Below are 230,686 nucleotides of genomic sequence, written 5' to 3' on the forward strand. Positions count from 1 at the left end.
GAAATTCAGAAAATTAAAAATGGATAGCACGATCATCTACTGCCAAAGCAGATTCCACTAAAACCTCATTTAAGGATGGATGTGGATGAATAGCCTGACTAATTTCCCAAGGTGTGGCATCCAATAATTTCGCTAACGATGCTTCCCCAATTAAATCTGTTACATGCGGTCCTACCATATGAATACCTAAAATATCATCTGTTTCTTTATCAGCGATTATTTTGACAAAGCCCTCAGTCTCTCCATTTACAAGAGCCTTACCAATCGCCTTAAACGGAAACTTACCGATTTTTAAAGAAAGGCCACTCTCTTTTGCAGCACCTTCTGTTAAACCAATGCTTGCAACCTCTGGATAAGAATAAACGCATTTCGGTACATTGAGAGCATCCAATGTCTTTGTTTTACCTGTCGCTATGTGCTCAATGGCTGATAGACCTTCATGAGAGGCAACATGTGCTAATTGTAAGCCACCAATGACATCTCCAATGGCATACATATGGGATTCCTTTGTTTGATAAGAATCATTCACTTTAATAAAGCCGTTTTCAACTTCGATTTCCGTATTTTCTAACCCGATACCTTGCGTATTCGCTTCACGTCCTACACAAAGTAATAATTTATCCGCCTCAAATATTTCTTCCTGATCATTCACTTTCGCCGAAATGAAAACGTTATCATTTTCAATTTTGAATGTAGTAGTATCTAATCGAGCATTCGTAACGATCCGAACACCTCGTTTTTCAAGTTGCTTCGTCACTTCTTTCACAACGTCTGCATCTTCTGCAGGTAAAATAGATGGACCATATTCTACAACCGTTACATATACACCAAAATCACAAAGCATAGATGCCCACTCAATGCCAATTACTCCGCCACCGACGATTAATAATGATTTTGGCAAGCTTGCTAACTCTAAGGCATGATCTGAATTTAGTACGTATTGCCCATCAACTGTTAAACCGGCCATCCCTCGAGGCTTCGAGCCAGTTGCGATCACAACATTTGTAGGAACAAGCATTTCATTCTCATCACCATTGGACATTTCAACAGAAATTGTGCCTGGCATTGGTGAGAAAATAGATGGTCCTAAAATTCGCCCTGTACCGTGATAAACATCTATTTTGCCTTTTTTCATCAGTGTATTCACACCTTGGCTTAATTGCTCTACGATTGCTTGTTTTCTAGCTTGAACTTTGTCAAATTGAAGTGTCACGCCTGCAATATCGACACCATATTCACTAGCCGTTTTATTGGCCATTCGATATACTTCTGCACTTCGAAGTAAGGCTTTACTCGGAATACAGCCTTTATGCAAGCAGGTACCACCTAAACGCTCACGTTCAACAATTGCTGTTTTCAAACCTAGCTGCGCAGCTCGGATGGCTGCAACATATCCGCCGGTACCGCCACCTAGAATGACAACATCATAATTTTGAGCCATGTTTATTCCCCCTTTTGAGAAAAGTGCTAAAGTCTTTATTTACTTAACAATCACTTTGCCAATTTTTTAACGTCCGTTTTTGCTACAGAAAAACTTTAGCTTCACTTTATTCATGGTCTTTTTTCTTGTTGAAAATTAGAAGAAGTCGACAATGCGACTTCTATAATGTTTTTACTGTGTCTATTAGCGACCGTGTAAAATATTTTTTTCATTTTTTAAGAATTGGCTACGAGATTTTGCTACGCGAGCAATGCGTTCCTCTGCTAAGCGATTCGCTGCCACATATGTTGGAATGCCATCTCGTTTTGAAATCGCAAAGATTTTTTCAATACTATCATAAATTCCATCCACGCGTTTCATTGCACGTTCACGATTATAACCATATAATTCATCTGCAACGTTAATAACGCCACCAGCATTGATAACATAGTCTGGCGCATAAACAATACCTAATTCATGTAGATAGTCACCATGACGTGAATCTTTTAATTGGTTATTAGCAGAACCAGCAATTACTTTGGCTTTTAATTGTGGAATTGTTTCATCATTTAAAATGGCACCTAAAGCACAAGGTGAGAAAATATCAACTTCCTGTGCATATATTTCGTCTGGTGCTACAGCCATCGCATCAAAGTCATTGACAACTCGGTCAATTGCAGCTTGATTGATATCTGTTACAACAAGTTTTGCCCCTTCATTATGTAAATACTCGCAAAGCTTGTAGGCTACATTTCCTAGACCTTGTACAGAAATTTTTAATCCTTCTAATGAATCGGAACCGAATGCTTCTTTTGCAGCCGCTTTCATACCACGGTAAACCCCATAAGCTGTTACAGGTGATGGATTACCTGAAGAACCGAATGCAGGAGAAATTCCTGTTACATAATTTGTTTCCTCATGGATTAAATCCATATCTGAAACAGTTGTACCTACATCTTCAGCAGTAATATAACGTCCATTTAATCCTTGGATGAAACGACCTAACGCACGGAACATTTCTTCGTTTTTATCTTTAAATGGGTCTCCAATAATAACCGTTTTTCCACCGCCAAGGTTTAAACCAGCTGCAGCATTTTTGTAAGTCATTCCTCGTGCTAAACGCAACGCATCTTCAATAGCATTTTCTTCCGATGCATATGTCCACATTCGTGCTCCACCTAGTGCTGGTCCTAGTGTTGTATCATGGATAGCGATAACCGCTTTTAACCCTGATGCTTCATCTTGGCAAAATACCAATTGTTCATAATCATACTTTTCCATATACTTGAAGATTTCCATGAAACTCGCCCCTTTGCTTTGGAAAGTGCATCCCCAAATGCCCATCCCATCATGTTTTGTCTAACAATCTATTCCTCTTAGCGTTATCTCTTAACTAGCTCTGAACCCCTCTTATTCAGTAGGTGTTTAGACCCCAATGCTTGAAGAAAAAATTGTTTAGTAATGGATAATATTGTTCCACTTATTTTTACAATACTGACAAATTCACAATTTCGCAACTATTATTACATATTCTTATTTAAGTAAGAATTTTCTAAACATTCAGTTACAAATGCTACTTTCTGTCCCTCCTCGTTTTTATGCGAAAATATTATATTCGTTTCTACCTTCCTTGACATTCCACCATCCACAGGTACAATTAATCATAGGAATAAGGAGGGGTAGTATGGCCCGTTTAGCTGCATTTATTGTAATGCTTATTCCAGGTCTTATGGCTGCAGGTGGCATTAAATTTATGCGTGATACATTATTTGGTAAGCTTATTTCGCCATTCCCATTTTTATGGCTACAATTTGTAGTTGGTGTTATATTCTTCGTGATAGGCTTTGGTTTTTTCGCAGGATTTTTACTACATCGCGACAGAAAAAATGGAAAAGTAGCACCACGCTTCCAAAAGAAATAAAAATAGCTATCCAAATAAGTCACACTCGACTTACTGGATAGCTATTTTTATACACGTTCTTGTACTGCGATGACTTTATCAGGATAATCCGTAATCCATCCAATGACAGCATGATGTGGATTCGTTAAAAATAGTTCACTGCCATCAATCGCATAAAAACGACAGGCTTTTTCATTTATAACACAAGCCTCCAAGTATCTTGGTTTATAGTACCTTTTATGCATATGCACAGTATCAGCTGCTTTATAATCAGCTAGAAGATCCCATTTGATTTTTTTTGTGGCTATAAGGGCCGTTTCAAATTCCGGTCTATGTTTTTTAACAATCTCTAAAAGCTCATAGTGAAAGGATGAAAAATGACTCCCCTCTGGCAGAACTAACCCCTGTAGGAAATTAATCAGCCCTCTCTTATTGTCTAAGATGGTTGATTTTAATTCAATATTCAATGGCATCTGATGCATATTTGCCCACACTAAAACTGCCTCAAATGCCGGCATTTTATACGATGAAAATAGACGTCTCCAAGGCTTGCCAAGTTTAAAATGTAGAAGCTCCTCCATCGTACAATCGCTCACCAGTTTATTGCTGCCCACAAGTCTTGATAGCTGTGGATCGTGATACACTACGGGTAATCCCTCTTTAGAAAATTGAATGTCTAATTCAATGCCATCAGCCCCTAGCTCCATCGCCTTTTCAAAAGCTTGAAGAGTATTCTCTAGTGCATAAGCAGAAGCACCTCGATGTGCAAATACAGGAATACAAGAATTAGACATTGAGCTCACCAAATTCTAGCAGGAATTTACCATTCGTCATTTTGCTTAATAACGATGACTTTCTGCCAATTTGAATATAAGTACCTGGATGTGCTTCTTTTGTCACTACAATCTCTTCTTTCCCTACATGGCGCATTTCATCCATTAATAGCTTAATTTCACGATCTAACTCCACTGCTTCAGCTTTTAATTTGGTTAAGGCTTGTTTTGTCTCTTCAAATGAAGCAGTTTGTTCTTTAGACATCTGATTGAGAAATGGCAATAGACTTTTCATTTTGTTCTCATGTGCTAAAATTTCTGCTTGCAACTGTTTTAACTGGGCTGCTTTTTCTTGCATGACTGAATTATTTTCTTGCTTATTGATGCTTTCAATGATTAAATCCGTTCGGCGTTCTAGACGGTTTCCAGAAATGGCTGTGACGATCGTATTTTTTGCTACTGCTCGCCCACCAATGATTTTACCTTTTCGTTCATCAACATAAATAGAATGGGCAGAAAGCTGTGATCCTAGCGCATAAAAACCAATATGAATACTATCACCTGCAAATAAATTCGCTTCATTCACATGCTTAACAAATATATTGCCACCCGCTTCCACTACTGTTGAACCAAGTCCAAAAATCCCTCCCCGAATATAAACATCCCCCTCTATGGATTTAATCAATTTGGCACCGCTTACACCTTCGGCACCATCGATTGAAATATCACCAGTTGCAATAACCGTATAACCATTTGTTACTGTTCCTTTAATACTGAGAGAACCATTAAATTCTAGGTTGCCTGTTTCCACGCCAACATCACCGTTTATAGGAAGGTGTCTGTTTACACCAATCATTCCTTTGACATCATCTAAAACACCCGCAATTTTAGAGCGAATGACGATTTTCCCGTCCTCTTCCACTTCATAGGCCGATTTTGTGTCGTATTTAATAGGAAAATCTCTCCCAGGTACAGCAGCGACTACTTCACCAAGCACGTTTTTTCCTGGTTTACCTAATGTAGCAGGAATCTTTTCACCAAGCCACGAGCCTTCTGAAATTTCTGAAATAAAATTCATATCATAGTAATCGGCTTTACCGTCTTCTCGAATGACCGGTTTTCTCTCCGGTTTAGGCAAATATGTAATTTGTGCATCCATCCCTGCTATAGGTTGTTCGCCTTGAGCAATTAAAAATGCTTTTCCTGATTCAGCCTTTGAAATATCAAAGTCTACTATTCCGTAAACAATTCCTTTTTCTTCAAGTGTTTCTCGTATTTGCTGTGTCAATTTTTCTTTATTATTTTGAATATACTCTTGTGTTTCATATATAAAAATAGAGGCTGACATTTTATCACGTGCGATCTCCGCTTCAACATTCGGAAGCCAGCGTCCAATTTCAACTGGGCTTGTGTTTGGGGTTGATAACACGTTTTTTAAAATTGAAAAATTAGATAATTTAAGTCGTGGATGACTACGTAGGATGCTATCAAATTCTTTTAATGGGAATCCGGCACTAAAAGTAAGCATAAATACCTTGCCATTTTCTTCAGAAATTTCAAAGTTGTCATTCCGAACTAGAATCAAGCTACCTCCTCCTTCCCTCTATATGTAAGTATATACAATCCCCTTACATTTGTTTAGAGACCATTGTCACTACCGAGAAAGAAAATAGTACTACTCAATTATTAAAAAATCCGCCAAAAATTTCATTCCAACAAATAAAATTAAACAATTTTAACTATTTAAATGTTTATTTATCTGCTTTTTTATTAAATTTTCCTTTTAATTCAAAGTAATTCCATTTAATTATTTTGGAGGAATAGTATGCTATGGAAAGATAGCAAGTGGGTTCATCTCTATTAATAGTAGTTTTATATAGGTATTTTGAACCTTTAGTTATTCAACAAGCTACCTATACCTCCTTCAATATGGAAAGTGCAGCCTAGTTGAGCTAATTGCTCATGAGTCATATAGTGCATACTAATTTTACCATCTAATGCTAAACGTACCTCAAATAGTTCCTCCCCAATTTGCGTTATTTCTATCGAATTCATTCCATCTAGTTGGAAATTTACACTTTTCATTTTCATCACCTGTTTTAGTATAACGAATACAATCGCAATGAGTAACTAATATGCCGACTTTTCTTTGATTGTTCCAGTTCTCGTTATTCAGTTAAGATATTTCTACAGCATTTTCTGTAAAACTATCGATTAAATTCCCTAATCAATGCTACCGAGTTTTGTAATGATGAATTGAACACCAGCGTATAAGTTTAGCTTATAAAAAATGGATAAGGGCTTACAGTCTCACACCATTATTTACCCCATGGCTGTTCACCATATCTTTTTAGCATCACGACTTCACCATCATTATTTAACCGATTGTAAACATATTTAACTTTGTATTCGTTGTATTTTTCTAATTCGATTTTATCGTAATACTTTTTCGGTAATATTAACTCACGCTCATCAATTAACAGGTAGTATTCTCCGTTCTTTTCAACAATATTTTGTTCATCAATTTTCACTGTTTTTTCAACTAGTGCATCATTAAATGTATAAAAACCTGCTGCAAATACTCCAACTAAAATAAATACTAAAAAAATAACGAATAACTTACTCCTACTCAAGTATCTCTTCCCCTTAAATTTGATATTTAATACTACTATTAATCAATTTATGTCATATTATCAAAATTAACCATATTAATCCTCTAAAAAGAGGTTTTTGCGAAAGAATGCTTTTTTGATTCACAACTTCATTGCACGAACCTTTCTAAAAAGGACAAATTCGTTAATAATGAACATAAAAAATACGCCCCTCAAACAGTCGACGTAAACTGTCTAAAAAGGCGTTATCATTTTCGTAATAAATTACATTCTCCGCTAAGCTACACGCTAAAAACACCAATATAGCACGCTTAGCTAGCCATCATATCAATACGGATTTTGTCTGCGATCATGGCAATGAACTCGCTATTGGTTGGCTTGGATTTTAGGTGGTGCACCGTATAGCCAAACATCGACGAAATCGATTCATAATTGCCACGATTCCATGCGACCTCGATGGCATGACGAATTGCACGTTCCACACGGGATGGCGTTGTATTGAATTTTTTCGCGATTTCTGGGTATAAAATTTTCGTGACAGATCCTAATAATTCTATATCTTCAAATACCATTTGAATGGCTTCACGTAAATAAGAATAACCTTTAATATGTGCAGGTACACCGATTTCTTTTATGATTGCAGTAATCGTACTGTCTAATTGATGCTGATTTAATTTTTGAGGTACTGTCGGTTGTAACACGCTTGTCTTTTTTGGTAGTGTCGCCTTTTGTCCAGCACAATGTAGAATCTTTTGTACCAATTGATCGAATTCAAATGGCTTCAGCATGAAATAGGAAGCCCCTAAATCTACCGCCTGTTTCATGACATCTTCCTGACCAAAAGCTGTTAGCATAATAACTTGGATAGATGACATTTTTTCGTTTTGATACATGGCTTCTAATACAGCTAAACCGTCAAGATGAGGCATTATTATATCTAGAAGTAAAATATCTGGTGTAAATTCCTCAAGCATTTGTAGACAAACTTTTCCATTTGAAGCTGTTGCAATAATTTCTATTTCGGCATGTCCTTGAAAATACTGCTCCATTGTTTTTAATAACTCACGATTATCATCAGCAATCGCTACTTTTACTTTTGTCATTTCAATTCCTCCTTCTGGACTTGCTTTGAACACCTCAAAGCGTTAACCTAACCCCTAAATGCCGTTTTTGGCACACTGTGGAATTTTCGACATTTTTGTTTTAAAAACCTTTTTCATTTTCAAAAATGAGTATGTAGTCCGATACTTTCTTTTTTTATCGACAAGTTACGATAAATAATTGCAACTAGTCGAATGCTCTTATTACTTATTTTAGATAAAATTAGTTGATAAAACTACAGTTTTTTTAAATATCATGACTCCTTCAGGGAATTATTAGAAATACATGTTGAATTCCTAGAAAAAAGGGTAAAATTCGCTTCTTTCCCTGGGCTTTTGTTGCCCCTGAAAATGAAGCGAATTCTTACCAGACATAATTCATGAAGATCTTCTTAACATTTCTGCTACAGTTAGTGCCGCCCCTTTTTTCGGCTCTTCAACAAACATATGCGTCACAGCACCGACAAAACGACCGTCTTGAATGATAGGACTGCCACTCATTCCCTGCAAAATACCACCTGTTTTTTCAATGAGCTTTTCGTCAGATACTATAAATTCAAGGCGTTCATTTTCAACCTTTGTAATTTCAATCGAAAAAGATTCCACCTTACTGCCTTCAATAGCCGTATAAATTTCGGCTTTCCCAGTTTTTATATCTTTTTCATGCATAATTTCAATGGCTTTGGGTAATCTTTGTTGATAACCGTCTTCCCAACGGCCAAAAATACCATAAATAGTATTTTTATCTATACTGCCGAGTCGTTCTTGATGCTTTTCAATGGAGGATATTTTATAGCCTGGTTGGCCCGGTGTACTTTTACGAATTTGTTGAATGGAAGCTAAAAAAATGGAGCCAGCTTTAAAAACAGGGGCTTCTTGTAGGGTTGAATCGACAATTTGATGACCTAGTGCTCCGTAATTTTTTGTCTCTGGATCAATATAAGTCAGTGTTCCTACTCCATCTGTTTCATCTTTTAAAAAGGAAATGACATGCTCTGCTTCTTGATTTTGTAATTCCAATGTAACTTGTTGGCCTTCACTATTGATCGTCCATTTTTGTTGGCCTTTTTTTGCCACAGCTTGTTTGGCATCAGCAAGAGATTTAACAGGGATATCATTTATTTTTTCAATGACAGCTCCTCCCTTCATCCACTGATTCGAAGCTAATAATACATCATGTGCGACAAATACATGTGATAATTGGAGCTGAATCCCAATTGCTTCACCCATTGGTATAAGCTTTTTGGCGGCTAAAGCTTGTACAGGCATCACTAACAAAAAGATGAGCATAGGCAAAATGACTAATTGACGCCAATGACGATTCATACGACACCTCCTTTTCATTTTTGTCTTTTTACTATGTGTTGTTGTGCCATTCTTATAAGCGGTAAATATTTGTGCAAAAAGAAAAAACCCAGAAACAGCGTGACTGTTTCTGGAATAAAGATTAACGCATTTGTTTTTTTCGTTCATCTGCCATTTTTAAAAGCTCTGTTGCATGCTGTAATGTTAAAGCTGTAATTTCTGTACCAGACATCATACGGCTAACTTCCTCAATTCGAGCATCTTGATCAATTTCCGATAACGAAGTGAACGTTCGATCATGCTCCACCTCTTTTTTGATAAAGTAATGATGATCAGCCATAGCCGCAACCTGTGGTAAATGAGAAATACATAATACTTGAGAATTAACGGAAATCGCTGCGATTTTTTCTGCAATGGCTTGCGCTACACGACCACTTACACCTGTATCGACCTCATCAAAAATAATGGAGGTGATACCATTTGAGGAAGAGAAAATCGTTTTCAATGCAAGCATCATTCGCGATAATTCACCGCCAGATGCAATTTTGGGTAACGATTTTGGTGGTTCTCCAACGTTTGTGGAGATGTAGAAAATGATTTGATCTTTTCCATTGGCATCGAAATATGGTAATTCATCGAAATTAACAATAAATTTTGCTTTTTCCATATGTAGTTCACGTAATTCTGCCATTATGGCTTCACTCAATTGATGGGCAGCAGTTTTACGTACCGCTGAAAGTTTTTCAGCAAGTTCATTAAGTACCGATTCCATCTCTAGCACTCGGCGTTCTTTGACCTGCAAAATTTCATCTCGATTCAATAATTCATTTAATTCTGTTTTAATTTTCTCATAATACGCTAAGATTTCTTCCACTGTCGAACCATATTTGCGTTTTAAATTTTGGAATAGTGCTAAACGCTGCTCAACCTCGTTTAAACGTGCTGGATCGAACTCTAAGTCATCTAACACATTTTTGACCTGATAGGCTGCATCTTGTAAGGCATAAAATGCAGATGTCACAGCTTCAGATGCTTCTTTGAATTGATCGTCAACCGTCGCGGCGTCTTCTAAAGCACCCATAGCATTACCAATCCAATCAAGTCCCTTCGAATCGCCTTGAATGGCATCATAGGCTGCACTAGAACGTTCAAAAATTTTATTAAAATTCATCAAACGACGGCGTTCATCTAAAAGGTCGTCTTCCTCACCCAACTTTAGATTGGCTTCCTCTAGCTCTTTTATTTGAAATTGGTACAAATCAATACGTTGAGCCATCAATTGTTCATCAATCGATATGGAAGCTAAATCTTTTTTTAGTAAACGATATTCTTCATATTGTTCACTATATGTTTTTTGTATAGGGGACAGTTCTTCCTCCGCAAACTGGTCGAGTAAATTAATATGCTGCTTTTCATCCATCAGCTCTTGATTTTCATGTTGACCATGAATATCAATAAGGCTAGCGCCAATGTCTCTAAGTACCGATAATGGCACAAGCTTTCCATTTACTCGGCAAATGCTTTTACCAGAATCATTTAAATCCCGTCGTAAAATAATGCTATCTTCTTCAATTTCTATGCCTGCTTCTTCTAATTTTTTCAGAACAGGATGAGCTAAACTTGAAATTTGAAATAAGCCACCTAATTCTGCTTTTCTTGCACCGTGGCGAATAAATTCAGTATTGCCTCGTCCACCCGCAAGTAAATGCACAGCATCAATGATAATGGATTTCCCAGCACCTGTTTCCCCTGTAAGTACTGTTAAACCTTCTGAAAAGCTTACTGTCAGATCCTCAATGATGGCAAAGTTTCGAATACTAAGCTCTCTTAACACAAATTGTCACCTCTGAATCAAATTCCCCATTTTTTAGAGCATGTCTAATAAGCGATTTTTTGTATTTTCACGCTCATTTTCATTACGACAAATAATTAAAATGGTATCATCCCCAGAAATTGTACCTAAAATTTCTGGCCAATCTAAATGGTCAAGTAAAGATGCAATCGCGTTTGCATTACCTGGAAGAGCTTTCATCACTAAAAAGTGAGATGCTCCATCAATGCTGACAAATGCATCTGCTAATGCACGATGTAATTTTTGGACTGGGTTGAAACGTTGATCTGCGGGTAAGCTATATTTATAGCGACCATCCTGTAACGGTACTTTCACTAAATGTAGCTCTTTAATATCTCGTGACACCGTTGCTTGGGTCACATTATAGCCTGCTTCTTTTAAAAAATCGACTAAATCATCTTGTGTTTCGATTTCATGATTGGCGATAATATCTCGAATTCGTATATGTCGTTGTCCTTTATTCAACGAGATCACCTCTTATAAATAATTGTATATGTGTATAATCACACTACCATTTTCAACAAAAAAGCACAAGAAAAAACACGGCTCTATAAGCGAGCACGTGTTATTTTAAAGAATTATGCGCTTCTTCAACGAGTGCATTAAAAGCTGTATATGAAGGAATTATTTCATCACCGACAGGATTCACTAAATGGAATAAAAATTCAATGTTCCCTTCCCCTCCTGTTATAGGTGAAAAGGAGGCATCTTTTACAACAAAGCCAATTTCTGTTGCCATAGCAGCTGTTTTTTCCAATACTTCGAGATGTACTTTTTTATCACGAACAATACCTTTTTTACCAACCTTGTCTTTCCCAGCTTCAAACTGTGGTTTCACCAATGCCATCACATCGCCACCTGGAAGCAACAATGTTTTTAATACAGGTAAAATGAGCGATAAGGAAATAAAGCTAACATCAATGGTTGCAAAATCAGGTAACCCTTCCGTTAAATCAGCGGCTGTTGTATAGCGAAAATTGGTTTTCTCCATGACCGTGACACGTTCATCCGAGCGAATTTTCCAAGCTAACTGGTTAGAGCCCACATCCAATGCATAACAATGTCTTGCTCCATGTTGTAGGGCACAATCTGTAAAGCCGCCTGTAGAGGAGCCAATGTCAAGCATTAGCTTTCCTTCTACAGTCATATCAAAAATTTGTAGGGCCTTTTCAAGCTTTAGGCCACCACGACTAACATATTTTAAATCAGAGCCCTTCACTTGTAGAGGCGCATCGATGGCAATTTTTTCTCCTGCCTTATCAATACGTATTTCATTTGAAAAAACAAGACCTGCCATAATGGATCGTTTTGCTTTTTCTCTTGTCTCGCAAAGCCCACGCTCTACAAGTAAAATATCTACTCTTTCTTTTGGTTGTTTTGTCATTATTTATTCAAACCTACTTGCTGTTTTTGTTGAATTAATACGTGCATACGTGCAACCGTATCCTCTGCTGTCATATGAATTTCTGCGAGTAACTGATCTACATTACCATGTTCGATATATTGATCTGGAATTCCCATGCGATCAATAAGTGCATTTAGATAGCCATGATCATGAGCAAACTCTAATACGCCACTACCAAATCCACCTTGCAGGACAGCTTCTTCAATCGTTAAAATTGGCTTATGACTAGATAAAATACGATGTAGCATTTCCTCATCCATTGGCTTGATGAAGCGAGCATTAACTACTTCAATCTCAATACCTTGTTGTGCCAGCATTTCAGCTGCCGCCATTGCCATTGGAATCGTCGTTCCAAATGTTAAAATAGATGCGTCTTTCCCCTCGCGCAAGACTTCCCAGCTGCCAATTGGTAAAGCGATTAGCTCGTCATCTAATGGTACGCCAATCCCATTCCCACGTGGATAACGAAGAGCAATTGGGCCACCATCATATTCAATCGCTGTCTTTACCATATGCTGACCTTCATTTTCATCTTTTGGCATCATAATAGTCATGTTTGGAATATGGCGAAGGAAAGCAATATCAAATACACCTTGATGGGTTTCTCCATCCGCTCCAACTAAACCAGCACGATCAATGCCGATAAAAACATTCAAGTTTGGACGAGCAATATCATGTAATACTTGGTCATATGCACGTTGCAAGAATGTAGAATAAATGGCTAAAAACGGCTTCATTTTTTGAGTAGCTAGTCCTGCAGCCATCGTTGCTGCGTGTTGTTCAGCAATTCCTACATCAAAGAAACGATTTGGGAAATCCTTTTGAATACCTTGTAGCTTAGACCCAACAGGCATTGCTGGCGTAATCGTCACTACTCGCTCATCCTCATGAGCAATTTTACGAACCGTTTCTGCAATTAAACTACTCCACGCTGGTCCTTTTGCTTCAGATTTAACAAAGGCACCGTTTTCAATTTTATAGGGACCTGTCCCATGCCAATTACCAATAGTATCATCCTCGGCAGGTTTATAGCCCTTTCCTTTTTTTGTAATGACATGGACCAAAACAGGCCCTTTCACTTTTTTAGCATGTGATAATGTCATTTCTAGGGCTTCGAAATCATGTCCATCAATTGGGCCCAGATATTTAAAACCTAGCTCCTCAAAAAACACACCGGACACCACTAAATATTTTAAGCTGTCTTTAAGGCGCTCTGCAGTAGAAGCAAGCTTGCCTCCTAGCACTGGAATTTTATTTATAAGTGACTCTAGCTCTTCCTTCGCTTTTGAGTATTCCTTAGCTGTACGTAAACGACCTAATACATTGTGTAATGCTCCAACATTTGGTGCAATGGACATTTCATTATCATTCAGAATGACAATCATATTTGTTTTTGCATGTCCAATATGATTTAACGCTTCAAGTGCCATACCGCCTGTTAAAGCACCGTCCCCAATAATAGGGATTACATAGCTATGTTCTTTTTTAATATCACGTGCCGCTGCCATACCCATGGCTGCTGATAAGGACGTCGAGCTGTGACCTGTTTCCCACTCATCATGTTCACTCTCCACGCGCTTCGGGAATCCACAAAGCCCTTTGAACTGACGTAGTGTGTCAAATTGACTCGCACGACCTGTTAAAATTTTATGCACGTAAGCTTGGTGGCCAACATCCCACAAAAACTTATCTTTTGGACTGTCAAACATTTTATGCAGCATTATCGTAAGTTCAACTACACCTAAATTTGGCCCGATATGCCCACCTGTGACAGAACATTTTTCGATTAAGAAGGTACGAATTTCTTGTGCAAGTTGCTCAAGCTCCTTCTTATTTAAGTTTTTTAAAAAGGATGGACTAGTTATTTTATTTAAATCCACCTTTCTCACACACCTTTTCAATAAAATATTCACCGCAATTGTGTTTCCACCATTATAGCAGTGTTATCAATATGCTAAAAGTACGAGCACTTCATTGAATGCAAATTGCAAACGTTCCCACCTATTCTAGCATATTCTTTTCCTTCAACGCCTTGATTTTCTCTCTTAGTTTTTACGATGAACAATATACGCAGCAAAGTCGCGTAATAAGCTGGTATCGATTGGTAATTGATCGAGTGCGTTAATGGCATGTTGATAATGCTCAGCAAGCTTTTCTTTTGCTCCCGCTAATGTTAAAAGCGCTGGATAGGTGCTTTTATCACTAGCGATATCTTTCCCTGCTGTTTTCCCTAGTTCTTCAGTTGTTCCTTCAATATCTAAAATATCATCCTGAATTTGGAAAGCTAGACCAATGTGATGTGCATATTTCTTTAATGTAGCACGATCATGATTGGACACATCTGCTAACACGGCTCCCGCTTCAATACTAAAGCGTAATAAAGCACCTGTCTTATTGACATGGACCTGTTCTAGCTCTGTTAAATTAAGCTGACGTTGCTCTCCTTCCATATCAAGTACTTGACCACCAACCATGCCTTCTGCTCCTGCTGCGACACTTAATAATTGGACAAGTTCAATGCGCTTTTCAGCAGACAATTCCATACGTGCTAAAATGCCAAATGCCAACGTATTTAGTGCATCTCCAGCAAGCGTTGCAAGTGCTTCACCATAAACTTTATGATTCGTCGGCTTTCCTCTTCTGAAATCATCATTATCCATACTTGGTAAATCATCGTGGATTAAAGAATACGTATGAATGATTTCAATTACAGAACCGACAAGAAAGCCGTCCTGTAAATTTTTATGGTAAAGCTCAAGTACTGCTAACACAAAAAGTGGGCGAATTCGTTTACCGCCAGCCTTTAATGAATAGAGCATAGATTCCTTTAAATCGGCTGGTGCATCAATTTGTTCAACAAGTGCAAACATGGTTTCTTCAATTTGTGGTATGTTACTTTCAATAAAGTACTTTAATGGCTCATTCATTTCCTAATTCTCTCCCTTTAGTGGATCAAATGCTGTTGTTTCACCAGTCTCTTGGACAATCGATACGAGCTGTTCTTCTGCATGTTGCAGCTTACTATGGCAAAACTTTGATAGCTCCATTCCTTGCTTATATAAATCTATTGCATTTTCCAATGGCACATCGCCTTGCTCCAACTGGCGAACGATTTCTTCTAGTGCCGTCATGGCTTCTGCAAACGTTTGTTGTTTCTCTGTCACAACGTTTCCCCCTCATTCTTTGGCAAGATATTTTTCACTTCAGCCACAACATTCCCATCATGGAAAGAAAGTGTAAGTTGATCCTGCTTTTGTACCTCAGTGGATGATTTGATCATTTGTTGATCTTTATATGCTACTGTAAAACCTCTTGTTAGAATGGATAGCGGATTTAAAGCTTCTAATGTTCTAACAGTGGCCTCAAATTGTTGTTGTTGCTTCGCTACATAATACGTAGTAGCACGGGATAATTGTTGAATGCGTGCTTCAAGTTCACGTTGATGGAACGCCAGTGCCTTTTTAGGTGAATGCTGCTCGACCGTACTATGTAATTGTTGAAGCTGAGATTTTTTCTTCATCAACTCCACCTGCATCGCTGTCTGCAACCCAGACTCGAGCTGTGCTAATCTTTCAGTAAATGGTCGATAAAGTCTTTCTGGCATGGACAATGGATAAGACTGCTGGAGCTTATTTAGACGTTGTCGTTCAGCCATAAGTTGCGACCTCACTATTTGATGAAGTTGTGATTTTTGCGTAAGTACCCGCTGGTATAGCTCTGCTTGATCTGGAACAGCCATCTCTGCAGCTGCCGTTGGTGTAGGAGCTCGTAAATCAGCTACATAATCTGCAATGGTTGTATCTGTTTCATGTCCGACTGCGCTAATAATAGGAATTCGGCTTTCAAAAATAGCCCGTGCCACTATTTCTTCATTAAAAGCCCATAAATCCTCAATTGAGCCTCCACCACGACCTACAATTAACACATCACAACTCGCATTCTGATTGGCACGTTGAATATTTTGCACAATATTTGGAGCCGCCTGCGCTCCTTGCACTAGAGTTGGATAAATCAAAACTTTAGCAAGGGGGTAACGTCTCTTCAACGTCGTACAAATATCTCGAATAGCAGCACCTGTAGTCGATGTTAATACACCTATTTTTTCAGGAAACTTTGGTATCGGTTGCTTCCACTCTGGTTTAAAAAGCCCCTCTTTTTGTAATTGTTCTTTTAATTGATTAAAGGCAACAAATAAGCTACCAATGCCATCAGGTTGCATCTCCTGTACATAAAGTTGGTAGGTACCATAACCTTCGTAAACGTTTACATCGCCTCGAATAAATACTTGCATACCTTCCTTTGGCTCAAACGCTAATTTTGTAGCCGCCATTTTAAACATCGTAGCCGCAATGCGGGCTCCATCATCCTTGAGCGTAAAATAAATATGGCCTGATTGATGGATTTTAACATTCGATAATTCACCCTTTACATATACTTCACGTAGATGAGGGTCAGCATCAAACTTTCGTTTAATATATTTCGTTAACGCTTTTACTGTTAAATAAGAAGCAGACGACATGTTTTCGGCTCCTTTACTATAATCAAGTTTTTCACAAAAACTACACCTATCATAACATTTTTTACTGTCGTTGACGTGCCAAAATGCAGTTTCGCTAGAAAAAATGACGAGGTTACAACTATCGAAAAACAACTATAACATATTCATACACGATCAAACTATTAGAAAACAGCTTATTACCATCCATAACAAACAAAGCCCCATAACAATAGTTGTTATGAGACTTTACATTTTAATAGAATAGTAATAGAAGCGTACCTACAATAAAACAATAGTACGTAAAATAGCTAAGTTTACCGCTTTTCATAATACCCATAAACCATCGCATCGCAAAATAGGTCATAATGAGCGTAGCGATGAAAGTAGCTGCATAGGGAAGTGCCAATGCGCCTTTATTCGGCTCCTCTAAAAAATCCGTAATCCCAAGGACCACTCCCCCTAAGCTTACAGGAATATAAAGCATAAAGGAGAACCGTAAGGCTGTATCCTGCTTCATCCCTACTGCTATTGCTGAAATAATCGTTGCTCCTGATCGGCTAATACCTGGCGTTAAAGCTACTGCTTGCCCTAATCCTACAATAATAGCGTCTTTTGCCCTGAGATCAGCATCTTTCTTCTTCCCTTGCATATTACGTATTAACCATAATGCAGCTCCTGTGACAAATAACATGAGCGCAATTGTAGTCATACTGACATTGTCAGCAATGACATCACTTAATAACACCCCTAAAACGCCTGCTGGAATAGATCCTATGATAATATACAATGCAAAGCGAAAATCAGCGTTATAGCGCCTCTCCCCTGTCTTTAAATAGAGAAAGAAATGACTTATAAGGCGCACAATATCCTCTCGATAAATATACATAATGGCAAGTAATGATGCTGTATTAGTTAAAATGGCGAATGTAAAACCTTGTTCTCCAAGTCCTAGTATTTCACTGGCAATCATAACATGTCCACTCGATGATACGGGAATAGGCTCTGTGAAACCTTGGACAAGACCAATGATGATATGTTTTACAATTAACATAATATCGATGTTTTCCATAAAAACCTCCTTCTACGTATGTATGTCCCAAACGTTACATTAGACGTCAAAAAAGCAAAGAAGTTCTTTTTTATACATCAAAAAAGTCATCTCAAAGCAATGTTGAGATGACTCTTTTATGGTTGTGTTATTTATTTTGCAAGCTATTTTCAGCTGCTTGCACTGTGTTGAATAGTAACATCGTGATTGTCATTGGTCCGACACCACCTGGTACAGGAGTAATATGTGATGCAATACCATCTACTTCTGCAAAGTTTACATCACCGCATAATTTATTGTTCTCATCACGATTAATACCGACATCAATGACAACCGCTCCATCTTTTACATGCTCCTTTGTAATAAAGTTTGCACGTCCGACAGCAGCTATCAAAATATCTGCCTGTTTTGTAAATGAAGGTAAATCAGGCGTTTTAGAATGTGTATATGTCACCGTTGCGTCTTTTTGCAAAAGTAGTTGTCCCATTGGTTTACCAACGATATGACTACGTCCTACAATAACAGCATGTTTTCCTGCAATGTCAATTCCTGAATACTCAAGAAGCTTCATCACGCCGAACGGTGTACAAGGTAAAAATGTGTCTTGGCCAAGCATCATTTTCCCCACACTTACTGGTGAGAAACCATCGACATCCTTCTCGACAGCGATTGTCGCTATGACTGTATCCTCATCAATATGTTTTGGGAGTGGTAGTTGTACTAAAATTCCGTGAATATCCTCACGTTGATTTAAAAGTTGAATTTGTGCTAATAATTCCTCTTGCGTAGTTTCAGCTGGTAATTTAATCAGTTCTGAAAACATACCAATTGCTTCACAAGATTTTTGTTTATTTCTCACATATGTAGCTGAAGCTTGGTTGTCTCCAACTAATACAACCGCTAAACCAGGTGTTAATCCTCGCTCTTTTAAGCGAATGACACGCTCTGCTACAGCATTACGAATTTCTTGACCAATTTCTTTACCATTAATAATTGCACTTGACATAAACCTTCGTTACTCCTTCCAATTCAACACATTATTCTTGTTCTGTAAATTTAGAAAGTACACCATTGACAAATTTAGATGAACTATCATCGCCAAATGTTTTACATAACTCGATTGCTTCGTTTAGTACTACTCTTTTTGGTGTTTCTGGCATGTATAAAAGTTCGTATACAGCTAGACGTAAAACCGTTCTTTCAATTTTCGGTAGACGGGCAAGTGACCACTTTTCAAGATGCTGTTCTAAAGTAGCATCGATTTCCTCCAAATGTTCAGCTGTTCCAGTAACAATCTTTTCGTAAAAGGCATTGGTTGGTTGTCCTTTAATATGACCCATTGCTTCTTCTACTGTTAGATCCGTATTGTCTAGCTGAAACAAAACTTGCAACGCTTTTTCGCGTGCTTCATGTCGTTTCATGTAAAGCTCTCCTTCTTAAGTGGCATTAAGGTTTATAATAGCATAAAATCGCACGAGAAACACGATTTCAAGCAAGTTTTCAATAATCTGAAACCTTTTTTAAGGAACTTTTTACATCATTCCTAATTGAGCTCCCTTTTAATCAAATAAGCTCTCCAAAAATGATTGTTTCCTCCTCATCATGTATAATAAAGAAAAACGAAAACAAACTTCAGAGGTGTTCACAATGCAATATGAAGCCATATGTACGAGTTGTAAAAAACCATTTAAATTGGTTGAAGGTGAAGAACAATACAAACTAATGAAGGAACGTAAATCTCACCTATTTTACTGTGACGATTGCAAGCATAAAATTCGCTTTGATGCCATTCGAAACTTCTTTAGGTATTACTAATGGAGGCAATTTATGAAGGAACATTATTATACCATTGGTGAGGTTGCCAAACTTTCAAACTTATCGATTCAGACGTTACGCTATTACGATCAAATTGATTTATTTAAACCAGCTTATACAGATACCTACACCAATTACCGCTACTATAAAGACACTCAGCTATTCTATTTAGATATAATAAAATCACTTAAATATATCGGTGTTACCCTCGAAGATATAAAAAAAGCGCTCAAATTAACCTCAAATGAATTGCTTGATTTTCTTGCACAGCAAGAGCTACGAATAAACGAGAAAATCTCACGCTTAAATGAAGCGAAAAATACTTTATTGAAAACAAAAAAGCAATTACAAGAACAAATAGATATCCCGATCTTCGGTGAAGTATATGAACAGGTAGAAGAAGCAATGCCCGTTCTTCAAGTGACAACGACTGAATTAACACCAACATCGAGCGCTAATACATATTATGCAATACTAACAAAAATCATTGAAAACGAGGGGAGTGTGTTAAATAGTCGATATGGCTGTATATATCCTCTTAAGCCTTATCAAGATGTCCATGATATTTTTTATGATGTTATTTTCACTCCTCTTTTAACAGAGCGCACATTTTCAAAGCTCTCAGCAAATATACAGCAAACTACCATTCCCGCTGGAAAGTATGTATGTATTGCCTTTATATATGACCCTGAAACTTATTTTTCGTACTATGAAAAATTAAGAAATTATGTATTGGCGCAGCAAGAAGTATTTGAATCACAAGTGTATGAACTCTATATGCCAGCGACATTAACAATGGAGCAAGAAAAGAAGTTTATTGTAGAATTAAAGGTTAGACAAAAACAAGAAGGACAAGAATCTTCCCTAAAAATTTAAAGGCCAATCGTATAAACTCCTCAAAAACTCCCAAACTGATAAAAACTTTAAAAATGGAAAACAAATCTTTTGACCCTATAGTTACTATAGGGTTTATCGTATTACATGGAAATATTCTAGTAGATTTAAAACATGTATCGTTTAACAGGTAGAAGGAGAGCTTTATGAGCAAGAAACAAAATATAACATTAGCAATTTTATTATCCAATCTTTTCATTGCTTTTTTAGGGATTGGTTTAGTCATCCCTGTTTTACCAACTATCATGAATGAGCTTCATATCTCGGGCTCTGTTGTTGGTTATATGGTAGCAGCATTTGCTATTACCCAATTGATTGCATCACCTATCGCAGGTAAATTAGTCGATAATATCGGTCGTAAAATCATGATCGTGTTAGGTCTTTTTATTTTTGGGCTTTCTGAGTTTTTATTCGGATTCGGTCGTTCAGTGGAAATTCTTTTTGCCTCCCGTATGCTCGGTGGCGTAAGTGCAGCTTTTATTATGCCAGCCGTAACAGCTTATATTGCTGATATTACGACATTAGCACAGCGTCCTAAAGCACTGGGTTATATGAGTGCTGCCATTAGCACAGGGTTTATTATCGGTCCTGGTATCGGAGGATTTTTAGCAGAATACGGTACACGTGTACCATTTTACGCGGCAGGGGTCCTTGGTCTTTTCGCGGCTATTCTGTCGTTGATCTTATTAAAAGAACCGTCGCGTGCTACGGACAATGAGGAAGTTACACCATCTATGCTAGGTAGCGTGAAGCGTGTGTTTAGCCCGCTTTATTTTATTCCATTCATTCTTATTTTCGTGCTATCCTTTGGTCTCGCTGCATTCGAATCACTATTTAGCTTATTTGTCGATCACAAATTTGCATTTACGCCATCAGATATTGCCATTATTATTACAGGAAGTGGTATTGTAGGAGCCCTGGCTCAATTAATTCTGTTTGACTGGCTAACAAAGAAAATGGGTGAAATTAATGTCATTCGTTATTCATTGATTCTCTCGGCGATCCTAACATTCGCTATGACGATAGTCAGTCATTATTTTGCCATTTTATTTGTCACATTCTTTATTTTCGTTGGCTTTGATTTAATTCGGCCAGCGGTTACTTCATATTTATCAAAAATTGCTGGCAATGAACAAGGATTTGTTGGTGGTATGAACTCCATGTTTACAAGCCTAGGTAATATTTTTGGGCCTATCTTAGGTGGGATCTTGTTCGATGTAAATTTGAACTATCCCTATTACTTTGCCACAATCGTGTTAGTGCTTGGCGTTATTCTGGCATTGTTCTGGAGAAAGCCAAAGCATATTGAATTATAAAAAAGGCGATACATTTAGACTAATGAATCCTAGAGAAATCCTTAAAAAATGGCTGCCCTTTGATGAAAAATCATCTTAGGGCAACCCTTTTTTTGTTATTCATGTACTGCTGTTTCTTCTTTTTCGAACTGTATAGCAGTAATATGCACATTGACTTCTGCTGTTTCTAGTGCTGTCATATTAAAAATAGCTTGGCGTATTTGCGTTTGTACTTCCTTTGCAACCTTAGGAATGGCATATCCATATTTTACAGAGCAAAATACATCAATTGCAATTTCACCCGTTTCTGTGACACCGGATTTAATGCCCTTATTGTGTACTTTTTTACCGAATCGTTCCACGACACCTGTCGCAATATTTCCACGAGTTGCAGCAATGCCTTCAACCTCATTGACAGCAATACCTGCTACAACTTCGATTACCTCTGCCGCTACCTCTATTTTTCCAAGCTCTTCTTTTCCAGAAGGTGTTGGTTGTACGAAAGATTGTCCTACTTTCTCTGCCATACAAATATCATCCTTTCCCTTACAAATCACAAACAAATGCTGTACTACCGTTTATTATACTATAAAAAGGAAGGTTTGGCTGTCGAAAGCCGTTTTAATTTATAGCGAACCTGATGGATCTTCTACATCTAGCAAAAAAATTCTTTTTTCAAATCCACCACGAATTTTTTTCTTCTGCTCACGCATCGCTTCTAGTTCTTCAAAACTTACTCCTAACACACGTATAGCTGTATGAATGAGTTCGAGCAGATCTGTCAATTCTTCAACGCTTTCCTGACTATTTTTCGCCTCGTGAAATTCTGTAGCTTCCTCTATCATCTTAGTTTTGATTGCCTTGATAAATTCTTCTGATTCTAAAGTTCGTGCATAATACGATAAACCTTTCTCTTCTATCATTTCTAAAATTTTATCCCTTACAAGTTTATTATATACTGGCATTTATCCATCGACTCCCTTTATGATGAACTCTTCTATTAATTTCAAAGTGATTTAACCCTCACTTATATCGTTAGTAATTCTTTGTCAGTACTCCCTCTCCATTTCGACCTACCATACCTTTACTATGGTACAATTCAATTAATGGAAATTATAGTAAATCAAAAGGAGGTATGAAAAGGCATTGAAAAAATTATTATTTTTTATGTTTTTCACCGTATTTCTTTTTACAGCATGTCACTATCAACATTAAGCATTACTGAAATTGAGGAAGTTCCAGATAAAGTGCAAAAGGTTATGGACGAAAAATCAACACTACAATTACTCAATGTAGTAGATCAAGATGTTTCTTACATCGTTTTTCGATCAAAAGGAACCGTTACGGTAGATCTTGAAACACAAAATAATACAATAACGATCAAGTTAGATGTGACAAACGAGCAAGATAATGCAATAAAACAGCATGTTTACAAATTAACGTTAGAACCTCACCATGATACGATTGATATTCAAATTAATGGTAAATCTACATCGATTGATCATGTAACAGGTATATGATGGGCAACCAATGGCTCAAGTTCATTGTAGGTAAATTACTGATTGAAGTGGAGGTATATTGAATTGTTAATTAGAAACTATAAAAAAGAAGATGAACTAGGCTGGCTACAATGTAGAGTTCTTGCTTTTTTAAAAACAGCTTATTTTGACAATGTGCTAAATAAAAAAGAAGTCTATGAACAGCCTTCCATTGAATTAGTAGCTGAAATTGATGGAAAAATTATTGGTTTAATTGATATAGAATATGAAATCAAAGAAGGCACAGTTTGTTCAAGAGGAAAAGGACTAGGTGGTATGATTTGGCACATCGCTGTACATCCTGATTATTCACGAAAAGGAATAGGCGAAAATTTATTAAAGGTTGCTGAAAAAAGAGCCATTGAACTAAATTTAAATCGCTTTGAAGCATGGACGCGAGACGATGAAGGGGTGCAAAATTGGTATAAAAAAATGGAGTTTTCTCAAGTCGAATCCTATTATCATATTTATCTTGAAGGGAGTGAAATGACTAATAGAATCACAACGAATGTTCCAAATCTATTTCCTGTTTCAACATTCAGTCATTATGTCGGCCATGATATGGAACAATTCACTAATATCACACGTAAACACCAATGTATCTGCTATGAAAAGTATTTAAAGACTGTTTAAGCATTTTAGGACTTGTTTTTATGATTAATCGTCATATACGCAAGTCCTACAATGTTTATTAGGATGCTCCCATCCAACTTTAAATTATACGGTATTTACGTGAGGATTGTGTGATCACTAAAAGTATCGTTAATCCAACAACAAAGTACCAGAGCATATAAAAAGGAACTATGAACATTAGGACACTAAATACTATAGCTGTTACAACGCTAACTGTAATAGCGTATACACTTGTAAATTTATCTTTCATCCAATAATATAATGTGAATGGTAGTGCTAAAGTAAATATGGGAATATAAATATTTACAATAGATGCTTTAATAAGAGATAGTGATAGTACAGCTATGATGAAACCAATTGTCGTAGTAAGCGTTCGTCCTACAATTACTTTACCAGAAAAATAGCTGTATGACAGAATAGACAGCATAACTAAACAACTACAAAATCCTATGATTACTACAAATAAATTACCCATAATGTAAGCTAATATTGACAAGCAAACGAAAGACACAATTGGTAACAGCAAGATTGATGGATTATGTACTTTTTCTAGATTTATTACATTTGTAAAGCCAACAAGAAATAATATTGTAAAAGGAATCGTCAAATAACCTAATTCGAAGGTATTACCTATAGTAATATGACTAACCGAAAGATTGCCGACTATGCTGATCGCTAGTGCCGCATAAATTTGACCAAGCACCACCCAAATGCCTGATAGCTTAAAAGCTTGAGTAAGTTTATCTGTAATTACAATGAAAACAATACCAAGTAATAAAGCCAAATATAACAACTTTCCCCCTCCTCTTCTTTAGAAATAAACAACGTTATTTATCCTAACTAAATTATACAGTATATACAAAAAATATACGAATAGAAAAATAATCGTTGATTAAACTTAGCGGCACCGTTAGTTCACCAATAAAACTACCGAAATCTAGGGTTACTTTTTCTACCAGCCGAAAACATGTATGTAGATCAATTACTTCTTTGTATCTGTTTACTTTTCTTGAATCCGATCATACTTCCTAAAACCGCGAAAATAGCAGCTCCTACGATAACTACCATTAATTCGTTTGTATCGAAATGAAAAAACGAGGTCAATGAATTAGTAAATGATCTTATAAAAAGTACTATTGCGTAGGACGTAAAGAAACCGATAGTTGCTCCACATGTAAAGCCACTGATATGCAGCCAGTTGTTATATTTCTTCAATAAGAAGTGTGATAAAAAGACAAGTAGGATCGGCAATAACAGGATATAAAGATCAATTGCATCGCGAATGAAGATATTTGGTATATAATCTTCGTTAGATTTGTAATTATAGGAGCTATATAAACTGTTGATTACTTGTATAACCTTGATTAACCAAAAGCCGATAATTGTCCCAAAAAGTATTGGTTTAATCGTTATTTTTTTAATTAACAAATAACAGATGATAAACGAACAAATGACAATAATAGGTGAAAAATAGATGATATAAAGCCCAAAATACGCATCATCATTTCCACTTACATTTTGATAAATTACTGCTAAAGGAAAAGATGCGAGTAATGTGGTGATAGCCGTAACTAAATAAGCTGTTACATATAAAAATAATTTCAATTTGGTTGCTCCTTTTTAAATCCATTGAATACTTTACCTATCAAATCTTAACAATGAATTTCGCTATTTTATATATGTAAATTCTTCCACCATTAATAAAATTGCTCCTTTAGCTCCATAAAAAAACTCCCTCTGCAATGCTCTTTAATTACCCCCCCAATAATTTACCAGGTTCTAACTCTTCAAAAGACTGATAAATGGGTTTCGGAATAGGGATTGAAACGATACCTTTAATATATTTCAATATATGTAATTCAGCCTATCAATCATTAGCTTTGGTGTAGTAATCAGTCGCGTGTCTCCTCTTTAAACGCACCCTCAAAAACACTGGTCATTGTATACTCCTCTGTCACATCCTCTAAATCAAAAATCCAAATAAAAAACCTTCTAACAATTGAATGTTAGAAGGTAATTTTATTACGATATTTGGAATTATTCTATTCCTTAGATTCACAAATTAATTATTTGTTTGTCCCCAATACATCGTTCTCTTCAAGGAACTTCGTATTAAATTGAGCTGATTTGAAAACGTCATTGTTCATTAGTGCTTGGTGGAATGGGATGGTTGTGTTGATCCCAGGACCTGATACTTCGAATTCGCTTAGCGCGCGATTCATTTTTGCAATCGCTTCCTCACGTGTATTCGCATGAACAATAAGTTTCGCTACCATTGAATCGTAATATGGTGGAATAGTATAGCCTGCATAGACTGCAGAATCAATACGTACACCATAGCCGCCTGGCGTTACATACGTATCGACAGTTCCTGCTGATGGCATGAAGTTTTTGTAGGCATTTTCTGCGTTAATACGGCATTCAATCGCCCAACCATTTAATTGAATATCATCTTGTGTGAATGGTAGCTTCTCACCAGATGCAATTTTTAACTGCTGTTGTACAAGATCTACACCAGAGATCATTTCTGTTACTGGGTGCTCTACTTGAATACGAGTATTCATTTCCATAAAGTAGAACTTGTCCTCTTGATAGTCATAAATAAACTCGATTGTGCCAGCACCTTCATAGTTACATGCTTGTGCAGCTTTTACTGCGGCCGCTCCCATTTCAGCACGACGCTCAGAAGATAGAGCCGGAGATGGAGCTTCCTCTACTAGCTTCTGCATACGACGTTGAACTGTACAGTCACGTTCGCCTAAATGCACAACGTTGCCATAACCATCTGCTAACACTTGAATCTCACAGTGACGGAAGTACTCGATGAATTTCTCTAAATATACGCCAGGGTTACCGAATGCAGCAGCAGCCTCTTTTTGCGTAATTTCAATACCTTTCACAAGGTCTTCTTCTGTACGTGCTACACGAATCCCCTTACCGCCACCCCCAGCAGTTGCTTTGATGATAACAGGGTACCCAATTTTCGCAGCCCATTCTTTACCTGTTTCAATATCTGGTACAATACCAGTACCTGGAACAAGTGGAACACCTGCTGCTTCCATTGTTGTACGTGCAACGTCCTTGATTCCCATAATTTTAATAGAATCAGATGATGGACCGATAAATTTAATGCCAGCGTTTTCACAAGCTTCTGCAAAATCAGCGTTTTCGGATACGAAGCCATACCCTGGGTGGATCCCGTCTGCACCTGTTTTTTCAGCTACACTAAGTAGAGCTGGGAAGCTAAGATAAGAATCTTTTGATAGCTTCGGTCCGATGCAATAAGCTTCGTCTGCTAATTTCACATGTAATGCGTCCGCATCTGCTTCAGAGTATACAGCAACCGATTGAATGCCTAACTCTTTACAAGCACGAATGATACGCACAGCGATTTCGCCGCGGTTTGCAATTAAAACTTTTTTCATTTGTTTTGCACTCCTTACTCAGCTTTTACAAGGAATAATGGTTGGCCGTATTCTACTAAGTCGCCATCTTTAACAAGAATTTCAACGATTTCCCCTTGCACTTCTGCTTCGATTTCGTTGAATAATTTCATTGCTTCCACGATACATACGATTGTTTCGTTTCCTACTTTATCACCCACTTTTACGTAAGCTGGTGAATCTGGGTTTGGTGCTTGATAGAAAGTACCGACCATAGGAGATACAATTTTATGTAACGATGGGTCGTTAACTGATGGTGCAGCTGCAGCTGATGCTGGCGCTTCTTCTTTAGCTGGAGCTGGTGTTGCTACTGGAGCTTCTGCTGGTGCAGATTGTTGTACAACAGGGGCTACTACTTCTTTTTTAGGTGCTACAGTTTCTGTAACAACAACATTATTCTTTTTTAGTTTTACTTTTGCGCCATCTACTTCATACACAAACTCGTCAATGGAAGAAGAATCTACTAATTTAATAATTTCACGAATTTCTTGAATTTTGAACATTTCTAACTCTCCTTATGAAATAAAATCTACTACAATAACTATTCTATATTTTTTCGAATCAATTTGAAATAGTTAAATGAAAATTAAGTAAATCTGAACAAAATAAAAGGCTTTCCTTTACTAAACGAAAGCCTTTTCATTATGCTGATATATAACAACCTTTTATAAATAAATTAAATATTTATTTTTTTCTATATATTTTAATAATTATTTGCACTAAACTTTACTTGCACATCATTTGCGCCTTCCATCTCTGTTTTTACAAGGTAAATTATTTCGTTTGCTTGTGCCTTTGACAGCTCTTCTGCCATCACTGTTACAGAAACTTTTTCTCCTTCAGCGCGAACAAACGCATCGGAATAACCTAATGATTTAACGAGCATTTCAAGCATAGCTTCAGCTGATTCACGCTTAATCAGTCCATCCATTTCATTAAATGCCTCATTTTTTTCTTCAGCAGAAGCCTCTTCAGAAGCAATTTTTTGTGTTAACTGTTCACGAAGCTGGCTTCTTTCATCACTAACCTGCATACGCATTTCTTCGAATAAGTGACTCGGTGAAGATACTTCTTGTGTTGCATCATTTGTTGCCTTCTGATCTGTAACACCTGTGACAGCTGTTTGTTGTAGTGTATCATCTGTAAAGATAGTAAGACCATTAAACTGCTTTGCTGGATCAACCAAATAATACACTGAAATGACTGCTACTAAACTTAATAATGTCATAAACCAAACTGTTCTTCTACGTACGCGCATTTACTTTTCCTCCTTATTTTCCATTGGAACGATAATAATTCGATGAATCGGTAACTGCATCACTTGACTGACGACCGCACGAATTTCATTTTTCACAAAGATATCGGATGCACCTTCTGAAACAACTAGCATGCCTGTTACGTTTTTCGCGCTTTGCTCAGTCCCTCGAAAATATTGGCTAAATAGTTTATTGGCATCTTGATCATCTGTCATCTCTCCATAATAAAAATAGACTTTAACCTCCCCAACACCTTGCATTGCCTTCAGTGTTTGCTCAAGCTTTTCTTCATTTGTGAGCGGTGAACTTTTGTCGCTTGTTGAATTCGTTTGATACATAGGTAAAATGATGAATATTCCCACGGAGGCAGCTATCAAAATTAAAACCATCAATGACGTTGTTTTTTTTCGTGTCTTTTCCACATCACTTGTACATTGCCTCCTTTCATCTTCTCTTTTTCAAGTGTATGTACGCTTGTTTCTTCCTATGAATTGATAAATGGAATCTTTAATAGCAATTGCAAAAATACTAACGTGATGACCAACTTTGTCAGTGAAATTATTTCCTTATCATCCGTTAGAAACACAAAAATCTGACAAACAAAGAGCAATGCCAATAAAAGAATCAATCTATCTCCCCCCTGCCATGACTTGTACAAACACAATGAGGAAAAAACAAGAAAACATAAATGAAAAAGCAATTAAAAATGATACAGCACACAGGGTAAATAGCGATTTACTAATTTGATCTAGTAATCTACAAATATCATCAAAGGCAATTGGCTCTAAAATAGCGGCAAGCATTTTCAACGAATAGGCACTGACAACTAGCTGAACCGTTGGGATAAATGACACCGTAATGACGGCAATAAAAGCACTAATACTTGTAACGGATGAAGTGAATTGTGTCATATGCTGAAACATCGAAAAACTATCTACAATAAAAGAACCAACAACCGGAATATTTTCTTCAATTAATTTTTTCACAGGCTCTGCTACTGCCGCATTGACACTAAATGCTGCAACACCACTTGCAGTCATCAAAAGAACGTAGCAAATGACAGAGGCCGAAACGATACTCATAATGGTAAAACGAATTAATTCAGCAATTCGTGTAAAAGATATTTCCTTGACAATAACACTGCAAACATCAAAGACAATGGCCAAAAGCACGCCTGGTATAAGCCACTTACTACTAATAATCGTAAGGACTTGTACAAAAAATAGTAAAAAGGGCTGCCAGGAAGCAATCGCTGTAATACTGCTTGATAATAGAAAGCTTGATGTAAGAATCGGATAAAATGCTGTAAATAGATGGGCTAGTCCTTGTGCAATTTCATCAATTAAGGTAAAGGACTTTACAACAACAGGACCAATCGTTGCTAAAACAATAAGAAAAAATAGTATCCTTGTCCCTTTTTCAAATTCTGGTAATATCATGTTAACAATCAAAATAATGATGACGTAGCCGCAAAGCATGAGCGTCATCTTTAGCAAGAGAAAGAATGGGTCGATTAAAAATGATAGTATTTGCTCCTGCAATGGCTTCGCTCCTTAGTTTAGCCTTTTTAAAATGGACGACACCTCCTGTAAAACAGCCAAAAATTCTTTGAACCAATACAATAAAATGACGATCTTCACTGCAGCAAAAACGATGTTCCCGAGCACTTTATAATTATGTTCTGCCAGCAGCAATGACACCCACTGTCCGACATAGAACATACTTGCACTGATTAGAATAGCTTTCGCATAAGGTAAAAACGCAAGTGTTTCTAGAAGCTGCTTGACGAAAGGCAATAAAAGTGTCGAGAACAACATGCCAAAAAGCAAAAACGAAAACATCACACTTATTAGCGCATGGAGTGGCTGTATAACTTCTTTTATCAGCAATAATAAAAGCAGCATGACAACAGCGACGATGACAATTTCCATTTACATTACCCGGATGATGTAAGCCATTGGAAGAATGTTAATATTTCATTAAAGAATAGACGTAAAAATCGAAGTAACTCTGCTGTCATATATAAGTAGGCAATGAAAAAGAGGAAAAATGAAAACTCCTTCTTCCCTGTTTGATCAAAGAAAACATGAAGAAGCGCAACGACTAGTCCCACTCCAGCAACTCTTAATACGTCTTGTAATTCCATTCCTACGCCCCCTCGTGTACAGCAATATATGTCGCACTATAAAAAAAAAGACCTCTATACAGATGTATAGAGATCTACTACGAAAAAAATTTATAATAGTTTGTTCACGATGCTTTTAACCGTACCTGTTTGCTGTACGAGATGACTATTTTCGCCCATCCACATGGATAAATATTCGGCATTGCCCTGCTCTGCACTTTCCTTACGAATGGTAGTTGTTAGATAGTTTTGTAGTGGATAAGGTGCCACTATCGCATCCTTCATGCGTTTAGTAAATTCATTCGCTAGGCCTCTTGCTGGCTTACCAGTAAATGCAAGCGTAATCGTTGTTTGCTGTGCGTTCGATGCCAATACTGCATTTTTATAGAGCGGAGAAATTTCGCATTCATCTGCTACTAGTAAAGCTGTACCAATTTGAACAGCTTGTGCTCCGTTTTCAAGTGCCTGCTGAATAGCTTCTTTTGTCACGAGCCCACCTGCTGCAATCATTGGAATCGCAATTTGACCAGCTACTTGTTGTAGCAACGCATCTAAGGGAATTAATTGGATAGGGTCAGTAAAGGAACCTCGATGCCCCCCAGCCTCTCCACCTTGTAGGACAACCGCATCCATGCCAGCCTGTTCCACCAGTTTAGCCTCTTCTAATGTTGTTGCAGTACCAATGGTATAGATACCATTGTCTTTTAATTGTTGAAGAACCTCTGCTGATGGAATGCCAAATGTAAACGAGCAAATTGCTACCTTTTCCTCTATAACCGCCTGAACTTGCCCTGTAAAAACATCCTTAGACACTACACTCTGTACAGGTGATAACCCAAGCTCATCATAAAAAGGTTGCAGCGCCATACGAGCTTGTTGTAACACCTCGATATCGATTTTTGGGTCCTCTTGTACAAATAAATTAACTGCAAAAGGCTTTGTCGTTAATTTTTTCACTTCCTGAATGAATCGCTTTGTCTGTTCGCCATCTAAGTAGCCCGCTCCAATTGAGCCTAATAAACCTGCTTCAGCACAGGCAGCCACAAATTTAGGTGACGTGACACCTGCCATTGGCGCTTGAATAATTGGGTGTTGCATTTCAAATATTGTTTGTAACATACCTTTCACTCCTTACTATGTTATTATTGTAAACTTTCTTTCCAAAAATGACCATCTTTCTGATGATAGAAAGATGGAGGATGACGAGAAAAAAAGGTCTTTTTCCTGTATCGAATGGCACAACGATTGAAGCTTTTCACATGATATGTATAAAAATAAAATAAAAACCTACTCTTTTATACTAAAGAGTAGGTTTTTATTAATTAGGCACGAGATACGTAAGAGCCTTCTTCTGTGTTAATGATTAAAACATCACCTTGGTTTACGAAGAATGGTACTTGTACAATTAGACCCGTTTCAAGAGTAGCAGGTTTTGTACCGCCTGAAGCTGTATCACCTTTGATCCCAGGTTCTGTCTCTGTAACTTCTAATTGAACAGTGTTTGGTAATTCAATACCTAACATTTCACCTTGGTAAGATTGAATATGAACTTCCATGTTTTCCTTTAGGAATTTTAATTCATATTCAATAGCAGCTGAAGATAGTTCAGTTTGCTCGTAAGATTCTAAGTCCATGAAAACATGCTCGTCACCTTGTGCATATAAGTATTGCATTTTACGGTTATCGATTTGTGCTTTTTCTACTTTTTCACCAGCGCGGAATGTTTTTTCATTTACAGAGCCATTACGTAGGTTACGTAATTTAGAACGCACGAATGCAGCACCTTTACCTGGTTTAACGTGTTGGAAATCTAACACGCGGTATAATTGGCCATCAACAATAATTGTTAGACCTGTACGGAAATCGTTTACTGAGATCATTTGTGTTCCTCCAAAGTTTATAAAATAATGAGTTCTTTTGACGAATGTGTTAGTAGTTCATTACCCGTTTCGGTGATTAAAATATCATCCTCGATACGAACACCACCAATTCCTGGTAAATAAACACCAGGCTCAATCGTCACGGCCATACCTGGCTCTAGCACTGTATCAGAACGCATCGATAAGCCAGGGCCTTCATGTACTTCAAGACCAATACCATGTCCTAAAGAATGACCAAATGCTTCGCCGTATCCTTGTTCTTTTAAGTAATCACGTGCAATCGCGTCCGCTTGAATGCCTGTTAATCCAGGACCCACTTTTTCAAGTGCTAACAGTTGAGAAGCAAGGACTGCATTGTACATATTTACTAATTTTTCGGATGGTTCTCCAACAGCCACAGTACGTGTAATATCCGAAATATAGCCATTGTATAGCGCACCAAAGTCTAATGTAACAAAGTCGCCTTTTTCAATTACTTTATTCGTTGCTACGCCATGTGGTAGTGCTGAACGAAGACCAGACGCAACAATTGTGTCAAACGAAGACTGAGTTGCTCCTTGTTTACGCATGAAAAATTCTAATTCATTCGAAACCTCAAGCTCTGTTTTACCAGGCTTGATGAAGCCTAAAATATGTGTAAATGCGTGATCAGCAATTTCACACGCAGCCTTAATAATATTAATCTCTTGTTCCGTCTTAATCAAGCGAATTTTTTCAATAAGTCCAGAAATCGGCACTAAATCAGCTTGAATCTTCGATTTATACAGTTCATATGTTCCATAACTGACAGTATCTCTCTCAAAGCCCAATAATTTGATGCCCATGTTACTCACTTGAGTAGCAATCTCTTCAATAATTGTTGCTTCATGCTTTACAATTCGGAAGTCCTGAATTTGTGCAGCAGCCTGCTCAGTATAACGGAAGTCTGTAATAAACACAGCATCGTTTTGAGACACAATTGCTACGCCCGCTGTCCCTGTAAAACCAGTCATATAGCGGCGGTTGTACTCATTTGTAACTAAAATACCATCGATGTTTTGTTCTTGCAGTGCTTTACGTAGCTTTTGTAATTTCAACATAATCAATTCTCCCTCTCGATAAATGTACGTAGTGCCAGTTCATAGCCTTTCGTACCTAGTCCACAAATTTGACCAAGGCAGGCCGGAGCAAGATAAGAATGATGACGGAAAGCCTCACGTTTGTGGATATTGGAAATATGTACTTCGATAACCGGCACAGAAATCCCTGCAATCGCATCATGTAACGCGATGCTTGTATGGGTATATGCACCGGGATTAAAGATAATACCATCATATTTTTCGTCCTCTGCTTCATGCACCCAATCAACTAGTACCCCTTCATGATTGGATTGACGAAATTCAACTGTAGCCCCTAAAGAAGCCGCAAGATTTTGAACATTCTTTCTAACATCATCTAATGTTTCATGTCCATAAATATGTGGCTCTCGTTTACCCAGTCGATTTAAGTTAGGTCCATTCAAACATAATAACTTCACGCTTCTATTCGCCTCTTTCTATGTACTTGCCATTTATTTTATCATACACGGTGCATTCAGCAACTAATTTCCATTAGAAGCTCCATCCACTTTGACGTAGTGTAATCATGTCAGCTGAAATCACTGAAAAAACTTTTGAAAGTCTGGAGCATCTTTTCGCAAAAACATCATCAAATGGTGCAAAAAAATACCCCCTTTTAATACCAAGGGGATATTGTGAGCTACGTCCTTTCTCTATGTGCATTCATCTCCTTCTGATGGAAATTTGCAGTTTCCAGCAAGAAACGTAATAGACAAACGACAATCACGATGAACGGTATCGAGAGTTTCTTAAAGGAAGTTAGTTGTAAAGGTAAATCTAATACAATCCACTCTAAGGTGATGGTCACCAAAAGGCCTAATAAAAGTGAAGAAAAGACAGCTGGAATGATATACACATAGCGCATTGTCATATATAAAAATAAACCGATAATAAATAGAAGTATGATAAAGAAGGTCCACTGAAATAATTTAGAGCTATCTTCGAACCAATTCCACTTCTTATAAAACCCAATCGGATGCCATTTGATGAGATGAAAATAATGTAATCCCTTTAAGCACAATGCTAAGACAAGCGCATTGACAAAAGCTGTAATCGCTGCTGTTTTCACAAGATAACCTCCATTTTTACACACTAATCTTTTCCTGAAATGTACGATTAGTGTAGCCATATAGAAAATTTACTATGCGTAACGGTAGAGGTTTTTCACTAAATTTAGTACAATGGTACAGTTGAAATATATATAGAGAGTGGTGTTAGCCTTGAGCAATTCACCTGTATACGGGGGACAAGCACAATTAGAGGGTGTGATGTTCGGAGGAAAGGAACATACCGTTACAGCCATTCGTCGTAACGATGATTCCATTGATTATTATCATTTTAAAAAAGTTCAAAAACCTATTTTACAAAAACTTAAAAAAATTCCTTTTGTAAGAGGCGTAGTTGCGCTTATTGAATCTGCTGGCTTAGGTTCTCGTCATATGCAATTTGCCGGAGATCGTTTTGATGTGACTCCTGGCGAAGAAGAAGATCATAAAGAAGAAGGCTCTAAACTTCAAATGATACTTGGAGTTGCTTTAGTTGGTATTCTTTCTTTTTTATTTGGAAAATTTGCTTTCACATTAATTCCTGTTTTTATAGCCGATTTTTTCTCTAAATGGATTGAAGGAAAAACCGGACAAATTTTACTGGAAAGTGGCATTAAACTATTATTACTGCTAGCCTACTTATATTTTATCTCGTTAACGCCCCTCATTAAACGAGTATTTCAGTACCATGGTGCAGAGCACAAGGTCATTAATTGCTATGAAGCGGGGTTAGATATTACGGTAAAAAACGTCCAAGCTCAATCACGCCTACACTATCGTTGTGGTAGTAGCTTCATTCTATTCACAGTGTTCGTCGGCATGTTTTTATATTTCTTTGTGCCTACAGACCCACTGTGGCTTCGTATTTTAGATCGTATTCTATTAATTCCTGTTGTTCTTGGTATTTCCTTTGAAGTATTACAAGCAACCAACGCTTGCCGTAATATCCCAGTGTTACGCTTCCTTGGCTACCCTGGCTTATGGCTTCAATTATTGACAACACGCGAACCAAAAGACGATCAAGTAGAAGTAGCGATTGCATCCTTTAATATGCTGCGCCAAGTAGAGCAACAACCTGAAATTGCTGCTACATTAAATCATGATTAATAGCAGAAGGCAGCCCCAATAAGTAGTTGGAGCTGCCTTTTTACGTTAAGCACGCATTTTACGTTTAAAAGCAATCATGGCGGAAATCGTGATCAATATCGTATAGCCAATCACAATAGATAGTGATTGAAGCATGTCAACATAGGCTCCTTGTAGGATAGCTTTTGTTGCATTGACAGCATGAACAAAAGGTAAAAAGTGCGCAATTGATTGAAATGTCCCACCAACCATATCTAATTCAAACCAAGTTCCACTTAACCAAGTTGTAACATTTACAAATATTGCAAAAACACCCCCTACCTGCTTATCTGTAAATAATGTGCCAAACACTAAGCCAATACCAATATATAGTGGAGCAATGATCAACAGTACAAGGATCAAAAATAGGATAGACGTATTAAAAGATAGCCCTAAAAAGTAAGCAGCAAGTAAACATCCCATGATTTGTAGTAAGGCAATCGTTATTAACGGCAGCATATAACCTAAAATATAATTAGCTGCAGACATAGGAGAAGCGAAAATACGCATTAAAAAAGATGAGCTTTTATCCTTCCCTAGTAGCATCCCGGCAAACAATGTCAGAAATGAAAAACCAAATACTATAACGCCTGGTGTTAAATTGTTCACTTCATATAAAGCAAAAGGCATCTTTTTTTGCATAGCTGAAAAGAGACATAATAATACTATTGGTAAGCCAATACCAAACAATAACGTGACAGGATCTCGGACAATCTCTTTATGATTTCTTGAAGCAAATACAATAGTCCTCACCATCACCTTACCTCCGTTTTTTCTAGAAATACTTCTTCTAAAGACTTCTTACCTGTCTCATTTATCAATTGCTGGACTGTGCCGAGTGCACGTAATTGTCCTTTTTCCATTATTCCTACACGATCAGCTAATGCCTCTACCTCTTCTAAATAATGAGAGGTAAACACAACCGTGACATTCCCCTTTAATTGCTTTAATATGTGCCACAGTTCATTCCTTGCTCGTATATCCATCCCTAAAGTAGGTTCATCTAGAAATAAAACTTTGGGATTTGACATCAAGGCCATCGCAACGCTTAAGCGGCGCTGATAACCACCTGATAGTGTCTTAGCTTTATCACGCCTACGGGTTGTTAGTCCAAATAAATCCATCTGCACCTGCGCTTGTTGCTGTGCCTCTGTTTTTTCGTAGCCATAAATTTGACCGATTAACAGCAAATTTTCATAAACTGTTAAATTAGGTGCTACAGCCGTTTCCTGTGGGGAGATATTGATCATTTGTTTAACTGCCTGTGGATGTTGTATAATGCTTTTCCCGTCGACGATGGCATCTCCCTCTGAAGTGGGTAGAAGGCCACACAACATTTTGATTGTAGTCGTTTTACCTGCTGCATTTTGTCCTAAAAGGGCAAAAAATTCGCCTTGCTGTATCTGTAACGTTAATTGATGAACGGCTATACGTGCCTTACAACGTTTAGTTAGGCCCTTTATGTTAATCGTCATGCTCTTCACCTCGTTCAGAAAGTATGGCATTGATTTTCTCAATATCACGTTTAGAAAATTTATATTGTAAGAACCATGTGATGATGTAAGTTCCTAAAAAACTCGCTACTAAAGAAAGGACATTTGCCATGGTCTTCGGCATCCACAATAACATAACAATAGGTATCCAAATCATTGCGGTTACTAAAAAATGAGCACTATATTGTTTCAACATCCCCCACCTTGCCACTTCAAAAATGAGTGCAGCCAGCGCAAAGGTTACACCGATTAAACCCGTTAAAATAGATTGGGTAAAAATGGCGCTTATTTCATTTGTAAAAAAGGCTCGAAATTCAGGAACTACCCATGCGTAACTCCCTTGCCCTATCCCCATCGATACAAAAAATTGCACAATGTGCCCAAGTACCATTCCTATCACAAATCCACCAACTATACGTGTTAATAAGTCTTTTCGCATGTTGTTCACCTCAAATTCCTAAAAGTTTCTTAATTTTGCTTACGTAACGTCTGGATGCATATGTTTTTATACCATTCTTCAATTCAACTCCGATTGTCCCTGTTTTACTAATGTCCATACGCTTTATCATGTGGCGATTGACCATTTCGGCATTTGAAATACGAATAAACATGTGAGGATTGAGCTTTTCTTCCAGTTCATAAAGACGAAAACGGACCGTATAAACACCGTTAATCGTTTGCACAAAAACCTTTTTTTGCTCCGTATAAATACGCACGATCTCCTTACTGTCGATTAACTCAACCCCTTTATGAGAGAAAACTGGTAAAGTGCTTTCAGCTACCGCCGCAATACTTTGCATAAGATGCTCAATATCATCCGTCACTTTATCAGTGAGAATTATAACTTTAGGCTCTTGATATGTAGGGTCAATCGAAATTTCTACCTTCATATGATCACTGTCCTTTCTATGCCTCACTATAAATTTTTCCATACACGTTGTAAATGCATTTTTGATGACTGGTCGTTCTCAAGGGATAAGTGGTCAATGTAAATTGGCCTTAGATATATCCAGAGGGGAAATGTACTTCTTTGATTTCCGTAATGCTCAATTCTTTTTGCATAATGCCTCCTTATTTAGGTGATTTTCTACATCTTCAGATAAATAAAAAAAAACACAGAAAAACGTGTTTTGAATTCATCAAAACACGCCTCTAGAGATTATTTACTTAAGATATTTACAATTTTTTGTTGAGCATCTATAGCTTCAGGTATCGGCATCACAACAAACACATGATTCATTTTAGGATAAACATAGGTAGTGATGGCGACACCTTGTTCTGTTAGTTGTTCATCAAATTGAATGGCCTCTGGATATAAACTTTCATGTGTGCCAATAAAAACCCTAAGCATTTCGATATTTTGCTAACATAATCTCATCATAATATTTATCTAATTGTGGCAAACCTAGCTGTTCTGCCATTAAAAGCTCAGCCTGTCTGTCATACTCAACTCTAATAAATTGAATGGCATTATTTGAATATGAGCCATCTAGAATCGCATAGGAAGCTGAAGTTAAGTCAAGTGAATTTCCGACACTCCCAACGTTACACAGAATCCCCTTTTTATATGTATGGTAAAAAGTTGTATGTAAATCGCCGTAGAAAACAATATCAGGAAGTTTTTTAGAATGAATTGAATTAGTTTCTTCACTATTCTCAAACATTGACAGACGCTTTTCAATTGGATGGCTAGGCACAATGCGTTCAAACTCGCTTCTTGGGGAAGCGTGGAAAAACCTTATTAATTGTCCATTTAATTCAAGATCAATACTATATGGTAATGAAGCTAGATAGTGATAATCCTTTTCTGTTAATCTATCTTTAAACCACTGTAAAAATTCAAGCTCAGTTGGAGATTGAATAAAAACATCCCAGTTGCCTCGAACTACTCGTTCGCAGTTCTTTTGGATAAGCTCGATACATTCAGAGCCTCGGGGTCCTTTGCCGATTAAATCACCTAAACAAAAAATTCTTTCAATATTTCTTAATCGAATGTCTTCTAAAACGGCTTCTAGTGCCGTTTTATTCCCGTGGATATCTGAAATTATTGCAATTTTTGTCACAATGCTTCCCCCTTATAAATCCCATCTATTCTCAAATAGTGGTTTCTAATAATTTTATTCGATAAGATCCCTTTTTAATCTTTTAAAACTAGGATTTCAGAATAAGTACATACACGATATCCAAAATTTACACATTGTTTCACCCCATATTATTTCACGGGATACTGCATTAATTGTATGAATAAAAGGAATTCGTCTCCGTGGCTTACATTAAAACTAACAATTGAAACTGGACACTAGAAAATTACTTGAATTGAACAATCACCCTCTTTAGCTTCATAAGAAACTGTTCCATAAGTTTTCATCAACCCTAAAAAAACCTTCGTGTGAACACGCTGCTAGTAAACATTGATCATCTCGGTAAAACATTAAATCTTCTGGTAAATTTGGATGAATCCAGTCAAAAAGGGAGTCGCTATGGTCCTTCAAGAATTGTGCAGTAGTATCATTTAAAATAAAATAAAAAACATAAGCTGTACCTTCGCCAAGCCATGTCGTCTCCCACTTGCGTTGTATTTTTCTTTCGATTAGTCGATCTCCAATATCTACGATTAATTCATCCACAATGACTAGTCGTAATTCTTCATCAGCCATTAATTGTCTATTCTCAACAAAGGCGAAGCGGTTACATTGACTTGCTAGTAATTCGATAAGCTGTTGGTAGCGTTGCCCTTTTATATTTTCAGTAATGATCAATTTTAAATCCCCCATTCACCTGCTCTATGTATAACTTAATGATCTTCTTAATATACTCGTTGTTTCTTAATCGAATATCTCATACTTCCATTTTTCTTAACGAATAAACTCATTCCTAAATAGAGTATTGTAAAGAAATTACTGTATTTCTATGCTGAATGTATCCATTGGAAACCATGATGTTTCTCATTGGGAGATTGTCAACTTGTGTCATCCCTAAAAAAGACGTTGCTTTAAAGTAATGTTTCAATCTACTTCAATCTTATAGTGATATTAACATAAATATCCAACAAAAAAATCATCTCACCCTAAAAATCTACAGAGGGGAGATGATCTTTTAGGACGTTACAAATAATGAATAAAATTTAGGTAATAGTAATGAAGTAATCTTAGTTGCGAGATTATTTAATCTCCTCAGCCAGCTCCAAAATAATTCCTTCTGGTCCACGAACGTAACATAACTTATAAGCGTTTTCGTAGTTAGATATTTCACCAATAAGTTTTGCACCCTTCATTGTTAATTTGGTAACTAGGGCTTCAATATCTTCAACCGCAAAGGCTATATGCTGGATACCTAGATTATTAACTAAAGGGTACTGTTTGTCATTTTCATCTGATGGCGTGTGATATTTTACTAGTTCTATTTTTGTGTCCCCTTCTGGTGTGCGCAGCATTACTATTTCTAGATTTGCGTCATCTGTCGTGCGTAATACGGCAGATTCCTCTTGAGCGTATTTAAGCCCAATTATCTGCCCCATCCGCTTCACCCATTCGCCTTCCACTTTTCCTTCCCCAAGCATTGCCAGACCTAAGTCAAGAAAAAATGCTTTGGCAGCAGGAAGATCATGAACGAATATACCTATATGATCTATTCTATGGACTTTCATACCTCACTCCCCCCTTTTCTATTCTTATACATTTATCCTATTTCAACAAACAGACTTTCCCTTGAAGGAATCCACTTTTTAAACGCAGATGAACTTTTTTCATTATAAAAGTACCCCAAGATAGAAAAACACTTACTTTATTTCAACCACTGACGGGTGCTAACTTCGCAATTCCTTCCCTCTTTCCTAATCATGTCTTAATTTATATTCGCTTCATAATGGACTTCGTTAAGTCTCACTATTTCAAGATCATTATAATTGTCCTTCAATTTCAATGCTAAACTTTCAATTCCAAATAATTCTGTGAAAGTATGACTCCCAATAATAAGATTTATTCCTTTAAACTGAGCATATTGAATCGTATACAAATTACATTCTCCTGTAATGTATGTATCACATTTATGTTCAACGGATTCCTTAAGACAAGCTGTTGATGCTCCATTACCACAGACTAAGCCCACTCGTTTCACCTTTTTGTCATTGAACCGCCAAAATCTAACAGGTTCTTCAAGTAAGTTTTCAATTTTTGATACGAATTCATGAAATTCAATTTCTTTATCGTATTCAGCGATTCTACCAAAATATAATCCTTCCCATTCGTGGGTTCTTTTCATATTTTCTAAGTTCAATTTTTTTAATAAACTATCATTTGTTCCAAAATGACAGTCATCGAGCGGTAAGTGATTATAGTAGTGACTTATACTATACTCCGCTAGTTTTTCTATGCATGCGTCTTTCAATCCATATAGTTCCTCCCAAGCATCATGATGTGTCAACATCATATCAACTCCTTGAATTCTTGCTTCCTCTATTGTTTCAAGGGTTAGGTTTACACAGTATCCTATTTTTTTTACTTTTTTATCTGCCTTGTATGTAATCCCAGATTCACTAGCATAGATTTCCTTATTTTTCACATTGAAAAGTTCATTAATTTTTCCAACAATTTGTGTAACATCCATCTATTTACATACCCCCTCAATCACCTTTTCTGTATTCAAAACTTCGTATCCTAAATAGATAAACAAAATATTTCCATTTGAAACAAAAAATACCCCTTTAGATTATCTTATCTAAAGGGGGAAAAACGTACAACTGATTTTATATCTAATTTACAGACCGCATTTTAACTGTGCACCACAGTTTGTGCATGTATTACAGCCGCCCATTTCTTCGACTGTGCCTTTACGGCATACAGGGCATGTATTCCCTACGTCAGAGCCAATTACAGTTGTTGACTCTAACGCTTGAATCGTATCTACTAATACGACCGGACGTTTTGTATGTTCTTCTACTAATTCCTCTTCAAATGAAAGTTGATCCATATCATTTTCTTCAGCTTTTAGTGTAAGTACTTGTGAATCACGGCTACCATCAACATAGACCGTACCACCTTTAGCGCCACCTTTATATAGTCGCTCGTACACTTTTTCAACTTGCTGTACTGTATAGCCTTTTGGTGCGTTTACAGTTTTAGAAATAGATGAATCAATCCATTTTTGAATAATACATTGAACATCAGCATGTGCTTCTGGTTTTAGCTCCATTGCTGTAACGAACCATTCTGGAAGCTCTTGCTCATTTACTTCTGGATGACGCTCTAAATATTCTTGGACAATTTCAGCTTTCACTTCAATGAATTTACCTAGACGACCAGAACGGTAGTACGTGAAGGAGAAGTAAGGCTCAAGACCTGTTGCCACACCTACCATTGTTCCCGTTGAACCAGTCGGCGCAACAGTTAATAAATGTGAGTTTCGAATACCCGTTGCTAAAATTTGCTCTTTGATGTGAGCAGGCATTTTTTGCATATAGCCTGTCTCTGTAAAGGCTTTACGTAAACGAGCTGTTTCTTCGTCAGTAGCACCTACTAAGAATGGGAAGCTACCACGTTCTTTAGCAAGCTCTGTAGACGCCTCATATGCTGTTTCAGCAATGGTTTTAAAGATTTCATCGACTAAAGCATTACCTGCTTCTGAACCGTATTCCTTCTCGCAATAAATAAGTAAATCCGCTAAGCCCATTACCCCTAAACCTACACGACGCTCGCCTAGTGCTTGTACACGGTTTTCTTCTAAGAAGTAAGGTGTTGCATCAATTACATTATCCTGCATACGAACGCCTACACGTACTGTTTCACGTAGTGCTTCGTAATCAACTGATTGATTTTCTTTATTTGCAAACTGTGCTAAATTCACAGCAGCTAAGTTACACACAGAATATGGTGCAAGTGGTTGTTCGCCACATGGGTTTGTCGCTACAACACTTTGTCCATATGCTTTGGCATTTGTCATGTCATTTGCATTGTCGATGAAGAAAATACCTGGCTCTGCAGAGTAAGTTGCACAAACATTAATTAAATTCCATAATTCTTTTGCTTTAATTGTACGGTATGTGCGGACTTTATAGCCCATTTTCTCCCATTCACGAACATCGCCAACTTTATGCCATTCCGTGTTGTAAATGTTCATTTCTTCTTTTGTATATTCCTCTACAGCTGGGAAGCGAAGCTCAAAGTCAGCATCATTTTCAACGGCTTCCATAAATTCTTTTGTTAATGTTACGGAAATGTTCGCACCTGTTAAAAACTCAGGGTTATGAACTGTATAAGTACCACCATCACGTAACTTATTTTCAGCTTCACGAATAATCGCTGTATCGAATCCGCCTAAGCCTTCTATATTTTTGTAGTTCACGATGCCTTGATACATTGCTTCTTCCTGCATAGAAAGAGGTTTAAAGTTTAATTTTTCTTTTGCTAGACGAATGATTGATTCATCTGTCGTATTTTCAATTAAATAACGCAGAATACGTGGATTTTGCATTTTCGAAATAATAAATTCCACAATATCTGGATGCCAATCTGCTAGCATAATCATTTGTGCTCCACGACGTGATCCACCTTGCTCTACAAGATGTGTCAATTTAGCAATATCATCTAACCAAGAAACTGAGCCAGATGATTTACCGTTTACACCACGTGCTAGCGTGTTACGTGGGCGTAATGTTGAACCATTTGTTCCAACACCACCACCGCGGCTCATAATCTCCATAACTTGCTTACGGTGATCACTGATACCTTCACGAGAGTCAGCGACAAATGGCATAACGTAACAGTTAAAGAAGGTTACATCAGTTTCAGATCCAGCTCCATAAATCACTCGTCCAGCTGGAATGAATTTCAAGGATACTAATTGCTCATAAAATTTTTCAAACCATTCTTGACGTTTTTCTGGTGTTTTTTCAACAGCGGCAAGGCCCGTTGCATTTCGTTTTGCGATTTGTTCATAAAATATTTCAAGAGGCTTTTCTAGCACGTCAATTGAACGTGTAATCACACCCGTTTCCTGCTCTTGCGGATCGTCTAATGCGCTACGATAATCTTCCTCAATCAAAATATCTGCTGTTTTTGTAGACATGTCCAGCTTTTGAATTGTCCCTAAACCTCGTGCAGGGAATTTTGGATCAGCTTTTACCGTTAAAACAACAAAATCACCAGCTTTTAGTGTTTTCTTTTCCGTGTCTTTAAACGAGTAGCGATCGATCATGACAAGTCTTGATACACCTTTATGTGTGATATGCATGTCAGGTGTTACTGGGTGAACCTGTGAAAATTGTTCAATATCTTTGTTTAATTGCTCAAATTGTTTGTTTACATCGGGTTGATGATTTGTGAGTACCATCATTTTGCCTCCCTTGTTTTCTTCATTACAAAATAAATACACAATATCATGTGTTATTAAACACTACATATTGTGTATATGTCTTAAAAAAAGATACTATATATAGTTTTTTAATTCAACTCTTGCTTTTTTAAATAGATTCAGAACTACTTGTTATAACTAGGATTGAACGTAAAAAAATATTTTTTCCATACCATTTTTTACTTTTTAAAGTTCCACTCATCACATGCATATTTTTTTTCTTCTAATGCACGGACATATTCTAATTGCTCCTCTGAAAGTGTAAATGGTTTTAAATCAATTTGCAACGATTTTGCAAAGCCATCTCGAAAAGCTGTCACACATTGCTCAATTGTCACTGGCTCTTTGACAAGACTATTAATCGCGACTGCCTTTTCTGGCAGCTTTCTACGCATACGATCCTTTGCTTCCTCGCTTGAGAAATTAAATACCGATAATAATTTCTCTTGATCTAAATCTAATAAAATGGCGCCATGCTGTAAAATAACACCTTTTTGACGTGTTTGGGCACTTCCCGCTATTTTTTTCCCTTCAACGACAAGTTCATACCAGCTTGGCGCATCAAAGCAAACAGCACTTTTCGGACTCTTTAAGTCAGCTCTTTTCTCCTCTGTATCAGGAACACTAAAATAGGCATCCATTCCTAGGTTGTGGAAACCTTGCAATATTCCCTCACTTAATACACGGTATGCTTCTGTCACAGACTCTGGCATATCCGGATAACTTTCAGTAACAATGACGCTATATGTTAGCTCATGTTCATGCAGGACAGCTCGTCCACCAGTTGGTCGACGGACAAAACCTAAGCCTTGTTCTCGAACAGCATCTAAATTAATGTCTCTTTTGGCTTGTTGAAAATAACCAATTGATAGTGTCGCAGGTTCCCACTCATAAAAACGGATCACTGGTGGAATTAACCCCTCACTATGCCAATCAAGTAATGCTTCATCTAGCGCCATATTAAAAGAAGGACTACATTTCCCTGAATTTAAAAAATACCAAGTTGTCATATGTTCATCTCCTACAAATATAAAATGATCCCTCAGGCCCCACCTGTGGTTCAACCTTAACAAAAATTACTCTAGGTTGCTCGATATGCTTTTGTAACAAAATAGACGAATTTGCCACAACCTAGTTAATTTTATCAAACTCATTGGACTATCGCTAGCGCATCTTTTATAATAATAGAGAAGATAGAAAGGGGTAAGAAAATCTTGGACATACTTATCACAATCGGTGTCGTTTTAGTAGTTATCATTGCATATATTGGTATTAATGCACTACGACTAAAAAAAGCCGTAACCAACTTAACACAAGAGCAATTCATAGAAGGCTATCGTAAAGCACAGCTAATCGATGTCCGTGAACAAAAAGAATTTGATGCAGGTCACATTCTTGGTGCACGTAATGTTCCTTCTACAACACTTCGTCAACGTTATAAAGAAATCCGCCCAGATTTACCAGTATATCTATACTGTCAAAATACAGGCCGTAGCTCACGTGCTGCATTATTTCTTAAAAAACGTGGGTACAACCAAATTTACCAACTTCAAGGCGGTTTTAAAACTTGGACTGGTAAAATAAAAGCAAAAAAATATTAATACTCTCATGAAAAAAAGTCGTCTCAAAGAACTATGAGACGACTTCTTTTTTAAAAAATTCAGAGTTTCTACTATATTATATCTATTGCAAATCATTAAATACTAGCTCTCGTTCAACCAGTCTTTAATCCTGCATTTGGACCAGAAAAAAATCCAACAAAAAGGGGTAACCTATAGCCCATTTTCACTAATGATACCACACTGTAAATTGGTCCTTACTAGAGACTGATACTTTGCAATCTTAGTTGAGCGGCTCTGCATGATGAATGATCACTTTGACATCAATTTGGAGCGCCTCTTTCTACAGATTGATCACTTCTCCGAAACTTTGAGCGGCTCTCCCTGAAGAATGATCACTTTGCAACTCTTTTGGAGCGGTTCTCGCATCATATTGAGCGCTTTTCGCTACTTTTGGAGCGGGTTCACTCTTCCTATGAGCGGTTCACCCTACAGATTGATCATTTCACCGAGACTTTGAACGGCTTTCACTGCAGAATGATCACTTTGAAACCAATTTTGAGCGGTTCTTCCTTCAGAATGATCACTTCGACATCAATTTGGAGCGGTTCTGTCCGCAGAATGATCACTTTGCAACTCTTTTGGAGCGGTTCTCACATCATATTGAGCGCTTTTCGCTACTTTTGGAGCGGGTTCACTCTTCCTATGAGCGGTTCACCCTACAGATTGATCACTTCTCCGAAACTTTGAGCGGCTCTCCCTCCAGAATGATCACTTTGCTACCCTTTCGGAGCGGTTCTCGCATCATATTGAGCGCTTTTCGCTACTTTTGGAGCGGGTTCACTCTTCTTGTGAGCAGTCCTCCCTACAGATTGATCACTTCTCCGAAACTTTGAGCGGCTCTCCCTGAAGAATGTTCACTTTGACATCAATTTGGAGCGGCTCTTCCTCCAGATTGATCACTTTGCAACTCTTTTGGAGCGGTTCTCACATCATATTGAGCGCTTTTCGCTACTTTTGGAGCGGGTTCACTCTTCCTATGAGCGGTTCTTCACACACAATGATCACTTCGCTACCCTTTTGGAGCGGCTCTCCCTCCAGAATGATCGCTTCGACAGCAGTTTGGAGCGGTTCTTCACACATAATGATCACTTTGCAACTCTTTTGGAGCGGATTCACTCTTCCTTTGAGCGGTTCACTCTCCAGATTGATCACTTCCCCCGGCTTTGAGTAGTTTCTCGACAATATTGAGTACATTGCCTTCCTTCAGAGCGGAGCTCCCCCACTTTCAAGTGCCTTCCCAACAGAAGGGGTGACCTCACCACTCTTTGGAGCGAACTATACCGTTTTGCCTGCTTGCTTCTCTCCCTATGCAAGCTTCCACTAAAAGTGTCTCCCCTTTTTTAGCAATTCTCCTTACTAAATCTTCTATGTCTAGAATTCCTATTTTTCGTCAGAGATTTCCCATTTAGTAACCCATTCTTCTATTTTTCTGAAAATAGTTAAAATTTATTGTTGAATTATTTTACGTGCACTGATAGGATGTATAATATCTTACAATAACAATTGATTAGAAAGTTAATAAGCTATGAATGCTATGGATCAAACTATAGCAGGAGCAGTTCTGGAGAGAGCGCACAATGCGTCGCCGAAGGGTTCACTATCTCAGGCAAAAGGACAGAGGAGTAATAGCAGCTTTTATAAGCGAAGCCACATGAATGTTAAAAGATTTCATGAAATATTTGCGAATAAATGGTATTTGTTATTCTGACGTTTTTCCGAGACTAGTGTCACAACTAGTCTCTTTTTTATTTTTCCAGTCATAGTTTTTACGCATCTTTGAGGGGGATTAACGTGGAACAGCAACAATTAAAACGTGATTTAAAAAATCGCCATGTGCAGCTTATTGCCATTGGTGGAACGATTGGCACTGGTTTATTTTTAGGCTCAGGGAAAGCCATTGCCCTTGCAGGACCTTCCATCATTTTAGCCTATTTAATTGTCGGTACCGCACTATTTTTTGTCATGCGCGCATTAGGCGAACTGTTACTATCTAACGCGGGCTACACATCATTTACGGATTTTGCATCTGAATACATAGGACCCTGGGCTGGCTATGTAACAGGCTGGACATACTGGTTCTGTTGGATTATGACGGCCATGGCAGATATTATTGCTGTAGGGGTTTATACACAATATTGGTTTGATATCCCACAGTGGGTGCCAGCCATTGGTTGCTTAGTATTATTATTACTACTGAATTTATTAACAGTTAAGCTTTTTGGGGAGCTAGAATTTTGGTTTGCCATCATTAAAGTCATTACTATTGTAGCTCTTATCATTATCGGACTTATTATGTTAGTGACAGGCTTTCATACTAGCTCTGGGCCAGTTTCTGTGGAAAACCTTTGGGCACATGGTGGGGTGTTCCCAAATGGGTTATATGGCTTTTTAATGGCCTTTCAAATGGTTGTTTTTGCATTCGTTGGTGTAGAATTAGTCGGGGTTTCAGCTGCTGAGACAGCAGATCCTCAAAAAAATATTCCGTCTGCCATTAATAAAATTCCATTCCGTATTTTACTCTTTTATGTAGGAGCATTATTTGTTATTTTATGTATCAATCCATGGTATGAAATGTCTGCCGAAAACAGTCCTTTTGTCCAAGTATTTACATTAGCAGGAATTCCAATTGCTGCTGGTATTATAAATTTTGTTGTACTCACTTCTGCCGCTTCAGCTGGTAATAGTGGTTTATTCTCTACAAGTCGAATGCTCTTTAATCTTGGTAACAATAAACAAGCTTCTCCTGCGTTTGCAAAACTGAACAAAAACAGTGTTCCAAGTAACGCACTCGTTGTGTCTGCTGTTGTTGTATCAGTAGGTGCATTGCTAAGTAAGCTGATGCCAGAGAATGCCTTTAGTATTGTGACGACGATTAGTGCAATTTGTTTTATATGGGTATGGAGCATTATTGTTATTTCTCACATCATCTATAAACGAAAAAATCGTGCTTTACATGAAGCATCAAACTTTAAAGCACCACTAACACCATTTATCAACTATGTCATTCTTGCATTTTTCGCATTTTTACTTATTGTCATGTTGATTTCTGAGGCTACGCGTACAGCACTGCTGTTAACACCAATTTGGTTTATCGCGCTATTGATTATTTATAAAATCAAAAGAAAAAAATAAAAAGAAGATGGCTTCAGACTACCCTGAAGCCATCTTCCACTTGTTAAAAAATTGTCATGTCCCATTCCGTCGCTAAATGCTTGAGTAATTGTACACCAGCGACACTATTGCCGATTGAATCGATAGCTGGTCCATAAATACCTATACCACAGCCAGCGGGGAACGGTGAATGCAAGCCAGCATGTCCTGGAACGGCTGTTAGGATTGCACCTGACACACCACTTTTAGCAGGTAGGCCAATAAATGCTGCAAATTTTCCTGAAGCATTGTACATACCACATGTCACCATCAAGGCCTTCGCTAATTTTGCCACTTGTTTAGGAAAAAGCTGTTTCTTTAAAAGTGGATGATAGCCGTCGTTGGCGATGACTAAACCAATCATGGCTAAATCTGAGACATTAACCTCAATCGCACATTGCTTCAGGTAGACCTCAAGTGCCGCCTCTACTGGACAATCAAGGAAACCAGAGTCCATTAAATAATAGGCTAATGCTCGATTTCGATTAGCTGTTTGCCATTCCGATTGAAATACCTCTTCATTAATACTTAATTGCTTGCCGATGATTTGTTCTAAAAATGCTAGAATCTTTGTGACCTTCTCTTGTGGCGAACTCCCCGCGAGCAAAGAGGACACTGTAATAGCCCCTGCATTAATCATTGGATTAAAAGGTTTTCCTGGCTGATGGCTTTCCAAGCGAATAATCGAGTTAAAGGTATCTCCTGTCGGTTCCACATCTACTCTTTCTAACACATAAGGTACTCCTCGATCCATACAGGCTAAAATAAATGTAATAACTTTGGAGACACTTTGAAGCGTAAATAATTCTGCTGTATCTCCTGCTTTGATTTCGCGGCCATCATTTCCAATAATCGCAATACCTAATTGATTCGGTTCTTTTTTGGCTAAGGCTGGAATATAACTTGCACATTGTCCCTCTTTGGCAGCAGGACGAAATTGTGTCACCCATTGTGCCACTAGTTGATCATGATCATGATCATGATGATTAGCTTGTGTTGACATTGATGTGTTCTCCTTTCAAAATGAGGCAAAAACAGAGCCTTCATAGTTCTCCTATGAAGACTCTATCTAGATCGCTATCCTTTTATAGCTTTGGAGGCTGTGTTCCCTCCGGAATTAAAGATATATATGTCTCTCCATCAAGACGTTCTTGCCATTCTTTTTTTGCTTCTTCAATTAATGCTGGATTATCAAGTAATGCGATAGCTGTACAAGCCATGATTTTAGCCGCTTGTAGCATACCTTTATGCGCAATTGGCATAACCCCCTGTGAAACAACCTGCCATGTATGCAACGGTGTACCTAATGCCATACATACGGTTGTACATTGTACGGTTGGTACTTTCCAGCTGACATCTCCAACATCTGTTGAGCCCCCCATAATAAATTCAGGGAGCATGGCTGGGACGTGATCCGCAATGACTTTTCCTTGTAAACGCTTAACATCTTCTTTACGCAAACCTACTAACGAAGAAGCTTGTACTTCAGGTGTAAATGTATTAAAAATTGCCTGTGCGTACTGCTCATCCTCTATTGTATAGTCTGGCATGCCAATTTCAAGTATTTGTTGATACATTACATCATAAAGTGTTTTATTTGTAATGAGATTTGAAGCAGCACCCTCAAAATCAATGTCAAGCGACGTACCTGTCATAAGCGTTGCACCTTTTGCAATATTTTCAACGCGCTGATAAATCTCTTGTACTTGTTGTTTTTTAGGGGCTCTAACGAGATAGGTTACCTCTGCATAGGGTTGTACTACATTCGGTGAAGTTCCACCAGAGTTTGTGATGGCGTAATGCACACGAGCTTCTGGAATGATATGTTCTCGTAAGTAGTTTACCCCAACATTCATCAGCTCAACAGCATCTAAAGCACTTCGTCCAAGATGTGGTGCGGCTGCTGCATGTGCACTTTTTCCAGTAAACTTAAAAGTAGCGGCATAGTTTGCTAGAGAGCTACAAGTCATTACAGTAGAAAATGTACCTGGATGCCAAGAAATCGCAATATCAACATCATCAAAAAGTCCAGATTTTGCCATATACGCTTTACCTGAACCATTTTCCTCGGCAGGACAGCCGTAAAATCGAATGGTTGCTGATTGATTATGCTGCTCAAGATAATCTTTCACTGCCACAGCAGCTGCAAAGGCTCCAGTTCCTAATAAATTATGCCCACAGCCATGACCGCTACCTCCATTTTCAATAGGTTCATGTTGTGTAGCGCCACCTTTTTGACTCAAACCAGGAAGTGCGTCATATTCCCCTAAAAAGGCAATGACAGGCTTTCCAGAACCAAACGTCCCTATCAGAGCTGTACTAAGTCCAGCAACACCCACTTCGGTTTGAAAACCCTCTTTTTCTAGCGCCTCTTTCATATAGTGCATTGATTTTTTTTCTTGAAAATGAAGCTCTGGTACAGCCCATATAGCATCACTTAATGCCACACTAGCTTCTTGTTTTGCTTCAATTAATGTCGAAATTTTTTCGTGAAAACTCATTAAAGTCCCTCCAATTTTTTATGCTTTCAATAAAGTCCCTTTTTGGTCATTAAGCGTGACAATGGACACAATACAGATGAGCGCAAAGCCAATCAACATCCAAAATGCCGCATCAAACGAACCATTAAAAGCATCTACCATAAAGCCAATTGCCATAGGTGTAACAAAACCTGCTAACTGTCCACCTGTATTGGCGATACCCATTGCCGAACCTGTAATTGAAGAAGGTAATTTCTTCAGTACGATAACAGGTAATAACGTAATGACGAACGCTATAAAGATCGAAACAACTGTTTGATAACCAATAAATAACGTCACTGTTTTGGCCGTAAACATTAAATACAATAATATGCCGATGACAGCACAGGATATGGACCCTAGTACCTTCTCCATTCCTCTTGGTAGCTTATCAATAATAAATCCGCTGCCATACACACCGATAATCGTTGTAATAGCAGGAATTGTTTGTGCCCAGCCAATGGACATTAAATCCAATCCACGATTTTTCTGAAGATACGTAGGAATCCAAGAAACTAATCCCCAGTTCACTGCATAAATACAAAAATATGCAATGATCAAATTCCACATAAGTGGTGTTTTCAATAATTCTTTAAAATTTACCTTTGTAGTAGGATGATTTGTCCCAGCTTCTTCTACTATTTCAGCCTTCGGAAGCTGAATATACTTCCAGTATAATAAGGCAATAATCGCTCCAATCGACCCGATAATAATAAACATCATGCGCCAACCAATCGTTCCTAATAAATAAGCAGCTAGCAGCGGCACAATTAATGATACAATCCCTCCAGAAGTAAGCATGATGGACATGGCTCTTCCTCTTTCTTCTTTCGGGAAAATCGTCGCAATAATCTTAGAGCTCGCTGGCTGAAATCCACCCTCTCCAATGCCAAATAAAAAGCGAATCACAATCATAGCCGTTAATGACCAAGCAATTGCTGTTAGACCGGTGAAAATAGACCACATAATAACAGCCAACAGTAAGATTCGTTTTGCGCCAAATTTATCAGCAAGCCAGCCACCTGGTATTTGCATAATGGCATAGCCTAAAAAGAAAGCGCTTAAAATAATACCCGTAGAGGATGCATCTAATTGCAAATCACCTGTAATTGAAACAACTGCATAGTTCATAATGTAACGGTCTAAGTTTCCTAAAGACCAGCCCAAAAATAATAGCGCAAGGATAACATTTCTAGATTTTTTAGTTACTTCATTTGTTAACATTCATATCCCTCCCATATCTCAAAACATTCTCTAACATTGCAGTCTCTGCTTCACTGCTTTTTTTCCTTAATGATCTTTGCCCCCTTGTAATATCTAGTAAAATAAAACCCCTTTTATATACCGACATTTTCGTTATATATTCGTATAATAATCAAACTTCTATGAAAAAACAATATTTTTTTGAAAATTTCTAATAGATAATCGTCTTTGTAAACGAACATTCATCTCTTTAAAAGGTTCACAATTCCTTGATAAATCAGTTTTTAAAGGACAAAAAAAGCCCCAAACCATTTTTGGCTTGGGACATCTTCATTATTTTTAAACAAGCTGATACATTTTTATCGGCCTACCACGAGTATGCTGTAATTCTTCTCCACAAATTCTCGCTAAATCCACTCCACATAAATCTGCCACGATTCGTTGGGCATTTCTTTCACTCATCTGAAGCTGTGTCGCTAAATCCTTTGTCGTAAAATGCTTCCAGTGCATTTTCTGCACAAGCGCATAAATTTTCATGTACGTTTTTACACTAATATTACCTTTTTTTAGTTTTTCTAAAATAAAAGGGTCTTCTGCTCGATAGGAATACGTAAGCTCTTCTACATTCCCTACGGATTCAATAATTGTTCCATCATCCTGAATCATAACAATATCTACCGCTTCATTTTCCTTCGTCTGTCTTAATCCTCGATGAGCATGTAATTCAGCATTGAACACCGTTTGAGCAAAACCAATGCCTGCCGTTACCTTCGCTTCCATTTCAATGGACAGCTGGTACATTTTTTCCTGTAAAAATTGGATTTGTCCTTCAATGGCTCCCCTTGTACTAAAAATAGTATACTTTCCATTCCCTTCTTCAATCAGTGAGCCATCAATTTGTTCACAGAGCTGAAGCAGGTTTTCCTTTATGCGCAATTCTAAATACTGTATACGGTACCCTTGCTTCATTCTTTCTTTTAATGAATCGAAGTCCTTTATTTCCAGCATAACTGCACCAATTTGGGTCTCTTTATAATAGGACGTTTTGATTTTTTCTGTAAAAAGCTGAACGGTATGGTAAATTTCCGTTTTGGTCGGTGAAACCCAATAAGACGGCACACCTCTTTTTTTCAGCTCTTCATCAACAGAAGGATAGCAAGTAATCGCAAAATCGATTTTGCCCGCCTGCCAGAGATCATAGTGGAAATCAAATAGTTCTTGTGGATTAACAGCCACATCAAATTCCTTTAAATACATGTGATGGACATTATGCTGAATTTCCGCAAGACTCTCTGACGCCATTTGGGAAGGCGATGGGATGATGTCGATACTGACATTTTCAATAAACTTTTTTTGTTGATAGGACTGCTCTAAAAAGCCCCGATAAATAGCTGCTTCGGAAAAAATAATATGAGTCAATTTATCCTTGGAAACATTCGTTTGACTGGCAAGCTTATAGGGGATGTAGCCAGAAAATAGCCAGAAATCCACATCCTGATTATAGGTCTCGACAAGATGCTTTGTTTCCGTCGCCACTTCATAAATATACGGAATAAACTCCATATCCTGTTCAATTTCCCGTGCTAACGCAATAATTCTCTCAACCGATTTAGCGGGACCAACAACACCTATTTTATACATCTTTTGTTCCTACCTTCTTTGTAAAGCTATAATTGTTTATGTAAAAAATTTCTTTCTCTGTTGTACATAGTATAGCGAACAATGAAATTACTAGACAAATAATAATGATTTTATCTATAAAGAAAGCCCCGAAAATCCATCGGGGCTTCTTGTAGTAATTATTATTGTTCAGTTGGATACATGTTGTTATAAAGTAACTCTAATTTCTTTGAAAGCTTACCATAGGCAGTTTGCCATGCTTTGCGAGCCTTCTCATCTCCATCCACTGGAACGTATAGAGCATGAACGTCTGCTACCTTTTTCAAATCCCCTTCCGCCTGTGTCAGCTTCGAATAATTTTTTACGATCTTCTGATCAGTAGCACTTAATTGATCATAAATCGCACGAATTTCTTTCACTTTTTCCTCTAACCCAGCTATATATTCACCTTTTACAACTAGAGAATTGATAGACTCAATTAACAGCAAAGCACTTTCATTTGTTTGCTGTTGCCCTTTCTGCTTATCAATAATCAACTGTCTAGTCGCAGCATCAATCAGGCTCACTTGTTTAGACGTCAGCTTTTCAAATGCCTTGATGACTGTACTTGGATTATTATTAAACGATTTCTCATAAGTCTTCATAAAGGATTCTACCTTTTTGACATCCGCCAATGCTGCTTTTAAAATATCATAATTTGTAATTAATTTTTTATCACTTGAGCTAAGGCTACTATACTGTGTCGATAGATTTTTAATTCTATCAATGGAAACTGTATAAAGATCATTTGCTAAAATGCTTGCAATATCATGATTTAGCTGTGTAATATTCGGCGCATTTTCATCAATAATTTGATTATTTAATAAAGCCTCATATTGCTCTTTTGCTAAATGTTGTTGATTCGAAGGTAATTTAGCATACGCTTTTTGCACTGTTTCAATTTTTTTAGCTTGTTTAGCAGCATCTGTTTCTTCTCTAGCTGTCTGGACTTTTTTATGGAATGATTTCACACCTGAAATATCCTTCTTTGCTGCTGTTAATAAATAATAATTCGTCACATATTTTCTTGCACCTGACGATAGACTTTTATACGTTTCTGACGCTTTATCAGTTGCGGATTCTAATTGTTTGAATGTAAAGGTAGTGACATCTGCAAATTTAGCTATTTCGGCCTTCAATGCTTCCGCAGCAGCCTTATCAGCAGGCACTTTACCATTGTCATCAATCGAAACCTTAGGCGTATTCAGTAAAAAGTCATCGGCATTATAGACAAGGGACTGTTGTAAAGTCGTAAGCTTATTATAAGCTTTGAGAGCACTCGTATAGCTTGAATTCAGTTTACTTTCTGTCACGCCAGCTGTTCGAGATAATTTTTGATAAGCGTCCATATCTTTTATCACTTTTTCAGCTGCTTTTAAATCTTTTTGTAAAGTAACAAGACTGTCATAGCCAACAATTTGAGCTGCCGATGTTTTCGTTAAGCTCTTATATTCTTTAATCATACGATTGACATTATTGACATGACTCTGCCATGAGCTAGCTGATGGATTGATTGGATAGATATCATCGCCAATATAGCTCTCTATATCATGATTTAATGCGGCAATTTGACTCACTTCAGCACTTTCCGCTGTCGCTAAAAGCTGTACATACTTGTCTGATACTAATTTTAATTGCTTATACGTCAATTTTTCATAGGCAGATCGAATGGACTTCGCCACAGTAACTTGCTTATTCGGTGTATTGTCTGCCGATAATTTATCAAAGGATCTAATAAATTGCTCCACTTTTTTAATATCTGATTTAGCTTCTGTTAAAATAGCTTGATTTTGAATTGCCCCACGATAATTTGGGGATAACTTTGCGATATCCTCTTCAATGCTAGTCACTAACGCTTTTAGGGTATCCTTATCTGAAGGTACATATTGTGCAAGAGAATTTTCGTAGGATAGTAAATGAACAATAGCTTGATTTAATCGTCGAACTTCTGAAATTTCCTCCAGATCATTTGGCTCATTTAATAAATTTTTAATGTTCGTATAGAGGACTTCATTCGCATCTAAGCTGCGTTGTAACTGATCAAGCTTATTATAGGCCTCTTCCATCTCTTGAATATATTTAGGTCGATCCTTTTCATTCACGTCCTGTAATTTATCTACTTTTTCTTCTAATTTATTGAGTAGTGCCACATCAGCGAGGGCTCTCTTTAGAACATCATAATTGGACACATTTGCTTTTGCTGGTGCCGATAAAGCTTGATACTTACTTTCTAATTCCTTTATTTTGGCTTCGAATGATTCAAAATCTGATACATTGTATTTATTATCATGGATTAGTAATGCTTTAATTTCATTTGTTAACGTATCAGTAGGTACGGTCGATACAGTAATGGTATTTGAAAGTTTAGATTCCACAAAAGAAAGACCTACTTTTGCTTTAACAGTGACGCTAATATCCTTGATGCCTTTTTCAATGGCGTCCTTTGGAATTGTATATGTACTCCCAGCGGCACCTTCAATAATTGTGAAGGAATTATCGCCAAGCTTATAAAACCATTGATAACTATATGTAATTTGGTCACTTTGTAGTTTGGCACCACCCTTATCTGTAACAGAAACGCCAGCTACTTTCACTGTTTCACCAGGTGCTACAAAACTGGAAGAGGAATGACCCTCCAAAGTTGGAATAGTGATGTCCAAGTCTAATGCTTTTATATCACGTGGCTCACTTTGAAACTTTTTACCGTCAATTGTAGTTGCTTCTACAAAGATTGATTTTCCCGCTGCTTCAACTGGCACTTTAAATGATCGTGAAGTTGCGCCAGAAATCGGCTTATTTGTTACTGAATTTGAACTATCTTCACTCGTAATGTCCTCTAGGTAATACCATTGATAGCCATTGACCACTGCATTATTTGGTAATTGCTCAACTGTTAATGTTCCATTGACTATATTTTCACCACTAATGGAAACCGTTTCTGCTGCATTTGCTACAGCTGGTACAATGAGTGCTACTGGAACGGCTGCTGCTGTTAAAAATAATTTCTTATTCAAATCTATTGACCTCCTTAATCCTTCTAATGAATTATATCGGTCTTGCTGCTATAATTTCCTTTGTTCTGGAGAAATAATTGTAAAAAGTGTATTTTCTCTCTATTCTACTCTTATAAAACAATATTTTTTTGATGATAATATTTTATTTTTGATCAACCCTCTCAAAAAGTAAAAGATATCAAAAAACAAAAGCCTTCTAATCCGCATTCGTAGCCTCTACGAAGAGATTAAAAGGTTTAAATAAGTATATACCTATGTGCTTACACCTCATTTGGTTATCCTCGTATCATATAAGTTGGCCGGTTCAGCGTACTATACGTATAAGGATGCGTTTGATTGGTTTCACTAACTTGTATACGAATGGTTAGTCCTTCACCTACTTTGCTATCTAAGGCGAATTTCCCATTAAAAGCCTGAACCCTCTCTTGCATACCTTGAATGCCCATAGAATCCGCAAGTAGAATGTCATCTATATTACAGCCTACCCCATCATCGGTATACAAAATTTCAAAACCTTCTTCAGTGCCTAATAAATAGATTTCAACGGTATTCGCATTGGAATGTTTTAGAGCATTGTTTAACAATTCTTGGAACAAGCGATAAATCATTAAGTTTAACCGTTCATCCTCTAAATAAAGTCGATCAATCGTATAAACCAACACAAAATTTGCTCGTTTATGAATTTTTTGAATCAGTTTTTCAAGGGCGGCATTTAATCCTAACGTATCGAGAAGTGGTGGCTTTAAATTTTCACAGTAGCCCCTTAAATCATTCAAGGAAGTTACCATATGTTCATGCAGCTTTATGAGTCTCGCTGGGATCTCCTCTTTTTCCTTTGTATGCATAAGGACATCCATTTCTCTCGCAATATGAAGCTGTTCCTGTAAAATCGTATCATGAAGTTCCTGAGCAAGTTGATATTTTTCTTCCTCGAAGCGTAGCCAAAGTAATTTATTGAGCCACGGTAGTTGTCGATTATCAGCCTCTTTCATATGCTTTAACTGATTTAAAAGCTCCTCAACCATTTTCGTATTTTCAATAAAATTGTTTAAATAGAGCAATAACAATTCAAGCCATAACAACTCCTCATCCTTTAGATAAATCGATTTATTATGGTCAACAACAAGGATTCGTTTATAATTCGCATCTTGATGAATAAAGGCGATATAGAAATGATCTGTTTTTTTTATATCCCCTAGCCCTAAACGCTCGACAAGGACCTCATCAATTTGATGTTGCGTGTATTCCTTCGATTTATTCGTTAACGTCACCTGATGTGTTTGAAAATCATAGGTCAGAACATAAACACTTTCCATTTCAAGCTGGAGCACAACCTCCTGCACAAATTTCTCCAATAGATCTTCGATTTTGACCACTCGACCTATACTATCAACGGTAGTATACAAGCGATGAATGTAGTCCCCTTTCGTAGAGAAAAGGATTTTTCGCTTACGATAATCAATCCGCTCCTTCATGTAAAACAGGGCCATTAACGAGAGAAAAGCAAAAAAGAAAATCTCCGTCATGCGTGTAATCGAAAGATCCGTAAGCCAATACAGCCCCAATAACAGCCATAGTGTAAAAGCAAAAGAAAAATTAAAATAATAACGTAATCGAGAAATGAAATACTCCATATCAAAAATACGTTCAGTAAGTTGTGTAAATATAAAGCTGAATGGAATAAGCATTAGAAATAATGAACAAATATCACCAGAGAGTATATGTTTATGAAAGAAAATTTCTGGTATTGTAAATAAAAAAAGAAAAGGTAAGAATGGGATAATAATGCTCAATAAAAAAAGTTTTAACTGCGGGGTTTTATATAAAATATAACCCTTTCCTAATATAGAAAGAATTACAATTAGTAAAATAAAAAATAACAATAGAGTAATCTTTGATAATAATGGATTTGTAGATGGGTAGACAATACTTAATATACTAAGAAATACAACAATTAAAGGTATAGAATACAATAGTGTAATATTTTTAATATAACCCCATTTTAAATTTAAAAATAAAAAATAATTTCTTAAAAAATGAATTAATATAATAAGACAAAGCAGCATGCTACTACGATTAACGACTGTACCAACACTATTTAGCCTTCCAGATGCACCAATACTCACATATGCTAAAGATACAGTGAGAATAAACAAAATAAGTAAATTAATTAAGCTTGTATTTTTTTGTTTATAGTATAAGTAAATTGAGATAATTAAACTTAGTAAATAGAAGATTCCTGGCAATACCAATACATATAATAGTTGTTCTGGTATATCAAATGGGGCAATCTGTAGATGTATCGTTTCTCCGTTTTTTTTCAACAATGTTAATTCTTTAGCTACTCTAATGACAGGATTATAAGTGATGTTTTCTAAATCCGCGATGTTTTTCCCATCAATATCTAGAATAATGTCACCTGTAGCAATTTTTTGCTTCTCTGCCCATTCTTTATAATATGGATCAATTATTAACCACTGATCATTTTTTTCTTCTAATTTGATACCCAAAAAAGGCGTGCTATAAGTAACATAAAGTAAATAAATCCCTAAAATTAAATATGCACTTATAGCACACCATAGCCATTTATTTTTTATTAACCTAGTACCAAAGACCATGTTCTAATCGTACATCTTCATCAAACGAATCCAAAATTGCTTTTTGTTCAAGATCTGTTACACCAATTAAAGAAGCTTTTTTTTCTTTTAACAATGTTACCAACGACGGATTTTGCTCTAAATATTGAATCATGTTAATCATAAAATATCGCCTCATTTCATTAGTTTTAATTTATAATTACATAATTTGCTAAAAACTCTTTAAACAAAGGAATTATTAACCAAATTTGTAACTATAATTTTATTATACTACCACTCTCCAATAATTCAACATAATTTTCTAAAAAATACAAATAATTAATAGAATATGTAATAATTTAGCTTTATTTCTCCAAGAAAAGACATAGAACCCACCTAAAAAAGCCCATTCCAAAGATAGGAATAAGCTTCAACTTTTTATTGATTAATTTGTTTTACTGACAGCCATTTTGTAGCCACTTACTTAAGTCCATAGTGACCACCGTGGCATGTTGTGGATTCATATCTCCGCTATCTACTGCAAAAACGCTAGAATCATTCCCCTGAATGGCCATTAAAAATACCATTCCACCACCATCGTCACCAATAGCTATATAGCCTTTCGCATATTCCTCCACTTCCCAAGTCTCATTTCTTTCTATCAATTCCTCTGTACCGTAAATTAACACCCCATTAGCCAGTGATACACCATTCACCTCTTGTAGGACTCGCCTATAAACGGTTGGGAGTTGACATGACATAATATGTTCCACTTGTAGAATGTCGTTCTCTGTAGCTGGTAAATTTGCATTATGTATAGGAAGCATTTTGACACATCCTTTCGTTTACATTCTCTTTACACCTGTGCTTCACAATACTCGTAAAACGCCAAAATTAAGTCATCAACCTTTTGTTTACTGACAATTTTACCCAACCATTCTTCTGGAATTTCATCCAACTGTTTATACATACCCGCTATCGAACCTGTAATGGCTCCAACGGTATCCGTATCTTCTCCTAAATTAACTGCCATCAGAATCGCTTCTTTAAATGTTGTAGAATTACCTACACACCAAATAGCCGCTTCTAGCGAATGAACAATATAGCCGCTTGATTTAATCTCGTCTTCAGGCGTATTTAAAAAGTTTTCATGAAAAATCCTTGTGTAAGCATCTAACTCTGCTTTCATTTCATTTTGTAAATTATTTTGCAGTAAGTCAAATACCTCTTTTAAGGCCACTTCTAATGAATTGTTTCGGTATAAGCTTAATAATAGCTCAATGTAAATGATGGACCCTACTATGGAACGCGGATGACCATGAGTAATCTCTGTATATTGATGAACTAATTCTTTTCTTTTAGCAAAATCTAACTCATGCATGACCACGAATACTAAAGGAGCTATCCTCATTAGTGTACCATTGCCATTATCAAACTCGCCCGTTTTACCACATTGTGCTGGCGGAACACCTTTTTTATAGTTGGAAACGGCTTCCGCTGTAGTAATTCCAATATCAAACATTTCGCCAAATGGTGTAAGATAGCCATGCTCCATGTATTGCACAAATTTGTTCATCAATGTTTTGGTATCGCCTTTTTCAATAATGTTTTCTACCAAGCAGAGTGTTAGAGAAGTATCATCAGACCAAGTACCAGGTGGTTGATTGTAAGTACCATACCCCATCACATCTTGCACACGGAACGTTCCTCTTTGTTTAAATTCGACTGGTACGCCCATTAGATCACCGATAATCCCACCGTATAAAGTGTCAAACACACGCTCCCTCAATTGTGTATCTACCATAAATGCCACCCCTACTTTTATTTAATTTATCACAATTCAAAAACAGTACATTTAATTTTATAATAAATTAATTCCTCATTTATTATTTTTTCAATCTCTTCCCAATCTCCTCCAGCTAAACCTGAACCAATTTTAGGCATCTGTATCGATAATCTATTTATTAATGCAAATCTCGCAACTTTTCTTAAACATAATCGAAGTGCATCATAATCAATATAGGTTGTATGATCTTTATCATTTTTCCTCACACCATGTTGTGCAAGCATATTGGCAACAAAAGTTGCTCTCTGCTGGTCTACACATACAAACTGAACTTCTCCTAACCCAAAAGTTTCTTTATCCTTAGACCATTTTACATATTCATTTTTGGCAAAAGGGAATTGCTTTGATAAAGATAAAACAAAACCTTTTCCCCATTTTCCTAAAATATTGACAACATGAATGATGAGTGTTTGTTCTTCTAAAGGAAGCGAAGCATCGCCCTTTAAGTAGTTAATTTGAGATTTGTTAGCTACAATTCCTTCCTGCCATTTATTCTCAAATTCTAATTGAGTAATAGGTACACTATCGCTTAAATCTAAACTATCGATATGTCCGTCATACAATAAAAATCCAATATTTTCATTCCAATCATGTAATGATGAAGAACAGTACATATCATTGTTAATTATATTAATCTGCCTAGTTGCAACGCCATCATCAAATTCTGTATATAATTGTCCACAACCTTTTAAAAATTCAATATTATCACATTTATAGTATAATAGACTATTATTAGTCCTTGCGTGACTCACTACCACTGCTAACCTCCATTTCGCAAAAACTTTTTTTCCATCAATAATAAAAGACCTAACTAGTTCATGAACATTTCAATCTGTAACATTACATCTCATAAAAAAGAGTTTCTTAAAATTGCAAATTAATGTAATTATATCAATGCAGCCATTTATATTAAATAGTTATGTTTTATCGTACAATGGTGAGTATAATTTCCTTGAGCATTTCAGCGCTATACAAACCTGTTCTAGCCAGTGCTCGGGGCTCTTTAATTTATCACCTTTATAGCCTTTCAAGAACCATAAAAAAGCGCCCAATAAGTATTAATCTTATCGGACGCTTTTATGTTCAGTTTTTAATACTATGCCTTTTGATAACGAAGCACTGGTGTACGAGCAGCGCGTGTTTCGTCTAAACGAGATACGACTGTTGTATGTGGTGCTTCTTGTACAATCGATGGATTTTCTTCTGCTTCTTTCGCAATTTGAATCATTACATCACAGAATGCATCTAACGTTTCTTTAGATTCTGTTTCAGTTGGCTCAATCATTAACGCCTCTTCCACATTTAATGGGAAGTATGTTGTTGGTGGATGGTAGCCAAAGTCTAACAGACGTTTTGCGATATCTAATGTACGAACGCCTTGTTTCTTTTGACGGCGACCAGATAACACAAATTCATGTTTACAGTGACGGTTATATGGAAGATCATAGAATGGCTCTAAACGACGCATCATGTAGTTGGCGTTTAGGACTGCATATTCTGTAACAGCTTTTAAGCCATCTGGACCCATTGTACGAATGTACGTATAAGCACGAACGTTGATACCAAAGTTACCATAGTAAGGTTTTACGCGTCCGATTGATTGTGGACGATCGTAGTCGAAGTGATATGTGCCTTCTTCAGTTCTAACTAATACTGGTTTTGGTAGGAATGGAATTAAGTCTGCTTTTACGCCTACTGGGCCAGAACCCGGACCACCGCCACCGTGTGGACCTGTAAATGTTTTGTGCAGATTTAAATGTACGCAGTCAAAGCCCATGTCGCCAGGACGTGCTTTACTCATTACGGCATTTAAGTTCGCACCATCATAGTACACTTTACCGCCTACAGAGTGAATTAGCTCTGCCATTTCAATAATGTTTTCTTCAAATAAACCAAGTGTATTCGGGTTTGTTAGCATTAAAGCAGCTGTGTCAGAACCTACTACTTTACGAAGATCTTCAATATCTACTAGACCATTCTCATCCGATTTAACAGTAATTGTTTCAAAACCTGCTACTGTTGCCGATGCTGGGTTAGTACCATGTGCTGAGTCAGGAACAATGACTTTATTACGGTGTCCCTCACCATTTGCTTCATGGAATGCACGAATCATCATTAATGCTGTCCATTCACCGTGAGCACCTGCTGCTGGTTGTAATGTCACTTCATCCATTCCTGTAATTTCTACTAAAGAAGTTTGTAAATCATAGAGAAGCTCCATTGCACCTTGTGCTGTTGATTCATCCTGTAATGGGTGAACATTGGCAAAGCCTGAAAGACGTGCAACTGTTTCGTTAATTTTCGGATTGTATTTCATCGTACAAGAGCCAAGCGGATAGAAGCCAGAGTCTACTCCGTGGTTTCTACGAGAAAGTGCCGTGTAATGACGCATAATATCAAGCTCAGACACTTCAGGTAATTCTGCCGCTTCAGCACGAACTAAGTTTGCAGGTAATAAATCTGCTAGGTCTACTTCTGGCACATCAAGTGCCTCTAAGCTATAGCCAACACGACCTTCTTTTGAAATTTCAAAAATGAGTGATTGATTTTCGTTATGCATTAAGAGCCCCCATTTCTGCAACTAGTGCATCAATTTCTTCTTTTGTGCGTAATTCAGTAACTGCTATTAGCACATGATTTTTAAGAGAGTCATAATTTTGACCTAATGGATATCCACCGATAATCCCTTTTGCAATTAAGCCTTTATTGATTTCCTTCACACATTTATTCGTTTTCACAACGATTTCGTTGAAGTGGGCACCTTGGAATGCTACTGTAAAGCCTGCTGCTTCAAAGGCATTTTTCGCATAACGTGTTTTCGCAATATTTTGTGTTGCCATTTCACGAATGCCTTGTTTACCTAGAGCTGTCATGGCTACAGAAGCTGCAAGTGCAAGAAGAGCTTGGTTCGAACAAATATTAGATGTCGCTTTATCACGACGGATATGCTGTTCACGTGCTTGTAATGTTAATACATAACCACGACGACCTTCACCATCTACTGTTTCACCAACAAGACGGCCTGGAACCTTACGCATTAATTTTGTTGTTACGGCAAAGAAACCACAGTGTGGTCCACCGAATGCTTCAGAAATACCGAAAACTTGCGCATCCCCTACACAAATATCCGCACCTAGTTTACCAGGAGGTGTTAAAATGCCTAATGCCAGTGGATTAGAAGATACCACAAACAAGCTTTTTGCTTCATGAGCAATATCCCCGATGACTTGAATATCTTCTACTTGACCAAAGAAGTTTGGATATTGAGCAATAACAGCTGCTGTGTTGTCATCAATCATCTCTTTTAATGCATCCACATCTGTCACGCCATCTTTTTGTGGAATTGTCACGATTTCGATCGATTGACCATAGGCATATGTAGCCACAACATCACGATATTCTGGGTGCACTGTTTCAGACACTAAAATTTTCTTACGACGTGTATGACCAGCTGCCAGCATACCTGCCTCTGCTAATGCTGTACCACCGTCATACATAGAAGAGTTAGCAAGATCCATACCAGTTAGCTCAGCAATCATTGTTTGGAATTCAAAGATTGCTTGTAGCTCACCTTGTGAAATCTCCGGTTGATACGGCGTATAAGCTGTATAGAACTCTGAACGAGAAATAACATGATCCACGATGACTGGTTTATAGTGGTTGTAAACGCCTGCACCTAAAAATGATACATTAGCATTTGTGTCCTTATTTTTTGCGGCAAGTGCCGTTAATTCTTTTAATAAAGCAGACTCTGATTTTGCTTCCTTAATGTCATAAAGGCCTTTAAAACGTACTTTCTCTGGAATATCCTCGAATAATTCATCTACTGAGGATACACCGATTACGTCTAACATTTCTTTTTGATCTTGCTCCGTCATTGGTAAATAACGATGTTTCATAAATGTAGGTCCCTCTTTTCAACTATTATTTTGAACGCTTGTAAAACGGTGTTTCTACTGTGATTACCTTTAAGTACTTACCACGAATTTCGATTTCTAGCTCAGTTCCGATTGTTGCGAATTGACTGTCAATTAACGCGTGACCAACATTACGTTTAGATGAAGGAAGCTGTGTGCCCGTTGTTACTTCACCAATTTCCTTACCATCCTTCAACACTTTGTAACCATGGCGTGGAATTCCTTTATCGATCATTTCAATTCCTACCAGTTTACGAGGAAGACCATTTTCCTTTTGTGTTACTAATGCTTCGTGACCGATAAAGTCTTCTTTATTTAATTTCACAGCAAAGCCAATACCTGCCTCAAGTGGAGAAATTGTTGCTGATAGCTCTTGACCATATAGTGGGAGCCCCGCTTCAAAACGAAGTGTATCACGACAACCAAGACCTGCAGGAACAACGCCTTTATCCTGACCTGCCTCTAAAATTTTTCCCCATAGTGCTTTAATATCTTCTGGAGCACCATATAATTCAAAGCCATCTTCACCTGTGTAGCCACTACGAGAAACTAATACTTTATGGCCTGCCACTTCAACATCCTCTTGGAAGCGGAAAAATTTAATGGCACTCACATCAGTTGAAGTTAAAGATTGCAGCACTTCTTCTGCTAACGGACCTTGAAGTGCAATTTGTGCATAGGCATCTGATTGGTTATCAATCGTCACATCATATTGATGTTGATTTTCCATCATCCAATCATAGTCCTTTTCGATATTTGCTGCATTAACACATAATAAATAGTGATTGTCCGCTAATTTATAGGTTAATAAATCATCAACAACGCCACCATTTTCATAGCACATAGCTGTGTATTGTGCTTGGCCCGCCACTATTTTTGACACATCATTTGACAAAAGATTTTGTAAAAAATCTAATGCATCTGGACCAGTGACTAAAATTTCACCCATATGTGATACATCAAATAACCCTGCACGATGACGCACTGCATCATGTTCTTCCTTAATAGAAGAGAATTGAACAGGCAATTCCCATCCACCGAAGTCAACCGTTTTCGCACCGTACTTCGCATATTCTTCAAATAGAGGTGTACGTTTTAATTCGTTCGCCATTCTTTTTTGCCCCCTTATTGTTAATTACATTTTTACTAGTAGTAGTTCGTCTGCTTTTTGTAGTAGTACAGTCCATGCGCTCTCTTGCTCACATATATACTTGTAGACATAAAAAAAGACAGACGAACCCCTTTTCGGGATTCTCTGTCCTTGCACCTGAAAGTTACACCAGACTAGCTCGCAATGCTTTTACCATTGCCAATTAGTCGGCTTTCCCCTTTGGTGGCTGTTATTGTTATACTACAGCTCTCTCCAGAGTTGCGTCTTGTACGAGTCCTTTTACCTGAGAGATTCATAGCCATTACTACTTGCTCCTTCGGTGGCGTCTATACGCGCTCTCCCCGCACAATCATCCGCCCAAGATAGATCTTGGTACTATTTAGTATTCAATGAACATTTAGTTACTTATTTGTCTATATCCTAACATTAAATGCATTGAAAAGGCAATCATTTTTTAAAAGATAATAAAAGACGAACATTATTTTAATAAAATTGTATTATCGTTCGTTTTTTAATCTTTTCACTTGAAATACTAAATACTCTAGAATTTGGCGAATCGTTCTGCCTTCTGTCAGTACTTGGATATGTCCTGCATCACGATAAAACTTTCTTCTGTAATGATACAGACTTTCTAATTCTTCCTTTGTGGAGCTCTGTACAATGGGTCTGTTTGGATCATGCTGTATTCGTTTATAAATATCTTCAAAAGACGCATCTAGAAAAAATACTAATCCACTACGTCTCATAATTTTTCGATTTTCAGCATTTATGGCAACGCCACCACCTGTGGAAATAATACATGCCTCATTTCGGAAATTTTTCAAAAATTCTGTTTCTATTTCCCGAAAGCGGGCCTCTCCGTATTTTTCAAAAATCTGTGGAATTGTCATCCCCTGCTGACGCACGATCTCATGATCCATATCATAATATGGCATCTTTAATAAATAGCTTAAACGTCTTCCTAACGCACTCTTTCCACTACCCATAAACCCAACTAAATATATTTTTCGCAATTCGAATCACCTTCTTATAACTACGATTCTACACTGTCTGACAAAATTTGTCCTAATAAATTTATCGTAGCTCGAACATTCAATTTTTCTAGCCCATCATATGTTCGAAACTGCATTTCATAAGACATACAATACGCAAGAACAAAAGTAGTTACAAAAAATAATAATGCAATTGCGATCAAAAAAATAGCCCCTCTGTCATTTTTCAATAATTGGCACATAGAAGCTCCGCTCCTTTTGAACACCACTAGCCATTTCGACAGCTACTGTCAGCATATTTTCTGTATAGTTAAATTGACATCGATTGAGTCCTATTAGCATAGGAACATGTCCACCGTTTACTTGTTCACGAATAATATTCGAATAACAATCAATATGATGGAGTGTATTTGCTCTTTGAAAAGTCATTCTTTTGTGATCTGCACGAACTGAAAATGTAGAAACATCTTGTAGAGCATGATTTAAATCAGAGACAAATAGTTCCCATTTTGTTTGTTCATCCGATAACACCGTTGATTTCATTTCAGCAAACCATAATATGACGAGGACAAAAAGATGAGAAATTAGCACAAAAACAACTAATTGAAACATGGCTTCTAATAATGTATAGCCCTTGTCATCCATGAGCTTCACCATTGACGTTGATACATTTTTGGCGTAGCTCACGTGTATTTTGAAATCGAACACAAACGTCCTGTCCATCAAATATCCAATGGTAATCAACTTGTTCAATCGTTCTAGTGCCTTCTGTTTGTTGCTTTGCTTGATATTGTTTTATGCCCTCATAGGCAGTTTCAGCTGCAATCACCTCTAGTTTTTTATTCAGTAGATTTGTCTTCATTGTATAGGTAATGGGTAATAATGATGTGCAAAGTAATGTAAAAATACCCATAGCTAAAATAGTTTCCGCAAATGAATAGCCTGACTCATTCAATCCTAGCTCTCCCTCTCCCTATCGTTATGATTACTTTTTTCTTTCCCCAAGATGTTTTAAAGGCAATGGTGCCGGCTGACATAACGTTCCCATTGTTATTATAAATAAGTGTATGAATCGAACTCTCTGCAGGTAAAAACTCAACCCCTTTAGGAAAAGGTCGTTCATATAAAGTCGTATAAAAATCTTTTTGAATGACATAACGATTCGTTGAACTTTCCATTTTCAAGGCGATATATTGGCGTTGGCTCATGCTGTACGTCTGTATATATTGAATATCGAGTTGCATTTGCGTAAAAAATCGTTCTAATTCCTTCATTTCCGCTAATTTGAATGAAAATTTACTAACGATCGCTGTTAAACTCATGATAAGAAATAAGACAATAAGGATCTCGAGAAGCGTAAAACCACCATTTTTATTACCGATCATCAGCTATTAGACCCAGTCTCCAAGCTAGCATTAGCTGGACGCACCTCTCCGTCACTTGTAATCTTAATTTCCTCTTTATTCGGGCATGTCGTTTCATTTTCTTTTAAATAACCTTCTGCAACTAAATCGTCTAATGTAGGATAGGCCATAAAATCTACACGATAGGCCTCCACCTGACCTTGCACCATAGTTATATAAGCTGCACAGCCCTTCTTATCTATTGTGGCAAAATGCTTTGTAACATTTGGAATAGTAATCAGAATAAGGATCGATATGATTAATAAGACAATTAGCATTTCGATTAAAGTGAAACCAGCTTGCCGATTGATACGTTTCATTTTTTTCCTCCTAAACTAATTCAATCATATGATAGATTGGTAATAATAAACTGACATAGGCTGCGACAATACATATAGCAATGAGGATAAAGAAGGTTGGTTGCACAAACGCTAGTATTTTTTGCAAAAGTTGCTCTTGTTTTTCCATTAATAATTCACTGTACAATACTAATTCTTTTCCTAAATAACCGCTTTGCTCGCCGTGCTCTACAAAAACCGGGAAATCCTTCTGGAAAACTGCCATCACGATAACCGCTTGTGTTAAGGACTCACCAAAAATGACTCTTTCTTTAATACGTTGCGAAAGAATTTGAAGAAAAGGTTGTAGTTGTTGATCCTCAAGCAATTGGAGACTTGCTTGTAATGAAAATCCACTTTGCAGCAAACTTCCTAAATAAGCAGCAAATTGTCTTGTCAAAGCTAACCTGATATAAAATTGAATGAAGGGAATTTTTAATAATATTGATAGTTGGTAGGCAATGGACTGTCGTTTGAGATAGAGGTGAAAAATTAATAAGCTACCTGTTATTATGACTATCGTAAGAATGACAATATCTGGAACACGTAATAACATGTTGGATAAAGCAATACTTGATTCGCCTGATTCATTCGTTCGGCTAACAACCATCCTTTCGATATTTGGCAAGAAAATTGTTCGAAACACAAAAAATAACAATAGTAAAAATAAGATGAGTGTTACTGGATAGACAAGAAGCTTCATTAGTTTTTTCTTTGTCTTCTCACTTACAGTTATCTGCTTAGCCACACCCTGTAAAGCTTCTATCATATGGCCATTATTTTCTGCAACTGTGACTGACATTAAATAATGTTTAGCAAGCTGTAATGTTTCAAGTATCCCTGTAACACCTACTCCTTGCCTAAGTTTTTCATCAATTTGCTGCTGAATGTCCTCATGGGCCTTAATATGATGAGGTAGTAGCATTGAAATAGCTTGTGGTAATAAATAACCTTCCTGCAATAGCACACATAAACGATTAAAAAATTGTGCCTGCTCCCTTAATCTCCATTTTGTAGCTCTATTGTAATAAAACATAAATTTATCGATGTATGTTTGTAGCTGCATAACGTCTCTCCACTAGTTCTTTTTGCCCCATTAATGTGAGGTTATATGGAAGCTCATAGTTCCCCTGTTCTTTAATAGCCATAATGGCTCTTGTTAGATGTATATCATGTAAAATTTCAAAGATTGCACGTCGTTCATCATGTATAGCTGACACCTGTAAAAGTTTTTGCGCCACAATTCCGATAACGGTTTGGCGAAGTTCCTCTATTGTCACACCTAAGTCCATTAATCGATAAAGACAGCTAATTGAATCTTTTGCATGAATTGTGGAGACAACTAAATGTCCTGTTAAGGACGCTTGAATAGCAATTTTCGCTGTTTCTTTATCCCGTATTTCACCAATCATAATCACATCAGGTGAGTGGCGTAAAATGGCTTTTAATCCCGTAGCATATGTAACGCCTGCTCGCTCATTTACCTGGATCTGAAGTAGATTTGCTTGGCTATTTTCTACAGGATCTTCTAAGGAAATCACATGTCGATTTAATTCTGTTGAGCAATAGTGAAGTAAGGAATAAAGTGAAGTAGATTTGCCAGAGCCTGTTGCCCCCGTAAAAAACAAAAGACCTTGTTGGCTTTGCACAAGCTCCATTAATTGATGTGCTGCACTTTTGGAAAAACTTAAGGAAGTTAGTGGGAATGCATGATTTTGGAGAAGTAAACGGATAATTAAGCTTTCTTTTAAAAAGACGGAAGGTAATGTAGAAACACGAAAGGCGTATGGATTTTGCTCCATCGCTTTTTGAAAGGAGCCACTTTGAGGTTTTCGTCGCTCACTAATATCTAATTCCGCAAGAAATTTATAGTAGGAGATCATTCTCTCTGCAAGATCGATCGGAAGCTCGCCAGCGTGAAGAAGCTTATCATATTTTCGAAAATAGATCCGATATGTTGTATTGCTTGGAACGAGTAATAAATCGGATGCACCAAAATGATAAGCCTTTAGTAAAAGTTGCTCACATCTTTGTTCAACAACTGTTTCAAAACTCTGCATATATGCACCTCTCTTCTAGTTCATTCGAATATGACCGCTCTATTCGTTATTTCCTAGTATAAAGAGGAAAAGTGCACGAGAAAAGCCCTTTTCTGAAAATAAAAACTTGTTATACATTTTACTATCAATTATGTTTTTTGCTATAAAAGTGTGGATAAAATGCAATTTTCCACTAAAAAGGAACATAAATACATGAAAAAATTAATATTTATGCCAAAATGAATGTATCTTTTTCAATAATACAATATAATAGAATCAACATGATTATTTTCCTAACACTTGGTAGATGAACATAATTTTTATAAAAACTTAAAGAGGTGAAACACATGATCCATCCATTGAAAATTACGAGTACACTTGCTGATGAAACAAGATACTCTATTTATGAGTATATATTGCAAGAGAAAAAAACAGTCACAGTACAACATATAGCTGATCAATTTGGTATCCATCCAAACGTTGCCAGACTTCATTTAACGAAACTTTCGGAAATCAATATTATTTCTGCTGATTATGTAAAAACAGGTAAAGGTGGAAGACCTGGACGAGTTTATAAAGCTTCAGAGAAAGGTGTATCACTAACATTTCCTAGACGTGACGAAGATCGTTTATTAAAATGGACGATTCAATTAATTCAAGATGTCGGACCATCTGCGTTAACGAAGTGTCAAGAAATTAGCTACCAAGACGGCTACCAGCAAATGAAAAATTATATCAGTGCTGAAATGACATTAAATAATTCTCTTTCCTTCGATGAAAAGCTTCAGTTATTAACTGACAATGCCGCATTAATCGGCTATATTCCACAAATTCAACAAACTGAACTTGGAAAAAAAGTGATATTCTCCATTTTTAATTGTCCATTCCAGGAGCAACTGACAGCACATTCTGAAATTGTTTGTTCATTACATGAATCCTATTTAAAAGGACAATTAGATGCTCTATTTTCTAATAATGAACTTGTGCAAGTTGAAAGTATGATACATAATTGTGATTTATGTAAATATGAAATAAACGTGACAGAAATCGATCACTAGTTTAAAAATCCATTTGTTTGTCACAAAGATCGGAGAAGTTCCAGTTTACAGACACCTTTCATATCATTTATAATGAGTAAGAGATTATTGTGTCGTGGGCAAAAGGAGGGGAAATCTTCATGGATAATATGTATAAAGTTATGGCATTCTGGACAGGTATTTTTGCCGTTATGTTCTACCTTGGTGGTATGAACGAGGTATCGCTATTATTCTTAGGTAATACAGGTTTATTCTTATTATTAGGCTTCTTAAACCTTTCAGAACGTATGTACATGTACATTTTCGGAGCATATTTAACTGTATTCTTCGCTGGCTTCACGTACTATACAACATTCATTCACGTACCTGGTGGCGGTCATTAATACAAAAAATCGCGTATCTCACTACAATTGAGATACGCTTTTTTATTTGATGCGGCCTTTTTAAAATCCATTTAAAAATGGATTTGTCTCCATTTCTGCACCTACAGTCGTATAATTACCGTGTCCAGGATAGATAATAGTATCCTCTGGTAATGACAGTAATTTATTATGGATTGAATCCAATAATATTTTTGTCGATCCACCCAATAAATCTGTACGTCCGACACCTTGTTCAAATAACGTATCTCCTACAATCGCAAAACCATCTTGCTCAAAAATATAGGAAATACTACCAGGTGAATGTCCTGGTGTAAAAACAGCCTGAAAAACAAAATTACTAATTTCAAATGGCTGTTCTTCTTTGATGATGGTGTCTTGCGCTGGTGCAGCTACTCGATAATCTGGTAATGCAGCATATTTACTAGAGCCATTCTTAGTAGGATCTCCTAGCCAGCTAACTTCCTTTTCGTGAATCCATACTGGGACATCAAACACTTCACGCACAGCATCAACGGCTCCGATATGGTCAAAATGGGCATGCGTTAAAAAGATAGCTAACGGTTTTAAACCATTGCTACGGATTGTTTTAATAAGACGCTCCGCTTCCTCACCTGGATCAAATATAATACATTCTTTTTCTTTATTCGATACGATATAGCAATTCGTTTGGACCGGTCCAAGAGAATAACTTCGTACGTTCATCATAGTTATCACCTCAACTTTCTATTATACAGGCTTTGCCACAATTTGACGATAAATGTTCATAGTTTGCGCTATTTTAGTTCTCGACAAAAATAAGTAGAACGTTTACAATTAAGGAGGAATATTGTTTGCGACATTCATTTTCTGATGTCGAAAGGAGTGTCTATTTTTAATGAACTTATTAATGGTTATTTTTGGTCTAGTAGCGATTTTAGCTGTAGTTGGTACATTCCAAGCAATTAAAGAAAAGAACCTATTAAGCGTTGTTTTCAATTTATTAAGTGCTGTTGTATTTGGATGGTTCGTCATCATGACAATTGTTCACAGCGGTTACCCACCAACATTACACTAAAATTTTAGACAGAAAAAGAGCAGTCTCCACGGAGATTGCTCTTTTTTTCACTACTTATTTAATTTAAGGAATCGTTTCTTACCAATTTGTATCACATCATCATTCATTAGGACGCGCGAAAGGTCATCTAGCGCTAATTTTTCTCCATTCAAAGATACCCCATTTTGCTTGATTAACCGTAAAAACTCACTTTTACTTTGAATATAATCCATTGCCACTAATTGGGGAAGGATATCCTCTACCCTTTCCTTATCAATCTCTAAGAGTAAAACGGGAATGTTTTTCGGTATTTCCTTTCGTTGAAATGCTGCTTCAAAGTAAGTTCTCGCTTCCTTCATTGCTGCAACTCCATGGTATAAAGTCGTTATCACTTCTGCTAATCGCAATTTCAGATCGCGGGGATTCTCTCCCTTTTGAAGTTTATCTTGAATGGCCTGCACTTGTAGTGGGTGCTCATCCGTTGCTAATTCGAAATATTTTACGATTAATGCATCAGGTACTTCCATCACCTTTTTAAACATCATTTCAGGTGCTTCATTGACACCAATATAATTACCTAAACTTTTACTCATTTTTTCAATGCCATCTAATCCCTCCAGTAGTGGCATAAAAATGGCAACTTGTTTTTCTATCCCTCGCTGCTTTTGTAAGTTTCGCCCCATTAATATATTAAACGTTTGGTCTGTTCCCCCTAGCTCAATATCAGCCTCTAGCTCCACCGAATCATATGCTTGCATAAGGGGGTAAAAAAATTCATGCATGCCAATGGGTACGTGCTGCTTGTAACGTTTCTGAAAATCCTCACGCTCTAAAAGTCGAGCAACAGATGTTGTGGCTGCTAGCTGAATGACTTCTTCAAACGACAGCTTTGCTAACCATTCACTATTAAAACGAACCGTTGTCTTGTTCTTATCTAACACTTTAAAAATTTGCTCACAATAGGTTTGGGCATTTTTCTTCACTGTATCGTCATTTAAGGCTGTTCGCCCTTTTGCTTTACCTGTAGGATCGCCAATTCGTCCTGTAAAATCACCGATAACAATAATTGCATGATGACCTAAATCCTGCATTTGCTTAATTTTTCGAAGAACGACTGCGTGACCTAAATGAATATCTGGTGCGGATGGATCAAGTCCTAATTTAATTGTTAAAGGCTGCTGTTTTTTAAATGATCGTTCTAATTTTGCACGTAATTCCTGCTCATCAACGATTTTATCGACACCTTTCTTGATGATCACGAATTGCTCCTCTGGTGTTAAAAACATACAAAACATCTCCTTGTAATATTAAAAATTAATATTGCAAGATCTATAAGAGTTACTTGGGAACCATTAGGAAATAATATCCTCACTTTGTTTAGTTCGCTTCAAACACAAAAAAACGCCTTTAGGATTATTCCTAAAGGACGTTCATGAACGTGTTACCACCTTTTTTCGAGAACTACTCACATAGCTCTCCTCTAAAAGTACAGCCGAAGCGATACCCCTGCAATGATTACGGATGCAACCCCGTCGTAGCCTACTAAATTTTCGGTACGCAGCTCCAAGATGTATTCACTTTAATATCCCTTGCGCCTCTCAACGTCCGGCTACTCTCTGTCAGTTCCATTAAAGTTACTCGTTCTTTTCCATGCCTTTACTCTTATACTCCGAAATGCGAAAAACAAATCTTCGTTATGCAGATATTTACACTTATTATAATCATATATCCCCTTTTGTCAATAATAATGTAAAAAAGAGAGACCTCGTCATGAGATCTCTCTAATATGATTATTTAACTGAATCCTGCTTTAAATTACCTGTTTTTTCATCATAGAAACGAAGCAAGTCACCATTAATAATCGCATCGGAATTTTCTAGCTCCATTGTGGCACGATCAGCATATGATTGACATGGCTCACCTTCTATTTCTTCGCCAGTTACTTTGTCATAGCAAGCTTCACCAGCATAAACGTATTTATCTGTGATAAAGCGTCCATCACGGAAAATAACAAAGTCCTCATGCTCTGGAGAGAATAAATCTGCCCCCATTTGCATATCTTTTGACGTTTCTACGCCAAGAAGATGTAAGATTGTTGGACGTAAATCCATTTGTCCTGAAATCTCTGTCATTTCTTTACCATCACCAGATCCTGGGATATGGATGAATAAAGGTACTTCTTGCAGTAATGCATTATCAAATGGTGTGATTTGTTCTTTCCCTAAATATTGTGCCATTGCTTTATTATGGTTTTCAGAAATACCATAATGGTCACCATACATAACGATAATAGAGTTATCATAAACACCTTGATCTTTTAACTGTTGGAAGAAATCTTTTAGAGCTTCATCCATGTAGCGTACTGTTTGGAAGTAACGATTTAAAGTACCAGAGTTCGAATCATATTCAGGAATCATAATATCTTCCGGGTCCAATGTAAATGGATAATGGTTCGTTAGCGTGATCAGTCTTGAATAGAATGGCTGTGGCATATCTTTCATTAAATTAGCTGATTGCTCTAAGAATGGAGTATCTTTCATACCCCAGTTTACAGCTTGCCCTTCTTCAACCGTATATGAATCTATATCGTAAAATTTATTGATTTTTAATGATTGATACATCATGTCACGGTTCCAGAAAGATTTATTATTCGGGTGCATAACATTTGTAAAGTAACCATTTTCTCCAAGGCGTTCTGCCATTGAGTTATACGTATTTCCACCATGCGTGAAAAATACTGCTCCACGGCCTAAACCAAACAAGGAGTTTTCTAAAATAAACTCTGAGTCAGATGTTTTTCCAAGGCCTGTTTGGTGATAGAAATTACTGAAATAATACGTATCTTTATCTTTTGTTAAAGAGTTTAAGAATGGTGTCACTTCATGACCATTCATATCATTATTAATGACAAAGTTTTGTAAGGACTCCATAGACACAACAATTAAGTTGCGACCTTTATATTTCCCAAACATTTCTGGGTTAATGGCTGCCTGATTTGAACGAATATAGTTATTTACTTCAACTAGTTCACTACCATCCGCTAACGCACGTTGCGCAGATGATTTCGATTGAATATAAATGTCATACAAATGGTAATTGTATGTACCAATATTCTTCACTAATAATTCGCGGTCAAAACTACGTGTTAGTAATTGTGGACGCTCTGTTTCTGCTAATCCTAAATTTAAAAATGTCATTGCTACTGCCAATACAAAGAAAGCACGTCGGAACTCAACATTCACTTTAAATGCCTCTTTCATTTTTGGTAAAAATTTATTTGCTAAGATTAAAATAATGACATCAACGAAATATAATACATCCCAAGGTTCAACAATGGCTGCTACGGACGTTCCTAAGTCACTAAAGTTGCTTGTTTGGAATAATACTGGCAGCGTAATAAAGTCATTGTAGAATCGATAGAACGCTACATTTCCGTATAAGACAATGGACAAAATAACGCTGACCGTTATCAGATAACGATTTCTAGCTTTTGCTGATTTAAAAAATAGTGATAAACCATACGTAAATAGCAAAAAGCTTAATGGATTAATAAACAAAATAAATTGTTGCATGGCATTTTCAATTTTCATCTCGAAGCTTGTGTGGTAAACAATGACCGTTTTGATCCATGTTGCTATAATTGCTAGTATCATAAATGAATGTTTAGGCCACTTTATTGATTTCATTCCTAACATCCTCCCTACTTCCTTACAAAAAAATAATAATTTTTTACATTTTGTTACGGAAACAAAATATATCTTAAACTTTTTTTTACAGATAATCAACACATATCTGCCTGAAATTTTTTTCTCCTGCTCTTCTATGCGTCTCCTTGCTGTTCTATGCGCCAGATATCTATATATACGTTTTGAATTGTAAAAAGTTTCGTAAAAACACAAAAACAGCGGAAATCCACTGTTTTAAGAATATTACATACATGTTACATTAACTTTACAATACCCATTTACATGATATTTCAAACATTACTTTTTATTCTCTTCCATACGAAGTCTTGTTGTTTCTTGTCGAATGAGTAGTAATGCCATTTGATAATCTTTTATGTCTAGTACATTTGCTTTATAAAGCTCGCGTATTTCATCCTCCATTAACATCAAATCGCCAATCGGATCCCGCGTATAAATATAAGTACCATAGGTTTTCAAGAGTTCATAAATATCTAACATTTTATCCATTTTCGTTCGCTCCTCGTTGTCCTAGACAATCAATACGTTTTGAGGGTGTCACAATGATGTCTACTGGGCAATCATGTTCTTCGGTAGGAACACGATCAATGATTTGCTCATCAAAGAGCATGGACAGTAGCTTACCCTTTTTATAGTTTAATACATAGCGATCATAATAACCACCGCCATAGCCGATTCGATAGCCATATCGGTCAAAAACTACGCCTGGAACAAGGATAACATCCATTTCATTTGCGTCAACAAACTCACATCTTTCTGGAATAGGCTCACGCAAATGCATATATACAGTTTCAAGTTGGGCAAAAGAGTCAATTGCGTAAAATGACATTTCTCTTGTTTTCGGGTGGCATTTTGGAACAGCGACCTTTTTACCAAGTTGCCATAATTCCTCAATTAGAAGAAATGTGTCGACTTCTGGCTTATTTGAAATGGTCAAACCAATTGTATTTGCTTCTATTATATATGGTTCCTGTAGCACCTTTTTTACTATAGCTAAAGATTGACTATGATATGTATTATCGGTCATTGTCGAGAGTGCTTCTTTCACCTTGTTACGTAAAGTTGTTTTATCCATCCAGGCTACCTCCTATATAGTAAAACTTGAATCAACTTAGAGTCTTTCCATCAAAATGGTTTCCTAAAATGTAGAAAGCCAAAACCACTTGTGGTTTTGGCTTAATGAGCGATTACTTAGTTTCACGGTGAAGAGTGTATTTCTTCTCGCGAGAGCAATATTTTTTAAGTTCAAGACGCTCTGGATTGTTACGCTTGTTCTTTTTAGAAATGTAGTTACGTTCGCCGCAATCTGTGCAAGCTAAAGTAATGTTTACGCGCATCATTAACCCTCCCACTCTATATCAAGAATTTAAATTTGAGCATGATTTATACGACTAACCTATTATAACATAAACTGAAAAAAAATCTACCTTCATTTCATATTAACTTTGCATATGGTAAAATATCTTATAATTACATACTACATTGAGGTGAAACTATTGGATTTATCCATCCTATTAATGAGTATCGGGATTCTTCTGATCATCATATCGTTCTTTTTCAAAAATAGTTCACAAAAAATCGAGAAAGATGTCGAAGAATTATCCATCTCTATATTTCAAGAAACGAATAATTTAAAGCGTCGCATGAAAATTGTCGAGGAAGAACTTTTATTAGAGCCTGAGTTCCAACTGAAATCAAAATCAGCACCTAGTCCTCAGCAAGTACAAAGTCCTAAGGTTCAACAAGTGATGCAAGCTGTTCAACAGGCTGCACAAGCTTCAAAGGTTACATCAACAACAACGCAGACTAAACCCATTCATCAAATTATCGTTAGTCAGGTTCACGAATTAAATAAACAAGGTCTTTCTGTAGCAGAAATTAGTATCCGTTCTAATTTAACAGAAGAGCAAGTTCGCCAAGTGATTGCAAACGGAGGTCGATGATTGATGAACAAATCTGCCATCCGCGCATTCGGTATTGCAATTTTTCTTGTCGGGGCTTTGCTAGCTCTCGCAGGCCGCTATGATGTAAACATGGGTCTTCCTATGAAAGATTCTCCTAATCTGCAACAAGTAGAAGAACTGCAAATGAAGTTAGATAAGGCAAATAAAGAAATTGCCTCATTAAAGGAACAATTAAAGCCAGTACATAAGACTGAAGAAACTTCTTCACCAGATGCTTCTGAACAATCTGCTGATAAAACTAACACTGATGAGAAGATGATGACACTGCAAATATATAGCGGGATCACACCGTATATTGTTGCACAAAAGCTTGAGGATGGTGGCATCATTACCAATAGTGTTGAGATGGAGCTACTACTCGCAAACGCAAAATATGCTCGAAGCTTACAGATAGGTTCCTATGAGGTCAACTCTTCCATGACTCTTGAAGAAATTGCAAAATTAATCACAGGCAAAAAACAATAATATTAAAGCTGTCGCCAAATGAAGCGACAGCTTTTTTCTGTGTCATTACGCTATATTTTCTAAAAAGGCTTTCATCATGATACTGCCTTCTTTTGTGCCAATGGATTCCGGGTGAAATTGCAGTCCATAAAGAGGGTATTTTTTATGTTGAATCGCCATAATTTCCCCATCATCACCTGCTGTAGCAATAATGTTGAAATCTTTATGCAATGTCTGTGCTTCAATAATAAGGGAATGATAACGCATAACCTCAATGTCTCCATTTAGTTGTGCAAATAAGCCCGTATTCTTATACTGAAGCGGTGACAGCTTTCCATGCATAATGTTTTTGGCTTGCACAATATTTGCCCCGAAAGCCTGCCCGATCGATTGATGGCCAAGGCAAATACCTAAAATAGGGAATTTTTCATGTAGCTCCTTAATCACATCCACCGTAATACCTGCTTCAGAGGGTGTTCCTGGTCCTGGGGATAAAATAATAGCTTCGGGTGACATTTCTTGAATTTCTTCTATTGTAATAGCATCATTTCGAACGACTGTGACACTTTTACCAAGCATACTGATTTGTTGAAATAGATTGTAGGTAAAGGAATCATAATTATCAATTAATAAAATCATTTTCTTACCTCCAATAGCGCACGAGCTTTATTAAGTGTTTCCTCGTATTCCGACAATGGATCTGAATCATAGACAATTCCAGCCCCTGCCTGTACATGTGCTTGTTGATCTTTAATAATCATTGTACGAATCGCAAGTGCCAAATCCATATCGCCGGTAGTTGAAATATAGCCTACCGCTCCCGCATAGACACCACGCTTAATCGATTCTAATTCATTTATCAGCTGCATGGCACGAATTTTAGGTGCTCCTGACACTGTCCCAGCAGGTAGAGATGCTCGTAAAACATCTAGAATGTGGAGGTCATCTCGTAGTTCCGCCGTTACCTCTGAAACAATATGCATGACATATTTATAGCGTTCGATAGTCATGTATTTCATAAGCTTTACAGTACCGACTTTGGCAATACGCCCTAGATCATTGCGCCCTAGATCCACTAGCATTCGGTGCTCTGCTATTTCCTTTTCGTCCTCTAACAAAGCTTTTGCAATTACTTCGTCCTGTACTGTTGTCTCACCGCGAGGCTTTGTACCTGCTATTGGGTTCGTTGTAACCATACGATTTTTAACTTTCACAAGACTTTCAGGGGAAGTTCCTAAAATAATATAGGAACCAAAATCCATGTAAAACATATACGGTGATGGATTAGATGTACGTAATTGACGATAAAGTGAAAATGGAGAGCCTGTAAATGGTGCTGAAAAGCGTTGTGATAGCACAATTTGAAAAATATCGCCTCTCAAAATATGCTGCTTAGCTCGATCCACCAAAGAGACAAATTGCTCCTTTGAAAGCATTGGCTTAAAATGTAGTTCATCTACCTGCAATGCCTCAAAGGTCGTACCTGCACAAAGTTGTTGCTCCATCGTTGTAATAGCATTCTCCATTTCTGCTAATGAACGTCCCTCCTGAAATAGATCAATTGAAGCTAACGTAATTTCCTGTGTTAGATGATCAAAGACAATGAATGTATCATAGAAAAATACATGGACATCTGGCATCACTAATTCATCCTGTAAATATTCTCCGATTTTTTCCGTATAAAAAGCTGTTTCATAGCCAAAATAACCGATGGCTCCACCAAAAAAGGCAAAGGGATAGCTTTCTTCATGGAAGGGTATGACTTCCTTTAATTTATCGAGTACATTCCCCTTTGATTTGTCATTTTCTTGTCCTTTGGAAAAGTAGAATTCTTCCTTGTTTCCTTTTAATTCAGCTACTGGATTTAGGGCGATAAAAGAATATCTTCCACTTTCCTCATGCTTAGCTGATGATTCGAACAACATTTTATGCTGCCCTGTAAGTGATTGATACACAGAGATAGGGGTCATCATATCCCCCTGTAAAACTTTCATGGCATACTTCCTAACCTCAACTGTCATACTCTTCTCTCCTTCTCTAAGCTCTGCTCTTCTACACCAATATATCTTGATGTCTCAAGAAAACTCTGTTACATTCGATTGAGACATCATCTTGATTCAACGGTTGCTTAAAATCCGTATGCAAATTAAGTATTGATCTCCCTCATAAAAGGAGGAAATCTATTATACCTGGCATCATCATTTTTCGGAATAAATATTGCTGAATCAAAATAAAAAAGGCCTCTCCATCACAAAAGGACGGAAAAGCCGTGGTGCCACCTTCATTGGTCTTTAAGCAAGACCCTCTCTAAGCCTTATAACGTAGGCACACGCTAATCCATACTTGTAGTTCAGGATTAGAGCTCCGAAGTCCATTCACTATTCGTTTGTACTAGTTTCCACCAACCACTAGCTCTCTATGACAAATCAATAATAGTTACTATTCTTCATCAATGCTGATTTCTAGCTAATATTGTAAAGCAAACTATCACACAATTCAATTTATTTTTGTTTTATAAATCGTTATCCTCTGGAGAGGACGCTAACGTAATTGAAAAATCCTCCACTATTTGACGAATGGCGAATAAAATATCCTGCCGTACTTCCATCATAATAGCTGTGTCGTTCGTTGCGATAAAGAAACGTATGAGCACACGATAACAATTATGATGAAATTCATCAATATAAACATGAATCATCTCTTTCTCTGTTTGAGCATGTAAATATATTTCCTTATGCATAGCCGATAAAGCGCCACGGATAGCATCCTCATCATTTTCTGCAGCTATATAGAGAAATTGTTCGCATTTTCTTTTTTCTCGTCTCGATAAATTATAAATTGGTCGATTGACTAAATAAGAATTCGGTACATACACAAGCCCTTTATCTCCTGTTTGGATTAAGGTACTTCTAAGATTGATATCTTCAATTGTCCCTTCGATTTTCTGATCTTCAGTCGCTATCCAATCCCCAATTTGGAATGGATTATCTAATGCTACGGACATGCCCCCAAACACATGAGCTAATGTATCACGAATCCCAAAGGCAATCGCTACTCCTGTTAAACCAATCCCTGTTAAAAAACCATTGAGATTGAAATTCCATAACGAAGCAATCGTAAACATAGCAAAAATCATAATAAGTACTTTACCAATTCGTAGAAAAAATGGTAATAAAACATTCTGATCCTCTTCACTTGTTAGTTCAAATGGCTGCTTCGTATAAAAATGTAATACATCGTAAACACCTTTAAAAGCAAAAAACACCATAAGAGATAGGACAAAGTTTTTTGTTGATTTATGCGTAAACAATGGGACTTCTATTAGATATGATAGACTTAGAACAATGACAGCCGTCATAAACGCAAAGCCAATTGCTTTACTAAACTGGGCTAGCACGTTTGCTTGGAAATGTCGCTGACGATTTCTTAGAAATGTTACAACACGGTTAATAATTTTTTTAATGACAAATCGTTGAATAAGCCAACCAACTAGACAAATGATGATGGCAATCAAGACATCCATCCATGTCGGGACTGTAAATTTAGGTAAAAACCAATGTAATGAATCCATGTATTTCTCCTTTAAAGTACCTATGTATCTCCAACAAAAAGGAGCTGACCTGTAGTAATAATGGCTAGCCCCCATTTGTTATTGTATTGCATCATCCGCAAAAAAAGCCTTACTAGCAAACCAAAATTGCTGTTTATTAAAATTATGTTCCTGCATCGCAATGACTGAAAATTCAGCATGGTATTTTTGCTTCATTTCCTCTAGCATGATTTTCGTTTGCTTCCCTACTAAATGCTTTCCATCAATGGGCGTTCCTTCTGTAAAAATGATAACTTCTGCTTCAGCACCAAGTTGATTTTCCTGCAGCAACGCTTTAACAAACTGCAAAACAGGCAAAATAGCAGCCTCTCCCTTTGCCTTATATTCGATAAAGCTTTTAAAATCAGCTAAATTTAAATGTCCATTTTCAAAGCGGTAATGAACATGTATTTGCTGATCATAAGGGACAATATATAAATCGCGACTTTCACGATGTGCATTCATAAATAATGGCAAAATCATGCTTTTACAAAGCTCTGAGTAAACAGCCATCCCTGTAGTTTGTTCCAAACAAATAATTAACGGACCAGGCTCTTGCTTATACTCATGAAATGGAACATAAAACACATTTCCACTTTTCAACGTTTGCTGCTTGAGCTTTTGACGTCTGAGCTCTGACCATTTGTGTTCATAATACAAACGTTGTTCACGGCCATCAGCTAAGCGTTCAGCTTTCTCAATAGGAGGGATATTTTCTCTTATTTCATGCATAATATCTGCCAATTCAAGTGCAAATGCTGCCATATTTCGTAAAGGCTCACTCTTGAAAAAGTAGTCGATGAAATAACGTTGCTCCCTGTCGTTTAGTTCTTCAAGATGTAGATTTTCATACAAAAAATGTAAATAGTTACATTGCTCTTCTGTCATGTCCAAGTTCAATTTTTCTATGAGTGATTGTATCGGATTTTTCACGTAGCAGCACCTCCAAAGCACCACATTTTTTGGATAATGTCTATAGTATAACCAAAAAATTTTTTTGACAATACAAATACGCTCGTTATATTGACGATACTAAAAAAACTTGGTTGCTCCTACAAGTGAACTTTTGTCCAAATAAAAAGAAGAGCTTTATTAGCAGCTCTTCCCCCTTAATTATTTAATTCATAATGTTTGCCTTTGACTAAGTAAAATAGATGTTCGGCAATATTTGTGGCATGGTCAGCCGAACGTTCTAAATAGCGGCAGATAAATGTGAGATGTGTAATTTGAGAAATATGTGCCGGATTTTCTACACCAGCGCGAAGTAAAAGTGTAACCGTTGCACCATATAAATCATCCACATAGTCATCTAATTCAGCAATTTCTTTAGCACGCACTGTATCTTCTTCTGTAAAGGCCTTCATGATACTCTCTAACATTTCTACTGTTTTATTACACATTGTTTGCAAATTAGTCATCGGAAATACTATAGGTTCTTTGCCAATTCGAATGGCTTCTTTAGCGATGTTGACTGCATAATCGCCCACTCTTTCCATATCGGATGCTGCTTTTACAAGGACCATTAAACGGCGTAAATCTGTTGCCACTGGTTGCTGCTTAGCAATCATTAAAATAACATGATCATTTATCGCTTCTTCAAGACGATTAATCACTAAATCATCTTCTAAAATTTTTAAGGCTTTTTCTAAATCCTGCTCTACTAAAGCTTCAAACGCTGTTTTTAATGCTAGGATACTACTGTTGGCAAGGGCCACAAATTGTCCCTGCACTTCTTTCAGCTCTTGTTCAAAACGCTCACGTACTACCATCTATTGCTCCTCCTTAGCCGAAACGTCCTGAAATATAGTCTTCCGTACGTTGATCTGCTGGTGTTTGGAAGATGATATCCGTTTTATCGTATTCTACTACTTCTCCGCTAAGGAAGAATGCTGTACGATCGGAAATACGTGCAGCTTGTTGCATGTTATGTGTCACGATAACAATTGAATAATCCTGCTTCAGCTCTTGCACAAGCTCTTCTACTTTTAATGTAGAGATTGGGTCTAATGCGGATGTTGGTTCATCCATTAAGATGACATCTGGTTCAATCGCTAAGCAACGAGCAATACAAATACGTTGTTGCTGACCACCTGATAAGCCATAAGCATTTTGATTTAAACGATCTTTTACTTCATCCCAAATTGCTGCGCCACGTAGCGACTTCTCAACAATTTCATCCAGAATTTTTTTATTCTTAATACCGTGGATTCTTGGTCCATACGCAATGTTATCATAAATAGATTTTGGAAACGGATTAGGTTTTTGGAACACCATTCCTACACGTGTTCTTAATTCCTCAACCGTATAATTTTTATCTAAAATATTACGTTCACGATATAAAATTTCACCAGATGTACGAACACTTGGTACAAGCTCGACCATTCTGTTTAACGTTTTCAGATACGTCGATTTACCACAGCCAGAAGGCCCAATAATCGCCGTTACTTCATTTTCATAGATGCTTAAATTAATATCCTTCAAGCCATGATGATCGCCATACCATAAATTTAAATCACGTGTATCATAGACAATATTTTTGGCCACTTCCGCAGCAGGCTTAGTTGTCGCTCGAATCGGTTTAACAATAGTTTTTTCATCTTTTAAATCTAGAACCATAAGGTCACCTCATTAATAACGTTTTTGGAATTTATTTCGAATAAAGATGGCAATTGAATTCATCAATAGCAGGACAGTCATGAGCACTAAAATACCTGCGGCTGCCACATACTGAAAGGCTTCTTGTGGTCTTTTTGCCCAATCATAGATTTGCATTGGTAAGGCTGTAAATTGACTCAATAAACCGTTCGGTAAAAACTGAAGGATAACTGGAATCCCGATAACAACAAGTGGTGCTGTTTCTCCAATGGCACGAGACATTGCTAAAATACTGCCTGTCAGAATACCTGGAATTGCAGCAGGTAGCACAACACGTAAAATCGTTTGCCATTTTGTTGCACCCATACCATATGAAGCTTCTCGTTGCTCATTCGGTACAGCACGAATGGCTTCCTGTGCAGCCACAATGATAACAGGTAAGATTAATAAACTCATTGTTAACCCAGCAGCTAAAATACTTTTACCTAGACCCATCATACGTACAAAAATTGTTAACCCTAGCAAACCAAAAACAATGGAAGGTACACCTGCTAAATTCGATATATTCATTCGAATAAAGTCGTTGATTCTATTTTTCTTTGCATACTCTTCTAAATAAATTGCAGTACCTACACCTAAAATAATCGATACAGGTGCAACAACTGCCATTAACCAAAGCGAACCTATTAAAGCTGCCTTGATCCCTGCCTTATCTGCAAACCTCGATGCAAAATTCGTTAAGAAATCAATATTTAAATAATCAATTCCTTGTGTCACGATGCGATATAACAAAATTGCTAATGTCACAAGCGCAAACGTAGTAGCTAAGAAAAATAATGCTTTCCAAACTTTATTGAATGTAATACGCTTTGACATTCGTTTCATGACGACTGTATCATCCATATAACGCATGCTAGTAAACCTCCCTGAAGCGTTTAGAAATATAGTGAGCAAGTAAATTCATTACTAGCGTAAAGATAAATAATGTAAATCCTACTGAATAAATAGAGTAATAAATAGTTGTACCATAGCCTGCATCACCAGTTGAAACTTGTACAATGTATGCAGTCATCGTTTGAATGGAATCCGTTACATTGAGATCAAATTTCGGTGTAGAACCACCCGCAAGAGATACGATCATCGTTTCTCCAATTGCCCGGGAAATAGCTAATACAACTGAAGCTACAATTCCAGATAGTGCTGCTGGTAATACGACTTTGATTGCTACCTCAAATTTTGTTGCTCCTAGGGCTAAAGCTCCCTCACGCATACTATTTGGTACAGAAGACATCGCATCCTCTGAAAGAGATGTAATCATTGGTAAAATCATGATCCCTACAACAATTCCTGGGCTTAAAGCATTAAATAATTTTAGACCAGGTACAATTTCCTGTAATAGAGGTGTGACAAACGTTAAAGCAAAGAAACCATATACAATCGTTGGTACACCTGCTAATACTTCTAAAATAGGTTTCACAATTCTTCTCGTTTTCTCACTTGCATATTCACTTAAATAAATAGCTGAAGCAATTCCAAATGGCACGGCTACTACAACTGCAATAAGTGTCACTTTTAATGTTCCTGCGATTAACGGCAAAATCCCAAACAACGGTTCATTCCCTGAAAACGGTAACCATTTTGTACCAAAAAGGAAGTCCGTAATCGACACACGTTTAAAGAATTCAAACGTTTCAAAAATAAGGGTGAAAACAATGCCAAATGTCGTCAAAATAGAGATAATAGCTGCAGAAAATAATAGAGTTGGCATTGCTTTTTCCACTATTTTCTTTGTTTTTTGATTGCGCGAATTTGCAATTAATTGCTGAACAGATGATGTCTTATTTTCCTTTTGAGAAACCATTGGGAACTCCTTTCAAATAAGCGAGGGAAAGAGCATACATCTCTTCCCCTCTATGCATGTCTACTTATTTTAAGCCTTCTAACGTTTTTAGGCCTTCAGTATATTTTTCTTCTGGTAAACGCACATAGCCTACTGCTTCAGCCATATCACCTGCGTTTTCAAGTGTAAATTTAATGAAGTCATATGCTGCTTCATTGTCTTTCATCGCACTATTTTTCACATATGTGAATAATGGGCGTGAAAGTGGTGTATATTCTCCACCTTCAATTGTTTCATTAGTTGGCTCTACGCCATTTACTTTGACAATGTTTAATTTATCTTTGTTTTCTAGATAGTAGGCATAGCCGAAGAAGCCAATTGCGTTTTTGTCACCAGCCACACCTTGCACTAGCATATTATCATCCTCTGATAATGTTGCTGAGCTTACTAGATCTGCTCCATCTAAAATGACTTCATCAAAGTAGTCGTATGTGCCTGAATCTGTTCCTGGTGAATAGTAAACGATTTTTTCATCTGGCCAAGATGGATCAATATCAGACCATTTTTTCTCTTTACCATCTTCAATCCAAATTTTTTGTAGTTGTTCTACCGTTAAATCCTTCGCCCAATCATTCTCTGGATTCACAACTACTGATAAACCGTCATATGCTAAAGCTAGCTCAGTAAAATCAATGCCCGCTTCTTCTAACTTAGCTTTCTCTTCATCTTTTATATTACGAGATGCATTTGAAAAGTCTGTTTCACCCGCGATGAATTTTTCAAAACCACCACCAGTACCAGAAACCCCCACTGATACTTTGACATCTGGTTGTGTACCTGCATACTCTTCAACAACTGCTTCAATAATTGGCGCAACTGTTGATGAGCCATCTCCAGCTACAGAGCCTTGTAGCTTTTCATCAGCAGCTTCTTGTCCTGAACTTGCTGGTGCGTTTGTTTCTGCATTGTTTCCATTTTGTGCAGAATCGCTACCACATGCACCTAGCATTAATGCAGAACCCATTACTGCTGTCATCGTTAAGTACTTCCACTTTTTCATCTCATTTGCCTCCGTCATGAACTGTTTTATAGTTATTTGTCTTACAATCTTTACTATAATGACTGATTGTTGAAGTCGTATAAACTGTTCGTAAAAGAGATGTAAAGGAATGTAATGCTTTGTAAACGATTGTAAAGATACATTTACAATTGAGGAAACTTGCTTCCTATAGGAAAGGTGTTATAATAGAAAATTGTGTCAAGAAGTATAATATATAGATTGAGGAAGACTCCTCTATAAGGGAGACTTTAGTGCATGCATCTGAGGAATATCACAGAAAAATGATAATCATTATACAGAGCAGTATGGGATAAGGAGAGTTTGACCTTTGTCATGAAACATGCAAAAGTACAAAATGCCGATTATTTTAAAACATATTTGTCATTAATAATGGAACATCGGGAATTTACACTTCAAGAAGCCATTGAATTTATGATAGCTTCTTATTTCTATCACAATATAGAGCTTTATGGGAAAAAGCCTAAAGAGCAGTTTGAATTAGCTATTCAGCAATTATCTGCCTAACTTTTTCTTTCTATAATAGAAAAACCGCCAGGCACTTAAATGCCTAGCGGTTTATTTATTGTTGCTCATCTTCACCAATCTTTTCCTCTGTAATTGCAGGTAAAATTGGCTGTTTTACATTACTATCTGTCACTTTTTCAGCTTGATATTTGGCTTTTAATTCAAAGTATTTATCTAATGAACGTCTAGCAATTACGTTATTATGGGTATAGTGTGTATTCAAGTTTGTCGTTGCCCAAGGAATAACAACAGCATAAGCAATTTCAGGGTTTTCATATGGTGCAAAACCAACATGTGTTAAGTTGATCGTGTTTGTACCAAAGTATTCACGTAGTGGACCATAGTATACTACCTCTGCAGTACCTGTTTTACCTGCTGCTGTATATGGAGCATCAGCGAATTGACCACGTGCTGTACCTTGTGTACCAGTATAAACACGACGAAGCCCTTGTTTTACATAATCAATCTCTTCTTGAGGATTGTCAATTTGATTCAAAATAGTTGGCCCTACTTCAGTCACTAACTGTCCTAATTGCTTCCCATCCTGTGAAGGATCGCGAACCTCTTTTACAACATGTGGCTGAATACGGTAGCCACCGTTAGCAATAGTTGAAATATATTGTGCTAATTGAAGTGGTGTATACGTATCATACTGACCAATCGCCAAGTCGAGTGTTTTACCACCCGTTGTTGGCCCTGATGGACCTCGTACCCCACTAAATTCATTTGGTAAGTCAATGCCTGTTTTTACACCTAAACCAAATTGTGCATAGTTATTACGCATTTTTGGGAATGTATCATCCTTTAAACGTAAAGGCATGCCATAACTGTACGGTGTTCCATTAATTAACAGCGCAATCTTAAACATATAAGAGTTGGAAGAACGTTCTAATGCCAACTGGTCATTCATTGGTACATAGCCACTTCGGTTAAAAATAGAAGCTTTAGGTTCTGTGCTAGCTAATTTAATCGGCTCATCTCCCATCGAAGTGCCCATCGAAATAACGCCTTGATTGTACCCTGTAAGAACGGTTGCTGCCTTAACAGACGAACCTGATTCATAGGCTGTTGTAAATGATCCATATGAGTAGTCAACAATTATATTTTTCCCCGTTTCAGGGTCTTTTTCTATTTTCTTACCAACCATAGATAAGATGTCCCCTGTATTCGGGTCCATCATAATTAAAAAGGCTCGATCTAATAAGTACGATCCAGGAAGTGCCTTTAAATTAAGCAGCTCTTCTTCTACAATCTTATCCGTTTCAGCTTGCAACTCACTATCTAATGATAGGATTAAATCTTTACCAGGCTCCCCTTCATAAGTGGTAACTGTATCAACTACCTGTCCTTTTTTATTGGTAATATTTTTGACGACTGTTTTTTGACCTTGTAGTAATTCTTCATATTGGGCTTCAATATAACTTTCTCCCACACGGTCATTACGTGAATAGTCACGTGCTAAATAATAATTGAGCTTCTCTTTCGGTATCCCTTTTGTTGGAACCGTTGTACGTCCAAGAATAGATAAAGATGATAACTTTACACGTTTCCAGTCTGTTGTTGTGTTAACACCTGGCAGTTCAGTTAAACGCTCAGATACACGTGCAAATTCTTCTGCTGATACATTTTCACTTTTAATAATTTGAGGAGATAAATTATAGCCAGACACCATTTCTCGATAAATAGCTAATACTTCTAAATCTTCCTCTGTTAATTGTAAAAGCTCTTCATTCGTAATACGTTCTCGTACCAGTTTATCAATCTCTGCATTGATTTGACTTGTTGTAATATTTTCTTTTGTTCGGATCTTTGTTTCTTCTGCCTTTGTGACCTTTTCATAGGCAGCATCGTGATTTTTGAGTATCCAGAAATCTTGTTTATCACGCAGTGTGACACGATTTGTTGGTTGTTCAATTAATTGTGCTAACTTTTTCGCGATATCGAGCATTTCCTCTGATGTTGTCGTTTGCATTTTCGTATACGTAATCGCATTTTCTGGGTGATTATCTACTAAAATACGTCCGTAACGATCATACATGCGACCTCTAGGCACACTTGTATTGACAGGAACTTCTTCTGTACGTTCTAAAATACGTACATAATCTTCCCCTTTGACGATTTGCATATAGCCAAGTCTAAATATTAACATTGAAAATACGATAAATATTGCAAAGAAAAGGATATTCATACGAAATGTTAAATTAGAGTGATGTTTTGCTTTAACACTCGCCGCGCGGTTTTTTCCTGGTGCTTTGCGCATATGTATTCCCCTCCTCATCTTCTAATCATTTCAATACACGATACTAAGTATACCATTCGAAGGTATGACAGAAAAGCACGCACTTACGAATTCTTGTGGAAAACATCATTTATTTGACGGTCTTTCTAAAGAAAGGTTGCCTTACTTTCTGCTACCTAACATTTCGATATCCTTTATTCGTCAGATTAACAATTCCAAGCTGCAAACTTGAACATTTTTTTCCAACAAAAAAGGCTATGCCTCAGTGATTGCTCACCGTTGGCATAGCCATTTACTTAACATTATTATTTTGCAGCTTGGAATTTAGCTTCTACTACATCCCAGTTTACTACGTTCCAGAATGCACCGATGTAATCTGGACGACGGTTTTGGTAGTTTAAGTAGTATGCGTGTTCCCAAACATCTAAGCCTAGAACTGGTGTTTTACCTTCCATTACTGGAGAGTCTTGGTTTGGAGTAGACGTAACAGCAACTGAGTCACCATCAACGATTAACCAAGCCCAACCTGAACCAAAGCGAGTTGTAGCAGCTTTAGCAAATTCTTCTTTGAAAGCATCGAAAGAACCGAATTTAGCATCGATTGCTTTTGCTACTTCGCCAACTGGTGTATTTGAGCCGCCTGGTGCGATTACTTCCCAGAATAATGTATGGTTAGCATGTCCGCCACCGTTGTTGCGTACAGCAGTTTGTTTGTCAGCTGGAAGAGCATCAAGATTTGCGATTAAGTCGTTAATATCCTTTTCAGCAAATTCAGTACCTTCTACTGCTGCGTTTAAGTTTGTTACATAAGTATTGTGGTGTTTAGAATGGTGAATTTCCATTGTTTTTGCATCGATATGTGGTTCTAATGCATCATAAGCGTAAGTTAATTGTGGTAATTCGTAAGCCATTGTTAAGTTCCTCCCTAAAATAAGAAATAATTAGTACATCCTTAGATTATCAAAATTGGTCAAACCATTCAACGAAAAATACTTCAATTTGAAGATTTCAGCCTTTTGACCGAAATACCGATACGTTTACTATCTTACCCTTACGTCACAATCATTAAACATCAAAAGTGAAGGCTAAATCGCGATAAAAAATACAATGATCATCACAATTTGAATGACAGCTTTGGCAACTGTAGATGTTAAAAAGCCAATTAAGGAGCCTACACCACTTTTCACTGCCTCACTAAATGTACGTTTTTCAACAATTAATTCTGCGATCACTGCACCTAAAAATGGGCCAATTAAAATCCCTGCCACTGGAATAACAAATGGACCAATTAATAAACCAATGGTACTCCCCCACATGCCAGCATTGGAGCCCCCAAACTTTTTTATACCAAACGCATTTGCCACAGTATCGGCTCCAAATAATAACACTACAAATAGTATTTCTATCACCCAGAACCACCAGTTTAAGTCTGCGAATGAGAAAAATACGCCATATAGCAAAAATCCACCAACCAAAAACAGAACACCCGGGATGATGGGATACACTAAACCAACAAATGAAATAATAAAGCAGGCAATCACTAAGATCCAGCCAACAACTTCCATACAGTTTCTCTCCTTTTATCGTGCGTTGCCTTTCATACGGATTAACAAAGCGAAAAGTTTCATGTCGCTAATGACGAATACCTAAAATAGAATCTGCAATGTTTACCGCATGGTCCCCAATGCGTTCCAAATTGCTGACAATATCCATATAGACAATCCCTGCAGCCCCACTACATTCATTAGTGTTCAATCGTGCAATATGTTTTTGACGGAGTTTATCCTCCATGTCATCAATCAAGCTTTCTAACTCTGTCACTTCTTGGGCTAAACTTAAGCTCGCCGTATCCAGTGCTTCTATGCTTTTCCTTACAGCCTCTATTGCTAAACTAAACATACCAATCAAATCTTGTCTTGCTGATTTACTTAAGCTCACTTCATGGTGATCCTTGTATTGTAAAAGTTCTATTATATTTTCAAAATGATCGCCAATCCGTTCAAAGTCTCGCACATTTGTTAATAGGGTATGGTGTCTTACTGAGTCTGCACGAGAAAGAGGCTGCTTAGACACCATGACTAAATAATCCGTAATCTCGTTATCTAAATGATTAAGTCCAACCTCTAATTGTAAAACCGTAGGAATATGTTCAGATTCACCGGTTTTCATATATAAAAATGTTTCTTCTAATCCACGTAAAGCATGCTCACCCATTCGTAAAACTTCTTCTTTCGCTTGGCCAAGTGCAATGGCTGGAGAGGAATCAATAAATGTTGGATCTAAATGCTTTGTTGTTACATTAATATTGCCATCATGTCCTGGTAGTAACTTTGTAACCAATGCCGCTAGTCCAGCTATAAATGGTAATTGAATCATCATATTAAAGACATTGAAAGAGCCGTGTGCTACAGCAATTTGCATGCGAGGCTCTAAATGAAATACCCCGCTCACCCACTGTACGTATTGCATAAATGGTGTGAAAAATATCATAAAAATAATCGTGCCAATGACATTAAAAAGTACATGTGCTGCAGCTGCACGTTTTGCATAGATAGAGGCACCAAGAGAAGCTAAAACCGCTGTAATGGTCGTGCCAATATTTTCACCAAATAATATCGGTAAAGCACCATCTAAGCCAATTAAATGTTCTGCATATAAACCTTGCAGCACACCAACTGTTGCAGTAGAGCTTTGCACTAGTAATGTAAAAATGGACCCTAAAAATACACCTAATATTGGTTGATTACTTAAATGAAGCGTTAAGGATGCGAAATCTGCTAGTTGATGTAATGACTGCATACTAGCACTCATCAATTCTAGTCCTAAAAATAAACCACCAAAGCCAAATAGTATTTGACCAATATGTTGATACGTTGCTTTTTTTAAGAAAAATAGACAACCCGCACCGATAGCTAGCAAAGGATAAAAATAGATACCAATATTAATCCCAATAATAAAAGCTGTAATGGTAGTACCAATATTTGCCCCCATAATTACGCCGATTGCTTGACGTAATGTTAAAAAACCAGCACTCACTAACCCCACAGTGATTACTGTTGTTGCCGAACTTGATTGAATGCAAATTGTTACAATTATGCCCACTAAGACGCCCATAATCGGGTTAGTGGTAAAGCGATTTAACCATTCACGTAAACGTTCATCCGCTGATTTCTGAAGCCCCTCTCCCATAAATTTAATGGAAAATAAAAATACCCCTAACCCACCTAAAAACTGAAAGAGTATGCTTTGCCAATCGATTGTCAATTATTTTCGCTCCAATTCTTACATCTCTACTCTATTTCTAATCATTAAATGATTACAAACAAAAAGTAAAGAAATCCTTTAACTTCTTTACATAATGTTAACATTTTATCATCTAAACTGACTTCATTTATACTTCTTTCATACCTTGTCCTCTACGAACATGTTAAACTATCACTTGGAGGAGATATAGCATGAAACACTCACAGCTTTTTATCGATAGTCTTATTCATCCTAAAAAACTAGCAGCCTATCGTTTATTACCTATTGGAAAGGTTATTCAATATACTTTTCTACTCATTACCATCGTATCCGTATTCTCTTTAGGTCGCTTTGCGGCTGGTATGTCAGTCGATACGTTTGATATGGATAATTTCAATGGTTTAACCGAATACATAGATGGCATTAAATGGCTCTTATATCCATTCACATTTCTGATGCTTTTTGTCTTTACAACGATGCTCATCTTTGCACAAATTGCTCTTTATGCTTTAGCTGGTTTATTTATCCTTAAAGTGATGAAACGCCGTGGAGAATATCGTCACATCTGGAGAACAACTACTTTTGCTATTACTTGGGCAACTTTACTATCGATGCTAGCAGACTATTTACCAATTAACAGTACCATTATCTCTGTACTCTCTTTATTATTAACTGTTACTCTATTAATTGTGGCCTTTACAAAATATCCGAAACAACCAAATATAAAATAATGTGCATGAATCCCCCCTCTTCTAAATATAGTGTAGAAAAGGAGGGGATTTTTTGCGCGCATTCATCTTAACAGCTATCATCATTGTCATCGCCTTTGTTGTCAAAGTAGATTTAACAGAAGGGTCCATACCGCTGGCTGCTTTAACCACGAAAAACTCAGAAAATGGACTTTGTGAGAAACAGCGTGAGCCCAATTATATTACAGTACAAACGATTGAAGGAGATACCATTCATAGCCTATTTGCCCTACACCCTGCAAAAGTTCCCATGACCTTTCCAGAACGCTTACAACTTTTTTATAACTTAAACCCACACTTACAATTACAAGCACTAATTCCTGGTGAAAATATCAAGCTTCCTCTCTCGTTTGAATTTGAAAACAAATGCCTAAAATGAAAAGTTAGCGTTTCTTCCTTGTCCTTATTTTCTTACACTGCTAAAATAAATGACAGTGACGGCTGAAAATAGTGGCCCGAAAAGGAGAGAAAGTTAATGAGTGAAATTTGTCACCGTTCAAATACACGTCCTGTACGTGTCGGTAACTTAACAATTGGTGGTAGTAATGAATTATTCATTCAAAGTATGTGTACAACCAAAACACATGATGTAGAAGCAACAGTTGCGGAAATTCTTCGTCTTGAGGAAGCAGGCTGTCAGATTGTTCGTGTTGCTGTACCAGATGAACGTGCAGCAGATGCGATTGCTGAAATTAAAAAACGTATCCATATTCCATTAGTAGCTGATATTCATTTTGACTATAGATTAGCATTAAAAGCCATTGAAAATGGTATTGATAAAGTACGTATTAACCCAGGCAATATTGGTCGTAAAGAAAAAGTAGAAGCGGTTGTCAATGCTGCCAAAGCAAAAGGTATACCAATCCGTATTGGTGTAAATGCTGGTTCATTAGAGCGTCATATTTTAGAAAAATACGGCTATCCTACAGCAGATGGTATGGTTGAGTCGGCTCTTCACCATATTAAAATTTTGGAAGACTTGGACTTCCACGATATTATCGTATCGATGAAGGCATCTGACGTAAATCTTGCTATTGAAGCCTATGAAAAAGCCTCTAAGGCCTTTAATTACCCGCTACATTTAGGTATTACTGAATCAGGTACGCTATTTGCTGGTACCGTAAAATCAGCAGCAGGACTTGGAGCCATTCTATCAAAAGGAATTGGGAACACATTGCGTATTTCACTATCTGCTGACCCAGTAGAAGAAGTAAAAGTAGCACGAGAACTATTAAAATCATTTGGTCTAGCTTCAAACATGGCTACCCTAATCTCTTGTCCAACATGTGGACGCATTGAGATTGATTTAATTTCCATTGCCAATGAAGTAGAAGAATATATTTCGAAATTAAATGTACCTTTAAAAGTAGCTGTATTAGGCTGTGCAGTAAACGGCCCTGGTGAAGCACGTGAAGCAGATATCGGTATTGCCGGTGCACGTGGCGAAGGCTTACTATTCATGAAAGGGAAAACGGTCCGTAAAGTCCCTGAAGAAACAATGGTGGAAGAGCTGAAAAAAGAAATTGATAAATTGGCGGCAGAAATGGAAGAAAAGCGCGCCGCAGAAGAAGCTCAAAAAGCGAATGCCTAAGGAGGTACTAGCATGAAAAAGCCCCGCTTTGGTATTGATATTGATGGGACTGTAACATGTCCAAGTACACTCATTCCACATATTAATAAACAATATAACGTAAATATTACGCTTGATGACGTTTGCGAATACGATTTTTTATCTGCCTTTCCACACCCTGTTGACCGAGGTGCCTTTAACACATGGTTTAAGGAAAATGAGCCGTACATGTATGAAGTCTCTGAAGTAGCAAAAGATGCAAAAAATATTCTAACTGCTTGGAAAAACAATTTCGAGCTGTATTATATTTCTGCACGAGGTGAAAATGTAGCAGATATCACTGTTAATTGGTTTAAAACGCAAGCTATCCCTTACGATCATATCGAGCTTCTCGGTAGCCATGATAAATTGGCTGCTGCAAAAAAACATCATGTAGAAGCTTTTTTTGAGGATAAGCACGATAATGCGGTGATGCTTGCTGAAGAGCTAAAAATTCCTGTCGTATTATTTGATACACCATATAACCGTCTGGCTGTCCCTGACAACGTTGTAAGGGTTTATAACTGGCATGAAGCAAATCAATTTATCACAAATTATTTCAAATAAGACAGAGTCGTGTTCCAATATGGACACGACTCTTTTCATTCTACCGTTATATGTCATAGATTTTGAATAAACATGCATTTTTCAAAAAAATTGAGCCCATGATGGCAAGTTCAATTCCTTTTCACTAAACCTCCAGAATTCCTCGTAACCAACGCTCCACAAAGTTTTCAAAGGTAATACCATAAGTATCATAAACAGCATGATAAACAAAATACGTCCCTAATCGATCAAGCATCTCATCATTAATTTTCATCACAAACCGCTCCCTTTCTCCTCAATATTTTACTAAATTTTCAGACTTTTATACTTCCAAAATGCCGAACAATCAAGTGGAGGTCGCATCGTTGCAAAACCGTCACAATCTGCCGCCTTCATGCCCTTTCTTCGTATTTTTCTTTTCGATAAGATAGTAATAACAACTTACTAGACTGGAGGGACTACTTGTGAAATGGATGACAAAAGTTGCTTGTATGTCATGCATCTGTGCACTACTGTCTGGCTGCGGTGATCGAATATCAGAAATAAAGGATGCTGCTTCGGGCATCAATTCAGCGGCCAACTCCGCAGCTAGTGCAGTTAGTCGAGATGTACATGCTATACGCGCTATAGACATTAACTATCAAGACACATCATTTACAGTTAATGACCTATTTAAAACTATTTTACGTGACATACGCTGGGATTATGACCCCGAAAAAAATGAGCTACATGTGAGAGGTACTTGGCAGCCCCCACTATTTTCTGACCAGTCATGGAATAAAGAGATGAAAGAAATGCTTGCTGAAGCTGGTGTTGTGACCGTTTCATGTAAAATAATCGATGACAAAATTGATAGCTCTCAAACAAAAGTAACTCTTACATATAACGGGGAAATTCTCTTAGAACAAAATGGTGAAGATGCACTCCATCACCTATATGATGCCTATTTACTTCCATAAACATAGTAACGTTTCTGGCATTCAATTGTGTCAGAAACGTTATTTTTTCCATCGAAGAAATCTTACAATTTTGAAATATCGATACCAATCATTTGAATTAATAAAAACCATCACGTTATAATTAAAGCATCACGTGATGGTTTGGAGGTGTTTGCATTGGGACAGATAAATTAAAAATTGGCGAGCTTGCAGAAAAAACTGGCATAACGAAACGAACAATTGATTACTATACAAATATTGGTTTGTTGGATGCAGAGCGTTCTGCAACGAATTATCGCTACTATGACTCTACTATGATTGAACGGCTTCATTTTATTGAACGACGCAAACAACAGGGGCTTACACTTGTGGAAATCCAACATGAAATGAACATCACACCATATGAAGAAATTGACGTACAAATGCTTCGTTTAAAAATGCAAGACTTAGAGCATGATGTCACTTCTCTGCTAGAACAACTAGATAAGCAAGATCATAAAAAAATTGAACATATAAAGAAAAACGTTTCCCCTGAAAGTATTGCCTTAATGCAATCTTTACTATTACTCATTCATAATTAGGAGGTGACGTTCTGTTTCTACAGAACGACTATTTGGAGACCATAATAAACTTATCGATTTTTACCATTTTATTAGCATTAACAGGCTTTTTCGTGGCAACAGAATTTGCCATTGTAAAGGTACGTTCCTCAAGATTGGATCAGCTAATTGCAGAGGGCAATAAAAAAGCGATTGCTGCAAAACATGTTGTTAGTCATTTAGATGAATACTTATCTGCCTGCCAATTAGGGATTACAGTAACAGCCCTTGGTATCGGGATGGTTGGAGAAAAAACGTTTGAATTTATGCTTCATCCTCTATTTGAAATGGTCGGCATTTCAGATAAGTATATGACGATCTTTACGATTGGTACGGCCTTTGCCATTGCCACATTTTTACATGTAGTAGTTGGTGAGTTAGCTCCAAAAACTGCAGCCATTCAAAAGGCAGAAACGATTACGCTTCTATTTGCAAAGCCCATTATGTTTTTCTATAAAATAATGTATCCGTTCATTTGGTTCTTAAATGGCTCTGCACGCGTTTTGGTTGGTTTATTTGGCATGAAGCCTGCTAGTGAACATGAGCTTTCACATACAGAGGAAGAATTGCGTTTATTGCTATCTGAAAGCTTTAAAAGTGGTGAAATTAATAAATCCGAGCTGAAATATGTGAATAATGTCTTTGAATTTGACGAACGTATTGCTCGTGAAATCATGGTTCCCAGAACAGAAATTGTCGGGATTGAACAAAATGAATCCTTTACAACGATTATTCATACTATTGCCGCTGAAAAATATACGCGCTACCCTATTTTTGATGGTGACCGCGATAATATTTTAGGCTTTATCAATGCAAAGGAACTTTTTACACACGGCTTACTCGAACAACTTACAGACGAGACATTAGTACTGGAAGATTTCATTAACCCAGTTATTCGAGTCATTGAAACAATTCCTATTCAGGAACTACTCGTACGCATGCAAAAAGAGCGCATCCATATGGCCATTTTAATGGATGAATATGGAGGTACATCTGGACTAGTGACTGTTGAAGACATCTTAGAAGAAATTGTTGGTGAAATCCGAGATGAATTTGATGATGATGAAATTGCAGATATTCGAAAAATTACAGATCATCACTATATATTAAATGCAAAAATGCTTATAGAGGATGTTGAAAATCTATTAAACATTACGCTAGATGCAGAGGAAGTAGAAACTTTAGGTGGTTGGTTCTTAACTGTCAATAATGGCATTAAAGCATCAAAAAACATTGAGCTCGACTCCTTTGTTTTTAGCATCTATGAGCAGCAAGGACATCAAATTCACTATATCGAGGTTCGACCTCTCAGAAAAACAGCCTCCGTCATAACAGAAGTACAAATGTAATGGTATAGCAAGGCTCCCAAAAAATTATTCCTTATTCCATTAATAGCCATCGCACTATATAATGAATATAGCAATAGGATTCTAGTTTCAGGAGGCAATATTCATGACATTATTTAAGCTATATCATTCAGACGGTATTCATATTATTTCTGATGTGAAAAAACACAAAACAAATATTGAACTAAAAACAATTACAGGCGAGGTCCTATATATTATCGTAGTGACAGATGAAAACTACACAGTGTACGACGATCGTTTTGCGGGTGCTTCTAAGCAATTAAACTCTGTAGAAGCTTTCGATATTGATGGCAGCTTTCGCAGTCTAGATTTCGATAATATGCGTTCTTTATTTAAAGAAGCCTTTACAAAGCTTTTACAGGAGATTGCTGAATGTGTTCAAAATAAAGAGGAGCTAGTCGATATTGATACGCTTCGCCATAAAGTGAGCGCACAAATTAAAGGCATCCACTTCCGTGTCATCTCCGATACGAAAAAATATGAGATTTAACATTCAACAGACTGTTCTATAATGAACAGTCTGTTTCCTTTTACCTCGTTTCTCTTCCCAACCCACTATTGAAACAGAAACACGTCATCTTACTTTCATGTATAATGGAACATAACAATCTGAAAATAAGGGGTGTTTAGGATGAATCGTGAACAATTAATCACACTCATTTCAGAAAAACTGAAATTAATCCGCACAGAAAAAACTTTTACACAGGATCAAATGAGTGATTTACTAGGACTTTCGAAGAAAACACTAGTCCAAATTGAAAAAGGCCGTATTCTAGCAGGATGGACAACCACTGTTGCCGTTTGCACGCTATGTCGTGACAGCACCATTTTACAGCATGAGCTTGGAGGCGATCCTTTAGAGGTTGTAGATTTAATTGCGAATAATGGCACATTACAGCCAAAAGAAAAAACAATGGGTGGATACATATGGTGGAAAAATATAAGTGAGCATGATGGTTTTCGTTTACAGCAAAATGTCATCAGCCAGCATTTCCGCATTTTAGACAACAATAACTTTCGCCTTATTTCAACCTTTGATGAACAAATAGCTACGAAGGCATGGGAAAAATTGAAGCTTTAATCTTATAGCAAGCTACTTTTCTTTGCTCGAACAGTAGAAGCTTTACTAGTTGCTTCTACTGTTATGCGTGGTCTTCTCCCCTCTCTTCCCCTCATCCCACTAGACAAATGAATAAAGAAATAAAATCACCTATCATATGATAAAGTAAAAAATAGTAGTAAGAGAATTGTTTCTTTGAAAGTTCTATGAAATAAGTCCAAGAGAAGCTGGAACAGTCGAAATTTGTAGAATAATTCTCTATACTGAAAAGTAGTGGTACTATTAGAAAGGATGCTCGTAAATGAATCGAATACTAGCAATTAGTGATATACATGGAGAACTAGGGCTGTTAGAAGAATTGCTTTTAAAAGCAAACTACGATCCACAAAGCGACCAGCTTTTTTTACTTGGTGATTACATCGACAGAGGTCCCTCTTCTAGTGGTGTATTAAATTTAGTTGGTGAACTACAAGCATTGGGTGCAAGGGTGTTGCTAGGAAACCACGAGGCCATCATGCTGAATGCCTGCCGTTCTGGCCTTGCTAAGCCATGGAACCATTGGGTGGGGCTATGTGGTGGAGAGGCCACACTGGCAAGCTATGGCTACCAATTAGAAGACTTTGAGGAAGCGATCCAAAGCAATACTTTGCCTAGCTTTATTAAAACATTGCCAAAACTTGAAGAACATTTACAATTAATCGAAACCTTTGACATCTATATTGAATTAGAGGATGCTATTTTTGTCCATGGTGGTGTTGTACCCGAAGTCGCTATAGCTGACACCGATCCTATGAGATTGCTTTGGATTCGTGAGGAATTCCATGCAGGCTATCATGGGGATAAAACGGTTATCTTTGGCCATACCCCTACTTATAATCTACATCAAAATCCAACCGATTATCGGGTGTATTTTGGGGAAAATAATATCATTGGCATTGATGGTGGCGCTGTTTTTGGCGGACAATTGCATGCATTTGAGTGGCCAAGTCGCCGAATTTTTTCAGTGGATAATAAAAAACCAACAAGTGAAGAGTAACTTGTTGGTTTTTTTGTTTTTGTAAGCTCAACATGCAGAGGCGTAATAGGGTTATTAATATAGTTTAAAGATAACCCCTACTAGGGAGTACACAATGACTGTTGAGAATAGTATTGTCATATGGAATAGTGAAAAGACAAACATTTTTGTAGCCCATTTCACTTGATCTGTATTACTGTGATAACCATAAATACTCATCGCGAGCCAAGCAATACTTAATATTAAAGCCACAAGCATAATGCCTACACTTAACGAGCCAAATAAAAAGCTTGATAAAATCAATAAGATTAAATAAAAATTAGTTTGATAATACGTACGGCGCATTCCTTTTACAACAGGTAGCATTGGCACACTAGCTGCTTCATAGTCTATACGTTTGCGAATCGCAATGGCATAAAAGTGAGGCATTTGCCAAATCACCATCACAAAAAATAAGCCTAGTATTGCAGGGTGCGTAACGTCTGAAGAGACAGCAGACCATCCAATTAATGGTGGTACTGCACCACTAATACTGCCAATTTCCGTATTATATATCGTACGACGTTTTGTCCACATTGTGTATGGGACAACATATAGGAATACACCTAATAACCCAAATGCAGCAGCTAATGGTGAAGCAAGTGCTAACACAGCTACTCCAATAATTAACATGACGACAGCTAATGATAAAGTCGATTTCGCTGACATTTCCCCTGTTACAGTTGGTCGATTTTGTGTACGGGGCATAATTGCATCAATATCACGGTCATAGACATTATTAAATGCCCCTGCTGCTCCAATTACAAGGGCGGAACCGATTGTTGAAAAAATGATTTCAGGTATATTGTCTATAAACGCCATTTTATTTTTGTACATGCCTAGCGTTAAACCAGCCCACATAGGAATTAAATTGGATTTAATAATCCCTGTTTTGACTGTTTGCGCTAAAATAGTAGAGCGTGATGAATTCCCACGTGAGGATTGCGGTTTATGCTCCGTTTTCAGATTTTGTTCCATTCATTTTAATTCCTTTTCTCCATAATTTCTAAACGCTTCCCTCGATACGAAGCGACAAAATTTGCATCTAGCACATCAAATTATTATTTTACCCCTTTTAGATGGGTTCTGTCTCTATGTTCACATAAAGTACATGTTTTCATCTAATAAAGCACGCTCATTCACAACATCTTCTATGATACCACCGACTGACATGAATTTGAACCTTCTTGACTCGATTCTTCCAATCACTATTGGAGAAAAATAATTTAATACAATGTTTCATGTTGAAGCAACTAAAAAAACCGAGACAATATTTTGCCTCGGATTTCTACTTATTGAATTTCTTCCTGTAGTTGCTGTGCTAAAAACGTCACAAGGTCACGCATATTTTCTGGCGTTACACCATGTCCATCTGGATATTGTTTAAATGTCACCGTAGCACCAAATTGTTCAAAGATCTCTTTGCTTTCCATGCCCCATTGAGAAGGTATTACATAATCATAATCTCCGTGTGAAATAAAAGCATGCAAATGGTCTACAGAGCGGATGGCATATTCCTCAGTAACAAATTTTGGTGTATAGCCACTTAATGCGATGATCCCAGTCACTAAATTCCCCATAACAAAGGCAAGTGATTGAGCTAATACTGCACCTTGGCTAAAGCCTAATACAAATACTTTATGAGGATCAATTTGATATTCATCAATGGCCTCTAATATAAATCGTTGTAATGCCACTAACACTTTATCGAAGATAGCACGATCTGGTTGCCCTACCTCTTGAATGGTGAAAAATGCATAGCCAGGATGTTGGGTAATTGGCCCTCGTAAACTAAAAATATGACATTGCTCTTTGAATTCCTGCACTAACTGTGGTAAATCATCCTCATGACTGCCCATACCATGCAGTAAAAAAATAGCTGGGTATTTTTTAGTAGGGTCCATATTTGTTGGTTGTGTATGTTTAAAAGTAAATGGTGTATTCATTCAATCAATTTCCTTTCACGTAAACCTTTGTAACAAAGTTAGCATAATTTCGTTTTATTAATCAATCCATCTGTATGGTAAGCAATATAGCCATTAACAATACGGATAGTCTCTTGTGGATCTGCGTCAAAGAGAATTGTTGATTGCTCTGGCGTTGATACAAGAACAGTTAATAAATCCATGCGCATGGAATGACCAGCAGAGCTATACGCATAGTCATAAATAATCGCTTCCTCCGTCATGCCTTCCGTCTCATACTGCTTGTGGAATAAGTCCTTTGCTGCATCTAGTTGCTCAGCCACTTGTTGACGAATTCTCATCTGATGCATTAATAATTCCTCTTCCAAAGCTGCAGGCTCTAGCCACTTTTTCGCTTCAAGCATTTTTAAAAATTCTTGCTCCCACGCCTGTTCATTTTCAGTAAAATAAAGCATATTAACCATTAGCATATCCCAAAAGTCCGTTGACGTTTTAGCTGATTGTCGCTGCATGGCAATTGTTTCTTTAAAATGCTCTTCCACTTTTGTGATATTCATATTGCGAACTAAATGATTACAAACGTTTTCAATAAACTTATTTGCCACTTCTTGTGCCATAAAAATCCGTCCTTTATATCTACAAATCATTTTCTTTCTTATCATACCATGATTGTGAAATATGGCAACGAACCCAGCTCACTTGATTTCTAAGTAAAAAGGATGTCTCCGTAGCTATTGGAAACATCCGATTATCTTATGAGAAAACATAGCTATCCATATTGTCGATTGTATTTTGAATGGCATCTTTCAATGATTTTTGCTCTTCGCCACAAGAAGCCAGCGCATCCTCCAAAGTAAGTGCCGCATTCGCCATAAATGGAGCCATTTGCAGATCCTTGGCTAATTGAATAAGTACAAGAGCTCTATTCCATTTCCAACGAGGATTTGTGGGATCTAGCTGAATCGCTTGCTCCAAATAACCAAGCGCATCGAAAGGTATCCAGCCAAAGCGGTGCATCGTCTGCCCTGTGATCCCCCAATAGACAGCTTTATTTGGATTTTCCTTCACTGCTTGTTGGAAGCAGTGAACACTCTCATTGTAATGATGTGCAAATAAGAACAGCTCCCCTTGTGTAAAAAAGGATTGTGCTTTATCTGATGGTGTTCCTGTTTTCGCCACTTCCTCCAATTGCTGAATACGCTTCGCAAATGCCGCTTCATCTTTTATTGCACGTATTTCAGCTACTAGATCAGATTCTGGATAGCTTTCGTCAGCTCGTTCTGTATGCTGAACTTCTAAATGAGCAGTTGGCTTTGGATAGTGATCCAATTCATACTGTTCTAATAAATTGATATATTTTTGTGCCAGTGCTTTTTCCTCTTCATTTGTTACCTTCTTCGCTAATTCATAGCATTTCATTAGCTCGCCATTATAAAAATATTCATCCATTGACATTGACATTTCCTCCAGTGTACAACTTTTCAGTATTTTTAGTATACACTACAAAAACAAAAAGAGATTGTATCAAAATTTGACACAATCTCGCTTTTCTCTATTTTTTTAACACAACAGTATTTAAGAATGTTCTTAAATCTTCTTCTTTAAGAGCTCCTACAAAGCGATTTACTTCTTTACCATCTTCGAAACGAATAAATGTTGGCGTTGCTTCAATATTATATTTCTCCCATAAATCTTCATATTCATAGACATTCAATTGTGCAATATCAACACCTAATTCATCAGCAATTGGCATTAACTCTGGTGTAAATGCTTGACAGTGTACACAAATTGGACTGAAGAAGTAAGCATTGACCGGTTCACCCGCTTTAATTTTAGCTTCTAGTTCATCTGGTAACATAATGTTTTGATAGTTTTCATCATCTAATTGATCAATTGTTTCTTGTTTTAGCTTTTTATCGCCATAGGGGTTGTTTGCACTTTCTAACTTACTTTTGTTTGAGACATTGGTAAGCACAATAATTGCTGCAAATAAGACAACAATAACGGAACCAATAATTAATAATTTTTTCACTAAAGTAGTGACCTCCTTTTTCACACTAAAAGCCTAGTTTTAGTGTATTCGCGATTGATTATAAAGTTTTTCAAAAACCTAGTAAACTAATTTGCCTTTAAATGAAGATATTTCACATTTATAACATAATTTTAAGTGAATTTGGGAACATACATAATGAGAGTTCATGCAAAATTTGAATGTGGGGTGATTAAATGAAAAACTCGTTTCAGCATGTGTTTCAAATTTATTCAAAGGATATTCGCAACATTGTTACAAACTGGGTTGTAGCTGTCATTATAGGAGGGCTCATCTTCCTTCCATCTCTTTATGCCTGGCTTAATATTTATGCCTCCATGGACCCATACGCCCACACATCTAATATGAAGATTGCTATTGTAAATGAAGATACTGGAACAAATGTCCGAGGGGATACAATCAATGTCGGAAAGGAAGTTATAGAAAATTTACGGACAAATAAAAGTTTTACTTGGGAGTTAGAAACGGAGAAAAAAGCGATTGATCATTTAAAAAATGGCGATTACTTTGCCGCCATAGTCATTCCCAAAGATTTTTCCGAAAAGCTAACGTCGATTCTTACAGATCAACCAACGAAAGCCCATATCGACTATTATGTAAACGAAAAAAAGAATCCTATTGCCCCTAAAATAACAAGTAAAGGAGCAAGTGTTCTTACTCAGCAGGTTTCGAATGAATTTGTATCGACTGTTAATGGCACTCTTTTTTCTATTTTTAATACAATTGGCGTTGAAATGGAACGTGATATTCCTGATTTCCGCAAATTTGAAAACTATGTCTTTACCATAGAACAGCATTTACCTGATATCAACTCATTTTTAACACAAGCATCTAAGCAAGGAAAAGATGCCAATCAATTATTGAATCAAGCTCTTACACAAATACCCCAAGTGGAACAATTGACAACGGACGGTTTAACGACCATTCAGAAGGGTTTACATTTAGTAAATGAAGCGGATGCTCTATTTAATGAGCTATCTCCAGTTATTAAAAAGGATGTCGCAACTGTCCAACAGATTGCACAACATTTTTCAGATATCATTACTAAATTAAATAATATTAACGTCGATCCAACTTCTATTGCAGAAAAGAAAGAGGCAATTAAAAATCAATTGACAAAGTCCAAAGATAACATAAGCAATAGCATTCAAACGCTGGAAGCATTGCAAAAATTAATTCAAGCAGATGCTACCACTCGTAAGCAATTGGTTGATTCCTTAACTGCTGTCATCACTTCTTTACAGGAAAGTAATGCCGAAGACAACCAACAACTCATTGAACAGCTTACAACGATTCGAGAAGCCTTACAGCGTAATCCAAGCTTTAATGATTCAACTACAGGCGCACTTAACGCATTACAACAATTGCACACTTTACATGATGATGTTCTAAATAAAATAGAACAAATAAAGCCTATTGATAAAGAAGTCATCAAACAAGATGTCGCTGCCATACAACAAATCGCACAAAACGCAACGGCCAATTTGCAAAAATTTCTATCGTACTATAACGATAGTTTAGAACCGCAAATTCGATCGACGTTATCTAGTGCTCAACAGACATTAACGAATGCTTCGACGATGCTGACCAATGTAAAACAATTCATTCCTCAGGCAAAAGATAAATTAACACAGGCCAAAAATACACTAGGAACAGCCAATAATGCCATTCAAAAAATACAAACGGAATTTCCAACTTTAAGTTCAAAAATTAAAGAATTAGCAAATAAACTACGTACACTTGAAGAGGAAGCAGACATTGCTGAGATTGTGCAATTATTAAAAAATGATGTCAATGCTGAACGTGACTTCTTTGAGGAACCCATTAAACTAAAGGAACATCGCGTATTCCCAATTGCAAACTATGGCACGGCCATGACACCGTTTTACACTGTACTATCTATTTGGGTTGGATGTTTATTATTAATTTCCTTATTATCTGTGAATCTTCATGGAGATACGTCATACAGTATTCGAGAAATTTACTTTGGCCGACTATTAACATTTGCAACATTTTCTTTTATTCAAACACTTATTATTACCATCGGAGATATTTTCTTACTTGATGGCTCTATTCAAGCACCCGCCTATTTTGTATTATTTGGTCTTTTCATCAGTCTCGTATTTATAACCGTAGTCTACACACTCGTATCTGTCTTTGGGAATGTAGGTAAAGCATTAGCTATTGTGATGCTCGTTCTGCAAATTGCTGGCTCTGGTGGAACTTATCCGATCGAATTACTACCAAGGTTTTTCCAACTAATCAATCCTTTTTTACCTTTTACCTATGCCATTGAAATGATGCGTGAGGCAGTTGGAGGGATTATTTGGACATCTGTCTGGACAGATCTCATCTTCTTAATTGGTTTCTGGTTTATTTTTATCTTGTTTGGCTTTTTCTTAAAAAAGTTATTGAGCGAGAAAATGGAACATTTCATGAACAAAACACGTGGATTAGATATATTTCATTGATTTGCAACAAGGCTGCCTGTAAATGTTTAAGAGAACAATGTTATAATGGAAGTATTGTAAACATGTAGGAGGCGCTATATTTGAAGAAAACACTTTCTATTTTTGTTATATTGGCTTTACTGTTATTAAGTGCATGTGGGGAAGATAAAAAAGAGGCTGAAGCCAACCAAAAAACTCAGGAAGCTTCACATGAAGGTCACTCACATGCTACAGGTGATATTCAGGAGGAAACCGCTTCTGCAGACATCCTTCCATCCTTTTTAGAAGATAAACAAGAAAAGATTCGCTTAGTTTATCAAATCGCTGGTCAATCAACTGAGATCCTAGAATGGATGCCATGTTATTGCGGCTGTGGCGAATCAGCTGGCCACAAAAATAATTTAAATTGCTTTATTCAGGAAAAACGCGAGGATGGTTCCATCGTCTGGGATGATCATGGAACAAGGTGTTTAGTTTGCTTGGAGATTGCTGTCCAGTCAGCACAACTGCATAAAGAAGGAAAGAGCCTAAAAGAAATTCGTCAGTACATTGATGATACTTATAAAGAGGGCTATGCTAAACCAACACCAACTGAGATGCCTGCATAAAAAAGGATCACTTTTGTGATTGTAGTGGAAGGTATCTTGTCCATGAAATAATAGATATGAGTAAAATAAATCTGAAATTGAAAGGCAGAAACGCTGAACAACGTTTCTGCCCTTTACTTTTTATTATATGAAAGTATATTTTGGAAAAGCCTCTATATTGTTTCAAGTGGTTTTTCTTCCCTATTCGAAGGATGATATATAAAAAACACTTTCGATAAAAATGTGCAACAATATTATGGTTTTATTCACATCCAATTGCTGGGATTGAATTGAAATATGGACAATTTGGTCATAGCAGTGGTTCTAAGTGAAGTTCATCGTAATATGAAAGTGTATAAAATGGGTAAAATATTATCTTAATTGCAAAATATATAGGGCCGATCGTTGTTATTACAATGATTGTATGATAAAGCCAATAGTTTATTTTTGATGAACTCTACTTTACAAGCTGTAAAATGGTTTTAAATTGTGGATGGTCAGCACGTTGTAAAAGCTCATATAAAATCATTTCAGTACTAGTTGAATGTATTCCGAGTGCATTCAGCTTGCTCAGTCCGATTTCTTTATTTGCCTTAGTTCGAGAAGAAACGGCATCTACTACAACCTCTACTTCAAACCCCTGTTCCTTTAATTGTCTTGCTGTTTGGTACACACAAATATGTGTTTCAATGCCTGTTACAATAAATTGTGTACGTCCCGTTTCTTTCAATTTCTTTACAAATGACTCTTCTTGCCATGCGCTAAAGGCCATTTTAGCAATAGGTTGTCCTTGTAAATGCTGGGCTATATCTAGTGCTGTTCCTCCTAAACGACTAGGGTTTTGTTCTAGCCATAATGTAGGTACTTCAAGGGCTTGCATGGCTTGTACTAACTTTGCTACATTTTCAATCATCACTTCACTATCATCTACAATTGTCGCTAACTTTCCTTGTACGTCCACAACTACTAAACAAGCTTTCTCTACTGTAAACATTATGAACACCTCGTTTTCTATTCTCTAAATTATTATACAAAAAACTTGCATTACCTGTCGTAAAGAAAGGTAATTCTTTTATCAAACATCAAATTTTAGGGCATCTAGATTGAAGCATTTACCCAACTAGAAACACGAACATTAAAAACGAATATTTCAACAAAAATATTTTAAACACGAAAAATATCATTTCATTTCAAAAAATAACTTCGTTTCGTTCGTGTTTACTCCGAAAAACATGCTCAATTGTGTACATTTTGTTGCGAGCCTGTCGCTATTCTGCTCAAATATTAAGAATTTTATTTTTTCTCTTGAAAATTACGGTATAATCCAGTAAAGTTCTGTTATTAACCAAACAAGGAGTGTACAAACTTTGACACAACGTGCATACAATTTCAACGCAGGTCCATCTGCACTTCCACAAGAAGTATTAGAAAGAGCTCAACAGCAATTAGTAAACTTCCGTGATTCAGGTATGTCCATAATGGAAATGAGTCACCGCAGTGCTATTTTTGACGACGTACATAACGAAGCTATTGCTTTATTAAAAAAACTTTATGCCATTCCAGAAAACTATGAGGTACTATTCCTACAAGGTGGAGCAAGCCTTCAATTTACAATGGTTCCTATGAACTTTTTGACAGCTGATCAAAAAGCTAGCTATGTACTATCTGGTTCATGGTCTGAGAAAGCCTTCAAGGAAGCTAAATTGTTTGGTACACCTGTTGAAGCGGCCAGTACAAAAGACAATCAATACCGTAATATTCCTGCCTTAGAAGACATTCAATTCAATGATGATGATGCTTATGTTCACATTACATCCAACAATACAATTTACGGTACACAGTGGAGAAATTATCCGGATACAAGAAATGTGCCATTAGTTGCTGACATGTCTAGTGATATTTTGTCAAAGCCAGTGGATATTGAAAAGTTCGGAATCATCTATGCAGGAGCTCAAAAAAACCTTGGGCCTTCAGGTGTAACGGTTGTCATCATTCGCAAAGATTTACTAGAAAAAGCGAATAAAAATATTCCAACTATGCTGAAATACACAACACATGCCGATAGTAATTCGCTTTATAACACACCACCGACATTTGGAATCTACATGCTAGGAGAAGTATTGAAATGGGTAGAATCTAAAGGTGGCGTAGCTGAAATTGAAAAACACAATGAATTAAAGGCAAAAGTAATTTATGATGCCATTGATCATAGTAATGGCTTTTATAAAGGCCATGCTACAACTGATAGCCGTTCATTAATGAACATTACATTCCGTGTGACAGATGAGGAGCTTGAAAAACAATTCCTTGCTGAAGCAAAAGCTGCCGGCTTTGTTGGACTAAATGGGCATCGATCTGTAGGTGGCTGTCGTGCTTCTACTTACAATGCGGTACCTCTTGAGGCTTGTGAAGCTTTACGAGACTTTATGGTAGATTTCCAACAAAAACATCAATAATCATAGGGTAGACGACGAAGATTTACGTTTCTGTAATGACTCGTCGTTTTTTTGTGGGTGTAACCGCAAATCTATCCCGATATGAATATCTTGCTTTAGCATTTATAGCATTTTTTTTACTTAGGGCTTTCCTCACTACGCAAGATTTTGAGAAAAATATAGATTATTGAGTAGCCTATCGGACATATTGCCAACCTCTCTTTCCTCACCAAACATAGATTATTACTGTAAGGGTACCCTTACGAAACTAGAAGAAGGGAGGTATTACAATGGAAGATAGACGATATATGACTCATATGAACTGGCAAGGCTGTAAATGTCAGAAAAAAGAGGAAAAATGTCATTGTCGCAAAGAAAAAGAAGAAAAATGTTCTTGCGAAAAAGAAGAAAAATGTACACCAAAAATGAGCAGTAATTGTAGAGGTTGTATTTGCCAACAATTAAGAAAATTAGAGCTTGCAACTACACTAGATATATTCTTATCTGGCGGTATTAGCTTCTTAGGTGTGACTTTCATTTCCTTTGATCCACGAAATTGCTGTGCATACTTCTTTGAGCCAGGTGCAGCTGCATCTCCTTTAATTGTAGATTGTAATAAAATTGTTGCGATTCGTAGAACAGCAGCTTAATAAGTTGAGAGGGTAGCCCTATACAGGAACTACCCTCTTTTTACACAGAAAAAACTCTGTCAGTATTCATTTGACAGAGTTTCATGCTTACAATCCGGGCATTTGCCATAGATTTCAAACTTATGATTTTCAATCTCATAGTCAGGCAATTTTTCTCCCAGCATTTCCATCGGACAAAGATTAAGCTCTTTAACATTCCCACAATCCATGCAGATGAAATGATGGTGATGATGAGCAGATTCACAGTGCATTCGAAAATTTCGTTCACCAGAAAGCTCCGTTTCTTCTAATATTCCAAGCTTCACAAAAGTAGCAAGGTTGCGATAGATCGTATCAAAGCTCATCCCTGGAAAATCCTTTTTTAAAACATCCAATAAATCTCGGGCTGTTAGATATTTATCTGTTGCAGCAAACATATCTAATATTAATTCCCGTTTATCTGTTTTTTTATAGCCATTTTCTTTTAATATTTCCCACGCTCTTGAAATATTCATTACGCTACCTCCCCCTGCTTTGCAGCCATTTTAAATGCCACTTTCTTTCCTAGGATGACAAGTAACAAGATTAAAATCGAAGTGACAACAATCGTACCTCCAGGCGCTAAATCCATATAAAATGCACTGATTAAACCAATTAATACAGCAGTTTCTCCAAAAATAATTGCATAGATGATGGTTTGCTTAAAGCCTTTTGCTAAGCGCATCGCAGCCGCGACAGGTAACGTCATCAGCGAGGATACTAATAAGATACCTACTATACGCATACTCGCCGCAATAACAAGCGCCGTCACAATCATAAATAAAAGATGAACCCATCTTGCAGGCAGTCCACTTGCCTTCGCATATTCCTCATCAAACGATAAAACAAACAGTTCCTTAAAAAATAAAAACAAAAAGAGAATGACAACAGCAGCAATTCCAATAACGACCCATAAATCTTGACGAGACACAGCAGATACCGAGCCAAATAAATAGCTCATTAAATCTGTGCTAAAGCCACTGGCAAGGGAGATAAAGATCGCACTAATCCCAATGCCTCCTGACATAATGATAGGAATGGCAAGCTCCTCATAATGCTTATACAAGCGTCTTAGTCGCTCAATTAAAATAGAGCCACTAACAGATGCTAGTATTCCTAGATAGATAGGATTGAGCAAGGCTAATGCTGTTACCGATTGACTGATATATAAGCTCCCGGCTATTCCAGCAAGTGTGACATGTGATAAAGCATCCGCAATCAAGGATAACCTACGTACAACAATAAACACACCTAAAAGTGGCGCTAGAATGCCTATTAATAACCCAGAGAAAAAGGCATTTTGTAAAAATTCATAATGTAAAATTGCTTCAATCATAGTGCCTTCCCCTTCTAATGAATCTTTCTTACAGAATGACCATACCAAGCGTCTAGTGCATCCTGTGAAATAGTATCAAATTCATTTTTATAGCCGTGAAAATGAATTGTTTGATTTAAGCATGCCACATGGCTAATGCGATTCGATACCGTATCGACATCGTGTGTGACAAGAATCATCGTAATTCCTTGTTCCCGATTTAATTTCGCCAGCATATCATAAAATGACTGCACATTCTCATGATCAATACCGACAGTTGGCTCATCTAAAATGAGCAATTTGGGATCACTAACTAAAGCTCTCGCAATAAAAACTCGTTGTTGTTGTCCACCTGATAGTTCACCAATATTCCGATGCATAAAAGCATCCATACCAACAGCCTTTAATGCTTCTTGGACCTTCCCTTTGGCATCTCGTCCTGGTCTTTTAAAAAGCCCTAATTTTTTCGTTAATCCACTTTTCACGACCTCTTGAACGGTTGCTGGGAATCCAGAATTAAAGGCATTTGATTTTTGCGAGACATACCCAATCCATTCGCGATGTTTAAAGGTTGCGCTTGGTTCGCCAAATAATTTGATCTCCCCTGATAGAGGCTTTAATAAACCTAAAATGATTTTTAATAATGTTGATTTGCCCGAACCATTCGGACCTAGAAGTGCTAAAAAATCACCCTCTTCTACACGAAAAGAAATGTTTTTTAAAACTTGCGTATAGTCATATTGAAATGACACATTTTCGATGTCAATAAGTGTTGTCTTCATGCATGATCGCTTCTTTCTAATTCAAAATCATTACGATTTACAAGTTGTAAGTATATAGGAAAGTGCAGTTTTTGTAAAGAAAAGAAGATGGATGTTTAACAAATGGCTAAATCGCAAGTGTGTACATGATTTCGTGAAAAATAACATGTGATAAAGGAGGATTGACTTTGAGTATTCAATTTTTACAGCAACTAGCACAAAGCTCTGATAAAGAAATTGTCGCGATTGCTCGTGAAGAAGGCTTCGACATTACGACTTCTGAGGTAAAAAAATTGCGCCCTTATTTGGAGCAATTCACATTCTCTTGGCTATTTTTAGGTATTCCTAAAGACATCCTTGTAGAAGTGGAGGCAGTATTAGGTAGAAAGCGCTCACGTCAACTTATTGCATTATTTACAAAATAACAAAATAGTGCCCGAAATCAGCATCATCGACTGATTTCGGGCACTTGTTCGTTACCCTTTTAACGCTTCAATTAGCTCAGGCTTAAATGTGCCGTTACGCAACATCTCAATTTCAACTTTATAAGGTGCTGCCTTCGATTTACTATCACTGTTTGAAGGCACAAATGGTGTTTCTAAAATTTTAGGAATATCCATTAATTGCGGATGATGCACTACATAGTTTAATGCGTCAAAACCGATATGGCCAAAGCCAATATTTTCATGGCGGTCTTTACGGGCGCCTCGCACATTTTTTGAATCATTAATGTGTAGAACTTTGATGCGATCTATGCCTATTATTTTATCAAATTCTTCTAGCACGCCATCAAAATCTTCAACAATATTATAGCCAGCATCATGTGTGTGACATGTATCAAAGCATACAGAAAGACGTTCATTATGTGTGACACCATCAATAATTTTAGCAAGCTCTTCAAAGGAACGACCACATTCGGTCCCCTTCCCCGCCATTGTTTCTAATGCAATTTGAACAGGGAAATCCTGCGATAATACCTCATTCAAGCCTTCAACAATTTTCGCAATTCCAGCTTCAGCACCCGCACCTACATGCGCACCAGGGTGCAAGACAATTTGCGTTGCCTCTAGTGCTGCTGTGCGTTCAATTTCTGATTGTAGAAAATCGACTCCAAGACGGAATGTTTCTGGTTTTTCCGTATTCGCAATATTGATAATGTAAGGAGCATGCACAACAATATTTGTCATACCATGCTCTTTCATATGAAGTAGACCATTCATAATGTTCAGATCGGCAATCGCTTTACGACGTGTGTTTTGCGGTGCTCCTGTATAAATCATGAATGTATTTGCTCCATATGACAGTGCTTCTTTACTTGAGCCAAGCAACATCTCTTTCCCACTCATTGAAACATGTGAGCCAAGTAGCATGTAAAAAACCCCCTATTTTTTACCTCGCGCTTTTAAACGACGTTCACGTTTTTTAATTTTTTCCATTTCCCATTTCATATTACGCTTATAGCCTGGTTTAACCTTTTTAGGCTTACGCACCAATGCCTTCGCTTTCACATCGATTTCATTCTCTTGTTTCACGCGATTTTTACGTGCATGACGCTCTTTTAACTCAGACCATTCTCCATTTTTAACGTCTTTTTGCACAAAAGGAATACCCATTTTCTCTACACGAACTACTGCATCTTCATCAGATGGCTCAAATAAAGTAATGGCAGTTCCTTTATTACCTGCACGGGCTGTACGTCCAACACGGTGAATAAAGAACTCTAGGTCCTCTGGAATTTCGTAATTGATAACATGGGAAATTCCTTGAATATCGATACCACGTGCTGCTAAATCAGTCGCAACAATGTATTGATATTCTAGATCGCGGATTTGTTTCATCATCTTTTTACGATCACGTGGACTTAAATCACCATGGATTTGTCCACAACGGATACCATGTTCATTTAAATAACCGGCAACTTGCTCAGCTGTTTTACGTGTATTTGTAAAAATAACAGCTAAAAACGGATTAATACCTTCAATTACTTCTAATAAACGTTTATTACGCGATTTAGAGCGTACTGGCACAAGCACAAAATCAATACCCTCTGCCACTGGTCGCTTATCGTTCATTTGGATATGCACTGGGGCATCCATATATTTTTTTAAGAAAGGCTGAAGTTTTTCAGGAATCGTTGCAGAGAATACAAACATTTCAAGCTTCTCTGGCATTTGAGAAGCAAATCCATCAATATCCTCGATAAAGCCCATATCAAAAGCTAAATCAGCTTCATCAACAACTAGGATTGGTGCCGTATGCACAAATAACGCTTGTGCTGAAACAAGATCACGAATACGTCCAGGTGTCCCAACAACTATTTGTGGTTGTGTTTTTAATTTATCAATGGAGCGTTGCTTGTCCGTACCCCCAATAAATAGCTTTGCTTGAATAGCTGTTCCTTCTATTAACTGATTTAACGCATCAAATATTTGTTGTGCTAGTTCGCGTGTAGGAGAAGTAATAACAGCCTGAACTTCCTGTCTCTCTACATCAATACGTTGAACTATCGGAATTAAAAAACTATGTGTTTTCCCCGTTCCTGTATGTGCCTGTCCAATAGCACTTTTCCCTTTTAATAAAAGTGGAATAATTTCTTTTTGAATTGGTGTCGGTTCTGTAAAGCCTAGTTTTGCAATGGCGTCCTGCAAAAATGGCTGAAAATTGTAATCAGTATATTTTGACATCATTCGTTCCTCCTAACATCTTTCTCATTGTACCATGATTCGAACTTTAAGGTATATTTACATCCTATATATTACAAGCATAAACATAATTTAAACGTTTTATGATTACCGTAACAAAAGCCCTTATCAAAGGTACTTGAAATAAGAAGAATATGCAATCAAAAATACGAATACCACAATGCCAGAAACCCTGGGTACTGTAATTTTTAGCATCATGAAAAACGCCGACAAGTTGTCACTCGCCGTTTTTGTCGGTTAGAAACGACCATTTTCTTTAGACAGTGATCCTATGTCATCATTGTTTTCTGTTTCTATATCGAACCCTCCCACTAGCCTTTGCATATCATAGCTATAGTCAGGTATGTCATCAATGAAAAACAAGTAGAAAGGAGATCATTATGGTATTTCGACCACCTTATCAATATCCTATGTATCCCGGTGGCATGAGAATGCCCATGCAAACACCACCACAAATGTCACCGCAGTCCTTTTACCAGCCTGGAGGCTTTCCTGTTCAACCACGAATTCCAGGCGGCTTTCCGATGGCTAATGGAATAGGTACCTTCGGAGGGCAAATGCCAACGCCACCTGTGCAGGAACCTTCTAAAATCGGTTCGTTCTTACAACAAGCAAATAGCTTATTCAATACAGCTAAGACCTATACACCTTATATTCAACAAGCAATGCCTATGGTAAAAAATATACCCTCGCTATTAAAGTTATACAAAGGATTCCAAGGCCTTCCATCCGCTGGGTCAGCTAGCGCTGATACTGCAGGAAGTGATAAAAAAGCTTCAACTGGAAGTAGACGATCATCAAGGCAAAGTGCATCATATACGCCTCCTGAACCACTTCCATCTAAACCACGTATCTTCCAACCACCTATGTAAATGAACGTTTCTTTGTATTCGCCGTCCCTGTCCGTTATAATGTAGATAGGTAAGCTTGAAAGGAGTCACAACCATGCAAGTATTAAAAATTAATCCACGTGGCTATTGCTACGGTGTTGTTGATGCGATGGTCATCGCTCGGAATGCCGCACTTGATAAAACATTACCAAGACCTATCTACATTTTAGGGATGATTGTGCATAATAAACATGTCACAGATGCGTTTGAAAAGGACGGAATCATCACATTAGATGGTGAAAACCGCCTAGAAATTATTGAACAAGTTGAAACCGGTACTGTCATTTTCACAGCACATGGTGTTTCACCTGAAATTCGTGAGATTGCGAAGCGAAAAGGCTTAGTGTCCATTGATGCCACATGTCCTGATGTAACAGTTACCCACGATTTAATTCGTGAAAAATCGGCTGAAGGCTATGATATTATTTATATCGGAAAAAAAGGACATCCCGAACCAGAGGGGGCCATTGGGGTTGCGCCTGATCATGTCCACTTAGTACAGTCCTCAAACGATATTGATGCGTTAAATTTAACGAATGATAAATTACTGGTGACAAATCAAACAACAATGAGCCAATGGGATGTTGCCCATTTAATGGATAGTTTAAAAGAAAAATTCCCTCATATCGAGGTACACAAAGAGATTTGTTTAGCGACACAGGTTCGTCAAGAAGCTGTCGCTCAGCAAGCTGGAGAAGCGGATTTACTCATCGTTGTGGGAGATCCTAAATCCAATAACTCAAACCGCTTAACACAAGTTTCCGTTGAAATTGCAGGAACACCATCCTATCGAATTGCGGATGTTTCGGAGCTTAAAATCGAATGGTTAAAAGGCATTAATAAAGTGGCAGTTACAGCAGGTGCCTCAACGCCAACTCCAATTGTCAAAGAGGTTATTACTTTCCTTGAGCAATTCGATGAACATGATGCTGCTACACATATAATCAATCGTACGGTGACATTAGAGAAAATCTTACCAAAGATTAAAACACCGACACCAGTTGATAAAATTATGCCTTATTAATAAAAACAAAAAATCCTGATTGCTTTTTGGCCAATCAGGATTTTCTTTATTTACTAAAATAATAGTTTATAGGTCGCCCAATACCTCCATAATGGACATCCATTGTAATTTCTTCTTGTTTCTCTAAATAGTCTAAATATCTTCTTGCGGTGACACGAGCAATTCCTACACCACTTGCCACGTCTTCTGCAGATGCACCATCGACCGAATGTAAAAAGCGCACAACCTTTTCAAGCGTTGTACGATTGAAGCCTTTCGGAAGATTATTTTCCGACCCTAGCGGAGCTGATTGTTCCACGTTAGTTTGCCCATCACGATAATGAAATAATTGATCCAATTCCCGCTGTGTGAGTTCCTGATCTGATTGTGTTTGCTTCTTAAAACGTAAATAATTATCAAGCGTACCTTTGACCCGTTCAAATGAAAAGGGCTTCATAATATAATCAAAGACACCTAGATGCAGTACTTGTTTCACTGTCTCCATATCATTCGCAGCCGTGACGGTAATAACATCCACTGGTAGGTCTAGTTCACGTATTTTTCGTAAGCTCGTAATGCCATCTTGCTCTGGCATAAAAATATCCATAAAGATTAAATCAGGCTGATGGTGACGTATTTGCGTAATGCCTTCAAGACCGTTAGATGCTTGTCCAATCACTTGAAAATGTTCAACCTTTTCAATAAATTGACGATTAACCTCTCGTACCATCGGATCATCCTCAATTAATAATACTTTGATCTGCAACACTGTCCGTCCTCCCTGTTATGCATAATAAAAGGTTATTAAAAAACTCGTTCCTTTGTTAGGTTCACTGATGACTTCGATATCACCCTGTCCTTTTTCAATGATTTCCTTTATTAAAAATAACCCTATTCCTCGGTCTTTTTGCTCTTTTGTAGAATAACCATTATCAAATATGTGCTGCTTGATTTCCTCCGTCATGCCTATACCATTATCGGTTACTAAAATAGCTAAGACATCATCGTCTTCATCCACTGAAACATGAATCACTTTCTCTTCAACTTGTGCATCCTTTAAAGCATCAAAAGCATTTTCTATTAAATTACCAAATAGAATAACAAAATCATGATGATCCAAGTTAGGTGGGAATGACGTTAAGCGACTTTCACGATCAACTTCCAGACGAATTCCTTGTTCCTTTGCATAGGAAATTTTACTAAGCAAAAGCCCTGAAATATTTTCATTTTTTATACGTTCATTTAAAAAGTTGGTGATTTCATCGTGTTCTTCTTTTACTTGCGTTAAGTATGACAAAGCCTGTTCATGATGTCCAAGCTGTAAAAGACCAGCTATAGTATGCAGTTTATTTTTATGCTCATGTGTTTGCACACGAAGTGCTTGTACAAATGCCCTGACACCTGTTAATTCTTCAGCAAGCTTTTTCACTTCCGTACGATCTTTAAACATTGCCACTGCCCCGACGGTTTTTCCGTTGACTTGAATCGGAATACGATTACTCATAATACTATGATTATTAATATAGAGTTCACGGTTAAATAATGGTTGATCTAGCTCCAAAATTTCAGGAAGTCGAGTATCAGGAAGGACATGAAAAATTTTCTGACCAATTAGTGCAGATGGTTTTTCATGTACACCTAATATGTCACATGCTTTTTCATTAAAAATCGTTATCGTCAAATCATTGTCGATGGCAATGATTCCTTCATGCATGGCATTAAACGTTTCTGTCCGTTCTACATACATTTTGGCAATTTCATGAGGCTCTAATCCAAACATTTGTTTTTTCATATGAAGCCCTAATGTACGCGCACCCCACGCACTAAAGATTAATGATAAGATGACAGTAATGATAAGCTCTGTTTGCATTGATTGCAGCAATTCTACAACGGTAAGAACACTGTAACCAACTATCGTAACACCAATTTGTTGTCCCTTATTATTCATAATCGGTACAAATGCTCGAACCATATCACCATGTCCCCCATGAGCGATTGACGTATAATAATGCTCTGAAAAAGCAGCGTTTAAATCACCAGATTGGGATATTCGTCCAAGCTCCTCGCTATTTGGATGAGAGTATTTGCGTCTTTGCATATCTAAAACAACAATATACTTCGCCCCATTTATATCACGGATTTCTTCAACTATTGGGTTAATATGTTGTATCGCCTCATTAAAATTTTTATCGGTTATATAGGTTTTTATTTCGGGAAGCTGTGAGACGGTTTTTGCCACAAGTAATGCTTGATCACTAAGTTGGGTCTTTTGTTCATTCATCACAAACCCCAACAAAAAAGTGCCACCAATACTAAAGGAAAGCATCAGAATAAAAAAAGTCAGCGACATAATTTTTCTCTGCATAGATAACTTTTGAAATATCAAAATGATTGCCTCCCTCCTACTATATTTTAGCTTACTCCATATGTTAGAATAACAAAAACATCAGAAAATACGAATTAATTGGGTGTATTCAATGAAAAAATTTATTATTGGAACGATTGTAACCGTCTTTGTTTTAATCGTAGCAATCAGTGTTCAGCAAGGATTACTCTTTGCTAAACCGCTTCCCTATGATGATGAGCAAAAGGGCTTAGACTCACAAATTACTATTCATTTAAGTCATGTGGTAGCCGAAAATACCCCAAAAGGACAGGCAGCCAATAAATTTGCTGAGTTAGTAGAAGAGAAAACAAACGGGAAAGTCAAAGTCCATGTGTACTCAAATTCCTCTTTATTTAATGATGAAAATGAGTTTCAGGCCTTACAAAAGGGTGACGTGGAAATGATTATCCCCACTTTTTCGAAGATGACCGCATATGTGCCTAATTGGCAGGTGCTTGATTTACCGTATCTGTTTAATACAGATGAGGAAGTACAGGAAGTCCTGACAGGTTCTATTGGGGAACAATTAGTAAAAGAGCTAGAACCGTTTCATATTAAGGGACTGGGCTTTTGGTACAATGGCTTTAAGCATTTAACGTCTGTCGACCAACCCATTCATACATTTGAAGATTTACAGGGCTTACGTATACGAACAATGCCAAGTAAAATTTTAGAAAAACAATTCGAAGTAATGAAAGCAACACCAATTCCCCTTTCTTTTAGTGAGGTTTTTACAGATTTAGAAAAAAACGCAATTGATGCACAAGAAAATACAGCCTCTAATATTTACTCTAAAGGGTTTTACAAAGTACAAAAGCATATGACGATCACTCAGCATGGAATTTTAGGCTATGCTGTCTTAATGAACGAAACATTTTGGAACTCTCTACCTGTAAAAATCCAACATCAATTGATTTCTGCAATGAAAGAGACAACAGAATGGCAATTTGAACAGGCAATACTTATGAATGAAAAAGATATGGAAAAGCTCAAACAGCAAGCTGATTTTACTGTTTATACGATGAGCCCTTCAGAAAGACAGCGTTTTAAAGAGCAGCTAGCCCCTGTCTACGATTTTTATAAAACTCATATACAAAATGATCATGTTTTATCCAAGATAGAAAAGATTGTTACTCCCTAATACTTTTGGTCATTAATGATTAATCCTTACAAATAGTAAGGATTTTTTCTTTTGTATTATAATAGATTACCTATTTCCAAAACTACTATAAAACAGCTACAAACCATTGCTATTCTTACCTTTATCTCCCCGTCACTCAAAAATGAACAAAATGAACAATAGAAACTTTACGGTCATAAAAACTATTGTCGGAAAATTTCAGCTATGATAACCACATGAAAGCGTTCACACAATAGCCATAGTTGTTATAGGGGGAAAACTATATGCGTATAAATTTTAAAAACTTAACGGTGCAAGTATTGATTGCCATTGTACTAGGTATCCTAGTCGGAGCAATATTCCCAGAATTCGGTGCGAAGCTAAAAATACTTGCAGATATCTTTATCAAATTAATCAAAATGTTAATTGCACCTATTATCTTCCTAACTGTTGTAATAGGTATTGGTAGTATGGGTGATGTAAAAAAGGTTGGAAAAATTGGGGGAAAAGCGTTAATTTATTTTGAAATTGTTTCAACCTTCGCTCTTGCAATCGGCCTAATCGTCGTAAATATCGTTCAGCCAGGTAAAGGTTTTAATACAGAGGCTGCCAATGGGGCTGATGTCTCTCAATATACAGAGGCTGCCGCAGCAGAGCATGGCTTAGGGGCTTTTATTATGCAAATTATTCCTGAGAATGTCGTTGGGGCATTAGCGAATGGTGAATTATTACCTGTTTTATTCTCTGCCGTTTTATTTGGACTAGCTGCTGCAGCTATTGGGGAGCCTGCTAAGCCTGTCATTAAATTTTTTGAGCAAGTAGCAGATATCTTCTTTAAAATCGTTAACATGGTCATGAAAATTTCTCCTATTGGTGCATTCGGTGCCATGAGCTATACAATCGGTAACTTTGGGATTAAATCACTCGGAAACTTAGGATTTTTAATGCTATCTGTTTATATTACGATGTTTATTTTTATCGTTGTGATTATTGGCTTGATTACACATTACTTTGGCTTTAGTATTTTTAAATTTATTAAATACATTAAAGAGGAAATTTTTATCGTTATTGGGACTTCTTCATCAGAATCGGCCTTACCTTCTATGATGCGTAAACTGGAAAATTACGGTTGTTCTAAGCAAGTAGTCGGACTTGTTGTACCAACAGGCTATTCATTTAACTTAGATGGAACTTCCATTTACTTATCAATGGCTGCCATCTTTATTGCACAAGCGTACGGTGTGGATTTAGATATTTGGCATCAGATTACGTTATTAGCCATCTTAATGCTCACTTCTAAAGGAGCAGCGGGTGTAACAGGCTCTGGCTTTATTACACTAGCCGCAACATTGGCAGCATTTCCGATGATACCAGTAGAAGGGATTGCCCTATTGATCGGAGTAGATCGTTTTATGTCAGAGGCACGTGCTGTCACAAACCTAATTGGTAATGGCGTAGCTACGGTAGTTGTTTCAAAAATGGAAAAAGAATTTGATACAGAGCAAGAAAAGCGTACTCTTTCTGGGCACACTCAAATGCCATAAATTTAAACAGTCTGCTGAAAGCGAAATAAAAATTCGCTATTTCAGCAGACTGTTCATTTTTAGATGATTCAACTTTTCACGAGGTAAGCTGATAAAAGATAAAGTAATTTTATCTGTTCGGCTTCTAAAAGATAGCTCTTTTCATGAAACCTCCTCAACTGCTTACTCGTATAGATAATGACTGGAGGTTTCTTTATGGCAATATTTACACTTACGTATCCTAAAGCTTTGAAAAGCTTTACCCATATTCCAATCGTGAATGAACAAAATGAAACAATATGTGTGCTTCAAAAAGTAGAGCGTTCCTCTGCCGGCAAAGTACTGAATGCTGTTTTGCTAGTAGCAGCACAGCAAACATTGCCTTATCGTTATGAAACGCGATCTACATTAGGTGCACCCCTTTTTCAAGTACAATCTACCCTATTAACAAAAGGAGTCAGCCATCAAATTGTGATGCCTGATGGTAGTTTGATACCGATTCAACGGAAAACAATCCAATTATTGGAATCCTCTTATTCATTTACAATGGACGATTTAGACTTTCGGTTTGAAAAGGATTTTACTTCTACCGCTTATCTATATTGCAATAATGAAAAGATTGCTAGTGCTAGTCCTATTGAAACGGAGTTAGTACGAACAGGTATACAGTTTAAGCTTTTCCAGGCAGATGATATGCACTTTGTTGCACTCCTTGCAACTCTTTATCAAGCACTTTTTGCCATTACTACATAGTTTGCAGATGTAAATATGACAAAGGTATCGACGAATAGACTCTCGATGCCTTTGTCATAGATCTTCTTTTACATGATTAATTTATTTTTTGACGTTGCGCATTTAATATATTAATGACATAAGAATTATTTTGTGAAGCATTCGCTTGTACAATTTTTTTAATGGCTTCTTCTATCCCTATTGCTAACTGAATTCCTTCATGACTGGCGCCTTTTATCGTAGTTTGAATCGTAATAGTCGTTCGATTTTCAATGACTAAGTATTCGTATACATCAAAGTCTTCTAAGCCTGCGATTAGCTCTTCCATCAACAGGTTAATATCATCCCCTATTTTCTTGTTGTCATCGCGCAACGAGGTAAACTCCCATCTTTCAAAAACGATGGGATAGTTTTTTAAAGGAGACGATTTAATTGCATTTTTGGCAATAGACTCCATATCTTTTTTGACCGTCTGCAAATAATCTTCTGTGCCGACTACTTGTATTACCAATTCCTTCTCTTCAGTCGTTTTAACATCAATCCCGACATACTTTTCAAGTAGCTTCTCCTTTAATCGAGATAGGCTTAACTCTTCATTCGTAATAGGTGGTTGCTCCCCTTTATTTGCTACTGACTTATCATCTACTACTAATTTATCAAACAGGATTAGTATAGCTATTATCACCACTAACAACCCTATAACAAGCCCAAACCTTCTAACCATTGAATCCCTCCTGATAGGAAGGTATGACCCTTACTACTTCAATATTCACTTTTTTATAGGGATTCAGCAGATGCAGTGCGAGGTGTTGTAAAGAGAAATGTCTCCCTCAACGACTAGCTAGTCATTGTATTGCTTACTTTTCCTGATATATTCCGGGACACGAAATAAATTCGCTTAATTTTGTCCATTTTATGTCAAGCTTTTCAAAAAGGAGTACACTAAAAAGGTAGTAATTCTAATATTTTGGAGGGTGTTTTATATGGACACAAAAGCAGCGGATATTAAAAATATACTGACATTAAATCTACTCGTACAAATTTTAGAGGAACGTGGCATTATGACAGATAAAGAATTAAAAGAACGCCTTACCAATACAGTTAAACTATCTTCTATGGAAAATGATTTAAAAGAAAAAGTTATTGAAGAAATTAAGCATTAATGTATGTTATCACATCAAAAAACGACCGCTTCCATAATGATACCATCTTTGAAAGGGGTCGTTTTTTTCATAATAATACTTAAGATCGAATTGTTTTTAAAGCTGTTGACCAAGGAATGAGCTGATCTAACATTTGGTGAACAGAATCTGCTTGCACCTCTTTTGGTTTAAAGACAGAGCCATTTTCAAAATCAGTAAATAATGATAATGCCGGATGAACTCGAACATCTGCCACTAGTAGTTCTCCAAGAATGCCTCGTAAATGTTCAGCAGCACGTGCACCTCCAACAGAACCATAGGAGACAATACCAGCAGCTTTATTATTCCATTCTACTCGTAAATAATCTAATGCATTTTTTAATGCACCCGTAATGGAATGATTGTATTCCGCAACGATAAAGACAAAGCCGTCACATGCTGCTACTTTTTCTGACCATGCAGCTACACCTGAAGTATCTCCACCTGGTTCTCCTAAAAATGGTAATTTAAAATCTGCAATATCAATGATTTCATACTCTGCATCACGGCGTTTTTCTGCAACTTCCTTCACCCATGTGCCAACCTGTGGGCTTACACGCCCCTCTCGCGTACTTCCTAAAATAATACCAATTTTCAACATATAAATTCTCCCCACTTCATCCTTTATTGTGACTATTCTCGCTTCCTGTACGCGATTGCCACTCATAACCATTTTGGTCAAGAAAATAGTCCATTAATCATCACTACTCTAGGAATTGCAAGTATTATCTTCAATTCAAGATTAAATTAACATAATTCTTTATTTTCTGTCAATTATTTATATTAGAGGGGTAGAGAGCATTTATTTCAATTTTATCGGTTGCTCCAATGCATCGAGTTCCTCCTCAATTGCAGCATATTGTCTTTCTACAACATATTTAGCATCAGATAGAGCTGCATTATAAATATGGGGAGCAATCTGCTCCTTAATAAAATCTAACACACGCTCTGCTTCAAATTCACTAATGTCCTCATCACGCTGATTATAGAAAAATCGTTGAATATCAGCAAGTATCATTTCTTGCTGGTCTTTTGATAAACGGATAAACACGACAACTTCCCCATTTCTTTTAATAAATTATAAATTTATACCAATCTTATCATTATCAATAGATTGTTTGCATAAAAAAGGCTGAAACACTAGTACTACTAGAGCTCAGCCGCAATATTATTATTGACACTCAAAGGAATAACTAGTGGATAAAAAGTTTTTTTCCTTTGAAACTATCGCTTGTCCACCATCATCCTCACATTGTTGGGTCATAGCATCTATTTTCTTATCATTGATGGTATTCGTCATGACCGTCATACCAATGCCAAAAACAACGATGAATACACCTATTATAATCCATAACTTACCGGCTTTATTGCCTGCTGGTCTTTCACTAGCCACAATGTTCCCCTCACTTATACAAATAAAAATGGTTCAGTATGAATGGTTGATTGTACAAATTCAACTTGATATTTTTTATCTTCGCATAGTGTAGCCATTTTTTGGGCAACACCTGCAATCATCACTTTTTCTACATGATGACCAGGATCGACAATTTGTAAGCCAATAGCCTGTGCGTCTTGTGCCGTATGGAAGTACATATCACCTGTTAAAAAGACATCTGCACCTGCACGCTTCGCCGCATAAATATACTTATTACCGTCTCCCCCTACAAGCGCCACTTTGCTGATCTTTGACTGTAAATTACCTACGACACGAACTGCTGGGACTTTTAGTTGCTGCTTTACGAACTCAGCAAATTGCTGTAGCGTCATTTCCTGTGATAAGTAACCTACACGCCCTAACCCCATAACATTTGTTTGTTGCTCGAGACGTATAACATCATAGGCAGGCTCCTCATAAGGATGACTTGTGAGCATTGCCTTTAACACTCTGTTTTTAATGGATTCAGGAAATACGACCTCCACTTTTACTTCTTCCTCTACATGTAACTCTCCAACAGAGCCAACAAACGGTGTTGCCCCTGCTAATGCACGAAATCGCCCTTCACCAGTCGTCGTATAGCTGCATGCTTCATAGTCCCCAATACGACCTGCACCAGCCTTTTCAAGCGCCTCACGTAAGGCTTCTGCATTGGCAGTTGGTATAAAGACGGCTAGCTTCAACAGATTTTCAGCATATGTTTCTTCTAATATAGAACGATTTTCTAGCTTTAGGGCATCTGCAAGTAAATCATTGACCCCACCTTCAGCCACATCTAAATTTGTGTGTGCCGCATATACAGCAATATCATGTTTAATAAGCTTTTCATATAAGCGCCCTGCCGGATTATCTGTGCGGATATTCGCTAAACGTCTAAAAATTGGAGGATGATGAGCGATGATCAGCTCACAACCTTTTTCAATTGCCTCGTCCGCCACCTCTTCATTGACATCTAACGTGACTAATACTTTATGAACAGGCTTGTTGAGCGTCCCAATGGCTAAACCAATTGGATCATTTTCCATGCAAGCTAGTTTCTTGGGCGACCATGATTCAAATACTTGAATGATTTCTTGACCATTTACCGCTTTCATCTTACAAAACTCCTTCCACTAAACGTATTAAAGCCATTAGCTCTGCACGTTTTTCTTCAATTTCAGGTGTCTGTTCTGCTCCTTCAATAGATTGAAGGACACGTTGCCAGTTGTCTTTTTCACGTTGCCATTTTTTTATAAATGCTGGTGATTTGCGTTGGCTTAGTTTAGGGCCAACTAAAATCTCTGCTGTTGATAGCTCCATTTGCCCTCTTTGTAATACAAGGATTTCATAGATTTTATCATCTTCTTCTAAAATCTCTTCATCAAGGATCGCCCATTCATGTGCTAGAGCCCACTCCCGAATGACCTTGGCATGTATATTGGGTTGTAAGATAAGACGTGTGACACCTTGAAGCTTTTCGGGATGCTTCTCTAGAATGGAGACAATTAAAGGTCCTCCCATTCCAGCTATTGTCACCGTATCTACATGGTCTGCCTCTTCAATCGCTGCTAATCCATCAGCAAGACGTACTGTAATTTTTTCTACTAAGTTTTCCTTCTGAACTTGTCCTACAGCTGATTCATAAGGTCCTTTGACAACTTCCCCTGCTATGGCACGAGAGGCTGTTCCTTGGTGAATCAAATAACATGGTAGATAAGCATGATCACTACCAATATCCGCCATGACAGCTCCTGTTGGAACAAATTTTGCTACTGTTTCTAATCGCTTTGAAAGTTTTTGTGCGTTCATTTTATACCGCCTATCTTCAATAGAGTCCATTAATAGTATGGATGATGTCGTGAAAAAAAACAAATGGAGTTGTCCATATTTCTATGTGGACAACCCCATTTTATTATGTACCTAAAAGTCCCAAGACGACCTCGGTGCATTCTTTTAAAGATAAAAGTAGCTGTACTTTAGCAGTACAGCTACTTGTCAGTCATACTATTCTAAAGTAGAAATGTATTCAGCGATTGCTTTTGCTTCCTCTTCAGTTTTCATGTTAGGTTGCATAGGAGTACCTTCGATACCCTTTGTTAAAACTTCTACGATATGTGCTTCATCTAAGCCATGTAGATTTGGACCCATACTACCAGTTAAATCACCACCGTGACAACCGATACAAGATTGTACTAGTGCTGAACCATCAGCATTCGCGTCTGTAGTTTCTGTAGTAGTTTCGCCACCACCCTCATGTTCAGCAGCAATTTCTTTCTTGTTATCTGCACCTTGTAAAGACATGAAGAAAATAAGACCAATACCAAATGCCAGAATTAAGATGTAAGGAACGACTGGATTGTTTTTCATAAGTTTCCCCTCCTCATTTTAAGTCTACTTCTATTATAATATAGAATCAGTCAACATCTAATATTGTACTTCATTAACAAAGAAACGAAAAGCCCTATTCGCTAAGTTTTCCTTTGTTTGTAACAAATTCGACATTTCTGTATCTATTGGATAAAATATGTCTTGCAAACACCAAAATTTGGTCAAATTGATCCCCCCATCCAACTCTTTTTCCTTATACTCTTGCTGTTATCATACCCTTTGCAGACATTCATATACCAAAAAATAAAAAAATCTGTATGCTATGTTTCAGCATACAGACTTTATTAATCCAAAAGATGAGAACTTTATTTACATGTTGATCAAATTGTAGATTCATTGTTGTAGAATAACATTTTTTAATGGTAAAGCTTATTTCGATGGAAATATTGTATGCTTACTGAGTTAAGATAAATTTATGATATAATACCCAATCAGTGCTAGTAATCCTAAAGCACCTGAGACTGTGAAATATAACAGTTTCATTTTAATACCCGACCAAAGCCATATTAGACAATTCGCTGCAATCAAGCAAAATAAAACCATATTATTTCCACTAAAATATGTAGTGCAAATGCGGATAGACATACTAAACAGCAGAATTGCCGCTAATACATGAAAAATAGGGGCTAGTAGTTGTTTTTTTCGTGCCATTTGCCATGCAACAATGAATAATATGCACGCGCCTATCCCCACAAGAACAGTTAAGATCAAAGTCAAAGATTTTATTGTAAAATAGATAGCCAATACAGCCATAATGGCGATACATAGACCTACAACTAACAGGATCATTTTTCTTTTTTCTGATGGTAAGATCGCTTGTTTAGGATGTTGCACTGGTTCTATTTCCTCTATATCTGCTCCTTCCGTATAAAGAGCTGCTAGAAAGTCGCAATAGTGCTCTGGCAAAAGTTTATTTTGCTTCCAAAACAAAATTTCATTCAGAATTATTTTTTTTCGAGGATTTGTCATAGTGTTAGCTCCAAACATTGCTTAATAATGGTTGTATTACAATTTTATCTCACACTATTTAAAAATACATCTGTACAAAGTAGCAAATCCATCATTCCCTTCATTCTAATTATCTATTATTGGAGATAACTAGATAGGTGAATAGAGGGGCACTTTTCATTTTCACTGTATAAAAAAGAGCTATCCAACTAGGTATTTTCACACTAATGGGATAGCTCCATCTATTTAAATTTACTCTAAGAAGTCTTTTAAACGTTTACTACGAGATGGGTGGCGTAATTTTCTTAATGCCTTTGCTTCAATTTGGCGAATACGCTCACGTGTTACGCCAAAGACTTTCCCTACCTCTTCTAAAGTTCGTGTGCGACCATCATCTAAACCAAAACGTAGACGAAGTACATTTTCTTCACGATCTGTTAAAGTATCTAATACATCTTCTAACTGCTCTTTTAACAATTCATAGGCTGCATGATCAGATGGAGATTGTGCTTCGGAGTCCTCAATAAAGTCTCCTAAATGTGAATCATCTTCTTCTCCAATTGGTGTTTCAAGAGATACTGGTTCTTGTGCAATTTTTAAAATTTCACGTACTTTTTCAGGTGTTAAATCCATTTCTTCACCAATTTCTTCTGGAGAAGGTTCACGGCCTAGATCCTGTAAAAGTTGACGTTGTACACGTATTAATTTATTAATGGTTTCGACCATATGAACAGGAATACGGATTGTACGAGCTTGGTCAGCGATTGCACGTGTAATAGCCTGACGAATCCACCATGTAGCATAAGTAGAGAATTTAAAGCCTTTACGGTAATCGAATTTTTCTACCGCTTTAATAAGACCCATATTTCCTTCTTGAATTAAATCAAGGAATAGCATGCCACGACCAACATAACGCTTCGCAATCGATACAACAAGACGTAAGTTAGCTTCTGCAAGACGTTTACGTGCTTCCTCGTCCCCTTGCTCAATACGCTCTGCAAGAGCAATTTCTTGTTCAGCTGACAGTAAATCTACTCGGCCGATTTCCTTTAAATACATACGTACAGGGTCATTAATTTTAACACCTGGTGGTACACTCAAATCATTTAAGTCGAAAGTTTCTTCATTCGCTTCTTCTTTCATGAGACTTTCTTCTTCAAATTCTTCTTTACCAATGATTTGAATATCTTTATGCTTTTCAAGATCCTCAGCAAAATGGAAAATTTCTTCGTTTTCCAATTCATAAGGCGTTAGTTTCTCTGAAATTTCTTTCATAGAAATTTCACCTTCTGTTTTTGCTTTTTCTTGTAGGAATTTTTTTGCATCATCTAATGTAATTTCTACTTCTATCTCTTTTGAACGTTCTGACTTGTCCGCCATAAACCTTCCTCCTTCTAAACAACCGAATCGGGTTAAATCGCCGATAACGATTTTCTTAAATGAATAATCTGTTGGGCGATTTCAAGTGCACGTGCATACTCATGCATCTTCTCCGCTTCCTTTGACTCATGCATCTTTTGATAAATTTCTTGCTCAATTCTATATTTTTGAAGCTGACGGATGGAGTCCATAACCTCTGCCTCTGCTTGATCAGGATCTCGCTCGACTAAAGCTGCTTCCATAACAATCTTCCGTAATTCAGCGTCATCTAAGATTTCTACAAAGCGTTGATAATCTGGATGACCATATTCCTCATAAAATCCTACTAAGCGAACAAAAACTGCCATATAAGCATCTCGTACAAATGGCTCTTTCTGGTCACTTCGTAATACCCTGTCTACTACATCTATATTATGAAGCATATGAGCCAGTAATAAACGTTCGGCACGTTCGGCTGCGTCCATAGGCTTTTGTTGCTGTGTGACTGGCATTGAAGGCATCTGTGTAGGCATTTCTGCTTTTGTAGAACGTACCTGATTAGCCTCCAGCTTTCGGAATTGGGCATAAATGGCTTCTTCCGAGATATTTGTTTCATTTGATAGCTGTCGTATATACAAATCTCGTTCCACTGGTGATGATCTACCTACCAGCTGTTCTAGGACTTCTTGAATATATTGAAGCGTATCATTTTCAAATTGAAAGTTCTTATTGCGTCTAGCATGCATCATCATAAAAGCAATATACGCATGAGGGTTTTCCAAAATTTGTTCCTTAAATGCTTGTCCACCTAAAGTGCGAATATATTCATCAGGATCTAATTTTTCTGGTAACACAGCAATATTAACTTTCATCCGCTCCGTATGCAGTAATTGCGCCGCTCGTTTTGCTGCATCAAATCCAGCATTATCACCATCATAGCAAATCGTAATCTGCTCTACTAAGCGCTTTAGCTTTGTGATATGCTGATTTGTTAGCGAGGTACCCATAGTCGCAACGGCATTCATTACACCTACAGAGTTAGCTGCTAGTACATCCATAAAACCTTCCATCAATACTACTTGACGATTTTTTCTGATAGAAGTTCGTGCTTTATCTAGGTTATATAGCACTTCACTTTTTTGAAATATTGGTGATTCTGGACTATTTAAATATTTCGCTTCCTCACCAGTTGATGAAATTATTCGACCAGAGAAGGCAATGATTTTACCATTTTCATCACGAATAGGAAACATGATTCGTCCTCTAAAACGATCAAAATAACGTTCTTCTCCCTCTCGCTTAATGATTAAGCCACTTTCCGCAATTTCTTGTAAGTTATAACCTTTTCTTTCAAGCAATATTGTTAATGCATCAAAGCTTGGGAGAGACCAACCAATGTTATTAGATTCGATAAGTTCCCTTGTAAATCCTCTTTCTAGTAAATAATTTAAAGGTTCTTCGCCATCCTCTGTATTTAATAGTAGATGGTGAAAAAAATCTGCCGCAAAAGCGTGTGCTTCCTTCATCCTTTCTTCTGCTTTAGATACTTTTTTCGTTCCCCCTGGAAAACTTGGCTCAACATCTAATTGTATGCCAACACGTTCTCCAAGTTTCACAACTGCATCAGGAAAAGAAATACCTTCCATATCCATTACAAAAGTAATAGCATTTCCCCCTGCACCACAACCAAAGCAATGAAAAATTTGCTTATCAGTTGATACAGAAAAAGATGGTGTTTGCTCTCCATGAAATGGACAGAGGCCAAACCAATTTCGCCCACGCTTGGTCAGCTGCATGTATTCACTAATTACATCAACGATATCCGATTGTGTACGAATCTGTTCAATTACTTCTTCTGGAATTTTCCCTGCCAACTCCATCACCATCTTCTATATTTGCGTTATAGAAACACAATTCGCTATTCGTTTTAAAATTCCTTTATTTCTCGACAAAAAATTAGGATTTTTCTCTTATAAATATTTTTACCACAATTTTATTATTATAAAACAAAAATTAGTTTTTATCTATACCATTTTCAAAATCCACTCAAAAAAACCGCCTCTACTAACCGAGGTGGTTTCAAATTACTTTCTTATTTACAGGTCAAAATATGTTCTATGATTGTATTTGCTGTCTCTTCTACCGCTTTGTTCGTCACATCTATAACTTTACAGCCTATTTTATCGACAATTTTTTCAAAATGTTGGATTTCTTCTAAAATTCGTTCATGCTGTGCGTATATGGCATCATCATTCAATCCAAGTGACATTAATCGTTCTTTTCTTATAGAGTTTAACTTTTCAGGTGAAATGATTAAGCCAAAGCATTTTTTTGGATCTAGCTGTAAAAGCTCTTCAGGTGGTTCTACCTCTGGAACTAAAGGAACATTTGCCACCTTATATTTTTTATGGGCTAAATATTGTGAAAGTGGAGTTTTGGACGTTCTTGATACACCCACAAGGACAATATCCGCCTGTAGTAATCCACGTGGATCTCTACCATCATCATATTTTACCGCAAATTCAATCGCTTCTATTTTTTTAAAATAATCGTCATCAAGCATATGAACAATACCTGGTGTTTCTAAAGGATTCTCTTCCATAAAGGTCGCCATGGATTGTAAAGCTGGTCCTAAAATATCCACGGCATGAATTTTTTCTTGTTCACATAGATCATGTAATAATTTACGCATTTCTTGACGAACTAGTGTATAGACGATAAATGCTCGCTGTTGTGCTGCAAGAAAAACAATTTTACGAATAAGCTCCTCGGATTGAATATGTGGAAATCGACGAATAACAGTATTTTCAAGACCCGGTCGGAACTGGCTAATAACTGCTTTTGCAACTTGATCACCAGTTTCACCGACTGAATCAGATACAACAAATACGCGTAGTCTTTTCATGCAGTCTCCTTCTAACTTTAGACATTTTGTGCAAGAGATAAGAAAGCTCGTGTAATCGTTGTTTTTGTAAGACGACCTACTATGGTCAAACCACCCTCTTGGGGTTCAACCACTGGTAGCGAATCAACTTCTCGTTCAATAAGTTTGTTCGCCGCGACAACTAAAGAATCGGATCTTTCACAGTACGAAATATTTGGCATACGTGTCATAATAATATGTACTGGAATTTTATTTAAATCCTGCGTGCCAATACTAGTACGCAGTAAATCTTTGCGAGATAGTACGCCTGTCAAAAACTCATTCTTATCTACGACAAAGAGTGTACCAACATCTTCAGAAAACATAAAGCAAATTGCATCATAAACCGTCATTGTTTCTGGTACTACTACAGGACCCGAATGGAAATCCTTCACTTTTAAATTATGAATACTATCCATTAGGTTGACAGATGCCTTTTTACCAGAATAAAAATAACCAACTCTTGGTCTTGCATCTAAAAATCCTGCCATTGTTAGAATGGCTAAATCTGGTCTTAAAGTTGCTCTTGTCAGATTGAGACGTTCGGCAATATGTTCACCAGTAATAGGGCCGTTTTCTTTTACAATTTGTAATATGTCTTCCTGACGTTTATTGAGTTCGATTGGACTCACCGCCTCAAATCTAATAGTGTTATACTTATGCTCAATTATTATATACTATTTTAATAATTATTGCGAATTAAAGAACTACATGCTACAATATTGACACATACGCTTGCTCTATTTGTATTTTCGAGCAAAATTGCGTTATACAGGCGATGATGGGAAAAAAGTATCTGTTCCATTCAATAGCGAGTAGAAGATGGTGAAAGTCTACATAGCAACAGAGAAAAGGCACTCCCTGAGCTAACTTTTTAAAAAGAGGTTTTAAACTTTTGTTTAAAACAATCAGGGTGGAACCGCGGGTATTAGCACTCGTCCCTGGGCATACATTGTGCCCGGAGACGGGTGCTATTTTCATTTAGTCCAACTAAATGAACAAACTTTAGCGATTTACCGCTAAAAGAATAATCTGTAAAACTAAGAAGGAGGCTATTTTATGGCTAACAAATCAATGGAAACCATCGTATCATTAGCAAAACACCGAGGTTTTGTCTTCCCAGGCTCAGAAATCTACGGTGGTCTAGCAAACACTTGGGATTATGGTCCACTAGGTGTTGAATTAAAAAACAATATTAAAAAAGCATGGTGGCAAAAATTCGTTCAAGAATCAGAATACAATGTAGGTATTGACGCGGCTATCTTAATGAATCCAAAAGCTTGGGTTGCTTCTGGTCACGTGGGTAATTTCAATGACCCAATGATTGACTGTAAATCTTGTAAAGCTCGCCATCGTGCAGATAAAATTATTGAAGATGCTGCGTTAGCAAAAGGTGATGAAATCATTGTCGATGGTATGACATTCGATCAAATGAAAGAAACAATGATTAAATATGACGTTGTATGTCCTGATTGCGGAAAAGCTGATTTCACAGATATTCGCCAATTCAACCTTATGTTTAAAACTTTCCAAGGTGTAACGGAATCGTCTACTAATGAAATTTACTTACGTCCTGAAACGGCACAAGGTATATTCGTAAACTTCAAAAACGTTCAACGCTCTATGCGTAAACGTACACCTTTTGGTATTGCACAAATCGGTAAGTCTTTCCGTAATGAAATCACACCAGGTAACTTCACATTCCGTACTCGTGAATTCGAACAAATGGAGCTAGAATTCTTCTGCAAACCAGGTGAAGACCTTGAATGGCATGCATATTGGAAAGAATTCTGTAAAAATTGGTTACTAAACTTAGGCATGAAGGAAGATTCTATGCGTCTTCGTGATCACGAGGATGATGAGCTATCTCACTACTCAAATGCGACAACAGATATCGAATTCAAATTCCCATTTGGTTGGGGAGAGCTTTGGGGCGTTGCTGATCGTACAGATTACGATTTAAAACAACATATGGAACATTCTGGTGAAGATTTCACTTATATCGATCCAGTTTCAAATGAACGCTATGTTCCTTATTGTATTGAACCATCTTTAGGAGCAGATCGTGTAACATTAGCATTCCTATGTGATGCTTATGATGAAGAGGAGCTAGAAGGCGACGATAAACGTACAGTGTTACGCTTCCACCCTGCTTTAGCACCATTCAAAGCTGCTGTTCTACCACTTTCTAAAAAATTATCTGATGAAGCGGCTAATGTTTGGGCTGAGCTTCGTAAAGCGTTCCCTGTTGATTTCGATGAATCACAATCTATTGGTAAACGTTACCGCCGACAAGATGAAATTGGTACACCATTCTGTATCACTTACGATTTTGACTCAAAAGAGGATGGCCAAGTAACAGTTCGACACCGCGACTCTATGTCACAAGTTCGTATGCCAATTGCAGAAGTAAAAGCATATATTGAAAAACATCTTCAATTCTAATGTTTAAATTACCAAAAGAGGGAGTAGCCGATAAGGCACTCCCTCTTTCTTATACTTGGGATGTTGAAAATAAGCGCTCTTGCATCTTTTCCTCAAAAGAAAACTTTTTCATACTCATCCCAATTAAACTAACAAGTACCTCTTCAATATCATCTAATGAGTAATATAGAAACGTTCCTTCTCGCATAGGACGTACTCGCTTATCAACAGTTCGCTCATCTTCAATAAAATAAGCGACATTCACATCGCAATGTCCCATTAATTGTGTAATTCGCTGATCATCACCAGGATTGATGAAAAATGGTACAATTTTATCAATATACAAAATACTTTGTACAAGCTTAATGAAAAAATTTTCTCGTAATGATGTTTCTACTACTAAAATGGCCGTTTTCTCATGCTGATAATCCATGTATAAAACATTTAATTGCTCTTCTAATAGTTTTTTTAAGATGCTTATAGCGGTTTTGTATTTCGTCATATCTGTTTGAATTTCTCTTGTTAACACACGTAAAATACGAAAGGCTGGTAAGAAAATTTTCAAAACAATTTCTTTAGGATGTAAATGGTCAATTAATTTATTAAAATGAATTCTCAGATTATTTTCATCACAGCGAATCAATTGCTCCACAAATAAGTTAAAAATCTCTTCAAAGCTATTGGAACGATAGTCAATCATCTTCGCAATTTTCACACTATAATTCAAAGGCAGGTTCATCGATTTCTGTTCATCTAGCAATCTCACCTTCGGTAATGTAGGAAATAAATCATACACTAACTCAACTTGTGCACTGCGATTATCTGACAACATTACAACCGAGTTGACTGGGTAAATTCCTAAACATTCTACAAACTTATGCATAAAATTCTCATTATATAAATGGCGATCTCTATATAAAACAGCTAAAGCATCTGTAGCACCGTAGCCCATATGATAGACTCTCTTTGATGTCATGGCTGAATAAACATCAATAATTTGTAATAATTGCACACCTTCACTCATATTATCTGCACAAAGTTGATTCGGATAGCCCTTCCCGGCAAAGCGTTCGTGGTGATCTCGCGCTAAATAGGCGATGTCCTCTTCATTTTGTTCTACTAGTAGCTCATAACCCCTTGTTGTGTGTGTTTTAACGATTTCAAATTCATCTTCTGAGAGCTTTCTCTTTAAATTTAGTATTTCTTGAGGGATAAACACCTTCCCAATATCATGGAACAAATAACCCCTTGCTAACGTTTCGATATCCATTAAACCTAGGTATCTAGCAAAGATGGTACCTAATACAAATACATCAAATGAATGGACAAAGGAATATTCATCCCATTCCTTTAAACGTATAAGCAGTTCATAACGATGTTTTTTTTCTAAAATTTTTTCGAAAATCTCTCGTACATAGGCTGTATCCTGCATACTTTTAAGTATTTGCCCATAGCGCAATTCATGCACGACATTCTCCAGGGTGGTCATAAAAAGCTGACTCACTTTTTCCTTATAATCATCAACTGGCTCGCTTTTTTCAATTAATGGGGCAAAGAGATCTTCATATTCTCTTGTTCGTTGCGCACTTAAATCATGGACAACTCGAACTGAATCAGATGGTAAATAGACAGACAATTCATCTACTTTACGAAGTTTAAGTAAGGCAATAATTCGTTCCGTTAAAACTAGATCCTTTTTAGCTAGTAAGCGATACTCTGAAAAAATATCTTCTGCTAAGATATCATTTGCTTCAACTTCATGAATACTTAAGGTTACTTTTCGTAGCATATTTTCTGCCACATACGCATGTACTAAGCACTATGTGACTCCCTCCTTCTTCCGTAAGACTGCGTTATTCTGATAAACGTATAAGCATACGTTTTTGCTGATAGAGGCTTTTCATAGGCAAATCTAAATTTATCTAACGTACATTTACGGGGATGAAACGACTAATTATACTCATAAAAATATAAATACGATTATCTACATCATTTACAATATCATAGGTTAAAATACCTTTTCAACTAGTATATGGGACTCCTATGAATAGTTTCTACTATTTATATATTGAAAACTAAATGAAAATACAATTCCATTTAACTATAAAATAATTAATCTTTATAATTTCAACGTTATTAATGAATTCAATAGACATATAAATGATGATTTTAAAACAAGTATTTATTAAATAAGAATAAATTTTTACGTTAATTTTATTTTGTAAAATTTTAAATTTTATCCATCCACTTTCCTTATTAAAGGAAAGGTTTCATACGTAAAGTTTCCATTTTTCACCTTTATAGAAGGAGATAAGTACTAAAGCTTTTTAATACATGTGAAAAACGTTAATGGAAAGCTAAAGGCAACGCCAGAAGAAGTAAAAGAAGAGGATTGTACAGAAATCTACCCATTAAGTGAACGGATAGCAAATTACCATTCGTACCAACACAGGTAACGGATGAATTAACACTAGCCGCTTCTGAGCTCCTTTCGCCCCTGTTTATGTAGTTATCGATTTTTGCAGACACTGCCATTCTCTATTTAACGGGGAAAAAACGGGGAGAGAGCTAAGCTGATCTTTATATTGAAAGTATTGCTGGTAAACGGGCTATTTTATTCGTATTAGACGATGAAATTTAAAAAATGCAAAATGCCAGAAGAACATTATTGATCTTCTGGCATTTCCTCTTTAGACCGTATTTGCAATTCAGGTGTTCTCTCTAGCTGCTCAATAAATTTTCTCGTCTTAAAGCGAATACCCGTTTGCTCTTCATAAATCGTTGTAATAATTTTTTTGATAAAATATTTTGTTTCCTTTTTCAGATCTATTTTTCCAATTTGATCAATTGGAACTGTATAAAACATACGTATTAGCTTAAGCTGGGTTGGGGTTAAGCGGATGATGTAGGGATCATGCTGATAACAGCGATGACATAAAAAACCTCCTTGTGCAAAGGAAAAAGCAAACTCTCCATCTACAGCTCCACATGAGGCACAAGCATGTAATATGGGTTGCACACCTGTATAGGGCAGCATTTTCCATTCTACAAAAAGGGTAATGGCTTCAGGATCATAGCCTTCCTCTATTGCTTGTAAAGCATGGAGTAATACATCAAATGCAAAGGGCTCCGGCTTTCCTTCTTCTACCACACGCTCCACTAATTCCATTATGTAGCTAGCATAAGCTGTAGCCATTATATCCTCACGAATATGGCGCATCGAATTCAAATGCTCCCCTTGTTGCAATGTACCCATGCCTGTATGGTGTTGTACCATAAACATGCCATACGTAAAGGGTTGTGTGACAGATGCTAATCGACTAGAAGGCTTTTTAGCTCCTCGTGCCATAGTGGCAACCTTCCCTGCCTCACGCGTCAATAAGGTCACAATTTTATTGGATTCACCATAAGCACGCACCTTTAAAACAATTCCTTCCCATTTATGAAGCATAGTCCCCCTCCTTTCTAAAAGCTGTCCATGAAAATAGAGCTCTCCAAATTTTTTTGGACAGCTCAACGTAAAAACTATAAAAGCATCTTAATATTCATCATCACGGAAACCGAAATCACGTAAATGCGTTGATTTATTGCGCCAATCTTTTTGTACCTTTACCCATAGCTCTAAATAAACTTTAGAACCTAGCAGCATTTCGATATCCTTACGCGCCCGTGTCCCTACTTCTTTCAATAAGGCACCACGTTTACCAATAACAATGCCTTTTTGAGAATCGCGCTCCACAATGATTGTGGCTGCAACATGAATTTTATCTTCATTTTCTTCATCTCGACGAATTTTATCTATGACAACAGCTATAGAATGCGGAATTTCTTCACGTGTTAAATGTAACACTTTTTCACGAATAAGCTCTGAAATAATAAATCGCTCTGGATGATCTGTTACTTGATCCGCTGGGTAGTATTGTGGCCCTTCTGGTAAATATTTCGATAGTGTTGCTAATAAATTTTCTACATTATTGCCTTGTAGAGCCGAAATCGGTACAATCTCTGCAAAGTTATAGCGTTCTTTATAACTGTCAATAATCCCTATTAGCTCATCAGGATGAATGGCATCGATTTTATTGATAACTAGGAAGACAGGGGTTGGGTTCCCAGCTAACATTTCTAGAATAAATTCATCGCCTTTACCAAGTTTCTGCTCCGCATTGACCATGAACATAATAACGTCCACTTCACGTAACGTGTTTTTAGAAACCTTGAGCATGAAATCGCCTAGTTTATGTTTTGGTTTGTGGATACCCGGTGTATCAATAAAAATCATCTGGCTATCATTTGTTGTTAGTACGCCTTGTACTTTATTTCGTGTTGTTTGCGGCTTATCACTCATGATCGCAATTTTTTGGCCAATGACACGATTTAAAAATGTCGATTTTCCAACGTTCGGGCGACCAATAATAGAGATAAAGCCTGACTTGTAGCCATTATTAGTTTCCTGCATTCTCTAAATCCTCCGTCGTAAAGGCAAACGGTAGTAATTCGCCCACTGACGTTACCGTAACATCACCTTTTAAATTCGTTAAATAGACAGGCATAGTTGGAGCACAAAACTCCATCATGACCTGACGACATGCTCCACATGGTGCACATGGCCCGTCAGTATCAGCTACAATCGCAATGGCTTCAAATTCGTAAATGCCCTCAGATATTGCCTTAAAAAACGCTGTACGCTCCGCACAATTCGTCATACTATAGCCTGCATTTTCAATATTACAGCCGTGAATAACCTCTCCCTCTTTTGTTAGAAGAGCAGCCCCTACTTTAAATTTTGAGTACGGAACATAAGCTTTTTCACGTGCTTTTTTTGATTCTTCTAGTAATGCTTGCATATCCATTGTCATCTATACTAATTCTCCCTCACATTTATGGTTTATTTACATTAGAAGACACTCATTTCCATTAAAACCATTTTGGTAGAAAGATGAGTAATCCGATTATAGCACTGAATAGCGCAAATACAAGCACTGCACCTGCTGCAATGTCTTTTGCTTGCTTAGCAAGTGGGTGTATCTCTGGGGAAGCTAAATCGACTACCCGTTCGATGGCTGTATTGATCATTTCTAGTGCAAACATTAGTGCTATTAATAGTAGCACAATATACCATTCGATACGAGATAAACCCGTTAAATAACCAGCCAACATAACAATAATTGCACTTACTACATGCGATTTAAAATTCTGTTCTTTACTCGCTGTTAGGATGCCTTCTATTGCATAGCCAAAAGATCCCAAGTATTTGCGCCAATCCATTTAGTCTCGTCCTAAACCGAAAGTCTTTAATATGTCATCTTGCTTTGCAAACATTACTTTTTCATCTTCTGGCTCCATATGGTCATAACCAAGTAAATGTAAAAAACCATGCACTGCTAAAAAGCCTAATTCTCGCTCAAAGGAATGATTGTATTCCTCAGCTTGCTCTTTTGCACGATCGGTTGAAATAATGATATCCCCTAATATTCGTGGCATACCTTCAAACGTTACTTCTATTTCCCCTTCACCCAGCTCCTCTAGTGCAAAGGAAATAACATCTGTTGGCTGATCCTTGCCACGGTATTCACGATTAATATCTTGAATCGCCTCGTTCGTAACAAACGTCACAGAAACCTCTGTTTCTGGCTCAATGTTTTCAATACTCGCAGCATGCTGCAATAGCTTTTCAACAAGCTCCGTATGCTGTACTGATACTTCATTTGTTTCATCTGTAAAATCAATTGTTAAAATCATAGATCCTCCTACTTGTCTGCCTTTGGATATTCAATACGTGAGTGGAAAATCCCATTCAACGTTTCACAAAGAACTCTCTCTATACATTTTAACTCTTTTATTGAAATATCGCATTCATCAAACTGATTATCCTGTACTCGATCATCAATAATAGCTCGTACTAGCTTATGAATTTTTTCAGCATTAGGTTCTTTCATTGAACGAACCGCTGCCTCTACACTATCCGCCACACTAATAATGGCCGCTTCCTTTGTTTGAGGTTTTGGCCCAGGATATCTGAACGTAGCTTCATCAATGGATTTCCCCTGCTCTTTTGCTTTAAATAAGAAAAATTTTAACAAACTTGTTCCATGATGCTGTAAGGCGATATCAATTATTTCTTGAGGCATTTTATAGCGTTTTAACATGTCAGCTCCGTCAGTCGTATGGGCTATAATAATTTCCGCACTCGTTTCAGGTGGTAATGAATCGTGTGGGTTAATACCAGACATCTGGTTTTCAATGAAAAAAGCTGGACGCTTTGTTTTACCAATATCATGATAGTAGCATCCAACACGTGCTAATAATCCATCAGCACCAATTTCTTCACACGCTGCCTCCGCTAAGTTCGCAACCATTACACTATGATGATATGTGCCTGGTGCTTCCATTAGTAATTTTTTTAATAATGGATGATTCGGGTTGGATAGCTCGATTAAACGTAGTGACGATAATAAGCTAAAGGCTGATTCAAAAAATGGTAAAAGTCCCATTGTTAAGGCCCCTGAAAGTAAAGCAGATAACATTGCTGCAATAAAATAAAACATTAATTCTGGTAGGCCATAGGATGATTGTGTCATTAATAAGTAAAAGGCGATAAAAGCCATATTTACAAGTGAAATCACACCAACCGCATGTAAAATATGTGAGCGCTTCTCAACACTACGTAAAAAGAATAGGCTGGCAAATCCGCCGAAAATGATATACAACGTAATTTCCATCTGCATTACCGATGAATAGCCTTCTTGAAAAATAACCCCAGCTGAAGCAGCTGTCATCACTGTAATCAAAACAGCCGCTCGCTCATCCGCTAACAATCTTACTAGCATTGTAGCTAATGCCGTAGGGAATAAAAAGGCAATCGTTACATCAAAGCCGCCAGACACTAAGCTAATAAACTTCATGAGCAGTATAGACAAACTATAAACAATTACTGTTACTAAAAGCGCATTGCGTTTTTTTCGTTCGTCCGCCTCCCAACGCTCAAATAAAATATACATGAACATCATTTGCAGTAAAGTGAGAATAATCAGTCCTGCAATTGGCTTTAAGGAAGCTTTATTACTAATCATCCCCAATAGCTCTAGTTGACGGTACGCCTCATTATCAATAATTTGACCTTCCTGCACAATAATTTGACCTTGTAAAATTCGTGTAGGCTCTACACTTTCCTTTGCCTGTTCTTTTCGAATTTTTGTTTGTTCCTCATTGATTGTTTCATTTTCAATAATACTTGTACGTCCTATTAACACCACTGTATTGAATATTTTATCTGGATACCCTCGTTGTCCGCGAATCTTTGTTTCAAAATCATTTTGAGCAACAAAGACATTTTCTGGTCGAATGGATTTTTGTAAATATTCCTCTACAAATTTGGATAATTGCGTACTTGTTCTATTTAAGTCTTCTTCACTTTGCACTAATAAAGCTTCTAACTGCGAATCTGTAAAGATTAAAGGCATCTGGTCTTCATCTATGGATTCAAACTTTTTGCGAAGCTGTGTAACTTGGTCGGCAATGGGAATAGGTTCCTTACTGCTTGCAACATCCTTTTTTACTTCTAGTACATAGTCAAATAATGATGTTACAATCGCTGCTCTTTGCTTGGCGACATCCTCCGAAAATTGATAGACCGAATCCACCGCATTTGCTGCTTTTTCTCGCTCTTGCTGTGTCTTATAAGTATCTTCGATCGTTTTAGTAGATCGTACGGTTTCAGGCGCAAGCTGTAATGGTTTGAAATCATATGTAACTCCTTTAACATTGCCATACATAAACGCAAATTGTAGGCCACCTGTTAAAATGAGAATAATGATAATAAAGTAGCGAAAACCGATAAACTCTGTAAATTTTCGAAGTTGTTTCTCCATCTGGCACCTCCTCTATCTACCTACTATCATACCAATTCAACATACATTTTTCTCGAAAAATGTAATAAGAAAGCAAAAAACAGCTATACATTTTCGTATAGCTGTCACATTTTTTTCCATATACTGATTGATTTTATGTTTACGACATTCGTCGACAACCCATTTCCCAGCGCACTTCGCTTTCGGGGCAGACTTCTTTAAAACTCGTTGCCCCTGGCGCTTCGCTTTCGGGGCAGACTTTAGAATTGCTTTGCAATTCTAAAGTTGCTGTTCTTCGTAGGCTTGGATGATTTTGGCTACGATTGGGTGACGTACGACATCGCCTTGTTCTAATACTTGGAAATGTATTGATTTGACATACTTTAATGTACGTTCAGCTACGATTAAACCAGATTCTGTATTTTTAGGTAAGTCAATTTGCGTTTTATCCCCTGTAATGACCATTTTAGAGCCAAACCCTAAACGTGTTAAAAACATTTTCATTTGTTGATGGGTTGTATTTTGTGCTTCATCTAAAATAACAAAGGCATCATCTAATGTACGACCACGCATATAGGCTAGAGGCGCGATTTCAATTGTTCCACGTTCAATTAGTCGTTGCGTCTGTTCTGCTCCGTAAATGTCGTTTAAAGCATCATAGAGAGGTCGTAGATATGGATCTACCTTTTCCTTTAAATCACCCGGCAGAAATCCTAAAGACTCTCCTGCTTCAACAGCAGGGCGAGTTAAAATAATACGCTTCACGTGTCCATTTTTAAGTGCCTGTGTTGCCATGACTACCGCTAAATACGTTTTCCCAGTACCGGCAGGACCAATACCAAAAACAACGTCTTTGTGACGGATTGCTTGTATGTATTCTCGTTGACCAATTGTTTTTGCACGAATCGACTTACCTTTCGTCGTACGGGCTATTTCTTCATCATATAGTTCAGCAAAATATTCGATTGTTCCTTTTTGTGTCATTTCAATAGCTGTTGTGACATCACGTTGATCAATATTAATTCCTTTGCGAATGACCTTCAATAAGGCATGCAGAAGAAATGTTGCCTGTTCCTTAGCATTTTCTTCACCCGCAAGTTGAATTTGTTCACCTCGTGTAATGATATGAACATTCAGTGCTTCTTCAACTAATTTCATATTTGCATCGGAAATACCGAGTAGCATAACCGCTTCATTTGGATTATCCACTTGTAATACAGTTAACTGTTCTGACATAATCATTCTCCTTGTAGGCCTTGTATTGGACTTGCAATGTTTTCATTGACTAAAAATAGAACTTTCCCTTCAACTGTACCATTCCCCCACTTTGCCTGTAAAAGGTTTTCTTTTTTGATAATCGTTTTTTCAGGCAACGAACGTAGCACCTTTTCATGCAATAGAGGGAGAAGTAATGTCTCTATTTTCGATTCATCAAGCTCAACTTGTACAGTTTTCGTCTGCTGTTCCTCTACAATTGAAACATAGGGGTCTAACCAATTCGGTAAATCCTTTTTTTGTACATAATCAACTTTTTCTTGATGTATCCCCTTCACCAATACTCGCCATTGCTTTTGTTGGACAGTTTCCATTGTAATTTTCGTCGGAATTTTAAAGGAGCACTCTAACCAATAATCTGCATAAACCTCTCCCTTCGCACCAACAAAAACCTGATCTGTACCACTTTCTATTACGCCACTTACGAGGACATCCCCCTCATAGGCTGTATCGTTTATTGAAATTTTTCGTTCACCATTCTTAATATTAAAGTGCGTAATGACTCCGCTCTTAGTCGCTACTAAATGAGAGGCTAATTTCTCATTTGTTTGCTCTGTTTGTTTCGGTGACTCCTGTGGTCTAAGTATGACCCTTCCACCATGTTTATCAATATGCACCCATGATAGCTCTCGGTGTTGTTCTAACAGTTTTTGACGTATGGTAGTATTAGAAGGTAACTGTTTTTTAGAGAGTGGTGTTTCTAGTTGAAAAGTATCTTGAAAGGTCTTGCCTAGCCGTTGCTCTAATTCTGGCGTCGCTGCTTCGATATCCACCCGCCAAATGACTTGTGCACATAGGATTGGAATGACAATCATCAAGGCTAAACCAAGCAAAGTCCAAAGCTGTGCACGTAAAACTTGTAGCTCATCTGCATAAAAAACAGCCATTTTTAAGCGAAAGCGTCTTCGAACGCGACGAATTTTCGGTAAATAATGCATCGTTGTTTCAAAGGAAACTTCTTGCTCACGAAAGACTACACGTTTTAACGGAATATGTTGAGCATGCAATGCTTGAATAAAAGGATGAACATTTTCATGCCTCTTTATACGTACAATGATTGGCCGATTATTCCACATTTAGCTCACACCCATATTCTTTGTCTTTTTCATATGAATCTCCTGTAGATTATTTACCGTGAGATGAAGCATTTCTTCCTTAAGAGCGTTAATAGTCACTGATTCTGCATTAACAGTGATATGATAATCTGCATAATTAAACGAGCAAGTCGTCGCATCTGCATGGATAAAACGGTAGGGTCCAATAATTTTTAATGATTCATATTCTAACAATTCAAGTAGTGGCGTTAATTGAAACAATTTTTTCATAAAAAATGCCTCCTTCTTCGGCAATATATGCAGCGAAAAAGGAGGACATGCTAGTTATTTTCGTTTTGCTTTTGGCGGACCTAATATTTCAGCCATCACGATTGCTTGCACGAGCTCATTTTTAGATTGAGGCAAACGAAAAGTTGCTGGTATTTCAACTGCTGTGTGTGCCTCTTTTTTCCCAGCAGCAAGACGTCCCCTATTTTCTCGATTAGAAGAACGACTAGGTACATCCGCTTGAATGACAGGCGGAGCAACATAGCTTGGAACTTCCTTCTTCTTCTGCGCTTCTACTTTAGGCTCTTCGGCTTTCTGATTTTCAGGAATCCATTCGCCTATAAAGTCCCGCGCAAAATCCTCAAAGCTTTGTGCTTTCCCTGTACGATGTGGCGTTTCCTCCGTTACTGGTGGCTCAACCATTGTGTCTTTATTAAAAGGAGGCATCTGTTTCTGAGGCTTTTTATTTTTTGATTTTCCGAAAATAGAGCTGACTATAGCAATTATGGCAAAGAGTATTAATTGTTCCATATGTTTAGTTCCGCTCCTTTCCGTTATTAAGCATTCGGTTCATTCGTTTCAGGTTTATCTGTGCTTACTTTTGAAATCGAGTCACGCATTGCAGTATCCGCTTGAATGTTACGATAGTTCATATAATCCATAATCCCCAGATTACCAGAACGTAATGCTTCAGCCATCGCTTGCGGTACTTCCGCCTCCGCTTCTACTACTTTCGCTTTCATCTCTTGAACACGCGCAATCATTTCCTGCTCATTGGCAACAGCCATCGCACGACGTTCCTCAGCTTTTGCTTGCGCAATGTTTTTATCCGCCTGTGCTTGTTCAATTTGTAATTCTGCACCAATGTTTTTACCGATATCTACGTCAGCAATATCAATGGATAAGATTTCAAAGGCTGTCCCTGAATCCAAACCTTTTGATAAAACGGTTTGTGAAATCATATCTGGATTTTCTAAAACTTCAGTATGATGGGTAGCCGAACCGATTGTCGAAACGATCCCTTCACCAACACGGGCAATAACTGTTTCCTCTCCAGCACCACCGACTAAACGCTCGATATTGGCACGTACTGTAATACGAGCTTTAGCTTTAACTTCAATCCCGTTCATTGCTACACCTGAAATAAATGGTGTTTCAATAACTTTTGGATTAACAGACATTTGAACTGCTTCTAATACATCTCGACCAGCTAAATCAATCGCAGCACAACGCTCAAACGAAAGTTCAATATTGGCACGATGAGCCGCAATTAACGCATTAACAACACGGTCTACATTACCACCTGCTAAATAGTGACTCTCAAGTTGATTGATTGTAACAGGTAAACCTGCTTTATGTGCTTTAATTAACGGATTGACAATTCGAGAAGGAATTACTCGACGTAAACGCATCCCAATTAATGTGAAAATACTAACACGAACACCTGCAGCCAGTGCAGAAATCCATAGTGCTACCGGTACAAAGGTAAAGAATACCGCGAGAACTATGAATAAAATAACCAATCCAGCAATTGGACCAATTAGAGCTAAATCAAATCCCATTTTCTATTCCTCCATCTCTTTATCTGTTCGTCTCACAACAATACGTGAGCCTTCAACTTTAATAATTTCTACATGTTGATTTACATCGATATAGCCACCTTCAGAAACAATATCAATGCGTTCATTACCAAGAACCATAGTACCTGCTGGACGAAGTGGCGTAAGCGTTTTCCCCACTTTACCTAGCAGTTCTGTGCGATTCACATTGGACACATACCCTTCCTCAGTCGTAGTTGCATCCATTAACACAAGCTTGTTTAAGACATGCAGTTTTTTCCCGAAAAATTTCATCAGAATCACCATTCCTATCATCGCTATCACCAACGCAATGAGAATTGCTATTATCATTTGCATCATATTTGCACCTGCCAGTATCAGACTTAGCACTATTAATACGCCACCTAAAATACCAACAATACCACCGGGGACAAAAAACTCTGCAACTACAAGCGCTAAACCAACAATAAATAACAATAATGTTTCATAACCCGCAAAGCCTGCAACCATATGTCCGAAGAAAAATAAACCAAGTGCTGATAACCCCATTATACCTGGAACGCCAAAGCCTGGCGAATAGAGCTCCATCACAAGTCCTAAACTTGCGATTGATAATAAAATCGGGACAATGATTGGATTTGTAATAAAACGAGCCAATTTTTCAGAAAAGGTCGGTTCGATTGAAACAACATCGCTACCATTCAGGTTGGTTACCTCTAATAGCTTTTGAAAATTTTTAACTGTTCCTTCAGAGTACTTGACCTTTAATGCTTCAGAGGCTGATAAAGTTAACAAGTTTTTCCCTTCCGCACGATATTCAGGCAGGTCATAATTAGAATCAGCCATTGCTAAAGCGTACTTTGGATCACGCCCAGATGTTTCTGCTGCTGCTTGCATTTGAGCAAGCCAGGCACTATTTGCCTTTAAATCTGCTGCATTCCCAGCTGAATCAATGACCGCTGCTGCACCGATTGTTCCATTTGGTACCATGTAGATTTCATCCGCATGTAATGCTAAAAAAGCACCTGCTGAATGGGCATCCTTATTAATAAAAGCAATCTTACGTATATCCGAGGCATCCATAAGCATGGCGATATCACTTGCTGCATTTACAAAGCCACCAGGCGTATGTATATCTAAGATAATGGCCTCGGCATTATTTTCTTCAGCCTCTTTAAAAGCTCGTTCTAAAAATGCGTGAAGTCCTCGCTCTACTTCATTATGAATAGGAACCTGGTAGACCTTACTGCTTGCAAAAGCCGAAGTTAATGGAAACGCTAACAAAAAAGTCATCCATATTACTAATAGATAGCTGAGGATTCTCCGTTTTCGCACCTTTTTCCCTCCCTTCTAACATGCTTCTCCTCTTATATACGGTCTATCATGCGAAAAGTTTCACAAATCTTAAAAGTTTATTAACTTCTTTAATTCTATTCCAAATACCAACACTTAGTATGTACAAAAAAGCCGAATGAATCAACTTGATTTCATTCGGCTTTTTCTTATGTACGTAAGAATGAGCAATGTAAAATACCTGAAATTAATCAACATTGTGATTAATCTCAGGTATAACTTTGTCTGCTCAGTGAATCATACAATTGCGTGTTATGAACGTAGGGATTTTTAATGGGAAATTAAATTACCACTTACGTTTACGTGCAGCTTCTGATTTCTTTTTACGTTTTACGCTAGGTTTTTCGTAGAACTCGCGCTTTCTAACTTCTTGAATTGTACCACTTTTTGATACAGTACGTTTGAAGCGGCGAAGAGCATCTTCAAGCGATTCGTTTTTGCGAACGACAGTTTTTGACATCTCTCTTTCCCTCCCTCCGAACACACGTCAATACACAATTAGGCAAATAACCTTCTGTTGTGTACTAAAAAATTATATCGTATTGTCTAATAATGGTCAATAGAAAGTGTGCGAAAATATCAAGTGAATTTTTGGTTTTATTTTTGCTCGAATTATTAATGAATATTTCGCTCACAATATAAAATAATTACATTTTCCTATTAATTAAGGGGTTTACAAAAAATAGAATATGGGCGTAGAATAATCACATTCAATTTCATATCGGCCAAATCTCAAACGTTGAGAACGGAGGACCCAATCTTTTGGGGTTAATTCTGCTATTGCAGAAGGGATGAGAATCTCTTTCGCCATCCTACCCGTCAGCTAACTTCGTCGGCTAAAGCGAAGGAGGTCATACAAGACCACCATTAAAAGCATGTTTTTCTATGCCTGTGCATGCTTTTTTAGTAGGTCTTTTTATTATGCCGTTTAATAAAAGATTAAGGAGAACACGATGAACAATTTTAAAAATACATTAAATCCTCCCAAAATTCTCGTACTTGGTTTTGCATTGATTATTGTGATAGGGACGTTTCTTTTAACGCTGCCTTTCTCCACTGAGGATGGGAACGGACTACCCTTTTTAGATGCATTATTCACCGCTACCTCTGCAACTTGTGTCACAGGGTTGATTGTTGTGGATACAGGAGATACATTTTCCATTTTTGGAGAATTGGTGATATTATCATTAATCCAAATCGGTGGCCTAGGATTTATGACATTTGCAACTTTATTATTTTTAATACTTGGAAAGAAAATTTCTTTAAAAGAAAGATTGTTGCTAAAAGAAGCATTCAATAATATTTCGATTGCTGGTCTTGTTAAATTAGTAAAAAGAATATTGCTCTTTACAGCGTTAATTGAAATAATCGGCGGCCTTATTTTAACTATTCGTTTTTCATTTGACATGCCGATAGGAAAAGCTTTTTATTTTGGATTTTTTCATGCCATTTCTAATTTCAACAACGCAGGATTTGATTTAATGGGTGGTTTTAACGGAATGACATCCTACGTAGATGACCCATTTGTTGTTTTGACAATTTGTGCGCTAATTACAATTGGTGGCTTAGGATTTATTGTCATGAATGAATTGTATGAATATCGAAAGACAAAAAGGCTCTCCGTCCATACAAAAATTGTCTTAGCGACTACACTTCTATTGACTGCTAGCGCAACCATTTTGATTTTTTTATTTGAATATAGCAATTCAAAAACAATCGGTCCATTATCTGAGTGGGGCAAAATATTAGGTTCTTTTTATCAAGCTGTAACACCAAGAACAGCTGGGTCCAATACTCTTGCAATTGGTGACTTAACCCATTCCACATTATTTTTAATCATTCTCTTAATGTTTATAGGAGCTGGGTCTGGTTCCACTGCTGGTGGTATTAAGATTACAACCTTCGCTGTATTAGTAGCTACCATGTGGTCACAAATCAGAGGGAAAGAAGATGTTGTTTTATTTAAACGTCGAATTGTCAACGAAACCATTTTAAAAGCGTTAACTGTCACAATGTGTGGCGCCATGATTGTTATAGTTGTGACAATTCTTCTTAGTATTATTGAACAACGGCATAGCTTCATGATGTATTTATTTGAGGCTACCTCTGCCTTTGCTACTGTTGGTCTTTCGATGGGACTAACGCCAGAACTAACACCAGGTGGTCGTGTTCTTATTATTTTGACAATGTTCGCTGGAAGACTTGGTCCATTAACTATAGCTTTCGCCATTACAAAACGACGAAAAAAAGAGGCTTTTCGACATCCAAAAGGAAATATTATGATTGGATAATCAAATTAGAGGAGTGTGTGATCTATGGCAATCAAACAATATGCCGTAATAGGCTTAGGAAGATTCGGAACAAGTGTCGCCCGACGATTACATGAAGCGGGACAAGAAATATTAGGAATTGATGTAAATGAAGAAAGAGTTGAGGATGCAGAACCTTATGTAACCCATGCAGTAGTAGCTGATACAACAGAAGAAAAAGCTTTAACATCCCTTGGTATAGGAAACTTCGATTGTGTCATTGTGGCAATCGGTAACGATATGCAGTCTAGTATTTTAACTGTGTCCTTATTAAAAGAGCTAGGAATCAAAAAGGTTATTGCAAAGGCACTTGGTAAAAGACATGGGCAAGTCTTAGATAAAGTTGGTGCTGATTGGATTATTTATCCTGAACGAGATATGGGAGAGCGCGTGGCAAATCAGCTACTATCCCCCAATATGCTGAATTATATCGAACTATCCAAGGAATACAGTATTGAAGAAATTATGATTCCCTCCAAAATGGCTGGGCATAATTTACGGGATTTAGATTTACGTGCAAAATATAACGTCAGTGTGATTGCGATTGTGCGTGAAGGTGAAATTATTATTTCTCCTTCTCCAGAGCAAATTATTGAAAAGGAAGATTTATTGGTGATGATCGGTCATCGAGAAGATCTTACTTTATTTTCCAACATTCAATAGCAAAGAAAAGGCTGTTTCAAGTTCACTTGAATACAGCCATCCATTTTTTGTCTTAGAAAATTTTCTTCTGATTTCTGTCATCTTTTAAAATTTCTACTGCCTCTCTAAAACGCTGGGAATGGACAACCTCACGTTCACGTAAAAACTTCAAGCTATCATTTAAATCCGTATCATCTGATAAATCGATAATCCATTGATATGTGGCACGCGCTTTTTCTTCAGCCGCAATATCCTCATACAAATCCGCAATAGGATCTCCCTTAGCCTGAATATAGGTTGCTGTAAATGGTACTCCTGAAGCATTCTGATAAAATAATGCTTTATCATGATTCACGTAATGATCCCCTAGACCCGCTTCCTTTAGCATTTCTGGCGTAGCGTCTTTTGTTAGCTTATAAATCATCGTAGCAATCATTTCTAAATGAGAAAATTCCTCAGTCGCTATATCGGTTAAGAGCCCTACCACTTTGTCTGGAATGGTATAGCGCTGGTTCATATAGCGAAGGGCCGCTGCCAGTTCCCCATCTGCTCCTCCATATTGCTCTATTAAAAACTTAGCAAGCATTGGATTACATGTACTAACTTTCACCGGATACTGGAGCTTTTTTTCGTAATACCACAAAGATTATTCCTCCTAGTCTTTAGATTAGACTTGCCATGGCCATGGTGTATCAATCCAGTTAAAAGGATAATTCGAATAACTTCTCCCAAAATTCATGAGCGGTCCATATTTTTGTTCAAAATCAATTTTGAGCTTCATACTTTTCTCAGTATTTTCATTAAATTGCTGAATGGCATCATAATCGTGTGGATGGGTGTCTAAATAGAGGTTTAATTCAACGATGACGAAATCAATTGCCTGAATTTCTTCTAATTGTTTATAAAATTCTGGTGGCATCTTTTTAGTCATGCTTCATCCCTCCTTTTTAGGGGAATTGGGTATGGGCTAAATAATTGGGGCCATAGTGTTCCAGCCATTAAAGCTTCCCTTGGGGTTTGGAATTGTGGTAGTCCGGGTGGTTGAAAACCCATATATAGTTGTGGTGGCGTTGAATAATACTTTACTTCTATGGGCTTACAGGGATCAAAGGGGCTAATATAAGGCTTCCAATACTTATACTGTGTAAACATGGCATCCTCCTTCCTGATTCACATTCATCAGTGGAGTATATGTGAAGAAAAAAATATTATTCTAATTGCACACAAAGAAGCCACAAGCTCCTACAATAAATTGTATTAGCTTGTGGCCAATCCATATACAAATTTTAATAGTTAGAATCAGCAATTAAACCGTTCATAATGGCCACACCAGAGCTTGCCCCAATACGTGTTGCACCAGCTTCCACCATTTTTTTCATGTCTTCTAAGCTACGAACACCACCTGAAGCTTTAACGCCCAGCTCAGGACCTACTGTTTTACGCATAAGCGCAATATCTTCTGCTGTTGCGCCACCAGTAGAGAAACCTGTAGATGTTTTCACATAGTCAGCACCCGCAGCTACCGCTAGTTCACATGCTTTCACTTTTTCTTCATCTGTTAATAAACAAGTTTCAATAATCACTTTTACAAGTGCATGACCTTTTGCTGCTTCCACTACTGCCGCAATATCAGCTTGTACCAGTTCGTAGTTCTTATCCTTTAATGCGCCGATATTAATAACCATATCTACTTCTTTTGCACCGTTTGCAATTGCATCTTTTACTTCAAATGCTTTAACAGCTGGTGTATTAGCACCTAATGGGAAACCAATAACGGTACAAACTAAAACGTCTGAACCTTGTAATAGCTCGCTGCTGTGTTTAACCCACGTTGGATTTACACAAACAGAAGCAAAATTAAATTGTTTAGCCTCTGCACATAATGTTTCAATTTGTTCTTTTGTTGCCTCAGCCTTTAATAATGTATGATCAATCATACGCGCAAAATTTTGTTCCATTGTTAAACGCTCCTTCACTAAGCAAGATGTACGTACCTCTTCGAATCATATCATTTTTTCACGTTGGCGTCTAATTTCTTTCTATATAATAAAAGCTGAAATGTAAACTTTTAAGAACACAGAAGTTATCAGATGACTATATTGAAGCAAATCACTTAATTATTTCACAAAAAAATCTTATATGTACTGATTTCATAAGGTTTATGTTATCATAAATCACGTATCTAAAATATGTACACCAAAAAACTATTTAAATGTTGCAAACACAAGGTAATGTGAATTGAAAGGATGATATATATTATGAGTAACGAGCGATCAAAAATCGTGAGTTTCCATACTCTAGGTTGTAAAGTAAATCATTACGAAACAGAGGCAATTTGGCAGCTGTTTAAAGAAGAAGGCTATGATCGTACAGAATTTGATCAACAAGCAGACGTTTACGTCATTAATACATGTACAGTTACGAATACTGGAGATAAAAAATCTCGTCAGGTTATTCGTCGAGCAATCCGCCAAAATCCGGATGCAGTTATTTGTGTAACAGGATGCTATGCTCAAACATCCCCTGCAGAAATTATGGCTATCCCTGGTGTCGATATCGTTGTCGGAACACAAGATCGTACGAAATTACTTGGTTATATTGAACAATATCGTGCGGAACGTCAACCGATTAATGCTGTACGTAATATTATGAAAAACCGTGTATACGAAGAATTGGATGTACCTGCATTTACAGACCGTACACGTGCTTCATTAAAAATCCAAGAAGGCTGTAACAATTTCTGTACATTTTGTATTATTCCTTGGGCGCGCGGCTTAATGCGTTCTCGTGACCCACAAGAAGTATTACATCAAGCACAGCAATTAGTTGACGCTGGTTATCTTGAAATTGTCTTAACCGGTATTCATACAGGTGGCTATGGACAAGATTTAAAAGATTATAATCTTGCTCAATTACTACGTGATTTAGAAGCTAATGTGAAAGGCTTAAAGCGTCTTCGTATTTCATCTATTGAGGCTAGTCAATTAACGGATGAAGTAATTGAAGTACTACGTGAATCAAAGATTGTCGTGAATCATTTACATATTCCGATTCAATCTGGTTCTGATACAGTATTAAAACGTATGCGCCGTAAATATACAATGGAATTCTTTGGTGAGCGCTTAACAAAATTACATGAGGCTCTACCTGATTTAGCTGTTACTTCAGATGTAATCGTTGGGTTCCCTGGCGAGACAGAAGAAGAGTTTATGGACACATATAACTTTATCCGTGATCATAAATTCTCTGAGCTACACGTTTTCCCATTCTCTCCTCGTACAGGAACTCCAGCTGCACGTATGGAAGATCAAATTGATGAAGACATTAAAAATGAACGTGTCCATCGACTCATCGCTTTAAACGATCAACTAGCAAAAGAGTATGCTTCTCGTTTTGAAGATCAAGTGCTAGAAGTTATTCCTGAAGAATTTGTGCATGATGGCAGTGAAGAAGAAGGCCTTCTAACAGGCTATACAGACAACTACTTAAAAGTAGTTTTTGAGGGTCCAGAAAATCTAATCGGACAACTTGTAAAAGTAAAAATTACACAAGCAGGCTACCCTCACTCAAAAGGACAATTTGTACGTGTTTTAGAAACAGTTAATTAATATTGAAAAAAAGGGGTTGCCAATTTTTATAGGCACCCTTTTTTCATTGAATGGATATCATTCTATTGCTATTCATTCAAATATCATTAAGGACAAATCATATTGTACATTAATTGCTTCGAAAGATTACCAAAAGTAAACATCGATTCATATATCCTCAAATTCAATTTTATACTCTATTATTAGTCCAACTAAATACACTTTTATTGATCTATCCTACAATCAGAAAATTAGTAGTACAAACAAATATCTGTTTGTACTACTAGCTTTGTTAGTATATTATAAGTCGTTCTGCTTTCCTCTAATCTAGCAATGATCAAGGACTAGGAGGAGGTGTAAGTCCTAAGAGAACTGGCGTTATTACACTGCTGCCAGCACCAAGACGAATTTGCTGAACTTGCAATACTTTTACAGTAAGTTCTAAGACAATTTTTTCACGTAATGTGCTGAATGTTCCTTCAGGAGCTGCCATAATTGGTGAAAAATCAAGTTCGAAGAAGTTTGCTGCTACTAATTCACCAAATGGTTGTTCATTGTATTTAACGAGATTTTGGAAGAATGCCTTATCTAATCGTGCATCCATTTGCGTTCTTTCATTAAGGAAGTTCGCTTCCGCAAACTCGGAAATGCCTAGGATTGGTGTAGCTCCACCAGGTGCTTGTGGGAAAATAAGGTCTGTAAAACCTGAAAACGGTACGTCTGCAATTCTGTCTCGAAGTGCTCCATTACATGCTGATGAAGCATATTCAATATTTTTCCGAATATGTCCTGCTACAAATAATTTAGCTCTTGTTACTCTAAAGAAATCAGTGCCAGCAATACGAGCAAAGCTAACTGGTACTAGTTTTACTTGATTTAAGAAGACATTCTTTTTCACTCGTTTGATTTCTGTTGCAGCAGGGCTAAGTGTAATATCCGACTCAACAACAATTTGCAATGTTGGTTCTGCCAGTACAACTGGAACTTTAATAGTTGGTGTTGTAACTGGTGTAGTGACTACGGGTGTAATCTCATTCGTTAATGGAATTTGTTCAGTTGATGTTACAGGACAAGGTTGAAATTGACTTTCTAATTGATCGCTCAAAAAATTTCCCTCATTTCATTTTTTTAGTTTTAGAGAGCTCTCCTATCGCTAGAATATGTAGCAATTAAATCTATACATAGACGTATATATTAGTTTTTCATTCATTTTATTTGAGTTGAGCGATAAATTTCTATAATCCACCAAAACCTTGCCCGTCAAATAAGACTTTAATTTTTTGGACTTGTAGCATATGGATAACTAATTCTAATACTATATTTTGACACAATTGATTGGGATGAATGTCTGTCTCATTTGGCTTATTAGACACTGTATACTCAATATTGTGCTGTATATAACCTTCTATAAATAAATTCCCCTTTAATACCGTACATGTTCCATTATCTAATGTCTGTGATTTATAAATAGGTACAAATCTACAATCGGACAGTAGTACCTCATTTGTGATCTCTTTAACCTCTTTAATACCTTTATCAAAAGCTATATATTCCTCCATACATATTTCTATTTTGTATTCCCCTAGCACAACAGGAACTCGTATATGTATAAAAGAATCAGAGGAATAAGAGTTAGTTTCTCCTTTGTGAATTGTTTGCGAGTTATGTAAGGGAACTACTCCTGATTTACACGGATGACGATACTTATTTTTTTTATCATTTTTATCAGTCCTTATTAAAGAAATCATTTGATTAATGTTGGAGCGAACCAAACGATAATTAGGTTGTTCAGGGTAATCCCTAATCGTGTGGAATAACTTAGTTTCAAGTTGAGGTGTTAGTTCGTCTTGTAAATCAAGAAATTCAAATGTAAACTGTTGAACATTTTCACCATAAATAGGAGCATGAAGAAAATCGGTAATTTCTACAAAGGTGGAAAAGGGACTTTTTTTGGTTGTGGTGCATACTTCCCCTTGTTTAGAGGTTGGACTCGCCTTATCAAGATCTGGTGGATTGTTTGACTTTAATTTTTCTATGTCACCTATATGTATATTATGTTCAACCTCAGTAAGAGCTTTATTGGGGAATTTTAGATTACTGTCTGCTTGAGTTGTTAAACCTTGTTCTTCAGACACGTTCTCATTACTATTTGGTAGATAGTCATTTTCTTCCGTATCATTTGATTCTGTAGGACTTGCTAGTTCTTGATTGGAGGCTATCTGATCTTTAATTAAATCCTCGACATGGTCCGCATCGATATGTTGAAATTGTTCGTTGTTCTCGTCTACTATCGGTTCGATAGGTATGTGAAGCCCTTCATTGGAGGTGAGTTGCTCTGATATGGTTGGTTCCTCCGGTAGACACTTCTCGATATGTGAGGGGTGGTCGTATTCTTCCTCAGAATTGGTTTCTGTAAATAGAGGTTGTTCTTCATGGATGATTAGTTGCTCGGTTATTGTCAGTTCCTCCGGGAGACTTCCATCGTTCGCTTGGAGATGGTCGTCTATATATATGAATTGCTCTTCATGGTTAGCTAATTGTTCCGTTAAGATCACTTCTGTGTGGCTCTCACTGATAGCTAGGGGATGGTCTTTTTCTTGCGCAACATTTGTTTCTTTATCTATTGGTAGCTCTTCATTAGATGCTAATTGTTCAGCTAAGCTAGCATCCTCCCTGAAGTGCTCAAAATTTGGATGATGTTCGTGTTCTTCCTCAATAATCGTATCAGTAAGTATGGGTAGCTCTTCATTAGAGATTACATGGTCTGTTAAAGTGGATTCCTCTGCAAGTATTGATATATCCCCTATTTCATCAAATGCATTACTATCTCCGTTATAAGTAGGTTCTAATGGTGATTCGTGATCTATTTTAGTCTGATACGTCCACTCACTATATTTATTTTGTTTAGAGGATATTTCCTTCATCTCTCTAAAGTTAATCCATGGAGTTGCCATTCGTTCACTCCCAAATAATGATTTGACAAAAAAAGCACAACAATAAACAAACTTTTTTTGTTATCAGTTGCGATGATATTAATTCCTTTAAAACATGTTATATGATCGGAAACTTACAATACTAATTACAATTCATATTATGCATTATTTCTACTTTTGTCACAGTCCCCTCCATGAGATATGATTGTACATGTTCTTTTATATTGCAAAAAAGACAGTTAAAAGTTCAAGTAAAGTGAACTTTCAACTGCCTAACAACATATTTGATTTTATATTAGCTTTATTGTTACCATATCTGCTCCACTACATAAAAATATTAACAAGACTCAGTAGGAGGAATAATTTCAGGGACAATTGGTGTTGCTGGTGGAGTAAGCCCTGGAAGAACAGGTGTTACTACACTACTTCCAGCGCCCAAACGGATTTGTTGAACTTGCAATACTTTTACAGTAAGTTCTAATACAATTTTTTCACGTAATGTGCTGAATGCTTCTTCAGGAGCTGCCATAATCGGTGAAAAATCAAGTTCAAAGAAGTTGGCTGCTACTAATTCACCAAATGGTTGTTCATTGTATTTAACGAGATTTTGGAAGAAAGCCTTATCTAATCGAGCATCCATTTGCGTTCTTTCATTAAGGAAGTTTGCCTCCGCAAACTCGGAAATACCTAAGATTGGCGTAGCGCCACCAGTTGCTTGTGGGAAAAATAGTTCTGTAAAACCTGAAAACGGAACATCAGCAATTCTATCCTGAAGTGCTCCATTACATGCTGATGAAGCATATTCAATATTTTTCCGAATATGTCCTGCTACAAATAATTTAGCTCGTGTTACTCTAAAGAAATCCGTGCCAGCAATCCGTGCAAAGCTAACCGGTACCAGTTTCACTTGATTTAGAAAGACATGCTTTTTCACTCGTTTGATTTCTGTTGCTGCAGGACTAAGCGTAATATCCGACTCGACAACGATTTGCAGTGTTGGTTCTGCCAGTACAACTGGAATTTTAATAGTTGGCGTCGTAAGCGGTGTAGTGACTAGCAGCGTAATCTCATTCGTTAACGGTATTTGTTCAGTAGATGTTACTGGACAAGGTTGAATCTGATTAATAAATTGTTCACTCAAAAAATCCCCTCATTTCATTTATAGTATTAGTGAGCTCTCTATCGCTAGAATATGTCGCAATTAAATCTATGTATGGACAATGAACTTGTTCACTTACATATTTTATTTGGAATGTTTGAGCCTGTGATTTTCCGGGGTGACTTTGACTATCCTTTATGTATTAGTAATGATACATATCTTTAATCATAGATGTATAAATCCACTTATAGCACGGATTTAACACCGATCCGCTTCAAATACTAATTAAATAAAAAGCCACTTAAAATAATTTTTAAGTGGCTTTTTCTAGGTCTTGTTGATAGTTAGTTGTACATTACTGTTATTCGAATTCATAGGATATGGCAGACAACGCATATAGTGGCGCTGTTTCTGCACGTAAAATTCTTGGCCCTAATGACATCGTTTGAGCACCTGCTTGTATTAGAGCTTCAGACTCATGACGAGAGATGCCTCCCTCTGGCCCAAAAATAATCAACATTGATTTTGATTTCTTATCATCGACATTTTTTAGCTTGTCCGCAAATCTTGTCCGCTCATCAGCCTTGGCATCTTCTTCATCTGCGATAAAAACGGCATCAAAAAGTTCTATTTGTTGTACCAGTTGCTTAAATCCAATTGGTTCAAAAACTACTGGAATATGTGTACGATGAGCTTGTTCAGCTGCCTCTTTAGCAATCTTTTGTAATCGTTCCTGCTTTTTTGCTCCTTTTTTCTTGTCCCATTTCACAATGGAACGCTCGGCTTCAAATGGTAATAAAGCAAACATTCCGAGCTCTGTTGCTTTTTGCGTAATCAGCTCTAGCTTATCGCCCTTTGGCAAGCCACAAGCTACTGTTACTTGAATCGGTAGCTCTGGTGAAGGAATCGTTTGACCTGTCGCTTCAATTACGACTTCATCATTATCAAACCCTTCAATTGTACATATATGAGCTGTATTTTGTGCAACAACAACGATTTTGTCGCCCTGTTTCATACGCATCACTCGCTCAATATGGCGTGCATCTTCTCCACTAATACGTGCATTTTCTATGGCTGTCTCAATAAAATAACGTTGCATGCTACACAGTCCTTTCTACTACTGGTAGAGAAAACGCCAAATCACAAGCACACGGCTCACGATTTGGCGCTTCTTCAATCATGTTATAGTGGTCGACGGGCAATAATAGCGACCCAATCTTCCATCAATAATACTTCTTCAATAACGAAGCCTGAAGCTTCAAGTGCTGCTTTTACATCATCACGTTTTGCCCCGATGATGCCTGAAGTGACATATAATCCACCTGGTTTCACAATTGTATAAGCGTCGTCTGTGAAGGACATAATGATCTCTGCCAAAATATTAGCTACAACCACATCTGCTGGTTCTTTTACTGTATCTAATAAGTTCCCATGGAATACCGCTACTTTATCTTCTACTTTATTTAAGGCAACATTTTCTTGTGCTGAGCGTACAGCTACCTCGTCTAAATCGAGAGCATGCACACTTTTGGCACCAAGTAATGCTGCTCCAATAGATAATACACCTGATCCTGTTCCAATATCGACTACTGTATCCCCTTCTTTAATGACTTTTTCAAGTCCTTGTAAACACATCACTGTAGTAGGGTGTGTACCTGTACCGAACGCCATGCCAGGATCTAACTCAATAATCAATTCATCTGTAGAAACAGGCGTATAATCTTCCCATGTTGGTACGATAGTAAAGCGTTCAGAAATTTTGACAGGATGGTAGTATTGCTTCCAGGCAGTTGCCCAATCTTCTTCGTTGACTTCAACAATGGATACTACATTTTCACCGATATCGATGTTAAAGTTTGTTAAATTTGTGATAGCTGCTTTAATTTCTTCGACAGTTTCATTTAAAAAGCTAGACTCCGATAAATAAGCTTTGACAATCACGCCATCTTTCGGAAAATCCTCTTCATTTAGCGCGTAAATTTCACCATATTGATCCTCACGTGGCTTCGCAAATTCTGCAGAATCTTCGATGACAACACCACTTGCACCTGCTTCATGCAAAATATTCGAAATTGCTTCTACCGCTTCATTTTTTGTATGAATGGATAATTCTGACCACTTCACGTAGCTCTTCAGCTCCTCTAATTATTCACCTTGGAATTTTTTCTTAATTTTATCAAATAGTGAACTACCCTGTTCTTCAGGAATATCGCCACTAATTTCTGCAAATTCTCGTAGTAATTGCTTTTGTCTCTCCGTTAATTTTTCTGGTGTCATGACTTTCACCGTTACGTATTGATTACCCATACCATAGCCATGAACATTTTTAACACCTTTATCTTTTAGACGGAATTGAGCGCCTGACTGTGTACCAGCTGGGATACGTAATTTAACTTTACCATGAACTGTTGGCACTTCAATTTCGTCCCCTAGTGCTGCTTGTGGGAATGTTAATTTTAGCTCGAAGTAAATATCGTCCCCATCACGTTCAAATTCATTGTGACCTTGGACACGGAACATAATATATAAATCCCCTGCAGGTCCACCATTTATACCTGGTTCACCTTGACCAGATACACGAATTTGTTGACCATCATCAACACCAGCTGGAATCGTCACTTTAATTTTTTTGCGTTTTTGGACTTTTCCTTCTCCACGACAAGTTGAACATTTTTCTTTTATGATTTTACCTGTACCATGACAAGTTGAACATGTACGACGGTTCATCATACGACCAAATGGTGTATCTACTGCTTGATTGATTTGTCCAGCACCATTACATGTTGAACATGTTTCAGGCTGTGTACCTGGTTTAGCTCCTGAACCATGACATGTTTCACACGTTTCATCTTTCGGGATTTCTATTTCTGTTTCTTTCCCAAAAATAGCTTCTTCAAATTTTATGTTCATGCGATATTGCAGGTCATCACCTTTGCGTGGCGCATTTGGGTCTTGACGGCGACCTCCACCGCCAAAGAATGAGCTGAAAATATCCTCGAAGCCGCCAAAGCCACCGCCTCCGAAGCCACCACCAAAGCCTGCATTCGGATCTTCATGACCAAATTGGTCGTAACGAGCTTTTTTCTGGTCATCACTTAATACTTCATATGCTTCAGCGATTTCTTTGAATTTTTCATCTGCACCTGGCTCTTTATTAAGGTCAGGGTGATATTGTTTTGATAATTTACGGTATGCTTTTTTAATCTCATCTTTTGAAGCCGATTTTGTTAAACCAAGCACCTCGTAATAATCGCGTTTCTCCATGATTCACACTCCGCTCTGTTTGCATAAAATCTATTGTAACATGCAGTTGATAAAACTGCCTCTTTTTTTCGAACTAATTGTCTTATAATATAGAGTTTTTTTACTTCCTAGCAGCTAACGTATGCAGCTATTCCATAAATGGTGCCATTCACGTGAAGTGTTCTCACATCATGACAAAAGCCAAAGCCGCAAGCGGTCTTTGGCTTTTCACTTAACTGTGTTAACTCTTATTTATCGTCTTTTACTTCTTCGAATTCAGCATCTACAACACCGTCATCTTTTTTACCTGCACCAGTGTCTGCTCCTGCTTCGCCACCTTGAGCTGCTTGAGCAGCTGCTGCTGCTTGTTCGTAAACTTTCATTACTAATGGCTGTAATACGCCTTCTAATTTTTCTTTCGCTGCTTTAATGCCTTCTAATTCACCAGCTTCAAGTGCTTTTTTCAATTCATCACGAGCATCTTCAACTGATTTTTTCTCGTCTTCTGTAATTTGCTCACCTAAGTCAGCAATTGTTTTATCCACTTGGAATACTAATTGATCAGCTTCATTGCGTAGGTCTGCTTCTTCTTTACGTTTAGCATCTGCCTCAGCATTCGCCTCTGCGTCTTTTACCATACGCTCAATTTCTTCGTCTGATAATCCAGAATCAGATTGGATTACAATTGTTTGCTCTTTGTTTGTACCAAGGTCTTTCGCTTTTACAGATACGATACCGTTTTTATCAATATCGAATGTTACTTCGATTTGAGGTACACCACGTGGTGCTGGTGGAATGTCTGCTAATTGGAAGCGACCTAATGTTTTATTGTCAGCTGCCATTGAACGCTCACCTTGTAGAACATGGATATCTACTGCTGGTTGGTTATCTGCTGCTGTAGAGAATACTTGTGATTTTGATGTAGGGATTGTTGTGTTACGATCAATTAACTTCGTGAACACACCACCCATTGTTTCAATACCAAGTGAAAGTGGTGTTACGTCAAGTAATACTACGTCTTTTACATCACCTGTTAGTACGCCACCTTGTACTGCAGCACCCATTGCAACAACTTCGTCTGGGTTAACACCACGGTGAGGTTCTTTACCAGTTTCTTTACGTACTGCTTCTTGTACTGCTGGAATACGTGTTGAACCACCAACTAAAATAACTTGGTCGATTTCTGAAGTTGAAAGACCTGCATCAGATAATGCTTGGCGCACTGGTCCAACTGTACGGTTTACTAATGGTAATGTAATTTCATCGAATTTTGCACGAGTTAAAGAGATTTCTAAGTGTAAAGGTCCTGCTTCACCCGCTGTAATGAACGGTAAAGAGATTTGCGTTGATGTTACACCAGATAAATCTTTTTTTGCTTTTTCAGCTGCGTCTTTAAGACGTTGCATAGCCATTTTATCTTTTGATAAATCAATACCATTTTCTTTTTTGAATTCTGCTACTAGATATTCGATAATTGCATCATCGAAATCATCTCCACCTAGTTTGTTATCACCAGCAGTTGCTAGTACTTCAAAGACACCGTCACCTAATTCAAGGATTGATACGTCAAATGTACCACCACCAAGGTCAAATACTAATACTTTTTGATCTTGATCTTGTTTGTCTAATCCATAAGCTAGTGCAGCAGCAGTTGGTTCGTTAATGATACGCTCTACTTCAAGACCTGCGATTTTACCAGCATCTTTAGTCGCTTGGCGTTGTGCATCGTTAAAGTAAGCAGGAACTGTAATAACAGCTTTTGTTACTTTTTCTCCTAAGTAGTCTTCTGCGTAGCCTTTTAAGTATTGAAGAATCATAGCAGATACTTCTTGTGGTGTATAATCTTTATCTTCCACTGTTACTTTTTCAGCTGTACCCATTTTTGATTTAATAGAAATGATTGTATTAGGGTTTGTAACTGATTGACGTTTCGCTACTTCACCAACTTGACGTTCACCATTTTTAAAGGCAACAACAGATGGTGTAGTACGGTTTCCTTCTGGGTTTGGAATTACTTTTGGTTCTCCACCTTCAAGTACAGAAACGCAAGAGTTTGTTGTTCCTAAGTCAATACCAATAATTTTGCTCATTAAAATTTCCTCCTATTATTTCAACGCAAGGGATGCGTTTTTAACTGATTTTAATTGACTAAATAGTACAAGGACTATTCGTTCACAGATACCATTGTAGGGCGTAACACACGATCCTTTAAGATATACCCTTTTTGCAGCTCGCGTAAGACAACACCCGTCTCTTTTTCACTATCTTGTTCTTGCATAACAGCTTGGTGTACATTTGGATCAAATGGTTCACCTTCTGCTTTAATAACTTGCAGACCTTCTTTTTCTGTTGCTTCAATTAAAGAGCGATACACCATTTCAATCCCTTTAATAATAGATGCAGCTTCTTCCGAAGTTGTCTCAACTTGTAAGGCACGCTCAAAATTATCAAGAACTGGCAATAAATCAGATAGTAAGTTTTGTGCGCGGTATTTTTCAGCAGCCTCACGGTCTAACTGATTACGACGACGCATATTATCGAAGTCAGCGCGTAAGCGTAGGTGACGGTTTTCCTCGTCATCAAGCTTGGCTTGTAGTTCAGCCAGCTTTACCTCATACTGTTCTTCAATTGATAATTCAACTTCTTCTTGAACTTCTGCTTGTGCTACTTCCTCTTCTGTCGTTTCAGCTTGTACATCTTCTTGTACTAAATCTTTGTTTTCAGTTGTTTCTGTCACTTGAATCCTCCTCATTATCATTCACTACGATTCTTCGTAAAGGCCTGTGTTAAATCCAAGCGCATTACGTCTAATAAAGCCACGACACGCTTATAATCCATGCGTGTTGGGCCAATAATAGCAATGGCTCCCTGTTGATCATCACCAATGGAATAAGTAGTAGTAATGACACTGCAATTTTCCATTTCTAATTGTTTATTTTCTGAGCCTATCCGAATATGAATACCTGATTCGTTCGGATGAAAAAGTGACTGCACTTGGCTAGTCGTCTCCATTAAGTCCAAAATCATACGGACTTTGTTTAAATCATGGAATTCTGGTTGGTTAAACATATTCGTTTTACCACCATAGAAAATTTTACTTTCTGGATTTTGCATAGTGGCTGTCACGAGTGCGCGAATAAAATCATCCGCTGATCGAACATGCTGCTGTAGCACAGCCAGCACTTCAGCCTCAAGTCTTTTATGGAGATCTTCTAATGATACACCGATTAAGCGCTCATTTAAGATATTCACCATTTTCTCTAAATCCGAAGCGGTAAAGTCAGGCGGTAAGTTGAACATGCGATTTTCTACATGCCCATTGTTCGTCACGATAATTGCTACTGCAGTATCGCTCGAAAGAGGCACAATTGAAAATCGTTTGACACGATGCCTTTGAACATCAGGTCCTAAAAGTATGGAAGTATATGATGTCAGCTCCGATAAAATATTGGCTGACTTTCGGATAATATGCTCTACTTCTACTAATCGATCATTGAAAATTGATTGGATTTGTTGTATGTCCTTCGAATTAATACCTTGTGGACTCAACAAATGATCTACATAAAATCTGTAACCCTTTTCCGAAGGCACTCGACCAGAGGAAGTATGAGTTTTTTCTAGAAAGCCTAATTCCTCTAAATCCGCCATTTCATTTCGAATAGTGGCTGGACTAAATGTAATCCCTTGTTTTTTGGAGATTTGGCGAGAACCTACCGGCTGTGCAGACACAATAAAGTCGTCTACAATGACTTGCAATATCTGTAACTGCCGATTTGTTAGCATGATTATCACCTCTGTTAGCACTCGACTAAGAGGAGTGCTAATACTATTATTAAATTATCAAATCCCACATTTTATGTCAACGATATCGCTCAATCTTCTAGCAAAAATTGTTGAAATACTTCATTCCCTACGAAACGTCCTTTGCGCGTAAGACGAATTCCCCTCTCATCATGTTCCAAAAGCCCTTCTGATTCTAGCTTTTCGATGACTTGCTCATACTGTGCATTCATCGGCTCATTAAATTTCTCTTCATATATAGAGTGCATAACGCCCTCTGTTTTTCGCAGTCCTAAAAACATTTGTTCTTCTCTCTTCTCCGCTTGTGTTACCTCATGCTCATGTACAATTGGTAGCTCTTCTGCAAAAACAGCATCCATATACTTTTTCAATGGACCATGATTAGAATAGCGTATACCCGCTAGGTACCCATGAGCACCTGCCCCAAAACCGGCATACTCATCATTATCCCAATATATTTTATTATGTTCTGAATGAAAACCGGGTTTTGCAAAATTACTAATTTCGTATTGTTGAAGTCCGTGTAAAGACATTTCTTGCATTAGCACATCATACATATCCGCTTCAAGATCCTCAGTCGGTAAATGCAATTTGCCTTTAGCATATTGATTATAGAAAATGGTTTTTGGCTCTACAATAAGGGAATAGGCAGAGAAGTGCGGTAAATCTAGCGCAAAAGCTTTTTCTAATGAATCCAGCCATTGAGCCATCGTTTGCCCAGGCAACCCATACATTAAATCAATGCTAATATTGTGAAAGCCATGCTGTTTTGCCAAAGCGATTGTTTCGTAGACATGTTCATTACTATGTGTGCGTCCAATCTTCTGTAACAGTCCTTGGTCAAATGATTGCACACCCATACTCAGGCGATTAACACCACCATCAAACAATACTTGCAATTTTGCTGCAGACAGTTCATCAGGATTGGCCTCTGATGTAAATTCTTTCACACTACTCATTGGAATATACGCATGAATATACGTTAGTAGTTTGTCCAATTGTTCTGGAGATAAAGCAGTTGGTGTCCCTCCACCGAGAAAAATCGTTTCGATGTTACGAAAATGCTCAGGATATTTTTTTGTTACTAGGGCCATCTCTTTCCCTAGTGCTTCTATATATTCATCCACTGGTTGATTTTTAAAATAAAATTTATTGAAATCACAGTAATTACAGATTTGATGACAGAAAGGAATATGAATGTAAACACCTCGCGCCATAGCCATCCCTTCTTTCTCGTTAAGTCTTTTCCATTTCTACATTATAACGAATCAATAGCAGGAACGCTATGAAACCATCTAGAGAGCTTGCAATTCAACACTCTTAAGATGATGTATATTTGATTGGTCTCCACAAAAACGAACTGCACTTCAAATGTTAGTTAGACTCTAACAATCGAAAGTGCAGTTTTTTCATGTATAACAAACAATTCCCACTATAATACCTAAGAGCACCAGTATGTAGGGTTGCATTTTCCAACGAATTAAACACCATATAAAGACCGCGACTATACAAATATCTAACCCGTTTACAATGGTTTGCGTAACAATTGGATGGATAAATGCAGCAGCTAAAATGCCTACGACTGCAGCATTTGCCCCTGCCATCGCCCCTTTGAGCCGTGCAATACGACTTAAACTAATCCAAAATGGAAGAGTCCCAATGACTAGTAAAAAAGCAGGTAGAAAAATCGCTAAAGTAGCAATGATTGCTCCTGGAATACCAGCAATGACCATACCTATATACGCTGCAAACGTAAATAAGGGTCCTGGAACTGCCTGTGTCATACCATAGCCAGCTAAAAAATCGGACGTAGTAATTTGGCCGCTTTGTACAAACTGTGCTTCCAGTAAAGGTAAAACAACATGACCACCACCAAATACTAAGGCCCCAGCAGTATAAAATTTCTCAATCATAGCGATCCATTCATGATTCCAAATGGCACTTATGAATGGTAGACCGATCAGTAACAGTAAAAAAAGTGCTAATAACACCATGCCAGTTATTTTAGAAATTGGTATATGAACCATTTTGGATGAATGGTCCTCATGGTCTTTTTTAATATATTGAAAACCTATACAGGCAGCTACTACTATCGAGGTAATTTGTGCAAATGGATGCAACCATGTCAACACAATTACAAGTGCCAACAAGGCAATCAACCAATGCAATGTGGTAGAAAGTATTTTTTTGCTCATATCAAAAATAGCCTGCGCCACAATCGCCACTGCCACTAACTTCAAACCATGTATCCAATCCATTTTCAGTTCTGTCAAAATGGACAGATAAGCAAATACCATGAGTATTAATACTGAGGGTAATGTAAAACCAACAAATGATAGAAGGCTCCCTAATAGCCCACCTCTTACTAAACCGATCCCCATCCCCACCTGACTGGATGCGGGACCAGGTAAAAATTGACTTAATATGACAAGTTGACTATAGTCATGCGCAGACAGCCATTTCCTTTTTTGCACATATTCCTGTTGAAAATAGCCTAAATGAGCTGTTGGCCCTCCAAACGAGGTACAGCCTAATTTTAAAGAAACCCAAAATATCTCCCATAGCGTTCGCAAACTCTCAACTACTTTCCCTGTCTTTTCTTTCATTTTACATGGAAAGCAGATCCTTTCATTTTAAAAGTTTGTAAATTTTACTTGCAGGCTAATCTTCCTTTATTTTAATGGCAGAACCAACTTTTTGACCTTCTTTATCGACTGGGATTAATTGATAATTCCCCTCTGTTAAATAGAGAGCATCCACACGGCTCCCCCACTTTGTACGCTCTTTATTTAATGGATAGGGTGTTTCAAAGCGCCACGATTGCCCTGCTTTTGATTGAATTTTAAAGTATAAAGTGTCATTTATTATACTCTTTTCAGACTGAAAATAAATTGTGGTCGAAATAGGTGTTGAAACGACTCTGTCAATCGTTATTTCCTGTTGATCGACATGCTCGATTTTTTTTCCTATAGAAAAGACTTGCCGATCTTCTTGTAATTGTTCCTGAGATGCCTCTATTTGAAATTCCCAAGGCTTGTCAATTGGTGTTTCTACATTCCAATCTTTATACCGAATAACTAATTCTAATTGTTCATCAGACGGAAAATCATCCATTTTAATGCTATTGTATATTGTATAAACGTGTGCAGATTTTGCTATGGACTGTCCACCATTACGAACCATATAATCTTGACCATTGACAAGTATTTGCGGGAAGAAGAATACTTGATGATCAGGCGCAAACTCTTTTACAGGCTCGAAGGTTGCATTTAACAAAATTTGATTATCATCAATAATCACTTCATTTAACGTTAAACGACCTAAGCTATTGGTAGCTGTCTTACCTACTTCTGTTTTGTAGGCTTCAAAGTCAACATCTTTATCCCAACATAAATACAGCACAAACCCACTAACCATCATCAATAAAAGAAATACAACTATACTCCTACTCCATTTTTTTCGTCCTCGATTTTCCTTATCCAAATCAACAACTCGAAGTATATCATCGGACAACATGTACACCTCATTTTTTAATAATCGTTATGTTTCATTGTAGTTTGTCTCGATGCATTATATAACCTTGATTTACCGGAAGGATGGATAAATTCATATGTAAAAGGAATTATTACATTCCTTTATTTGAATGACGGACTTTATTTGCTTCCTGCATTAAATAGTCCACAAAGACATCATCTCTTACTAGCCATGCTTGGTAATTCCGTTTCAAAAACCACTCTGCTTCATTAAAACTTGAAAAAATTTGCTCTAAGGGTATTCGATTTTTTTCTATTACCCAGTCTATTTCATTATTTGTATATAGTAGAAACACTTCATCTTCAAGGTTTTTATAAAATGTTCCAAATGATGTTCCTTTGATGTTATAGCGATTTCTTTTTGCATCCTCTGGAATAGGCTCTATATGAAATGTTTCTAACACAAACTGTTTATAAGCTTCCACTGTTAAAGAGCAACCGGCAGCCTTTTGATGCCCACCACCACCATATTGGGCTGCGATGGAGGATACATCAATATGGTCATGAATCGTCCGAAATGAGATTTTTTTACTTCCCATATTCATCATGGCAATATAATCAAGATGAACATTTTCTTTTCCTAATTCATTGCCAAGCTCAGAATGGTACGATTCCGCATAGACAATGCCAGCATAAAATTCGCCCAAATTTGTTTGGACAAGCTCTCGTTTCTTACGTCGAATATAACGCTCTATTTTTTCTTCTTCCATACTTAAAATTTTCTTTTCGAATTCATCAAAATCAAAGTGATTATTTGTTTTTAAACGATCAAGCATTTTCTCTTCAAACTCTTCAATAGACACTAAAAAAAAGAGGGCATTTAACCGTTGTGCTTGAAAATTCCCATTCTTTTCCCATTCCCAAGTATCGTACTGCCTTACTAACTCTACAAACTCTGAAATGGCCTCTGTTTTTTCTAATAGTCCATGGGTCACAAGGTATTGATAAAATAATGAGGTAGCTGATGTTAAGCCTTGCTCATCTTCAATTAAAACCTTTCCCCATTCATATTGATTTAAATGAAGAGCTGTTTTATGGTGGTCCAACAATTGCACATTACCAGTGGCTTGGTAATAATCCTGAATCCTTTTTTCATTTTTTTCATTTGGAGAAAGATCGGTAATAAACAAAAACGTTTTCTGTTGGTCATTCTCCAAAAAGAACTCTATTTCACGGTCAAGTGCCGTAATGGAATTGTAGCGTATCTTCACTTTATCATTAAACGCAAGCTTCGCTAAAATTCCACAACCTACTCCATCTAAATCGTTATGTGATAATAGTTTATACATCTCCTCACCTCAAACGTAGTATGCTTAATTTTTTGGTATTCAAACAAAAGAAGATGAAACTTCGTTGTGATCGCATTTGAGATGACATACATTTAAACAATAACCGTCATGATGAAAGAAAGGAGTCTGTCAATGAAACGGAGACTAACTTATACTGGAATGGTGATTTTATTCATCATTGCTTTAACATTTGCTGCCTATAAATTAATGAATGCTCGTGATTATCAATTGTTTGGTAATATTACCTCACATGTTAAAACAGAGGAAAAGGTTGTTGCCTTAACCTTTGATGATGGACCTACTAAAAATACTAGTGCCATTCTCGCCTTACTTGACAGTTACCAAGTAAAAGCCACATTTTTTCTAATTGGGGATGACATTGAGGAAAATCCAGAAGAGGCTAAAAAAATTGTGGAAGCTGGACATCAAATTGGCAATCATACGTATTCACACAAGCGTATGGTATTAAAAAGCCCTTCCTTTATTAAAAATGAAATAGAAAAAAACGATGCGCTTATTGCTAGTATTGGTTACCAAAAAACACCTGTCGTAAGACCACCGTATGGTAAAAAATTATTTGGATTGCCTTACTACTTAAATAAACATCAACGCAAGACGATTACTTGGAACTTAGAACCCGATACATTTTTTACAAACGCAGAAGACAAAATTAACTATGTAACTGAAAATATTCAACCAGGATCTATCATTTTAATGCACCCGATGTATGATCCTACTGACAATGAATTGCAGGCAATAGAAGGAATGTTGCAAGCTCTTAGTAATGATGGATATACATTTGTTACAGTAGATGAACTTCTACAATTTCAGCAATAAACATACAGTTACCTCGGGTCTGTACTACTCTCCGTGCAGACTCAAGTTAGTTAGAAAGTATCACCTTCTCAATCTTTATATATAACATCAACATTATAAATTATATAACTTCACACCTCCCCTTTAATCAACATTTTGTACACCTTCATCAGCTATTATCTCTACACAGAACAACAATGTATTTTATACCAACGAAAGTAAGACTTTTCAGAAATGTTAATAAATATTTTTTCAGTAAAATATAATAACCAACTCTGCTAAAATATGCTATTATACCATTAGTATAAGGTCCTATTTTTATTAAGTTAAAAATAGAGGAAATATGAACTAAAAAAGGATGATGATGATGCACAATATCCAACAATTATTCCAGAGCGAAGATGGAAATATTCAACAAAGAGAGAATTTTTTATCCCTATTAGAGAAAATTGTTTCCTCATTAGATGAATTAAAGAATCCTAATAAAACTACACTTGGTCCAATGAAAGAACGTTCTGCTAATTTTTACCAAGAACTAATGCAGGACCATCAAGTACCAACAACAGGTGTTGGGCTCGATCAAGTAGTAGATGAATTAACACAATTAATGCAAGGACATCCCTATCATACACGTAACTTTGTTACCAATGTTTTACCGATGGCAAGTATCCCAGGTGTATTAGGCCAGTTTACAAATGCCCTACTGAACGGCAATAACTTATGGGATGTTTACGGTCCAGCTGCTGCTGAGTGTGAAGTAAAAGTAGTATCGATGATGTCAAAATTAGTAGGCTATGATTATACAAAGAGCTTTGGCTATACTACATGGGGCGGTCAAGGTGCGGTATTCAGCGGATTACGTCTTGCTATTGCAAAACAATTCCCACATGCAAAGGAAGACGGTGTACCAAATAACTTATATTGCTTTGCTTCAGAAAATGCCCATTATAGCCTATTAAAATCTGTAGAAGCAGTAGGCATCGGTAGTAAACATTTAGTACGTGTAAAAGCAGGCAAAGATCATGCTATGGATGTGGAAGACCTACATGCTCGTATGACAGAAGTTATCGAAAATGGCGGTATTCCTGTCTATGTAGTAGCAACTACAGGTGCAACAGATCAATTTGGGATTGATGATGTACAAGCCATCAAAGAAGTCACAACAACGCTTGAGAAGAAATATAATTTACAGCCAGTACATATTCATGCGGATTCAGCGTTAGGTGGATTTTATGCTTTTTTCAATGATTATGATTTCAAGAATAACCCACTACAATTTGAAGAGGAAGTATTACAAGGTTTATCACAAATCCATAAACGTATGCAGCATTTAGCTATTGCAGATAGCCTGTGCTTCGACTTCCAAAAGCTTGGACAAACACCTTATTTAACAAGCTTATTCTTAGTTAAAGATGGTAAAAGCTTGCAATTATTAGATATTGAGGACTTCGATACGCCATATGTCGGGAATCGTGGTTATGGCTCTTATCATACTGGCTATACATTAGAATGTTCTCGTATGGGTAGCTCTATTGCTATTTTCGCTGCATTACAGGCGTTCGGTAAAGAAGGCTATCAACAATTACTAGCTAATTATGTACGAGTGAATTTAGCTTTCCGTGCTCAATTAGCTGAGAAAACACCAATGTTACAGGTGGTAAATGAAACGAATATCGGTCCTGTAACAGCTTTCCGTTTGTATCCAGACGGGTTGAATTGGCAGGCTGAACAAGCTGGTCATTATACACAAGATCAGATTGAACATATTAATGGTATCAACGCTTCATTCTTTGAAATTATTGGAGAAGGACGAGACGAAGTATTCTTTGGTGACACGACACGAGTTTGTACCGTTCATACTAGTGATACAACACAACATGTTCCAGTTGCAGCGGCGAAATTCTTCTCTATTTCACCTTATACAGAAACAGCTCATATTCCAGATATGATTCATTTCTTACAGCAAAAGCTTAAAGTACTGGAGGCGTCTCACATTGCGTATCGTCACTAAATTTAAGAGCTCTTTACTCTATAAATATATAGCCAGTTTCACTATTCCAATAGCGATTATCTCTTTGCTATTTAGTGTTGTATTATTTGTAGCTTCTTATCGGATTATCGACAATTTTGTGATTAAACAATTCGAATCTACTTTAGAGATTACATCCAATACGATTTTTGAAGATATTGAGAAAAATGACGTCAAAGCAGCGGATAACGGTAGTCCTGACAAATATAAAAAAGTATTGGATCAATTGAACACAGTAGTTAAAAAGTATGATATTGAAAATGCCTATGTGCTTTCTAAAGCCAATGGTAAGGAGCATATTGTCGCTTTAAGTAATACCGATAATCATCAACAAGACTATGTGTTTAGTGAAGAAATGCATGAAGCCTTAAACTCTGGAACTAGTCAAACGAGTGAATTATACGAGGATGAATATGGAATCCATAAATCTATTTTTATCCCCTTTAAAGATACTGATATTATTTTCGGTTTAGATATGGATGCCTCTTTCATCTCTGAACTTCAAACGGAAACACTATGGATTTGTATTGTTCTTACCGTTATATTTATTATTTTTGGGGTGATCGTTGCTTACTTTATTAGTGTAGGTATTACGAAGCCAATCAAAAAAATGACTCGCTATGTCGGTCAAGTTGCACAAGGGGATTTAGCTGTCGAACCTCTGCAAATAAAAGGTTCCAATGAAATTGCCCAGCTGTCTTCAGGGATAGAAAATATGACGGAAGATTTACGCTCATTGATTCATCAAATAGCTCAGAATGCTGAACAAGTGGCCGCCATGTCAGAAGAATTAACAGCAAGCTCTGAACAGACAAGTGCATCCATTCAGCAAATTACATCTTCTATGCAAGAGGTAGCAGTGGGCTCAGAAAAGCAAACTTCTTCGATTGAAGAAGTAGAAAGTCATATTACTACTATCTCAAGCAAAATGACAGAGGTTGTAAAAAGCGTCACTGATGTTACAGAAAAAGCATTTCACACTTCAGCAATCTCTGAAAAAGGAAATATGACGATTCAGGATGCTACAGAAAAAATGGCCGTTACATCTCAAGCCATTCAAGAGTCTGCAACTGTCGTAGAACGATTAAGCACATATACAAATGAAATCGGGGATATTGTAACATTGATTACCCAGATTACAGATCAAACAAACTTATTAGCTTTAAATGCATCGATTGAGGCAGCTCGTGCCGGTGAGCATGGTAAAGGCTTTGCCGTAGTGGCTGAGGAGGTACGTAAGCTAGCAGATCAATCTTTAGATGCAACAAACAGTATTCGTACACGTATCGAAACCATTAAAGAAGAGACCTCACAAGCAGTAAATTCAATGGCTATCAGCAGTAGTAATCTTGCTGAAAGCTCAGCTACATTTGATGCATCAGGAGAAGCATTCGCAGATATCAATAGTCAAATCACTGCATTGACGCAGGAAATGGATCATGTTAATACTATTATGTCCAACATCAATGAAGGCATTAGCAGTATAGCTATTTCTGTAGAGCAAGTGGGCGTAGTAGCTATGCAAGCCTCAGGTAATATTCAAAACGTAGCGGCTGCCTCTGAAGAGCAATCAGCAAGTATTGAAGAAATAACCGCTTCTTCAAATAACTTAGCTGAAATGGCGCAACAGCTTCGTAATATTATTCAAAAATTCAAGTTATAAAATGAACAGATCCGCTATCCTTAATTATGGAATAGCGGATTTTTCCATCCATAAAAAAACTTCTACCGTAGTGGTAGAAGTTTAGGCAATAATACTCTTCACAACTTTAGAAATAACAGCGCCTTCTGCTTGGCCTGTAAGCAATGGTTTAGCAATTTTCATAGCCTCGCCCATGTTCATTCCTTTTCCAATACCAGCTGCCACTAATTTCTCAGTAATTTCTTCTTCTGTCAATTGCTTTGGTAAGAAAGATTTCAATAGAGTCAATTTGGCTTCTTCTTTTTCAATCAGGTCAGCTCTCCCAGCTGTTTGTGCACCCTCTAAAGCTTGGTTGGTTTGCTTGACCTCACGATTAATAATGGCCATTTCTTCTTCAGCAGTTAATACCTCTCCCTTTTCCTTTTCAGCTGAATCTAATGCTGATTTTAAAAGAGATAGTACACCTTTCGCTAAAGTATCTTTCTCTCTCATTGCCGTTTTTAATTGTTCAAATACTTCCGTTTTTAACAATGATCTCACTCCTTCTAGCCATCTATATCAGAGAAGATTATATCATAAAACATCCTCAAGAATGACAATCATTGCCTCCATCAGTAAAATAAGCATCTATTATTTTACTTGATAATGTAGCTCCCCTTCTACACATTGATGGAGTGGATTTCTTTCATTTTCGAGCGGGTTGCTCTTCCTTTGAGCGGGTTCCTCCCATTTTCGAGCGGCTGGTCCCTTCCTTTGAGCGGTTTACCTCCCATTTCGAGCGGGGTTGCTCTTCCTTTGAGCGGGTTCCTCCCATTTCCGAGCGGCTTTTCCCTTCCTTTGAGCAGGTTCCTCCCATTTTCGAGCGGCTTTTCCCTTCCTTTGAGCGGTTTACCTCCCATTTCGAGCGGCTGGTCCCTTCCTTTGAGCGGTTTACCTCCCATTTCGAGCGGCTTTTCCCTTCCTTTGAGCGGGTTCCTCCCATTTTTCGAGGGGGTACCCCTCTGTGGAGATACCTTCCATTTTCAAGAGTAAAACATACACATTTGTTATTGATCGTTCGTCAAAAAAACTTTTCCTTTATTAGACGATTGAACAGCATCTATTGCCTTATGAATATCTAGTAATGGAAAATGGGTTTGCACCTTCATCATTTTTAACGAACCATTATGTACAAGATGAATGAGCTGTTGCATTGTTTGCTGCCATTTTTCTGTTGACGTTTGTCGCTGCCAATTTCTTAAATGAAACATCATAGCCTGTACTTTTGCTTGCTTCACAATGTTTGTCCAATTCACTTGTATGCCTGATAAAAGACCAATGGCTAGAAATTTTCCACTGGGCTTTACGCAGAAAGCAAGTTGATTGCCTGCTTCCCCTCCAATAGAATCAATTGCTGCATCGGCTCCTCTTCCCTTGGTTAATGCCATAACTGTTTCATATAAAGGCATTTGAGAAGTATCTATGACAAAGCTTGCTCCAAGCTGCTGTAATTCCTCAGTATGCCGTTGACTCCGTGTCACTGCGATAAGCTGAAAACCTAATAGTTTCGCAAATTGAGCATACATATGCCCGATAGCAGAGCCACATGCATTCACTAACAAAACATCATTTTGCCGTAATTTGAGAACTTCTGTACAGGTCACCAAAGCTGTTAATGGATTAATATACATTTGTGCTGCAGTAAAATCATCCATTACCGCAGGGAGAGCTACAGCAAATTCAGCATTGGTTTTCACCACTTCCTGCCAAGTTCCCTCTCCCCTGAGAGGCAATACTCTCTGTCCAATAAGCTTCGGACTAGCGAGCGGCCCAACCTCTTCTACAATCCCTACACCCTCATAGCCTGGGACTGTTGGTAAAGTGATTCTATGGGCATATTTCCCCCATATCGGTATTAAATCAGAAGGATTGATAGGTCTCGCTCGCATACGAACTAGGATTTCTTGACCTTGTGGAGGTAGGATCGTTTTATTTTCTATCCTTAACACCTCTTGAGGATTTCCAAATTCATAAATTTTAAGGCATTTTGCTTTCAACAACTCTAGCTCCTTTATTAAATATTTGACAACATTCTACGGAACAGCTACTTCTATAAAAATGTATACGACTCTATTGAATATTATAATGGCTTAATGGTTAGTTGACCTTTTTCATCCATATTTAATTGAACAGCTTCATTTATTTCTATACAGATCGGACTGACAATTGCTTTCTTACTCGAAAAATACCAAAGCCTCTCACTTGGCCCTAATAGAATATTAGCACCATCTTCATAGTTACCTAGAAAATTCAGGGCATCTGGTTGAATGTCCTTGTTTTCTATAGACATTATATCCAATTTTTTTAACTTCCTCGCAACCGTTAGAATGTCATCAGTCGTTAAATTAATTTCTCCGATATTTAACACATGCTCAACGGAAAAACTAGAGGAAGAATGTTTTTGATTTACCTCTTGTCTTGAAATAAATTCTATAATATTACCTTCAGGATCGTAAAAATAACAGGAATAAGCCTTTAAAAATTCAAAATAGATTTCATCCTGCCCCTCTGAATGCAATAAGGCTACTCGCTCTTTTGCCCAATTTTTTGCCTGTTGAAATAAATTACTAGGAATATTTAGTGCAAAATGATACTGCTTTTTAATACTTAATGGAGCTTTTTCAAAAGTCATCCTACTATCACCAACGGCTATTGTAAAATAGTCCTCTGTACTTACTAACAACACAAATCCTAACAGCTCACTATAAAATTGCTCCATTTTTTGTAGATCGTGAACAAAAAGTTTAGCCTTCGTAATCCTCATCTTTTAGCCCCCCTTTACTTTCTCTTACTATAACAAGCAGGTGGCTGAAAAGACTTCCTGCAAAAGAATGAAGTTCCAGTTTAGAAGCTATTTTTCCCATATTTGCTGTGACTATTTCATTTTCTTCATGCCACGTTAAATATATGCTTTTCTATCTATGATAGCTATGCACGATAATGGTAGTGGCTTATTCCGCTGTAGTTGCAGCCCTTCTTTCTAGACTCAGCCAACTATTTTGTATAGTTGCCTTAGTAAATTTTAGATTGCCTCTGCATCTGAAGAAACAGCCTCTGGAATTGAACAAGTGACTGCTACAACTTTTTAAAGGAACCACTTTCATCCTCATGATTCCTTTTCATTATCCTCTTTGGAGAAATTCCGCCAAACTGATTTTCTTTTTTTCATAGTCTGCACAAATATGCTGTAGCTCATTTTCTACTCTTAGGGCACCTGCTTCAACTCCCCTAAAAATCAATAGTGGACGCTGTTCTAGAGCTATTCTTGCCTGTGCATAATCGCAAGATAATATTTTTTTAAGCAACAATAATGTCTTTATTTTATCCTGCCCATTACCTGTAATATACAGTTCATAGTACGTTGCACAGCTTGCTTCGGGCAAATCTTCCTCTAAACCAGGCGCAGTTAGTACACTCTCCAGGAACATCAGTAAATTATCATAAGCCAGTGTAAAATCCCAGCTACCTGTTCCATGATGCGCGGTAAAAATAGCGCTATCCCCTCTTGATAAATCGAGACAATAAGGGTCTCCCTCATCAGTTGCAATGACCAAAAAGTCGTCCGGCCAATCTGAAATTACCTCATTTGTCACTGGATTATAGTTGTAACCTTCCTGCCCTCGTATTAAATCTCTTGCTCCATAGATCTGTAAATTTATATAATCACCAGTACTCCATGTGACCCCCTCCACTACATAATGACTCAAAAAGTATACATATTCTTTAGGCAATGACCAACGGCTATCAACAAAAGAGCTAACATCTTCTTCGATATAATTATGAAAGACCATTGGATATGCTGATTCTTGCTTATGAGTCTCTTGGATAAAACTGCGCATTTGTTCAAGTACTGTATCCAGCTTTTTAAGTAAATCTATCAAAATCTATTCCCTCCCTTTAGTTGTTTTTCATTTTACCATATTCCATCATTAACCAATTAAGGATAACATGTTATAATCATATAATAGACTTATATTAGGCATATTTAGGACAAAACTAACGGACGGAGCAATCGCGCTACCCTTTACTATGCATTAGGTTACAGCTTGCACTTGATTGATTAACGCTGTATAGGCAGTTATGAATCATTTACTAGAAATTGACGTTGAACGAGCTTACCTTGTTCTAACAAAATTTAGAAGGGGCAAATAAACTTGAAATTACTTTTGAGACGTCCACAACAATCGGACATACAGGCGTTACACCAATTCTTTTTCCATGTTATTCAGGATACTTATGCAAAAGAAGGGATTGCGGAGCTAGTGGATGATCAACAGCATGAATGGGAATTGAAAAAAAAGTATGTAGCAATGGACCTAGAGAGCCGCGGCGAAAAAAGATTTTTTTGGCTAGCTGTTGACGAAGAGTCAAATAAAATAATAGGTACCATCGAATGTGGAGAAGCCAACGAGATCATTCAACAAACAATCAAAGAAGATTTATCCTATTGTCCAGAAATCGGTACCGTTTTTGTTCATCCAGACTACCAAAATCGTGGTATTGCGACATTGCTTGTACAAAAAATACTAACAACGTTGGAAAAACAAAAGAAATCTAGCTTTTGTTTAGATAGTGGATACAAACAAGCACAAATCATCTGGCAGAAAAAGTTTGGACAGCCTGACTTTATACTTGAACATTTTTGGGGAACAAATAATCACCATATGATTTGGAAGCGAGCATTACCATTCCAACTTTAAGGAGTAAAAATATGTCCTATCATATTACACAAGAAATACATCAAAAAAACAAAATGTTTGTCAATAACATGCTTTATGAATATAATGTAAAACACTTTCCAACAGATTTACAGGGCCGCTATCAGGAAATTAATTTATTTCTAACTGATAATGCTGGTCAAGTTTTTGGAGGCCTTCTAGGAGAAATTTGCTGGAACTGGTTAGAGATCCATACGCTGATGGTTGACGAAAAGCTTCGTGGCCAAGGGTATGGATCAACATTATTGAAAACAATTGAACAAATGGCTTGGGACAATCAGTGCGATTTCATTAAAGTAGACACACTTAGTTTTCAAGCGTTAACATTTTATGAAAATCATGATTATGAAATTTATGGAACTCTCGATAATGTTGGAAGAGATTTTAAACATTATTATTTAAAAAAGACTTTACGACAGAATCTTTAAACATAGGAAACAAAATTAATAAATGTGTGTATCATCTATGTATTTTCTATTTTAGTATTCGGTAGGAGCATTTTAAAAAGTAAGGACTAAATGCTTAATTGGTGACTATACTTATTATGTTTGGAGGGAAATGAAATGTTAAAATTCATTGATGATTTAGCCGGTGCGGTTTTCGATGTCTTTATGTTATTTTGTTATTTCTTTGCAGGCGTAATATTGGTAGGAGTCCCCATCTTTTTATTAGCTAAGTTTTTCCAACTGTTTCTCTAAATAAATTTTAAAAAGGAATCGAGAAGTCTACTCTCGATTCTTTTTTGTTTATTAAGCAATGCAAAATTATGGAAGGTATTTGTGCTACCGCTAGTTCCATTACTTGTTGTGTAGTAGATACAGGCATATCTGTGGAGGAATATTGTCATTGAGTTTCATAAACATAAATAGCCCTGTTCCCACTGCAACTATGGATGGGAATGTTGCAGCTATTGCTACATGCTTTAGAGTTGCATACTTTTCATCACCTTCAAATCAATCACTGTAATCTGTATATTCATGAGCAGGTACAACCACTGATTTAATACGTTTCTTAAACATCTATATTCCTCCTCTTATTGAATATCGTTATTTGTGTACACCGTGCACTTTAGCCCACCACAGGATGCTTCTAGCTGTTGCCTACGCGATTCTGTTGTGGTCAACCATACAAGGGTAATAACCTAATTGCTTGACAACGCTTGGTATAAGCTCTTTATACCATTTAATCTTTTCACGATACTCCTTCATGGTTTGAAAGTTATCGACTTCTAAAAAATGTTGAATTCCATTCCTTGAAAACATGCCGTCCACAATGATACTTGTAGTGCCATCTGATATTTTGACTTCACTCTTCCAGTCACTTGGACATTTTTAAAATAGCCAGAATTAATTTCGCATAATTGTGTGTTGTACATGGCCGCCTTTCTTAGGTACCTTGTCACAATCAACGTAAAGACGACCTATATTGTTGCGTATAAATCGTTTCGTAACCATCGCGAATGGATGATAGATAACTGAATAAATTGTGGAGGACTCTATTTGTATTTCAAAAAGCACACTTTCACCCTTTCCTTTTTCATCTGCACCACGGTTCTCTTACGTAGTAAGAATCGCATGTAATGAGCAGTCTAAAATGAAGTGCAAACCATTGATACAACAGCATTTCATATATGCCCACTTCAATACTCGAATGGCATTAATCAGGCATGGTATCGAGTATACAAATGGGCATAAAAATCACCGTACAATATACCCAACTTTGCGAGGTTCTTTTACTTTCTTATCAACAGTTTTATTAACATCTGTGGAAGGTGGATGACAATAGCCTTTTAACACCCACCCCCTCTGAATAGACTGATGAAAAAGGAGGTATTAAATGCGTGATAATAATTCCATAAATTGTGGTTGTTCGTCAGCTAAAAACAATTGCAAAATCGGACCTTTTGAAGCTTTAGATGCCACATGTTCACCAGTACCTTCAGTTGCCTCAGGAATCTCAATCATCCCCTTCTCTTCCGGACCTTTTACTTCTTCTATATCTACAACTTCTGTGGGATTACCAAGTGGTATATCTTTAATCGGATTCGGAAGTGCTGTAAATGGATTAGCGTTACTACCCAATGGTGATATTGATCTAACTACTCAAGTGACAGAAGCTTTTTCTAACCCACAAGCAGGCAATATAACAACCATCTCTGCATCCTTTAGTTCTACTACTACTTTTCAACCTCAGATAGAAAGTACAATTAGAGCACAGATTTACCGTGCAGCTGCAGATAGCAATATTTTCTCTCCTACAAACGCATTTGTTGATTTAACCCCAATATCTACCCTATTTTCCGTAGCTAGGGGTCTTAAGAATGTTTCACCACCTGTATCTGTAGCAGCAGGTGATCTTTTATTAATGGTGTTTACAGTCACTTCATCAGGAACTGTTACCATTATTGGTAATGCAATGGCAGGTATCACTATAGCTTTATAGATTTAAATAATCTCGCTCTGCTATAGATAAGATTTATTAGGCTTCACTTTTGAACGTCCTACAGCCTTGTTATAAGCTCCTGTGAAAACGGCTCTTAATGTACTAGCAATAGTTTATGTACCGTTCGCAATATCACGGATAATGTTAGCCCCTTAGCGTTCACAAACTCACGTACATCGTTCATTTTTGTAGCTAAGATACATTTGTGAAGCTGGTCAATGGTTGCTGTGTATGAGGTTTATCGGTTGACAGTACATCAAACGCAATAAAGGTTGCTGGAAGGGTTAAAGTAGCCTGTTCAATTTTGGAGGGATTCTCCATCCATCCATTTTAAATCGTAAATCCCGATGTTGATCGAAAGTGGACAACCAATAAAAACTGTCCAAAAAAGATTAGGACACAGCAGATCAGCAATTACTGAAGACCGCTATGTCCATTTAACACAGAAGATGGCGAGAGATGCTGCCGATATTTTTGATTCCATCGCTAAGAATTTATAAATTGCTGGCACAATTTTTAATGCGGTGGCAAATCGGTGGCAATCTCCACCCAACTGTTAAAAAACTATTTGATTAAAACCTTATAAATACTGTTATTTCAAGGTTACTTCGTATCATCCATCTTCAGCACAGCCATGAACGCTTCTTGAGGGACTTCAACGGAACCTACTTGTTTCATACGTTTTTTACCTTCTTTTTGTTTATCAAGAAGTTTACGTTTACGTGAGATATCCCCACCGTAACATTTTGCTAACACGTTTTTACGGATAGCTTTAATTGTTGAACGGGCCACAATTTTTTGTCCAACTGCTGCTTGAATTGGTACTTCAAATTGTTGACGTGGGATTAATTCTTTTAATTTTTCTACGATAATTTTACCACGATCATAAGCAAAATCACGGTGGACGATAAAGCTTAATGCATCGACTTGTTCACCATTTAGTAAAATATCCATTTTAACTAGTTTCGATGGTTGGTAACCAATGAGTTCATAGTCGAATGATGCATAGCCCTTCGTATTGGATTTTAAATAGTCAAAGAAATCATAGACAATTTCTGATAAAGGCATTTCGTAAATAATACTTACACGAGAAGTATCAATATAATCCATTGTCATGAAATTACCACGCTTCATTTGACAAAGCTCCATAACCGCTCCTACATAATCATTCGGTACCATAATAGTTGCTTTTACATATGGTTCCTCAACACGATCAATTTTTTGTGGATCTGGCATAAAGGAAGGATTATCTACCTTAAGGGAAGTCCCATCTGTCATATGGACTTCGTAAATTACCGAAGGCGCGGTAGTAATGAGGTCAATATTAAATTCACGCTCAATACGCTCCTGAATAATTTCCATATGTAGCAATCCTAAGAAACCACAGCGGAAACCAAAGCCAAGTGCTTGAGATGTTTCTGGCTCATATTGTAGAGCAGAGTCATTTAACTCTAGCTTCTCTAAAGCTTCACGTAAATCATTATATTTGGCTGTATCAATCGGATATAATCCACAGTACACCATTGGGTTCAAGCGGCGATAACCAGCTAATGGTTCTGCTGCTGGTCGGTTAGCAAAGGTTACCGTATCACCGACACGTGTATCACCCACGTTTTTAATGGATGCTGTTAAATACCCTACATCCCCCACTGTTAGTTCAGCCTGTGGCACAACCTTTGGTGTATGTACCCCAACTTCAATAACCTCAAATTCTGCTCCTGTCGCCATCATGCGAATTTTATCGCCAGGTTTAACAGTACCGTTGATAACACGAATCGAAATGATAACACCTTTATAAGCATCATAAACAGAGTCAAAAATTAGCGCTTGTAGAGGTGCATCAGGATCACCTGTTGGTGCTGGTACTTTCTCAACGATTTGCTCTAAAATATCTTCAATACCAATACCTGCTTTTGCAGAGGCTAATACCGCTTCCGATGCATCTAGCCCGATGACATCCTCTACCTCTTGACGTACGCGCTCAGGATCTGCTGCTGGTAAGTCGATTTTATTAATAACAGGTAAAATTTCTAAATCATTATCAAGTGCTAAGTAAACATTTGCTAATGTTTGCGCTTCAATACCTTGTGCGGCATCCACAACTAAAATGGCACCCTCACAAGCAGCTAAACTACGGGATACCTCATATGTGAAATCGACATGTCCTGGTGTGTCGATTAAATGGAATGTATACACTTCGCCGTCTTTCGCTTCGTATTTTAATTGAACTGCATTTAATTTGATCGTAATGCCTCGCTCACGCTCTAAATCCATTGAGTCAAGGAGCTGTGCTTTCATTTCACGGGAAGTTAAAGATTTTGTTTGCTCTAAAATACGGTCAGCAAGCGTTGATTTCCCATGGTCAATATGTGCAATAATAGAGAAATTTCGTATATTCTCTTGTCGTTTTAAACGTGCTTCTCGGTTCATCTTTTCCACTCCTAATTAAACTATAATGAATTATACTATGAACGATATGCAAAGTACAACAGCAACAAGAGTGGAAAGCCTATAATATCAATACTTTTGGTGTTTAATGCCGCTTTTAGGTTTTACATTATTAAGTATATAAATGCAGAGAATTTGGCTGAAGTAGCCTGTATAGAAAGTTATAGACACTTGAAGTAATAGGTTGGAAGTTAATAATGAATAAATCATAGTTCGCAGTATAGAAAAAAGAGGTGTAATTCTCACCTCTTTTTTAGAGTTCTATTGATTACTCGGTTTAGTGGCTTCCATCGAATTATCAACTCTCCAAGAAATGATAGTAGTGCTATCTCTAACATGATTGTCTTGGATGTTTTTCAATATCGACTGAATGCTTTTATCATCATTGCTGTTCATAGAATGAAAAATGTTTGCAGGATTATCATAAGGCTCATTCGGACATTCAATTAGACCATCTGTCGTTAGAAAAAAAAGATTCTCACCTTTTCTTAACTCCCTAATTCCTACGCTATAACATGGGACGTCCTGTTCAAAAGTATTTACTTGTCCGATCCATTCATAGAATTGCCTTTGATTTATTTGGTACTGACCTAACGAGGCTAGTTCAGGGTGAAATAAATAAAAAATACAATCTCCAACGGAAAACCACCAACTATATTGATCTTTTCTTACAACAATTAAACAAGCAGTTTCTCCCTTTACATTTTTACAAATCGATAAAAACTCTTTCGATTGAAACATACTTAATATCTTTTCTTCTAGCATGTTAAAAGTTCTTCGGGTTGTGGCCATAGATAGCAAATGCTTTATGGTGTATTTTTCATCATTAAATAATGCTATAATTTTTTCTGCACTTTCAGATGTGTTATGTGCATCTAAAATAATGGCAAATTCCCAATTTTCTTTTTCGTTATACCAAACTAAACATCCATCCTCATTCTTATATTGCCCTGCATTCGAGTTACCCCCATATCGACCGACAATGATATGATTTAATTGGTGAATAGTTATTTGATCAACAAAATTTTCTTCGCTACCAACCCAGCAAAAATCTTGGCTATTGTTATTCATATTGGTTATTCTCCAGGTGTGTTTTTAAACGATTACATAGATCGATAACCTCATTATTATCTCCCATAGGAGCCTCTTTCCAATTGTAGACCTCCATAGGACCCCAACATTCTTTTGGTGTATTAGCATAGCGAGCCACTAGGTGCATATGGAGATGCGGAACCGAATTCCCTGAAACAAGTGCATAAATATGTTCAGCGTTTTCTGACTCCTTTAGTGCTTTGCTGACTCTAGCCATGATGATTCCAAATGCCTGCGCTTCCTCAACAGTCATTTCAGCAAGGGTCGGTACATGTCTTTTTAAGTCAATCATAATATGCCCTAAATAGTTCGGTTGACCGTTGCTATCAATATGACCCACATAAACATACTTGTCTTCATAAATCATCACACCAGCAGCCTCAATATTGCCAGCATGTTTATTGCAAATAAAACAGTCTTCCAAAGAAATCACTCCTTTTCCATCATTAGTAAAATTATAACATCATATATCATTTAATTTTTACCATATTTGTATGTTTCCACCTCGAATAACTACTAGGTGTATCTAAAAAGTCAGCTACACAGAAAAACTGTGTAAACTGACTTTTTCATTAGTTTTGCTTTTGTAGGGATTGTTGAATCAGGTTTGTTAAAACTTCTACCCCTTTTTTCTCTAAATGAACGCCATCTGGGGCAAAGTATTCTGGATGATTGAGTGCTGCTGCATGCCAGTCAATTAGTGTAATATGCTCATGCTCCTGTGCTTTTTGGAGTAAAGCTTCATTCACTTTAGCCTCCCATGAACGTGGCACCCGTGTATTTACTAAATAAATATCCGCATTCGAAAATGCGTTAAGGAGTGTGTCCATTTGGTCATTCGTAAAATAACCATTCGTCCCTAACTGAAGAATAACTGCATTATTAGGTTGATTAAAACTTGCATAATTTGGTGCTAGTTTAACAGCTTGTGAAACTTGGCGACCTATTTTTCCATCGATCGTAATAGTTGGGTAAATAGTATGTAAGGTCGGTGCAATATCAATCATAAGCGAATCACCAATTGCTAATATGCCACTATAAAATTCTTTCTTTTCAGGCACTGCATGGACGTCATTTTCATCTTGCTTTGGCGTTTCTGTTTGCTGAACATCCTCGACTTCCTTTTCCTTACTAGTGGTAGCTTCGTCTGTCTCTGGTTGTTTGTCATGATCATTCAGATTGGCTGTAGGTTCATCTCCATTAATTTTAATGGTTGTTGGATAGGAACTGGATGTGCTTTCCTGCCCTTCCCCTACAACGCCCGTCATTCCTGTAAAAAACACAAGAAGGAAAAGTGGTACCATGACGGTTGAAATTTTTCGGGATAGTGAAATACTTTCCCATTTATTTTTATTAAAGACAAGGTATTTTCGATAATAGTCTTTGAACCCCTCTTTACGAATAGGCATCTCAATGAAGCGATACGATAACTCTGCAATCATAATGATGAGGACAAACTGCCATGCAACTCGCCAATAGGAGGGATTACCGATTTCATGAATAGGTGTCCCCAACACCATAACAGGATAATGCCATAGATAAATCCCGTAGGATCGAGATCCAATCCAACAAAGTGGCTTCCAGGCTAGTATTTTTCCTAAAATGCTCACTGGGTGACAAACACATGCAATTAATATCGCCGCATTCAAGCAAAATAAGAACATTCCTCCTCTATAAAGAAAGGATTGATATTCATCCACATATACTATACTGACTAAAAAAATAGTAAGTGCAATAAAACTCATACTATTTAATTTCTTCACATGGTTTGTCGATAATTTTTGAGAAGATAGCCTTTTCATTGGCCAAACAAGGGCTAGCCAACAGCCAATTAATAACTCAAAGCAGCGAGTATCCGTTCCATAATAGACGCGACTAGGATCAGCACCTGGCTGATAAAGGATCGCCATGACTAATGCTGAACAAATGGCCCCAAGAAAGACGACCTTTGCTAGCTGACTTTGTTTTTGGACAATATAAAGCCCAATCATTAAGAGCAACGGCCAAATTAGATAAAACTGTTCTTCAATGGCTAAGGACCATAAGTTTTTTAAAGGTGACGGAGATCCGAAACTATCAAAATAAGAAAGCTTATGAAAAATGAACCACCAATTACTTGAATAAAAAATAGAAGACAGTGCATCTCCTCTTAATGTATGGAGGAGCTCTTTATGAAAGAGCATTGTCCAAACAAATGATGAAACAATCATAACGTAGGCAGCTGGTAGTAATCGTCTAAACCGTCCGATCCAAAATTTTTTGAGGCTGACTGTTAATTGATTGCCCTTTAAAGGTAAAATGGTAGAGGTGATTAAATAGCCTGATAATACAAAAAAGATATCTACTCCTAAAAATCCCCCTCTAGCCCAACTGAAGTTAAAATGGTAAGCAATAACTGCTAATACAGCTAATGCTCGAATCCCGTCTAGTCCAGGAATATAACGATGATTTAATGACTTGCCTGACATACTATTCCTTCCTTCAATAATCTATCAAATTCTCCTCAGTATAATGGCCCTTAAAGAGTACTAAATCTTGATTGACGCATAGTTGCGCCCTTTAATGAATAATCATCCCCTCTCCATCGTTCATTCATTTATGTTCACTATATGTTTGACGATTGAAAAACGATAAAAGTTTTAGAGAAAAATGAAACATTATCACTTTTTTAATCTTTTAAAATTCATATGTATGTATGCTATATTTTTAAAAATACATCCTCCAAAAATGGTAGATGTTTCAAAATCATATTTACCTTACTTGCATATGCTTTTCATTTACGTTTAATCATGCAATCGGAGTCAACTTGAAAATTATAAGACAAGAATGGAGCAATGAAAAGACAAATAATGAGATTTTTTTCTGGAAATTTTATTATAATACAATAGTAAAAAAGTGAGTCTACAAGAGCCTCACTTTTTGCTGCCATTTTATTTTTTTGAATCATTTACAAATGCTTTTGATATAGCCTTCCCAATTACAGCAATCGTACGATTGATCTCTTCTTCTGTATTGCCAATTCCACCTATCTCAATAATCATCATTTGCTTCGCTAAATCCTGATTGTAACGTCCATCGACACCGTCACCGCTTTTGGAAATAACACCCTTAGAAATTTTAGGGACAATCGCGTTTAATGTGGAAGATAAACTTTCCGCATAGGCTGTATTCCAGCGGAAGTTGGCATGTTCAGCTCCAACAACGATTGCGATTTTCGCATAGTTTTCCCCGTTATACGAAATTGTTGTAAGATCATGTTTTAATGAGTCACGATGTAGATCCAGTATTAAATCATAATTATTTGTTTCTAAATGCTTACTTAAATAAGGTCTCATCACATTATAAGATTCGTGATATCCCTTACCTTCTGCTTGTAATTTCTTCATAATATCTACATCAAGAACATCTGTCTTCAAGCCATTTACATTAAAATGATTCACAATCTTATCTTTCAAGCTCATAATATTAACCGTTTCATGAGAAGTCGCTACCTTACCGCTCACTGCCTTTACCATTGGTTCATAGGCTTCATGGGAATGAGTAAATAACACTAACACTTTAAATGGGTCAGGTCCCGGATCCGGGGCTTGATCTGCTTCAGGTTCTTTCGTTTGTTCCAACACACTTTGTTCAGCTAAATTGGTAGCGGCAAACACGACCTGCTTATCTTCTGGTTGTTTAATCGGAGTCGATGCTTGCTTGTTGAACGGAAGTTGCCCAGCAATGACAGGTAATACGAAAAAGAACAATAATATACCAAATGACCATTGTAGTTTTTTTAGCAAAGTCACACCCTCCTCCCCATATCGTATGGAGGGGGGGTATTTTTTAGAACGAAAAAATATTTCTTGTTTTCTGCATAAAAATCAGTGCTTCAGAAGAGCTCTCATTTTACTTTTTTATATTTCACTTGCCCAATTCATTAGCATAGAAGCCACTAATCTTGCATAGCGATCAATCCAATAGTCTGCTTCTTTAGGCGTTACCATCAATTGTGTATGGGAGCCTGCGAAGGTTTCTTCAAAAAGCTGTTGACGTTCCTCTTTCGTCCATGTCGCCCATTCACCGAAAATAGGTTGAACTAACGTCATATCTAGGTCCTTACTGATGTCTGGTTGCCAAGAGGATAAAGAAAGCTTTGATGATGGTTTACTTCGTTCAGCCACTCGAGCAGCTATCGAACGAAGCATTGTTTCTACTGCATCTGCAATTAAAACTGGTGCATCAACTACAGTCGGGATGCCAATTGCAGTTACTGGAATACCCAGCATCTCATAGGAGATTTCCTGACGTTGATTCCCTACCCCTGATCCTGGATGTATACCTGTATTTGTTAGTTGAATGGTTTTACATAGTCGATTACTCGCTCTCGTAGCAAGTGCGTCCACGACAATGATTAATTTTGGTTGTAGACGTTCAGCAATGGCAGCCACGAACTCACCTGTTTCATAGCCTGTTTGTCCTGTTACACCAGGCGCATACATCACAAATTTTTCATCAATCACATCTAAACTATGCAGATGATCAATCAAATACGGACCAATCGCATCGGGTGTAATTGTGCGATTCCCCAAGCCGACAATTAGAATTTTATCGTCTTCTTGCCAGGAAAGGGATTCATGCAATTTCTTAAAATTCACCAATAGCTCTTGTTCTAGTTGTGTAAATCCATCTTGATCTTCTAATGTTAGGGTCGGGACAGAAAGTGTAATATACTGTCCTTCTTTTTTACCAATTTGCTTTTCCCCTTCAGCATCTACAAGAACGTCTGTAATTTTCACTCGACCAGCATTCCGATCTACTATTTGAATGCCACTTGATTGTTCCAATTTTTCTTTTTGTTCTTTTGTCTGATGGACAACTACCTCTTCTGATTCATCGATTAAATCTGTTCGTTGCCAATTAAAATTTTCCATACAGTTCACCTCAAGCTGTAGTTTGTTCAAACTGTCAAGTAAATATTCTTTGCATTTATCTATTGCAATTTGGCCAAGCGTTTGTTAAAATGATTTTTGTTGTATTGACACAAGAAATCAATGAGAAGATATCATCTCGTACCTAATTTAGGAGGTGAAATATATGCCAAACATTAAATCTGCGATTAAACGCGTAAAAGTTAACGAAAAAGCTAACATTGCTAATTCTCAAGCTAAATCTGCAATGCGTACTACAGTGAAAAAAGCTGAGAACGCTGTTGCTGCTAACGCTGAAAACACACAAGAACTTTTACAAGCAGCTTTCAAATCTTTAGACAAAGCAGCTTCAAAAGGACTTATCCACAAAAACGCGGCGGCTCGTAAAAAGTCTCGCCTTGCTAAAAAAGCGTAATTGTTTAAAGGATCAGATACTCTATTATGAGTAGCTGATCTTTTTAATTTTGATAGATAATAAAAAAAGCTGTCGCAATATTGGACAGCTTTCTGTGTTAAAGTTGACGTAATAAGAAAAGCTCTAAAAAGCGTTCTCGGTTACCGCTTGTCGATTTCAGTTGTAAATCAACCTCTGCTAACTGATATAAGGCTCTTAACAAACTTTCTTCTGACGGTCGATTCCGCTGCTCAACCATTAATTTGACACGATACGGATGTATTTTTAAATTTTTAGCAATTTGTTGCGGATGATATCCTTTCTTCAACAAATAAAAAACATTCGACATTGTACGAACATTGGATGCGAGTAACCCAACTAACATAATAGGTTCTTGTTTTTGTCGTAATAAATCATGATAGATAGACAAGGCTCCGACAGAATCATTCGCCAAATAAGCATTGAGCATTTTAAAAGCATCTTGCTCCAATGTTTTGGCCACTAAATCCTCCACTAAAGTAGATGTAATTTCACCACCCTCACCTAAATAAAGGGTTAGCTTATCAATTTCCATTTGTAATTGTAGCATGTTCGCTCCAACCATCGTCACAAGCAGTTCAATTGCATCTTGTGTAATGCTATTGCCCTGTGCTTTCACAATGCCTTGAATCCACACCGCTAAGTCCTGTTCCTTTGGTGTTTCTGCTTGCACAAGTAACGCATGCTCTTTCATCATTTTGGTTACTTTTTTACGTTCATCTAATTTTTCATATGGGGCAATAAATACAGTTACTGAAAAATCGGATGGATTCGATAACCACGTTTCTAAACGCTTCACATCATGATCGATTTTTTCCTTCCCTTTTTCGGTTGCCTTTAAAAAAGAGGCATTTTTAGCAATAATCAATTTTCGTTCTGAGAAGAAAGGAATTGTATCTGCTTCATCCATGACAGCATCTACTGGCATTTCATCCAAATCAAATGTTGTCATTTCTAGCTCTTCTTCTGGGCCCATCGCTTTTTTTAAACGCTTGATGGTCTCATCTATAAAATAGCTTTCTTCACCAACAAGTAAATATACTGGTGCCAGCTCACCTTTTTTTATTGTATTCCAAACCGTTGAAATCATAATTTCCCCTCCATCTAGCAATACTATTAGTATACATGATTTTTTATTGATATAGCAGAAGACACAATAGCTCTTTCGTGAAAGATGAATGAGTTTTACTTTCTACCCTTTAAAGGCTATTTGTGTCTTTGACTAAATTGTGTCGATTCCTTGCCAGACGGGGAATTCTCCTTTTCAATATAGCTTTTATGCACATGTTGTCTTATAATAAATAACAGAATTGGAGGGATAACAATGAATCCATTTGAAGGAAAAAACATACAATGTCGACGTAACGATGCCATCGATTCTGGTGTTGGTTTCGGTGTATCATTTGGCGTTTTCACAATTATGTTTATTATTGCAACTATAGTAGAATTTGTATCACAGTAATTGGACTTATGCACAGAAAAGGGCTTTGTCATTGGACAAGGCCTTTTTCAATTTTTGACACTGACCATGTAGTATTGCCACGAATACGAATTTCAATTGTTCCATCTACTCCTGTTGTAAAAGTCGCCAAATTCCGACTTGTAAAACGTTGGACCACTTCTTCATGTGGATGTCCATAGCGATTCTGGAGACCTGCACTGAAAATCGTTAATTGCGGTTGGAGTAACTCGACAAATGATTCTATACTTGATGTTTTACTACCATGGTGACCTGCCTTAAGTAGTGTTAGATTGGCTATTAGATGCCCGTAACGCTTAATTAGCTGTTGTTCACCATATTGCTCCAAATCGCCGGTAAAAAGCGCTGTAAACCCCCTCTGCTGCATGTATAAAACAAGTGAATCATCATTTCCTTCATAAAAGGTATCTTGAGGCCATAAATAATAAAAACCCACCTCTCTGATATGCCACGCTGTCCCCTGCATCTTTTCCTTGATGGGAACTTTGAATTTCTTTGCCTCCTTCAATAAATCTCTCATGACAGGCTGTTCCAATGAACCCGGCGTAACATGAATTTCCTTCATTTTAATCTCTTGTAAAACTTCCTCTGCCCCTTCTACATGATCTGCATCTGCATGTGTGGCAATAAAAATGTCGATAGCTCTTATACCCTTGCCTTTTAAAAACGGCACTACAACTTGCTTTCCCACCTCATAAGGTCTATCTGTTTTCTTCCATTGCTCTTGTTCAAATCGCAATACCCCTCCCGCGTCAATGACATACACAGCTTTCCTAAATGGTAATTCAATCACGATACTGTCCCCTTGTCCAACGTTTAAAAACGTGATCTTTGTTTCGCTATACAATATGGGTGATAAATGAATCCAAAGGGCTGGTATGAAGAGGATGACAATTGCCTTCCCATATCGTCTTGTTTCTAAGTAATAAAAGCTCACTAGAACACTTAGCATTGCTACACAACTAAGCCAAATAGTTGGTTTACCTGGTGACCATAATTGGAAAGGTAGCCCCTGCATGTAAAAAATCATATCGGTTAACAAATGACGTAATGGTTCGTAGACAATAAATAACATGTCTGCAAGTGGTAAGGGAAGATACGTTAGAACAAAGACCACTAGATTAAAGGGCAATATTACAAAGGAAAAGAGTGGAACAAACATAATATTTACAATGAACGAGGATAGGGATAGTTCATAAAAATGATAAAGTAATAAAGGATAGACGAGCAGCTGGCACACGAGTGTAATGCAAAAAGAGCGAGCAAGCTCATTTTTTGTTTGTTTAAAAATGGTGCCGGAATAAACAAGACTTACGGCTGCTAGATAGGATAGTTGGAAGCCTATTTGAAAAATGACGCCAGGTTCAAGCAAGACAAAGCCTATAAAGCTAAAAGCTAATGCATCATCCATTGGTAGGTCCAACTTAATCATGCGCAGTATCATCATTAATTCGACCACAGAAACCGCACGCCACACAGAAGGTGCGCCTCCTGCAATGACGCCATAAACGGGTAAGAGGATCAATAGAACAACCGTAGCCAATTCTTTGCGAACGCCTATTCTAAGTAATCCTTCAAAAAATAGCCAAGATATCAAGGCAACATGTAAACCTGAAATTGCAAATAAATGCGTAATACCTAACTTTTGATAAGCACGCTGCAATTCATCATCCATTTGGTCCTTCTCTCCAATTAAAAGTGCTTGTGCCTCTACTACAAGGGATTTTGGAAAAGTACGTTCAATATGCTTTTCTATGCTGTATCTTCGTTCTGCAAGGAAGGTAACGAAGGAAGTTTGCTTTTCTACGTAACTCCAATTCGTGATTTCAACTATACCTATTGCTCCCTTACTCGTTAAATAATCTGACATTGAAAATGCATAAGTATGAGCAGCAGGTGATGGCTCAACAAGTTCACCTTTTGCTAAATAGGTTACGCCTGTTAGGGACGTATTTTCATATAGCTTTTTCTCTTGCTCAGAAGAAAATGTATAAACAACATAAAGTTTTTGGCCATCTGTGGTTGTTGCAAATCCTCGAAGTGTTTGACCGTTAATTTTATAGTCATTTGACCATGTTAATGGGAAGGTTGACGGTAAAGGGGAAGGTTCCGACAAATGATAGATTGAAAGGAAAAAATACGATAGTAACCCACAAGCCATTACAAGCGTTGCAAGAAAACGTGACTCATCTTTTATGATGAGCCACAGTGCTAAAAGAAGTATTAACATGAGTAGCCAAGCCGACTTGTGTGCCGCAAGAGCAGCTACAAGTACAGCAAGTGCTATATGGATCCATTTATGCTTTAAAGCTTGATGCCAAATAATGCGCTCACCTTCTGTTCATATGGGAGCAATTTTTCTTGTGACACACCACTCTCGCGAAGCTCATCTAGAATCTCTGTGTACAATGCTAGTTTTTCATCTCGCAAAAAATCAATTTTACGCTCATCAAAGGGTACATGAACGACTTCCACTCCTGCTTTTTCAAATAATTCCTGAGCATATGGATTATTTTTATAGTCTGTTGCATAATACACACGTTCAATCCCTGCTTGAATAATGGACTTTGTACATGGTAGACATGGGAAATGAGTTACATACAAATCTGCACCTTTTGTTGGTGTTCCATATTTAGCGCATTGTAGCAATGCATTCATTTCGGCATGCACCGTACGAACACAATGATTGTCCACTACATAACATCCCTTTTCAATACAATGTTCATCTCCTGTAATAGACCCATTATAACCACCTGCAATAATGCGTTTATCACGTACCACAGTTGCTCCTACTGCTAGTCTAGTACATGTACTTCGTAATGCGAGTAAATGGCTTTGTGCCATAAAAAATTGATCCCAAGTAATTCGCTCCATATGACTACCTCCAAAATTTGCCTAACAAATGATTTTTCTCTTGTTTTTCTACTATAGTGTAGCCCTTTTTGAAAAGGGGCGTCAATATCACAAAATCTACAAGGTTTAGTTTACGGTAATAGAATCTTGTAACTTCTCAAATGTTTTATCACCGATGCCACTAACATTTTTTAAATCATCAATCTTTTGAAAAGGACCATTCTCCTCTCGGTATGAAAGAATACTTTGAGCTTTAGAGGGACCAATACCTGGCAATGTTGAAAGAGCTGATACATCCGCTTTATTAATATTAATCTTTTGCTCATTACTATTATTTTCAGCAGGCAAACTAATAAAATTAGTAGTTCCTTCCTCTAGTTGTTCACCTTTTTCGGGAATATAAATGACCATTTCGTCCCGCACTTTTTGAGCATGATTTATAAGCTGTGTGTCTGCATCCTCTGTATAGCCGCCTGCAAGTTGGACAGCATCTCGAATACGTTGGTCTTGCTGAAGCTCATAAACACCTGGGTATAGTACAGCACCCTTTATATCAACAAACACTTGCTGTATAGCCGTTTCTTTAGTCGAATCAATAAGGTTATTTTCTTCAATAGGTTGGATTGTTTCGATGAGCTCTTCTTGGGGAGGTGAAGAGTCTGAACTCGAAAAATAGAAGTAACAAAGTCCACTGAGTACGAGTATGCCGGGGAATAACATACTTTTTTTATACTTTTGCCATAAAGATTGGAGCATAGCACCACCCTTTCTTTGCAAAAGATAATCATATGGAGGTACATATATCTTACACTATCTCATGTTATTTGCAAACCGGTAAAGAACTATAGTTTTAGAACAGTCGTTCCTCTCATTTTATCCTAGAGTTCTATCCATCACTCTAGCCTTTCTATCGACCAATTCAAAGACTTTTCCATCAAAAGAGCCACACTGTTACTTGAACAATGTGGCTCTTTTCTAAATTATTTTACTGCACGAATAAAAATGCGCTCGCTGTCATATTCTGGTGCTTCATCTGTAAAATCTGCTGTAATTTCAACATGATCAAAACCTATGGTACGCAACCAAGTCATATACTGGTCAATAGAGAAGGTGCGTTGAATATGCTCTTCGTCAAAACGCTCATATAATTCACTCGCGATATCCCGAACATAAAAAGTCATTTGATGGATAACGGAATGCTCGTAATCTGCAGGTTCTGTATGCCATACATAGCTAATATCTCCATCATCATACGTAAACGGTCCATCTAAAAAGATCTCATTCATTTTAAATAAGGAGTGGACGTCAAAAAATAGCTGTCCCCCGTCTCGCAGAGCATGATAGATACGTTCTAATGTCGTATAGACAGCTTGCTCCTCTATCACATAATTAAGGGAGTCTATAGTAATTGTAACAACGTCCAATGCCTCAAAGCCGTCTAATTCATCCATAGACATACAATATAAAGGTGCATGATATCCTGCAGCAGTAAAACGTTCTGTAGCAATGGATAACATCTCTTCTGATAAATCTATACCGCTGACCTTATAGCCAGCCTGTGCAAATAACAAGCTAAGCACACCCGTTCCACAACCAATATCTAACAATGCTGGATATTGACTACTTGGTGCATGTTGTACAACCCAATCTACATAAAGATTATAAGGAATATCCTTTTGTAGCTCATCATAGACATGGGCAAAGCGTTCGTAACTACTCACTTAGGCCTCAGGCATGTCTAATTGTGGTGCATCGCCCCATAGACGCTCTAAATTATAATAAGCACGCTCATCCTTATGGAAAACATGTGCCACTACATCACCTAAGTCTACAAGTACCCAACGAGCTGCATCGAAGCCCTCGATACGGCGGATTTCATAGCCCTCTTTTTCCGCTATATCTTGCAATTCACGCGCAATAGCTTGCACTTGGCGATCTGAGTTACCGTGAGCAATGATAAAATAATCCGCTAAAAGGGAAATTCCTTGCATATTTAAAACGACAATATCCTCACCATGTTTGTCGTCGATTGCTTTGTACGCTGCTTGTAATAAAGTTGAAGTCATCCTTCACTATCCTCTCTGTTCATCATATCGTTATAACATTCTATTGATAAAGGAAAAATTGGCTGCTTTGTGTCTATTAAAAATGCCAATGTATGGCGGACACAAGCACTCATGGCCTTATCCAAATTTTTTTGAGCTTTTTTGCGCAGACGATCGACACCTTCAAATCGGCGATTCGGTTCAATCATATCTGCTACAAAAATGATTTTTTCTAAACGACTCATACTAGCGCGTCCTGTTGTATGGAAACGAATCGCATTTAGTATCTCTTGATCAGTGATGCCAAACTCGCTTTCTGCTATATATGCACCAACCGGACCGTGTAGTAATTCACTGCCCCAGCCAATTAGTTTTGGATCTAATTTTTTTTCACGAACGATGTCCTCCATCCATTCAATGTCGGCATATTTAGCAATATCATGGAGGATTGCTGCTGTTTCAGCTTTTTTCGCATCCTCCCCATATTTTTGTGCTAAAGAAATTGCCGTTTCCATTACACCGATTGTATGGACATACCGTTTTTCAGGCATTCTTGGCTTAATCGCCGCTAAATACTGTTCGCGTTCCATATAGACCTTCCTTCCGTATGAACGTCTCTACCGCTTCTGGTAGCAAAAATGTCACCGTTCCTCCAGTAGCAAGGCGTTCACGAATCAGTGTGGACGATAAATCGATTTGAGGCACTTCCACCATACATACAGGGTAATCTGTCGTAGCCGTTGTTCCTGGACGCTTTACTCCAACAAATTGCACAAGTTTCACTAAATCATCGATACAATGCCATGTATGGAGCGAATCAATCATATCTCCTCCGATGATAAAGTGGAATTTCACATTTGGTTCTCTTCTACACAATGCTGAAAGTGTCTCATAGGAATAGGATACGCCACCCTTCTCAACCTCATACGACTCTACAGAAAAATGTGAAAATGGACGAATAGCCAGCTTCACCATTTCAAGTCGTTCAGCATTACTTGCATCGAAACGAGCATGCTTATGTGGTGGTATTGCATTAGGCATAAAACGAATTTCATCTAATTCTAGCGCATGAAAAACTTCATTTGCCATCATTAAATGCCCTATATGCGGAGGATTAAATGTTCCTCCCAGTAAACCGACCCTTTTCATCGTTTCACCTTATTTCGTTGCTTTTGGTAATACAATCTTTTTATGATTGCGTGATTCTTTATATAAAACAACTGTAAGACCGATTAATTGGACAAGCTCTGCATGTGCGCCTGTTGCAAGTGCTTCAGCAACTTCATGTTTATCTTCTTCACAGTTATCTAAAATACGTACTTTAATTAGTTCACGTACTTCTAATGCCTCACGAATTTGCTTTGTCATTTCGTCATTAACGCCGCCTTTTCCTACTTGGAAAATAGGTGTTAAATGATGTGCTTCCGCACGTAAAAAACGTTTCTGTTTACCTGTTAACATAAAAATTAGTTTCCTCCTAATTGTGCCTTAAGCTGCACAATCATTGAATTTGTATTTGGATACTTTCCTATCCAGTGCTCAAAAGCGATGGCTCCTTGATGTACAAACATCCCTAGACCTGTAACAATCGTTGCTCCCCTTTTTTCTGCTGCTTGTAAAAAAGGCGTCATTAATGGATTATACACAATATCTGCAACAATTGCTCCTTTCGAAAGCAAATCTAAAGAAAATGGCATGGAAAAATTGCCCGTGGCAAGGCCAGCCGATGTCATTTGCACAATAATGCTGAAATCAGCTAAAGTCTCTTCTGCTTCTTTTAATGAAATCGCACGACCTATTCCCATTTCATCAATAATAGCTTGAGCATTAGCCACTGTACGATTGGCAATGGACAAATGGCTATAGCCTTGCTGCTGCATAGCAAAAGCAATACCACGAGCAGCGCCTCCAGCACCAACAAGTAACACAGGCTTGTCTTTATGCGACGTACCAACGGCTTCTTCAAGTGAGCGAACAAAACCGATACCATCTGTATTATAGCCTTTCAGCTTTCCTTCCATTGTTCGTACGACTGTATTCACTGCACCCATTTTTTGGGCCAGCTCATCTAGCTCATCTAAATAGGGTATGATGGCTGTTTTATGGGGAATTGTAACGTTCCAACCACTTGCTCCTAATGTTTTCAAACCAGCCACTGCTGACTCTAATTGATCAGAAGGGACATGTAAAGGAATATATGTCGCATCTATCGACATGTCCTCGAACCAAGCATTATGCATGGCTGGTGATTTTGAGTGTTCAATTGGATCACCCATCACTGCAAACCACTTCTTCATTTTCTAGCCCTCTCTCTACTTTATCCTTCGATTTATATAAGGGAAGGACGAATTGAAACTTGTACACCTTTTGGTGCATAAGCTGCCACTACTACATTGGCATGTTGAACTGTAATCCAGCCCAGCCCAGAGAAAACAACATCTGTTTTGGCTTCTTTAATAGAAAACTCATGACGAACTAATGGCGGTAGTTGATCGATGAAATCTGCAGTTGGTGGTGCCAGAAGTTCTCCTTTATGTTCTGCGTACAACGTATCTGCCTTCTCTAGCTTTGTTCGATGAATTGGTAAATCGTTGGCTACATGAATTGTAAAGGCAGAGCGATCTCCCTGAATGAAATCAAATCGAGCTAAAGCCCCAATAAATAAAGTTTGTCCAGCATTTTGCTGATAAACTTTTGGTTTAATTTCTTTTTTCGGCATAATATATTTTAATTCACTGGAATCAATATGATGAGCCATTTGATGATGATTAATAATACCAGGTGTATCATATAATGCACTACCATCATCTAATGGAATTTCAATCATGTCTAATGTTGTGCCAGGGAAATGAGAAGTTGTAATGACTTCACCTTCACCTGTTGCCTGTTTAATAATACGATTAATGAACGTAGATTTCCCAACATTTGTACAACCAACAACATAAACATTTTGCCCTTTTCTGTACGCGTCGATAGCTTCCATTGCTTCAGCCATCCCCTTGCCTTTATGAGCACTTACTAACAGGACATCAACAGGCTGAAGTCCAAGAGCCTTTGCTTCTCGTTTAAGCCAGTTGATTACTTTTTTAGGTTTTACCGATTTTGGTAATAAATCTGCTTTATTGGCAATCAACAGGACTGGGTTATTTCCTACAAAGCGGTGAAGCCCCGGTAACCAGCTCCCATTGAAGTCAAAAATATCAACAATTTTTACGATTAAGCCTTGCTGTGTACCAAGACCATTTAAAATACGTAAAAAGTCATCATCTGTTAATGACACTGGTTGAATTTCATTGTAATTTTTCAAACGGAAGCAACGTTGGCAAATGACCACATCCTTCTCTAAAGATGATGGGGGTGCATACCCAACTGCTGTTTTATCTTCTGTTTGAATTGTTGTACCACAGCCAATACAATTTGGCATTTCAATCATTCTTGTTCCTCCCAAGTTATAATTCCTTTTCGTTTCAAATCATTAAACACGCGACGTTCAATGAAACGATTCAATTTTGTTACAAGCCCATCCGATTGGGCAACAGGTTTAACTAACACTGTATGCAGACCTAAGCGATTGGCACCCATCACATCTGTAAGCAGTTGATCTCCTACCATCACTACTTCATTTGGACGCAAACCTAGCTGAATTAGCGCATTATAAAAAGCATTTCGAAGTGGCTTTCTTGCCTTGTGAATATATGGGATACCTAATGGCTCAGCAAAATGTTTTACACGTGCCTCATTGTTATTCGACGCAATAATAACACGAATTCCTGATTCTTTCATAATGCGTAACCATATGATTAGCTCTTCAGTGGCATCTGGACGATCCCATTCAACCAGCGTATTATCCAAATCTGTAATGATTCCTCTAATACCTAATTCTTGTAACTTCTCTGGTGTAATTTCAAAAATATTCGTCACAAATTCGTTTGGTAATAAAAAATTATACAAAATAGCGACCCCTAATCTTAACGTATTATTCGACCATTATAGCATATTTGCAAAGGCTTCACCCATTCTAATTGGGCTTCCTTTAACAACATTATCCGTAAATTCAATCGCATCCTTTTCAAACAGCATCACAACGGTAGAACCAAATGAGAAATAACCAACTTCTTGCCCTTTACGCCATTTCGTTGTTGTATTAGTAAGCACAATTGAATTAACAAAGGTTGCGCCCACTTTTATAAATGCTACATGTTGCTTATTGTCTACTTTCAATTCCGTCACTAAACGATAATTATGAGAAATTGGTTTTTTACCGTATGTAAGACCAAGCTGATTCACAGGATAAGATTTCTGACCAAGTGTATATTGTCGTAATACTTCTCCATCAATCGGACTATGGATACGATGATAATCTGCAGGACTTAAATAAAATACGATATAATGTCCATCCGCATATTGTGCTGCTCGTTCTGTATTGCCGAGTAAATCCTGTAATGCATAGGGTTTACCCTTTACAAGAAATGTCATATCCCACTCAATGCGTCCAAAAGATTCCACTTTAGCATCTACTGGACTGGTAAAAATGGCTGGATCTTTTTCAATTGGCCGAGCATCTTCTAGCAGTTCTCTTGTAAAAAAATCATGTAAACATGAAAATTGTTGTTGTTTTTTTGAAACTTCTTCAAGGTTAATATCGTATAACTTCATGTAGCTTGGAATTATACGTTTACTCCACTTCGCTTTTGCAATTGTCTGCAAAAGATGGGAAGATTGCTTACCATTCGTTAGTTCTATCAAGCGTTGATATAGTTTTTCTTTCATTCAGTAAAACCCCTATCCATTAATTTAGACTGTCAATTTTTTCGCATTCGAAGTATAATGGTACAATATCTTAAGTGCAAAGGAGTGATCCCCCTTGTTTTTTTATCACAAGTTGGTGGATACCACGGTTAAGAAAATGAAATCGCACGCAGCTAACTTCATCACAATTAGTAATATGTCCTTTGGAGGCGCGGCTATTATGGCCACTTTACATGAATACTATAGCTATAGTGTCTTGTTTATCTTTATTGCAGCTCTTCTTGATCGCTACGATGGTAAGGTAGCGAGAGCGCTCGGACAAGTGTCAGAGCTAGGTAAACAATTAGATTCTATGAGTGATATTATATCATTTGGCGTGGCGCCTGCATTACTAATGTATGAAGTTGTTCTAGTTGATTTTGGTTTTGCCGGCATGATGATGGCCGTATTATTTATCGTCTGTGGTGCGATGCGTTTAGCTCGCTTCAATATTAGTGAAGCGAATGGTTATTTCACAGGTTTACCTATTACAGCTGCAGGTACGTTCTTAACTTTAACGTATTTCGCGGCCAATACGTTCCATCCGGCATTTTATCTTTTCCTTTTTCCCATTTTAGCTTTACTAATGATTAGTACATTTACGTTAAAAAAAGTGTAACAGCGCATTTGCTGTTGCACTTTTTTCATTTCCCACAGCTTTTAAACATATACTGTCGAAAAATGGGGAAAGGATGAAATCATTCAATGAGCGGAATTTTCACATCAATGTTGCAGTTATGGCTTGAGATCCCTGCGTTGCTTGGCTACTTAAAGGGGCAAACATTCCATAAACCCTTTTCAAAAGAAGAGGAAGCTGCTTGTATTGAACGATTTTTAGGTGGCGATGAGCAAGCGCGTCTTGATCTGATCGAACGTAATATGAGGCTTGTCGCGCACGTCGTTAAAAAATTCCATCCAAAACATGAGCAACTCGATGATTACATTTCCATAGGAACAATCGGTCTAATGAAAGCAGTAGAGAGCTATACCCCTGACAAAAAAACACGACTCGCCACATATGCAGCTCGTTGTATTGAAAATGAAATTTTAATGCATCTACGGACACAAAAAAAGGTTCAGAAAGACGTTTCTTTGTTTGAGCCTATCGGAACTGATAAAGACGGAAATGCACTGCAAATTCGTGATTTACTTCAATGTGATGAAGAAAGTGCAACAGAGAAGTTGGAGCATAAAGAGCATGTAGCACAGTTATATCATTATTTGCATATGCTTGATGAACGCGAACTTGAAATTGTAACACTGCGATATGGCTTAAATCAACAGGATGCACTTACACAAAAGGAAATTGCTGCTCGATTAAATATTTCACGAAGCTATGTATCTCGCATTGAAAAACGAGCACTTATTAAACTCTACCAACTGTACAAACGAGACCAAAAGTCGGTTGAATAATTTATTGTAAAATGGACAATAGAAAAATTCAATGCTTCTTTGGCGGAAGATGTGCCTATTTCATGGCATAGAAAAAAGCCCCTTGCGACATGACTATGTCGCAAAGGAGCTTTTCCGTCATACATACTATTAATGTGCTGATTCTGATAGTTCTGCTGAAATCAGTGTGCCGATTAAAGTTGTTAAAATGACTACACCCGCTGTTAGAAATAACATCGTGAATGCCTCCCATTCTATTATGAAGAGATTGATTAGTCTAAAGTGTAGCATTTGTCCTTTATTCTAACTGTGATTTTTCTCACAGAAAAATCAGCACATTTTGACCATTTTGTGTAGTTTATAGTGAGGCAATGGCTTTTAATACTACTTGTGTCGAATGCTTTGCAGCAACTGGTAAAAACTCATCAAAGCTAATATTCGATTCTTTCCCAGCAATGTCTGATAGCGCACGAATGACAACAAAAGGTGTCGCAAATTGATAACACACTTGTGCAACCGCTGCTGCTTCCATTTCTACAGCCTTCATTTGAGGGAAATGACGACGAACAGCTTCTACGCGTTCAGGATCATTCATAAAAGCATCCCCAGAGCAAATTAATCCAATACCATACTGATGCTCTCCAACCGCCTTAACAGCCTCTTCAGCTACTTTCATCAATTGTTCATCTGATTTATAGGCTGCCGGCATACCAGCCATTTGTCCGATTTCATAGCCGAAAATAGTGACATCTACATCATGATGACGAACTTCATCGGAAATGACTACAGCGCCAACCTCAAGAGCTTCATCATACCCACCTGCAGATCCTGTATTAATGACAACATCTGGCTTAAACTCATGTAAAAGTATTGTCGTAGACATGGCAGCATTCACCTTACCAATACCACTTTTTAATAACACGACTTCCTTACCCTCATAAGTTCCTGTTGTATATTCACTACCTGCGATGATTGTACTTTGTGCATCGTTTAATGCTGCTCTTAGTAGCTCTACTTCCTCTTCCATTGCGCCAATTACTGCAATTTTCATGAACTGTTACTTCCCTTCTTTATCAACTCTATTAAAAATAATCAAAAGAGTGATTTTCGTCAATAGGCGCCTTCTAATGTGTTCAGTTGCTCTAGCTTCACAGGCAACCAGCCTTCATTGTCAACCCATTCCATGCTGACACGGTACATTTGGGATTTATCTTTACTTGAAACCGTTGCAATGGCTGAATTAGGACCACCATTATTTTGCATACGCCAGATGATCATATTGCTTTGGTCGATACCTGTCACAGTAGAAACTGTTGCTACTTTTTCAGCCCAGTCTACAGACGTATCGTCATATGAAGACACATGCTGGCCTGTTTGTGTTGTAGGTGTTGGCTGCCAGTTTTTATTCGTGATGACCTTGTCTACAATAGGATTATCTGAAGTCGATTCCTCAGGTGTACCTTGCTCCTCTTGTGATGTCTCAGATTCCGCTTCTTCCTCTTCCTGTGAAGGTTTTTCTTCGTCGACAGCAAGATCTTTATCCTCTTCATTCGCAGGCTCTTTGTCCACTTCTTTTTCTTTATCACCGCTCTTTTCCTCTTGAGCTGGCTCATCTTTTACTGCTTGATCTGCATCATCTTGCCATTTAAACACATAGGTTGCTGTGATAATAATAAGTACGACCACAACGCCAATTAAAACATTCAATAGTTTATCTAGCTTTTTATTACGAGATGGCTGCAAATGACGACTACTTCGAGTTTGTCGTTCACTCATAATGTCTCCCCCTCTCTAGCAAATATTCTATCAAGTTCGACAGCACTTGCAAAATAATTATACTCACTAAATTACTAGGAAGCCTGATAATCAAATAATGGTAAAAGCAGTTAGCCTCTCTTGGAAAGAATGGCCAACTGCTTGTACATGTTAACATTATTTAATAGAAATAATTTTTACTTTCATTTCGCCACCAGGTGTTTGAACAACTACTTCTTCGCCTTCAGCGCGGCCTAGTAGACCTTTAGCAATTGGTGATTCATTTGAGATACGGAATTCCATAGGATCTGCCTCTGCTGAACCAACAATTGTATAAGATTCTTCTTCTGTCGAAGGTTTACCATTAATAATTTCTACAAATGTAACCGTTTTCCCAAGTGATACTACACTGTTATCTGTCTCATCCTCAGAAATAATGACTGCGTTACGAATCATTGATTTTAATGTAGAAATACGACCTTCTAAAAAGGCTTGTTCTTCTTTTGCTGAATCATACTCAGCGTTTTCAGAAAGATCTCCAAAATCACGTGCTATTTTAATACGTTCAACGATTTCTTTACGTGTTTCAGTTTCTAATTTTACTAATTCTTCTTCTAATTTACGTTTCCCCTCAGCTGTCATAGGGTACTGTTTTTCATTTGCCAAAGTCCTTCACTCCTTGTTTCTTCAATATAAAAACATAAAACTCGACTAAATGCTTGGAAATTGCACTTAATCGAATTTTATTATTTTTAAACGTTTTCAAATTACGCTTTGACCTAATAGTATGCATACCTTTTTAAAATATGCATGAAAATATTGTCAATACCACTCTATCTTATTACAATACGTTGTCGGTTTCAAGAATAGTTTTAATTTTCGTGACCATTAAATCAATTGCTACCTCATTATCCCCACCTTCTGGAATAATGATATCAGCATAGCGTTTTGTTGGTTCAATAAATAAATTATGCATAGGTCGAACCGCCGATAGATACTGCTCAATTACTGAATCTGTTGTACGTCCACGCTCTTTAATATCACGCATGATACGACGAATAATTCGTAAATCCGAGTCTGTATCCACAAATAACTTAATATCCATTAAATCACGTAAATCAGCATCCTCTAGCACTAGAATACCTTCTAGTATAATAACATCCACTGGCTCAACATGAATGACTTCTTGTGCTCTCGTATGCTGCACGTAATCGTAAACAGGTTTTTCAATTGGTTGACGCACTAAAAGTTTTTTTATGTGCTCAATTAATAAATCGTTATCAAAAGCTAACGGATGGTCATAGTTAGTTCCTAGGCGCTCTTCAAATGTTAAATGACTCTGATCTTTATAATAAAAGTCTTGTTCAATGACAACAACTGAATGATCGCGAAAAACATCATAAATAGCACGTGTCACACTCGTTTTCCCTGAGCATGAACCACCAGCGATTCCGATGACAACTGGACGCTTTACTGCCATTAGTTATTCTCCTTTCGCATCATGTTATGCGGCTTTAATGGTGTCTCACATTTAAATTTAACAATTTGTAATGGATGACGGGCTGCATCTAGGCTATTGCCATCCTCATCCCATATTTCTCCCATTGTCATTCGGAAGTTCTCGATTTCAGGTCCAAAGAACTCCACTTCATCACCTGGTTTAAAATAATTACGTTGCTGCATTGTAACAATTTTTGTCTCTGGATCATGATCTAAGATCAAACCAGCAAATTCATACGTTGTTTTACGACCATGCAAACCAAACATTTGCTCTTCGAAGCCAGGTGCATCATGGAAGAATGCTTCAGCTGTATCACGATTTGCACATTTATCTAGCTCTTCAAGCCATTCTCGTTTAATTTTAAAGTTATCTGGATCAGCACAATAGGCATCAATTACTCTACGATAAACTGAAACAACTGTCGCTACATAGTGAATGGACTTCATACGACCTTCAACTTTTAAAGAGTCGATGCCAAGCTCAATCATATGAGGAATTGCTTCGATTAATTTTAAATCTTTTGGGCTCATAGCAAATGGTGCATGATTATCATCGAAAAGTGCTTTTTCTTCACCATCTTCTAATTCGTATAAATCATAGTCCCAACGACATGATTGGCAGCAACCACCACGGTTGGAATCACGCGCAGTCATATGATTGGACAGAACACAGCGACCAGAATAGGCAATACACATTGCACCATGAACAAAGGCCTCGATTTCAATATCAACCTTTTCCTTCATTAGCTTCATTTCTTCGCCGCCTACCTCACGTGCTAAAACGACACGATGTAAGCCTTCTTCTTTCCAGTACTGTACTGCCTTCCAGTTAGATAGCGATTGCTGTGTTGAAAGGTGAATTTCTAGCTTAGGTGCTGCTGTACGGCATGTTTCGATAATCAGCGGATCCGCTACGATAATACCTGTTACGCCTGCTGATTCAATATCCTTTAGGTAACGCTCTAAGCCATCCATATTTTCATTGTGGGCAAAAATGTTTGTTGTCACATAAATTTTTGCGCCGTATTTATTGGCAAACTCCACACCCTCACGCATTTCCTCAATCGAGAAGTTATCTGCATTGGAACGAAGACCAAACTCTCGTCCACCGATAAATACTGCATCTGCTCCATAATGAACAGCGACTTTTAATTTTTCTAAGCTACCTGCTGGGGCAAGTAGCTCTGGTTTTTTAGTAATGACACGTTTACCGTCGACAATCTCACGGATTTTGTCATTTTGTTCTAACGCTAATGCCATGTTATTGCCCCCTCCTAGTAAACTGTTTCCTTGAAGATAAAGCCTGTATCTAATGGTCTAATGGCTGGTTGAATATCTTCAATTTTTGCTAATAAAGCATCTTTTATCTCTTCATACGCTTCTTCGGATTCATCAAAATACGCATCAATAGCTTGACGATAGGCTTCTGTTACCGTTACGACATAGTCAGCCGTTTGTAGAACACCTTCAATTTTCAGAGCATCAATGCCACCTTCAAATAATTCGGCCAGCTCATCAATAATACACATATCATTTGGACTGAAAATATGTGTTCCATTCACATCTTCGTAAATTGGATATTTATTATTTCGCTCATCATCATGTAGGAACATATTGCGATTTTCTTGACGATTTTCAATAGCCATTACTTTATCTTGGTATAAGAAATAATGACCAAGTAAAGGACGTTTAGATTGGAACATACAAGTCATACCATGTACTTGTACCTCAATTTCCACCTCGGCATTTTCTTTAATTTCTAATACTTCATCAAGAGAAAGCTCACGTGCTAACACGGCACGAGTTGCACCACGTTTTCCCCAATAGTTCGCTGTAAACCAGTTTGTAGCAGTTGTCTCTGGGTTCCAATGTAATGGAATTGTAACGCCCTGCTCACGACGAATAATTAATACCGCTGGATCCCCGTAAATTAAACGATCCACTCCGATACGTTGCATTTCTTTTAAATAGTCAGCAAGTGCGTCTAGTTTCTCATTATGGAATAGTGCATTGACCGCAACATAAACCTTTTTACCTGCTGCGTGAATAAGCTTCGTTGCTTCTTCCACTTCAGCAACAGAGAACTCCCCTGCTAGACGTAGACCAAATTGTTGTTCACCAATGACAAAAGCATCTGCTCCAGCTTCTAATAATGCTTTTATATGTTCTACTGATTGTGGTGTCACAAGCAATTCCGGTTTTTTCATAGTAGTCACCTCTTCAAGCATAGTAATAAACCGTCACCGACTGGTAAAAAAGCACTTGTATAATCCGGGTGCTTCATGATCCAATCTGTGAAGTTTTTTAAATTGCGAATCATTGTCCGCTTACGACGTGGAACATCCTTCAAATCTAAATCAGACAACCCATGCATGTACATATTATCGATATACAAAACTCCACCTGATTTTACTAAAGGGGCATATTTTTCAAAAAAGCGTTGGTATTGTCCCTTTGCGGCATCGATAAAAACAGCATCGAATGTCGTGTGAATGGCCTCATCGTCCACCTCTAAAGCATCACCTTCAATGACCGTAATTCGTTGTGATACGGTTGAACGTTCAATATAGGCTTTCGCCCTTGTTACACGCTCTACATCACGTTCAATTGTAACAATATGGACGTCAGGCAAGGCCTCCGCCATTCGAATAGCAGAATAACCAATTGCCGTGCCAATCTCTAAAATTTTTGACGGATTTTGAATACGTAACAGTTGATTTAATGCATCAATCCCTGCTAGTTGCATTATCGGTACATGATTCTCCTCCGCATATGCTTCCATTTCTAAAAGCAATTCATTACGTGGCTGTATAAATGATTGTATATATGCATCTGATAATTCCATTGTTTCACCCTCATTTAAAAAGCAACAAGCATTTTGCTGTTGTCTGTACTTCATCATTTATCAACAAAAAGAAAAAGACCAAACGTGATGTCTTGGTACTTTGCCATACAAAAATGAGCAATTGTTTAGATATGCAAACAATTGCCACCACGCATATTTGTCCCGCATAAATGAACGGATTGATCAAAAATCACACTTTATAATAGCATGAAAATAGAAGGAAAGCTATTTTTCTTTCCTTCTATCCATCTGTTTGCTATATGCTTTTAAGCTTTACATAAGCTTACTCTTCTTTTTGTAAATATTTTGCTATTTTCTGTAAATGTTCATCATAAGTTTTCGAGAAGTGGTTGACACCCTCTTTATCTGCTAAGAAATAGAAATAATCTGTTTGACTTGGGTTCAAGGTAGCCTCAATCGAAGTCTTACCAGCACCAGCTATTGGTCCAGGTGGTAGGCCTTTATTTTTGTAAGTATTATAGGCATTATCGACTTCTAAGTCCTCAAATAGAACACGATCTTTATGATCTCCAAGTGCATATAAAACAGTTGGGTCTGTTTGTAAAGGCATTCCTTCGTTAATACGATTATAGAAGACGCTTGCTATTGTCTCTCGATCTGTTTGAGCAGTAGCTTCCTCCTCCAATAATGAAGCAAACGTTAATAGTTGATGAACTGACATTTGTTTTTCTGCTAAAACATCATGATAGTTCTTAACCACATTATTTGTGGCTGCTATCATCTCTTCTACGATTGCTTGTAAAGATGGTTTTTCTTCAAAGTAAGAATAGGTCGCTGGGTATAGATAGCCCTCTAAGTCATAGCGAATGTTATCTGCTAACACAGCATCTGTTACAAGCTCAGGATAGTTTGCCATCATTTGTTGCACAAATTCTTCACTTGTCACAAGATCCATAAATTCTTTTTGTGTGTATGGTGTTTTCTTTTCAATTACCTTACCAATTTGCTCAAGTGTTAAGCCTTCCGGAACAGTCATCGTAAAGACTGGCTTACGATATACTTTCCCTGTTTTCAAGCTTTCAATGAGTTCATCAAATGTCATTGCCTGTGTTAAATCATAATTTCCTGCCTGGAATTGAGATTCATTTTTAAATTTAGCATAGTATTTAAAAACACGTGCATCTTTAATGACACCTTTTTTCTCTAGTAATGTAGAAATGGAGGTTAAACTCGAACCTATTGGTACTTCTACTGCTATTGTTTTTGTTGCATTAGGATCAAGTGGTTTTAATGCACCCTTTACATAGTTGTACCCAAATAATCCCACTACACCTATTATAAGCACGAAAACAACGGCAATAATTGCAACGATTTTTCTCACAACTTTTACCTCAGATTTTCTTTCTTGCATTTTTGAAAACATTTCTTGTTTTTTAGAACCGTTATCCACGGGTTTCCCCCCTATCACTAAACATTATCATACTAGAAATCAACTTTCACGACAAACAGAAATCGACAATTCAGGAGAAATTACATATGTAAAAAATCTGCCAACAATCATTGTTAGCAGATTTTTGAGCTTAAAGAAATCGTTCAAACTATAAAGTATTTAATACTTCCTCAACAAATTCCCACTCTTCATCCGTCTCAATCGGCAACAATTCTTCAATTTGTCCATCGTTTCCAGCAATATATTGTGCAGCAAATATATCTCGTTCGTCAATAGGTTCATCCGTCGCTTGAACATATAAAACATACGATTTGCCAAATTGCTCAGATGAAAACGTATGAATAACCTCACAAACATGATCTGTCCCGTCTTCCTCTGTCACCGTAATAAGTTGTGGTTCATCTTCCTCAAACTCATCAAGAAGTGTTAACACCACTTCATTAATCATTTCCCACTCCGCATCTGTTTCAACAGGTTGTAAATTTATCATCTCACCACTATTGTCATCATAATCAAATGTCATCGCTGAAAGATCACCTGGGATTTCTTGACCACTCTCATCTAAAATTGAAAATAACACATAGGACTTGTCTTCTGCATCAAATGTAAAGACCACATGGCAGCGTTGTTCCTTCCCATCTTTTCCGATTATCATAAATTCTTGCGTTTCTTCATTCATTCGATTTCCTCCTTTTATGACAGTTTATTGTCATGTTATTGAGTATTTTTTTGTTTTCTTAATTAAGTTAGTTACTTTTTAAATGCTTTCATCCTATATCTAGGTAGGATTGGGGATTACCTTTTGAGCAGTTTCACTCTGCTTGCGAGCGGGGCCTGCCTATGTTTGAGCGCTTACCCTTCACTTCCGAGCGGCTTCAGCCTGTTTATGAGCACTTACCCTTCACTTCCGAGAGGCTTCAGCCTGTTTATGAGCGCTTTCTACTCACTTGCGAGCGGCTACAACTAGTTTATGAGCGCTTACCATTCACTTCCGAGCGGCTACAACTAGTTTATGAGCGCTTACCATTCACTTGCGAGCAGCTTCAGCCTGTTTATGAGCTCCTATCCTCAATTTGCGAGCGGCTCTTGCCAATACATGAGCGCTTATCCTCTATTCTTAAGCGAACCCTGCCAGTTTATAAGCAATCTCATTTATCATTAACAACCTTTCTACTCTCTAAACACAATCGGATTCACATATTTAAGGTTTTCCGCACCCCTATAAAATAGACCCCAATAAAAAAGGAACAAGGACTGCAAGTTGCGCTCCTTGTTCCAAGCTTTAAGTAAGAAGATTAGTCTTCGTATTCATCCTCTAAAGCGTTTAAAACGTCCTCTACCATATCCCACTCTGCTTCAGTTTCGATTGGTGTTAATTCACCATCTTCACCATTTTCAGAAGGTACGAATGAAGATACGAAAATTTCAACTGAACCATCTTCATCTTCTTCTGCGCCTACCATTGAGTAAAATACGTATGATTTCCCAAACTCTGGAGATTCATGAACGTGAATCACTTCACAAAGCTGCTCATTTCCGTTCTCGTCAATCACTGTAATGTGTTGAACGTGTAATTCTTCTTCATGGTTATGCTCTTGTGCCATGTATTGTCACCTCATCAATTAATTTTTGCTATCTAAGTAGCCTTGTAAAATCATCACTGCTGCCATTTTATCAATGACCTGCTTACGCTTTTTGCGACTCACGTCCGCCTCGATTAACATACGTTCAGCAGCCATCGTTGTTAGACGTTCATCCCATAATTTGACCGGTAGTGAGAAATGTTCTTCTAATAGCTTTTTATAGTTCTCAGAAGCCTCTCCACGCGGTCCAACCGTATTATTCATGTTTTTCGGAAAACCTACAACAAATTCTGTTATAGTGTATTCCTTTACTAGCTCGGCGATACGTTCAATGCCGAACTCACCATTCGCTTCATCAATTTTTACGGTTTCAATACCTTGGGCGGTCCAACCGAGTGCATCACTTACAGCAACGCCTACGGTTTTTGACCCAACGTCTAATCCCATAATTCTCATTTCTAGTCCTCGTTATTCTTTTTGATATAAAATTTAACAAGCTCTTCTAGAATTTCGTCACGCTCAAGCTTGCGAATTAAATTACGAGCATCCTGATGGCGAGGAATATACGCCGGATCACCAGAAAGTAAGTAACCAACAATCTGATTGATAGGATTATATCCCTTTTCCTCTAATGAAGAATGTACTTTCAACATTACCTGCTTGACTTCCTGTTCCATTGATTCTTCTGGAAAATTAAATTTCATCGTTTGATCAAATGAACTCATGACCAGCACCTCGCTTTCAGAAATAAGGAGATGTGCAAACAAGCTCATCTCCAATTTCTCTTTATTATAACATGTTTTGGTGAATTAATTAAATGGATTTAACATAATCATACACAGAAAGTAGTGCTTCATCAAGTTTTGAAGCATCTTTTGCACCTGCCATCGCCATATCTGGACGACCGCCACCTTTACCACCACATGCTTCTGCGACCATTTTCACAATATTCCCTGCATGGTAATTGCCACCAACTAATTCTTTGGAAACACCTGCACATAGCATTACTTTTTCGCCATCAACAGCGCCAAGTACGATAACTGCTTTTGGCATTTTCGCTTTCAGGTCATCCATCATTTGACGCAGTTGATTGTTATCCTTCGCTTCTACTTTTGTAGATAGAACCGTCACATCTCCAATTGTCTGTGCTGCATCAACAATAGCTCCTGCTTGAGCATTAGCGATTTTTTGCGATAAAGCTTCATTTTCACGTTGTAATTCTTTATAGTCAGCTTGTAATGCCTGAACTTTCGTTACGATATCTTTAGGGTTTGCTTTTAATAATGCAGCTGCTTCATTTAAAAGAGCCTCTTCTTCTTTAACCGCTTCATAAGCAACTTTACCTGTAACAGCTTCAATACGGCGAGTCCCTGCACCAATACCACCTTCTGAAACAATTTTGAAGAAGCCGATTTCAGAAGAACGTTTTACATGAATACCACCACATAGCTCAATAGAATAATCCCCGATTGAAACTACACGAACAACATCACCATATTTTTCACCGAACAATGCCATTGCACCCATTGCTTTCGCTTCATCTATAGCTTTTTCTTCAATAATGACCTCTATATCATCCCACACTTTTTCATTTACAATACGTTCGATTTGTTGTAACTCTTCTTTTGTGACTTGACCAAAGTGTGAGAAGTCAAAACGTAAACGGTCAGGACCTACATAAGAACCAGCTTGGTTAACATGGTCGCCTAACACATCTTTTAATGCACGTTGCATAATATGTGTTGCTGTATGGTTTTTAATAATTAAATTACGGTCATCACGATTTACTACTGCTTGCACTGCATCTTCTACATGCATTTCACCAGATTCAACTACTACAGTATGAAGTGGTTGCCCATTTGGTGCTTTTTGAACATCTTTTACTACAGCAGTAAAGCTATCATTTGAAATTGTACCGCTGTCGGCAATTTGACCGCCCATTTCAGCGTAGAAAGGTGTTTTAGCTAAAATGACTAATGCTTCTTGACCTTCTGAAGCTACTTTGGAAACTTGGCCATTGACGATCATTGCAGCAATTTCAGTATTAGCTGTTAACGTATCATAGCCAACAAATTCACTTGCAACTGTTAAGTTTGCTAATACCTCATTTTGTACTTGCATGGAATCAACATCTTGACGTGCTGCACGAGCGCGCTCACGTTGCTCTTCCATCGCCGCCTCGAAACCATCATGATCAACTTTCATGCCTACTTCCTCTGCGTATTCCTCTGTTAATTCGATAGGGAAGCCATAAGTATCATATAAACGGAAAGCATCTGCACCTGGAATATAATCATGGCCTGCTGCTTTTTGTGATTCAACTACTTCATTAAAGATAGCAAGACCTCCATCTAATGTTTCATGGAAACGAAGTTCTTCATTTTTAATAACGCGTTGAATAAATTCACATTTTTCCGTTACCTCTGGATAGAAGTCTTCCATAATTTTACCCACAGTTGGCACTAATTCAAACATAAATGGTTTTTCAATACCAATTTGTTTTGCATAACGAACAGCACGACGTAATAAGCGACGAAGTACATAGCCACGGCCTTCGTTTGAAGGAAGTGCTCCATCACCAATTGCGAATGCTACTGTACGAATATGGTCTGCAATCACTTTAAATGGTGTATTAATATCTTCCTCTGAGCCGAAAATTTCATTTAAGTCTACTTCGGACGGACGTTTATATTGACGGTTAGCAAATTCCTCGATTTTTTCAATAATTGGCATAAATAAATCTGTATCAAAGTTCGTTGGTACATTTTGAACAACGGATACAATACGCTCTAAGCCCATACCTGTATCAATATTTTGTTTTGGTAGTGGCGTGTAAGTGCCATCAGGATTATGGTTAAATTGAGAAAACACAAGGTTCCAAATTTCAAGATAACGTTCATTCTCCCCACCTGGGTACATCTCAGGGTCATTTTCATCTGAGCCGTATTCTACGCCACGATCATAAAAAATCTCTGAGTTCGGACCAGATGGACCTTCTCCGATATCCCAGAAGTTCCCTTCTAAACGAATTAAACGTTCTTCTGGAATACCAATTTCTTGATGCCACACATCATAAGCTTCTTGATCTTCAGGGTGAATTGTAATCGATAATAATTCTGGATCAAAGCCCATCCACTTCTTATCTGTTAAAAACTCCCATGCATAATGAATAGCCTCTTTTTTGAAGTAGTCACCAATAGAGAAGTTTCCAAGCATTTCAAAGAACGTATGGTGACGAGCCGTTTTCCCAACATTCTCAATATCATTTGTACGTATTGATTTTTGTGCGTTTGTAATACGTGGATTATCAGGAATGACACGACCATCAAAATACGGTTTAAGTGTCGCAACACCAGAGTTAATCCAAAGTAATGATGGATCATTTATTGGCACAAGAGGTGCTGATGGCTCATGATGATGCCCCTTTTCTTTAAAAAATTCCAAATACATTCGGCGAATATCTACTGCTTTCATTGGATAAATTCCTCCTATTTTTTATATTGTAAAATCACGATATGAATCCTGCAATCTACATGAATTACACCTTTAAGGTTCTACCGAAGAAAATAAAAAAAGCCCTCATCCCCAAAAAAGGGACGAGGACTTGTCATTTGTCTCGCGGTACCACCCTAGTTGTAAGTAAACGCTCTTACTTACCTCTTTAGCACTTGTAACGTCAGTGAACGGCAGGGATTAGCTGCACTCTGGAGTAGCTTTCGGCATTTGCTGTTGTGAGGATTTTTTCAGCCTAGAAATCCCTTTCTTTTCACATACAAATACGTACTGTCTCCATCATCGTTTTTACTTTTTCTATCGAAAATTATAAAAAAAATTTGTTGTGCTGTCAATTAGTACTAGTATAACAAACGATAGCTATGCAATCATTTTTTTGAAGTAGACCCACATGCCCCATGTAAATAACACTAAGAAGGCACTGATCGTAATTGTTGTAATCGGCGAGTCTTGATAAGGTAAAGGTACATTCATACCAAAAAAGCTAGTAATCACAGAAAGTGGTAACATAATCGTCGAGATTACCGTTAATAAGTTTAGTTTTTCAATAGATTTCCCACTAATAATTGAAAAATACGTATCTAGCGTACTGTTGACTAAATCACGATAGGTCTCCGTAGAATCAACAAGACGTTCTAAATGGTCATTTAAATCTTTATAGAATGGAATATTATCTTCTTGAATGTCAAATTTCCATTGACCATTCATAGTTGAAAAAATTCTTCTTTGCGGCATAATAGCTTGGCGAATTAAAATAATGTTCCGCTTCAGCGCAAGAAATTCCTCGGTAACGACTTTTGGTTGATAATCATAAATTTCCTCTTCCAGTTCATCAATGCGTGCTCGGATGCGCTCTAATACCGGAAAATACTCATCTGTAATTCCATCAATAATCGTATGCAGTAAAAAATCAGTGCCTTTTTCCATATACGTTGAACTATTGAAGCAAACCTTTTCCATATGACCAAGCCATTGTAATTTCTGTTTATGAACAGTGACTACATAATTTGGCCCCATAAAAATATTTAACTCAACAGTTGTAATTTCATTGTTACTTTTTTCATTGTAGATAGGCGCATGGAAAACAAAAAATTTATAATCACCATAGTTATCCATTTTAGGACGTGATCCTTCATGTAAGCAATCTTCCACTGCTAGTGGATGAAAGCCAAAGACATCTGCTATATTATTTAATTCATTATATCGATAAGCATATAAATCCACCCATAATAAATCTCCGTTAGGAATAGGAAGTTGTATATCAAGCATATTGAAATCATGTTGCACTGTCTTACTATTGCTTTCATAATAGTGAATTTTAATCATTATACTTCACCTCGTGTTTTGTTATGAGAAAGTAACAAAAGGTAATCAAACTTACCTTTTGTCTGCGTCGGTGATCAGAAATTGACGACTTTTTAATTGTTGCTGTTTACCTAAATAGTACTTATTCGGCTCAGGACTACTATCCATTTCTCATCACCTTCCTTTCATAACAAAAACACGCCTTCTACGAATGAAGGCGTGTTGAATACACATATCAAAAAATAGCAATAAAAAACATTGCATGCTTGTTACCTTCAAACGTTGAGTTTTAGCACTATGCGGCATAGGATTATGTCCAGCTACGTTAAAAAACACCTTATTTCGATGATTTCTGTTGACCCATTGGCGTCTCTCGACATTTTTGGGTAGTAGCGTATCTCCAGCATAGGAGCCTCACCTAACGAAGGGAGTTTATTCTTTTATTCCTACAAATCATAGCGGATACAATCACAACTGTCAAACAATTAATCAATCACTCTTCAAGAAATCTTCCACTCTCTGAACGAAATGCTCCCGATGATAAGACTGATAGAGCAGGCTAGTTAAACGTACAGGGTCACCAAAGAAAAAGCGTTCATAAAGTGTTTGTCTTGTGCCAAAACTACTCATCGTTAAATCCCAAGCCAAACGGAACTTTTTTACTCGCTCTTCGCCTGTATCTCGGATTGATTGTAAGTAGTGATCAAGATCACCGTCATCTGTTGCAAATGCTTTTGCACTTGGTATAGACATTAAACCGCTTGCCCCAAGTAGCTGGACAATATCTGTGAAGGTTGGATACACTTTCGGGAAAATTTGAATCGCGACCTGTAGCGTGGATAGGTCAGGTCGTATAAAGCCAAACAAATCTCTCTGTGCCTCTATTTCTGATTTTAATTGTAATGCTTTCATCGTTTCTAAAGCCACAATGACATCCACCACTTTTTGATGTACATGTTGGTATTCTCCAATATTAATTGTATCCACAATTGATTGTATGACCCCTAGGATAAACTCCGTCTTGGCAATTTGACGAGACAGTACTTGATGCAAGCCATAGGCCTGGAATCCACTCACATTCATAAATTGATTAGCAACGTCGACATTTTCATAGTAAAAAACACGATCCCATGGGACAACTACATCATCAAATACAACGATCGCATCCATTTCTTCAAAACGAGCACTCAAAGGGTGATCAAAAGTAGAATGTCCGCCTACAAAAGATTGTCGACATAAAAACTTTAAGCCCTTCGTATTACTCGGTATAGAAAAGCCGAAACCTTTTCCTTCATCATAGCCATTTGTAGATAAAACGAGCAATTCATCTGTTATACCACCCTGTGTTGCTAATAATCTTGCCCCTTTAATGACTAAACCTTCACTTGTCTTCTCGGTAATTTTTGCCGCAATCGTAATATCTTCATTTTCATGGTAGTAGCGCTGACGATTCACTTGTGGTTCGATAAAGGTATGTGTCATCGTTATATCATTTTCACGAGCATACTCATAAAACTTTAGTAAATGCTCAGGAAAACAGTTTGGTTTATCTTTTAAAAAATCTGATGCAGAAGCTAGGGCCATTAACGTCGTATTCATATAATCAGGACTTCTTCCTAAAAAACCGTTAGATGCTAAGGCCCATTCCCTTGCAGCTTGGCGTCTTTTCACAAGATCTTCTGGAGTCAAAACCTGAAGAAATGACATGCCGACTCTCTCTTTACTAGTTGGCGATTCGTATGTCATTTTTTCAAGAAGTGCCCTTTGATGTTGTAGATCAAAAAGTTTCGCTTGACTTTGCATAACCCCTTTAAAGGCAGGATGTTCTGACACCTTTCCTGTCACAACTTCTCCATCAATCGAAATATACGTTTTCAAAGCATCAATGCGCTCAATATACTGCTGCCCTGTCATTATTGCCATACTGTCACCCCTATACATTTCCTATGTTTTTGTACTTATCTAGTATATGAAATGTCCAAAAATTAGGTGACGACACAGCTAAGTAGAAAAAACCCGATTAGATACTGTCAGTCTAATCGGGTACATGTTCTTATTGATCGAGGTAACTACTTTAGTCATCCAAAAAATCATACGGAGAGATATCCTCCATACCAATCATCGGATGAATATAAGGTGCTGTTTCTGCCGTTAGCTTTTGTTCATTGGATAGCTCTTTACTCTCTTCTTCTTCCACTGAGACTGCCTCGACTTCAATAACCTCATCATTCATATCCATTGGGTTGAGTCTAGCTCGTAAGGAAGTGAATCGCTGTAGATCGTCCGTACGCTGTAAGCCATCTGCCAGCACATCAGGTTCACCACAAAGTATCAAGAAATTTTTTGCACGTGTAATGCCTGTGTATAAAAGGTTACGACGCAACATTTTTGAATATCCTCTGACAACAGGCATAATAACGGTTTGAAACTCAGAGCCTTGTGATTTATGGATTGAACAACAATAGGCTAATGTCAATTGATTTAAATCACTACGTTGATAGGTTACTTCAATACCATCAAAGGAAACGACTAGTAAATCTTGCTTTTCTATTGTTTCCTTCGCCTTAATAATACTTATGACTTCCCCCATATCACCATTAAAAACATTACTTTCAGGTTGATTGACTAGCTGCAGGACTTTATCCTTTATCCTATAGGTGACATCGCCGAAGACAAGCTCTTTTCGAGTACCCGTATCATTTGGATTGATGAGCTCTTGTATCATTTTGTTTAAATTATCAATGCCAGCAGGTCCTTTATACATGGGGGCTAGCACTTGAATATTACGAATTTCTTGACCTTTTGCCACCGCACTTTTTACAACTTGCGTAACGACATTCGCAACCTGATCAGCTGAAGCCTTAATAAATGAACGATCTGATGTTTTGGCTGTAAGATCATAGGGAATGGTTCCTTTTTTTATTTGATGGGCAAGTTCAATAATCGTAGAACCTTCAGCTTGCCTGTAGACATCAGTTAATTCAACCGTCGGCAATTGCTTGGATGCTAATAAATCCTTTAACACCTGTCCTGGACCTACGGGTGGAAGCTGATCCTGGTCACCTACAAAGACAACCTGAACATCTTCATGTAATGCTTTTAATAACTGATGAGCAAGCCATGTATCCACCATGGACATTTCGTCCACAATAATCAGCTTGCCAGTCACCTCACGCTCTGTCTCTTCTTCTTTTTCTTGCCCTGTAAAGCCAAGTAGTCGATGAATAGTCATTGCAGGAAGTTCAGTCGATTCAGCTAATCGTTTAGCAGCACGTCCAGTTGGTGCACAAAGAATGATTGGAAAAGGCTCCTCTTTTTGCGCATATTCTTTTGGGTTTAATGATAAGCCATGCAGCTTTGCATATACTTCAACGACTCCACGGACAACAGTCGTTTTCCCAGTCCCAGGGCCGCCCGTTAAAATCATGACCGCTGAATTTAAGGCTTGCTCAATAGCATTGGCCTGTGTTTCGGCATAGGTAACATTAAGTAACTCCTCTGTTTCACCAATAGCTTTACGAATTTCATCTTTACTAAAATGCTCCGCCTTATTATTTCGTTCAATGAGCGAAACAATTTTCGATGCAATGCCTACCTCAGAAAAATAAAGTGATGGTAAATATAACCGAGTTTCTTCACCACAAATTTTTCCCTCTTCACGCAGTTCGATACACGCTTTAGAAATGTCTTCAAATGGGATCTCCTGTCGTTGGCTTTGTTCAAGCATATCCTTAACGAGGGGCAAAACATGTTCAGCATCAAGATATACATGTCCATCCGATAATGCAGCCGTATTTAAAACATGGAAAATCGCTGCTTTGACACGATCAGGATGTTTGCCAGTAATGCCTAATTTCGCACCTAATTCGTCAGCTCGAAAGAAACCAACCCCCTCAACATCTTCAATCAAACGGTATGGATTTTCTGTTAATAATTCAATTGTTTCAGTTCGATAGGTTTGATAAATTTTCATCCCGAGCTGTGGTCCAAAGCCCCACTCATTTAACTGAATCATCACTCGTTCTAAGCCTAAGTTTTGCTCAATGGTGCGATGAATCACTTCTTTTTTTTCAGTAGATAGCCGTGGTACAGCATCGAGCGCGCTAGGATCTTCCAAAATAACACGGAGTGCATTAGCTCCTAATTTTTCAACAATCGTTTCAGCCGTTTTTTTCCCAATTCCTACGAATAAATCACTGGATAAGTAATGTATAATGCCTTGTTCGGTTGCAGGTACCTCTTTTGTAAAAGTCTCAATTTGAAATTGAGCTCCATATTTAGGATGTTGCTTTAGAATCCCTGTAAAACGATATTGCTCATCCATTTGTAGCGGTGGAAAATAACCAACAATGATAATCTCTTTATCTTCATATTGTAAGTTTGTCTCTTGAATTTTCACACGTACAATCGAATACATATTTTGTGCATTATGAAAAATGGAGACGATTGGACGTCCGAGTATAAAAAATTTATTGAGCTCGAATAAATCTAAATGATCTGTCATGTTCGGATCGTCCTTTCTTAATTGTTTTCAATCTTTTTATTTTACCATAGCCTAGGAAAAATATCGTAGAGAAAAATGTTTTCCTCTCTTTATTTTTACATTATTTTGACAAATGACAATTCTCCGCCTTTTACTATCGTTCCATGCTATGATGAATATGAATTAGTAGCACGGAAGGATTGTGAAGTCATTGGAATTTAGACCTTGCATCGATTTACATGAAGGCAAAGTAAAACAAATTGTCGGGAGCACTCTAGGGTATACGGATCAAGCCGTCGTAGAAAATTATATTTCTAATCATGATGCTAGCTACTTTGCTCAACTGTTTGCAAAAGATCAGTTAACGGGTGGTCACGTCATCATGCTTGGTTCAGGAAATGAAGAAGCCGCTTTAGCTGCTTTAGCTGCCTACCCCCAAGGCTTACAAATTGGCGGTGGCATTACAGCTGAAAATGCACAAAAATTTATAGATGCAGGGGCTTCACATGTCATTGTCACATCCTATATTTTTCATGATGGTCAGCTAGATTTAATACGTTTAAAACATTTAAACCAATTAATTGGTAAAGAACGTCTCGTCATTGACCTCAGTTGTAAGATGCGTGATGGAAAGTGGTTTGTCGTAACAGATAAATGGACCAGATTTAGTCATTTCGAAGTCAATGCAACGTCCATAGCCTATATTGAGCAGTTTTGTGATGAACTTTTAATTCACGCTGTTGATGTGGAAGGGAAAAAAGGCGGAATGCAAGAAAGTTTGGTACGGGATTTAGCTGCTTGGACTTCCATCCCAACCACTTACGCTGGCGGTGTTCGTTCAGTTGAAGACTTAGAAAAATTTAACCTATTAGCCAACGGAAAACTGCATGTGACCATCGGAAGTGCCCTCTCTCTTTTTGGCGGAGATTTACCATATACAGATGTAGTGAAATATTGTAAAAAGGACGGGATTTTGTGAAGCTAATTTATAAGGATTTTGTTTTCCCTTTTCAAGAAACGAATTTAGAACGTATCATTGACGGAAAATATTTCAAGGTTAATAAAAAAGACGATTCTCTTGCGATTCACGTACAACTGGATAACGAGCAAATGTTACTAGAGTTTTCAAAATCATTAAAGGCTACATGTGGCTTCTTACGTGATCAAGAAACCGAACCTTATATTGGAACCTATATAGATTTACAAGTTTTTGTAGATGAGTTTAATAAGCGTTATAACTTAAATGCTGAAATTATTAGTTAAAATAAAGGGGCAACTCATTCCCCATTGTTTAATCCCCACTTCTCATCCTATTAATCCATTCTTGTCTTTCTGAAACCTTTTATTTGTAATGGGAGTTCTATATTGTATAGCATATAAGCGTATTGGAGTATCATCGCCTACTACATTAAAAGCTACATAAACGAACCATCGCACAAATAATAAGTATTTTACTAAGAGAAAGGATTTATGAGGTATGAAAACCGAATTTGAAGTAAACTCTTTAAAGTCATTTCAAACTGAACTCACACGCTTCTTTTTAGCCTATAAATTTGCCCTACAAGAAGTGGAGACGAAAATTAATATCTTACAAGAAGAATTTAAGTTAATACACGAATATAATCCAATTGAGCATATATCGACACGTGTAAAAACACCAAAAAGTATTTTAGCGAAGATGATGAAAAAAGAGCTTCCTCCTTCAATGGAAGCCGTTCGTGAAAACATCCGTGATATAGCAGGGGCTCGGATCACCTGTTCTTTTGTAGAGGATATTTACAAGGTAAGCGCCATGTTACAGGCGCAGCATGACATAGAGGTTGTAGAGGTAAAAGATTATATTGCCCATCCAAAAGAAAATGGTTACCAAAGCTTACATCTCATTATTAAAATCCCGATCTTTATGTCAGACCATATGGAAAAGGTTTATACAGAAATCCAAATTCGTACAATAGCAATGGATTTCTGGGCAAGCTTGGAACATAAAATTTATTATAAATATAACAAAGAAGTACCCGAGCATATACGAATTGAATTAAAAGAAGCCGCCCTACAAGCAGCTGAGTTAGATCGAAAAATGGAACGACTAAATAAAGAAATCAATATTTTAAAAGAAAATGAGACTGAGCCTTCATTGTTAGATAGTACCCCTATCTCTCATTTAGCTAACTATTTAGCAGAATTTCCTAGCAAAAATAAAGAATAAGATGATAAAAATCCACTTGGTGTTCTGCGAGAAAAATAAATCATGTTCCTTCCCGCAGAAGGTCAAGTGGATTTTCCAATTAAACTATGCTTTGGACTTTGTTGCTACAAAGAAAGAGAAAATCAGGGTACAAACTGCAAAAATAAGGGTAGCTATATATACATAGCTTACACCATTTGCAATAGTTTCCTTTAAAAAGCTAATTTCTTCTAGACTAAAGCCACCTTTTGCAAATTCCCCATTTAATTGAATTTCACCTTTGCCCAATGAAGCCATTTTTTCACTCGTAGCAAGGTTAAAAATCATCCCAAATAGAGCTGCGCCCATTGCTTGACTAAATGTATTGGTAAATGAGTTCAAACCTATAGATATACCAAGTTGCTTTGGATTGGCAACCTTTTGGATTGAAATCATTAACATCGGCATAATAAAGCCCATACCCAATCCAATTAAGGAGGAACCAAAATAGGCACTGAAATCACTGGAGCCTTCAGATAATCTTGCAAGCAATAGTGTACCTATAACAAGCAAAATCGTTCCCATTTGAATAATGCGCTTATTCGTTAAACGTCCAATTAAATAACCAGCCAAAATGGAATTCACCGTCCAGAAAACTGACATCGGTGTTAATATTAAGCCTGCTTGTGTTGCATTTTTTCCAAGAACACTTTGTGCAAATATCGGTATATAAACTGTTACACCAATGACAATAGACATTGCGCTTAATGTTAAGGCATTAATGACCATGAGTCGACCATTTTTAAACAGTGTTAATGGAATAATGGGTTCTTCAGCTCGTAGCTCTACCCAAATAAAAACACCTAAGAATATAGCTGCGATTCCATACATAAGAATTGATTGACTTGATAACCAAGCCTGCGTTTTGCTGTTTTCAATTATGACAAATAACAACGCCACCATACCAATAGTAAATAACATAGCACCGAGGTAATCAATTTTACGCTTTACGGCCTCAAGCTGTTCCTTATAATGTTTAGCTATTAAATAAATAGAAGCTAAGCCGAATGGGATGTTAATGAAAAAGATAAAATGCCATGACACTTGGTCAACGATAAAGCCACCAAATAAAGGACCAACCACGCCAGACACGCCCCATACCATACTTAAATAGCTTTGTCCTTTGGCACGTTCTTTCTCAGATTTAAACAGCTCTCCAACCATCGTTAATGTGATTGGTAAAATGGAACCTGCACCAATCCCTTGGATCGCACGAAATACAATTAATTGCTCCATCGATTGTGCTAAGCCACATAGCATGGAACCCGTTAAAAAAATAATGATTCCGATAATAATCATCCGTTTGCGACCAAATAAATCGGCTAGCTTTCCAAAGATAATGGCGGCAATTGCAGAAGCCAGTAAATAAGCGGAATATATCCAGCTTATTAAGTCAACTCCTAATAAATCAGCGGTAATACTTGGAATGGCTGTACTAACAATGGTACCTTCAATGGCAGCAAGTGCTGTTACAAGTAATAGTGCAGTAAATACTTTATTCATTTTGTCACCTTTTCCTTTCCTGCATGACATACATTACCAAGTTTGAACTGAAAAGAAAAGAGGAAGGGATTATTTTTATGTAATAGATTGACGGTAACACCACCGATTGAGATAAAATACAAAAGCAGCAAGTTGTCAATTCGGCTCTTGCTGCTTAGCATGTATTAGTTAAATCGTTGTGCAATCATATCGTAAATATAACGTGCTTGATCATATTCAGGCTCTAATGTAAATGCTTGTTTCAAATGATACATCGCATCTTCTGTTTGTTCTGTGGACACGGCATACAGTACACCTAAATTATAGTGTGCATCTGCATTATTCCAATCCTGCTCAATTAAAAGATCCAGTTCCTTCTTCCCTTCCTCAAACATTTCTAACGCACATAGCACAATGGCATAGGCTAATCGAATCTGTGTATCTTCGGGAGCAAGCTCCACGGCACGTTGTAAATAAGGCAATGCCAATTTTGAATTTTCCATGCGTTCAAAACATTTGCCCATCATATAATAGACATCCGCGCCTTCAATATGATGCTTTAATGCTTGCTCGTAAAGCTTCACTGCTTCATTATAGCGTTCTGCATTGTAA

Annotated in this window: 238 protein-coding genes, 1 pseudogene, 4 riboswitches and 3 other annotated features (1 of these 246 running past the window's edge); of the genes and pseudogenes, 53 read left to right on the forward strand and 186 right to left on the reverse strand. The window is 37.4% G+C overall.

Annotation, left to right across the window (positions count from 1 at the left end):
* Positions 1 to 13: 13 nt before the first annotated feature.
* Positions 14 to 1,441 (reverse strand): dihydrolipoyl dehydrogenase, encoded by a 1,428-nt coding sequence (lpdA, locus tag MKY49_RS14130; RefSeq protein WP_341386536.1) that lies wholly within the window; start codon positions 1,439 to 1,441, stop codon positions 14 to 16.
* 183 nt (positions 1,442 to 1,624) lie between these two features.
* Positions 1,625 to 2,719: a Leu/Phe/Val dehydrogenase gene (locus tag MKY49_RS14135; protein WP_274793612.1), complete on the reverse strand. Its 1,095-nt coding sequence runs from the start codon at positions 2,717 to 2,719 to the stop codon at positions 1,625 to 1,627.
* 385 nt (positions 2,720 to 3,104) lie between these two features.
* Here MKY49_RS14135 and MKY49_RS14140 point away from each other — a divergent pair, with 385 nt between their 5' ends.
* Positions 3,105 to 3,341: a DUF2627 domain-containing protein gene (locus MKY49_RS14140; protein ID WP_004231186.1), complete on the forward strand. Its 237-nt coding sequence runs from the start codon at positions 3,105 to 3,107 to the stop codon at positions 3,339 to 3,341.
* A gap of 47 nt (positions 3,342 to 3,388) precedes the next feature.
* Here MKY49_RS14140 and MKY49_RS14145 read toward each other — a convergent pair whose 3' ends face one another.
* The 16 genes from MKY49_RS14145 to nusB form a co-directional block, all read right to left on the reverse strand.
* The gene (locus tag MKY49_RS14145; protein ID WP_274793613.1) at positions 3,389 to 4,114 is read right to left on the reverse strand and encodes a glycerophosphodiester phosphodiesterase; all 726 of its coding nucleotides are present in this window, start codon (positions 4,112 to 4,114) and stop codon (positions 3,389 to 3,391) included.
* Entirely contained in the window at positions 4,107 to 5,678 is a 1,572-nt protein-coding gene (locus tag MKY49_RS14150) for a DUF342 domain-containing protein (protein ID WP_274793614.1), read from the reverse strand. Before MKY49_RS14150 ends, MKY49_RS14145 begins: the two co-directional genes overlap by 8 nt.
* A 308-nt stretch (positions 5,679 to 5,986) precedes the next feature.
* Positions 5,987 to 6,178 carry a hypothetical protein gene (locus tag MKY49_RS14155; protein ID WP_274793615.1) on the reverse strand — a complete coding sequence of 64 codons (192 nt, stop codon included), beginning with the start codon at positions 6,176 to 6,178 and terminating at the stop codon, positions 5,987 to 5,989.
* Between the two features lie 233 nt (positions 6,179 to 6,411).
* Positions 6,412 to 6,726, reverse strand: a complete 315-nt coding sequence (locus MKY49_RS14160; RefSeq protein WP_274793616.1) for a hypothetical protein — start codon at positions 6,724 to 6,726, stop codon at positions 6,412 to 6,414.
* A gap of 290 nt (positions 6,727 to 7,016) precedes the next feature.
* A complete protein-coding gene (gene spo0A, locus MKY49_RS14165; protein ID WP_274793617.1) occupies positions 7,017 to 7,808 on the reverse strand; it encodes a sporulation transcription factor Spo0A in 792 nt (263 codons plus the stop codon).
* Between the two features lie 375 nt (positions 7,809 to 8,183).
* On the reverse strand, positions 8,184 to 9,131 hold the full coding sequence (locus tag MKY49_RS14170) for a SpoIVB peptidase S55 domain-containing protein (protein WP_274793618.1): 948 nt from the start codon (positions 9,129 to 9,131) through the stop codon (positions 8,184 to 8,186).
* 121 nt (positions 9,132 to 9,252) lie between these two features.
* Positions 9,253 to 10,944, reverse strand: coding sequence for a DNA repair protein RecN (recN, locus tag MKY49_RS14175; protein WP_322611517.1), 1,692 nt, complete (start codon positions 10,942 to 10,944; stop codon positions 9,253 to 9,255).
* A 33-nt stretch (positions 10,945 to 10,977) separates the two neighbouring features.
* Positions 10,978 to 11,427 carry a transcriptional regulator AhrC/ArgR gene (ahrC, locus tag MKY49_RS14180; RefSeq protein WP_004231170.1) on the reverse strand — a complete coding sequence of 150 codons (450 nt, stop codon included), beginning with the start codon at positions 11,425 to 11,427 and terminating at the stop codon, positions 10,978 to 10,980.
* Positions 11,428 to 11,527: 100 nt separating this feature from the next.
* Positions 11,528 to 12,346, reverse strand: a complete 819-nt coding sequence (locus tag MKY49_RS14185; RefSeq protein ID WP_274793620.1) for a TlyA family RNA methyltransferase — start codon at positions 12,344 to 12,346, stop codon at positions 11,528 to 11,530.
* Positions 12,346 to 14,247, reverse strand: a complete 1,902-nt coding sequence (gene dxs, locus MKY49_RS14190) for a 1-deoxy-D-xylulose-5-phosphate synthase (RefSeq protein ID WP_341386537.1) — start codon at positions 14,245 to 14,247, stop codon at positions 12,346 to 12,348. The genes MKY49_RS14185 and dxs overlap by 1 nt, the downstream gene beginning before the upstream one ends.
* A gap of 165 nt (positions 14,248 to 14,412) precedes the next feature.
* Positions 14,413 to 15,294 (reverse strand): polyprenyl synthetase family protein, encoded by an 882-nt coding sequence (locus MKY49_RS14195; protein WP_341386538.1) that lies wholly within the window; start codon positions 15,292 to 15,294, stop codon positions 14,413 to 14,415.
* 3 nt (positions 15,295 to 15,297) lie between these two features.
* Positions 15,298 to 15,531 carry an exodeoxyribonuclease VII small subunit gene (gene xseB / locus MKY49_RS14200; RefSeq protein WP_008179899.1) on the reverse strand — a complete coding sequence of 78 codons (234 nt, stop codon included), beginning with the start codon at positions 15,529 to 15,531 and terminating at the stop codon, positions 15,298 to 15,300.
* The gene (xseA, locus tag MKY49_RS14205) at positions 15,528 to 16,886 is read right to left on the reverse strand and encodes an exodeoxyribonuclease VII large subunit (RefSeq protein WP_341386540.1); all 1,359 of its coding nucleotides are present in this window, start codon (positions 16,884 to 16,886) and stop codon (positions 15,528 to 15,530) included. Before xseA ends, xseB begins: the two co-directional genes overlap by 4 nt.
* Positions 16,887 to 17,118: 232 nt before the next feature.
* A complete protein-coding gene (locus tag MKY49_RS14210; RefSeq protein WP_341386541.1) occupies positions 17,119 to 17,934 on the reverse strand; it encodes an undecaprenyl-diphosphate phosphatase in 816 nt (271 codons plus the stop codon).
* Between the two features lie 127 nt (positions 17,935 to 18,061).
* Positions 18,062 to 18,919 carry a bifunctional methylenetetrahydrofolate dehydrogenase/methenyltetrahydrofolate cyclohydrolase FolD gene (folD, locus tag MKY49_RS14215; protein ID WP_274793625.1) on the reverse strand — a complete coding sequence of 286 codons (858 nt, stop codon included), beginning with the start codon at positions 18,917 to 18,919 and terminating at the stop codon, positions 18,062 to 18,064.
* Between the two features lie 31 nt (positions 18,920 to 18,950).
* Positions 18,951 to 19,334 (reverse strand): transcription antitermination factor NusB, encoded by a 384-nt coding sequence (gene nusB, locus MKY49_RS14220; RefSeq protein ID WP_008179889.1) that lies wholly within the window; start codon positions 19,332 to 19,334, stop codon positions 18,951 to 18,953.
* Positions 19,335 to 19,740: 406 nt separating this feature from the next.
* Between nusB and MKY49_RS14230 the strand changes: the two genes are divergently transcribed.
* Both MKY49_RS14230 and MKY49_RS14235 read left to right on the forward strand, forming a co-directional pair.
* Positions 19,741 to 20,604, forward strand: coding sequence for a MerR family transcriptional regulator (locus tag MKY49_RS14230; protein ID WP_322605601.1), 864 nt, complete (start codon positions 19,741 to 19,743; stop codon positions 20,602 to 20,604).
* 164 nt (positions 20,605 to 20,768) lie between these two features.
* A complete protein-coding gene (locus MKY49_RS14235) occupies positions 20,769 to 21,938 on the forward strand; it encodes an MFS transporter (protein WP_274793628.1) in 1,170 nt (389 codons plus the stop codon).
* A 95-nt stretch (positions 21,939 to 22,033) separates the two neighbouring features.
* Here the strand turns inward: MKY49_RS14235 and MKY49_RS14240 are convergent, their stop codons facing one another.
* Together MKY49_RS14240 and MKY49_RS14245 are read right to left on the reverse strand one after the other, a co-directional pair.
* Positions 22,034 to 22,444 carry an Asp23/Gls24 family envelope stress response protein gene (locus MKY49_RS14240; protein WP_274793629.1) on the reverse strand — a complete coding sequence of 137 codons (411 nt, stop codon included), beginning with the start codon at positions 22,442 to 22,444 and terminating at the stop codon, positions 22,034 to 22,036.
* A 99-nt stretch (positions 22,445 to 22,543) separates the two neighbouring features.
* Positions 22,544 to 22,882 carry a nucleoside triphosphate pyrophosphohydrolase gene (locus tag MKY49_RS14245; RefSeq protein ID WP_274793630.1) on the reverse strand — a complete coding sequence of 113 codons (339 nt, stop codon included), beginning with the start codon at positions 22,880 to 22,882 and terminating at the stop codon, positions 22,544 to 22,546.
* 282 nt (positions 22,883 to 23,164) lie between these two features.
* Between MKY49_RS14245 and MKY49_RS14250 the strand changes: the two genes are divergently transcribed.
* Both MKY49_RS14250 and MKY49_RS14255 read left to right on the forward strand, forming a co-directional pair.
* Positions 23,165 to 23,437 carry a hypothetical protein gene (locus MKY49_RS14250; protein WP_341386542.1) on the forward strand — a complete coding sequence of 91 codons (273 nt, stop codon included), beginning with the start codon at positions 23,165 to 23,167 and terminating at the stop codon, positions 23,435 to 23,437.
* A 63-nt stretch (positions 23,438 to 23,500) separates the two neighbouring features.
* Positions 23,501 to 24,088 carry a GNAT family N-acetyltransferase gene (locus tag MKY49_RS14255; protein WP_341386543.1) on the forward strand — a complete coding sequence of 196 codons (588 nt, stop codon included), beginning with the start codon at positions 23,501 to 23,503 and terminating at the stop codon, positions 24,086 to 24,088.
* A 79-nt stretch (positions 24,089 to 24,167) separates the two neighbouring features.
* Here MKY49_RS14255 and MKY49_RS14260 read toward each other — a convergent pair whose 3' ends face one another.
* From MKY49_RS14260 to MKY49_RS14325, 14 genes are all read right to left on the reverse strand, one after another.
* On the reverse strand, positions 24,168 to 24,881 hold the full coding sequence (locus MKY49_RS14260; RefSeq protein WP_341386544.1) for a UDP-N-acetylmuramyl pentapeptide phosphotransferase: 714 nt from the start codon (positions 24,879 to 24,881) through the stop codon (positions 24,168 to 24,170).
* 185 nt (positions 24,882 to 25,066) lie between these two features.
* Positions 25,067 to 25,693 (reverse strand): hypothetical protein, encoded by a 627-nt coding sequence (locus tag MKY49_RS14265; protein WP_341386545.1) that lies wholly within the window; start codon positions 25,691 to 25,693, stop codon positions 25,067 to 25,069.
* 461 nt (positions 25,694 to 26,154) lie between these two features.
* Complete coding sequence (gene accC, locus MKY49_RS14270) at positions 26,155 to 27,513, reverse strand: acetyl-CoA carboxylase biotin carboxylase subunit (RefSeq protein WP_274793635.1); 1,359 nt, start codon at positions 27,511 to 27,513, stop codon at positions 26,155 to 26,157.
* A gap of 14 nt (positions 27,514 to 27,527) precedes the next feature.
* A complete protein-coding gene (gene accB, locus MKY49_RS14275; RefSeq protein WP_313470718.1) occupies positions 27,528 to 28,034 on the reverse strand; it encodes an acetyl-CoA carboxylase biotin carboxyl carrier protein in 507 nt (168 codons plus the stop codon).
* Positions 28,035 to 28,234: 200 nt separating this feature from the next.
* Positions 28,235 to 28,789 (reverse strand): SpoIIIAH-like family protein, encoded by a 555-nt coding sequence (locus MKY49_RS14280; protein WP_274793638.1) that lies wholly within the window; start codon positions 28,787 to 28,789, stop codon positions 28,235 to 28,237.
* Positions 28,790 to 29,149 carry a hypothetical protein gene (locus tag MKY49_RS14285; RefSeq protein WP_274793639.1) on the reverse strand — a complete coding sequence of 120 codons (360 nt, stop codon included), beginning with the start codon at positions 29,147 to 29,149 and terminating at the stop codon, positions 28,790 to 28,792. It lies immediately after the preceding gene.
* Between the two features lie 267 nt (positions 29,150 to 29,416).
* Positions 29,417 to 30,328: a stage III sporulation protein AE gene (locus tag MKY49_RS14290; RefSeq protein ID WP_274793640.1), complete on the reverse strand. Its 912-nt coding sequence runs from the start codon at positions 30,326 to 30,328 to the stop codon at positions 29,417 to 29,419.
* 12 nt (positions 30,329 to 30,340) lie between these two features.
* A complete protein-coding gene (locus MKY49_RS14295) occupies positions 30,341 to 30,718 on the reverse strand; it encodes a hypothetical protein (RefSeq protein ID WP_274793641.1) in 378 nt (125 codons plus the stop codon).
* 5 nt (positions 30,719 to 30,723) lie between these two features.
* Positions 30,724 to 30,933: a hypothetical protein gene (locus MKY49_RS14300; RefSeq protein WP_012295089.1), complete on the reverse strand. Its 210-nt coding sequence runs from the start codon at positions 30,931 to 30,933 to the stop codon at positions 30,724 to 30,726.
* A gap of 90 nt (positions 30,934 to 31,023) precedes the next feature.
* On the reverse strand, positions 31,024 to 32,031 hold the full coding sequence (locus MKY49_RS14305) for an NAD(P)H-dependent flavin oxidoreductase (RefSeq protein WP_322605607.1): 1,008 nt from the start codon (positions 32,029 to 32,031) through the stop codon (positions 31,024 to 31,026).
* A gap of 203 nt (positions 32,032 to 32,234) precedes the next feature.
* Positions 32,235 to 32,792: an elongation factor P gene (gene efp, locus MKY49_RS14310; protein WP_274793643.1), complete on the reverse strand. Its 558-nt coding sequence runs from the start codon at positions 32,790 to 32,792 to the stop codon at positions 32,235 to 32,237.
* 17 nt (positions 32,793 to 32,809) lie between these two features.
* Positions 32,810 to 33,871 carry a M24 family metallopeptidase gene (locus tag MKY49_RS14315; protein WP_274793644.1) on the reverse strand — a complete coding sequence of 354 codons (1,062 nt, stop codon included), beginning with the start codon at positions 33,869 to 33,871 and terminating at the stop codon, positions 32,810 to 32,812.
* Between the two features lie 2 nt (positions 33,872 to 33,873).
* Entirely contained in the window at positions 33,874 to 34,308 is a 435-nt protein-coding gene (aroQ, locus tag MKY49_RS14320) for a type II 3-dehydroquinate dehydratase (RefSeq protein ID WP_274793645.1), read from the reverse strand.
* Between the two features lie 221 nt (positions 34,309 to 34,529).
* Positions 34,530 to 34,958, reverse strand: coding sequence for a hypothetical protein (locus MKY49_RS14325; protein ID WP_274793646.1), 429 nt, complete (start codon positions 34,956 to 34,958; stop codon positions 34,530 to 34,532).
* Positions 34,959 to 35,109: 151 nt separating this feature from the next.
* On the opposite strand from MKY49_RS14325, the gene MKY49_RS14330 reads away from it, so the two are divergent.
* Positions 35,110 to 36,042 carry a DUF1385 domain-containing protein gene (locus MKY49_RS14330; RefSeq protein WP_274793647.1) on the forward strand — a complete coding sequence of 311 codons (933 nt, stop codon included), beginning with the start codon at positions 35,110 to 35,112 and terminating at the stop codon, positions 36,040 to 36,042.
* Positions 36,043 to 36,087: 45 nt separating this feature from the next.
* Here MKY49_RS14330 and MKY49_RS14335 read toward each other — a convergent pair whose 3' ends face one another.
* The 11 genes and pseudogenes from MKY49_RS14335 to MKY49_RS14385 all read right to left on the reverse strand — a co-directional run bounded on the left by MKY49_RS14335 (position 36,088) and on the right by MKY49_RS14385 (position 45,910).
* A complete protein-coding gene (locus MKY49_RS14335) occupies positions 36,088 to 36,813 on the reverse strand; it encodes an ABC transporter permease (protein WP_341386936.1) in 726 nt (241 codons plus the stop codon).
* Positions 36,814 to 36,815: 2 nt separating this feature from the next.
* On the reverse strand, positions 36,816 to 37,535 hold the full coding sequence (locus MKY49_RS14340) for an ABC transporter ATP-binding protein (protein WP_341386547.1): 720 nt from the start codon (positions 37,533 to 37,535) through the stop codon (positions 36,816 to 36,818).
* Complete coding sequence (locus tag MKY49_RS14345; RefSeq protein ID WP_341386548.1) at positions 37,525 to 37,992, reverse strand: DUF3021 domain-containing protein; 468 nt, start codon at positions 37,990 to 37,992, stop codon at positions 37,525 to 37,527. The genes MKY49_RS14340 and MKY49_RS14345 overlap by 11 nt, the downstream gene beginning before the upstream one ends.
* Before the next feature lie 10 nt (positions 37,993 to 38,002).
* Complete coding sequence (locus MKY49_RS14350) at positions 38,003 to 38,443, reverse strand: LytTR family DNA-binding domain-containing protein (RefSeq protein ID WP_341386549.1); 441 nt, start codon at positions 38,441 to 38,443, stop codon at positions 38,003 to 38,005.
* A gap of 269 nt (positions 38,444 to 38,712) precedes the next feature.
* Positions 38,713 to 38,892 (reverse strand): annotated as a pseudogene (locus MKY49_RS14355) (alpha/beta hydrolase); the annotation flags it as partial.
* Between the two features lie 4 nt (positions 38,893 to 38,896).
* Positions 38,897 to 39,616 (reverse strand): metallophosphoesterase family protein, encoded by a 720-nt coding sequence (locus tag MKY49_RS14360; RefSeq protein ID WP_341386550.1) that lies wholly within the window; start codon positions 39,614 to 39,616, stop codon positions 38,897 to 38,899.
* A gap of 276 nt (positions 39,617 to 39,892) precedes the next feature.
* Positions 39,893 to 40,312: a stage III sporulation protein AH gene (locus MKY49_RS14365; RefSeq protein ID WP_341386552.1), complete on the reverse strand. Its 420-nt coding sequence runs from the start codon at positions 40,310 to 40,312 to the stop codon at positions 39,893 to 39,895.
* Between the two features lie 401 nt (positions 40,313 to 40,713).
* Positions 40,714 to 41,199 (reverse strand): VOC family protein, encoded by a 486-nt coding sequence (locus tag MKY49_RS14370; protein WP_341386553.1) that lies wholly within the window; start codon positions 41,197 to 41,199, stop codon positions 40,714 to 40,716.
* A gap of 197 nt (positions 41,200 to 41,396) precedes the next feature.
* Positions 41,397 to 42,158 carry a Nif3-like dinuclear metal center hexameric protein gene (locus tag MKY49_RS14375; protein ID WP_341386554.1) on the reverse strand — a complete coding sequence of 254 codons (762 nt, stop codon included), beginning with the start codon at positions 42,156 to 42,158 and terminating at the stop codon, positions 41,397 to 41,399.
* Positions 42,159 to 42,308: 150 nt separating this feature from the next.
* Positions 42,309 to 44,879 (reverse strand): vitamin B12-dependent ribonucleotide reductase, encoded by a 2,571-nt coding sequence (locus MKY49_RS14380; RefSeq protein WP_445928406.1) that lies wholly within the window; start codon positions 44,877 to 44,879, stop codon positions 42,309 to 42,311.
* Between the two features lie 200 nt (positions 44,880 to 45,079).
* Entirely contained in the window at positions 45,080 to 45,910 is an 831-nt protein-coding gene (locus tag MKY49_RS14385) for a lipoate--protein ligase family protein (protein ID WP_341386556.1), read from the reverse strand.
* Positions 45,911 to 46,114: 204 nt separating this feature from the next.
* Here MKY49_RS14385 and MKY49_RS14390 point away from each other — a divergent pair, with 204 nt between their 5' ends.
* A complete protein-coding gene (locus tag MKY49_RS14390; RefSeq protein WP_036122960.1) occupies positions 46,115 to 46,501 on the forward strand; it encodes a rhodanese-like domain-containing protein in 387 nt (128 codons plus the stop codon).
* Positions 46,502 to 47,470: 969 nt separating this feature from the next.
* Here the strand turns inward: MKY49_RS14390 and MKY49_RS14395 are convergent.
* Entirely contained in the window at positions 47,471 to 47,716 is a 246-nt protein-coding gene (locus MKY49_RS14395) for a hypothetical protein (protein WP_313470706.1), read from the reverse strand.
* A gap of 357 nt (positions 47,717 to 48,073) precedes the next feature.
* A riboswitch (glycine riboswitch) is annotated at positions 48,074 to 48,150 on the forward strand.
* Between the two features lie 163 nt (positions 48,151 to 48,313).
* On the opposite strand from MKY49_RS14395, the gene MKY49_RS14400 reads away from it, so the two are divergent.
* A complete protein-coding gene (locus tag MKY49_RS14400) occupies positions 48,314 to 49,654 on the forward strand; it encodes an amino acid permease (RefSeq protein ID WP_313470705.1) in 1,341 nt (446 codons plus the stop codon).
* A gap of 43 nt (positions 49,655 to 49,697) precedes the next feature.
* Here MKY49_RS14400 and MKY49_RS14405 read toward each other — a convergent pair whose 3' ends face one another.
* From MKY49_RS14405 to comGA, 21 genes are all read right to left on the reverse strand, one after another.
* The gene (locus MKY49_RS14405; protein ID WP_341386557.1) at positions 49,698 to 50,675 is read right to left on the reverse strand and encodes a glutaminase; all 978 of its coding nucleotides are present in this window, start codon (positions 50,673 to 50,675) and stop codon (positions 49,698 to 49,700) included.
* An 82-nt stretch (positions 50,676 to 50,757) separates the two neighbouring features.
* Positions 50,758 to 52,173, reverse strand: a complete 1,416-nt coding sequence (locus tag MKY49_RS14410; RefSeq protein WP_322605619.1) for a M20 family metallopeptidase — start codon at positions 52,171 to 52,173, stop codon at positions 50,758 to 50,760.
* Positions 52,174 to 52,191: 18 nt separating this feature from the next.
* Positions 52,192 to 53,415 (reverse strand): MFS transporter, encoded by a 1,224-nt coding sequence (locus MKY49_RS14415; protein ID WP_312507518.1) that lies wholly within the window; start codon positions 53,413 to 53,415, stop codon positions 52,192 to 52,194.
* A gap of 318 nt (positions 53,416 to 53,733) precedes the next feature.
* A complete protein-coding gene (locus tag MKY49_RS14420; protein ID WP_274793662.1) occupies positions 53,734 to 55,035 on the reverse strand; it encodes a hypothetical protein in 1,302 nt (433 codons plus the stop codon).
* A 161-nt stretch (positions 55,036 to 55,196) separates the two neighbouring features.
* On the reverse strand, positions 55,197 to 58,067 hold the full coding sequence (locus MKY49_RS14425; protein ID WP_341386558.1) for a hypothetical protein: 2,871 nt from the start codon (positions 58,065 to 58,067) through the stop codon (positions 55,197 to 55,199).
* Between the two features lie 275 nt (positions 58,068 to 58,342).
* Positions 58,343 to 60,685, reverse strand: a complete 2,343-nt coding sequence (locus tag MKY49_RS14430) for an ATP-binding protein (protein WP_341386559.1) — start codon at positions 60,683 to 60,685, stop codon at positions 58,343 to 58,345.
* Positions 60,669 to 60,827, reverse strand: a complete 159-nt coding sequence (gene comX, locus MKY49_RS14435; RefSeq protein WP_341386560.1) for a competence pheromone ComX — start codon at positions 60,825 to 60,827, stop codon at positions 60,669 to 60,671. The genes MKY49_RS14430 and comX overlap by 17 nt, the downstream gene beginning before the upstream one ends.
* A 271-nt stretch (positions 60,828 to 61,098) precedes the next feature.
* A complete protein-coding gene (locus MKY49_RS14440; RefSeq protein ID WP_341386561.1) occupies positions 61,099 to 61,470 on the reverse strand; it encodes an SMI1/KNR4 family protein in 372 nt (123 codons plus the stop codon).
* A 29-nt stretch (positions 61,471 to 61,499) separates the two neighbouring features.
* Positions 61,500 to 62,447 carry an ADP-ribosylglycohydrolase family protein gene (locus MKY49_RS14445; RefSeq protein ID WP_341386562.1) on the reverse strand — a complete coding sequence of 316 codons (948 nt, stop codon included), beginning with the start codon at positions 62,445 to 62,447 and terminating at the stop codon, positions 61,500 to 61,502.
* Between the two features lie 29 nt (positions 62,448 to 62,476).
* Complete coding sequence (locus tag MKY49_RS14450) at positions 62,477 to 63,247, reverse strand: macro domain-containing protein (protein WP_341386564.1); 771 nt, start codon at positions 63,245 to 63,247, stop codon at positions 62,477 to 62,479.
* Between the two features lie 338 nt (positions 63,248 to 63,585).
* A complete protein-coding gene (gene gcvPB / locus MKY49_RS14455) occupies positions 63,586 to 65,049 on the reverse strand; it encodes an aminomethyl-transferring glycine dehydrogenase subunit GcvPB (protein ID WP_274793717.1) in 1,464 nt (487 codons plus the stop codon).
* Complete coding sequence (gene gcvPA / locus MKY49_RS14460) at positions 65,042 to 66,388, reverse strand: aminomethyl-transferring glycine dehydrogenase subunit GcvPA (protein ID WP_274793718.1); 1,347 nt, start codon at positions 66,386 to 66,388, stop codon at positions 65,042 to 65,044. Before gcvPA ends, gcvPB begins: the two co-directional genes overlap by 8 nt.
* 25 nt (positions 66,389 to 66,413) lie before the next feature.
* Positions 66,414 to 67,517, reverse strand: a complete 1,104-nt coding sequence (gcvT, locus tag MKY49_RS14465; protein ID WP_341386565.1) for a glycine cleavage system aminomethyltransferase GcvT — start codon at positions 67,515 to 67,517, stop codon at positions 66,414 to 66,416.
* Positions 67,518 to 67,778: 261 nt separating this feature from the next.
* Positions 67,779 to 67,870: riboswitch (glycine riboswitch) on the reverse strand.
* A 144-nt stretch (positions 67,871 to 68,014) separates the two neighbouring features.
* Positions 68,015 to 68,530 (reverse strand): shikimate kinase, encoded by a 516-nt coding sequence (locus MKY49_RS14470; protein ID WP_274793720.1) that lies wholly within the window; start codon positions 68,528 to 68,530, stop codon positions 68,015 to 68,017.
* Between the two features lie 20 nt (positions 68,531 to 68,550).
* On the reverse strand, positions 68,551 to 68,712 hold the full coding sequence (locus tag MKY49_RS14475) for a hypothetical protein (protein WP_322611560.1): 162 nt from the start codon (positions 68,710 to 68,712) through the stop codon (positions 68,551 to 68,553).
* 16 nt (positions 68,713 to 68,728) lie between these two features.
* Positions 68,729 to 69,154, reverse strand: coding sequence for a competence type IV pilus minor pilin ComGF (gene comGF, locus MKY49_RS14480; protein ID WP_341386567.1), 426 nt, complete (start codon positions 69,152 to 69,154; stop codon positions 68,729 to 68,731).
* Positions 69,147 to 69,464, reverse strand: coding sequence for a hypothetical protein (locus MKY49_RS14485; protein WP_274793723.1), 318 nt, complete (start codon positions 69,462 to 69,464; stop codon positions 69,147 to 69,149). Before MKY49_RS14485 ends, comGF begins: the two co-directional genes overlap by 8 nt.
* Entirely contained in the window at positions 69,457 to 69,894 is a 438-nt protein-coding gene (gene comGD / locus MKY49_RS14490) for a competence type IV pilus minor pilin ComGD (RefSeq protein WP_341386568.1), read from the reverse strand. The genes MKY49_RS14485 and comGD overlap by 8 nt, the downstream gene beginning before the upstream one ends.
* Positions 69,894 to 70,232 (reverse strand): competence type IV pilus major pilin ComGC, encoded by a 339-nt coding sequence (gene comGC, locus MKY49_RS14495; protein ID WP_341386569.1) that lies wholly within the window; start codon positions 70,230 to 70,232, stop codon positions 69,894 to 69,896. The genes comGD and comGC overlap by 1 nt, the downstream gene beginning before the upstream one ends.
* A gap of 10 nt (positions 70,233 to 70,242) precedes the next feature.
* Entirely contained in the window at positions 70,243 to 71,316 is a 1,074-nt protein-coding gene (comGB, locus tag MKY49_RS14500; protein WP_341386570.1) for a competence type IV pilus assembly protein ComGB, read from the reverse strand.
* A complete protein-coding gene (comGA, locus tag MKY49_RS14505) occupies positions 71,291 to 72,310 on the reverse strand; it encodes a competence type IV pilus ATPase ComGA (RefSeq protein WP_341386571.1) in 1,020 nt (339 codons plus the stop codon). Before comGA ends, comGB begins: the two co-directional genes overlap by 26 nt.
* Positions 72,311 to 72,636: 326 nt before the next feature.
* On the opposite strand from comGA, the gene MKY49_RS14510 reads away from it, so the two are divergent.
* Both MKY49_RS14510 and MKY49_RS14515 read left to right on the forward strand, forming a co-directional pair.
* Positions 72,637 to 73,347: a helix-turn-helix transcriptional regulator gene (locus MKY49_RS14510; protein ID WP_274793728.1), complete on the forward strand. Its 711-nt coding sequence runs from the start codon at positions 72,637 to 72,639 to the stop codon at positions 73,345 to 73,347.
* A gap of 119 nt (positions 73,348 to 73,466) precedes the next feature.
* Positions 73,467 to 73,709: a DUF2626 family protein gene (locus MKY49_RS14515; protein WP_004231035.1), complete on the forward strand. Its 243-nt coding sequence runs from the start codon at positions 73,467 to 73,469 to the stop codon at positions 73,707 to 73,709.
* A gap of 60 nt (positions 73,710 to 73,769) precedes the next feature.
* On the opposite strand, the gene MKY49_RS14520 is transcribed toward MKY49_RS14515, so the two are convergent.
* Positions 73,770 to 74,414, reverse strand: coding sequence for an MBL fold metallo-hydrolase (locus tag MKY49_RS14520; protein WP_274793730.1), 645 nt, complete (start codon positions 74,412 to 74,414; stop codon positions 73,770 to 73,772).
* A 169-nt stretch (positions 74,415 to 74,583) separates the two neighbouring features.
* Between MKY49_RS14520 and MKY49_RS14525 the strand changes: the two genes are divergently transcribed.
* A complete protein-coding gene (locus tag MKY49_RS14525; protein WP_274793731.1) occupies positions 74,584 to 74,763 on the forward strand; it encodes a DUF2759 domain-containing protein in 180 nt (59 codons plus the stop codon).
* A 50-nt stretch (positions 74,764 to 74,813) separates the two neighbouring features.
* Here the strand turns inward: MKY49_RS14525 and tyrS are convergent, their stop codons facing one another.
* From tyrS to rpmG, 5 genes are all read right to left on the reverse strand, one after another.
* Positions 74,814 to 76,028, reverse strand: a complete 1,215-nt coding sequence (gene tyrS / locus MKY49_RS14530) for a tyrosine--tRNA ligase (RefSeq protein WP_341386572.1) — start codon at positions 76,026 to 76,028, stop codon at positions 74,814 to 74,816.
* A 133-nt stretch (positions 76,029 to 76,161) separates the two neighbouring features.
* Positions 76,162 to 76,402 (reverse strand) — a binding site (T-box leader).
* A 130-nt stretch (positions 76,403 to 76,532) separates the two neighbouring features.
* Positions 76,533 to 78,428, reverse strand: coding sequence for an LTA synthase family protein (locus MKY49_RS14535; RefSeq protein ID WP_341386573.1), 1,896 nt, complete (start codon positions 78,426 to 78,428; stop codon positions 76,533 to 76,535).
* A 297-nt stretch (positions 78,429 to 78,725) separates the two neighbouring features.
* On the reverse strand, positions 78,726 to 78,935 hold the full coding sequence (locus MKY49_RS14540) for a YqgQ family protein (RefSeq protein ID WP_274793734.1): 210 nt from the start codon (positions 78,933 to 78,935) through the stop codon (positions 78,726 to 78,728).
* Positions 78,928 to 79,521, reverse strand: a complete 594-nt coding sequence (locus MKY49_RS14545) for a 5-formyltetrahydrofolate cyclo-ligase (RefSeq protein WP_341386574.1) — start codon at positions 79,519 to 79,521, stop codon at positions 78,928 to 78,930. Before MKY49_RS14545 ends, MKY49_RS14540 begins: the two co-directional genes overlap by 8 nt.
* Before the next feature lie 112 nt (positions 79,522 to 79,633).
* Positions 79,634 to 79,783 (reverse strand): 50S ribosomal protein L33, encoded by a 150-nt coding sequence (gene rpmG / locus MKY49_RS14550; RefSeq protein ID WP_008408521.1) that lies wholly within the window; start codon positions 79,781 to 79,783, stop codon positions 79,634 to 79,636.
* A gap of 150 nt (positions 79,784 to 79,933) precedes the next feature.
* Between rpmG and MKY49_RS14555 the strand changes: the two genes are divergently transcribed.
* Positions 79,934 to 80,389, forward strand: coding sequence for a hypothetical protein (locus MKY49_RS14555; RefSeq protein WP_341386937.1), 456 nt, complete (start codon positions 79,934 to 79,936; stop codon positions 80,387 to 80,389).
* A 3-nt stretch (positions 80,390 to 80,392) separates the two neighbouring features.
* Positions 80,393 to 80,875, forward strand: a complete 483-nt coding sequence (locus tag MKY49_RS14560) for a hypothetical protein (protein ID WP_322605698.1) — start codon at positions 80,393 to 80,395, stop codon at positions 80,873 to 80,875.
* A gap of 45 nt (positions 80,876 to 80,920) precedes the next feature.
* Here the strand turns inward: MKY49_RS14560 and MKY49_RS14565 are convergent, their stop codons facing one another.
* The 9 genes from MKY49_RS14565 to MKY49_RS14605 all read right to left on the reverse strand — a co-directional run bounded on the left by MKY49_RS14565 (position 80,921) and on the right by MKY49_RS14605 (position 89,938).
* Positions 80,921 to 81,493, reverse strand: coding sequence for an anthranilate synthase component II (locus tag MKY49_RS14565; RefSeq protein ID WP_341386575.1), 573 nt, complete (start codon positions 81,491 to 81,493; stop codon positions 80,921 to 80,923).
* Positions 81,490 to 82,875: an anthranilate synthase component I gene (gene trpE / locus MKY49_RS14570; protein WP_322605693.1), complete on the reverse strand. Its 1,386-nt coding sequence runs from the start codon at positions 82,873 to 82,875 to the stop codon at positions 81,490 to 81,492. The genes MKY49_RS14565 and trpE overlap by 4 nt, the downstream gene beginning before the upstream one ends.
* A gap of 230 nt (positions 82,876 to 83,105) precedes the next feature.
* Positions 83,106 to 83,316 (reverse strand) — a binding site (T-box leader).
* A gap of 50 nt (positions 83,317 to 83,366) precedes the next feature.
* Positions 83,367 to 84,425 carry a mechanosensitive ion channel family protein gene (locus MKY49_RS14575; RefSeq protein ID WP_341386576.1) on the reverse strand — a complete coding sequence of 353 codons (1,059 nt, stop codon included), beginning with the start codon at positions 84,423 to 84,425 and terminating at the stop codon, positions 83,367 to 83,369.
* Positions 84,426 to 84,503: 78 nt separating this feature from the next.
* A complete protein-coding gene (locus tag MKY49_RS14580; RefSeq protein ID WP_341386577.1) occupies positions 84,504 to 85,376 on the reverse strand; it encodes a hypothetical protein in 873 nt (290 codons plus the stop codon).
* 176 nt (positions 85,377 to 85,552) lie between these two features.
* Entirely contained in the window at positions 85,553 to 86,212 is a 660-nt protein-coding gene (gene phoU / locus MKY49_RS14585; RefSeq protein ID WP_274793741.1) for a phosphate signaling complex protein PhoU, read from the reverse strand.
* Positions 86,213 to 86,225: 13 nt separating this feature from the next.
* Positions 86,226 to 87,059: a phosphate ABC transporter ATP-binding protein PstB gene (gene pstB, locus MKY49_RS14590; protein ID WP_274793742.1), complete on the reverse strand. Its 834-nt coding sequence runs from the start codon at positions 87,057 to 87,059 to the stop codon at positions 86,226 to 86,228.
* A 12-nt stretch (positions 87,060 to 87,071) separates the two neighbouring features.
* Entirely contained in the window at positions 87,072 to 87,950 is an 879-nt protein-coding gene (gene pstA, locus MKY49_RS14595; RefSeq protein WP_274793743.1) for a phosphate ABC transporter permease PstA, read from the reverse strand.
* 1 nt (position 87,951) lies between these two features.
* The gene (gene pstC / locus MKY49_RS14600; RefSeq protein WP_312506837.1) at positions 87,952 to 88,899 is read right to left on the reverse strand and encodes a phosphate ABC transporter permease subunit PstC; all 948 of its coding nucleotides are present in this window, start codon (positions 88,897 to 88,899) and stop codon (positions 87,952 to 87,954) included.
* Between the two features lie 64 nt (positions 88,900 to 88,963).
* Positions 88,964 to 89,938 carry a PstS family phosphate ABC transporter substrate-binding protein gene (locus tag MKY49_RS14605; RefSeq protein WP_274793745.1) on the reverse strand — a complete coding sequence of 325 codons (975 nt, stop codon included), beginning with the start codon at positions 89,936 to 89,938 and terminating at the stop codon, positions 88,964 to 88,966.
* 333 nt (positions 89,939 to 90,271) lie between these two features.
* On the opposite strand from MKY49_RS14605, the gene MKY49_RS14610 reads away from it, so the two are divergent.
* The gene (locus tag MKY49_RS14610) at positions 90,272 to 90,463 is read left to right on the forward strand and encodes a hypothetical protein (protein WP_274793746.1); all 192 of its coding nucleotides are present in this window, start codon (positions 90,272 to 90,274) and stop codon (positions 90,461 to 90,463) included.
* Positions 90,464 to 90,518: 55 nt separating this feature from the next.
* Here the strand turns inward: MKY49_RS14610 and MKY49_RS14615 are convergent, their stop codons facing one another.
* From MKY49_RS14615 to MKY49_RS14630, 4 genes are all read right to left on the reverse strand, one after another.
* Complete coding sequence (locus MKY49_RS14615; protein WP_341386578.1) at positions 90,519 to 92,723, reverse strand: peptidoglycan D,D-transpeptidase FtsI family protein; 2,205 nt, start codon at positions 92,721 to 92,723, stop codon at positions 90,519 to 90,521.
* 284 nt (positions 92,724 to 93,007) lie between these two features.
* On the reverse strand, positions 93,008 to 93,613 hold the full coding sequence (locus MKY49_RS14620; RefSeq protein WP_016995356.1) for a superoxide dismutase: 606 nt from the start codon (positions 93,611 to 93,613) through the stop codon (positions 93,008 to 93,010).
* 174 nt (positions 93,614 to 93,787) lie between these two features.
* On the reverse strand, positions 93,788 to 94,267 hold the full coding sequence (locus tag MKY49_RS14625) for a DUF456 domain-containing protein (RefSeq protein ID WP_274793748.1): 480 nt from the start codon (positions 94,265 to 94,267) through the stop codon (positions 93,788 to 93,790).
* 67 nt (positions 94,268 to 94,334) lie between these two features.
* Entirely contained in the window at positions 94,335 to 95,966 is a 1,632-nt protein-coding gene (locus MKY49_RS14630; RefSeq protein WP_274793749.1) for a Na/Pi cotransporter family protein, read from the reverse strand.
* 191 nt (positions 95,967 to 96,157) lie between these two features.
* On the opposite strand from MKY49_RS14630, the gene MKY49_RS14635 reads away from it, so the two are divergent.
* The 4 genes from MKY49_RS14635 (at position 96,158) to MKY49_RS14650 (ending at position 98,870) form a co-directional block, all read left to right on the forward strand.
* Positions 96,158 to 96,676 carry a DUF1189 family protein gene (locus MKY49_RS14635; protein WP_274793750.1) on the forward strand — a complete coding sequence of 173 codons (519 nt, stop codon included), beginning with the start codon at positions 96,158 to 96,160 and terminating at the stop codon, positions 96,674 to 96,676.
* 52 nt (positions 96,677 to 96,728) lie between these two features.
* On the forward strand, positions 96,729 to 97,073 hold the full coding sequence (locus tag MKY49_RS14640; protein WP_274793751.1) for a hypothetical protein: 345 nt from the start codon (positions 96,729 to 96,731) through the stop codon (positions 97,071 to 97,073).
* A gap of 96 nt (positions 97,074 to 97,169) precedes the next feature.
* On the forward strand, positions 97,170 to 98,285 hold the full coding sequence (ispG, locus tag MKY49_RS14645; protein WP_274793752.1) for a flavodoxin-dependent (E)-4-hydroxy-3-methylbut-2-enyl-diphosphate synthase: 1,116 nt from the start codon (positions 97,170 to 97,172) through the stop codon (positions 98,283 to 98,285).
* 12 nt (positions 98,286 to 98,297) lie between these two features.
* Positions 98,298 to 98,870 (forward strand): 5' nucleotidase, NT5C type, encoded by a 573-nt coding sequence (locus MKY49_RS14650; protein ID WP_274793753.1) that lies wholly within the window; start codon positions 98,298 to 98,300, stop codon positions 98,868 to 98,870.
* 124 nt (positions 98,871 to 98,994) lie between these two features.
* On the opposite strand, the gene MKY49_RS14655 is transcribed toward MKY49_RS14650, so the two are convergent.
* Positions 98,995 to 99,123 (reverse strand): hypothetical protein, encoded by a 129-nt coding sequence (locus MKY49_RS14655; protein ID WP_274793754.1) that lies wholly within the window; start codon positions 99,121 to 99,123, stop codon positions 98,995 to 98,997.
* Between the two features lie 199 nt (positions 99,124 to 99,322).
* Between MKY49_RS14655 and MKY49_RS14660 the strand changes: the two genes are divergently transcribed.
* From MKY49_RS14660 to MKY49_RS14685, 6 genes are all read left to right on the forward strand, one after another.
* Positions 99,323 to 99,808 (forward strand): hypothetical protein, encoded by a 486-nt coding sequence (locus tag MKY49_RS14660; protein ID WP_341386938.1) that lies wholly within the window; start codon positions 99,323 to 99,325, stop codon positions 99,806 to 99,808.
* A 218-nt stretch (positions 99,809 to 100,026) separates the two neighbouring features.
* Positions 100,027 to 100,368 carry a MerR family transcriptional regulator gene (locus tag MKY49_RS14665; RefSeq protein ID WP_396631790.1) on the forward strand — a complete coding sequence of 114 codons (342 nt, stop codon included), beginning with the start codon at positions 100,027 to 100,029 and terminating at the stop codon, positions 100,366 to 100,368.
* A gap of 32 nt (positions 100,369 to 100,400) precedes the next feature.
* Positions 100,401 to 101,735: a hemolysin family protein gene (locus MKY49_RS14670; RefSeq protein WP_322605689.1), complete on the forward strand. Its 1,335-nt coding sequence runs from the start codon at positions 100,401 to 100,403 to the stop codon at positions 101,733 to 101,735.
* 103 nt (positions 101,736 to 101,838) lie between these two features.
* Positions 101,839 to 102,243: a hypothetical protein gene (locus MKY49_RS14675; RefSeq protein WP_274793756.1), complete on the forward strand. Its 405-nt coding sequence runs from the start codon at positions 101,839 to 101,841 to the stop codon at positions 102,241 to 102,243.
* Between the two features lie 141 nt (positions 102,244 to 102,384).
* Positions 102,385 to 102,834, forward strand: coding sequence for a helix-turn-helix domain-containing protein (locus MKY49_RS14680; RefSeq protein WP_274793757.1), 450 nt, complete (start codon positions 102,385 to 102,387; stop codon positions 102,832 to 102,834).
* 280 nt (positions 102,835 to 103,114) lie between these two features.
* Positions 103,115 to 103,849: a metallophosphoesterase gene (locus MKY49_RS14685; protein WP_274793758.1), complete on the forward strand. Its 735-nt coding sequence runs from the start codon at positions 103,115 to 103,117 to the stop codon at positions 103,847 to 103,849.
* Positions 103,850 to 103,903: 54 nt separating this feature from the next.
* Here the strand turns inward: MKY49_RS14685 and cyoE are convergent, their stop codons facing one another.
* From cyoE to MKY49_RS14710, 5 genes are all read right to left on the reverse strand, one after another.
* Positions 103,904 to 104,845 (reverse strand): heme o synthase, encoded by a 942-nt coding sequence (gene cyoE, locus MKY49_RS14690; protein WP_274793759.1) that lies wholly within the window; start codon positions 104,843 to 104,845, stop codon positions 103,904 to 103,906.
* Between the two features lie 314 nt (positions 104,846 to 105,159).
* Positions 105,160 to 105,813 (reverse strand): alpha/beta hydrolase, encoded by a 654-nt coding sequence (locus MKY49_RS14695; RefSeq protein ID WP_274793760.1) that lies wholly within the window; start codon positions 105,811 to 105,813, stop codon positions 105,160 to 105,162.
* A 38-nt stretch (positions 105,814 to 105,851) separates the two neighbouring features.
* Positions 105,852 to 106,409 (reverse strand): hypothetical protein, encoded by a 558-nt coding sequence (locus tag MKY49_RS14700; protein ID WP_341386579.1) that lies wholly within the window; start codon positions 106,407 to 106,409, stop codon positions 105,852 to 105,854.
* 136 nt (positions 106,410 to 106,545) lie between these two features.
* Positions 106,546 to 107,247 carry a tetratricopeptide repeat protein gene (locus MKY49_RS14705; protein WP_341386580.1) on the reverse strand — a complete coding sequence of 234 codons (702 nt, stop codon included), beginning with the start codon at positions 107,245 to 107,247 and terminating at the stop codon, positions 106,546 to 106,548.
* Positions 107,248 to 107,344: 97 nt separating this feature from the next.
* Positions 107,345 to 107,824: a thioredoxin family protein gene (locus MKY49_RS14710; protein ID WP_274793763.1), complete on the reverse strand. Its 480-nt coding sequence runs from the start codon at positions 107,822 to 107,824 to the stop codon at positions 107,345 to 107,347.
* A gap of 194 nt (positions 107,825 to 108,018) precedes the next feature.
* On the opposite strand from MKY49_RS14710, the gene MKY49_RS14715 reads away from it, so the two are divergent.
* Both MKY49_RS14715 and MKY49_RS14720 read left to right on the forward strand, forming a co-directional pair.
* Positions 108,019 to 110,313, forward strand: coding sequence for a YhgE/Pip domain-containing protein (locus tag MKY49_RS14715; RefSeq protein ID WP_322605684.1), 2,295 nt, complete (start codon positions 108,019 to 108,021; stop codon positions 110,311 to 110,313).
* Positions 110,314 to 110,393: 80 nt separating this feature from the next.
* Positions 110,394 to 110,900 carry a PCYCGC motif-containing (lipo)protein gene (locus MKY49_RS14720; RefSeq protein ID WP_274793765.1) on the forward strand — a complete coding sequence of 169 codons (507 nt, stop codon included), beginning with the start codon at positions 110,394 to 110,396 and terminating at the stop codon, positions 110,898 to 110,900.
* 436 nt (positions 110,901 to 111,336) lie between these two features.
* Here the strand turns inward: MKY49_RS14720 and MKY49_RS14725 are convergent, their stop codons facing one another.
* The gene (locus MKY49_RS14725; RefSeq protein ID WP_341386581.1) at positions 111,337 to 111,873 is read right to left on the reverse strand and encodes a hydrolase; all 537 of its coding nucleotides are present in this window, start codon (positions 111,871 to 111,873) and stop codon (positions 111,337 to 111,339) included.
* A gap of 373 nt (positions 111,874 to 112,246) precedes the next feature.
* On the opposite strand from MKY49_RS14725, the gene serC reads away from it, so the two are divergent.
* Positions 112,247 to 113,335: a 3-phosphoserine/phosphohydroxythreonine transaminase gene (serC, locus tag MKY49_RS14730; protein ID WP_341386582.1), complete on the forward strand. Its 1,089-nt coding sequence runs from the start codon at positions 112,247 to 112,249 to the stop codon at positions 113,333 to 113,335.
* Between the two features lie 269 nt (positions 113,336 to 113,604).
* Positions 113,605 to 113,964, forward strand: coding sequence for a hypothetical protein (locus MKY49_RS14735; RefSeq protein WP_274793768.1), 360 nt, complete (start codon positions 113,605 to 113,607; stop codon positions 113,962 to 113,964).
* Between the two features lie 59 nt (positions 113,965 to 114,023).
* Here MKY49_RS14735 and MKY49_RS14740 read toward each other — a convergent pair whose 3' ends face one another.
* The 3 genes from MKY49_RS14740 to MKY49_RS14750 are packed head-to-tail and all read right to left on the reverse strand — an operon-like array spanning position 114,024 to position 116,079.
* On the reverse strand, positions 114,024 to 114,458 hold the full coding sequence (locus MKY49_RS14740) for a Fur family transcriptional regulator (protein ID WP_274793769.1): 435 nt from the start codon (positions 114,456 to 114,458) through the stop codon (positions 114,024 to 114,026).
* Positions 114,458 to 115,318: a metal ABC transporter permease gene (locus MKY49_RS14745; protein ID WP_274793770.1), complete on the reverse strand. Its 861-nt coding sequence runs from the start codon at positions 115,316 to 115,318 to the stop codon at positions 114,458 to 114,460. Before MKY49_RS14745 ends, MKY49_RS14740 begins: the two co-directional genes overlap by 1 nt.
* A 14-nt stretch (positions 115,319 to 115,332) precedes the next feature.
* Complete coding sequence (locus MKY49_RS14750) at positions 115,333 to 116,079, reverse strand: metal ABC transporter ATP-binding protein (RefSeq protein WP_274793771.1); 747 nt, start codon at positions 116,077 to 116,079, stop codon at positions 115,333 to 115,335.
* A 167-nt stretch (positions 116,080 to 116,246) separates the two neighbouring features.
* Between MKY49_RS14750 and MKY49_RS14755 the strand changes: the two genes are divergently transcribed.
* Positions 116,247 to 116,483 carry a Nif11 family protein gene (locus MKY49_RS14755; protein WP_274793772.1) on the forward strand — a complete coding sequence of 79 codons (237 nt, stop codon included), beginning with the start codon at positions 116,247 to 116,249 and terminating at the stop codon, positions 116,481 to 116,483.
* A gap of 51 nt (positions 116,484 to 116,534) precedes the next feature.
* On the opposite strand, the gene MKY49_RS14760 is transcribed toward MKY49_RS14755, so the two are convergent.
* The gene (locus tag MKY49_RS14760; RefSeq protein WP_322611579.1) at positions 116,535 to 117,428 is read right to left on the reverse strand and encodes a deoxyribonuclease IV; all 894 of its coding nucleotides are present in this window, start codon (positions 117,426 to 117,428) and stop codon (positions 116,535 to 116,537) included.
* Positions 117,429 to 117,440: 12 nt separating this feature from the next.
* Positions 117,441 to 118,742 carry a DEAD/DEAH box helicase gene (locus MKY49_RS14765; RefSeq protein ID WP_274797354.1) on the reverse strand — a complete coding sequence of 434 codons (1,302 nt, stop codon included), beginning with the start codon at positions 118,740 to 118,742 and terminating at the stop codon, positions 117,441 to 117,443.
* Between the two features lie 398 nt (positions 118,743 to 119,140).
* Between MKY49_RS14765 and vrrA the strand changes: the two genes are divergently transcribed.
* The gene (gene vrrA, locus MKY49_RS14770; protein WP_274793774.1) at positions 119,141 to 119,632 is read left to right on the forward strand and encodes a VrrA/YqfQ family protein; all 492 of its coding nucleotides are present in this window, start codon (positions 119,141 to 119,143) and stop codon (positions 119,630 to 119,632) included.
* A gap of 73 nt (positions 119,633 to 119,705) precedes the next feature.
* Entirely contained in the window at positions 119,706 to 120,674 is a 969-nt protein-coding gene (locus MKY49_RS14775; RefSeq protein WP_274793775.1) for a 4-hydroxy-3-methylbut-2-enyl diphosphate reductase, read from the forward strand.
* A gap of 46 nt (positions 120,675 to 120,720) precedes the next feature.
* Here MKY49_RS14775 and MKY49_RS14780 read toward each other — a convergent pair whose 3' ends face one another.
* Positions 120,721 to 121,422 carry a response regulator gene (locus MKY49_RS14780; RefSeq protein ID WP_341386583.1) on the reverse strand — a complete coding sequence of 234 codons (702 nt, stop codon included), beginning with the start codon at positions 121,420 to 121,422 and terminating at the stop codon, positions 120,721 to 120,723.
* 15 nt (positions 121,423 to 121,437) lie between these two features.
* On the reverse strand, positions 121,438 to 123,018 hold the full coding sequence (locus MKY49_RS14785; protein WP_431812197.1) for an ATP-binding protein: 1,581 nt from the start codon (positions 123,016 to 123,018) through the stop codon (positions 121,438 to 121,440).
* A 112-nt stretch (positions 123,019 to 123,130) separates the two neighbouring features.
* Here MKY49_RS14785 and MKY49_RS14790 point away from each other — a divergent pair, with 112 nt between their 5' ends.
* From MKY49_RS14790 to MKY49_RS14800, 3 genes are all read left to right on the forward strand, one after another.
* On the forward strand, positions 123,131 to 124,180 hold the full coding sequence (locus tag MKY49_RS14790; protein WP_341386584.1) for a TRAP transporter substrate-binding protein: 1,050 nt from the start codon (positions 123,131 to 123,133) through the stop codon (positions 124,178 to 124,180).
* A gap of 263 nt (positions 124,181 to 124,443) precedes the next feature.
* Complete coding sequence (locus tag MKY49_RS14795; RefSeq protein ID WP_341386585.1) at positions 124,444 to 125,703, forward strand: dicarboxylate/amino acid:cation symporter; 1,260 nt, start codon at positions 124,444 to 124,446, stop codon at positions 125,701 to 125,703.
* A gap of 195 nt (positions 125,704 to 125,898) precedes the next feature.
* A complete protein-coding gene (locus MKY49_RS14800; protein WP_341386586.1) occupies positions 125,899 to 126,435 on the forward strand; it encodes a tubby C-terminal domain-like protein in 537 nt (178 codons plus the stop codon).
* A gap of 76 nt (positions 126,436 to 126,511) precedes the next feature.
* Here the strand turns inward: MKY49_RS14800 and MKY49_RS14805 are convergent, their stop codons facing one another.
* The gene (locus MKY49_RS14805; RefSeq protein ID WP_274793780.1) at positions 126,512 to 127,138 is read right to left on the reverse strand and encodes a hypothetical protein; all 627 of its coding nucleotides are present in this window, start codon (positions 127,136 to 127,138) and stop codon (positions 126,512 to 126,514) included.
* A 259-nt stretch (positions 127,139 to 127,397) separates the two neighbouring features.
* On the opposite strand from MKY49_RS14805, the gene MKY49_RS14810 reads away from it, so the two are divergent.
* On the forward strand, positions 127,398 to 127,577 hold the full coding sequence (locus MKY49_RS14810) for a hypothetical protein (protein ID WP_274793781.1): 180 nt from the start codon (positions 127,398 to 127,400) through the stop codon (positions 127,575 to 127,577).
* A gap of 79 nt (positions 127,578 to 127,656) precedes the next feature.
* Here the strand turns inward: MKY49_RS14810 and MKY49_RS14815 are convergent, their stop codons facing one another.
* The 11 genes from MKY49_RS14815 to MKY49_RS14865 form a co-directional block, all read right to left on the reverse strand.
* Positions 127,657 to 128,196 (reverse strand): NADPH-dependent FMN reductase, encoded by a 540-nt coding sequence (locus MKY49_RS14815; protein WP_274793782.1) that lies wholly within the window; start codon positions 128,194 to 128,196, stop codon positions 127,657 to 127,659.
* A gap of 201 nt (positions 128,197 to 128,397) precedes the next feature.
* A complete protein-coding gene (locus tag MKY49_RS14820) occupies positions 128,398 to 128,646 on the reverse strand; it encodes a DUF2164 domain-containing protein (protein WP_274793783.1) in 249 nt (82 codons plus the stop codon).
* A gap of 120 nt (positions 128,647 to 128,766) precedes the next feature.
* A complete protein-coding gene (locus MKY49_RS14825; RefSeq protein ID WP_274793784.1) occupies positions 128,767 to 128,988 on the reverse strand; it encodes a hypothetical protein in 222 nt (73 codons plus the stop codon).
* A gap of 14 nt (positions 128,989 to 129,002) precedes the next feature.
* A complete protein-coding gene (locus MKY49_RS14830; protein ID WP_274793785.1) occupies positions 129,003 to 130,124 on the reverse strand; it encodes a Nif3-like dinuclear metal center hexameric protein in 1,122 nt (373 codons plus the stop codon).
* 1 nt (position 130,125) lies between these two features.
* Positions 130,126 to 130,818, reverse strand: coding sequence for a tRNA (adenine(22)-N(1))-methyltransferase (locus MKY49_RS14835; protein WP_322605677.1), 693 nt, complete (start codon positions 130,816 to 130,818; stop codon positions 130,126 to 130,128).
* Positions 130,819 to 131,013: 195 nt separating this feature from the next.
* On the reverse strand, positions 131,014 to 131,376 hold the full coding sequence (gene cccA, locus MKY49_RS14840) for a cytochrome c550 (protein WP_274793787.1): 363 nt from the start codon (positions 131,374 to 131,376) through the stop codon (positions 131,014 to 131,016).
* Positions 131,377 to 131,799: 423 nt separating this feature from the next.
* Positions 131,800 to 132,366 carry a hypothetical protein gene (locus MKY49_RS14845; RefSeq protein WP_274793788.1) on the reverse strand — a complete coding sequence of 189 codons (567 nt, stop codon included), beginning with the start codon at positions 132,364 to 132,366 and terminating at the stop codon, positions 131,800 to 131,802.
* Between the two features lie 231 nt (positions 132,367 to 132,597).
* On the reverse strand, positions 132,598 to 133,725 hold the full coding sequence (rpoD, locus tag MKY49_RS14850) for an RNA polymerase sigma factor RpoD (protein WP_004227165.1): 1,128 nt from the start codon (positions 133,723 to 133,725) through the stop codon (positions 132,598 to 132,600).
* Positions 133,726 to 133,757: 32 nt separating this feature from the next.
* Complete coding sequence (dnaG, locus tag MKY49_RS14855; RefSeq protein ID WP_341386588.1) at positions 133,758 to 135,590, reverse strand: DNA primase; 1,833 nt, start codon at positions 135,588 to 135,590, stop codon at positions 133,758 to 133,760.
* Positions 135,591 to 135,796: 206 nt separating this feature from the next.
* A complete protein-coding gene (locus tag MKY49_RS14860; protein ID WP_274793790.1) occupies positions 135,797 to 136,609 on the reverse strand; it encodes a pyruvate, water dikinase regulatory protein in 813 nt (270 codons plus the stop codon).
* 17 nt (positions 136,610 to 136,626) lie between these two features.
* Positions 136,627 to 137,259 (reverse strand): helix-turn-helix transcriptional regulator, encoded by a 633-nt coding sequence (locus MKY49_RS14865; protein WP_274793791.1) that lies wholly within the window; start codon positions 137,257 to 137,259, stop codon positions 136,627 to 136,629.
* Positions 137,260 to 137,686: 427 nt separating this feature from the next.
* Here MKY49_RS14865 and MKY49_RS14870 point away from each other — a divergent pair, with 427 nt between their 5' ends.
* Positions 137,687 to 139,072 carry a glycine--tRNA ligase gene (locus tag MKY49_RS14870; RefSeq protein WP_274793792.1) on the forward strand — a complete coding sequence of 462 codons (1,386 nt, stop codon included), beginning with the start codon at positions 137,687 to 137,689 and terminating at the stop codon, positions 139,070 to 139,072.
* Between the two features lie 49 nt (positions 139,073 to 139,121).
* On the opposite strand, the gene MKY49_RS14875 is transcribed toward MKY49_RS14870, so the two are convergent.
* The 14 genes from MKY49_RS14875 to rpsU all read right to left on the reverse strand — a co-directional run bounded on the left by MKY49_RS14875 (position 139,122) and on the right by rpsU (position 152,867).
* Positions 139,122 to 140,840, reverse strand: a complete 1,719-nt coding sequence (locus MKY49_RS14875) for an HD-GYP domain-containing protein (protein WP_341386589.1) — start codon at positions 140,838 to 140,840, stop codon at positions 139,122 to 139,124.
* A gap of 876 nt (positions 140,841 to 141,716) precedes the next feature.
* Positions 141,717 to 142,502, reverse strand: coding sequence for a DNA repair protein RecO (recO, locus tag MKY49_RS14880; protein ID WP_274793794.1), 786 nt, complete (start codon positions 142,500 to 142,502; stop codon positions 141,717 to 141,719).
* Between the two features lie 87 nt (positions 142,503 to 142,589).
* On the reverse strand, positions 142,590 to 143,507 hold the full coding sequence (gene era, locus MKY49_RS14885) for a GTPase Era (RefSeq protein WP_274793795.1): 918 nt from the start codon (positions 143,505 to 143,507) through the stop codon (positions 142,590 to 142,592).
* The gene (locus tag MKY49_RS14890; protein WP_274793796.1) at positions 143,494 to 143,907 is read right to left on the reverse strand and encodes a cytidine deaminase; all 414 of its coding nucleotides are present in this window, start codon (positions 143,905 to 143,907) and stop codon (positions 143,494 to 143,496) included. Before MKY49_RS14890 ends, era begins: the two co-directional genes overlap by 14 nt.
* 58 nt (positions 143,908 to 143,965) lie before the next feature.
* Positions 143,966 to 144,316 (reverse strand): diacylglycerol kinase family protein, encoded by a 351-nt coding sequence (locus MKY49_RS14895; protein WP_341386590.1) that lies wholly within the window; start codon positions 144,314 to 144,316, stop codon positions 143,966 to 143,968.
* Entirely contained in the window at positions 144,317 to 144,790 is a 474-nt protein-coding gene (gene ybeY / locus MKY49_RS14900) for an rRNA maturation RNase YbeY (RefSeq protein WP_322605674.1), read from the reverse strand. It lies immediately after the preceding gene.
* A gap of 8 nt (positions 144,791 to 144,798) precedes the next feature.
* Entirely contained in the window at positions 144,799 to 146,919 is a 2,121-nt protein-coding gene (locus MKY49_RS14905; RefSeq protein WP_274793799.1) for an HD family phosphohydrolase, read from the reverse strand.
* Between the two features lie 258 nt (positions 146,920 to 147,177).
* Positions 147,178 to 148,134: a PhoH family protein gene (locus MKY49_RS14910; protein ID WP_274793800.1), complete on the reverse strand. Its 957-nt coding sequence runs from the start codon at positions 148,132 to 148,134 to the stop codon at positions 147,178 to 147,180.
* 2 nt (positions 148,135 to 148,136) lie between these two features.
* Positions 148,137 to 149,249, reverse strand: a complete 1,113-nt coding sequence (locus MKY49_RS14915; protein ID WP_341386591.1) for a sporulation protein YqfD — start codon at positions 149,247 to 149,249, stop codon at positions 148,137 to 148,139.
* Complete coding sequence (locus MKY49_RS14920; protein ID WP_341386592.1) at positions 149,250 to 149,498, reverse strand: hypothetical protein; 249 nt, start codon at positions 149,496 to 149,498, stop codon at positions 149,250 to 149,252. It abuts the gene before it with no gap.
* Positions 149,499 to 149,552: 54 nt separating this feature from the next.
* Complete coding sequence (locus MKY49_RS14925; protein WP_274793803.1) at positions 149,553 to 150,026, reverse strand: hypothetical protein; 474 nt, start codon at positions 150,024 to 150,026, stop codon at positions 149,553 to 149,555.
* Between the two features lie 26 nt (positions 150,027 to 150,052).
* Positions 150,053 to 151,057 carry a flotillin-like protein FloA gene (floA, locus tag MKY49_RS14930; RefSeq protein WP_004227087.1) on the reverse strand — a complete coding sequence of 335 codons (1,005 nt, stop codon included), beginning with the start codon at positions 151,055 to 151,057 and terminating at the stop codon, positions 150,053 to 150,055.
* A 3-nt stretch (positions 151,058 to 151,060) separates the two neighbouring features.
* A complete protein-coding gene (locus MKY49_RS14935) occupies positions 151,061 to 152,389 on the reverse strand; it encodes an NfeD family protein (protein ID WP_274793805.1) in 1,329 nt (442 codons plus the stop codon).
* Between the two features lie 304 nt (positions 152,390 to 152,693).
* The gene (gene rpsU / locus MKY49_RS14940; protein WP_004227078.1) at positions 152,694 to 152,867 is read right to left on the reverse strand and encodes a 30S ribosomal protein S21; all 174 of its coding nucleotides are present in this window, start codon (positions 152,865 to 152,867) and stop codon (positions 152,694 to 152,696) included.
* A 253-nt stretch (positions 152,868 to 153,120) separates the two neighbouring features.
* Positions 153,121 to 153,260, forward strand: a riboswitch (cyclic di-AMP (ydaO/yuaA leader).
* A 100-nt stretch (positions 153,261 to 153,360) separates the two neighbouring features.
* On the opposite strand from rpsU, the gene MKY49_RS14945 reads away from it, so the two are divergent.
* Both MKY49_RS14945 and MKY49_RS14950 read left to right on the forward strand, forming a co-directional pair.
* A complete protein-coding gene (locus tag MKY49_RS14945) occupies positions 153,361 to 154,698 on the forward strand; it encodes a TrkH family potassium uptake protein (RefSeq protein WP_274793806.1) in 1,338 nt (445 codons plus the stop codon).
* Positions 154,699 to 154,722: 24 nt separating this feature from the next.
* Positions 154,723 to 155,379 carry a potassium channel family protein gene (locus MKY49_RS14950; RefSeq protein ID WP_274793807.1) on the forward strand — a complete coding sequence of 219 codons (657 nt, stop codon included), beginning with the start codon at positions 154,723 to 154,725 and terminating at the stop codon, positions 155,377 to 155,379.
* Between the two features lie 52 nt (positions 155,380 to 155,431).
* Here MKY49_RS14950 and MKY49_RS14955 read toward each other — a convergent pair whose 3' ends face one another.
* From MKY49_RS14955 to deoC, 4 genes are all read right to left on the reverse strand, one after another.
* A complete protein-coding gene (locus MKY49_RS14955; protein WP_274793808.1) occupies positions 155,432 to 156,001 on the reverse strand; it encodes a manganese catalase family protein in 570 nt (189 codons plus the stop codon).
* A 24-nt stretch (positions 156,002 to 156,025) separates the two neighbouring features.
* Entirely contained in the window at positions 156,026 to 156,289 is a 264-nt protein-coding gene (locus MKY49_RS14960) for a spore coat protein CotJB (protein ID WP_016994107.1), read from the reverse strand.
* Positions 156,286 to 156,510, reverse strand: a complete 225-nt coding sequence (locus MKY49_RS14965; RefSeq protein WP_274793809.1) for a spore coat associated protein CotJA — start codon at positions 156,508 to 156,510, stop codon at positions 156,286 to 156,288. Before MKY49_RS14965 ends, MKY49_RS14960 begins: the two co-directional genes overlap by 4 nt.
* 134 nt (positions 156,511 to 156,644) lie before the next feature.
* Positions 156,645 to 157,316: a deoxyribose-phosphate aldolase gene (gene deoC / locus MKY49_RS14970; RefSeq protein ID WP_274793810.1), complete on the reverse strand. Its 672-nt coding sequence runs from the start codon at positions 157,314 to 157,316 to the stop codon at positions 156,645 to 156,647.
* A gap of 300 nt (positions 157,317 to 157,616) precedes the next feature.
* On the opposite strand from deoC, the gene mtaB reads away from it, so the two are divergent.
* Positions 157,617 to 158,966, forward strand: coding sequence for a tRNA (N(6)-L-threonylcarbamoyladenosine(37)-C(2))-methylthiotransferase MtaB (gene mtaB / locus MKY49_RS14975; RefSeq protein ID WP_322611591.1), 1,350 nt, complete (start codon positions 157,617 to 157,619; stop codon positions 158,964 to 158,966).
* A gap of 316 nt (positions 158,967 to 159,282) precedes the next feature.
* Here mtaB and MKY49_RS14980 read toward each other — a convergent pair whose 3' ends face one another.
* The 13 genes from MKY49_RS14980 to MKY49_RS15040 all read right to left on the reverse strand — a co-directional run bounded on the left by MKY49_RS14980 (position 159,283) and on the right by MKY49_RS15040 (position 174,843).
* The gene (locus MKY49_RS14980) at positions 159,283 to 160,050 is read right to left on the reverse strand and encodes a CsxC family protein (RefSeq protein WP_274793812.1); all 768 of its coding nucleotides are present in this window, start codon (positions 160,048 to 160,050) and stop codon (positions 159,283 to 159,285) included.
* 130 nt (positions 160,051 to 160,180) lie between these two features.
* Positions 160,181 to 161,899, reverse strand: a complete 1,719-nt coding sequence (locus MKY49_RS14985; RefSeq protein ID WP_341386593.1) for a BC_2427 family protein — start codon at positions 161,897 to 161,899, stop codon at positions 160,181 to 160,183.
* A 316-nt stretch (positions 161,900 to 162,215) separates the two neighbouring features.
* Complete coding sequence (locus MKY49_RS14990) at positions 162,216 to 163,019, reverse strand: CsxC family protein (protein WP_341386594.1); 804 nt, start codon at positions 163,017 to 163,019, stop codon at positions 162,216 to 162,218.
* 319 nt (positions 163,020 to 163,338) lie between these two features.
* Complete coding sequence (locus MKY49_RS14995; RefSeq protein ID WP_322611593.1) at positions 163,339 to 164,076, reverse strand: 16S rRNA (uracil(1498)-N(3))-methyltransferase; 738 nt, start codon at positions 164,074 to 164,076, stop codon at positions 163,339 to 163,341.
* A gap of 83 nt (positions 164,077 to 164,159) precedes the next feature.
* The gene (gene prmA, locus MKY49_RS15000) at positions 164,160 to 165,101 is read right to left on the reverse strand and encodes a 50S ribosomal protein L11 methyltransferase (protein WP_274793816.1); all 942 of its coding nucleotides are present in this window, start codon (positions 165,099 to 165,101) and stop codon (positions 164,160 to 164,162) included.
* Positions 165,102 to 165,122: 21 nt separating this feature from the next.
* A complete protein-coding gene (gene dnaJ, locus MKY49_RS15005) occupies positions 165,123 to 166,241 on the reverse strand; it encodes a molecular chaperone DnaJ (protein ID WP_274793817.1) in 1,119 nt (372 codons plus the stop codon).
* Positions 166,242 to 166,468: 227 nt separating this feature from the next.
* The gene (gene dnaK, locus MKY49_RS15010) at positions 166,469 to 168,310 is read right to left on the reverse strand and encodes a molecular chaperone DnaK (RefSeq protein ID WP_274793818.1); all 1,842 of its coding nucleotides are present in this window, start codon (positions 168,308 to 168,310) and stop codon (positions 166,469 to 166,471) included.
* 74 nt (positions 168,311 to 168,384) lie between these two features.
* A complete protein-coding gene (grpE, locus tag MKY49_RS15015) occupies positions 168,385 to 168,957 on the reverse strand; it encodes a nucleotide exchange factor GrpE (protein WP_341386595.1) in 573 nt (190 codons plus the stop codon).
* Between the two features lie 17 nt (positions 168,958 to 168,974).
* Positions 168,975 to 170,003: a heat-inducible transcriptional repressor HrcA gene (gene hrcA, locus MKY49_RS15020; RefSeq protein WP_274793820.1), complete on the reverse strand. Its 1,029-nt coding sequence runs from the start codon at positions 170,001 to 170,003 to the stop codon at positions 168,975 to 168,977.
* 89 nt (positions 170,004 to 170,092) lie between these two features.
* Positions 170,093 to 171,238, reverse strand: a complete 1,146-nt coding sequence (gene hemW / locus MKY49_RS15025) for a radical SAM family heme chaperone HemW (protein ID WP_322611594.1) — start codon at positions 171,236 to 171,238, stop codon at positions 170,093 to 170,095.
* Between the two features lie 192 nt (positions 171,239 to 171,430).
* Positions 171,431 to 172,627 (reverse strand): chromate efflux transporter, encoded by a 1,197-nt coding sequence (gene chrA, locus MKY49_RS15030; RefSeq protein WP_341386596.1) that lies wholly within the window; start codon positions 172,625 to 172,627, stop codon positions 171,431 to 171,433.
* A 55-nt stretch (positions 172,628 to 172,682) separates the two neighbouring features.
* Entirely contained in the window at positions 172,683 to 173,537 is an 855-nt protein-coding gene (locus MKY49_RS15035; protein WP_274793823.1) for a DUF4179 domain-containing protein, read from the reverse strand.
* Positions 173,538 to 173,646: 109 nt separating this feature from the next.
* The gene (locus tag MKY49_RS15040) at positions 173,647 to 174,843 is read right to left on the reverse strand and encodes a DHH family phosphoesterase (RefSeq protein ID WP_341386597.1); all 1,197 of its coding nucleotides are present in this window, start codon (positions 174,841 to 174,843) and stop codon (positions 173,647 to 173,649) included.
* Between the two features lie 132 nt (positions 174,844 to 174,975).
* Here MKY49_RS15040 and MKY49_RS15045 point away from each other — a divergent pair, with 132 nt between their 5' ends.
* The 3 genes from MKY49_RS15045 (at position 174,976) to MKY49_RS15055 (ending at position 179,351) form a co-directional block, all read left to right on the forward strand.
* Positions 174,976 to 175,680, forward strand: a complete 705-nt coding sequence (locus tag MKY49_RS15045) for a polysaccharide deacetylase family protein (protein WP_322606463.1) — start codon at positions 174,976 to 174,978, stop codon at positions 175,678 to 175,680.
* 346 nt (positions 175,681 to 176,026) lie between these two features.
* Positions 176,027 to 177,670 carry a pyridoxal phosphate-dependent decarboxylase family protein gene (locus tag MKY49_RS15050; RefSeq protein ID WP_341386598.1) on the forward strand — a complete coding sequence of 548 codons (1,644 nt, stop codon included), beginning with the start codon at positions 176,027 to 176,029 and terminating at the stop codon, positions 177,668 to 177,670.
* Complete coding sequence (locus MKY49_RS15055) at positions 177,654 to 179,351, forward strand: methyl-accepting chemotaxis protein (RefSeq protein ID WP_341386599.1); 1,698 nt, start codon at positions 177,654 to 177,656, stop codon at positions 179,349 to 179,351. The genes MKY49_RS15050 and MKY49_RS15055 overlap by 17 nt, the downstream gene beginning before the upstream one ends.
* A gap of 81 nt (positions 179,352 to 179,432) precedes the next feature.
* Here the strand turns inward: MKY49_RS15055 and MKY49_RS15060 are convergent, their stop codons facing one another.
* From MKY49_RS15060 to MKY49_RS15080, 5 genes are all read right to left on the reverse strand, one after another.
* Positions 179,433 to 179,861 carry a GatB/YqeY domain-containing protein gene (locus MKY49_RS15060; protein WP_322606460.1) on the reverse strand — a complete coding sequence of 143 codons (429 nt, stop codon included), beginning with the start codon at positions 179,859 to 179,861 and terminating at the stop codon, positions 179,433 to 179,435.
* 128 nt (positions 179,862 to 179,989) lie between these two features.
* On the reverse strand, positions 179,990 to 180,271 hold the full coding sequence (locus MKY49_RS15065; RefSeq protein ID WP_341386601.1) for a hypothetical protein: 282 nt from the start codon (positions 180,269 to 180,271) through the stop codon (positions 179,990 to 179,992).
* Between the two features lie 105 nt (positions 180,272 to 180,376).
* Entirely contained in the window at positions 180,377 to 181,366 is a 990-nt protein-coding gene (locus MKY49_RS15070) for a zinc-dependent alcohol dehydrogenase family protein (protein ID WP_322611598.1), read from the reverse strand.
* An 83-nt stretch (positions 181,367 to 181,449) separates the two neighbouring features.
* Positions 181,450 to 182,133, reverse strand: a complete 684-nt coding sequence (locus MKY49_RS15075; protein WP_322611599.1) for a VOC family protein — start codon at positions 182,131 to 182,133, stop codon at positions 181,450 to 181,452.
* 358 nt (positions 182,134 to 182,491) lie between these two features.
* Positions 182,492 to 183,250, reverse strand: a complete 759-nt coding sequence (locus MKY49_RS15080) for an SMI1/KNR4 family protein (protein ID WP_322611600.1) — start codon at positions 183,248 to 183,250, stop codon at positions 182,492 to 182,494.
* A gap of 273 nt (positions 183,251 to 183,523) precedes the next feature.
* Here MKY49_RS15080 and MKY49_RS15085 point away from each other — a divergent pair, with 273 nt between their 5' ends.
* From MKY49_RS15085 to MKY49_RS15100, 4 genes are all read left to right on the forward strand, one after another.
* Positions 183,524 to 184,069, forward strand: a complete 546-nt coding sequence (locus MKY49_RS15085; RefSeq protein ID WP_322606455.1) for a GNAT family N-acetyltransferase — start codon at positions 183,524 to 183,526, stop codon at positions 184,067 to 184,069.
* A gap of 11 nt (positions 184,070 to 184,080) precedes the next feature.
* Entirely contained in the window at positions 184,081 to 184,515 is a 435-nt protein-coding gene (locus MKY49_RS15090; RefSeq protein ID WP_322606454.1) for a GNAT family N-acetyltransferase, read from the forward strand.
* A gap of 135 nt (positions 184,516 to 184,650) precedes the next feature.
* Complete coding sequence (locus MKY49_RS15095; RefSeq protein WP_274793835.1) at positions 184,651 to 184,785, forward strand: hypothetical protein; 135 nt, start codon at positions 184,651 to 184,653, stop codon at positions 184,783 to 184,785.
* A gap of 1,138 nt (positions 184,786 to 185,923) precedes the next feature.
* The gene (locus MKY49_RS15100; protein WP_274793836.1) at positions 185,924 to 186,529 is read left to right on the forward strand and encodes a hypothetical protein; all 606 of its coding nucleotides are present in this window, start codon (positions 185,924 to 185,926) and stop codon (positions 186,527 to 186,529) included.
* Between the two features lie 603 nt (positions 186,530 to 187,132).
* Here the strand turns inward: MKY49_RS15100 and lepA are convergent.
* The 6 genes from lepA to gpr form a co-directional block, all read right to left on the reverse strand.
* On the reverse strand, positions 187,133 to 188,959 hold the full coding sequence (lepA, locus tag MKY49_RS15105; protein ID WP_274793837.1) for a translation elongation factor 4: 1,827 nt from the start codon (positions 188,957 to 188,959) through the stop codon (positions 187,133 to 187,135).
* Positions 188,960 to 189,238: 279 nt separating this feature from the next.
* Positions 189,239 to 190,048: a protein phosphatase 2C domain-containing protein gene (locus MKY49_RS15110; RefSeq protein WP_341386602.1), complete on the reverse strand. Its 810-nt coding sequence runs from the start codon at positions 190,046 to 190,048 to the stop codon at positions 189,239 to 189,241.
* Entirely contained in the window at positions 190,041 to 190,493 is a 453-nt protein-coding gene (locus tag MKY49_RS15115) for an HIT family protein (RefSeq protein WP_341386603.1), read from the reverse strand. Before MKY49_RS15115 ends, MKY49_RS15110 begins: the two co-directional genes overlap by 8 nt.
* 148 nt (positions 190,494 to 190,641) lie before the next feature.
* Positions 190,642 to 192,537, reverse strand: coding sequence for an acyltransferase family protein (locus MKY49_RS15120; RefSeq protein WP_341386604.1), 1,896 nt, complete (start codon positions 192,535 to 192,537; stop codon positions 190,642 to 190,644).
* A 462-nt stretch (positions 192,538 to 192,999) separates the two neighbouring features.
* Complete coding sequence (gene spoIIP / locus MKY49_RS15125; protein ID WP_274793841.1) at positions 193,000 to 193,860, reverse strand: stage II sporulation protein P; 861 nt, start codon at positions 193,858 to 193,860, stop codon at positions 193,000 to 193,002.
* 108 nt (positions 193,861 to 193,968) lie between these two features.
* On the reverse strand, positions 193,969 to 194,985 hold the full coding sequence (gene gpr / locus MKY49_RS15130; protein ID WP_274793842.1) for a GPR endopeptidase: 1,017 nt from the start codon (positions 194,983 to 194,985) through the stop codon (positions 193,969 to 193,971).
* Positions 194,986 to 195,148: 163 nt separating this feature from the next.
* On the opposite strand from gpr, the gene rpsT reads away from it, so the two are divergent.
* Complete coding sequence (gene rpsT, locus MKY49_RS15135) at positions 195,149 to 195,397, forward strand: 30S ribosomal protein S20 (protein ID WP_274793843.1); 249 nt, start codon at positions 195,149 to 195,151, stop codon at positions 195,395 to 195,397.
* Positions 195,398 to 195,494: 97 nt separating this feature from the next.
* Here rpsT and holA read toward each other — a convergent pair whose 3' ends face one another.
* On the reverse strand, positions 195,495 to 196,505 hold the full coding sequence (gene holA, locus MKY49_RS15140; RefSeq protein WP_312506829.1) for a DNA polymerase III subunit delta: 1,011 nt from the start codon (positions 196,503 to 196,505) through the stop codon (positions 195,495 to 195,497).
* 234 nt (positions 196,506 to 196,739) lie between these two features.
* Here holA and MKY49_RS15145 point away from each other — a divergent pair, with 234 nt between their 5' ends.
* Positions 196,740 to 196,877 (forward strand): YqzM family protein, encoded by a 138-nt coding sequence (locus tag MKY49_RS15145; RefSeq protein WP_036121877.1) that lies wholly within the window; start codon positions 196,740 to 196,742, stop codon positions 196,875 to 196,877.
* Positions 196,878 to 196,905: 28 nt separating this feature from the next.
* On the opposite strand, the gene MKY49_RS15150 is transcribed toward MKY49_RS15145, so the two are convergent.
* The 12 genes from MKY49_RS15150 to MKY49_RS15205 form a co-directional block, all read right to left on the reverse strand.
* Positions 196,906 to 199,125, reverse strand: a complete 2,220-nt coding sequence (locus tag MKY49_RS15150) for a DNA internalization-related competence protein ComEC/Rec2 (RefSeq protein ID WP_341386605.1) — start codon at positions 199,123 to 199,125, stop codon at positions 196,906 to 196,908.
* A gap of 74 nt (positions 199,126 to 199,199) precedes the next feature.
* Positions 199,200 to 199,769 (reverse strand): ComE operon protein 2, encoded by a 570-nt coding sequence (locus MKY49_RS15155; protein WP_274793846.1) that lies wholly within the window; start codon positions 199,767 to 199,769, stop codon positions 199,200 to 199,202.
* Between the two features lie 105 nt (positions 199,770 to 199,874).
* Positions 199,875 to 200,504 (reverse strand): helix-hairpin-helix domain-containing protein, encoded by a 630-nt coding sequence (locus tag MKY49_RS15160; RefSeq protein WP_274793847.1) that lies wholly within the window; start codon positions 200,502 to 200,504, stop codon positions 199,875 to 199,877.
* Positions 200,505 to 200,728: 224 nt separating this feature from the next.
* Positions 200,729 to 201,469: a class I SAM-dependent DNA methyltransferase gene (locus MKY49_RS15165; protein WP_274793848.1), complete on the reverse strand. Its 741-nt coding sequence runs from the start codon at positions 201,467 to 201,469 to the stop codon at positions 200,729 to 200,731.
* Entirely contained in the window at positions 201,470 to 201,814 is a 345-nt protein-coding gene (rsfS, locus tag MKY49_RS15170; protein WP_274793849.1) for a ribosome silencing factor, read from the reverse strand.
* Positions 201,811 to 202,383: a bis(5'-nucleosyl)-tetraphosphatase (symmetrical) YqeK gene (yqeK, locus tag MKY49_RS15175; RefSeq protein ID WP_274793850.1), complete on the reverse strand. Its 573-nt coding sequence runs from the start codon at positions 202,381 to 202,383 to the stop codon at positions 201,811 to 201,813. The genes rsfS and yqeK overlap by 4 nt, the downstream gene beginning before the upstream one ends.
* On the reverse strand, positions 202,352 to 202,942 hold the full coding sequence (locus tag MKY49_RS15180; RefSeq protein ID WP_274793851.1) for a nicotinate-nucleotide adenylyltransferase: 591 nt from the start codon (positions 202,940 to 202,942) through the stop codon (positions 202,352 to 202,354). The genes yqeK and MKY49_RS15180 overlap by 32 nt, the downstream gene beginning before the upstream one ends.
* A 9-nt stretch (positions 202,943 to 202,951) precedes the next feature.
* Positions 202,952 to 203,254, reverse strand: coding sequence for a ribosome assembly RNA-binding protein YhbY (gene yhbY, locus MKY49_RS15185; protein WP_205444536.1), 303 nt, complete (start codon positions 203,252 to 203,254; stop codon positions 202,952 to 202,954).
* Between the two features lie 5 nt (positions 203,255 to 203,259).
* Positions 203,260 to 204,090, reverse strand: a complete 831-nt coding sequence (gene aroE / locus MKY49_RS15190) for a shikimate dehydrogenase (RefSeq protein WP_274793852.1) — start codon at positions 204,088 to 204,090, stop codon at positions 203,260 to 203,262.
* Positions 204,091 to 204,122: 32 nt separating this feature from the next.
* The gene (yqeH, locus tag MKY49_RS15195; protein WP_274793853.1) at positions 204,123 to 205,226 is read right to left on the reverse strand and encodes a ribosome biogenesis GTPase YqeH; all 1,104 of its coding nucleotides are present in this window, start codon (positions 205,224 to 205,226) and stop codon (positions 204,123 to 204,125) included.
* Entirely contained in the window at positions 205,223 to 205,744 is a 522-nt protein-coding gene (locus MKY49_RS15200) for a YqeG family HAD IIIA-type phosphatase (protein ID WP_312506724.1), read from the reverse strand. Before MKY49_RS15200 ends, yqeH begins: the two co-directional genes overlap by 4 nt.
* A gap of 36 nt (positions 205,745 to 205,780) precedes the next feature.
* On the reverse strand, positions 205,781 to 206,563 hold the full coding sequence (locus tag MKY49_RS15205; protein WP_274793855.1) for a phosphatidylserine decarboxylase: 783 nt from the start codon (positions 206,561 to 206,563) through the stop codon (positions 205,781 to 205,783).
* Positions 206,564 to 206,699: 136 nt separating this feature from the next.
* On the opposite strand from MKY49_RS15205, the gene pssA reads away from it, so the two are divergent.
* Both pssA and sigK read left to right on the forward strand, forming a co-directional pair.
* Positions 206,700 to 207,200, forward strand: coding sequence for a CDP-diacylglycerol--serine O-phosphatidyltransferase (pssA, locus tag MKY49_RS15210; protein ID WP_274797356.1), 501 nt, complete (start codon positions 206,700 to 206,702; stop codon positions 207,198 to 207,200).
* An 86-nt stretch (positions 207,201 to 207,286) separates the two neighbouring features.
* Complete coding sequence (gene sigK / locus MKY49_RS15215; protein WP_274793856.1) at positions 207,287 to 207,994, forward strand: RNA polymerase sporulation sigma factor SigK; 708 nt, start codon at positions 207,287 to 207,289, stop codon at positions 207,992 to 207,994.
* 129 nt (positions 207,995 to 208,123) lie between these two features.
* Here sigK and MKY49_RS15220 read toward each other — a convergent pair whose 3' ends face one another.
* The 17 genes from MKY49_RS15220 to recD2 form a co-directional block, all read right to left on the reverse strand.
* The gene (locus tag MKY49_RS15220) at positions 208,124 to 208,264 is read right to left on the reverse strand and encodes a 5'-methylthioadenosine nucleosidase (RefSeq protein ID WP_274793857.1); all 141 of its coding nucleotides are present in this window, start codon (positions 208,262 to 208,264) and stop codon (positions 208,124 to 208,126) included.
* Positions 208,265 to 208,331: 67 nt separating this feature from the next.
* A complete protein-coding gene (gene mtnN / locus MKY49_RS15225) occupies positions 208,332 to 209,024 on the reverse strand; it encodes a 5'-methylthioadenosine/S-adenosylhomocysteine nucleosidase (protein WP_341386606.1) in 693 nt (230 codons plus the stop codon).
* A gap of 59 nt (positions 209,025 to 209,083) precedes the next feature.
* On the reverse strand, positions 209,084 to 209,749 hold the full coding sequence (locus MKY49_RS15230) for a YrrS family protein (protein WP_312506726.1): 666 nt from the start codon (positions 209,747 to 209,749) through the stop codon (positions 209,084 to 209,086).
* Between the two features lie 156 nt (positions 209,750 to 209,905).
* Positions 209,906 to 210,394: a transcription elongation factor GreA gene (greA, locus tag MKY49_RS15235; RefSeq protein ID WP_274793860.1), complete on the reverse strand. Its 489-nt coding sequence runs from the start codon at positions 210,392 to 210,394 to the stop codon at positions 209,906 to 209,908.
* Between the two features lie 175 nt (positions 210,395 to 210,569).
* On the reverse strand, positions 210,570 to 211,208 hold the full coding sequence (udk, locus tag MKY49_RS15240) for a uridine kinase (RefSeq protein WP_274793861.1): 639 nt from the start codon (positions 211,206 to 211,208) through the stop codon (positions 210,570 to 210,572).
* Positions 211,208 to 212,488: a peptidase U32 family protein gene (locus MKY49_RS15245; protein WP_274793862.1), complete on the reverse strand. Its 1,281-nt coding sequence runs from the start codon at positions 212,486 to 212,488 to the stop codon at positions 211,208 to 211,210. The genes udk and MKY49_RS15245 overlap by 1 nt, the downstream gene beginning before the upstream one ends.
* Positions 212,489 to 212,502: 14 nt before the next feature.
* Positions 212,503 to 213,435 carry a peptidase U32 family protein gene (locus tag MKY49_RS15250; protein ID WP_312506727.1) on the reverse strand — a complete coding sequence of 311 codons (933 nt, stop codon included), beginning with the start codon at positions 213,433 to 213,435 and terminating at the stop codon, positions 212,503 to 212,505.
* Between the two features lie 5 nt (positions 213,436 to 213,440).
* Positions 213,441 to 214,073 (reverse strand): O-methyltransferase, encoded by a 633-nt coding sequence (locus tag MKY49_RS15255; RefSeq protein ID WP_274793864.1) that lies wholly within the window; start codon positions 214,071 to 214,073, stop codon positions 213,441 to 213,443.
* 283 nt (positions 214,074 to 214,356) lie between these two features.
* A complete protein-coding gene (gene mltG, locus MKY49_RS15260; protein WP_312506728.1) occupies positions 214,357 to 215,484 on the reverse strand; it encodes an endolytic transglycosylase MltG in 1,128 nt (375 codons plus the stop codon).
* A 148-nt stretch (positions 215,485 to 215,632) separates the two neighbouring features.
* Positions 215,633 to 216,163: a DUF1292 domain-containing protein gene (locus MKY49_RS15265; RefSeq protein ID WP_274793866.1), complete on the reverse strand. Its 531-nt coding sequence runs from the start codon at positions 216,161 to 216,163 to the stop codon at positions 215,633 to 215,635.
* A 616-nt stretch (positions 216,164 to 216,779) separates the two neighbouring features.
* Positions 216,780 to 217,088 (reverse strand): DUF1292 domain-containing protein, encoded by a 309-nt coding sequence (locus MKY49_RS15270; protein WP_274793867.1) that lies wholly within the window; start codon positions 217,086 to 217,088, stop codon positions 216,780 to 216,782.
* Positions 217,089 to 217,106: 18 nt separating this feature from the next.
* Positions 217,107 to 217,523 carry a Holliday junction resolvase RuvX gene (gene ruvX / locus MKY49_RS15275; protein ID WP_274793868.1) on the reverse strand — a complete coding sequence of 139 codons (417 nt, stop codon included), beginning with the start codon at positions 217,521 to 217,523 and terminating at the stop codon, positions 217,107 to 217,109.
* 2 nt (positions 217,524 to 217,525) lie between these two features.
* Positions 217,526 to 217,792: an IreB family regulatory phosphoprotein gene (locus MKY49_RS15280; protein ID WP_004226839.1), complete on the reverse strand. Its 267-nt coding sequence runs from the start codon at positions 217,790 to 217,792 to the stop codon at positions 217,526 to 217,528.
* 88 nt (positions 217,793 to 217,880) lie between these two features.
* Positions 217,881 to 220,541 carry an alanine--tRNA ligase gene (gene alaS / locus MKY49_RS15285; RefSeq protein WP_312506729.1) on the reverse strand — a complete coding sequence of 887 codons (2,661 nt, stop codon included), beginning with the start codon at positions 220,539 to 220,541 and terminating at the stop codon, positions 217,881 to 217,883.
* 115 nt (positions 220,542 to 220,656) lie between these two features.
* Positions 220,657 to 220,872 (reverse strand) — a binding site (T-box leader).
* A 68-nt stretch (positions 220,873 to 220,940) separates the two neighbouring features.
* Positions 220,941 to 221,906 carry a magnesium transporter CorA family protein gene (locus MKY49_RS15290; RefSeq protein ID WP_274793870.1) on the reverse strand — a complete coding sequence of 322 codons (966 nt, stop codon included), beginning with the start codon at positions 221,904 to 221,906 and terminating at the stop codon, positions 220,941 to 220,943.
* Positions 221,907 to 222,152: 246 nt separating this feature from the next.
* A riboswitch (M-box (ykoK) riboswitch) is annotated at positions 222,153 to 222,318 on the reverse strand.
* Between the two features lie 56 nt (positions 222,319 to 222,374).
* Entirely contained in the window at positions 222,375 to 223,808 is a 1,434-nt protein-coding gene (hpaB, locus tag MKY49_RS15295; protein ID WP_312506730.1) for a 4-hydroxyphenylacetate 3-monooxygenase, oxygenase component, read from the reverse strand.
* A 151-nt stretch (positions 223,809 to 223,959) separates the two neighbouring features.
* On the reverse strand, positions 223,960 to 226,389 hold the full coding sequence (gene recD2 / locus MKY49_RS15300) for an SF1B family DNA helicase RecD2 (RefSeq protein WP_312506731.1): 2,430 nt from the start codon (positions 226,387 to 226,389) through the stop codon (positions 223,960 to 223,962).
* Between the two features lie 190 nt (positions 226,390 to 226,579).
* Between recD2 and hisA the strand changes: the two genes are divergently transcribed.
* The 3 genes from hisA (at position 226,580) to MKY49_RS15315 (ending at position 228,574) form a co-directional block, all read left to right on the forward strand.
* A complete protein-coding gene (hisA, locus tag MKY49_RS15305; protein ID WP_312506732.1) occupies positions 226,580 to 227,347 on the forward strand; it encodes a phosphoribosylformimino-5-aminoimidazole carboxamide ribotide isomerase in 768 nt (255 codons plus the stop codon).
* Positions 227,344 to 227,631 carry a hypothetical protein gene (locus tag MKY49_RS15310; RefSeq protein WP_274793874.1) on the forward strand — a complete coding sequence of 96 codons (288 nt, stop codon included), beginning with the start codon at positions 227,344 to 227,346 and terminating at the stop codon, positions 227,629 to 227,631. Before hisA ends, MKY49_RS15310 begins: the two co-directional genes overlap by 4 nt.
* Positions 227,632 to 227,845: 214 nt before the next feature.
* Positions 227,846 to 228,574: a GTP pyrophosphokinase gene (locus MKY49_RS15315; RefSeq protein WP_274793875.1), complete on the forward strand. Its 729-nt coding sequence runs from the start codon at positions 227,846 to 227,848 to the stop codon at positions 228,572 to 228,574.
* 84 nt (positions 228,575 to 228,658) lie between these two features.
* On the opposite strand, the gene MKY49_RS15320 is transcribed toward MKY49_RS15315, so the two are convergent.
* Positions 228,659 to 230,095 carry a DHA2 family efflux MFS transporter permease subunit gene (locus MKY49_RS15320; RefSeq protein WP_312506733.1) on the reverse strand — a complete coding sequence of 479 codons (1,437 nt, stop codon included), beginning with the start codon at positions 230,093 to 230,095 and terminating at the stop codon, positions 228,659 to 228,661.
* Positions 230,096 to 230,259: 164 nt separating this feature from the next.
* Positions 230,260 to 230,686, reverse strand: partial view of a tetratricopeptide repeat protein gene (locus MKY49_RS15325; protein WP_274793877.1) — the 3' portion only. 233 nt of this gene lie beyond the right edge of the window; the window shows 427 of its 660 coding nt (coding positions 234-660); the start codon falls outside the window, past its right edge; its stop codon occupies positions 230,260 to 230,262.

The sequence above is a fragment of the Lysinibacillus sp. FSL M8-0134 genome, assembly GCF_038069745.1.
In the GTDB taxonomy this organism is placed as follows: domain Bacteria; phylum Bacillota; class Bacilli; order Bacillales_A; family Planococcaceae; genus Lysinibacillus; species Lysinibacillus irui.

Bases quoted from the DNA above. Each gene is read 5' to 3' on its own strand.
- MKY49_RS15245 (WP_274793862.1), bottom strand. From the start codon at position 212,488: ATGGCATTAGCGTTAGAACAAAATGACAAAATCCGTGAGATTGTCGAC.
- comGD (WP_341386568.1), bottom strand. From the start codon at position 69,894: ATGATCGGTAATAAAAATGGTGGTTTTACGCTTCTCGAGATCCTTATT.
- MKY49_RS14395 (WP_313470706.1), bottom strand. From the start codon at position 47,716: ATGTACTCAATATTGTCGAGAAACTACTCAAAGCCGGGGGAAGTGATC.
- MKY49_RS14295 (WP_274793641.1), bottom strand. From the start codon at position 30,718: ATGGAAATTGTCATCGTCGCTGTTGTCATGCTGCTTTTATTATTGCTG.
- MKY49_RS14515 (WP_004231035.1), top strand. From the start codon at position 73,467: ATGGATAATATGTATAAAGTTATGGCATTCTGGACAGGTATTTTTGCC.
- rpoD (WP_004227165.1), bottom strand. From the start codon at position 133,725: ATGGCGGACAAGTCAGAACGTTCAAAAGAGATAGAAGTAGAAATTACA.
- mtaB (WP_322611591.1), top strand. From the start codon at position 157,617: ATGAGTAACGAGCGATCAAAAATCGTGAGTTTCCATACTCTAGGTTGT.
- MKY49_RS14170 (WP_274793618.1), bottom strand. From the start codon at position 9,131: ATGAATCGTCATTGGCGTCAATTAGTCATTTTGCCTATGCTCATCTTT.
- MKY49_RS14910 (WP_274793800.1), bottom strand. From the start codon at position 148,134: ATGTCAGAACAGTTAACTGTATTACAAGTGGATAATCCAAATGAAGCG.
- gpr (WP_274793842.1), bottom strand. From the start codon at position 194,985: ATGGAAAATTTTAATTGGCAACGAACAGATTTAATCGATGAATCAGAA.
- MKY49_RS14135 (WP_274793612.1), bottom strand. From the start codon at position 2,719: ATGGAAATCTTCAAGTATATGGAAAAGTATGATTATGAACAATTGGTA.
- MKY49_RS14680 (WP_274793757.1), top strand. From the start codon at position 102,385: ATGAATCGTGAACAATTAATCACACTCATTTCAGAAAAACTGAAATTA.
- tyrS (WP_341386572.1), bottom strand. From the start codon at position 76,028: ATGTTTTTAACACCAGAGGAGCAATTCGTGATCATCAAGAAAGGTGTC.
- MKY49_RS14510 (WP_274793728.1), top strand. From the start codon at position 72,637: ATGATCCATCCATTGAAAATTACGAGTACACTTGCTGATGAAACAAGA.
- MKY49_RS15290 (WP_274793870.1), bottom strand. From the start codon at position 221,906: ATGATTAAAATTCACTATTATGAAAGCAATAGTAAGACAGTGCAACAT.
- pstC (WP_312506837.1), bottom strand. From the start codon at position 88,899: ATGGTTTCTCAAAAGGAAAATAAGACATCATCTGTTCAGCAATTAATT.
- nusB (WP_008179889.1), bottom strand. From the start codon at position 19,334: ATGAAACGACATGAAGCACGCGAAAAAGCGTTGCAAGTTTTGTTTCAG.
- MKY49_RS14895 (WP_341386590.1), bottom strand. From the start codon at position 144,316: ATGGATTGGCGCAAATACTTGGGATCTTTTGGCTATGCAATAGAAGGC.
- MKY49_RS15100 (WP_274793836.1), top strand. From the start codon at position 185,924: ATGCGTGATAATAATTCCATAAATTGTGGTTGTTCGTCAGCTAAAAAC.
- MKY49_RS14815 (WP_274793782.1), bottom strand. From the start codon at position 128,196: ATGTTGAAAATTGGTATTATTTTAGGAAGTACGCGAGAGGGGCGTGTA.
- MKY49_RS14685 (WP_274793758.1), top strand. From the start codon at position 103,115: ATGAATCGAATACTAGCAATTAGTGATATACATGGAGAACTAGGGCTG.
- ruvX (WP_274793868.1), bottom strand. From the start codon at position 217,523: ATGAGAATTATGGGATTAGACGTTGGGTCAAAAACCGTAGGCGTTGCT.
- trpE (WP_322605693.1), bottom strand. From the start codon at position 82,875: ATGACAGTTGAGGTTAGGAAGTATGCCATGAAAGTTTTACAGGGGGAT.
- accB (WP_313470718.1), bottom strand. From the start codon at position 28,034: ATGTTCAAAATTCAAGAAATTCGTGAAATTATTAAATTAGTAGATTCT.
- MKY49_RS14195 (WP_341386538.1), bottom strand. From the start codon at position 15,294: ATGAATGAGCCATTAAAGTACTTTATTGAAAGTAACATACCACAAATT.
- pstB (WP_274793742.1), bottom strand. From the start codon at position 87,059: ATGGTTCTAGATTTAAAAGATGAAAAAACTATTGTTAAACCGATTCGA.
- MKY49_RS15075 (WP_322611599.1), bottom strand. From the start codon at position 182,133: ATGAGGATTACGAAGGCTAAACTTTTTGTTCACGATCTACAAAAAATG.
- comX (WP_341386560.1), bottom strand. From the start codon at position 60,827: ATGATTAACATGATTCAATATTTAGAGCAAAATCCGTCGTTGGTAACA.
- rpmG (WP_008408521.1), bottom strand. From the start codon at position 79,783: ATGCGCGTAAACATTACTTTAGCTTGCACAGATTGCGGCGAACGTAAC.
- xseA (WP_341386540.1), bottom strand. From the start codon at position 16,886: ATGTCGTCTGCTTCTTATTTAACAGTAAAAGCGTTAACGAAATATATT.
- MKY49_RS15315 (WP_274793875.1), top strand. From the start codon at position 227,846: ATGAAAACCGAATTTGAAGTAAACTCTTTAAAGTCATTTCAAACTGAA.
- dnaJ (WP_274793817.1), bottom strand. From the start codon at position 166,241: ATGGAGAAACGCGATTATTACGAGGTGCTTGGTTTAACAAAATCGGCT.
- MKY49_RS15265 (WP_274793866.1), bottom strand. From the start codon at position 216,163: ATGAATGAAGAAACGCAAGAATTTATGATAATCGGAAAAGATGGGAAG.
- MKY49_RS14785 (WP_431812197.1), bottom strand. From the start codon at position 123,018: ATGCAGAGAAAAATTATGTCGCTGACTTTTTTTATTCTGATGCTTTCC.
- MKY49_RS14740 (WP_274793769.1), bottom strand. From the start codon at position 114,458: ATGAATATTTCAAGAGCGTGGGAAATATTAAAAGAAAATGGCTATAAA.
- MKY49_RS14715 (WP_322605684.1), top strand. From the start codon at position 108,019: ATGAAAAACTCGTTTCAGCATGTGTTTCAAATTTATTCAAAGGATATT.
- rpsT (WP_274793843.1), top strand. From the start codon at position 195,149: ATGCCAAACATTAAATCTGCGATTAAACGCGTAAAAGTTAACGAAAAA.
- ybeY (WP_322605674.1), bottom strand. From the start codon at position 144,790: ATGATTTTAACAATTGATTTTACAGATGAAACAAATGAAGTATCAGTA.
- MKY49_RS14795 (WP_341386585.1), top strand. From the start codon at position 124,444: ATGCGTATAAATTTTAAAAACTTAACGGTGCAAGTATTGATTGCCATT.
- MKY49_RS14620 (WP_016995356.1), bottom strand. From the start codon at position 93,613: ATGGCTTACGAATTACCACAATTAACTTACGCTTATGATGCATTAGAA.
- MKY49_RS14965 (WP_274793809.1), bottom strand. From the start codon at position 156,510: ATGTTTACACAGTATAAGTATTGGAAGCCTTATATTAGCCCCTTTGAT.
- MKY49_RS14440 (WP_341386561.1), bottom strand. From the start codon at position 61,470: ATGCTTCCTATACATAATGCAAATTTACCAGCTACAGAGAACGACATT.
- chrA (WP_341386596.1), bottom strand. From the start codon at position 172,627: ATGAAAGAAAAGACAGGGAAAGTAGTTGAGAGTTTGCGAACGCTATGG.
- MKY49_RS14835 (WP_322605677.1), bottom strand. From the start codon at position 130,818: ATGAACGCACAAAAACTTTCAAAGCGATTAGAAACAGTAGCAAAATTT.
- comGF (WP_341386567.1), bottom strand. From the start codon at position 69,154: ATGGATGACAAGGGCTATACATTATTAGAAGCCATGTTTCAATTAGTT.
- MKY49_RS15050 (WP_341386598.1), top strand. From the start codon at position 176,027: ATGCACAATATCCAACAATTATTCCAGAGCGAAGATGGAAATATTCAA.
- MKY49_RS15040 (WP_341386597.1), bottom strand. From the start codon at position 174,843: ATGTATAAACTATTATCACATAACGATTTAGATGGAGTAGGTTGTGGA.
- spo0A (WP_274793617.1), bottom strand. From the start codon at position 7,808: ATGACAAAAGTAAAAGTAGCGATTGCTGATGATAATCGTGAGTTATTA.
- MKY49_RS14610 (WP_274793746.1), top strand. From the start codon at position 90,272: ATGAAACATGCAAAAGTACAAAATGCCGATTATTTTAAAACATATTTG.
- MKY49_RS15160 (WP_274793847.1), bottom strand. From the start codon at position 200,504: ATGCTCCAATCTTTATGGCAAAAGTATAAAAAAAGTATGTTATTCCCC.
- gcvT (WP_341386565.1), bottom strand. From the start codon at position 67,517: ATGGCGAACGAATTAAAACGTACACCTCTATTTGAAGAATATGCGAAG.
- MKY49_RS14545 (WP_341386574.1), bottom strand. From the start codon at position 79,521: ATGGATAAAACAACTTTACGTAACAAGGTGAAAGAAGCACTCTCGACA.
- MKY49_RS14845 (WP_274793788.1), bottom strand. From the start codon at position 132,366: ATGACAAATCCTCGAAAAAAAATAATTCTGAATGAAATTTTGTTTTGG.
- era (WP_274793795.1), bottom strand. From the start codon at position 143,507: ATGCAGGAAACTAATAATGGCTACAAGTCAGGCTTTATCTCTATTATT.
- MKY49_RS14925 (WP_274793803.1), bottom strand. From the start codon at position 150,026: ATGGAACAATTAATACTCTTTGCCATAATTGCTATAGTCAGCTCTATT.
- MKY49_RS14380 (WP_445928406.1), bottom strand. From the start codon at position 44,879: ATGGTACTCACAAATCATCAACCCGATGTAAACAAACAATTTGAGCAA.
- hpaB (WP_312506730.1), bottom strand. From the start codon at position 223,808: ATGGCAATAATGACAGGGCAGCAGTATATTGAGCGCATTGATGCTTTG.
- hrcA (WP_274793820.1), bottom strand. From the start codon at position 170,003: ATGCTAACAAATCGGCAGTTACAGATATTGCAAGTCATTGTAGACGAC.
- MKY49_RS15045 (WP_322606463.1), top strand. From the start codon at position 174,976: ATGAAACGGAGACTAACTTATACTGGAATGGTGATTTTATTCATCATT.
- MKY49_RS14605 (WP_274793745.1), bottom strand. From the start codon at position 89,938: ATGAAAAAGTGGAAGTACTTAACGATGACAGCAGTAATGGGTTCTGCA.
- gcvPA (WP_274793718.1), bottom strand. From the start codon at position 66,388: ATGAAACATCGTTATTTACCAATGACGGAGCAAGATCAAAAAGAAATG.
- MKY49_RS14950 (WP_274793807.1), top strand. From the start codon at position 154,723: ATGGCAATCAAACAATATGCCGTAATAGGCTTAGGAAGATTCGGAACA.
- MKY49_RS14860 (WP_274793790.1), bottom strand. From the start codon at position 136,609: ATGAAAAGACTACGCGTATTTGTTGTATCTGATTCAGTCGGTGAAACT.
- MKY49_RS14625 (WP_274793748.1), bottom strand. From the start codon at position 94,267: ATGGAAGTTGTTGGCTGGATCTTAGTGATTGCCTGCTTTATTATTTCA.
- MKY49_RS14805 (WP_274793780.1), bottom strand. From the start codon at position 127,138: ATGGTTAGAAGGTTTGGGCTTGTTATAGGGTTGTTAGTGGTGATAATA.
- MKY49_RS14760 (WP_322611579.1), bottom strand. From the start codon at position 117,428: ATGCTACTTGGCTCACATGTTTCAATGAGTGGGAAAGAGATGTTGCTT.
- MKY49_RS14520 (WP_274793730.1), bottom strand. From the start codon at position 74,414: ATGATGAACGTACGAAGTTATTCTCTTGGACCGGTCCAAACGAATTGC.
- MKY49_RS14420 (WP_274793662.1), bottom strand. From the start codon at position 55,035: ATGTATAAAATAGGTGTTGTTGGTCCCGCTAAATCGGTTGAGAGAATT.
- MKY49_RS15220 (WP_274793857.1), bottom strand. From the start codon at position 208,264: ATGCTACACTTTAGACTAATCAATCTCTTCATAATAGAATGGGAGGCA.
- ispG (WP_274793752.1), top strand. From the start codon at position 97,170: ATGAGTGAAATTTGTCACCGTTCAAATACACGTCCTGTACGTGTCGGT.
- deoC (WP_274793810.1), bottom strand. From the start codon at position 157,316: ATGGAACAAAATTTTGCGCGTATGATTGATCATACATTATTAAAGGCT.
- MKY49_RS14375 (WP_341386554.1), bottom strand. From the start codon at position 42,158: ATGGATGTTACACAAATTGTTGGAAAAATTAATGAACTTTTCAATGTG.
- MKY49_RS14305 (WP_322605607.1), bottom strand. From the start codon at position 32,031: ATGTTACAAACAATATTTGAAATGCAACACCCAATTATTCAAGCGCCA.
- aroE (WP_274793852.1), bottom strand. From the start codon at position 204,090: ATGAAGAAGTGGTTTGCAGTGATGGGTGATCCAATTGAACACTCAAAA.
- udk (WP_274793861.1), bottom strand. From the start codon at position 211,208: ATGGCAGTAAAGCGTCCAGTTGTCATCGGAATCGCTGGTGGTTCATGC.
- recD2 (WP_312506731.1), bottom strand. From the start codon at position 226,389: ATGACAGATCATTTAGATTTATTCGAGCTCAATAAATTTTTTATACTC.
- MKY49_RS14675 (WP_274793756.1), top strand. From the start codon at position 101,839: ATGACATTATTTAAGCTATATCATTCAGACGGTATTCATATTATTTCT.
- MKY49_RS15110 (WP_341386602.1), bottom strand. From the start codon at position 190,048: ATGAATAACAATAGCCAAGATTTTTGCTGGGTTGGTAGCGAAGAAAAT.
- MKY49_RS14145 (WP_274793613.1), bottom strand. From the start codon at position 4,114: ATGTCTAATTCTTGTATTCCTGTATTTGCACATCGAGGTGCTTCTGCT.
- sigK (WP_274793856.1), top strand. From the start codon at position 207,287: ATGAGCGGAATTTTCACATCAATGTTGCAGTTATGGCTTGAGATCCCT.
- dnaG (WP_341386588.1), bottom strand. From the start codon at position 135,590: ATGGTGATGGAGTTGGCAGGGAAAATTCCAGAAGAAGTAATTGAACAG.
- MKY49_RS14540 (WP_274793734.1), bottom strand. From the start codon at position 78,935: ATGGATAAAATGTTAGATATTTATGAACTCTTGAAAACCTATGGTACT.
- MKY49_RS14340 (WP_341386547.1), bottom strand. From the start codon at position 37,535: ATGACGATTAACATAAAGGGCCTAACTAAACGTTGTAAGGCACGTATA.
- rsfS (WP_274793849.1), bottom strand. From the start codon at position 201,814: ATGACTTCAACTTTATTACAAGCAGCGTACAAAGCAATCGACGACAAA.
- MKY49_RS14565 (WP_341386575.1), bottom strand. From the start codon at position 81,493: ATGATTTTATTAATTGATAATTATGATTCCTTTACCTACAATCTATTT.
- MKY49_RS14800 (WP_341386586.1), top strand. From the start codon at position 125,899: ATGGCAATATTTACACTTACGTATCCTAAAGCTTTGAAAAGCTTTACC.
- MKY49_RS14345 (WP_341386548.1), bottom strand. From the start codon at position 37,992: ATGCGAAAAGACTTATTAACACGTATAGTTGGTGGATTTGTGATAGGA.
- lepA (WP_274793837.1), bottom strand. From the start codon at position 188,959: ATGAACCGAGAAGCACGTTTAAAACGACAAGAGAATATACGAAATTTC.
- MKY49_RS14945 (WP_274793806.1), top strand. From the start codon at position 153,361: ATGAACAATTTTAAAAATACATTAAATCCTCCCAAAATTCTCGTACTT.
- gcvPB (WP_274793717.1), bottom strand. From the start codon at position 65,049: ATGCATAACGAAAATCAATCACTCATTTTTGAAATTTCAAAAGAAGGT.
- comGA (WP_341386571.1), bottom strand. From the start codon at position 72,310: ATGCAGAGTTTTGAAACAGTTGTTGAACAAAGATGTGAGCAACTTTTA.
- MKY49_RS14430 (WP_341386559.1), bottom strand. From the start codon at position 60,685: ATGGTCTTTGGTACTAGGTTAATAAAAAATAAATGGCTATGGTGTGCT.
- MKY49_RS14995 (WP_322611593.1), bottom strand. From the start codon at position 164,076: ATGCAACGTTATTTTATTGAGACAGCCATAGAAAATGCACGTATTAGT.
- MKY49_RS14560 (WP_322605698.1), top strand. From the start codon at position 80,393: ATGAACAAATCTGCCATCCGCGCATTCGGTATTGCAATTTTTCTTGTC.
- MKY49_RS14445 (WP_341386562.1), bottom strand. From the start codon at position 62,447: ATGGTAGATACACAATTGAGGGAGCGTGTGTTTGACACTTTATACGGT.
- MKY49_RS14235 (WP_274793628.1), top strand. From the start codon at position 20,769: ATGAGCAAGAAACAAAATATAACATTAGCAATTTTATTATCCAATCTT.
- MKY49_RS15090 (WP_322606454.1), top strand. From the start codon at position 184,081: ATGTCCTATCATATTACACAAGAAATACATCAAAAAAACAAAATGTTT.
- folD (WP_274793625.1), bottom strand. From the start codon at position 18,919: ATGTCAAGTGCAATTATTAATGGTAAAGAAATTGGTCAAGAAATTCGT.
- MKY49_RS14635 (WP_274793750.1), top strand. From the start codon at position 96,158: ATGAAACACTCACAGCTTTTTATCGATAGTCTTATTCATCCTAAAAAA.
- MKY49_RS14535 (WP_341386573.1), bottom strand. From the start codon at position 78,428: ATGAAATCAATAAAGTGGCCTAAACATTCATTTATGATACTAGCAATT.
- MKY49_RS14155 (WP_274793615.1), bottom strand. From the start codon at position 6,178: ATGAAAAGTGTAAATTTCCAACTAGATGGAATGAATTCGATAGAAATA.
- comGC (WP_341386569.1), bottom strand. From the start codon at position 70,232: ATGAAACGTATCAATCGGCAAGCTGGTTTCACTTTAATCGAAATGCTA.
- MKY49_RS14185 (WP_274793620.1), bottom strand. From the start codon at position 12,346: ATGACAAAACAACCAAAAGAAAGAGTAGATATTTTACTTGTAGAGCGT.
- mtnN (WP_341386606.1), bottom strand. From the start codon at position 209,024: ATGAAAATTGCAGTAATTGGCGCAATGGAAGAGGAAGTAGAGCTACTA.
- MKY49_RS14790 (WP_341386584.1), top strand. From the start codon at position 123,131: ATGAAAAAATTTATTATTGGAACGATTGTAACCGTCTTTGTTTTAATC.
- MKY49_RS14660 (WP_341386938.1), top strand. From the start codon at position 99,323: ATGACAAAAGTTGCTTGTATGTCATGCATCTGTGCACTACTGTCTGGC.
- MKY49_RS15095 (WP_274793835.1), top strand. From the start codon at position 184,651: ATGTTAAAATTCATTGATGATTTAGCCGGTGCGGTTTTCGATGTCTTT.
- yqeH (WP_274793853.1), bottom strand. From the start codon at position 205,226: ATGATTGAAATGCCAAATTGTATTGGCTGTGGTACAACAATTCAAACA.
- holA (WP_312506829.1), bottom strand. From the start codon at position 196,505: ATGATTTCAACGGTTTGGAATACAATAAAAAAAGGTGAGCTGGCACCA.
- MKY49_RS15320 (WP_312506733.1), bottom strand. From the start codon at position 230,095: ATGAATAAAGTATTTACTGCACTATTACTTGTAACAGCACTTGCTGCC.
- MKY49_RS15150 (WP_341386605.1), bottom strand. From the start codon at position 199,125: ATGTTAATACTTCTTTTAGCACTGTGGCTCATCATAAAAGATGAGTCA.
- pssA (WP_274797356.1), top strand. From the start codon at position 206,700: ATGAAATCGCACGCAGCTAACTTCATCACAATTAGTAATATGTCCTTT.
- MKY49_RS14350 (WP_341386549.1), bottom strand. From the start codon at position 38,443: ATGAAGGTAGAAATTTCGATTGACCCTACATATCAAGAGCCTAAAGTT.
- MKY49_RS15065 (WP_341386601.1), bottom strand. From the start codon at position 180,271: ATGGGAGGTAAACCGCTCAAAGGAAGGGACCAGCCGCTCGAAATGGGA.
- comGB (WP_341386570.1), bottom strand. From the start codon at position 71,316: ATGCAGCTACAAACATACATCGATAAATTTATGTTTTATTACAATAGA.
- pstA (WP_274793743.1), bottom strand. From the start codon at position 87,950: ATGCGTTATATGGATGATACAGTCGTCATGAAACGAATGTCAAAGCGT.
- MKY49_RS14915 (WP_341386591.1), bottom strand. From the start codon at position 149,249: ATGTGGAATAATCGGCCAATCATTGTACGTATAAAGAGGCATGAAAAT.
- MKY49_RS15270 (WP_274793867.1), bottom strand. From the start codon at position 217,088: ATGGCACAAGAGCATAACCATGAAGAAGAATTACACGTTCAACACATT.
- MKY49_RS14985 (WP_341386593.1), bottom strand. From the start codon at position 161,899: ATGGCAACTCCATGGATTAACTTTAGAGAGATGAAGGAAATATCCTCT.
- floA (WP_004227087.1), bottom strand. From the start codon at position 151,057: ATGGGATTTGATTTAGCTCTAATTGGTCCAATTGCTGGATTGGTTATT.
- MKY49_RS15230 (WP_312506726.1), bottom strand. From the start codon at position 209,749: ATGAGTGAACGACAAACTCGAAGTAGTCGTCATTTGCAGCCATCTCGT.
- MKY49_RS14750 (WP_274793771.1), bottom strand. From the start codon at position 116,079: ATGAAGACAACACTTATTGACATCGAAAATGTGTCATTTCAATATGAC.
- MKY49_RS14385 (WP_341386556.1), bottom strand. From the start codon at position 45,910: ATGACAACTTGGTATTTTTTAAATTCAGGGAAATGTAGTCCTTCTTTT.
- MKY49_RS14745 (WP_274793770.1), bottom strand. From the start codon at position 115,318: ATGATTGAAGCAATTTTACATTATGAATTTTTACAAAATGCCTTTTTC.
- accC (WP_274793635.1), bottom strand. From the start codon at position 27,513: ATGAAAAAAGTTTTAATTGCAAACCGCGGCGAAATCGCTGTGCGTATC.
- MKY49_RS14245 (WP_274793630.1), bottom strand. From the start codon at position 22,882: ATGCCAGTATATAATAAACTTGTAAGGGATAAAATTTTAGAAATGATA.
- alaS (WP_312506729.1), bottom strand. From the start codon at position 220,541: ATGAAAGCAGTAGATATTCGCCGAATGTATTTGGAATTTTTTAAAGAA.
- MKY49_RS14410 (WP_322605619.1), bottom strand. From the start codon at position 52,173: ATGAGTTTTCACGAAAAAATTTCGACATTAATTGAAGCAAAACAAGAA.
- MKY49_RS14405 (WP_341386557.1), bottom strand. From the start codon at position 50,675: ATGTCAACACAAGCTAATCATCATGATCATGATCATGATCAACTAGTG.
- vrrA (WP_274793774.1), top strand. From the start codon at position 119,141: ATGGTATTTCGACCACCTTATCAATATCCTATGTATCCCGGTGGCATG.
- MKY49_RS14960 (WP_016994107.1), bottom strand. From the start codon at position 156,289: ATGACTAAAAAGATGCCACCAGAATTTTATAAACAATTAGAAGAAATT.
- MKY49_RS15280 (WP_004226839.1), bottom strand. From the start codon at position 217,792: ATGAGTTCATTTGATCAAACGATGAAATTTAATTTTCCAGAAGAATCA.
- MKY49_RS14775 (WP_274793775.1), top strand. From the start codon at position 119,706: ATGCAAGTATTAAAAATTAATCCACGTGGCTATTGCTACGGTGTTGTT.
- rpsU (WP_004227078.1), bottom strand. From the start codon at position 152,867: ATGTCAAAAACTGTCGTTCGCAAAAACGAATCGCTTGAAGATGCTCTT.
- MKY49_RS14735 (WP_274793768.1), top strand. From the start codon at position 113,605: ATGGAAGATAGACGATATATGACTCATATGAACTGGCAAGGCTGTAAA.
- MKY49_RS14315 (WP_274793644.1), bottom strand. From the start codon at position 33,871: ATGTTGAAATTACAAAAGCTACGTAAAGCACTGCAAGAACAAAACATC.
- efp (WP_274793643.1), bottom strand. From the start codon at position 32,792: ATGATCTCAGTAAACGATTTCCGTACAGGTCTAACAATTATTGTTGAT.
- yhbY (WP_205444536.1), bottom strand. From the start codon at position 203,254: ATGTTAACAGGTAAACAGAAACGTTTTTTACGTGCGGAAGCACATCAT.
- MKY49_RS14890 (WP_274793796.1), bottom strand. From the start codon at position 143,907: ATGACAATGGATATGCAAGCATTACTAGAAGAATCAAAAAAAGCACGT.
- MKY49_RS14810 (WP_274793781.1), top strand. From the start codon at position 127,398: ATGGACACAAAAGCAGCGGATATTAAAAATATACTGACATTAAATCTA.
- MKY49_RS14210 (WP_341386541.1), bottom strand. From the start codon at position 17,934: ATGGAAAACATCGATATTATGTTAATTGTAAAACATATCATCATTGGT.
- MKY49_RS15145 (WP_036121877.1), top strand. From the start codon at position 196,740: ATGAATCCATTTGAAGGAAAAAACATACAATGTCGACGTAACGATGCC.
- MKY49_RS14300 (WP_012295089.1), bottom strand. From the start codon at position 30,933: ATGGAATTACAAGACGTATTAAGAGTTGCTGGAGTGGGACTAGTCGTT.
- MKY49_RS14705 (WP_341386580.1), bottom strand. From the start codon at position 107,247: ATGTCAATGGATGAATATTTTTATAATGGCGAGCTAATGAAATGCTAT.
- MKY49_RS15180 (WP_274793851.1), bottom strand. From the start codon at position 202,942: ATGAAAAGGGTCGGTTTACTGGGAGGAACATTTAATCCTCCGCATATA.
- recO (WP_274793794.1), bottom strand. From the start codon at position 142,502: ATGCTTCATAAATGGGAAGGAATTGTTTTAAAGGTGCGTGCTTATGGT.
- phoU (WP_274793741.1), bottom strand. From the start codon at position 86,212: ATGGTAGTACGTGAGCGTTTTGAACAAGAGCTGAAAGAAGTGCAGGGA.
- MKY49_RS14525 (WP_274793731.1), top strand. From the start codon at position 74,584: ATGAACTTATTAATGGTTATTTTTGGTCTAGTAGCGATTTTAGCTGTA.
- hemW (WP_322611594.1), bottom strand. From the start codon at position 171,238: ATGGCGCGAGGTGTTTACATTCATATTCCTTTCTGTCATCAAATCTGT.
- MKY49_RS14415 (WP_312507518.1), bottom strand. From the start codon at position 53,415: ATGTTAACAAATGAAGTAACTAAAAAATCTAGAAATGTTATCCTTGCG.
- cyoE (WP_274793759.1), bottom strand. From the start codon at position 104,845: ATGGAACAAAATCTGAAAACGGAGCATAAACCGCAATCCTCACGTGGG.
- MKY49_RS14240 (WP_274793629.1), bottom strand. From the start codon at position 22,444: ATGGCAGAGAAAGTAGGACAATCTTTCGTACAACCAACACCTTCTGGA.
- lpdA (WP_341386536.1), bottom strand. From the start codon at position 1,441: ATGGCTCAAAATTATGATGTTGTCATTCTAGGTGGCGGTACCGGCGGA.
- MKY49_RS14920 (WP_341386592.1), bottom strand. From the start codon at position 149,498: ATGAAAAAATTGTTTCAATTAACGCCACTACTTGAATTGTTAGAATAT.
- MKY49_RS15120 (WP_341386604.1), bottom strand. From the start codon at position 192,537: ATGTCAGGCAAGTCATTAAATCATCGTTATATTCCTGGACTAGACGGG.
- MKY49_RS14870 (WP_274793792.1), top strand. From the start codon at position 137,687: ATGGCTAACAAATCAATGGAAACCATCGTATCATTAGCAAAACACCGA.
- MKY49_RS14700 (WP_341386579.1), bottom strand. From the start codon at position 106,409: ATGGCACAAGAAGTGGCAAATAAGTTTATTGAAAACGTTTGTAATCAT.
- MKY49_RS14905 (WP_274793799.1), bottom strand. From the start codon at position 146,919: ATGGAGAAACAACTTCGAAAATTTACAGAGTTTATCGGTTTTCGCTAC.
- MKY49_RS14370 (WP_341386553.1), bottom strand. From the start codon at position 41,199: ATGAAAGTCCATAGAATAGATCATATAGGTATATTCGTTCATGATCTT.
- MKY49_RS14695 (WP_274793760.1), bottom strand. From the start codon at position 105,813: ATGAATACACCATTTACTTTTAAACATACACAACCAACAAATATGGAC.
- MKY49_RS14230 (WP_322605601.1), top strand. From the start codon at position 19,741: ATGAAGGAACATTATTATACCATTGGTGAGGTTGCCAAACTTTCAAAC.
- MKY49_RS14725 (WP_341386581.1), bottom strand. From the start codon at position 111,873: ATGTTTACAGTAGAGAAAGCTTGTTTAGTAGTTGTGGACGTACAAGGA.
- MKY49_RS15155 (WP_274793846.1), bottom strand. From the start codon at position 199,769: ATGGAGCGAATTACTTGGGATCAATTTTTTATGGCACAAAGCCATTTA.
- MKY49_RS15250 (WP_312506727.1), bottom strand. From the start codon at position 213,435: ATGAAAAAACCGGAATTGCTTGTGACACCACAATCAGTAGAACATATA.
- MKY49_RS14650 (WP_274793753.1), top strand. From the start codon at position 98,298: ATGAAAAAGCCCCGCTTTGGTATTGATATTGATGGGACTGTAACATGT.
- cccA (WP_274793787.1), bottom strand. From the start codon at position 131,376: ATGAAAAACAATCCAGTCGTTCCTTACATCTTAATTCTGGCATTTGGT.
- MKY49_RS15255 (WP_274793864.1), bottom strand. From the start codon at position 214,073: ATGGAATTATCAGATGCATATATACAATCATTTATACAGCCACGTAAT.
- MKY49_RS15035 (WP_274793823.1), bottom strand. From the start codon at position 173,537: ATGTTGTCCGATGATATACTTCGAGTTGTTGATTTGGATAAGGAAAAT.
- MKY49_RS14575 (WP_341386576.1), bottom strand. From the start codon at position 84,425: ATGGATTCATTACATTGGTTTTTACCTAAATTTACAGTCCCGACATGG.
- MKY49_RS14140 (WP_004231186.1), top strand. From the start codon at position 3,105: ATGGCCCGTTTAGCTGCATTTATTGTAATGCTTATTCCAGGTCTTATG.
- yqeK (WP_274793850.1), bottom strand. From the start codon at position 202,383: ATGGAACGCGAACAGTATTTAGCGGCGATTAAGCCAAGAATGCCTGAA.
- MKY49_RS14615 (WP_341386578.1), bottom strand. From the start codon at position 92,723: ATGCGCAAAGCACCAGGAAAAAACCGCGCGGCGAGTGTTAAAGCAAAA.
- MKY49_RS14280 (WP_274793638.1), bottom strand. From the start codon at position 28,789: ATGCGCGTACGTAGAAGAACAGTTTGGTTTATGACATTATTAAGTTTA.
- MKY49_RS14830 (WP_274793785.1), bottom strand. From the start codon at position 130,124: ATGAAAGCGGTAAATGGTCAAGAAATCATTCAAGTATTTGAATCATGG.
- MKY49_RS15205 (WP_274793855.1), bottom strand. From the start codon at position 206,563: ATGAAAGAAAAACTATATCAACGCTTGATAGAACTAACGAATGGTAAG.
- MKY49_RS14765 (WP_274797354.1), bottom strand. From the start codon at position 118,742: ATGTCAAAATATACTGATTACAATTTTCAGCCATTTTTGCAGGACGCC.
- dnaK (WP_274793818.1), bottom strand. From the start codon at position 168,310: ATGAGCAAAATTATTGGTATTGACTTAGGAACAACAAACTCTTGCGTT.
- MKY49_RS14875 (WP_341386589.1), bottom strand. From the start codon at position 140,840: ATGCTACGAAAAGTAACCTTAAGTATTCATGAAGTTGAAGCAAATGAT.
- MKY49_RS14655 (WP_274793754.1), bottom strand. From the start codon at position 99,123: ATGAAAATTAATGATGAGATGCTTGATCGATTAGGGACGTATTTTGTT.